The organism is Clostridium sp. CM037, assembly GCF_055081095.1.
Genome location: NZ_CM143650.1, coordinates 3923580 through 4154265 on the forward strand (window position 1 = coordinate 3923580; position 230686 = coordinate 4154265).

The 230686-nt window shown below is 31.6% G+C and carries 211 protein-coding genes, 7 tRNA genes, 3 pseudogenes and 3 riboswitches (2 of these 224 only partly in view); of the genes and pseudogenes, 60 read left to right on the forward strand and 161 right to left on the reverse strand.

What is annotated here, in order from left to right:
* Both ACWJKP_RS18800 and ACWJKP_RS18805 read left to right on the forward strand, forming a co-directional pair.
* Window positions 1-1089, forward strand: partial view of a TIGR00366 family protein gene (locus ACWJKP_RS18800; RefSeq protein ID WP_165412581.1) — the 3' portion only. It extends 261 nt beyond the left edge of the window; only the last 1089 of its 1350 coding nucleotides appear in the window; its start codon lies off the left edge, out of view; its stop codon occupies window positions 1087-1089.
* Between the two features lie 172 nt (window positions 1090-1261).
* Window positions 1262-2608 (forward strand): TIGR00366 family protein, encoded by a 1347-nt coding sequence (locus ACWJKP_RS18805; protein WP_165412582.1) that lies wholly within the window; start codon window positions 1262-1264, stop codon window positions 2606-2608.
* A gap of 93 nt (window positions 2609-2701) precedes the next feature.
* Here the strand turns inward: ACWJKP_RS18805 and kamE are convergent, their stop codons facing one another.
* From kamE to ACWJKP_RS18880, 15 genes are all read right to left on the reverse strand, one after another.
* Entirely contained in the window at window positions 2702-3490 is a 789-nt protein-coding gene (gene kamE, locus ACWJKP_RS18810) for a lysine 5,6-aminomutase subunit beta (protein WP_165412583.1), read from the reverse strand.
* A complete protein-coding gene (kamD, locus tag ACWJKP_RS18815) occupies window positions 3490-5046 on the reverse strand; it encodes a lysine 5,6-aminomutase subunit alpha (RefSeq protein WP_165412584.1) in 1557 nt (518 codons plus the stop codon). Before kamD ends, kamE begins: the two co-directional genes overlap by 1 nt.
* 1 nt (window position 5047) lies before the next feature.
* Window positions 5048-6517, reverse strand: coding sequence for a lysine 5,6-aminomutase reactivase ATPase KamC (kamC, locus tag ACWJKP_RS18820; RefSeq protein ID WP_165412585.1), 1470 nt, complete (start codon window positions 6515-6517; stop codon window positions 5048-5050).
* 1 nt (window position 6518) lies between these two features.
* Window positions 6519-7526, reverse strand: coding sequence for a lysine 5,6-aminomutase reactivase subunit KamB (kamB, locus tag ACWJKP_RS18825; RefSeq protein WP_165412586.1), 1008 nt, complete (start codon window positions 7524-7526; stop codon window positions 6519-6521).
* A gap of 37 nt (window positions 7527-7563) precedes the next feature.
* The gene (kamA, locus tag ACWJKP_RS18830; RefSeq protein WP_165412587.1) at window positions 7564-8817 is read right to left on the reverse strand and encodes a lysine 2,3-aminomutase; all 1254 of its coding nucleotides are present in this window, start codon (window positions 8815-8817) and stop codon (window positions 7564-7566) included.
* A gap of 207 nt (window positions 8818-9024) precedes the next feature.
* Window positions 9025-10062 (reverse strand): L-erythro-3,5-diaminohexanoate dehydrogenase, encoded by a 1038-nt coding sequence (kdd, locus tag ACWJKP_RS18835; protein WP_165412588.1) that lies wholly within the window; start codon window positions 10060-10062, stop codon window positions 9025-9027.
* A gap of 12 nt (window positions 10063-10074) precedes the next feature.
* Window positions 10075-10740 (reverse strand): 3-oxoacid CoA-transferase subunit B, encoded by a 666-nt coding sequence (locus ACWJKP_RS18840; RefSeq protein ID WP_165412589.1) that lies wholly within the window; start codon window positions 10738-10740, stop codon window positions 10075-10077.
* Between the two features lies 1 nt (window position 10741).
* Window positions 10742-11395 (reverse strand): acetate CoA-transferase subunit alpha, encoded by a 654-nt coding sequence (atoD, locus tag ACWJKP_RS18845; RefSeq protein WP_165412590.1) that lies wholly within the window; start codon window positions 11393-11395, stop codon window positions 10742-10744.
* Window positions 11396-11443: 48 nt separating this feature from the next.
* Window positions 11444-12268: a 3-keto-5-aminohexanoate cleavage enzyme gene (gene kce, locus ACWJKP_RS18850; RefSeq protein ID WP_165412591.1), complete on the reverse strand. Its 825-nt coding sequence runs from the start codon at window positions 12266-12268 to the stop codon at window positions 11444-11446.
* A gap of 158 nt (window positions 12269-12426) precedes the next feature.
* On the reverse strand, window positions 12427-12807 hold the full coding sequence (kal, locus tag ACWJKP_RS18855) for a 3-aminobutyryl-CoA ammonia lyase (RefSeq protein WP_165412592.1): 381 nt from the start codon (window positions 12805-12807) through the stop codon (window positions 12427-12429).
* 201 nt (window positions 12808-13008) lie between these two features.
* Window positions 13009-13189: riboswitch (Lysine riboswitch) on the reverse strand.
* A gap of 112 nt (window positions 13190-13301) precedes the next feature.
* Window positions 13302-13553, reverse strand: a complete 252-nt coding sequence (locus ACWJKP_RS18860; protein WP_165412593.1) for a cysteine-rich small domain-containing protein — start codon at window positions 13551-13553, stop codon at window positions 13302-13304.
* Between the two features lie 38 nt (window positions 13554-13591).
* Window positions 13592-14686 (reverse strand): hypothetical protein, encoded by a 1095-nt coding sequence (locus ACWJKP_RS18865; protein WP_165412594.1) that lies wholly within the window; start codon window positions 14684-14686, stop codon window positions 13592-13594.
* 351 nt (window positions 14687-15037) lie between these two features.
* Window positions 15038-17365: a hypothetical protein gene (locus ACWJKP_RS18870; RefSeq protein ID WP_165412595.1), complete on the reverse strand. Its 2328-nt coding sequence runs from the start codon at window positions 17363-17365 to the stop codon at window positions 15038-15040.
* Window positions 17366-17407: 42 nt separating this feature from the next.
* Window positions 17408-19519: an efflux RND transporter permease subunit gene (locus tag ACWJKP_RS18875; RefSeq protein WP_202881863.1), complete on the reverse strand. Its 2112-nt coding sequence runs from the start codon at window positions 19517-19519 to the stop codon at window positions 17408-17410.
* 24 nt (window positions 19520-19543) lie between these two features.
* Window positions 19544-20167, reverse strand: a complete 624-nt coding sequence (locus ACWJKP_RS18880; protein WP_165412596.1) for a TetR/AcrR family transcriptional regulator — start codon at window positions 20165-20167, stop codon at window positions 19544-19546.
* A gap of 316 nt (window positions 20168-20483) precedes the next feature.
* On the opposite strand from ACWJKP_RS18880, the gene ACWJKP_RS18885 reads away from it, so the two are divergent.
* Complete coding sequence (locus ACWJKP_RS18885) at window positions 20484-21590, forward strand: AI-2E family transporter (protein WP_165412597.1); 1107 nt, start codon at window positions 20484-20486, stop codon at window positions 21588-21590.
* A gap of 105 nt (window positions 21591-21695) precedes the next feature.
* On the opposite strand, the gene tsaD is transcribed toward ACWJKP_RS18885, so the two are convergent.
* Window positions 21696-22718 carry a tRNA (adenosine(37)-N6)-threonylcarbamoyltransferase complex transferase subunit TsaD gene (gene tsaD / locus ACWJKP_RS18890; protein WP_165412598.1) on the reverse strand — a complete coding sequence of 341 codons (1023 nt, stop codon included), beginning with the start codon at window positions 22716-22718 and terminating at the stop codon, window positions 21696-21698.
* 256 nt (window positions 22719-22974) lie between these two features.
* Between tsaD and ACWJKP_RS18895 the strand changes: the two genes are divergently transcribed.
* The 3 genes from ACWJKP_RS18895 to ACWJKP_RS18905 all read left to right on the forward strand — a co-directional run bounded on the left by ACWJKP_RS18895 (window position 22975) and on the right by ACWJKP_RS18905 (window position 25172).
* Complete coding sequence (locus ACWJKP_RS18895) at window positions 22975-23613, forward strand: RusA family crossover junction endodeoxyribonuclease (RefSeq protein ID WP_165412599.1); 639 nt, start codon at window positions 22975-22977, stop codon at window positions 23611-23613.
* Between the two features lie 127 nt (window positions 23614-23740).
* Window positions 23741-23884, forward strand: a complete 144-nt coding sequence (locus ACWJKP_RS18900; protein ID WP_165412600.1) for a hypothetical protein — start codon at window positions 23741-23743, stop codon at window positions 23882-23884.
* Window positions 23885-24143: 259 nt separating this feature from the next.
* Window positions 24144-25172, forward strand: coding sequence for a branched-chain amino acid aminotransferase (locus ACWJKP_RS18905; protein WP_165412601.1), 1029 nt, complete (start codon window positions 24144-24146; stop codon window positions 25170-25172).
* A 234-nt stretch (window positions 25173-25406) separates the two neighbouring features.
* On the opposite strand, the gene ACWJKP_RS18910 is transcribed toward ACWJKP_RS18905, so the two are convergent.
* The 5 genes from ACWJKP_RS18910 to ACWJKP_RS18930 all read right to left on the reverse strand — a co-directional run bounded on the left by ACWJKP_RS18910 (window position 25407) and on the right by ACWJKP_RS18930 (window position 31130).
* Entirely contained in the window at window positions 25407-26768 is a 1362-nt protein-coding gene (locus ACWJKP_RS18910) for an NAD(P)/FAD-dependent oxidoreductase (protein ID WP_165412602.1), read from the reverse strand.
* Window positions 26769-27772: 1004 nt separating this feature from the next.
* Window positions 27773-28333 carry a VanZ family protein gene (locus ACWJKP_RS18915; protein ID WP_165412603.1) on the reverse strand — a complete coding sequence of 187 codons (561 nt, stop codon included), beginning with the start codon at window positions 28331-28333 and terminating at the stop codon, window positions 27773-27775.
* Between the two features lie 217 nt (window positions 28334-28550).
* Window positions 28551-28706, reverse strand: a complete 156-nt coding sequence (locus ACWJKP_RS18920; RefSeq protein ID WP_165412604.1) for a recombinase family protein — start codon at window positions 28704-28706, stop codon at window positions 28551-28553.
* Between the two features lie 647 nt (window positions 28707-29353).
* Window positions 29354-30697, reverse strand: coding sequence for an ISL3 family transposase (locus ACWJKP_RS18925; protein WP_462961691.1), 1344 nt, complete (start codon window positions 30695-30697; stop codon window positions 29354-29356).
* On the reverse strand, window positions 30690-31130 hold the full coding sequence (locus ACWJKP_RS18930; protein ID WP_165415059.1) for a transposase family protein: 441 nt from the start codon (window positions 31128-31130) through the stop codon (window positions 30690-30692). Before ACWJKP_RS18930 ends, ACWJKP_RS18925 begins: the two co-directional genes overlap by 8 nt.
* A gap of 97 nt (window positions 31131-31227) precedes the next feature.
* Here ACWJKP_RS18930 and ACWJKP_RS18935 point away from each other — a divergent pair, with 97 nt between their 5' ends.
* Entirely contained in the window at window positions 31228-32601 is a 1374-nt protein-coding gene (locus tag ACWJKP_RS18935) for an IS1182 family transposase (protein WP_224579140.1), read from the forward strand.
* Window positions 32602-32767: 166 nt separating this feature from the next.
* Here the strand turns inward: ACWJKP_RS18935 and glgP are convergent, their stop codons facing one another.
* Window positions 32768-34387 carry an alpha-glucan family phosphorylase gene (gene glgP, locus ACWJKP_RS18940; RefSeq protein WP_165413645.1) on the reverse strand — a complete coding sequence of 540 codons (1620 nt, stop codon included), beginning with the start codon at window positions 34385-34387 and terminating at the stop codon, window positions 32768-32770.
* A gap of 410 nt (window positions 34388-34797) precedes the next feature.
* Here glgP and ACWJKP_RS18945 point away from each other — a divergent pair, with 410 nt between their 5' ends.
* Window positions 34798-35319, forward strand: coding sequence for a DUF4230 domain-containing protein (locus ACWJKP_RS18945; RefSeq protein ID WP_165413644.1), 522 nt, complete (start codon window positions 34798-34800; stop codon window positions 35317-35319).
* Between the two features lie 135 nt (window positions 35320-35454).
* On the opposite strand, the gene ACWJKP_RS18950 is transcribed toward ACWJKP_RS18945, so the two are convergent.
* Both ACWJKP_RS18950 and ACWJKP_RS18955 read right to left on the reverse strand, forming a co-directional pair.
* Window positions 35455-35763 (reverse strand): hypothetical protein, encoded by a 309-nt coding sequence (locus ACWJKP_RS18950; protein ID WP_165413643.1) that lies wholly within the window; start codon window positions 35761-35763, stop codon window positions 35455-35457.
* A 72-nt stretch (window positions 35764-35835) separates the two neighbouring features.
* Entirely contained in the window at window positions 35836-36408 is a 573-nt protein-coding gene (locus ACWJKP_RS18955) for a GNAT family N-acetyltransferase (protein ID WP_165413642.1), read from the reverse strand.
* A 397-nt stretch (window positions 36409-36805) separates the two neighbouring features.
* Here ACWJKP_RS18955 and ACWJKP_RS18960 point away from each other — a divergent pair, with 397 nt between their 5' ends.
* The 6 genes from ACWJKP_RS18960 to ACWJKP_RS18985 all read left to right on the forward strand — a co-directional run bounded on the left by ACWJKP_RS18960 (window position 36806) and on the right by ACWJKP_RS18985 (window position 46109).
* Entirely contained in the window at window positions 36806-37528 is a 723-nt protein-coding gene (locus tag ACWJKP_RS18960) for a MurR/RpiR family transcriptional regulator (RefSeq protein WP_165413641.1), read from the forward strand.
* Between the two features lie 156 nt (window positions 37529-37684).
* Window positions 37685-40249 (forward strand): glycoside hydrolase family 38 N-terminal domain-containing protein, encoded by a 2565-nt coding sequence (locus ACWJKP_RS18965; protein ID WP_165413640.1) that lies wholly within the window; start codon window positions 37685-37687, stop codon window positions 40247-40249.
* A gap of 68 nt (window positions 40250-40317) precedes the next feature.
* Window positions 40318-41940, forward strand: a complete 1623-nt coding sequence (locus ACWJKP_RS18970) for a PTS transporter subunit EIIC (protein ID WP_165413639.1) — start codon at window positions 40318-40320, stop codon at window positions 41938-41940.
* A gap of 20 nt (window positions 41941-41960) precedes the next feature.
* The gene (locus ACWJKP_RS18975; RefSeq protein WP_165413638.1) at window positions 41961-43283 is read left to right on the forward strand and encodes a 6-phospho-alpha-glucosidase; all 1323 of its coding nucleotides are present in this window, start codon (window positions 41961-41963) and stop codon (window positions 43281-43283) included.
* Window positions 43284-43326: 43 nt separating this feature from the next.
* Window positions 43327-44547, forward strand: coding sequence for a glycerate kinase (locus ACWJKP_RS18980; RefSeq protein WP_462961348.1), 1221 nt, complete (start codon window positions 43327-43329; stop codon window positions 44545-44547).
* A 647-nt stretch (window positions 44548-45194) separates the two neighbouring features.
* A complete protein-coding gene (locus ACWJKP_RS18985; RefSeq protein WP_165413636.1) occupies window positions 45195-46109 on the forward strand; it encodes a class I SAM-dependent methyltransferase in 915 nt (304 codons plus the stop codon).
* A 472-nt stretch (window positions 46110-46581) separates the two neighbouring features.
* Here ACWJKP_RS18985 and ACWJKP_RS18990 read toward each other — a convergent pair whose 3' ends face one another.
* The 5 genes from ACWJKP_RS18990 to ACWJKP_RS19010 form a co-directional block, all read right to left on the reverse strand.
* Window positions 46582-47007: a DUF1048 domain-containing protein gene (locus ACWJKP_RS18990; protein WP_224578717.1), complete on the reverse strand. Its 426-nt coding sequence runs from the start codon at window positions 47005-47007 to the stop codon at window positions 46582-46584.
* A complete protein-coding gene (locus ACWJKP_RS18995) occupies window positions 47000-47332 on the reverse strand; it encodes a PadR family transcriptional regulator (RefSeq protein WP_165413635.1) in 333 nt (110 codons plus the stop codon). Before ACWJKP_RS18995 ends, ACWJKP_RS18990 begins: the two co-directional genes overlap by 8 nt.
* Window positions 47333-47690: 358 nt before the next feature.
* The gene (locus ACWJKP_RS19000; protein ID WP_411955888.1) at window positions 47691-48521 is read right to left on the reverse strand and encodes a TPM domain-containing protein; all 831 of its coding nucleotides are present in this window, start codon (window positions 48519-48521) and stop codon (window positions 47691-47693) included.
* Between the two features lie 43 nt (window positions 48522-48564).
* Window positions 48565-49134 (reverse strand): LemA family protein, encoded by a 570-nt coding sequence (locus ACWJKP_RS19005; RefSeq protein WP_165413634.1) that lies wholly within the window; start codon window positions 49132-49134, stop codon window positions 48565-48567.
* A 327-nt stretch (window positions 49135-49461) separates the two neighbouring features.
* Window positions 49462-50478 carry a MarR family transcriptional regulator gene (locus tag ACWJKP_RS19010; RefSeq protein WP_462961349.1) on the reverse strand — a complete coding sequence of 339 codons (1017 nt, stop codon included), beginning with the start codon at window positions 50476-50478 and terminating at the stop codon, window positions 49462-49464.
* A gap of 558 nt (window positions 50479-51036) precedes the next feature.
* Between ACWJKP_RS19010 and ACWJKP_RS19015 the strand changes: the two genes are divergently transcribed.
* Entirely contained in the window at window positions 51037-52710 is a 1674-nt protein-coding gene (locus ACWJKP_RS19015; RefSeq protein WP_165413632.1) for a SulP family inorganic anion transporter, read from the forward strand.
* Between the two features lie 260 nt (window positions 52711-52970).
* Window positions 52971-54971 carry a fructose-1,6-bisphosphatase gene (locus ACWJKP_RS19020; protein WP_165413631.1) on the forward strand — a complete coding sequence of 667 codons (2001 nt, stop codon included), beginning with the start codon at window positions 52971-52973 and terminating at the stop codon, window positions 54969-54971.
* Between the two features lie 137 nt (window positions 54972-55108).
* On the opposite strand, the gene ACWJKP_RS19025 is transcribed toward ACWJKP_RS19020, so the two are convergent.
* The 4 genes from ACWJKP_RS19025 to ACWJKP_RS19040 all read right to left on the reverse strand — a co-directional run bounded on the left by ACWJKP_RS19025 (window position 55109) and on the right by ACWJKP_RS19040 (window position 59189).
* Window positions 55109-55300 carry a hypothetical protein gene (locus tag ACWJKP_RS19025; RefSeq protein ID WP_165413630.1) on the reverse strand — a complete coding sequence of 64 codons (192 nt, stop codon included), beginning with the start codon at window positions 55298-55300 and terminating at the stop codon, window positions 55109-55111.
* Between the two features lie 172 nt (window positions 55301-55472).
* On the reverse strand, window positions 55473-56759 hold the full coding sequence (locus tag ACWJKP_RS19030) for a S1C family serine protease (RefSeq protein ID WP_462961350.1): 1287 nt from the start codon (window positions 56757-56759) through the stop codon (window positions 55473-55475).
* A 434-nt stretch (window positions 56760-57193) separates the two neighbouring features.
* Complete coding sequence (gene pepT / locus ACWJKP_RS19035; protein ID WP_165413628.1) at window positions 57194-58420, reverse strand: peptidase T; 1227 nt, start codon at window positions 58418-58420, stop codon at window positions 57194-57196.
* A gap of 178 nt (window positions 58421-58598) precedes the next feature.
* Complete coding sequence (locus ACWJKP_RS19040; RefSeq protein WP_165413627.1) at window positions 58599-59189, reverse strand: DUF1836 domain-containing protein; 591 nt, start codon at window positions 59187-59189, stop codon at window positions 58599-58601.
* A 354-nt stretch (window positions 59190-59543) separates the two neighbouring features.
* Here ACWJKP_RS19040 and trhA point away from each other — a divergent pair, with 354 nt between their 5' ends.
* Window positions 59544-60197 (forward strand): PAQR family membrane homeostasis protein TrhA, encoded by a 654-nt coding sequence (gene trhA, locus ACWJKP_RS19045; RefSeq protein WP_165413626.1) that lies wholly within the window; start codon window positions 59544-59546, stop codon window positions 60195-60197.
* Window positions 60198-60323: 126 nt separating this feature from the next.
* On the opposite strand, the gene nth is transcribed toward trhA, so the two are convergent.
* The 7 genes from nth to cysK all read right to left on the reverse strand — a co-directional run bounded on the left by nth (window position 60324) and on the right by cysK (window position 67019).
* Window positions 60324-60959 (reverse strand): endonuclease III, encoded by a 636-nt coding sequence (nth, locus tag ACWJKP_RS19050; RefSeq protein ID WP_165413625.1) that lies wholly within the window; start codon window positions 60957-60959, stop codon window positions 60324-60326.
* A gap of 19 nt (window positions 60960-60978) precedes the next feature.
* On the reverse strand, window positions 60979-61938 hold the full coding sequence (locus ACWJKP_RS19055) for an L-threonine 3-dehydrogenase (protein ID WP_462961351.1): 960 nt from the start codon (window positions 61936-61938) through the stop codon (window positions 60979-60981).
* Window positions 61939-62060: 122 nt separating this feature from the next.
* Window positions 62061-63254 (reverse strand): glycine C-acetyltransferase, encoded by a 1194-nt coding sequence (locus tag ACWJKP_RS19060; protein ID WP_165413623.1) that lies wholly within the window; start codon window positions 63252-63254, stop codon window positions 62061-62063.
* Window positions 63255-63477: 223 nt separating this feature from the next.
* On the reverse strand, window positions 63478-64185 hold the full coding sequence (locus ACWJKP_RS19065) for a lysophospholipid acyltransferase family protein (RefSeq protein WP_165413622.1): 708 nt from the start codon (window positions 64183-64185) through the stop codon (window positions 63478-63480).
* A 38-nt stretch (window positions 64186-64223) separates the two neighbouring features.
* Complete coding sequence (gene queG, locus ACWJKP_RS19070; RefSeq protein ID WP_165413621.1) at window positions 64224-65216, reverse strand: tRNA epoxyqueuosine(34) reductase QueG; 993 nt, start codon at window positions 65214-65216, stop codon at window positions 64224-64226.
* 14 nt (window positions 65217-65230) lie between these two features.
* Window positions 65231-65824, reverse strand: a complete 594-nt coding sequence (epsC, locus tag ACWJKP_RS19075; protein WP_187351438.1) for a serine O-acetyltransferase EpsC — start codon at window positions 65822-65824, stop codon at window positions 65231-65233.
* Window positions 65825-66107: 283 nt separating this feature from the next.
* A complete protein-coding gene (cysK, locus tag ACWJKP_RS19080) occupies window positions 66108-67019 on the reverse strand; it encodes a cysteine synthase A (protein WP_165413620.1) in 912 nt (303 codons plus the stop codon).
* 625 nt (window positions 67020-67644) lie between these two features.
* On the opposite strand from cysK, the gene ACWJKP_RS19085 reads away from it, so the two are divergent.
* Together ACWJKP_RS19085 and ACWJKP_RS19090 are read left to right on the forward strand one after the other, a co-directional pair.
* Window positions 67645-69015, forward strand: coding sequence for an ISNCY family transposase (locus ACWJKP_RS19085; protein ID WP_462961669.1), 1371 nt, complete (start codon window positions 67645-67647; stop codon window positions 69013-69015).
* A 105-nt stretch (window positions 69016-69120) separates the two neighbouring features.
* Complete coding sequence (locus tag ACWJKP_RS19090) at window positions 69121-69282, forward strand: hypothetical protein (RefSeq protein WP_165415094.1); 162 nt, start codon at window positions 69121-69123, stop codon at window positions 69280-69282.
* A 295-nt stretch (window positions 69283-69577) separates the two neighbouring features.
* On the opposite strand, the gene ACWJKP_RS19095 is transcribed toward ACWJKP_RS19090, so the two are convergent.
* The 3 genes from ACWJKP_RS19095 to ACWJKP_RS19105 form a co-directional block, all read right to left on the reverse strand.
* The gene (locus ACWJKP_RS19095) at window positions 69578-70558 is read right to left on the reverse strand and encodes an NAD(P)/FAD-dependent oxidoreductase (RefSeq protein ID WP_165414857.1); all 981 of its coding nucleotides are present in this window, start codon (window positions 70556-70558) and stop codon (window positions 69578-69580) included.
* A gap of 114 nt (window positions 70559-70672) precedes the next feature.
* Window positions 70673-70748, reverse strand: a tRNA-Trp gene (locus ACWJKP_RS19100).
* Window positions 70749-70780: 32 nt separating this feature from the next.
* Window positions 70781-70856 (reverse strand) — tRNA-Trp (locus tag ACWJKP_RS19105).
* Window positions 70857-70986: 130 nt separating this feature from the next.
* Between ACWJKP_RS19105 and tsaE the strand changes: the two genes are divergently transcribed.
* From tsaE to ACWJKP_RS19125, 4 genes are all read left to right on the forward strand, one after another.
* Entirely contained in the window at window positions 70987-71445 is a 459-nt protein-coding gene (gene tsaE / locus ACWJKP_RS19110; protein WP_165414856.1) for a tRNA (adenosine(37)-N6)-threonylcarbamoyltransferase complex ATPase subunit type 1 TsaE, read from the forward strand.
* Window positions 71442-72155, forward strand: a complete 714-nt coding sequence (gene tsaB / locus ACWJKP_RS19115; RefSeq protein ID WP_165414855.1) for a tRNA (adenosine(37)-N6)-threonylcarbamoyltransferase complex dimerization subunit type 1 TsaB — start codon at window positions 71442-71444, stop codon at window positions 72153-72155. Before tsaE ends, tsaB begins: the two co-directional genes overlap by 4 nt.
* Complete coding sequence (rimI, locus tag ACWJKP_RS19120; RefSeq protein ID WP_165414854.1) at window positions 72148-72597, forward strand: ribosomal protein S18-alanine N-acetyltransferase; 450 nt, start codon at window positions 72148-72150, stop codon at window positions 72595-72597. The genes tsaB and rimI overlap by 8 nt, the downstream gene beginning before the upstream one ends.
* A 131-nt stretch (window positions 72598-72728) precedes the next feature.
* Window positions 72729-73646: a polysaccharide deacetylase family protein gene (locus ACWJKP_RS19125; protein WP_165414853.1), complete on the forward strand. Its 918-nt coding sequence runs from the start codon at window positions 72729-72731 to the stop codon at window positions 73644-73646.
* 111 nt (window positions 73647-73757) lie between these two features.
* Here the strand turns inward: ACWJKP_RS19125 and ACWJKP_RS19130 are convergent, their stop codons facing one another.
* Both ACWJKP_RS19130 and ACWJKP_RS19135 read right to left on the reverse strand, forming a co-directional pair.
* Entirely contained in the window at window positions 73758-74387 is a 630-nt protein-coding gene (locus ACWJKP_RS19130; protein WP_165414852.1) for an ECF transporter S component, read from the reverse strand.
* A gap of 89 nt (window positions 74388-74476) precedes the next feature.
* Window positions 74477-74655: riboswitch (FMN riboswitch) on the reverse strand.
* Between the two features lie 57 nt (window positions 74656-74712).
* Window positions 74713-76881: a Tex family protein gene (locus tag ACWJKP_RS19135; protein WP_165414851.1), complete on the reverse strand. Its 2169-nt coding sequence runs from the start codon at window positions 76879-76881 to the stop codon at window positions 74713-74715.
* Between the two features lie 394 nt (window positions 76882-77275).
* Between ACWJKP_RS19135 and ACWJKP_RS19140 the strand changes: the two genes are divergently transcribed.
* From ACWJKP_RS19140 to ACWJKP_RS19155, 4 genes are all read left to right on the forward strand, one after another.
* Entirely contained in the window at window positions 77276-78481 is a 1206-nt protein-coding gene (locus ACWJKP_RS19140) for an IS701 family transposase (protein WP_224578714.1), read from the forward strand.
* Between the two features lie 268 nt (window positions 78482-78749).
* On the forward strand, window positions 78750-80186 hold the full coding sequence (proS, locus tag ACWJKP_RS19145; RefSeq protein WP_462961352.1) for a proline--tRNA ligase: 1437 nt from the start codon (window positions 78750-78752) through the stop codon (window positions 80184-80186).
* A gap of 245 nt (window positions 80187-80431) precedes the next feature.
* Window positions 80432-81019 carry a Na+/H+ antiporter NhaC family protein gene (locus ACWJKP_RS19150; RefSeq protein ID WP_224578712.1) on the forward strand — a complete coding sequence of 196 codons (588 nt, stop codon included), beginning with the start codon at window positions 80432-80434 and terminating at the stop codon, window positions 81017-81019.
* A 228-nt stretch (window positions 81020-81247) separates the two neighbouring features.
* Window positions 81248-81586: a Na+/H+ antiporter NhaC family protein gene (locus tag ACWJKP_RS19155; protein ID WP_263492328.1), complete on the forward strand. Its 339-nt coding sequence runs from the start codon at window positions 81248-81250 to the stop codon at window positions 81584-81586.
* A 137-nt stretch (window positions 81587-81723) separates the two neighbouring features.
* On the opposite strand, the gene aroD is transcribed toward ACWJKP_RS19155, so the two are convergent.
* Window positions 81724-82488: a type I 3-dehydroquinate dehydratase gene (aroD, locus tag ACWJKP_RS19160; RefSeq protein WP_165414819.1), complete on the reverse strand. Its 765-nt coding sequence runs from the start codon at window positions 82486-82488 to the stop codon at window positions 81724-81726.
* 170 nt (window positions 82489-82658) lie between these two features.
* Window positions 82659-83975: a YjiH family protein gene (locus ACWJKP_RS19165; RefSeq protein WP_202881896.1), complete on the reverse strand. Its 1317-nt coding sequence runs from the start codon at window positions 83973-83975 to the stop codon at window positions 82659-82661.
* 805 nt (window positions 83976-84780) lie between these two features.
* Here ACWJKP_RS19165 and arcA point away from each other — a divergent pair.
* The 4 genes from arcA to arcC all read left to right on the forward strand — a co-directional run bounded on the left by arcA (window position 84781) and on the right by arcC (window position 89574).
* Entirely contained in the window at window positions 84781-86004 is a 1224-nt protein-coding gene (gene arcA / locus ACWJKP_RS19170) for an arginine deiminase (protein ID WP_165414817.1), read from the forward strand.
* A gap of 27 nt (window positions 86005-86031) precedes the next feature.
* Window positions 86032-87030, forward strand: a complete 999-nt coding sequence (gene argF / locus ACWJKP_RS19175) for an ornithine carbamoyltransferase (RefSeq protein ID WP_258280591.1) — start codon at window positions 86032-86034, stop codon at window positions 87028-87030.
* Window positions 87031-87125: 95 nt separating this feature from the next.
* Window positions 87126-88538, forward strand: a complete 1413-nt coding sequence (locus ACWJKP_RS19180; RefSeq protein WP_165413084.1) for a basic amino acid/polyamine antiporter — start codon at window positions 87126-87128, stop codon at window positions 88536-88538.
* Between the two features lie 85 nt (window positions 88539-88623).
* A complete protein-coding gene (arcC, locus tag ACWJKP_RS19185) occupies window positions 88624-89574 on the forward strand; it encodes a carbamate kinase (protein WP_165413083.1) in 951 nt (316 codons plus the stop codon).
* Window positions 89575-89745: 171 nt separating this feature from the next.
* Here arcC and prfB read toward each other — a convergent pair.
* From prfB to ACWJKP_RS19245, 12 genes are all read right to left on the reverse strand, one after another.
* A protein-coding gene (gene prfB / locus ACWJKP_RS19190) for a peptide chain release factor 2 (RefSeq protein ID WP_187351426.1) occupies window positions 89746-90853 on the reverse strand; the annotation gives its coding sequence in 2 pieces (ribosomal slippage) (window positions 89746-90774 and window positions 90776-90853; 1107 coding nt in all).
* 137 nt (window positions 90854-90990) lie between these two features.
* Window positions 90991-93492, reverse strand: coding sequence for a preprotein translocase subunit SecA (gene secA / locus ACWJKP_RS19195; RefSeq protein ID WP_165413082.1), 2502 nt, complete (start codon window positions 93490-93492; stop codon window positions 90991-90993).
* Window positions 93493-93690: 198 nt separating this feature from the next.
* Window positions 93691-94224 carry a ribosome hibernation-promoting factor, HPF/YfiA family gene (hpf, locus tag ACWJKP_RS19200; RefSeq protein WP_165413081.1) on the reverse strand — a complete coding sequence of 178 codons (534 nt, stop codon included), beginning with the start codon at window positions 94222-94224 and terminating at the stop codon, window positions 93691-93693.
* Window positions 94225-94646: 422 nt separating this feature from the next.
* On the reverse strand, window positions 94647-95186 hold the full coding sequence (locus tag ACWJKP_RS19205) for a ComF family protein (protein WP_224578709.1): 540 nt from the start codon (window positions 95184-95186) through the stop codon (window positions 94647-94649).
* Between the two features lie 113 nt (window positions 95187-95299).
* Entirely contained in the window at window positions 95300-96328 is a 1029-nt protein-coding gene (locus tag ACWJKP_RS19210; RefSeq protein WP_165413079.1) for a hypothetical protein, read from the reverse strand.
* 45 nt (window positions 96329-96373) lie between these two features.
* Entirely contained in the window at window positions 96374-98605 is a 2232-nt protein-coding gene (gene recD2 / locus ACWJKP_RS19215; protein WP_462961353.1) for an SF1B family DNA helicase RecD2, read from the reverse strand.
* Window positions 98606-98811: 206 nt separating this feature from the next.
* Window positions 98812-99987: a methionine adenosyltransferase gene (gene metK / locus ACWJKP_RS19220; protein ID WP_165413077.1), complete on the reverse strand. Its 1176-nt coding sequence runs from the start codon at window positions 99985-99987 to the stop codon at window positions 98812-98814.
* An 85-nt stretch (window positions 99988-100072) separates the two neighbouring features.
* Window positions 100073-100175: riboswitch (SAM riboswitch) on the reverse strand.
* Between the two features lie 102 nt (window positions 100176-100277).
* Window positions 100278-100362, reverse strand: a tRNA-Tyr gene (locus ACWJKP_RS19225).
* A gap of 5 nt (window positions 100363-100367) precedes the next feature.
* A tRNA-Thr gene (locus ACWJKP_RS19230) sits at window positions 100368-100442 on the reverse strand.
* A 32-nt stretch (window positions 100443-100474) separates the two neighbouring features.
* Window positions 100475-100550, reverse strand: a tRNA-Val gene (locus tag ACWJKP_RS19235).
* A gap of 41 nt (window positions 100551-100591) precedes the next feature.
* Window positions 100592-100676 (reverse strand) — tRNA-Tyr (locus tag ACWJKP_RS19240).
* Window positions 100677-100681: 5 nt separating this feature from the next.
* Window positions 100682-100756 (reverse strand) — tRNA-Thr (locus ACWJKP_RS19245).
* A 348-nt stretch (window positions 100757-101104) separates the two neighbouring features.
* Here ACWJKP_RS19245 and yyaC point away from each other — a divergent pair.
* On the forward strand, window positions 101105-101659 hold the full coding sequence (gene yyaC, locus ACWJKP_RS19250; RefSeq protein ID WP_165413076.1) for a spore protease YyaC: 555 nt from the start codon (window positions 101105-101107) through the stop codon (window positions 101657-101659).
* 125 nt (window positions 101660-101784) lie between these two features.
* Here the strand turns inward: yyaC and mreB are convergent, their stop codons facing one another.
* From mreB to ACWJKP_RS19345, 19 genes are all read right to left on the reverse strand, one after another.
* The gene (gene mreB, locus ACWJKP_RS19255; RefSeq protein ID WP_165413075.1) at window positions 101785-102819 is read right to left on the reverse strand and encodes a rod shape-determining protein; all 1035 of its coding nucleotides are present in this window, start codon (window positions 102817-102819) and stop codon (window positions 101785-101787) included.
* A gap of 126 nt (window positions 102820-102945) precedes the next feature.
* On the reverse strand, window positions 102946-103200 hold the full coding sequence (gene spoIIID / locus ACWJKP_RS19260) for a sporulation transcriptional regulator SpoIIID (protein WP_165413074.1): 255 nt from the start codon (window positions 103198-103200) through the stop codon (window positions 102946-102948).
* Between the two features lie 119 nt (window positions 103201-103319).
* Window positions 103320-104099, reverse strand: coding sequence for a M23 family metallopeptidase (locus ACWJKP_RS19265; RefSeq protein ID WP_165413073.1), 780 nt, complete (start codon window positions 104097-104099; stop codon window positions 103320-103322).
* 234 nt (window positions 104100-104333) lie between these two features.
* Window positions 104334-105377 (reverse strand): stage II sporulation protein D, encoded by a 1044-nt coding sequence (spoIID, locus tag ACWJKP_RS19270; protein WP_165413072.1) that lies wholly within the window; start codon window positions 105375-105377, stop codon window positions 104334-104336.
* A 325-nt stretch (window positions 105378-105702) separates the two neighbouring features.
* Window positions 105703-106968 (reverse strand): UDP-N-acetylglucosamine 1-carboxyvinyltransferase, encoded by a 1266-nt coding sequence (gene murA / locus ACWJKP_RS19275; RefSeq protein WP_165413071.1) that lies wholly within the window; start codon window positions 106966-106968, stop codon window positions 105703-105705.
* A gap of 26 nt (window positions 106969-106994) precedes the next feature.
* Window positions 106995-107714: a YwmB family TATA-box binding protein gene (locus ACWJKP_RS19280; RefSeq protein ID WP_165413070.1), complete on the reverse strand. Its 720-nt coding sequence runs from the start codon at window positions 107712-107714 to the stop codon at window positions 106995-106997.
* A gap of 293 nt (window positions 107715-108007) precedes the next feature.
* A complete protein-coding gene (locus ACWJKP_RS19285) occupies window positions 108008-108406 on the reverse strand; it encodes a F0F1 ATP synthase subunit epsilon (RefSeq protein ID WP_165413069.1) in 399 nt (132 codons plus the stop codon).
* Between the two features lie 45 nt (window positions 108407-108451).
* Window positions 108452-109846, reverse strand: a complete 1395-nt coding sequence (gene atpD / locus ACWJKP_RS19290) for a F0F1 ATP synthase subunit beta (protein ID WP_165413068.1) — start codon at window positions 109844-109846, stop codon at window positions 108452-108454.
* Window positions 109847-109861: 15 nt separating this feature from the next.
* Complete coding sequence (gene atpG, locus ACWJKP_RS19295; RefSeq protein ID WP_165413067.1) at window positions 109862-110716, reverse strand: ATP synthase F1 subunit gamma; 855 nt, start codon at window positions 110714-110716, stop codon at window positions 109862-109864.
* Between the two features lie 116 nt (window positions 110717-110832).
* The gene (atpA, locus tag ACWJKP_RS19300; protein ID WP_165413066.1) at window positions 110833-112350 is read right to left on the reverse strand and encodes a F0F1 ATP synthase subunit alpha; all 1518 of its coding nucleotides are present in this window, start codon (window positions 112348-112350) and stop codon (window positions 110833-110835) included.
* A gap of 16 nt (window positions 112351-112366) precedes the next feature.
* Window positions 112367-112900, reverse strand: coding sequence for a F0F1 ATP synthase subunit delta (locus tag ACWJKP_RS19305; protein WP_165413065.1), 534 nt, complete (start codon window positions 112898-112900; stop codon window positions 112367-112369).
* Between the two features lies 1 nt (window position 112901).
* The gene (locus ACWJKP_RS19310; RefSeq protein WP_187351425.1) at window positions 112902-113375 is read right to left on the reverse strand and encodes a F0F1 ATP synthase subunit B; all 474 of its coding nucleotides are present in this window, start codon (window positions 113373-113375) and stop codon (window positions 112902-112904) included.
* A 94-nt stretch (window positions 113376-113469) separates the two neighbouring features.
* Window positions 113470-113718, reverse strand: coding sequence for an ATP synthase F0 subunit C (gene atpE / locus ACWJKP_RS19315; RefSeq protein ID WP_165413064.1), 249 nt, complete (start codon window positions 113716-113718; stop codon window positions 113470-113472).
* Between the two features lie 27 nt (window positions 113719-113745).
* Window positions 113746-114426: a F0F1 ATP synthase subunit A gene (locus tag ACWJKP_RS19320; RefSeq protein ID WP_165413063.1), complete on the reverse strand. Its 681-nt coding sequence runs from the start codon at window positions 114424-114426 to the stop codon at window positions 113746-113748.
* Window positions 114427-114430: 4 nt separating this feature from the next.
* A complete protein-coding gene (locus ACWJKP_RS19325) occupies window positions 114431-114805 on the reverse strand; it encodes an ATP synthase subunit I (protein WP_165413062.1) in 375 nt (124 codons plus the stop codon).
* Between the two features lie 716 nt (window positions 114806-115521).
* Window positions 115522-116652: a non-hydrolyzing UDP-N-acetylglucosamine 2-epimerase gene (gene wecB, locus ACWJKP_RS19330; RefSeq protein ID WP_165413061.1), complete on the reverse strand. Its 1131-nt coding sequence runs from the start codon at window positions 116650-116652 to the stop codon at window positions 115522-115524.
* A gap of 43 nt (window positions 116653-116695) precedes the next feature.
* Window positions 116696-117724 carry a glycosyltransferase family 4 protein gene (locus ACWJKP_RS19335; RefSeq protein ID WP_165413060.1) on the reverse strand — a complete coding sequence of 343 codons (1029 nt, stop codon included), beginning with the start codon at window positions 117722-117724 and terminating at the stop codon, window positions 116696-116698.
* A gap of 85 nt (window positions 117725-117809) precedes the next feature.
* On the reverse strand, window positions 117810-118298 hold the full coding sequence (locus ACWJKP_RS19340) for a deoxycytidylate deaminase (protein WP_165413059.1): 489 nt from the start codon (window positions 118296-118298) through the stop codon (window positions 117810-117812).
* 233 nt (window positions 118299-118531) lie between these two features.
* Window positions 118532-118813, reverse strand: coding sequence for a hypothetical protein (locus ACWJKP_RS19345; protein WP_462961354.1), 282 nt, complete (start codon window positions 118811-118813; stop codon window positions 118532-118534).
* Window positions 118814-119176: 363 nt separating this feature from the next.
* On the opposite strand from ACWJKP_RS19345, the gene ACWJKP_RS19350 reads away from it, so the two are divergent.
* Window positions 119177-120472 (forward strand): IS110 family RNA-guided transposase, encoded by a 1296-nt coding sequence (locus tag ACWJKP_RS19350; protein WP_165415057.1) that lies wholly within the window; start codon window positions 119177-119179, stop codon window positions 120470-120472.
* Between the two features lie 116 nt (window positions 120473-120588).
* On the opposite strand, the pseudogene ACWJKP_RS19355 reads toward ACWJKP_RS19350, so the two are convergent.
* A pseudogene (locus ACWJKP_RS19355) lies at window positions 120589-121077 on the reverse strand (ATP-binding protein); the annotation flags it as partial.
* 190 nt (window positions 121078-121267) lie between these two features.
* Here ACWJKP_RS19355 and ACWJKP_RS19360 point away from each other — a divergent pair.
* Window positions 121268-121963, forward strand: a complete 696-nt coding sequence (locus tag ACWJKP_RS19360; protein ID WP_165413057.1) for a Crp/Fnr family transcriptional regulator — start codon at window positions 121268-121270, stop codon at window positions 121961-121963.
* Between the two features lie 202 nt (window positions 121964-122165).
* A complete protein-coding gene (locus ACWJKP_RS19365; RefSeq protein ID WP_165413056.1) occupies window positions 122166-122711 on the forward strand; it encodes an NADH peroxidase in 546 nt (181 codons plus the stop codon).
* A gap of 85 nt (window positions 122712-122796) precedes the next feature.
* Here ACWJKP_RS19365 and upp read toward each other — a convergent pair whose 3' ends face one another.
* The 10 genes from upp to ACWJKP_RS19415 all read right to left on the reverse strand — a co-directional run bounded on the left by upp (window position 122797) and on the right by ACWJKP_RS19415 (window position 130294).
* Window positions 122797-123426, reverse strand: a complete 630-nt coding sequence (gene upp, locus ACWJKP_RS19370) for a uracil phosphoribosyltransferase (protein ID WP_165413055.1) — start codon at window positions 123424-123426, stop codon at window positions 122797-122799.
* A 27-nt stretch (window positions 123427-123453) separates the two neighbouring features.
* Window positions 123454-123903, reverse strand: a complete 450-nt coding sequence (gene rpiB, locus ACWJKP_RS19375; protein ID WP_165413054.1) for a ribose 5-phosphate isomerase B — start codon at window positions 123901-123903, stop codon at window positions 123454-123456.
* Between the two features lie 79 nt (window positions 123904-123982).
* Window positions 123983-124180 (reverse strand): hypothetical protein, encoded by a 198-nt coding sequence (locus ACWJKP_RS19380; RefSeq protein ID WP_165413053.1) that lies wholly within the window; start codon window positions 124178-124180, stop codon window positions 123983-123985.
* Window positions 124181-124234: 54 nt separating this feature from the next.
* Window positions 124235-125281 carry an L-threonylcarbamoyladenylate synthase gene (locus ACWJKP_RS19385; protein ID WP_165413052.1) on the reverse strand — a complete coding sequence of 349 codons (1047 nt, stop codon included), beginning with the start codon at window positions 125279-125281 and terminating at the stop codon, window positions 124235-124237.
* A 127-nt stretch (window positions 125282-125408) separates the two neighbouring features.
* The gene (locus ACWJKP_RS19390; RefSeq protein WP_187351424.1) at window positions 125409-126137 is read right to left on the reverse strand and encodes a ZIP family metal transporter; all 729 of its coding nucleotides are present in this window, start codon (window positions 126135-126137) and stop codon (window positions 125409-125411) included.
* Between the two features lie 116 nt (window positions 126138-126253).
* On the reverse strand, window positions 126254-126448 hold the full coding sequence (locus ACWJKP_RS19395) for a hypothetical protein (RefSeq protein WP_224578707.1): 195 nt from the start codon (window positions 126446-126448) through the stop codon (window positions 126254-126256).
* Between the two features lie 237 nt (window positions 126449-126685).
* Window positions 126686-127762, reverse strand: a complete 1077-nt coding sequence (gene prfA / locus ACWJKP_RS19400) for a peptide chain release factor 1 (RefSeq protein WP_165413051.1) — start codon at window positions 127760-127762, stop codon at window positions 126686-126688.
* A 130-nt stretch (window positions 127763-127892) separates the two neighbouring features.
* Complete coding sequence (prmC, locus tag ACWJKP_RS19405; protein ID WP_165413050.1) at window positions 127893-128744, reverse strand: peptide chain release factor N(5)-glutamine methyltransferase; 852 nt, start codon at window positions 128742-128744, stop codon at window positions 127893-127895.
* 54 nt (window positions 128745-128798) lie between these two features.
* Window positions 128799-129707 (reverse strand): DUF1385 domain-containing protein, encoded by a 909-nt coding sequence (locus ACWJKP_RS19410; RefSeq protein ID WP_165413049.1) that lies wholly within the window; start codon window positions 129705-129707, stop codon window positions 128799-128801.
* 2 nt (window positions 129708-129709) lie between these two features.
* Window positions 129710-130294, reverse strand: coding sequence for a thymidine kinase (locus ACWJKP_RS19415; protein ID WP_165413048.1), 585 nt, complete (start codon window positions 130292-130294; stop codon window positions 129710-129712).
* Between the two features lie 194 nt (window positions 130295-130488).
* Here ACWJKP_RS19415 and rpmE point away from each other — a divergent pair, with 194 nt between their 5' ends.
* Window positions 130489-130707, forward strand: coding sequence for a 50S ribosomal protein L31 (gene rpmE, locus ACWJKP_RS19420; RefSeq protein WP_165413047.1), 219 nt, complete (start codon window positions 130489-130491; stop codon window positions 130705-130707).
* A 64-nt stretch (window positions 130708-130771) separates the two neighbouring features.
* On the opposite strand, the gene rho is transcribed toward rpmE, so the two are convergent.
* The 21 genes from rho to ACWJKP_RS19525 form a co-directional block, all read right to left on the reverse strand.
* Window positions 130772-132241 (reverse strand): transcription termination factor Rho, encoded by a 1470-nt coding sequence (rho, locus tag ACWJKP_RS19425; protein WP_165413046.1) that lies wholly within the window; start codon window positions 132239-132241, stop codon window positions 130772-130774.
* 207 nt (window positions 132242-132448) lie between these two features.
* Window positions 132449-132793: a hypothetical protein gene (locus ACWJKP_RS19430; RefSeq protein ID WP_165413045.1), complete on the reverse strand. Its 345-nt coding sequence runs from the start codon at window positions 132791-132793 to the stop codon at window positions 132449-132451.
* 415 nt (window positions 132794-133208) lie between these two features.
* A complete protein-coding gene (locus ACWJKP_RS19435) occupies window positions 133209-134807 on the reverse strand; it encodes a CTP synthase (RefSeq protein ID WP_462961355.1) in 1599 nt (532 codons plus the stop codon).
* A 235-nt stretch (window positions 134808-135042) separates the two neighbouring features.
* On the reverse strand, window positions 135043-135204 hold the full coding sequence (locus tag ACWJKP_RS19440; RefSeq protein ID WP_165415094.1) for a hypothetical protein: 162 nt from the start codon (window positions 135202-135204) through the stop codon (window positions 135043-135045).
* Between the two features lie 105 nt (window positions 135205-135309).
* Window positions 135310-136680: an ISNCY family transposase gene (locus ACWJKP_RS19445; protein ID WP_462961669.1), complete on the reverse strand. Its 1371-nt coding sequence runs from the start codon at window positions 136678-136680 to the stop codon at window positions 135310-135312.
* Between the two features lie 335 nt (window positions 136681-137015).
* A complete protein-coding gene (locus ACWJKP_RS19450) occupies window positions 137016-137309 on the reverse strand; it encodes a ribose-5-phosphate isomerase (protein WP_165413043.1) in 294 nt (97 codons plus the stop codon).
* A gap of 156 nt (window positions 137310-137465) precedes the next feature.
* The gene (locus ACWJKP_RS19455) at window positions 137466-137888 is read right to left on the reverse strand and encodes a YwiB family protein (protein WP_165413042.1); all 423 of its coding nucleotides are present in this window, start codon (window positions 137886-137888) and stop codon (window positions 137466-137468) included.
* Between the two features lie 14 nt (window positions 137889-137902).
* Window positions 137903-138886 (reverse strand): tRNA 4-thiouridine(8) synthase ThiI, encoded by a 984-nt coding sequence (locus ACWJKP_RS19460; protein WP_165413041.1) that lies wholly within the window; start codon window positions 138884-138886, stop codon window positions 137903-137905.
* A gap of 78 nt (window positions 138887-138964) precedes the next feature.
* On the reverse strand, window positions 138965-139996 hold the full coding sequence (locus ACWJKP_RS19465) for a D-alanine--D-alanine ligase family protein (protein ID WP_165413040.1): 1032 nt from the start codon (window positions 139994-139996) through the stop codon (window positions 138965-138967).
* Window positions 139997-140193: 197 nt separating this feature from the next.
* Window positions 140194-141255 carry an IS30 family transposase gene (locus ACWJKP_RS19470; RefSeq protein WP_224578705.1) on the reverse strand — a complete coding sequence of 354 codons (1062 nt, stop codon included), beginning with the start codon at window positions 141253-141255 and terminating at the stop codon, window positions 140194-140196.
* A 381-nt stretch (window positions 141256-141636) separates the two neighbouring features.
* Window positions 141637-143007 carry a germination protein YpeB gene (gene ypeB, locus ACWJKP_RS19475; RefSeq protein ID WP_165413244.1) on the reverse strand — a complete coding sequence of 457 codons (1371 nt, stop codon included), beginning with the start codon at window positions 143005-143007 and terminating at the stop codon, window positions 141637-141639.
* Between the two features lie 72 nt (window positions 143008-143079).
* Window positions 143080-143709, reverse strand: a complete 630-nt coding sequence (gene spoIIR, locus ACWJKP_RS19480) for a stage II sporulation protein R (protein ID WP_165413245.1) — start codon at window positions 143707-143709, stop codon at window positions 143080-143082.
* A 61-nt stretch (window positions 143710-143770) separates the two neighbouring features.
* Complete coding sequence (locus ACWJKP_RS19485; protein WP_165413246.1) at window positions 143771-144946, reverse strand: Ger(x)C family spore germination protein; 1176 nt, start codon at window positions 144944-144946, stop codon at window positions 143771-143773.
* Complete coding sequence (locus tag ACWJKP_RS19490) at window positions 144936-146057, reverse strand: GerAB/ArcD/ProY family transporter (RefSeq protein WP_165413247.1); 1122 nt, start codon at window positions 146055-146057, stop codon at window positions 144936-144938. The genes ACWJKP_RS19485 and ACWJKP_RS19490 overlap by 11 nt, the downstream gene beginning before the upstream one ends.
* A 36-nt stretch (window positions 146058-146093) precedes the next feature.
* Window positions 146094-147554 (reverse strand): spore germination protein, encoded by a 1461-nt coding sequence (locus ACWJKP_RS19495; RefSeq protein ID WP_165413248.1) that lies wholly within the window; start codon window positions 147552-147554, stop codon window positions 146094-146096.
* A 187-nt stretch (window positions 147555-147741) separates the two neighbouring features.
* Window positions 147742-147933 (reverse strand): CLC_0170 family protein, encoded by a 192-nt coding sequence (locus tag ACWJKP_RS19500; RefSeq protein ID WP_165413249.1) that lies wholly within the window; start codon window positions 147931-147933, stop codon window positions 147742-147744.
* A 187-nt stretch (window positions 147934-148120) separates the two neighbouring features.
* Window positions 148121-148963 (reverse strand): 4-(cytidine 5'-diphospho)-2-C-methyl-D-erythritol kinase, encoded by an 843-nt coding sequence (gene ispE / locus ACWJKP_RS19505; protein WP_165413250.1) that lies wholly within the window; start codon window positions 148961-148963, stop codon window positions 148121-148123.
* Between the two features lie 283 nt (window positions 148964-149246).
* On the reverse strand, window positions 149247-150809 hold the full coding sequence (locus tag ACWJKP_RS19510) for a DUF3794 and LysM peptidoglycan-binding domain-containing protein (RefSeq protein WP_165413251.1): 1563 nt from the start codon (window positions 150807-150809) through the stop codon (window positions 149247-149249).
* Window positions 150810-151276: 467 nt separating this feature from the next.
* Window positions 151277-151552: a Veg family protein gene (locus ACWJKP_RS19515; protein WP_369811873.1), complete on the reverse strand. Its 276-nt coding sequence runs from the start codon at window positions 151550-151552 to the stop codon at window positions 151277-151279.
* Between the two features lie 262 nt (window positions 151553-151814).
* The gene (gene yabG, locus ACWJKP_RS19520) at window positions 151815-152729 is read right to left on the reverse strand and encodes a sporulation peptidase YabG (protein WP_165413252.1); all 915 of its coding nucleotides are present in this window, start codon (window positions 152727-152729) and stop codon (window positions 151815-151817) included.
* Window positions 152730-152849: 120 nt separating this feature from the next.
* On the reverse strand, window positions 152850-153854 hold the full coding sequence (locus ACWJKP_RS19525; RefSeq protein WP_165413253.1) for a CotS family spore coat protein: 1005 nt from the start codon (window positions 153852-153854) through the stop codon (window positions 152850-152852).
* A 139-nt stretch (window positions 153855-153993) separates the two neighbouring features.
* Here ACWJKP_RS19525 and ACWJKP_RS19530 point away from each other — a divergent pair, with 139 nt between their 5' ends.
* Entirely contained in the window at window positions 153994-155124 is a 1131-nt protein-coding gene (locus ACWJKP_RS19530; RefSeq protein WP_165413254.1) for a glycosyltransferase family 4 protein, read from the forward strand.
* 71 nt (window positions 155125-155195) lie between these two features.
* Here the strand turns inward: ACWJKP_RS19530 and ACWJKP_RS19535 are convergent, their stop codons facing one another.
* The 4 genes from ACWJKP_RS19535 to ACWJKP_RS19550 are packed head-to-tail and all read right to left on the reverse strand — an operon-like array spanning window position 155196 to window position 158329.
* The gene (locus ACWJKP_RS19535; protein ID WP_165413255.1) at window positions 155196-156251 is read right to left on the reverse strand and encodes a CotS family spore coat protein; all 1056 of its coding nucleotides are present in this window, start codon (window positions 156249-156251) and stop codon (window positions 155196-155198) included.
* A 32-nt stretch (window positions 156252-156283) separates the two neighbouring features.
* Window positions 156284-157036, reverse strand: coding sequence for a protein kinase family protein (locus ACWJKP_RS19540; RefSeq protein WP_165413256.1), 753 nt, complete (start codon window positions 157034-157036; stop codon window positions 156284-156286).
* A 53-nt stretch (window positions 157037-157089) separates the two neighbouring features.
* A complete protein-coding gene (locus ACWJKP_RS19545; protein ID WP_165413242.1) occupies window positions 157090-157314 on the reverse strand; it encodes a hypothetical protein in 225 nt (74 codons plus the stop codon).
* Window positions 157315-157318: 4 nt separating this feature from the next.
* Window positions 157319-158329: a CotS family spore coat protein gene (locus ACWJKP_RS19550; RefSeq protein WP_165413257.1), complete on the reverse strand. Its 1011-nt coding sequence runs from the start codon at window positions 158327-158329 to the stop codon at window positions 157319-157321.
* Window positions 158330-158514: 185 nt separating this feature from the next.
* Here ACWJKP_RS19550 and ACWJKP_RS19555 point away from each other — a divergent pair, with 185 nt between their 5' ends.
* Window positions 158515-159648, forward strand: a complete 1134-nt coding sequence (locus ACWJKP_RS19555; RefSeq protein ID WP_165413258.1) for a glycosyltransferase family 4 protein — start codon at window positions 158515-158517, stop codon at window positions 159646-159648.
* A 108-nt stretch (window positions 159649-159756) separates the two neighbouring features.
* Here the strand turns inward: ACWJKP_RS19555 and larB are convergent, their stop codons facing one another.
* From larB to ACWJKP_RS19620, 13 genes are all read right to left on the reverse strand, one after another.
* A complete protein-coding gene (larB, locus tag ACWJKP_RS19560) occupies window positions 159757-160503 on the reverse strand; it encodes a nickel pincer cofactor biosynthesis protein LarB (RefSeq protein ID WP_165413259.1) in 747 nt (248 codons plus the stop codon).
* 57 nt (window positions 160504-160560) lie between these two features.
* A complete protein-coding gene (gene larC / locus ACWJKP_RS19565) occupies window positions 160561-161814 on the reverse strand; it encodes a nickel pincer cofactor biosynthesis protein LarC (protein WP_165413260.1) in 1254 nt (417 codons plus the stop codon).
* A gap of 203 nt (window positions 161815-162017) precedes the next feature.
* On the reverse strand, window positions 162018-163607 hold the full coding sequence (locus ACWJKP_RS19570; RefSeq protein WP_165413261.1) for an alpha-amylase family glycosyl hydrolase: 1590 nt from the start codon (window positions 163605-163607) through the stop codon (window positions 162018-162020).
* 47 nt (window positions 163608-163654) lie between these two features.
* Window positions 163655-164692 (reverse strand): LacI family DNA-binding transcriptional regulator, encoded by a 1038-nt coding sequence (locus ACWJKP_RS19575; protein ID WP_165413262.1) that lies wholly within the window; start codon window positions 164690-164692, stop codon window positions 163655-163657.
* Between the two features lie 91 nt (window positions 164693-164783).
* The gene (locus tag ACWJKP_RS19580) at window positions 164784-165863 is read right to left on the reverse strand and encodes a glycoside hydrolase family 130 protein (RefSeq protein ID WP_165413263.1); all 1080 of its coding nucleotides are present in this window, start codon (window positions 165861-165863) and stop codon (window positions 164784-164786) included.
* Window positions 165850-166323: a hypothetical protein gene (locus ACWJKP_RS19585; protein WP_165413264.1), complete on the reverse strand. Its 474-nt coding sequence runs from the start codon at window positions 166321-166323 to the stop codon at window positions 165850-165852. Before ACWJKP_RS19585 ends, ACWJKP_RS19580 begins: the two co-directional genes overlap by 14 nt.
* Before the next feature lie 41 nt (window positions 166324-166364).
* On the reverse strand, window positions 166365-168077 hold the full coding sequence (locus tag ACWJKP_RS19590) for a hypothetical protein (protein ID WP_165413265.1): 1713 nt from the start codon (window positions 168075-168077) through the stop codon (window positions 166365-166367).
* 58 nt (window positions 168078-168135) lie between these two features.
* The gene (locus ACWJKP_RS19595) at window positions 168136-169107 is read right to left on the reverse strand and encodes an ABC transporter ATP-binding protein (protein ID WP_165413266.1); all 972 of its coding nucleotides are present in this window, start codon (window positions 169105-169107) and stop codon (window positions 168136-168138) included.
* A 1-nt stretch (window position 169108) separates the two neighbouring features.
* The gene (locus ACWJKP_RS19600; RefSeq protein ID WP_165413267.1) at window positions 169109-170101 is read right to left on the reverse strand and encodes an ABC transporter ATP-binding protein; all 993 of its coding nucleotides are present in this window, start codon (window positions 170099-170101) and stop codon (window positions 169109-169111) included.
* Between the two features lie 10 nt (window positions 170102-170111).
* Window positions 170112-171023, reverse strand: coding sequence for an ABC transporter permease (locus tag ACWJKP_RS19605; RefSeq protein ID WP_165413268.1), 912 nt, complete (start codon window positions 171021-171023; stop codon window positions 170112-170114).
* A complete protein-coding gene (locus ACWJKP_RS19610) occupies window positions 171024-172010 on the reverse strand; it encodes an ABC transporter permease (protein WP_224578702.1) in 987 nt (328 codons plus the stop codon). It abuts the gene before it with no gap.
* A gap of 55 nt (window positions 172011-172065) precedes the next feature.
* A complete protein-coding gene (locus ACWJKP_RS19615; protein WP_165413269.1) occupies window positions 172066-173865 on the reverse strand; it encodes an ABC transporter substrate-binding protein in 1800 nt (599 codons plus the stop codon).
* Between the two features lie 196 nt (window positions 173866-174061).
* Window positions 174062-174979, reverse strand: a complete 918-nt coding sequence (locus tag ACWJKP_RS19620; RefSeq protein WP_165413270.1) for a DUF1861 family protein — start codon at window positions 174977-174979, stop codon at window positions 174062-174064.
* Between the two features lie 195 nt (window positions 174980-175174).
* Here ACWJKP_RS19620 and ACWJKP_RS19625 point away from each other — a divergent pair, with 195 nt between their 5' ends.
* Together ACWJKP_RS19625 and ACWJKP_RS19630 are read left to right on the forward strand one after the other, a co-directional pair.
* A complete protein-coding gene (locus ACWJKP_RS19625; RefSeq protein WP_462961358.1) occupies window positions 175175-175312 on the forward strand; it encodes an IS3 family transposase in 138 nt (45 codons plus the stop codon).
* A 109-nt stretch (window positions 175313-175421) separates the two neighbouring features.
* Entirely contained in the window at window positions 175422-176840 is a 1419-nt protein-coding gene (locus ACWJKP_RS19630) for an IS1182 family transposase (protein ID WP_224578821.1), read from the forward strand.
* Window positions 176841-176958: 118 nt separating this feature from the next.
* Here ACWJKP_RS19630 and ACWJKP_RS19635 read toward each other — a convergent pair whose 3' ends face one another.
* The 3 genes from ACWJKP_RS19635 to ACWJKP_RS19645 form a co-directional block, all read right to left on the reverse strand.
* Entirely contained in the window at window positions 176959-178143 is a 1185-nt protein-coding gene (locus tag ACWJKP_RS19635) for a glycosyltransferase family 4 protein (RefSeq protein ID WP_165413271.1), read from the reverse strand.
* A gap of 239 nt (window positions 178144-178382) precedes the next feature.
* Entirely contained in the window at window positions 178383-179372 is a 990-nt protein-coding gene (locus tag ACWJKP_RS19640) for a lysylphosphatidylglycerol synthase transmembrane domain-containing protein (RefSeq protein WP_165413272.1), read from the reverse strand.
* 4 nt (window positions 179373-179376) lie between these two features.
* Entirely contained in the window at window positions 179377-180408 is a 1032-nt protein-coding gene (locus ACWJKP_RS19645; RefSeq protein ID WP_165413273.1) for a glycosyltransferase family 4 protein, read from the reverse strand.
* Window positions 180409-180690: 282 nt separating this feature from the next.
* On the opposite strand from ACWJKP_RS19645, the gene ACWJKP_RS19650 reads away from it, so the two are divergent.
* On the forward strand, window positions 180691-180900 hold the full coding sequence (locus ACWJKP_RS19650) for a hypothetical protein (RefSeq protein WP_165413274.1): 210 nt from the start codon (window positions 180691-180693) through the stop codon (window positions 180898-180900).
* A gap of 22 nt (window positions 180901-180922) precedes the next feature.
* The gene (locus tag ACWJKP_RS19655) at window positions 180923-181195 is read left to right on the forward strand and encodes a spore coat protein (RefSeq protein WP_369811875.1); all 273 of its coding nucleotides are present in this window, start codon (window positions 180923-180925) and stop codon (window positions 181193-181195) included.
* 123 nt (window positions 181196-181318) lie between these two features.
* Here ACWJKP_RS19655 and ACWJKP_RS19660 read toward each other — a convergent pair whose 3' ends face one another.
* Window positions 181319-182161, reverse strand: a complete 843-nt coding sequence (locus tag ACWJKP_RS19660; RefSeq protein WP_165413275.1) for a CPBP family intramembrane glutamic endopeptidase — start codon at window positions 182159-182161, stop codon at window positions 181319-181321.
* 450 nt (window positions 182162-182611) lie between these two features.
* Window positions 182612-183238, reverse strand: coding sequence for a CAP domain-containing protein (locus ACWJKP_RS19665; RefSeq protein ID WP_165413276.1), 627 nt, complete (start codon window positions 183236-183238; stop codon window positions 182612-182614).
* 298 nt (window positions 183239-183536) lie between these two features.
* On the opposite strand from ACWJKP_RS19665, the gene ACWJKP_RS19670 reads away from it, so the two are divergent.
* From ACWJKP_RS19670 to ACWJKP_RS19680, 3 genes are read left to right on the forward strand one after another with little or no spacing between them, the layout of a single operon-like run.
* Window positions 183537-183782 carry a PadR family transcriptional regulator gene (locus ACWJKP_RS19670; protein WP_165413277.1) on the forward strand — a complete coding sequence of 82 codons (246 nt, stop codon included), beginning with the start codon at window positions 183537-183539 and terminating at the stop codon, window positions 183780-183782.
* Window positions 183775-184050, forward strand: coding sequence for a hypothetical protein (locus tag ACWJKP_RS19675; RefSeq protein WP_224578701.1), 276 nt, complete (start codon window positions 183775-183777; stop codon window positions 184048-184050). The genes ACWJKP_RS19670 and ACWJKP_RS19675 overlap by 8 nt, the downstream gene beginning before the upstream one ends.
* Before the next feature lie 42 nt (window positions 184051-184092).
* On the forward strand, window positions 184093-184452 hold the full coding sequence (locus ACWJKP_RS19680; protein ID WP_224578699.1) for a hypothetical protein: 360 nt from the start codon (window positions 184093-184095) through the stop codon (window positions 184450-184452).
* Between the two features lie 35 nt (window positions 184453-184487).
* On the opposite strand, the gene ACWJKP_RS19685 is transcribed toward ACWJKP_RS19680, so the two are convergent.
* Both ACWJKP_RS19685 and ACWJKP_RS19690 read right to left on the reverse strand, forming a co-directional pair.
* On the reverse strand, window positions 184488-184808 hold the full coding sequence (locus tag ACWJKP_RS19685) for a DUF6442 family protein (RefSeq protein ID WP_165413278.1): 321 nt from the start codon (window positions 184806-184808) through the stop codon (window positions 184488-184490).
* Window positions 184809-184841: 33 nt separating this feature from the next.
* Window positions 184842-185051 (reverse strand): helix-turn-helix transcriptional regulator, encoded by a 210-nt coding sequence (locus ACWJKP_RS19690; RefSeq protein ID WP_165413279.1) that lies wholly within the window; start codon window positions 185049-185051, stop codon window positions 184842-184844.
* 215 nt (window positions 185052-185266) lie between these two features.
* On the opposite strand from ACWJKP_RS19690, the gene ACWJKP_RS19695 reads away from it, so the two are divergent.
* Window positions 185267-186565 (forward strand): IS30 family transposase, encoded by a 1299-nt coding sequence (locus tag ACWJKP_RS19695; protein WP_224578696.1) that lies wholly within the window; start codon window positions 185267-185269, stop codon window positions 186563-186565.
* Window positions 186566-187190: 625 nt separating this feature from the next.
* Here ACWJKP_RS19695 and ACWJKP_RS19700 read toward each other — a convergent pair.
* On the reverse strand, window positions 187191-188093 hold the full coding sequence (locus ACWJKP_RS19700; RefSeq protein ID WP_165414962.1) for a CPBP family intramembrane glutamic endopeptidase: 903 nt from the start codon (window positions 188091-188093) through the stop codon (window positions 187191-187193).
* Window positions 188094-188201: 108 nt separating this feature from the next.
* Window positions 188202-189974, reverse strand: a complete 1773-nt coding sequence (locus tag ACWJKP_RS19705) for an ABC transporter ATP-binding protein (RefSeq protein ID WP_462961359.1) — start codon at window positions 189972-189974, stop codon at window positions 188202-188204.
* Window positions 189975-190223: 249 nt separating this feature from the next.
* Between ACWJKP_RS19705 and ACWJKP_RS19710 the strand changes: the two genes are divergently transcribed.
* The 4 genes from ACWJKP_RS19710 (at window position 190224) to ACWJKP_RS19725 (ending at window position 193195) form a co-directional block, all read left to right on the forward strand.
* The gene (locus tag ACWJKP_RS19710; RefSeq protein WP_165414960.1) at window positions 190224-190796 is read left to right on the forward strand and encodes a sigma-70 family RNA polymerase sigma factor; all 573 of its coding nucleotides are present in this window, start codon (window positions 190224-190226) and stop codon (window positions 190794-190796) included.
* A complete protein-coding gene (locus ACWJKP_RS19715) occupies window positions 190786-191091 on the forward strand; it encodes a hypothetical protein (RefSeq protein ID WP_165414959.1) in 306 nt (101 codons plus the stop codon). Before ACWJKP_RS19710 ends, ACWJKP_RS19715 begins: the two co-directional genes overlap by 11 nt.
* Window positions 191092-191104: 13 nt before the next feature.
* On the forward strand, window positions 191105-191581 hold the full coding sequence (locus tag ACWJKP_RS19720) for a zinc ribbon domain-containing protein (protein WP_165414958.1): 477 nt from the start codon (window positions 191105-191107) through the stop codon (window positions 191579-191581).
* 195 nt (window positions 191582-191776) lie between these two features.
* On the forward strand, window positions 191777-193195 hold the full coding sequence (locus ACWJKP_RS19725; protein ID WP_224578694.1) for an IS1182 family transposase: 1419 nt from the start codon (window positions 191777-191779) through the stop codon (window positions 193193-193195).
* 144 nt (window positions 193196-193339) lie between these two features.
* On the opposite strand, the gene ACWJKP_RS19730 is transcribed toward ACWJKP_RS19725, so the two are convergent.
* The 3 genes from ACWJKP_RS19730 to ACWJKP_RS19740 form a co-directional block, all read right to left on the reverse strand.
* Window positions 193340-194368, reverse strand: coding sequence for a DUF4179 domain-containing protein (locus ACWJKP_RS19730; RefSeq protein WP_165412940.1), 1029 nt, complete (start codon window positions 194366-194368; stop codon window positions 193340-193342).
* A complete protein-coding gene (locus tag ACWJKP_RS19735) occupies window positions 194358-194927 on the reverse strand; it encodes a sigma-70 family RNA polymerase sigma factor (RefSeq protein WP_165412939.1) in 570 nt (189 codons plus the stop codon). The genes ACWJKP_RS19730 and ACWJKP_RS19735 overlap by 11 nt, the downstream gene beginning before the upstream one ends.
* A 272-nt stretch (window positions 194928-195199) precedes the next feature.
* Window positions 195200-195421: a YdbC family protein gene (locus ACWJKP_RS19740; protein ID WP_165412938.1), complete on the reverse strand. Its 222-nt coding sequence runs from the start codon at window positions 195419-195421 to the stop codon at window positions 195200-195202.
* 363 nt (window positions 195422-195784) lie between these two features.
* Between ACWJKP_RS19740 and ACWJKP_RS19745 the strand changes: the two genes are divergently transcribed.
* The gene (locus ACWJKP_RS19745) at window positions 195785-197320 is read left to right on the forward strand and encodes a transposase (RefSeq protein WP_224578683.1); all 1536 of its coding nucleotides are present in this window, start codon (window positions 195785-195787) and stop codon (window positions 197318-197320) included.
* Window positions 197321-197490: 170 nt separating this feature from the next.
* Here the strand turns inward: ACWJKP_RS19745 and ACWJKP_RS19750 are convergent, their stop codons facing one another.
* From ACWJKP_RS19750 to ACWJKP_RS19770, 5 genes are all read right to left on the reverse strand, one after another.
* Window positions 197491-198804: a sensor histidine kinase gene (locus ACWJKP_RS19750; protein WP_462961360.1), complete on the reverse strand. Its 1314-nt coding sequence runs from the start codon at window positions 198802-198804 to the stop codon at window positions 197491-197493.
* A gap of 79 nt (window positions 198805-198883) precedes the next feature.
* On the reverse strand, window positions 198884-199570 hold the full coding sequence (locus tag ACWJKP_RS19755; protein WP_165412936.1) for a response regulator transcription factor: 687 nt from the start codon (window positions 199568-199570) through the stop codon (window positions 198884-198886).
* A 20-nt stretch (window positions 199571-199590) separates the two neighbouring features.
* Window positions 199591-200346: an ABC transporter ATP-binding protein gene (locus ACWJKP_RS19760; protein ID WP_165412935.1), complete on the reverse strand. Its 756-nt coding sequence runs from the start codon at window positions 200344-200346 to the stop codon at window positions 199591-199593.
* Between the two features lie 30 nt (window positions 200347-200376).
* A complete protein-coding gene (locus ACWJKP_RS19765; RefSeq protein WP_165412934.1) occupies window positions 200377-202686 on the reverse strand; it encodes an ABC transporter permease in 2310 nt (769 codons plus the stop codon).
* Window positions 202687-203111: 425 nt separating this feature from the next.
* A complete protein-coding gene (locus ACWJKP_RS19770) occupies window positions 203112-204095 on the reverse strand; it encodes an RpnC/YadD family protein (protein WP_224578691.1) in 984 nt (327 codons plus the stop codon).
* A 329-nt stretch (window positions 204096-204424) separates the two neighbouring features.
* On the opposite strand from ACWJKP_RS19770, the gene ACWJKP_RS19775 reads away from it, so the two are divergent.
* Entirely contained in the window at window positions 204425-205432 is a 1008-nt protein-coding gene (locus ACWJKP_RS19775; protein ID WP_165412933.1) for a DUF7309 domain-containing protein, read from the forward strand.
* A 5-nt stretch (window positions 205433-205437) separates the two neighbouring features.
* Window positions 205438-205668, forward strand: a complete 231-nt coding sequence (locus tag ACWJKP_RS19780) for a hypothetical protein (RefSeq protein ID WP_165412932.1) — start codon at window positions 205438-205440, stop codon at window positions 205666-205668.
* Window positions 205669-205823: 155 nt separating this feature from the next.
* On the opposite strand, the gene ACWJKP_RS19785 is transcribed toward ACWJKP_RS19780, so the two are convergent.
* The 5 genes and pseudogenes from ACWJKP_RS19785 to ACWJKP_RS19805 all read right to left on the reverse strand — a co-directional run bounded on the left by ACWJKP_RS19785 (window position 205824) and on the right by ACWJKP_RS19805 (window position 210010).
* The gene (locus ACWJKP_RS19785; protein ID WP_165412931.1) at window positions 205824-206177 is read right to left on the reverse strand and encodes a calcium-binding protein; all 354 of its coding nucleotides are present in this window, start codon (window positions 206175-206177) and stop codon (window positions 205824-205826) included.
* 16 nt (window positions 206178-206193) lie between these two features.
* Window positions 206194-206586 carry an SEC-C metal-binding domain-containing protein gene (locus ACWJKP_RS19790; protein WP_224578688.1) on the reverse strand — a complete coding sequence of 131 codons (393 nt, stop codon included), beginning with the start codon at window positions 206584-206586 and terminating at the stop codon, window positions 206194-206196.
* 302 nt (window positions 206587-206888) lie between these two features.
* Window positions 206889-207041: pseudogene (locus ACWJKP_RS19795) on the reverse strand (nucleotidyl transferase AbiEii/AbiGii toxin family protein); the annotation flags it as partial.
* Window positions 207038-207631 (reverse strand): type IV toxin-antitoxin system AbiEi family antitoxin domain-containing protein, encoded by a 594-nt coding sequence (locus ACWJKP_RS19800; RefSeq protein WP_165412930.1) that lies wholly within the window; start codon window positions 207629-207631, stop codon window positions 207038-207040. The gene ACWJKP_RS19800 and the pseudogene ACWJKP_RS19795, both read right to left, overlap by 4 nt.
* Window positions 207632-207847: 216 nt before the next feature.
* A complete protein-coding gene (locus tag ACWJKP_RS19805; protein WP_165412929.1) occupies window positions 207848-210010 on the reverse strand; it encodes a DNA topoisomerase III in 2163 nt (720 codons plus the stop codon).
* A gap of 371 nt (window positions 210011-210381) precedes the next feature.
* Here ACWJKP_RS19805 and ACWJKP_RS19810 point away from each other — a divergent pair, with 371 nt between their 5' ends.
* On the forward strand, window positions 210382-211158 hold the full coding sequence (locus ACWJKP_RS19810) for a 3'-5' exonuclease (RefSeq protein WP_462961361.1): 777 nt from the start codon (window positions 210382-210384) through the stop codon (window positions 211156-211158).
* A 68-nt stretch (window positions 211159-211226) separates the two neighbouring features.
* Here the strand turns inward: ACWJKP_RS19810 and ACWJKP_RS19815 are convergent, their stop codons facing one another.
* Window positions 211227-211901 (reverse strand): hypothetical protein, encoded by a 675-nt coding sequence (locus tag ACWJKP_RS19815; RefSeq protein WP_224578686.1) that lies wholly within the window; start codon window positions 211899-211901, stop codon window positions 211227-211229.
* 416 nt (window positions 211902-212317) lie between these two features.
* Complete coding sequence (locus ACWJKP_RS19820) at window positions 212318-213958, reverse strand: family 14 glycosylhydrolase (protein WP_165412927.1); 1641 nt, start codon at window positions 213956-213958, stop codon at window positions 212318-212320.
* A 625-nt stretch (window positions 213959-214583) separates the two neighbouring features.
* On the opposite strand from ACWJKP_RS19820, the gene ACWJKP_RS19825 reads away from it, so the two are divergent.
* Window positions 214584-214904 (forward strand): DUF1540 domain-containing protein, encoded by a 321-nt coding sequence (locus ACWJKP_RS19825; RefSeq protein ID WP_462961362.1) that lies wholly within the window; start codon window positions 214584-214586, stop codon window positions 214902-214904.
* A gap of 123 nt (window positions 214905-215027) precedes the next feature.
* Here ACWJKP_RS19825 and ACWJKP_RS19830 read toward each other — a convergent pair whose 3' ends face one another.
* From ACWJKP_RS19830 to ACWJKP_RS19840, 3 genes and pseudogenes are all read right to left on the reverse strand, one after another.
* Complete coding sequence (locus ACWJKP_RS19830; RefSeq protein WP_165412925.1) at window positions 215028-215708, reverse strand: pseudouridine synthase; 681 nt, start codon at window positions 215706-215708, stop codon at window positions 215028-215030.
* A 409-nt stretch (window positions 215709-216117) separates the two neighbouring features.
* Window positions 216118-216960: a CPBP family intramembrane glutamic endopeptidase gene (locus ACWJKP_RS19835; protein WP_165412924.1), complete on the reverse strand. Its 843-nt coding sequence runs from the start codon at window positions 216958-216960 to the stop codon at window positions 216118-216120.
* Window positions 216961-217739: 779 nt separating this feature from the next.
* Window positions 217740-217907 (reverse strand): annotated as a pseudogene (locus ACWJKP_RS19840) (IS1595 family transposase); the annotation flags it as partial.
* A gap of 234 nt (window positions 217908-218141) precedes the next feature.
* On the opposite strand from ACWJKP_RS19840, the gene ACWJKP_RS19845 reads away from it, so the two are divergent.
* Window positions 218142-218579: a 2-thiouracil desulfurase family protein gene (locus ACWJKP_RS19845; RefSeq protein ID WP_165412923.1), complete on the forward strand. Its 438-nt coding sequence runs from the start codon at window positions 218142-218144 to the stop codon at window positions 218577-218579.
* A gap of 202 nt (window positions 218580-218781) precedes the next feature.
* Here the strand turns inward: ACWJKP_RS19845 and ACWJKP_RS19850 are convergent, their stop codons facing one another.
* From ACWJKP_RS19850 to ACWJKP_RS19865, 4 genes are all read right to left on the reverse strand, one after another.
* Complete coding sequence (locus ACWJKP_RS19850) at window positions 218782-219702, reverse strand: sensor histidine kinase (protein WP_165412922.1); 921 nt, start codon at window positions 219700-219702, stop codon at window positions 218782-218784.
* Window positions 219703-219757: 55 nt separating this feature from the next.
* Window positions 219758-220513, reverse strand: coding sequence for an ABC transporter permease subunit (locus ACWJKP_RS19855; RefSeq protein ID WP_165412921.1), 756 nt, complete (start codon window positions 220511-220513; stop codon window positions 219758-219760).
* Entirely contained in the window at window positions 220506-221429 is a 924-nt protein-coding gene (locus ACWJKP_RS19860) for an ATP-binding cassette domain-containing protein (protein ID WP_165412920.1), read from the reverse strand. The genes ACWJKP_RS19855 and ACWJKP_RS19860 overlap by 8 nt, the downstream gene beginning before the upstream one ends.
* Before the next feature lie 95 nt (window positions 221430-221524).
* Entirely contained in the window at window positions 221525-222217 is a 693-nt protein-coding gene (locus ACWJKP_RS19865; protein WP_165412919.1) for a response regulator transcription factor, read from the reverse strand.
* Window positions 222218-222489: 272 nt separating this feature from the next.
* On the opposite strand from ACWJKP_RS19865, the gene ACWJKP_RS19870 reads away from it, so the two are divergent.
* The 4 genes from ACWJKP_RS19870 (at window position 222490) to ACWJKP_RS19885 (ending at window position 226984) form a co-directional block, all read left to right on the forward strand.
* Window positions 222490-223194 (forward strand): response regulator transcription factor, encoded by a 705-nt coding sequence (locus tag ACWJKP_RS19870; RefSeq protein WP_165412918.1) that lies wholly within the window; start codon window positions 222490-222492, stop codon window positions 223192-223194.
* Entirely contained in the window at window positions 223172-224629 is a 1458-nt protein-coding gene (locus ACWJKP_RS19875) for a sensor histidine kinase (protein WP_462961363.1), read from the forward strand. The genes ACWJKP_RS19870 and ACWJKP_RS19875 overlap by 23 nt, the downstream gene beginning before the upstream one ends.
* Before the next feature lie 111 nt (window positions 224630-224740).
* On the forward strand, window positions 224741-226270 hold the full coding sequence (locus tag ACWJKP_RS19880) for an ABC transporter permease (protein ID WP_165412916.1): 1530 nt from the start codon (window positions 224741-224743) through the stop codon (window positions 226268-226270).
* 12 nt (window positions 226271-226282) lie between these two features.
* Window positions 226283-226984, forward strand: a complete 702-nt coding sequence (locus ACWJKP_RS19885; protein ID WP_165412915.1) for an ABC transporter ATP-binding protein — start codon at window positions 226283-226285, stop codon at window positions 226982-226984.
* A gap of 95 nt (window positions 226985-227079) precedes the next feature.
* Here the strand turns inward: ACWJKP_RS19885 and ACWJKP_RS19890 are convergent, their stop codons facing one another.
* From ACWJKP_RS19890 to ACWJKP_RS19900, 3 genes are all read right to left on the reverse strand, one after another.
* Complete coding sequence (locus ACWJKP_RS19890; RefSeq protein ID WP_165412914.1) at window positions 227080-228147, reverse strand: mannose-1-phosphate guanylyltransferase; 1068 nt, start codon at window positions 228145-228147, stop codon at window positions 227080-227082.
* Between the two features lie 197 nt (window positions 228148-228344).
* A complete protein-coding gene (locus ACWJKP_RS19895; protein WP_462961364.1) occupies window positions 228345-228785 on the reverse strand; it encodes a HipA N-terminal domain-containing protein in 441 nt (146 codons plus the stop codon).
* A 91-nt stretch (window positions 228786-228876) separates the two neighbouring features.
* Window positions 228877-230686: the final stretch of an AAA domain-containing protein gene (locus ACWJKP_RS19900; protein ID WP_165412912.1), read on the reverse strand. Its footprint extends 2255 nt past the window's final position; only the last 1810 of its 4065 coding nucleotides appear in the window; its start codon lies off the right edge, out of view — the gene reads right to left on this strand; it ends in the stop codon at window positions 228877-228879.

The following is a 230686-nucleotide window of genomic DNA, read 5'->3' on the forward strand; positions in this document are numbered from 1 at the left end:
GCAAAAATCCCTAAATCACCAAGTCAAGCAATTATTCTTGTTACAATTATTTCTACTATAGCTTGCTGGATTAACTGGGGCTTTGGTCTAGTTATCGGAGCTATTTTTGCTAAGGAATTAGCTAAAGAAGTTAAAGGCGTAGATTATAGGCTTTTAATAGCTTCTGCTTATTCAGGCTTTTTAGTATGGCATGCCGGTCTTTCTGGTTCTATACCACTAGTAGTTGCTACAGGTGGTCCTGAGGTAGTAAAAGCTACTGCAGGTGTTGTTACTTCACCTATACCAACCAGCGCTACATTGTTTTCAGGTTATAATCTAATTATATTAGCTATACTTTTAGTAACCTTGCCTCTTATAAACAAAGCTATGCATCCTGACACTGAACATACTATTACTATAGATCCAAAGCTTTTGGTGGAGGAACCAATGATTATAATAGCTAAAGAAAAAATGACTCCCGCTGATAAACTTGAGAATAGCTCTATTATCTCAATGTTATTAGTAATTATGGGCTTTAGTTATATTATTTATTATTTTGTTAAAGGTGGTAGTCTTGATTTAAATATTGTTAATGCTATCTTCTTGTTCCTAGGAATTGCTCTTCATGGAACTCCTATAAGGTTTGTTAACGCAATTACATCCGCTGCTAAAGGAACTGCTGGAATTATACTTCAATTCCCATTCTACGCGGGTATTATGGGTATGATGATTGGTACAAGTGCTAGTGGAATTTCTCTCGCAGGAGTTATGTCTACTTCTTTTGTTAGTATATCTAATCAACATACCTTCCCTCTATTCACTTTCCTAAGCGCAGGACTTGTTAACTTCTTTGTACCATCTGGTGGTGGACAATGGGCTGTTCAAGCTCCCATTATGATGCCCGCTGGTGCAGCTTTAGGTGTGCCTGCTGCAAAAACTGCTATGGCTATTTCATGGGGAGATGCATGGACTAACATGATTCAACCTTTCTGGGCATTACCCGCTCTTGGAATTGCCGGTCTCGGTGCTAAGGACGTAATGGGCTTTTGTATAATCGACTTATTATACTCAGGTGTTATTATTGGACTAGGGCTAATGTTTATATCATAATAGCTAAGGGACTGTCTCAAACTGATTAAAAGTTATTTTAAGTTTATATCGATACCTGTAGATCGGACACTTTGATAAAAGCGTCTGATCTACAGGTACTTTTTTTGCATAATATAGAATATTATTATATAGGAGCACCTTAAATTTATATAGTTAATAAGGAGGAATCAAAATGTTCAAAAGATTTACAAATGGTTGTGTTAATCTTGTCCAAAAATATTTACCAGACCCATTCATATTTGCTGTACTTTTAACATTCTTTGTATTAATTTTAGGCATAGTTCTTACTGGACAAAGTCCTTTGGCTATGACTATTCACTGGAGCAAAGGTTTGTGGACATTACTTGCTTTTTCAATGCAAATGGCATTGGTATTAGTTACAGGCCATGCTCTCGCCAATGCACCATCTTTTAAAAAAGGTCTTAAGACCCTTGCAAAAATACCTAAATCACCGAGTCAAGCAATTATTTTGGTTACACTTATTTCTACTATAGCTTGTTGGATTAACTGGGGCTTTGGTTTAGTTATTGGGGCTATTTTCGCTAAGGAATTAGCTAAAGAAGTTAAAGGGGTAGATTATAGGCTTTTAATAGCTTCTGCTTATTCAGGCTTTTTAGTATGGCACGCTGGCCTTTCTGGTTCTATCCCACTAGTAGTTGCTTCGGGTGGTCCTGAAGTTGTAAAAGCTACTGCGGGCGTTATTACTTCCCCTATACCAACTAGTGCAACATTGTTTTCAGGTTACAATTTAATTATATTAGCTGTACTATTAATAACATTGCCTCTTATAAACAAAGCTATGCATCCTGACACGGATCATACTGTTACTATAGATACAAAACTTTTGGTTGAGGAACCAGTAGTTATAATAGCTAAAGAAGCAATGACTCCTGCTGATAAACTTGAAAACAGCACTCTTATCTCAATGTTATTAGCAATTATGGGCTTTAGTTATATTGTTTACTATTTTGTTAAAGGTGGTAGCCTCGATCTAAACATAGTTAATGCCATTTTCTTGTTCCTAGGAGTTGCTCTTCATGGAACTCCTAGAAGATTTGTTAATGCAATTACAGACGCCGCCAAAGGCGCTGCTGGAATTATACTTCAATTCCCATTCTATGCAGGTATTATGGGAATGATGGTAGGTACAAGTGCTGCTGGAATTTCTCTTGCAGGTGTTATGTCTACTTCTTTCGTTAGTATATCTAATCAACATACCTTTCCACTATTCACCTTTTTAAGTGCAGGACTTGTTAACTTCTTTATACCATCTGGCGGTGGTCAATGGGCTGTTCAAGCTCCTATTATGATGCCCGCTGGTGCAGCTTTAGGCGTACCTGCTGCGAAAACTGCTATGGCTATTGCTTGGGGAGATGCATGGACTAATATGATTCAACCTTTTTGGGCATTACCTGCTCTTGGAATTGCTGGACTTAACGCTAAGGACGTAATGGGTTTTTGTGTAATTGACTTATTATACTCAGGTATTATTATTGGGTTAGGATTATTCCTTTTCTAGGAAGTTTTTATTATAACAATTAAGGGGGTACAGCTTTAAATGATTTAATAAATCATTTAAAGCTGTACCCCCTATTTTTTCAATATAAATTTATTAAATTAAACCTCTCTCAACCATTTCCGTAACAGCAAAACTTGCTACGTCTCCAGCAAATTTTCCCGGTCCAAAACCTGCATCGTATCCAAGTTCTTTCGCAAGTTCGTGTGTTATTCTTGGGCCTCCACAAATTAATATAACTTTATCTCTAATTCCTTCTGCTTCTAATAATTCTACTAGATTTGTAAGGTTTCCGATGTGTACATCCTTTTGAGTTACTGTTTGAGAAACTAGAAGAACATCAGCCTTAAGTTCTATAGCTTTTTTGATAAATTCTTCATTTTCAACTTGGCTTCCTAAGTTTAAAGCTTCTATCATAGGGTATCTCTCAAGACCATAGTGTCCTGCAAAACCCTTCATGTTCATTACAGCATCTATACCAACTGTATGGGCATCTGTTCCTGTACTAGCTCCAATTATTACAACGTCACGTTTAATATTTTCTTTTATATATTCTCCAATTTCTTTCATATCCATTGTTTCTACTTCTACAGTTTGAACATGAATTTCTTCATAGTTTACAGTATGCGATAATGAACCATAAATAACATAAAAAGAAAATTCTTTATCTAAAGATGCATGATGAGCACAGTTTGGATTTTCAAGTCCCATAGATTTAGCAAGTTGAAGTGCTGCCTCTACTCCTCTTTCATTATCTTCTACTGGAAGTGTAAAGCTCACTTGAACCTTACCATCATTCATAGTATCTCCATAGGGTTTAATCTTTGTTAAATCCAAATTTTGATCATACTCTTTAACTTCTAATGAATATTGTCCTTCACTCATTATTTATTTCCCCCTAACATTAAATCTATAAATGGGTTAAAGTAAGCTTTTTCTTTTTCTACAACTCCTGCAAGTCCTTTTCCACCAGTATAAGGTCTCTTAATTCCTGCAAATTTTCCTTGCTGTATTGTACTGAATAAACCTTCTTTTTCAATTTCTCCAATTAAATCTGCTGCCTTATTTAATACTTCATCAACTCTTGTTTCCACCATGCCACCTTTTTTGAAGGTGATTTCTGATCCTAAATCCTTCATAGTTCTAAATATATATTGAGCATTGTCTATTGATAACGCTCTATCTGACATAAATGGAGTGTGTATTGCTTCTGTAAGCATTCCAAGAAGATGTAATTTTTGTCCTGTCATAATAGTAACCATGTTAAATAATGCATCTTGTACTTGTCCTTTAAATATATCCCCAGTCTTAAACTTAGTTGGAGGCATATATTTTAGTGGTGCTCTTGGGAAGATTTCTCTTGCCATTTGTGCTTGTGCTAATTCAAATACAAATCCATTTTCAACATCTGGACTTATTTCAAACGCATGGCCAAGTCCCATTTGTTCTTCTGGAATTCCAGCAACTAATGCAAATTGTTCATTTATAAATTGTGAAGCAAGCACAGTATGAGCTTCTTCTACTGCATCTGCAGTAGTTAAATAATTATCTTCTCCAGTGTTTATAATAACTCCAGCAAATCCGTTTATTACTCTTGAGAAATATTGGTCAACTATAGTTCTTTGCATGTTGATATCGCGGAAAAGTATTCCGTATAGAGCGTCATTGAGCATTACGTCTAATCTTTCTATCGCTCCCATAGCAGCTATTTCAGGCATACATAATCCAGAGCAGTAATTACAAAGTCTTATATATCTTCCCATCCCTTCTCCAACTTCATCAAGGGCTGCTCTCATAAGTCTGAAGTTTTCTTGTGTTGCAAGAGTTCCTCCAGTACCTTCTGTTGTAGCTCCGTATGGAACGAAGTCAAGTAAGCTTTGTCCTGTACTTCTTATTACGGCTATTACATCTGCACCTTGCTTTGCAGCTGCTTTTGCTTGGATTATATCTTCATAAATATTACCTGTAGCTACTATTACATAAAGGTATGGGCCACTCTTATCGCCAAATTTTTCAAGGTATGATTCTCTTTTACCTCTATTTTCTTTGATTTTAGCAACCATTTCTTTAGCTACTTTATCTACAGCCATTTTTATTTCGAATTCTTCGTGCATAGGAATTCTAGTTAAATCTATTTCACCTTTTGCTACTTTCTCAGCAACTTCTTGTGGTGAAAGACCAGTTTCAACCATAGCATTTCCTATAAACATCGAAGCACCAAGTGCTAATCCATTACCATTTTTAATATTGTCTACTACTACATTCGGAATTGGTACTCCAACTTCATCTACCCCATCAATACCTAAAAGTCTACACACAGTTCTTTCTACTGTTACTGTAGTATGTACGTCAATAAATTCTTGAGTATCTTTTGCTATATTTTTAGCTGATTGTCTAGCTTTTTCAACAACATCCCAATTCATATTTAATTTGCTTTCCATATTATTCCTCCTCATTATAAAACCCTTTTGCTATATCCACTATTTCCTTTTCAAGGCCTAGTAATATCGCTATATTAAGTGCATCTTTTGGTACTTCATTTTCTTTTGAAACCTTCTCTAGCTTATAATTCATATGTTGTTGTATTATTTCAACGGAATGAGTTTTATTTAAATCTATCTTATACTTTAACGCATCAAAGTCTACATTTTTAAGTCCCATTACTTGATAATGTTCCATATTATCCTCAACTACTCCGTCGTAATGAGTTGAAATTAAGCTTATTGATTGAAATTTAGTTAAGTATTTAGAAAGAGATTTCATAAGATAGTATCCTTCTTTTGGATTAGTACCTCTTGCAAACTCATCTAGAGCTATAAATCCATTTCCTATTTTTGCAGACTCTACCACTTCTTTTAACTTTATTATTTCTGCACCAAATGTACTTAAGCCTTTGGATATGGACTGCATATCATCTGAAACAAAATGAATAAAATTAAGAATTGGAAATTGTGCTTTTTTTGCAAATACAAAAAAACCCATTTGTCCAAGCAGTAAATTCAGAACAATAGTCTTAAGGGTAACACTTTTACCCCCCATATTAGCACCAGTTATAATAGTTGTACCACCAATTAGATCTATAGTAACTGGGGTAAATACCTTTTTACCTTTTTCTAATATTTCTTTGATTTCAGGATTAAAGCCTTCATCAAGATTAATCCTCATTTCTTCACAAATTTTTGGCCGAGAACCATTATAATCTATGGATAAATTCGCTTTGGCAATCAAAAAGTCTAATCTACCTATAGCTTTTATATTTTGGTTTATAATCTCAGTTCCTTTAGAAATCTGTAGTGTTAACTCTTTTCTAATCCTTAGTTCTTCCTCTTCCTCTTCTATAACTAAATCTAACCTTTGCTTCTTTAGTTCATTTACTTCTTCCTCGGTTTTTACAGTAAAAATTTCTTTTTCCTTTTGTTTTTTCTTTTCCCTTATATATTGCAAAGTTTTAGAATACTCATCATAAACATAAAAAGTAGACATTCCATTCTTCTGTGGGTCTAGGAGGGAGATAACCTCATCTAAAGAGTTTAGATGAACCTCTTCTATATCAAGCTGTAATTTATCCAAGATGTTTTTTAAATTTATTACTAATATTGAAAAATATTTTATTTCATATAATTCAATTTCATCTAATGTTTCTGATTCATTACATCTTTTAATAGAATTTCTAATATCTTTTAGTTTACAAAATATTCTTCCTATTCCATTATACTCTTGAGTATGAGTTCTCATTGATTTAATCATATTTTCTAGACTATTTAATTCATGGGTTAATTCATTTATTTGTGAATCTTTAAATGGTCTAATATTTTTTTTCTCCTCAAGCCCATAAGAAGTAGTTATCCCCAGTTTATCCATAACAAAAGAAAAACCAATTTGATCTCTCTGCTGCTTATCTAAAAATTTCATTTTACTCCCCTCCAATTACATCAAATACAGGTATATTTAATTTATCCCTAAGCCCATCTAAAAACTTATGCTTATCAAATTCATACCCATAAGGTGATTTTGGATTGGATGTAACACATACTATATTAATGGGATTTATTGTTTTTATAATTCCACCTTGCTTTTTAAATTTATAAAGGGTTTCCCTAGTTAAAAAGAGCTTTGTTCCATCTTCAACTAGGAAAATTACACCTTTATACTTATTTGTAGATGTCATAATATCTTCTAGTAGGTTATCTGAAACTACCCCTTTAATAACTACATAGGAGGCATTTTCATTTAAAAACTCAACAATTTCCTTAGAAGATCCCAATGCTGTAATTGCATCTAGCATTTTTATAGTATTATCTTTGCGAATAATACCTATCCTGCCAATGCGTAAAACTTCATTAGCGAGATTTAATACTTCATTATTCTTTTCATTTTCTAATGAAAGTAATTTAACAGTATGACTAGTTTCTTCTATAACCTTATCCATACTTTTTGACAGCGCCGCTCCAGTTGATAAAATTGTAGCATTTGTAATTGATGGAGAGGCGAAGGTTTTTCTATTAAGGGCACCATCCACAATTACAAGCTCACTTCCAAACCTTTTAAGATCATCACATATTAAAGTCATATAAGAATTTACGGATGGACCGCCTAAATCTACATATCCGTCACTTAATGCTCTGCATATAATTATTTCACCCATAGGAGTGTTAAAACCAGTAGTTTTTAAAATCTCCCTGGTAATATCACTATTTAATAAGCATTGTTTTGCAGTAGCAATTATAGTTCCTTCTTCAATGTAAATTTTAGGTTTTTCAGTAGCAGTTACTTGGTCCAACTCTTCTCCGTCTCTTCCTATAGAGGTAAGCCCAAGGGATATTTCCCCTCTGGCTTCTCTCAATATATGATTTAAGGTGGTTGTTTTTCCTACATTTTTATTCATTCCTATGATAGAAACACTGTCATATTTTTGAATCATATTGAAAATGCTTGGGTTGTTTATGCTGTCCTTAATTTTACTCGTGATGTCCTCTTAGATTTCTCTCAAGTCCAGCTGGTTCCATAGACATTTGCTGACCGTTTAATAGCCCTGCTACTCCTACTTTGTGAACCTTTTTCTTTCCTTCGCAAACTTCACAGTTGCAACCTGAAGTATAACTAGTTGGTTGTTCATAAGTAGTTATAACGCCTTCAAAGTTTCTAAGTACTACTTTTTCAGGACTTTGAGAAATAATATAAGTTGGCATTACTGGTATTTTACCACCGCCACCTGGAGCATCAACAACAAATGTTGGAACACAGAATCCTGAAGTATGGCCTCTTAAAGCTTCAATAATTTCTATTCCTTTAGATACTGGTGTTCTAAAGTGCTCGAGTCCCATTGAAAGATCACATTGATAGATGTAGTATGGTCTTACTCTAATTTTAACAAGCTCATGTACAAGGTCCATCATTATATGTGCACAGTCATTAACCCCTCTTAAAAGAACTGATTGATTTCCTAGAGGTACTCCTGCATTTGAAAGCCGCGCGCATGCAAGTTTTGCTTCTTCTGTAATTTCATTTGGATGATTAAAGTGAGTGTTTAGCCAAATCGGGTGATATTTCTTTAACATATCAACTAATTCTTTTGTAATTCTTTGTGGAAGAACCACTGGTACTCTCGAACCCATTCTTATTATTTCAACGTGTGGAATTGCTCTTAATTTTTTAATTATATATTCTAATTTATCATCTGAAACAAGTAGAGCATCTCCGCCTGATAATAATACATCTCTAATTTGTGGAGTATTTTTAATGTACTCGATTGCTTTATCTATTCTTTCCATTGGCATAGCACTATCGCTTTGACCTGCGAATCTTCTTCTTGTACAGTGTCTGCAGTACATTGAGCATTGATCAGTTATTAATAGTAATACTCTATCTGGGTATCTATGGGTTAACCCTGGTACTGGAGAATCTGAATCTTCATGTAATGGGTCCAATAAATCAGCATGTGCCTGATGTAATTCAAGCCCTGTTGGTATAGCTTGTTTTCTTATTGGATCGTTTGGATCATTAGGGTCTATTAATGCTAAGTAATAAGGAGTTATAGCCATTCTTAATGTTTGAACGCATTTCCTAGCTCCTTCTTCTTCCTCCTGCGTTAACGGTATATATTTTTTAAGTTGATCCACATTTTCAATTCTATTTTTAACCTGCCATTTCCAATCATTCCATTGCTCATCAGTTACATCTTTAAATAATTCAAATCTTCTATTAACTTTCATATTAGTACCTCCATCGTATAATAATTTTTAATTTAAAAATATGTAGTTGATATATCAATATGGTTTAGAGAGAATACAATATAGCTTTATATTGTATCCTCTAAATCACAATTAAATCATCTTCTTCGAAGCTGAAATATTAATGACTTCAGAAGGATATTTATGCTCCCACTTATAGAACTTCAATACTTTCCTTCTGAAATGTCATTAAACGTATAATTCTTCAAATACTTTTCTTAATGTTTCATTTTCTCTTAACTCTTCAAGAGTTATTTCAGCATGTCCTTTAGTGTATCCATTCCCTACGATCATAGTAACGTCTTTACCTACACCTTCAGCTCCAAGCGCCGCTTTTGTAAAGCTCGTAGCCATTGAGAAGAAGTACACTATTCCGTCATCTTTTACTGGTAAAATTGATGACATTTCAGTATTTGGAACATTAACCATGTTAATTGCTACATCTACTTCACATCCATTGTTGTGCTCTAGAGTAGTGTTCATTACATCAATAGCGTTTCTAGCATCTCCAATAACTATTTGCATTTTTAGACCTAATCTTTTTAATCTCGCTTTCTCTTCTTCATTTCTTACAATGCCTATAACGTTTCCTGTTGGTCCTACTCTTTTAACTGCTTCATAAGAGCAAATCATTCCTGATTTTCCTGCTGCGCCTAGTAAAAGAACTGATTGACCTGGTTTAACAAGTTTAGCAACTTGAGCTGGTGCTCCTGCAACGTCTAACGCTGCTAATGCTAGATTTTCATTCATGTCTTTTGGAAGTTTTGCATATAATCCACTTTCAAATAAAATAGCTTTCCCTTTTATTTCAACTCTATCGATATCTGGTTTTATATCAACAATTTTTTCTATTTTTAAAGGAGTTAACGATAGTGAAACTAATGTAGATATTTTGTCTCCAACCTTAAGATCTGTTGTTCCTTTTAAAGCTTCGCCTATTTTTTCAACTGTTCCAATAAGCATTCCACCTGAACCTGTTACAGGATTTTGCATCTTTCCTTTTTCAGCTACAATTTCCATAATTTTAGCTTTTATTTTTTCAATGTCATGTCCTGCTTCTTCCTCTATTTGAGTAAAGCTAGCTGAATCTATGTTTAAAGCCTGAACATCAATTAAAATTTCATTATCAAATATATTCATATCATTTGATATTTTAGTTGCTGGTTGTGGCAATGCACCTTTTGGTTCAAGTGACCTGTGAGTTCCGTATTTACATCCTTTGTTCATAATAAATTCCTCCTATACATCCATTATTTTTAGATTTTCTGATATTATTAATTCAGCTTCAGTAAGTGATTTAACTTCTTCAACTGTTGTATCTTTATGAATTTCAGTAAGTACAAGTCCCTTTTCAGTAAATTCCATTACTCCAAGTTCTGTAACTATAAGGTTAACTTGTGCCTTTGCTGTTAATGGTAGCGTACATTTTTTTAATATTTTAGGAGTCCCTTTAGCTGTATGTTGCATTGCAATAATAACCTTTTTGGCTCCTACTACTAAATCCATTGCTCCACCCATACCAGGAACCATTTTACCTGGCACAATCCAATTAGCTAAGTTTCCTTCCTGATCTACTTCCAATGCTCCAAGAACAGTCATATCAACGTGCCCTCCTCTTATTAAAGTGAAAGACATTGCGGTATCAAAGTATGCTCCGCCAGGAAGTATTGTAGTAAATTGACCACCTGCATTAGTTACATCCTTGTTTTCTTCTCCTTTTGCTGGAGAAGCTCCCATTCCAACCATTCCATTTTCTGATTGGAGAGTAACATGGACGCCTTCTGGAATATAATTCGTAACTAATGTTGGAAGCCCTATGCCCAAATTAACAAGTTGTCCATCTTTTAATTCTTTACCAATTCTTTTTGCAATAATTTGTTTTGCAATCTTGCTATCTGTAATCATATTAGTTAGCCTCCCCTATAATATAATCAACCAATACACATGGAGTCACAATATTATCTGGATCAAGTTCGCAGACTTTAACAATTTTTCCAGCTTCCATTATTACGATTTCTGCAGCAGTAGCTATAATTGGATTAAAGTTTTTTGTTGTTCCATAATAAACTGCATTTCCAATTTCATCTACGGCGCTTGCATAAACAAGTGCTAAATCAGCTTTAATTGGAAGTTCTAATAGATATTCTTTTCCTTCTATTGTAAGTTTTTGTTTTCCTTCTTCTATCATAGTACCAACTCCTGTAGGGGTAAGCACTCCACCAAGCCCAGCTCCCGCTGCTCTTATTCTTTCAATTAGTGTTCCTTGTGGCACAAGTTCTACTTCCATTTTCCCTTCTGTCATAAGTCTTCCCGTTTCAGCATTTGTTCCTATATGAGATGCCACAACTTTTTTAACTTGACCGTTTACTACAAGTCTTCCTATGCCTCTATCTACATAGCTTGTATCATTTGCTATTATAGTTAAGTTTTTTACATTTGTTTCTATTAATAGATCTATCATCTTTTCAGGTGTTCCACAGGCTAAAAATCCACCTATCATTATTGACATTCCATCTTTGAGTAATGGCCTAACTTGTTCTAAAGATACAACCTTATTCATTTATTTTACCTCCTCTTATTTATCTTGAAGATATAACAATTATCAGTTTTATATTTTCTTTAAACCCAATATCTCTCTTGCTTCTTGTGGAGTGGCAATTTCTCTGCTAAGTTCTTTCGCAAGTCTAACTACTTTTTCTACTAATTCTGCATTTGATTTAGCTGGTATACCTTTTTCAATATATACATTATCTTCAAATCCAACTCTTACATGACCACCCATTACAATAGTCACCGCTGCCATTTGAAATTCAAATCTACCAATACCTGATACAGTGTAAGTACTTCCCTCTGGCACGCTTCCTGCCATAAATACTAAATCTCTTGGCGAAGCAGTTATCCCACCATTTACACCCATAACAAAATTAAAATGCATTGGTGTTTTTATAAAACCTTTCTTTTGAAGTCTTATTGCCATATCTACCATGCCCTTATCAAAAACTTCAATTTCTGGTTTTACACCCATTTCAATCATCTTTTTACCAAATTCTTTAATAGTGTTTTCAGTATTTACGAATACATCATCGCCACCAAAATTACAAGTACCTGCATCTAAAGTTGCCATTTCTGGTCCTAAATCAACTGGTTGTAGTCTTTCTGCATTACTCATTCCAACAGCTCCGCCTGTTGATGGTTGAATAATTGCATCCGGGCATCTTTCTTTAATAGCTTCCATACAAGCTCTAAATCTTTCCCTGTCTTGAGTAGGTGTTCCATCATCTTTCCTTACGTGTAAATGAATGATGCTAGCTCCTGCTTTATAAGCTTTTTCCGCTTCTATTGCCACTTCCTCAACAGTATAGGGTACGTTTGGATTATGTTCTTTTGTAACTTCCGCTCCAGATATAGCTGCAGTAATTATTAATTTTTCCATGTGCTACCTCCTTATAGTGCTTCGTGGTACAAAAATAATTACTATCTACCATAATATTTATGATAAGTTATATATATTATGATAATTTTTCACAAACTTATTTAGCAACTAAAATATTAACCACTAGGTGAAAAAGTTTACATTAATTCTCTTGCATATTATTTTCTTTGGTTTTCTTTTAGAACTACGCAAGTTCCGCTTGCCTTACAAACTATTATTGGTTCCTCTAATACATCACAAGCTGAATCATTTATATCTGGTCTTGGTACTATAACTTTTCTTGCTTCGAAAATCATTTTTCTTGATGAATTCCCTATCTTCACTATTTCTCCAACAGCTTCTATATAGTCTCCTGCATAAACTGGTGCTAAAAATTCTACAGCATCGTATGCTTTGAATAATCCTTCATCACCATCGTTCATAATTAAAAGTTCTGTAGCTACATCCCCAAATAATTGAAGCATTCTTGCTCCATCTACTAAATTTCCACCGTAATGTGCATCATGTGCACTCATTCTTAACCTTATTAAAGACTTCATTTTATTTTCCTCCTCGTTTATTGTAGTTATTTACTTTGTAATTTTCAGGAATTTTGTAAAAAACAACAAATCTGTATTGTGTATCTTTTAGAAAATGCCTTATGTCAATTTATTTTGAAATAAAAAAAGGCACTGAATTTTCAGCGCCTTAATTAACCAAAGTACTAGGTCTATTAATGCAATGAAAAAATATCTTTTCATTACATAAATAGCTCTCCATAAGAATTCTTATGGCAGTGATAGAAATACTACTTTCTATCCCCAAGAATATATTGAAGAACCAAAATATTCTTTCGGCAAACAAATACTTCATTTTTGACATTGGATGTTCATATCCTTATCATTCAAAAATTACCTCTTTATCTGCACCTCTATTTATGTGAAACTATTAAATTTTATTTTTAACTCTTAATTAATTATAATACGTAAACGTTTCAAATGCAATATTTTTTTAAAAAAATACTTTTTTAGTAAAAAATATTTTTTCTTAGTTATTATTTTCTTTTTGCTTTATTTACTTCCACTATCTTGCTTACTATATAGTCATATCCATTTTCAGAATGCGGAATCATGCAAGTTGAGCAATCTTTAACACCATTTACGAATTTCCCATTACCACCACACTCCTCTAGAAAATATAGTGGACAATAGCAAAATAGACAATTAAATTTTTCATCATTTTTAACCTCATGGCATGGGAAATATTCGCAATCTTTATTTCTGAAAAATTTATAGTTATTATTCATTTTTACCCCTCCTTTAATTTTTAGATTAGTTTCGCAATCTAAAAAGTTACCACATTATATATATCTATATCTTCTAATACTGTTTGTTCTAAAATAGATTCTTCGGGGAATTGCTTATTCAAAATTTGTTTAAACTTTTTAAGTTGCTCCTCAGAAAGTTCTGCTTGCTTTGGCAAATTATTTTTTTCCTTAATAATATTGCCTGCTTCTAATTTATATATAAATTGGTCCCCTATAATATTTATATTATTTTTATCATCAAATTTTAAATCTCCAGTTATGTCACTATTTATGCTTGTCTTCTTTAAATCACTTATTGATTTTCCATCATTATTAATTTTAGCTACATTAATATAAGCATTTACTTCACCATTCGAATTCTTTGAACCTGAAAGCAAACTTCTAAAGGCAAGCATTTTACCATCTTTAGATATCACTCCATCATATATTTCTTCCTTATCATCTGTACTTTCAAAAATTTTATTACCATTAATATATAGATTGGCCCTAGGTTTTGGAAATATATGAGGTGTTACGCTATAAAGAATGCTTTTTTTATTTATAATAATATCTCTTATGGTGCCTTCGCATGATATTAACTCCAATTTGTTTTTTATGTTATATACCGCATAACCTGAAGCTGACGGATTAATATGACCCGTAATCAAAATATTTTCATTATCTATCCACTTGAGTTCAATAATTTGTTGAACATTTTTATTATTTATGTTAATCTCCGTTGATTTTTCAGTTTTAATATCATAAACAATTATATGCGGGGGATTTATTTCTTTTTCTTCATTAAAAGCTCTAAAAACTATTTTTGTTTTATCTGGAGAAAGCTTTAATAGATCTTTTGAATTTGAATTATCCCCTAAAGATTTAATCTGTTCATTTATTTCATCATAAAGATAAACATTATTATTCTTCTCGAATGCTATCTTTGTTAGCTTAGCATTTTGATCCTTACTTTTAATTTCGGTATCTTTACTAGATATAGCCTCTATATTTTTGCTCGGATTTTTATTAATTTTATTTAAATAAGCCATCAGTGTCCCTATGCTTAGAGATAAACACATCGCTATAATGAGTAACTTTAATTTTTTTTTCGTTATTTTTTTATGGCCCGTCATAATTTTGCTCCTCGTTTAAATTCATAACAATTAATATTTTAAATAATTGAAACATAGATTATTATACTCCACTTATATTAGTGTATCAACTGGAATTTTTTAATGTTTTACACTGTTATTTATATGTTTACAATTTAAAAATATACAATGTTTATTTTCTCTTTGAGTTATGATTTTTTTGTAAATATTAACAATGATTTATCCGTACAAAAGTAATAAAAGGCATTAGTTTAAATTTAAACTAATGCCTTTTATTACTTTTGAAATGATTTTCGCATTTGTTATAGATACTTCCCATAAATTCTACCTTCCGGTTTAAACAGGTATCTATCTTCATTTTTAAATTTATTATTATTTTTTTACTTGCTCATTGCTGCTAAACAAGTTCTTTGCCCATGTTAAAAAGCCCTTCTTTTCTTCTTTTATCTCTACAACTTTTTTATCTTCTTTAGTTGCCTCGATCTTTACTTTTATCCCATCAGTTTTCATAACGAATTTAACTTTACCATCCATCTTATCGCCTACACCTGAAAATGTACCATAATTATTAGATATTTTTACAAGTTCATCTTTCACATCAATAACATCTCGCACATCTCCCATTTTACTGTCAATTTCGCCACTTATCTTTTGAATACCCTCTTTATCGAATTTTTTCATATTTTCATCTAATTCTTTATTTCCATTTGCTAATTTATCGGCACCTTCTTTTAATTTTCCTGACCCTACAGAAAGCTCACCCACTGATGAATTTAATTTACTTGCTCCTTCTGTTAATGGTTTTATTCCCTCATTATTTAATTTCGTTAAACCATCTGCAACACTTTGAGATCCTACCACTAATTTATTAGTACTTTCTCCCATAACTTTTGTTCCTGCACTTAAATCTTCAGCTGCAGTACTTAACTTATTTGCTCCACCTGTGAGTCCCTGGCTACCCGTTTTAAGCCTTCCTGCTGCCGAGCCTAATTGTTCTGTGCCTTGCGCAATCCCTCCTGCTCCATTAGCTAATTCACCAGTTTTATCTGATATTTGTTTTGTGGCCTTAGCTAATTCTTTTGACCCTGACGCTGCATTCTTTTGACCTTCTTGAAGCTGACCCATACCTGTATCTACTTGCTGTGAACCGGTTTTAATTTTTTCTATGCCTTCCTCAAGTTCATTTAATCCTTGTAACAATTCATTGCCGCCATCCTTTAAAGCTACAAGACCACCTTTTTCATTTTCTAATCCACCATTTAAATTCCCCGCTATTTCACTTGTACCAGGAATTTCCCCAAGGATCCCAATAAGTCCCTGTAATTTTTCAATTCCTGATATTAAAGAATCAGTAGCTTTTATCTCTGACTCTTTACCTTTTTTTAGTTTATCTATACCTTTTAAGCTTTGATCTGCTCCATCTGTTACCTGCTTTTGGCCTTGCTGTAGCGATACTGTAGAATTCACCATTGTATCTAGTCCCTCACTTAGTGATTCCATTTTAGTCGACACTGTATTAGTCCCTTCAGCTAACTTATTAGCTCCATCTGAAAGCCCTTTAGAACCTGTAACTAATTTGTCTGTTCCATATGCTAGCTTACCTGCTCCATCTGCAAATGCTTTTGAATTTGCAGCAAATTCTACTGTGCCTGATCCAAACTGCTGTGCTCCACTACCGAGCTTTGTAGTTCCTGCCTCAAATGCTTTTAATCCACCTGCCACCTTCTGGGCGCCGCTTTGTGCTGCATTTGCACCGTCACCAATCTTTATCACACCGGTATTTAATCCTGAAGCTCCAACGCCTAGCTTAGTTACTCCACCATTAAATAATGTCATATTATCAGCTAAAGCCTTTTGACCAATGTCTAATTTGCCTGTTCCCTCAGCTAGCTTGGTACTAGCATCTTGTATATCATTAATGCCTTTAGTTAAATCTTCTAAAGATGAGGCACTTTTAAACTCTTCCATATCAGGAAGTTCTGGAGTCCCTGTTATCATTATAGGACCCATTTCAAAGTTTTCTACCTGTGCAGTAATTTCTAAATTCTCTTTTAAGTCTAAAGTAGTCTTTTCTAAATCCAAGCTTTCCTTCATACCTGGAAGAGAAATGAAAGTGACTATTTGATTATTCCCATCATTAATCATTTTCCCACCGCTAATTTTAACATTTCTAAAATTATCTATTGGCAAATCTAGTACAGTTACAGTGCTAAATGGAGTATATAATTTTCTGTTTTTCCCTTTAATATTAACCATATGGCTTTCATTATTCTTATAATCAATTTTTATTTTCACTTCTCCACTTTTGCCTGCCAAATCCTCTGGTTTAATTTCTTTTCCGTCAAGCAAGTATTTAACATTTACATCAATAGGAAGTTTTTTATCAGTAGTACCTTTATAATAAACATCATTACCACTTATTTTCCAATTTAAACTCTCACCAATACCATTTGGTTTTTCTTCACCCTTTACATTTTTTATATCCTTTAATATAGATTTATCATGAATTTCAATATTTTTTTCGTTAGAATGAAGCCAATCACTTACTATTTTTTCTTTAACCCCACCTTGCTGATTTAACGTAACATAAACAGTCTCATCCTTTTGAATTAATTCAGTAGCATAAGTCGTATTTGGAATAATTAATGCACCTGTTAACACGATACTTAATAATCTTTTTGACATACATTTATTTTTCACGTTAATACATCTCCCCTATAATTTAGCTTTCAAAAGTTCTTCTTAATTTTCTGATTGTGATTCTGCTTTTAGTTCGCTACTTGCTTGTGGTTTAGATTTAAAATTTCTACTCGTAATTATTATTAATTTTTCACTTACTAATAGTATAGATGGAAGAACAAAAAGGATAATTCCCATACTTATTACTGCTCCCCTTGCCATCATTGTGCATAGTGAACTTATCATTTCCATGTCAGAAATGATTGCTACCCCTGCAGTAGCTGCGAAAAAGGTTAATGCACTGGTTACAATAGATTTAGCAGAGCCCTTAACTGCGATTTCCATAGCCTTGTTTTTCTCGTATCCATTTCTCATTTCTTCTCTAAATCTTGTTGTCAGTAATATTGCATAGTCAACTGTAGCCCCTAACTGTATAGTTCCAATAACTATAGATGCCACAAAGGGAATCACATTTCCCATATAACATGAAATTGCCATATTTATGAATATTGCTAATTGTATAGCTAAGACCAGAATTACTGGCAAAGATACAGATGCAAATACCAGAAGTATTATAGCGAATATCGCACCAATAGATGCTATGCTAACATGTTTAAAGTCAACATCTGCTATTTCAGTTAAGTCCTTAGTAAGAGGTCCTTCTCCTGAAACCATTGATTTCGGGTCATATTGTTTTGTAATTTTAATTACTTCATCTATCTGATCATTTTCTTCTTTTGTAGCTGCTTTATATTTAGAATTTGCCATTATTAGTTTATAACCACCCTTTTGAACAATGGCTTTAATATCTTCTGGGATAAAGCTTTCTGGAATAAGTGGTCCTAAGTACTTATCTGAAGCAAGTACCTTGTCAATTCCATCTACCTTTTCTATTTTCTTTACCATTTCCTTAACTTTATCAGTTTCAAGCTTATCATTTATGACAATAAAGTGTGTTGAAGTCATATTGTAATCTTTCTTTAGTTTATTTGTTGCCACAATAGAATCCAAATTCTTTGGTAGCGATTCATCTAAGTTGTAATAAACCTTAGTGTGGTTATTTCCATAAATAGCTGGTATAAATGCAAGTAAAAATACTATAGTTATTACTTTATAGTGTTTGGTAGCCAGTTTTGATGTTTTATCAAATTCAGGTAATATGGTTTTGTGACTAAATCTATGAATAGGTTTATCAAATACTAAAATTAATGCAGGCAATACTGTTACCGTAGTTATAACCCCAAGCAAAACGCCCTTTGCCATTACTAGCCCAATATCCTTCCCTAATGCAAGCTGCATGGTACATAATGCTAAGAAACCTGCTATAGTTGTTAGTGAACTTCCTGATATAGCAACCATGGTATTTGCTATAGCATCTCCCATTGCCCCTATATGATCATTTGGCATAAGTTCTCTTTCCTCATCATATCTATGAAGTAAAAATATTGAATAATCCATAGTTACACCAAGTTGAAGTACTGCTGCTAATGCTTTTGTTACATAAGAAATTTGCCCTAAGAATATATTTGTCCCCATATTATATAATATGGCATACCCTATCCCTAACAAGAAAATAAATGGAATTATAACCGATTGCATTGTTAAAGATAAAACTACGACTGATAGTATTACTGCAATCATTACATAAAATGGTGTTTCTTTATCCGATAAATCTTTAGTATCCTTTACAATTGCCGATATACCACTTAAATAACATTGTTTATTTGTTACCTTCCTTATATTGGTTATACCATTTTGTGTGGCTTCTGAAGATGCTGATTCTTTAAATTTAATTATTAACATAGTAGAATTGCCACTATAAAAAGAACTTTTAATTTCATCTGGCAAAATCTCCTTAGGTATAGTAGTATCCAAAATATCATCTACCCAAATAATTTTTTCTACACCTTTAACCTTTGAAACCTTTTCTTTTATTTTTAAAACATCCTTGCCTTCCATATTATCAACAATAAGCATTGAAGTGGCTGCGTTTGAGAATGTTTTATCTAAAATATTTTGTCCCTTCATGGAATCAAGTTCTTGTGGTAGATAGGTAAGAAGATCATAATTTATTTTTGTATTTACCATTCCAATTACGGATGGAACCAGTAGCAATGTAGAAATAATTAAAATTATTATCCTGTTTTTAGCTATAAAATGTCCGAACTTTTTCAATTAGGTCATCCCTCTCTTAGAAAATTAATTTTGTAATATTTTCTTAATAGTTTTAAATAATACAGGTTTCATATTATCTATAGTATCCGGTTCCTCTAAAATAATTGAGCTATAGCAAACCGAACCTGTTAGTTCAATAATCATAAATAATATTTTTTCAGCTTCTGCTATACACATCGTTTCGCTCACTATATTATCCATAAATACTTTTGCGATTTCCTTCATTTCGTTGTACTCCAAAGGTTCTGCTATCACCTTTCTATAAATACCCCAAGAAAGATTTTTATATATAAGCCTTAAAAGCTTTTTATCTTCCCTTAGATATTCAATTATATAATCTACAAAGAAGATTACTTTATCATTAAATTCTTCAAACTCCTTATTCATAGATACCTCAATAGCCTCTTTTAAAACTTTTGAACTCTTTCTTAAGACTATCAAGTCAATAATGTGATATTTGTCTTTAAAATAAAGGTAAAAAGTTCCTTTAGCAACTCCTGCTCCTTTTACAATATCGTTTATAGCAGTGTCATTAATCCCTTTAGTTGTAAAAAGTTCATAAGCTGAGTCGTATAAGCTCTTTTTCTTCTTTAATTTGTTCATTTCCGATTTACTTTGTTTTTCTTTAATAATTTCAATTTTTTTCATAGTGCATTTACCACCTAGTTTTTAATTCTAATTTATGACCATCGGTCATTTGTTCACCACACTTACTTATTATATACTTTTATTACCATTAGTCAATAATAACATTGTAAATATATTGTAAATATCCATAATATCGTTATTTGTTAATTGCTAACTTTAATACTTATTAACCATCCCGCAAAAACCAAAAATATTCACTATAAACCTCATAGTGACCTGAAATATGTTATAATTATTCTTTAATATTTATATTTATGATATAATTACATCATCGTATTATTTTAAAATAATTATTAATTAAGGAAGTGAATTGAGCTTGTTCAAAGATAAAAAAATCCCTTATTTAAATTTAATCCCTATAATCTTATTATCGCTTATTTTATTTCGAATAGTATACCACATAGAATTAGTTACCAATGCCCTTAGTATTTTTATATCATATATAAGTTCATTTATATGGGCATTCGGTATAGCCTACTTATTAAACCCCGTAATGGTCAATATTGAAAAAAAGTTTCATACAAAGCGTAATCTAACTCTACTTATTATTTACATATGTGTTTTAGGCATAATAGTTTTTAGTATCACTATACTAACGCCTAGTATAGGTGAAAGTATTCGCGAACTAACAGTTTCAACTCCCGAATATATATCTAAAACCCGAATTTGGTTTTATGAAAATATGGATAAGGTTCAATTGCTTGATAAATATGGTATAACTAAATATTTAGACGAAACTACCTTAACACTTATGTCTAACTTAAGTAAATATCTAAATACCGGTATCAGCGTTGCCTTGCTAACAGCCGTAGGTTTTACATCTTCTTTTATGAAATTTTTGCTTGGGTTTGTTGTATCTTTGTATCTTTTAAAGGATAAAGAATCCTTAATATTAAATATAAAGAGACTAATTTATGCTATCTTAAAAAAAGAAAATGCAGATGGTTTTATAAAATTTAGCAAAGAAGCCAATTATATCTTTTCAGGTTTTGTTATCGGAAAATTTATTGACTCTGTTATTATTGGTATTATATGCTTTGTAGGACTTAGTATTCTTAGAATTCCTAATGCTATGCTTATAAGCTTAATAGTTGGAATTACAAATATGATTCCTTATTTCGGACCATTAATTGGAATGGTTCCTGCTTTTTTTATTACTCTATTCTTTAGCCCTATAAAAGCTTTTTGGGTGCTTTTATTCATTATTATTCTTCAGCAATTTGATGGATTATATTTAGGGCCAAAGATCCTTGGGAAATCTGTTGGTTTAAGCCCTTTACTTATTATCCTTGCAATACTCATAGGTGGCGGAACCTTTGGGGTTCTTGGAATGTTCCTTGCAGTACCCACAATGGCGATTATTTTACTGATAGTTGAAAGATTCATTAACAGGAAGCTTGCGGAAAAGGATATTGAATTATAAGGATATTTTCAAAAAGGAATGCAGATATATTGTAATATATCCGCATTCCTTTTTTATATAAAATTCACTATGTTTGTTCTTTAGTAACTCTATATTTATATTATCCTATCTTTCTCCAAGTTTTAAGTTCGGTATCGCATTTAGCGTTAGCGGTGAAATTCTTCCTTTAATTAATTCAAAGTAAGCTGAACTTCCAATCATAGCTGCGTTATCAGTGCAAAGTATCATCTTCGGAAACAAAACTTTTATGTTCTTCTTTTGCCCTTCTTTTATCATTGTCTCTCTAAGGCAAGAATTTGATGCCACACCACCCGCTATTGTTATTTTATCTACGCCTTTAATTTCACATGCCTCTAGAGCATTATGAACCAAAACATCAACCACTGCCTTTTGAAAAGATGCGGCCACATCAGGTACATTAATAGTTTCACTTTTCATGTTCATTTTATTCAGATAATTTAGCACCGAAGATTTAACTCCACTAAAAGAAAAGTCTAAAGTAGCTTCATGAAATTTAGCTTTTGGAAATTTTATAGCATCTGCATTGCCTTCTTTTGCTATTTTATCTATTTTAGGACCACCAGGGTATCCTAGCCCAATTGCCCGAGCCACCTTATCAAAGGCTTCTCCTGCTGCATCATCTCTAGTTTGAGCCATAACCTCAAATTCACCGTGGTCCTTCATATATACAATAAATGTATGTCCACCCGAAACTACCAAACACATAAATGGTGGTTCAAGTTCTTTATATTGAATAAAATTGGCACTTATATGACCTTCTATATGATTAACTCCAATTAAGGGTTTATTCGTTGCATATGCGAGCCCCTTAGCATATTGAACTCCTACCAGTAGTGCTCCTACTAGCCCTGGGCCATAAGTTACTCCTATTGCATCTATATCATCTAATGTAACTTTAGCTTCGTCCAATGCCTCTTGAACTACAGCACTTATTGCTTCTATATGCTTTCTAGATGCCACCTCAGGAACAACACCTCCAAACTTTTCATGTATATCAATTTGTGATGCAATTATATTTGATAGAATCTCACGGCCATTCACGACTACTGCCGCCGCTGTCTCATCACAACTCGATTCAATTGCAAGTATTTTAATATCCTTTTCCATTGCTTTTACCACCTTTAATATAGTTTATATAATTTTTTCTCTATATTCATAAAAACATTCTAAGAACTTTATGTTCACTGAACCTTGTGTTCAATGAATGTTTACATCTGTTAACAACATAAATTAATTATACTTTATTAACTTTAGCACATCAAGTGCGCATAAATACATTTAAGCTTAGTATCTCTCTTTCTATGATATAATTGTATGTGATTATATTATAGAAAGTTTAATTAATAGATCCTAGGAGGAACATATGAGTAACACCTACGCAAAGGTCATAATAAAAGGCTCACCTATTTCAAAATCTAATTTTAAACTTTTCAACATGAATGGCAGAGCTATTTTACCTTATAATTCCGGGAAGTACCATGATAGATACGCTCTGTATGAGGAAGAGATTGCTTATCAATGCAGAATCCAAAACTGTAATATTTTTTTAACAGAATCCCTTATTGCTGTTCTAAAAGTATATTATAAAAGTATAAAAAGGCATCCTGATACAAACAACATAACTAAAAGCATTTTCGATGGTATAGAGAAAAGTGGTCTTATAGTAAATGATGCCCAAGTTACAAGACTTATTATTGAGGAGTTTTATGATAAAGAAAATCCTAGATTTGAATTGGAACTTTTTGGTGAAAGTACATATGCTATGAATTACGCAATAGTTGAAAAAAAAGAAAAACAGCAGTCCATAAATTACGATCCACCCTCAAATAAAAAAAACACCATAGGCGCTAACGTAAATAAGCCAAAATCTGTGGCTCTTAACAGTTCTACCTCAAAACTAATATGTGAAATATGTAGAAAGCCGGTGTCAAAGGATGAATGCATTTCGGCCAATAAGGGTAAAACTACTATATGCAAAAACTGCTTCAAAAAATTATTTTAGTAATAGTTCAAAACATTTTGCAAGTTAAAATGGTTTGAACTTTTTCTATTTATATAATACATATTACAAAAAAATCTGGCTATGCTATTAATATACCCACTGCAAAATATGAAGGGAGATATAACTCATGAACAGAAATAAAAAGACTAAAAGCAAAAAGGTTAATGACGCAATAGCTAATATGGAAAACAGCACAGGTTTTCAACCTATAAATGATATTAATAGCAATAAGTGTAAAGATAAAAATAATATTCCCGAAGGTTCAAATTAATAACTTACTCATCTCAAAATAACATATAAATAATCAATAAAAAGTTGCATTAATGCAACTTTTTATTCATTTTATAAATATTTTGAATTTAGTTTATTAAAATACTGAAAATGCTATTGCCGTGCATATTTTATGTTACAATAATACTCATATTCTATCTTATACGAGTTTTTACAACATTTAGAATTTATTATTATCTTTCTACTGTTGTATAAAAAATCTTTTAAATAAAAAGCAATTACAAAATAGGGGGATTAATATGACCGCAAATGTTAACATCGATTGGAATAAATTAGGTTTTACTTATAGCAAGACAGACTTACGTTATATTTCGATATGGAATAATGGCAAATGGGATGACGGAAAACTAGTTGAAGATAACAAACTTTGTATAAGTGAAGCTTCAACCGCTCTTCATTATGGCCAACAATGTTTTGAAGGATTAAAAGCTTATCGTACAAAAAAAGGCAATATCCAATTGTTTAGACCTTACGAAAACGCTAAGCGTTTGATGAACAGTTGTTCACGCGTTCTCATGCCTGAGATCCCCGTTGAAAAATTTGTTAATGCATGTATCCAAGTTGTTAAAGCAAACGAAAAATTTGTTCCACCATATGGAACCGGAGCAACACTTTATCTTAGACCTTATATGATAGGTATTGGGGATAACCTTGGCGTAAGTACAGCTCCTGAATTTTTATTTGGAATATTCTGTTGCCCTGTAGGCGCTTACTTCAAAGGAGGACTAGCCCCAGTAAACTTTATGACATCTGATGACTATGATAGAGCCGCCCCTTATGGAACAGGCAATGTAAAAGTTGGAGGAAACTATGCTGCAAGCCTTCTTGCCTATGAAAAAGCTAAAGAAAAAGGATTTGCTGACTGTGTCTACCTTGATCCAGCAACTCATACCACCATCGAAGAAGTTGGTTCTGCAAACTTCTTTGGAATTACAAATGATAATATATTTGTAACCCCAAAATCACCATCAATACTTCCTAGCATAACTAAGCGCTCATTACTTTATCTTGCAAAAGAATATTTAAAAATGGAAGTACAAGAAAGAGATGTCCCAATAAGTACTCTTAGTGAATTTAAAGAAGCAGGTGCTTGTGGAACTGCTGCTGTAATAACGCCTATTGGTGGTATAGAATATAACGGTAAACTTCATGTTTTTCACAGCGAGACAGAAGTGGGCCCAGTTACTACAAAGCTTTATGATACTCTTCACGGAATCCAATTTGGAGAAATAAAATCTCCTGAAGGCTGGATTGTGGAAGTAGAATAATCATTTCATAACAAAAAACAACTTCAAAAGGGCCTGTAAGTAATTTTGTGTAAACAGAATAAAAAGTACTCTTTCTTGCCAATAATTGAGATAAGCTAATTATCAAAAATTGCAAGGAGGAGTATTTTTTGTCAAATATTTCAAAGGATATTTTAAAGAGGACATATTTATTCATAATCCTATAGATACGTTTTAAACTATATACAATGTTATTACAAACCCTTTTGTATCTCATTATTTATTATTATTGTTTAACAAATACCTACCGAGATATACTGCGCTTGCAGCCGCCTGTGATAAAGAATAGGTTGTTCCTGAACAATCTCCTAAAACATAAAGTCCCTCTTGTTTGGTCTCAAAATATTCATTAGTACTAATTTCAGGTTCATAAAATTTTGCATCAATTCCATATAATAAAGTGTCTTCAGAAATCTCTTTTCCTATTATATCTTCTATTGATTTAATAATTTTTAATAGTGCATCTATATAAATCTTCGGAATTTCATTATATAGATTTCCACCCTCACCTTCAATCGACGGCTGAATACTATTTTTAGTAAGTTGTTCTTTTGTAGTTGCCCTATTATTTATTAAATCCTCAAATCTTTGAAGTACTATTCTTTCTCTATCTTTATTTATAGATTTTATTATACTTGTGGCATATTCGTTCGCCTCAATAAAACAAGAAAAATATTTTGGTACAAGAATAGAAAAATTTAAGTTACAACTCGGACTGTCTGTTTCAAGATAATTTTGACCATCAGCCATTACGATGCCTTTTTGAAACTTTTTGATTACTTTTCCTTTAGGATTCATACAATAAGTTGTAGCTTCAAATCCATCACCTTTGTAATTAATCTTAATTTCAAAAGAATCTTTAAGAATAGAGTCTAACTGATCACCCTTCATTTCAACCCTTACCCCTAAATCCAGCCTTTTTCTATAGGGCTCAATATTAAAAGCTTGACAATATTTCAGAAATTCCTCTCCTCCACTTATACCTGTAGCTAATATAACTATCTTAGACTGGAAAACATTTTCTTTACTATTCAAGTTAAATACATTATTCATTTTATCTATAGAAGTTATATCTAACTCAAACTTAATATCTACCTTATCCTTAAGATGTGAATACATTTTATTTAAAATTCCATAAGACAATGCTGTTCCTAAATGTCTTACTTTTGTAGTTAGTATATTATAATTTTTCTCTTTTACTCTTCTACTAAGTTCTTCATTCTCTGTACTATATAATTTAACTGTATCTGCACCAAATAAACATAAGATATTATCAATACATTCCATTAATTCTAGTGCAGTTCTGTTTCCTATTTTTTCACCTAAATAACCACCAAAATCATTAGTGTAATTAAATTTTCCCTCAGACCTACCCATACCACCAAAACCTTGAAATTTATTACATGGTTTACAATGGATACATCTTTTGCTTAATCCGTTTTCCATTGGACATACCCTGTCTATAAATTTTCTCCCCTTTTCTATCATCAGTATTTTTAATTCTGATTTTGTCTGTACCAGAGTATATGCGAGGAACATCCCACTAACTCCTGACCCTACTATAGTAATATCATACATATATTTATTCCTTTCATATCTCTTAAAAATATTTTAATATTAGGGGGTTATACCCGATATTGTCAATTAGGCACCAATTATACAGTTAAATTTTGGTTTCACGGCATCTAACTTTTCTTTGTTTTTTAGATATATAAGTGTAAACTAAGTAGACTGAGACTATACATATATAGTATGTATCGTTTCATAGAGGCCCCCCAATGCAAATTAAAAATCATGTTAATTTATAAATCCCTTATTTATATTAACATGATTTGATTTATAAAGTAATATTTTCAAAGGATTATAGAAATTAAGTGTGTATTGATATCCTGAAAGTAACACAATACCAATTGAGTTACATTCACATTGGGTCTATAGCCTATTCTTTAAAGAAATAACTATACTGGGTGTTTTTGCCCATCCCGCCGAAAAGGTGGAATAGACAAATTACTAATTCGATATTCTCTGAAATATAGCCATTATAAAACTAATTACCTATATTTATATTTCTGACATATGTACTAACAATTTGACATATGTCAGAAATAAATAAGATGTTAGGATTTGTGTGTATTTAGGTCTAAATATCATATGAAATATTCCGTGAATTAGAAAATGAAGCTGATGCAAAGAACTGTTTTACCGAAGGAGATGCTAGTTGTAATGAATATGGGCTAATATGGTAATTATATTGCCGTTTTGGTTCCATTGCTACACATACCCCTTATAACAGGAGAATCCATAGATGTTTTTCTTTTTGATATATGAAAATTTATGGAATCGTTTTCGCTCATTTATAGTAATATAAATAAAGTTAAAATTAAAATAAATTTATTTATATAGAATTTGGAAAAGTTTAAAAAATAAAGTTTCATGGAAAACGAGAAAACAAAAAAAGAGTGTACCTCATGAAAGTAATTAATTTCACTGGATACACTCTTTTTCGTTTTAACTATTCCTTAAATCGTAAAATAAGAGGGGTTTCAGTACATATACTAATATTTTTTACATTACTAATGAACTTACAGTCTTAGTTTCTTAGTATAATATTGTTTAACTCTATGAGCTAAATAATAGAACGCAAATCCGATACCACATCCAACTGTATTTAAAATAAGATCATCAATATCAGATACCCTACTAATAAATGGAAGTTGCATTATTTCAATGATTAAGGAAGTAATAAAGCCTATTGTAATCACTTTTGAAAAACTGTCTAATTTTGAAAATGTAAGAGGTATTATGATACCGATAGGGATAAACATAGCAGTATTTCCAATTACATTAATCAATGTATCTCGGATAGGGCCTTCATAATCAAAAAGATTAACTAATGGAATAAAATTTATTCTGAATGGATAAATTTTATTCATTTCCAAAGTAAGTGGCTGTATATGACCATTGACTAAATCAAAAGGAAAGAAAGTAAATCTTAGTATTACAGCTACACAAAAGAATATAAACGCTATTTTAAGTTCATATTTCCAATTAATTTGCTTATTTTTAGAATTAATTATAATACTACTTATTATCCAGGTTGCTATAATAATCATAACAATCGTATAGTAATATATTTCTATCATAGTTACTCCTATCTATTATCTAAACAATTCTTGTTATATTTATATATCCTTAAATTAGGAATAACAAAAATTTTATTTATTATTTAAACGCTATTATTTTTCTGATAGTGTATATATTACAACAGAGAAATGCATTTTGCAATAGTTGAAGAATATATTACGGTAGTAATGATTTTTATATACTATAAAAAATCATTAAAAATGGATTAAAATAGAATTATATAGTAATATTCTTAAGTTTCTCTCTATCCAAAGTTGCTCCAGATATTTTTTCTTGATAAATAATATCTACTCCAATTTCATTTAATTGTTTAATTTGCATTTCTTCATTTTGGTCCTGTGAGCTTACACGAACATATCCTATTTTTCTCAAATGTCCGCCTCCATTCTGATACAAGTCTTATGGGACAGTTGAAATACTTATTTTCCCATTACTAATCAATTATACCAATAGGCCGTACCTAATGACACTATTAAAATATGTTTCACTGGGGTTATAAAAAGGATATATGAAATGTTTCAAATAGAAATAGGCTTGTTGCAACACTTATAAAACAATATATAGCCACATGTTGGATATTACTTCCATCATGTGGCCTATTTTTACCCGTATGTTGGCTGTACCCGCCCCCCCCCCGAAAAGGTATATTAGCCTGTTAATATGAGGCAGTACGGCATCCCTGTGTACTTAAAAGTAATATATTACATAATAATATCAAATATTAGTATTAAGTAACATTCAAACTGAAAGTAACACAATACTAATTGTGTTACTTTCACAGACCGTTGACAAACATAAAATGTAAAACACTCTAATTTAAAATTGGAGTGTTTTTTTCATATTCAAAAAGGATTTTAGGACATCAATGTCGAATATATATAGTATACAAACTTTATAATTCGGAGGGCATTATTATGATTAATGAAAAAAACTTCACACAACAAAAACTAGAAATGGTGTATTTAGAAGATTTAGTTCCTAAAGTGTATATGTTAATCTAAAACTGGTTCTTTCCAATGTTAGTTGATTTTACGTCTTTTTTCAAGCCATAATATTTTTTTATACAACATTCCAAAGCTATTACGACCATACATAATTCTTTTTATAACTTTTAATTTATTCACACTGCCTTCTGCTAACCCATTATTATAATCATATATAATCGCATTTTTAACTGCTGAAATGTCTCTGGTTATTCCATTTATAAATGAATTAATATATTTATTGTTTAAAGAAGATGCTTGTTCCATCCACTTACTAATTTTACTTATTTCTTTGTTCTTTAGAATTTTTCTAAATTCACCTACTAAATCGATTATCTCTTTATATAATGGATATTTTTCATTTACTTTATTTACATAGTCAATAGACAATCGTTTTACTTTAATTAGTGGTTTATACAATAATTTTAGTAATTGACCTCGGTCAACCAAATCTGTTGTAGCAGGCGAAGTTTTACTATTTTTATAAGTTTCATGAATTGATTTTTTTAAGCGAGATCTATAATTACGAATAGTACTGTCAGAGCCATTATAACCTTTTTGACGAATTACATTTTCTATGTCAGATGAAGTATGTCCTTTATCTATTAATTTATTAATCTCTTCTAAAAAAGGATCTAAAATACTTTTTCTTTTAACATTATAATTCCCATTTATAGCAGACACATTATCATCTAAGTATTTAGTAATTGTCTTTCGTGACATTCCAAGTTCTATAGCAATTGATCTTACTGAATGATTATTGTTGTGCATATCTCTTGCAATATTTATTATTTCATTTTTTTTTGCAACTTTACCTTCATGTGATATTTGTAATGGACTTTTTAAATAGAATGAACGCTCATTATCATTCATAGACAATAATTTATCAAATACTCTGATGTCCATATTTAATTGCTTGCAAATTTGGCTTTTGCCAATACCATCATGCAATAATTGAATCGCTTTCATTATTTTTTCTTCTAGTGTTACTTTTTTATTTTGAATGGGTGATTTCGTAGTCACATTGCTTGATTCCATTTTGACTACATCAATTATTACTTTTGGTTTTAAATATTTCATCAGATAATCTTTGCAATAGGATGTTAGATTTTTTAAAATATGAAACCTATCGCTTACTTGAATCGCTTCGGGGTGTGCTAAAGTAATAGCCTTTTTATATGTAATAGAACCATCTCTAGAAACAACTTGAAGATTAGGATATGATTTTAACCACTTTACTACTTCTTCACAATCACGTGAAGGAATTAAATCTATAACTCGATGCGTTTCAATATCTATCATGATGGTCCCATATGATTCTCTTTTTTTAATAGCAAAATCATCGATACATATTTTTGTAAATTTCCACTTATCAATAATCGGGGTATCTTTTTTTTAAAAGATTGCAAATCGTACTTTTACCTACGTCAGCAACACTATTTCTTAAAAGATCTGTAGCTGTAAGTGAACTAACGTTCATTGATATATTTATAATTTTACTCTCTAATCTTTTTGTTTTTTTTGATTTAAATTCAAGGAAATCAAAGCTTTCCGCAAAAGTAGTATGGTTACAATCGGGGTTGTTACAAAACATTTTTCTATTGCTTAAAATGACCCTAACCTTTTTTTCTTGTATAGGTAAGTCTTGAAAACTTTTTTTATAATGAGAATGTGTTTTTGAAGAAGGTTTTCCACAATGAGGACATGTAACTTCTTTGCGATTAGATACTACATTTATGAAAATCGTATCATCTATAATTTTATGACTTATGTAATCTAAATTTTCATCTAATAATTTTATAATTTCATCCATAAAATAGCCTCATTTCTAGTATTCTGATCATACTATTATATTACATTTTACGAGGCATTTCAACTAACTTTGGAAAGAACCAGTTTTCACTTGACAAATACATAAAGACCATATTTTGAGAAATATAGATAAATACATGGATTTCTCTTTTATAAGAGAACTGACTAAAAAATATTACTGCTTAGATAATGGAAGACCTGGCGTAGATCCCATTCTACTTTTTAAAATGCTGTTTATTGGGTACTTATTTGGAATAAAATCTGAACGACAACTTGTAAAGGAAATTGAAGTAAATGTGGCTTATAGATGGTTCCTAGGGCTAAGTCTTACTGATACTATTCCAGATCATTCAACAATTAGCCAAAATAGACGTAGACGATTTAAAGGAACAGATGTGTTTCAAAAAATATTTGACGAAGTAGTATTTAAGGCTATAAATCTTAAGATGGTAACCGGTAAAATACTTTACACAGATTCTACACACCTAAAAGCAAATGCTAATAAGCGAAAGCTTGTGAAAATTGAAGTTGAAAAAACGCCGAAAGAATATGTAGCTGAACTTAATAAAGCAGTGGAAGAAGATAGAATAAACCATGGTAAAAAACCTTTAAAAGAAAAAGAACCTGTTACCAAAATAAAAGAAACTAAAGTTAGCACAACCGACCCCGACAGTGGATATATGATGAGAGATGGCAAGCCGGAAGGCTTCTCATATTTAGATCACAGAACTGTCGATAGCAGACATAATATAATTACTGATGTGTATGTTACTGATGTGTATGTTACTCCTGGAAACATAAATGATGTTGATCCTTATATCGATAGATTAGATGTGCAAATAAAAAAGTTTAATTTTAATACAAAATATGTTGGTGCAGATGCTGGTTATGCTACAAATCTTATATGTAAAAAACTATATGAGAGGGAATTAAAATCTGTAATGGGATACCGTAGGTCTCCACATACAAAAGGAATGTACACAAAAAATAAATTCCAATATGTTAAAGAGCAGGACATTTACGTATGCCCTGACTTAAGGGCTTTACATTATAAAACAACAACAAGAGAAGGATATAAAGAATATGTTGGTAATGCAAAATATTGCGACATATGTCCAAACAGAGCTCAATGCTTTTCTGCAAAAAGCAAGTTTAAAACTATTAGAAGACATGTTTGGGAAACGTATAAAGAAGATGTTGTAAAGTTCACCAGAACAGATAAAGGCAGAAATATATATAGAAGAAGAAAAGAAACTATAGAGCGAAGCTTCGCAGATTCAAAACAACTGCATGGGCTTCGCTATTGCCATATGCGTGGATTAGAAAATGTGCAAGAGCAGTGTCTGCTTACAGCAGCAGTGCAGAATATGAAAAAGATAGCTAGCCTGCTATCTTTAAGGTTTTTTGATTTTCTAACTAAGAACATAGTTGTTATTTTAAATTTATCCATAACTCAAAATGCTATCGCATAATTGCATGTAAAAAGCCCAGTATAATAAAAAAATTATACTGGGTTTGTAAACAACCTGTGAAAGTAACACAATACTAATTGTGTTACTTTCACATTGAGTCTATTTCCCATTCCTTAAAAATTTCATTTTGAAGAGACGTAAATAGTTTTAAAGTTGTTTTTATATTTTATTTTATATACATCTTGTTATAGTATTCGTCTAACATTCTCTCTACTGAAAATTCATAGCTTGTAGTTTTAATACTTTCTTTCATCATCTCTATCCACTTTTCTCTATTTTCATAATAGGTAGTCATAACCCTATTTATTAAAGTATCATAAAGAGCTTCTGTATCATGTTTATCTAATTCTACTTCTGATAAATCATCAAGACCCACTGCATCTCCAAACTGCCATCCATTTACACCGTCCTTGCAAGCTTCCGGCCACCACCCATCTAGAATAGAGCAGTTAAGTACACCATTCATCGCAGCTTTCATTCCCGAAGTTCCGCTAGCTTCTAAAGGTCTCCTTGGATTATTCAACCAAACATCCGAGCCTCTAGTTAGCATCCTTCCTATATTCATGTCATAATTTTCTAAAAACACTACGCTATTTGGATACTTCTTCATCATCCTTACAAGCTTTGCTACTATTTCTTTTCCAGTATCATCAAGTGGATGAGCTTTTCCTGAGAATACGATTTGAACTTTTCCACTTTGGAGTAATGGAGAAATAATTTCTTCATCAGTAAATATCAAATCGCTTCTCTTATACGGTGCAGCTCTTCTTGCAAATCCGATAAGTAACTTATCCGACTCAAGCGTTATGGCCGTTCTTTCTTTAATAAACGCTATTAATTCCTTTTTAACAGTTATATGGGTACCCCATAGGTCTCCATTATTTTCATATGCCTTAGTGATTCGATCATCTACCCAAGTAGGTTTATGAATTCCATTAGTTATCCCAATAATAGATGGCCTTCCAGCAACTGTTTTCCACATTTTATTTGCAGTTTCCATGTGGAGTTGAGCTACGGCATTAGCCTTTCTTGAAAGCCTAAGTCCTGCTATTGTCATATTAAATGGTTCTCCACCAACTCTAATCATTTGCTGCCTAGTTAATCCATTAAATGCCCCCATGTACTCTAATTTGGAAACATCATGAGATTCATTGCCTTCAACTATTGGAGTGTGGGTTGTAAATACTACTTCCTCACGTGTTTTACTCCAAGCCTCCTCAAAACTATATCCTGATTGCATTTTTTCTTTAATAAGCTCTGTAGCCGCGAGTGCCGCATGCCCTTCATTGAAATGGTATACATTTATAGGAATTTCCAATGCCCTTAAAGCTTTTACTCCACCAATACCCAACACCATTTCTTGAGCAATTCTTTCTTCTCCAAACCATCCATACAACTGTCCAGTTATCCAATTGTCACCATTTTCCGGTATATCAGTGTCTAAAAGATATATTGGGTTATTCCCAAATTCCTCTAATTTCCAAACCTTACACACTACATCCAAATTTCTGATTTTAACAGTTACTTTTACCCCTGTATCCTTTAAAAAATCATAATTATAATTATGATATGTATCGTATACTTTTCCATTTTCATCTACAAGTTGCTCAGTATATCCTTGTTTCCACTTGAGACCTATTCCCACTAGTGGTAGATTTAAATCTTTAGCTCCTTTTAAATGGTCACCTGCAAGTATTCCTAGTCCACCTGCATAAGTTTTAAAGTCTGATTGTAGTCCATACTCCATACAAAAATAAGCAACTCTTGGAAGATTGTTAATATCCATTAATTTTCCCTCCTATACTTTTTTAGCACTAACCAATTAAAAATTAAATTTATTTTCTAATTGGTTGTTTTCTTTTGTATTTGTTGTAATTGTATCTTTTATAATCATTATACATAATTTTTCAGTTTAATGCACGCGTTTGCATAAAACATATTTTCCTAAAAACACTTTGTTAAGGTTCCTCATTTATTTAAAAATTATCGTTTTTTTGAATTTCTAGTTTTAAAACTATGCTTTAGTACCATATAATACAATAACTGTACTTATTATTTATTTAATTGTAAAATCATCTTTAATCGTTATCACCGCATATTATAAGGAGTTGTATTAGTATGAATTTAAAATCCGCCTTTAACCCCCTAAATCGTAAAAATAAATTTATTTTTTTAATTTTAATAATCGGGGTAATAATGATTAATTCGATTATAATCAAATTTAATAATGATAAATCTATAACTTCTACCCTTATTTCGGAAAGATTGTCCAAAATTTCAGAACTTTCTACATTAAGGTATAATTATTCAAACATAATATCTCTAAGAGATAATAAAAAATTAAAAGATTACTCTATTCCATTTACTGAGAAATCATTTTTAATAAAATACAATGGCTATATTAAAGCTGGAGTAGATTTAAAAGATTTAGCTGTTCTTGTCACTAATGATAGTGTTACTATAACTTTAAAAAAATCTAAAATCTTAGATCATGTAATAAATAGTAAAGACTTATTCATTTATGATGAAAAATCCTCAATGTTTAACAAGCTTAGTATGCAAGATATGATAAACGAAATCAGTAATGAAAAAGTAAAGGTTGAAGCTGATTTAATAAAGACAGGATTTTTAGATAGTGCTAATGCTAATACTAAATTACTTTTACAAGGCATTCTATCAAATATGGGTTTTAAAAATGTAACAATAATTTTCAAATGAAAAATAAAAAGGATACATCCACATGAAGCGCATATGAGACTCCTAAAATTTAATAGTAATTATTTCTAAATATAAAAAAGCAGAAAACACATTGTTTTTCTGCTTTTTAATGTTTAATTTTACAAAATCATTATATTACCATCCTCCAGAAGATCCTCCCCCACTAGATGAACCGCCTCCGAAGCCATCACCGCTTCCTATATTACGAACAAATTGAAAAAGGCATAATACAAAAAATCCTATTACCAGGCTTTTCTTACCCCTTTCAACAAGATCTGAGCTTTCAAAGACATTTGAGTCTCCAACATATTGTGGAACATTAACGTCCTTATCTAGTTTTACATTGTATTCTTTAGCTATATTATCTGCTAGAGCTGAATATGCTGCACGAAGACCTTCTCCATATTGATTTTCCTTGAATTTTGGAACTGCAAAATCATTCATAACACTTGAGGAATATATATCCGTAGTAAAATTAGAAAGATACGAAACAACTTCTTAGTTTGTAATTTCTATTTATAAGGTTTGAACTTGTGTTAGATTAATCCAATATTCTCTTAAAATTGCATAATGAACAACGTCATAAAAAGTACCTTTAACCTTTACTTCCTGTAGAGCTGTTCCTTCATATTTCATTCCACATTTCTGCATAACACGACCCGAACCTTCATTTCCTACATAATGTGTAGCTTCAATGCGATTCAATCCCAATTTTGAAAATGAAAGGTCTAATATTAAACTTAACACCTCTGACATGTAATTATTGTTCCAATATTTCCTATTCAATACATACCCAAAACTTGCTTTATTATGTTCAATACATAGTCTTAAATCAATACATCCAATACATTTATGCTCTGATTTTAATTCAATTGCAAAAACTCCAATTTTACCTATATAAATTTTTTTTACTACGTCCTCAGTTTGTGATATATCCTTATACGACGGCCATGTTAAATATTTTGTTACAATATCATCACTGGTATATAAGAATACATCATCTACATCCTCTATAGAAAATGGTCTTAAAATTAATCTGTTTGATTCTAAGATAGAGTTCTCTTTTATAATTTCACTATAATCAATCATGTTCTGCACCTCCTTATATATAATTTGTGTTTTTCTACCATTATTTAATACCATAATACCAATCCGACATAGCTTTCAAGAATATTATACCATTATATACTATTTTTACAAACCTATAAACGTCACAAAAGTAGACCTTTTGCGTTGGCATTATTTGGTGTCACAAAACTATAGATTTTATATTTTGTGATAGTATTTAAAGATAATTATCAAATTTTTACATGTGCGATGTTTGAGTATAGTATGATATACTTTTATTGGGGTTCCTTTTGGTATAACATGTGAGCAGGCTTTTGAAAATGGGTTAGTTGAAAATAATGAAATAAGTGATGAGGAGCTTCCATTTTAATAAGAAAGAACATGAACCAGGTGGGTGTAAGATTAGAGGAGGAGAGCTTTGCAGTATAAAGTGATTCATAAATTGAAAGAGCGTAGGTTTATTAATAAAATTTCTAAAAGTGAAGAGGCCGTATTTGACTATTTAGAAAAGCATTTTAATTCTATCCCTCGGTTGTCAGTTATAGAACTAAGTGAGAAAAGTTTTACATCGCAAGCGACCATTAATCGTGCATGCAAAACTTTAGGGTTTAATGGTTATAGTGAACTGAAGTATGCAATTAAAGAAGATCTATCATTTATCGAAACTCACAGTCAAGAGCGTATTAATAAAACAGAATTTTTTCTAGAAAAAATAAATTTCGAAAGTGCAAAAGATATTATTAAATATTTCAAAGGAAGTTATGTGAAATTATTGATTTATGGTCTTGGAGGATCAGAAATTTCAGCTAAATATTTTCAAAGACAGCTATTATACCTCGGAATTCCTACAGTATTTGTTAGCGAAATAAAAATGCTTGATCAATTTAAGGATTATGTAATTGTTATTTTTTCAAGCTCTGGGGAAACTCTTAGGATAAATCAAATAGCAAGGAAAGCTAAGAGTTACAATATGCAGCTGGTATCAATTACTAAAAAAGATAGTAGCCTTGCTCAAATTAGTGATGGTGTTTTTTACCATGAAGTAAATATGGATAAACTAGATGGTATTTCTAGGGAACAACAAATTCATATGATTATTATGGTAAATGAGCTTATTGATCAAATAGCCAAGGTATTATAAAAAAATGAATTGTAGTCTTTTCACATAGTAGAACCACTACTATGTTTTTTTTTGCACAATTTTATGTATAATTATCCGTAAACTTGGAGATAACAAGGTAATAAAACGTCGTATAATGAAAATGTAAAGAATTACATCGCAGTAGGGAGGGTCACAATGAAAAGAGATATAAAGATACTTATGCATACGCATTGGGATCGTGAATGGTATTTTACAAAAGATGAAACACAGGTGCTACTCAGAAACCATTTCCAGGAAGTAATTCAGTTTTTAGAGGAACATGAAGATATTATATATATATTAGACGGTCAAAGTGTCATGATAGATGATTTTTTGGAGGTGGCACCTGAATGGGAAGATCGGTTAAGGGCGGTAGTACAGTCAAATCAGCTTCGCACTGGACCATGGTACACCCAAACAGACTTACTTATTGTCCATGGAGAATCAATAATTCGTAATTTATATTATGGGATTAAAACCGCACTTAAATATGGAGACGTGATGAAAGTTGGGTATGCGCCAGACACTTTTGGGCATTCCAGTCAGATGCCACAAATTTACAAACAGTTTGGTATTGAAAGTACAGTCTTTTGGCGAGGGTTCAGTGAATTAATGGCCCCAAAATCAGACTTTATTTGGGAAGGAATTGATGGAAGTAGAATTTATGGAATTAATCTTGCCACTGGTTATCAAGGAGCCAAATATTTAGAGTCTGATTATGATGCTTTGAAGCAGCGTACGGGGAAAATTCTAGAGGTACTAGATAACTACAGTGCAGGTAATGCCAGGCTTGTTATGAACGGTCACGATCAGATGCCTATCCAAAAAGATATACATCTTATTATAAAACACTTAAAAAAAATATATCCCGACGATAATATAAGCGTTAGTGATTTTGAGAGTTACGTAGATTCTTTAAGGGATTGTAATCTTGAAGTTGTAGAAGGAGAGCTTATCCACAGCAAGCATGCACGAATTCATCGAACCATCAATTCTACAAGAATGGATATTAAGCTACTTAATACTGAAATTGAATATAAAATGTACAATATTTTAGAACCTTTAGCAGTTTTAGCATCGCATTTAAAATTAGACTACCCTCATGCACTATTCGCTAAATGTTATAAACAGATGTTTGGGGCTCATGCTCATGATAGTATAGGCGGTTGTAATTCAGATTATGTAAATCAAGATATTAAGAAAAGATTACTAAATGTGAAAGAGGCTGTGGATACACAAACTGAGTTGTATATGAGGTTAATCTCTTTAGGAAATAAGAATCAAGATGAAAAAACCATTACAATTTACAACTTTTTACCGCATTTAAGAAAAGATCAATTTGTAGAAATTGAATTGATTACGCGTTCAAGTAATTTCGAGATCCTAGATGAAGAAAGTAATCATATTGAATATGTGTTATTAGAACAAGAATTGGTTGATGCGGGACTTATTGATCGTCAAGTGGCTGCTCGCTTATTGGATATAAAAGTCTATAAAAGTAAAGTAAAAGCAAAAATAAATGAAATAGATGGGCTTAGTATTCGCTATTTAAGTTATAAAGACCTTGAGGGGAATAAGCAGGTAAATATAAACAATGATGAATCCATTGAAAATGAATTTTATGAACTGCTAGTTCAGGAAAATACAATATCATTGAAAAATAAATCTACCGGTCAAGTTGTACAAAATGTAATTTCCATTGAGAATAGTGGTGATGCTGGTGATAGTTATGATTATTCACCGCCACACAAAGATATACTTATAAATCATCAAAACGTTAACATTACAAATATTACCACCATTAAAGGTAGTAATTTAGAAGTACTAAACTGTATTCTTAATTATATTGTACCAAATGACCTTAAGGAAAGAGCAGAAGGCAAGCTTAGCACAGAGGTATGTTTTGAAGTTAACTTAACCTTATATAAGGGTGATGCAAAAGGTTATGTGCAAATAAGGCATACCAATATGGCCATGGATACCAGATATCGATTGGTATTTAATACAGAGATTGTTTCCGATACAGTCCAGGTAGATTCTCATTTATCTGTTGTTAAAAAGCCTGTGTATAACCATAAAGAACTTTCAGTTTGGAAAGAAGAAAAATGGGTGGAAAAACCTGTCTCTATTGAAACTTTTCAATCCTATATTTCTTTAGAAAATGAAGATAAGCAAGGAACTATTTTTGCTTATGGATTAAAAGAATATGAGGTTTACGATAAAAATATTTATATTACACTCTTTAGATGCTTTTCCCACCTTGGAAAACGTGAACTTATAAATCGGCCAGGAAGACCTTCAGGCATTGAAATTGAAACACCTGATAATCAACTTCAAAATCAAAAATTTACATTTAATTTAGCATTTACTTTCCATAAGCCAAAGGTTAATAAAGCTTTTGAAGGAAAAGAATTTTTAACTCCTATTATGGGGTATCAATTAAAGGAATTTAATCGTTTTAATGTTAATGTACCTAGGTTTACAACCAATATTAATACAAGTTTAAATTTGGAATTAAATGGATGTATTGTATCTGCATTAAAACTTACAGAACAAACAAATGATCTTTTTATACGGATGTTTAACCCTAAGGATGAGAATGTTTCACTTGTTTTCACAGAAGAAACTTACTTAGCAACTCCAACAGAAAACAAATTAGAGAAAATAACCGCCTACACTATTAAACCACAAGAAATTTTAAACATTATAATTAAAAAATAGAATTCTTTTAGTTATAACTAATTAATAACATAATTTTAAAATTAACCTAAATATTAGGGGGCTATCAAATGTCAAATTTTAAGAAGAATTTTCAAAGCTTTGGGAAGTCATTATTATTCCCAATTTCTTTATTGTCCTTTATGGCAATATTTTTGGGGCTGGCTGCAGCGCTTCAGAATCCAAACATTATTAAAGCGATACCTTTTTTAGGAAATGAGCCATTACAAATCTTTTTAGGACTTATCCGTAAAGTATCCGGACTGCCATTTGCACAACTTCCTTTATTATTTGCTATGGCAATCCCACTTGGAATGGTAAAACGTGATAAAGAAGTTGCAGTGTTTTCTGCAGCTGTTGGCTATATTGCAATGCTTGTTGGTATAAGTTATATTTTAAGCGTGCAAGGACTTACACCATTAACAACAACTGTTGAATATTTAACGGCAAATAAATCAATGAGTCAAGTGGATGCAATCTTGAAGAATTCATTATTTACAAATATGCTTGGAATATTTGTCTATAACATGAATGTGATTGGCGGTATTATAGCAGGTCTTATGGGAGTGCTAATCCATAATAAATTCAGAAAAACGGAATTACATCCAGCCTTATCATTTTATAGTGGTAAGCGATTTGTTCCAATTATCTCTGCACTTATCATGGTAATTGTGGGTATGATACTAGCATTTGTTTGGCCAGCGATTAATGCAGCAATTATTTCCACAGGAAAGCTTATCAGTGAAGCAGGATTATTTGGAGTTTTTCTTTATGGGTTTACAGAAAAAGTCATCAATCCTACAGGATTACATCATATTTTAAACCAAACATTCCGTTTTACGGCATTAGGTGGGATAGAAACTATCGATGGGAATAATTTAGTTGGTGCAATGCAGATTTATCTTTATCAACTAGATAACAATTTACAGTTTTCAACAAATGCAACACAGTATTTAGCACAAGGTAAAATCTTACACATGGCATTTGGAATGCCAGCTGTAGTATATGCTATTTACCGTAAAGCTCTTCCAGAGAAACGAGACAAAGTGATTAAATTCTTTTTAGCTGGTTTAACTGCGGCTATTCTAACAGGAATTACAGAACCGATTGAATTTACATTCATATTTATTTCTCCTATCTTATGGATTGTGAATTCTGTTTTTGCAGGTCTTTCATTTTTAGTACCTGCTATGTTTCATGCTGCTATTGGAAATATTCAAGGTGGAATTATTGACTGGTTTGTTTTCGGAGTATTACAAGGTGCACAAACGAAATGGGTTATTTACTTGTTTTTAGGCCCGATTTTCTTTGCAATGTATTATTTCTCATTTAGCTTTATTATTTCTAAATTCAACGTAATGACAATTGGAAGAAGTAAATCTGACTTTGAAGATTCTGAAGAAGAAACGGGAACTGGAGAAGCGTTAACTGGTGATGATAAAATTTCAGCACGTAATATCGTTGAAGGCCTAGGCGGTCTTGACAATATTGTGGATGTAGATAACTGCATTTCACGTTTGCGTGTTGAGTTAAAAGTTGGTTCAAAAATAAATAAGGATTTAATAAAAAAGACAAAACCAAATGGTATAATTATTCCTGATCCAAATACAATTCATATTGTTTATGGGGGAAGAGTTACAAAAATACGAAACATGGTAGATGATTATATTTACAATTTAAAATCAGTAAAATAATATAAATAGGAGTGATTCAATTGAAAAAGTTTAACGTAACGCTAGTTGGGGGAGGAAGTACATGGACTCCAGGACTATTACAAAGCCTATGTAAAATGAAAGAAACATTCCCAATGAATAGGTTAGTCCTGTTTGACATTGATGAGCAAAGACAATCAATTATTGGTGAATTTGCAAAGGTGTTATTTTCAGAAAACTATCCAGAATTAGAATTTTATTATACAACAGATGTAGAAGAGGCTTATAAAGACGTGGATTTTGTGTTTATGCAGATGAGAACTGGCGGATTTAAAATGCGTGAAAAAGATGAAAAAATACCATTAAGTATGGGGCTTGTAGGACAAGAAACTTGTGGTGCAGGTGGATTCGCTTATGGATTACGTTCTATAGGTGATATGATAAAAACTATTAATGATATCCGTAAATACTCAAAAGATGCATGGATTTTAAACTATACAAATCCAGCAGCTATAGTGGCAGAGGCAGTTAGAAGAGTATTTCCGGATGATAAAAAAATATTGAACATGTGTGATCAACCTGTAAATTTATTAAGATCTTACGGTAAAATTTTAGGAATGGATTCTAGTGAGTTTGAACCAGTTTACTTTGGATTAAATCATTTTGGTTGGTTTACACATTTATTTGATAAAGATGGAACAGACTTATCTCCAAAGTTAAGAGAATTAATATGTGAAAATGGGTTTAAGCCTGTTGATGCAGAGCAACGCGACAAATCTTGGCTTGCAACTTATGAGAATGTTTCAAAGATGCTTAAAGACTTCCCAGAGTATCTTCCAAATACCTACTTACAATATTATTTATATCCAAGCGAAAAAGTAGCACACTCAGATCCAAATTATACTCGTGCTAATGAAGTAATGGATGGTAGAGAAAGAAAAGTGTTTGAAGAATGCATACGAGTTACACAAGTGGGTACTTCAAGAGGTTCGGTACTTGTACACAATGATGCACATAGTGAATTCATGATAGAAGTTGCTCAGTCTATTGCTTATAATAAACAACGTATATATATAGTAATAACTGAAAATAATGGTGTGATTTCAAATATTCAAGATGATGCAATGGTAGAAGTAGCAGCTGTAATGACATCTAATGGACCAAGACCCCTCGCTGTAGGAAATATATCTACTTTCTATAAAGGATTAATGGAGGGTCAATTAGCTTATGAAAAGCTAACTGTCGATGCATATATGGAAGGTTCATACCAAAAAGCTTTGCAAGCTCTAACTTTAAATAGAACAGTAGTATCTGCTGAAAAAGCACGTAAAGTACTTGATGCGTTAATTTTAGCAAATAAAGGATATTGGCCAGAACTTAAATAAACTTTGCAATTGATTTATAAGCGATTTATAAAGAGGGGATATAATGGAAAAACTTAAATTTGTGATTGCACCTGATTCTTTTAAGGAAAGTGTAAGTGGATTTGAAGCATCCCATGCTATGAAAAGTGGCATAAAGAGTATCTTTAAAGATGCAGAATTTGATATTATTCCTATGGCAGATGGTGGAGAAGGGACCTCTGAGGTTATAGTAAATGCTCAAAAGGGAGAATTTAGAAACGTAATAGTTACAGGTCCTTTAGGTGAAAAGACAGAGGCTAGATATGGATGGTTAGTAGAAGAAAAAAAGGCAGTAATTGAAGTGGCAGAAGCTTGTGGGCTGTATTTAGTGGAACACTCTAAACGAAATCCAATGTTTACAACAACTTTTGGAGTTGGAGAAATGATTCTTGATGCTTTGAATAAAGGAGCAGATCACTTAATAATTGGACTTGGAGGATCTTCTACAAACGATGGAGGTCTAGGGATGTTACAAGCATTAGGAGTGATAGCTCTAGATACGGAGGGTAATGAATTAGGACTTGGTGGAAAAGAGTTAATTAAAATTCATAAATTAGATATTTCTAAGATGGATACTAGACTAAAAAAAATAAGTATAGAAGTAGCCTGTGATGTCCAAAATCCTTTTGTTGGGGAAAATGGGGCAACTAAAATTTTTGGACCTCAAAAGGGTGCCAAAGGCGAAATTGCAGATGAGCTCGAACTTGGAATGATTAATTTTGCCAAGGCATTAGTAGAAACCTTTGACTTTGATATTTCTAATATACCAAAGACCGGTGCTGCAGGCGGATTAGGTGGGGCTTTCCTTTTATTAAATGGTAGTTTATTAAGAGGTGTAGATTTAGTTATAAAGCACACTAAATTTGAGGAGAGAATTAAAGATGCAGATTTTATTATAACTGGTGAAGGAAGTATAGATGGCCAAACAAAGTATGGTAAAACCATAGCTGGAGTTGCACACATTGCTAAAAAGTATAATATACCAACCATTGTGCTCGCTGGCAAAGTTGGCGATGATATAGAAGAATTATACTCAATGGGAGTAACTTCAGTTTTTGGTATAGTAGATAAGCCTAAAAACTTAGAGGAAGCGCTGAAAGATGGATATAATAGCATTAAAAAAGCATCTGAAAATATTGCTAGATTGATAAAAGTATTGTATTTTAACGAAGAAAGAGTAAATTATAGCAGAACCAACAGTTGTTGTGGGGGAAAATTCGAGTGGAATAGAATGGGGAAGTCTTAATGAAGAAATAATTGAACCGGTAATTTGATGGAAATCTTTTACATTAAATTACCGGTTTTACGCGTATCTCGGTTGCCCTTATTAATATTTGCATATTTTTACTATCAATATCTTCAATTTTCAAATTACAAACTTCGCTGGCCTTTAATCCTGCGGAGTAAACCGTCGTGAGAATTGCTTAATACTTAACATTTTCGGTTGCATATCCATTTTCAATCTTCTCTTAATTCTGACATAAATAATAATACTCCCTTATTTCTTATTTCGACAATAAAAGTATGTAGGAAGTGCACCTTCTAATAAAGAATTATCTTAGTTACTTAAGATAATTCTTTATATTCTATTTAAGTAAAAATTAAATTAACGTATTAGCACTCGTCTGCCACCGCTGTTAGCGGTTTAATTCAATTTTTATTTCACGCCATTTGTCTCTTTTCATGGTTATTTATTAATTTTGTTTTTTATATACTCTTTCATAGATGCGATGGCTTTTGTTATTCTACTGAATTCTAAAAGCCATCGTTATAAATGTGACTATTTTGTAAACTTTTATATTTTTATCCTATATCGTACCACAAAATAAGGAAAATTTCAAGTCTTGTACTGTTGATAATGAAATGGTATTAATTATTAGAGGTGATAATTTTATGGATCAAAAAAGCATGACCGCATTGATAAGCGCATTTTCAAGGGCATATCATTCAGTACAAAATACAGAAAAAGTATTTGATGATTACTTGGCAAAAGACATTTTAACTGAGAATGAATACGAACAAATTTCAAGTAACATGTCAAAAGGAATCAATTTTTTCAATCCATTATTTGACGGTACACAGAAAGAAGCATTACATTGGATTGTAGATAATCAGTTATCTCCAACTCCACTTGGTAGATCAGCATTTGCGGAGAAAGCACTTGAAAATGCTGTGAGAGTTGGCGCAAAACAATATGTAATTTTCGCTGCCGGCTATGATACATTTGCATATCGTCAGCCTGATTGGGCATCAAACATTCAAATCTTTGAACTTGACCATCCGGCCACTGGTTCTGACAAACAAAATCGTATTCAATCAGTATTATCAGAAAAACCTACCAATCTGCACTACGTATCAATTGATTTTACAGAAAACAACTGGGAAAGCAATTTAATTGACTGCTTTGAATTTGATCAAAGTACAATCAGTTTTTGCAGTTTGCTTGGGATAAGCTACTATTTGTCTAAGCGGACTTTTGCTGAAACACTCTACACTATTTCATGTATTGTACCAAAAGGCAGTGTTATTATTTTTGATTATCCAGATGAGGATTCATATACCCCAAAAGCAGGAGAACGAACAAAAAAACAAGTAGCACTGGCTGGTGGGGCTAATGAGAAAATGCTTGCAAGCTATTCCTATTCAGAGCTTAAAAATTTATTAGCTGATAGTAATTTCTTGATTTATGAGCATTTGACACCAAATGAAATAACAGAGCAGTATTTCAAAAAATATAATAAATTAAATCCAGAGCATCCTATAACAGCCTTTGATAATGTAAATTATTGCTTGGCAGTGAAAAACTAAAATGAGAATAACCTAATAATAGGTTGAACTTATGTACAACAAATATCGTCTCAAGTAATCCCACATCTAACGATGTGGGATTTAATGTATTTAGATTATATTAATATTTTGAATGTAACACAATACCAATTGAGTTACATTCACATTGAGGCTATTACTGATTTTTTAAAAATTGTAAATATACTTTGTTTTTTTTACTTTCTTTTAAATTTTGAAGTTCTTATTTTTGTGATAAATAATGACCTATAAAATATAAAGCAATCCAAATAATAAGAACTATAATTATATTTACTCTAAATACTAATATTTTTCCTAAAAACATGACACAAGCAATCATTATACAAATCCATAGACAGCTTAATATCCAGAGTTTAAAAAACTCTTTTTTTGTACTACCTTTTACAGTTTCCATAAAACAGTTTTTTTTGATGTAAGCCATAATAGCAATAATACCAATCCCTATAATCAAAAATTAAGATATTATTCCTAAATTAAGATTTAGATAGAAAGTGAGATTATTAACACCATATTTTGAAATTATAGTTACACTTTGTGTAATATAATTAAATATTGATAATATTGTTATGATCATACCTGTGTACATAACATATTCGCTACATAGTGATGAGTAATGATAGTTTGATTTATAGGTATTTACTATTTCTTCACAGTAATGCTTAATATCCGTTGTTCCTAGTACATTTTCAATGCTTACACCTTGCTGCTCTGCATTTAAAAAGCTGTCTAGTATCTGTTGTAGAAATTCTTCAGCGTCCCTTGTTTTTATATTGGATGTTCTTACATAGACTACAATGTCATCAAATACATCTTTGCTTTCTAAAGATAATTTTTCAGATGCTTTATTTAATTGCATTATTAATGACTTTGTTTTAATCATTTAGGTCGTCCCCCAATATCTTATTAACTGATTTTGAAATTTTACCCCAGGAGCTACAAAAGTCTACAAATTCCTGTTCCCCTAATTTAGTAAGAGAATAGTATTTTCGTTTTGGTCCCAGCGGTGAGTCCCTGCTTACCGAGGACAATAACCCATTTTTTTCCAACCTGATTAGCAAAGGATATAAAGTTCCTTCAGATAAGTCATCAAAACCACTAATTTTTAATGAACTATATAATTCATATCCATAGGTTTCTTTTTTTAAAATTATTTTTAATATACAACCTTCTAAAATTCCTTTTAATAATTGAGAATAATTTGCCATTTTATATCACCTACCATGTAATGTAACAACCTAGTCACTATGTTGCTATGGCAAGTACATGAATACTTGATACACCTTTAGTAAGTACAGGAGATAACAAACTGGACTACACTATAAATAATATGCTCATTAACTTCTAATCTTATATAGCAGATAAGGTAAAATTAAAGCATAGGAATTCGTTTGCTTATTCTCCTTTATGGATGCAGAGGTTGCGAATAGCACTTGTGAACCTGATAATTATCCCTTCGATACCAATAGCACTCATAAGCTTTCATAGTGATTATTTGTAAATATTAAAAAGCAGAAAACACATTGTTTTCTGCTTTTTAATATTTAATTCCACCAAATTATTTTATTACCAACCTCCAGAAGATCCTCCTCCACTTGATGAACCGCCTCCAAAGCCTCCAGAACCACCTCCGGAACCTCCGAAGCCACCACCATTTCTGCCACCACGTCTACCGATTGAACTCCAAAATAGCAATGTAATAATAAATCTGGTTATTCTTCCTCTATTAAGAACAAAGTCAAGAAAAACTAATACAATAAATCCTATTGCTAGAATTCCACTTCCCTTTTTAGAGACGTTTGAACTTTCAACATATTGTGGAACATTAACGTTCTTATCTAGTTTTACATTATATTCTTTAGCTATATTATCTGCTAAAGCTGAATATGCTGCCCTAAGACCCTCTCCATATTGATTTTGCTTAAATCTTGGCACTGCAAAATCATTCATAACCCTTGAGGAGTATATATCCGTAACAGCCCCTTCTAGACCTGTACCTACCTCAACTCTCCACTTTTTTTCTTTCATTGATAATAAAATTAATAGCCCATTATTTTTACCCTTTTGTCCAATACCAAAACTTCTAAAAATCCCAGTAGTATACGATTCTATAGGCTCTCCTTGCAGCGAATCTATAACCACAACAGTAGCCTGTGCACCTGTTTTAGCTTCTAATTCCTTACCTACTGACAAAATATATTCTGTAGATTTACTATCTATCACTCCAGCGTAATCATTAACATATTTTAATTCTGTAGCTTTAGGATATTTGGTCTCTGCATTCACTATATTTATAACTGTTACTTGACTCAGTAAAAATACGCTTATCATAACTGCAAAAATAACTTTTGTGCTGATTTTTGCTTTCGTAATCATGCTTGCTGAAAAATTATGAATGTTCCTAATTAATTTCATTAAATAAGTCTTCATATTCTATCTCCTACTTAGTAAAGTCAACTTTTGGTACTACTTTAGCTGATTCACTAGCCTTATAATATGCCTTTTCATCAAATCTAAAAATCCCTGCAATAATGTTCGTCGGGAATTTTTTAATTGTGCTGTTGTAACTTGAAACATTTGTGTTATAATCCTGCCTCGCTGTTCCTATTCTATTTTCCGTACCTTCTAGAGCTACCGTTAAATCACTAAAATTCTGACTAGATTTTAAATCCGGATAATTCTCTACAACCACTAAAAGCCTTGAAACCGCACTTCCAAGTTCGCTATCCGCTTGCGCTTTTTCTGGCACCGTTTTTGCTCCTGCAAGTTTAGCCCTGGCATCTGCTATTTTTATAAATATATCTTTTTCCTGAGATGCATAGCCTTTCACCGTTTCTACCAAATTAGGAATTAAATCAGACCTTCTTTGCAATTGTGTATCTATGTTTCCTTCTGTAACTTTTACCATTTGTTCTAAACTTACAATCTTATTGTGACCTCCAATAATAGGCATTGTTATTACTAGAAATATTGCTGCAACAATTGCAATCGTTCTTAATGTTTTATTCATTTCTATACCACCTTTTTGTTTTATAGAATATATAATAGTTATTAACTATTTCATGTATCTAATTATAATAGATATAATTATTAAAGCAAATTAATCCTTATATAATAATTTATGAATTTATTAAGCGTACTATACTAATTTGCTATTTATTCTTTAAAATTATGTATTATTTCAAAAATATATTATTTAAATTTACCCTTTGGTTAACAACCTTTTATTTAATTTTAAATAATTGTAAAATCTGATTGGAATATAAAATAAAGGAACCCATTATGGCCTCCTTTATTTTACTAATTTATCTAGCATTCTTAAACAGACTCTAAATTTTCACTCTCCCAATGCACTACTTTCAATAAACGCAAAGGTCTTCTTTATGTATTCTTCTGTTTTGTAATTTCCTAATCTAACATTCATTCTCACTAAAAGAGAATTTAACTTTAAAATATCCTGCGAACTAATCTCTTTCAATTCTTCAAAGATTAATAAAGTTTTTTGATTCTTGTTATAATCTTCTATTATTAACATTTCACCTTGCTGAGATATATCTAAGTAATAGGCATTTTTTATTAGAGCTTTTTCTTTATGAATAAAATGCTTACTATTTAAATTCTTTACTATTACATGAACTGTAGAAGGTGACCAAAAGCTAATTTCACTTAGTTCACTTGATGTAATACCTGGGAATGCAGCAATTATCCACAAGGCTCTAAGCTGAGCATAAGTTACATTAAATTCCTTAAGTGGTTCGCTATGATTGCTTTTAATAGTTAATATGAATGTTCTTAAAAGATTATATACACTAATGGTCTTTTTTATAATACTAACTTCATTTGTATCAAAATCTGTTAAATCAATCTTTAAATTCATTTCATTAAGCTTCTCAATATAATCAAAAATAAACTCTTTGTTTTCTTTTATTATAATTCCAGTAAAAATTTCTATAATAAAATCTAATTCCTTATGTGAAAATAATCCTATTAAGTCAAAAAGATAGATCTTTGTTTTCTTATCCTGTTTATTTATATAAATAAACCAATTACCCGTTTCTGTTAATTGAAATTTATATGCCTTTTTATTATTAGCTTCTTCTTTAAATATCAAATTTTTGCTTATCAAAATTTTAATCATATTACTAACAGTAGGCGAAGTCCAGCATCCAATCCTTGCGACGCTACTAAGTGAAATTCCTGGAAACACTTTGATAATCCAAAGAATTCTAAGTTGTGGCAAAGTTATACCTGAAGTCTCTACCATCCTTGCGTAATTAGATTCAATTTTTAAAAAAGCATATCTCGCTAGATTATATAACGAATGTATATTAAACAAATACTCATTTTGTTCCATAATATGTCCCCTTATATGTTAGTTTAGCATTAATAGGATTTATTATTTCACACGCCTATCTAACATTCAATATTGTATCAAAAATGTTATACCAAATCAATAAAAGGATTTTCTCTTATAACAAAATATATATTTTTTGTGTAAAATATGATATAATAAATACGTTATATAGTATTTATTATCACGTATACTTAAATACAGTTTTGTTGTTTATAAAATTTTAATATCAAAAACTAATATATTTGGAGTAAAGTAATATTCAAGTATAATAATATTAAAAATAATTATATTTGGAGTAAAGTAGTACTCATATGTATCTATTTTTAATATTCGAATGCTAATTAAAATAATACTCTTTTATAGTTATTTTTAATATTCGAATGCTAATTAAATTATCTCCTGCGGAGCTGCAACATCTTCGTAGAAGATGTATTAACGACTTCAAAAGGAGATTTATACTCCCACTGAAGTTTTTTATTTGTTAGGGTATGTAACTCCCACTTATAGAAGTGGGAGACTTCCCTTCTGAAATGTCGTTAAAATAGAGGAGTGAAAATTATGTTCGTCCCAAAACTATTTACCTGTTTAAAAAATTATTCTAAAGAGCAGTTTATCAAAGATTTTGTTGCTGGAATTATTGTTGCTATTATTGCTCTCCCCTTGGCTATCGCTCTTGCCATAGCTTCTGGTGTCTCTCCCGAAAAAGGGATTTACACAGCAATCGTTGGTGGATTTGTAATCTCTTTGCTTGGAGGAAGCAGGGTTCAAATTGGTGGTCCTACTGGTGCTTTTGTAGTTATTGTATTTGGTATTGTTGAAAAATATGGCATCGATGGCCTAATTGTATCGACAATACTCGCAGGCGTCTTTCTTATAATAATGGGACTTCTTAAATTTGGTGGTATGTTAAAATTTATTCCCTACCCTATTACCACCGGATTTACAAGCGGTATCGCCATTATTATTTTCTCCACTCAGATTAAAGACTTCTTTGGGCTAACCATGCAAACCGTGCCTGCAGACTTTGTTCCTAAATGGATTGCTTACTTTAATAATTTAAACACTTTAAACATGCAAAGTATGATTATTGGCATTCTTTCACTTTTAATAATTATATTTTGGCCTAAAGTAAATAAAAAAATTCCAGGGACGCTTGTCTCGATAGTGATAGCCACTATATTAACCCTTGTATTTAATTTGAATATAGAAACTATTGGAAGCCGTTTTGGTGAAATTTCAAGTTCATTGCCTAGTATTTCTCTTCCTCATACTTCTTTTAGTATGATAAAACAACTCATGCTTCCAGCTCTAACAATTGCAATTTTAGGTGGAATAGAGTCCTTACTATCTGCAGTAGTCGCTGATGGTATGATTGGTGGTTCACACCGATCTAATATGGAACTTGTAGCTCAAGGGTTTGCTAATATTTGTTCTGGTCTTGTGGGAGGCATTCCTGTAACTGGTGCAATAGCACGAACTGCCGCTAATGTAAAAAATGGTGGTAGGACTCCTGTTGCGGGTATTGTTCATGCTTTAGCATTACTCGTAATACTTTTATTATTTATGCCATATGTAAAACTTGTACCTATGTCGTCTTTGGCCGCAATATTAATTATAGTGTCATACAATATGGGAGAATGGGAATCTTTTAAGCAAATATTCAAAGCTCCTAAAAGTGATTCTTTAGTTCTCTTAGTTACCTTTTTTTTGACACTCTTCTTCGATCTAGTAATCGCTATAGGAGTAGGCTTACTTCTTGCATCATTGCTATTTATGAGAAGAATGGCAGATGTTACAGATGTACGATTTATTCTTGATGAACATAAAGACGAAGACCAAGTAGAGCTTATAGATAGCATAAAGACTCCAGAAAATGTATCTCTATATGAAATTAATGGACCTTTCTTTTTCGGTGCAGCAGATAAATTTGTACATGCTATTAGAGAAATAGGTATTCCTACTAAAATTTTAATTGTAAAAATGTCCAATGTACCTGCTATAGATGCTACGGGATACCACGCTTTAAAAATGCTTTACTCCCTTTGCACAAAACATCACACTCAGTTAATAATATTAAATCTTCAAGAACAGCCTACTAATGTTCTTGAAAAATATGGATTTATAGATATTCTAGGAAAAGAAAATTTCTGCAGTAATGTTGAAGAAGCTATTGATAGGGCTAATTTACTACTGATAACTCCTAAAGTCGCATTAAAAAATCAAATTTTATAAAATAGTAAGAGATATCTTACCTATACTAAAAAGTACATTGGCATAAGTCAGTGTACTTTTTATTGTTTAAACCCTACCTGTTTCAAATACAAGCACCCTCCAAAAGCATATTTTTGTAAATTAATCTATATTTAAAATAAAAAAATATTTTGCTTTAATATTACAATAATCTATATAAATGTATTATACTATTAACTGTAGCCTTTATATTAAATGGGCTACCCCAATAGAATTATTTCCATTATAAAGGAGAGTCAAAAATGATATTTTCTAGTGAGACACCAATTGATACTATAGAGGAAGATTTGAGATATGTTAAGTTGTTGGCTAGCAAGTATCCCACAATTCCAGATGCTTGTACCGAAATAATAAATCTACAAGCTATCTTAAACCTACCTAAAGGAACTGAGCATTTTCTTACAGATATTCATGGCGAATATGAATCCTTCAACCATGTTCTTAGGAATGCCTCTGGCGTAATCAAAAGAAAGATTAATGATATTTTTGGTAATTCACTGAGAGATAGTGAAAAAAAAGAACTAGCAACCCTTATATATTACCCTGAACAAAAGTTAGACCTAGCGCTTAAAGAAGAGGATGATATAGACGATTGGTACAAAATCACTCTTCATAAACTTATTAAAATTTGTAGAACCATCTCCTCAAAATATACTAGATCTAAAGTCAGGAAAGCACTGCCTGTAGATTTTTCGTACATTATTGAAGAATTACTTCACGAACAACAAAGCACTTTTAATAAACAGGAGTATTACAATGGAATTATTCAAACCATAATTAAAATTGGGAGAGCTAAAGAATTTATAATTGCTATTTCAAACCTAATTCAAAGGCTTACTGTAGATAGGCTACATATTTTAGGTGATATTTATGATAGAGGACCTGGAGCTCATATAATCTTAGATACCCTTATGCGTTACCACTCTATTGATATACAATGGGGTAACCACGATATACTTTGGATGGGAGCAGCCTCCGGATCTGAAAGTTGTATTGCTACTGTTCTTCGTATTTCAACGAGGTATGCAAATTTAGATACTATCGAAGAAGGTTATGGTATTAACTTATTGCCCCTGGCAACCTTCGCTCTACATTTTTATAAGGATGACCCATGTAAATCCTTTAAGCCTAAAGTTCTTTCTGAAGATAATTATGGAGAAAAAGATCTTAACCTAATGTCTCAAATGCATAAAGCCATTTCTATAATTCAATTTAAGCTTGAAGGTGCGATAATAAAAAGGCGTCCTAATTATGAAATGCAGGACAGGCTACTTCTTGATGAGATAGACTATGAAAAGGGTATCATTAAAATTGAGGGAAAAGAATATACGCTAAACGATACTAATTTCCCAACTATAGATCCAAGTAACCCTTATAAATTATCTGAAGAGGAAAGGGAACTTATTGACAAACTTAAATCCTCTTTCTCAAATAGTGAAAAGCTCCAAAAGCATATACGTTTCTTATACTCTAAAGGTAGTATGTACTTAAGATATAACTCCAATTTGCTTTATCACGGATGCGTTGCACTGACTGATGATGGTAGTTTTAAGAAAATGAAAATAGATAACATCACTTATAGTGGAAAATCCTATATAGATAGAACTGAACGTGTCGCAAGAGAAGCCTATTTTGGGAAAGCAAATTCAGAATCTAAGCTTTATGCTTTGGACACCATATGGTATTTGTGGTGTGGTTGTAATTCGCCTTTATTTGGAAAGGATAGAATGACTACCTTTGAGCGATATTTTATAAATGACAAAAGCGCTCATACAGAAGTTAAAAATCCATACTATAAATATAGGGATGATGAAGCAATATGCAATAATATATTGGCTGAATTTGAGTTAAACCCCCATGATTCACATATTATAAATGGTCATGTTCCTGTAAGAACTATACAAGGAGAGAGTCCTATAAAAGCTAATGGTAAACTTTTAGTTATTGATGGTGGTTTTTCTAAGGCTTACCAACCAGAAACAGGCATCGCAGGCTATACACTTATTTATAATTCCTATGGATTGCTTTTAGCATCCCATGCACCTTTTGAATCCACGCAAAAGGCTATCGATGAAGGTAAGGATATTCTTTCTTCTACTATAGTTCTAGAAAAATCTACGTATCGTATACGTGTAATAGATACGGATGTAGGTCTCGACATTCAGGAGCAAATTAAAGATTTAGAGTCGCTTCTTACAGCATACAGAAAAGGACTTATTAAAGAACAACGAGTAAACTTATAAAAAGAGTTTTATAAAACTTAGAATTTAAAGCCACCTGATGCTCAATGAGCCAAGTGGCTTTACCCTTGTTAATTATCACTTTTAGGGCTGCAATATAATATGAGTTATAAGTAACTTAATTTAAAGAGCTAATATTTCTACTTTCCGTCATGCACATTTAATAATTCTTGCAATTTTTGAGCTTGCATTGCAGATTGTTCTGCAAATTCCCTAAATGTATTACTTACTGTTTCTTCCGATACTTCTCTTGCAAATGATTGATAATCTCTAGTGTTTTCTTGTGCATCTAATAACTTTTTCATAATAGTGTCTCTGGTGTTCATTTCCATCTTCATCACTCCTTCACTGCTATTTTCCCACAAAAAATATTTTTTATGTGTTTTAAATTTAAAAATTTGTTAATAAATAAAAGAAGCAGAGAATCGTATGATTCCCTGTTTCTTTTATTTATCCTATACATTAAATCATCTCCTGTGGAGCCGCGAATTTCTGTCGTTAAATTTACTCAGAAAGTGTTAAATTTACTTTTATCGTCGTTCCTTCTCTAACCAATTCTATTTTAATTACGTCACCTGCTTTATGTGTACCTTTAATCTTATTTATTTCTTCCACAGTTTTAATCTTTTTACCATCAAATTTAATAATTGTGTCCTCTACTCGCATTCCAGATTTTTCTGCGGCACTAAACTCTTTAATTTGTGCAATGTATACTCCCACTGGAATATTGTATTCCTTTGAAATATCTTCAGTGATGTCTCTGCAAGAAATTCCTATGTTAAGAACTGGTTTAAGCAAACTCTCAATTTTAGGGTTTATTGTATTAATCGGTATTGAAAAACCCAATCCTTCTACTCCTTCTTGACCTATTTTAGCAGTATTTATCCCTATAACTTGTCCCTTAGAATTCACAAGCGGGCCACCACTATTACCTGGATTAATTGCTGCATCCGTTTGAATAAACTTTAAATCTTTATTTTCAATACTTATTTGCCTATCAACTGCACTAACAACTCCTTTAGTAACAGACCCCAGTAATTCTTTCCCTAAAGGATTACCTATTGCTACCACAGGTTCCCCTACCTGAAGCGTATCTGAATCTCCAAATTCAGCCACACCTGGAACATTAGTATTATCAGCTAATTTAATTACAGCTACATCAGCTGTAGCATCATAGTTGATTATTTTTGCAGAAACTTCCTTTCCATCACTAAGCATAACTTTAATATTCTGAGCCCCGCTTACGACATGATAGTTAGTTAAAATATATCCGTCTTTACTAAATATTATTCCAGTTCCAACACCTTCTTGCTGTTGATCTTGCCTCCTAACATCCTTACTTACACTAGATGTATTTGTAGAAATTGCAACTACAGCGGGACCTACCTTTTTTACAATTTCAGGTGTAGTTAACTCCTCTGTACTATTAGCAGTAGTAAGCTTTACATTTGAATTACTAGACGCTGGTGTATTAGTTGCAGGTGTACCAGTCGTTCTTGTGTCCTTCATCATATTCATTGTTACAACAGCAGAACCTACACCTCCAAGTGTAGAACATATTATACCTACTATTATGTAAGATAATATTCTCTTACCCATCCCACATTTATTTTTTTTCACCTTTTTATTGTTTACTTCCGTATAATTAATATTTTCTAGCTTAAGATTAGTGTTTTCACTTTCTTTTTCGTTATACCCATCATTATCTGCATTTACCGTAAGTTTTTCGTTAACCCCTTCACTATGGATTATGTTTTCGTTCGTTTCATTGTTATTTGTATCGTCGCTCATATTATTTTCCTCCTCATTTACCCCGGTGTATAGATATTAGTCATTAACTATTATTCCCTCAAACATTATAATAAAACTTGATTTATATATACTTTTTTTTATTTTATCTTTAATTACATTCTAAGACCTTTATGTTACAATTTGGTGACAAATTTGTTAACAAATTTTTAATTAATATTATTTGTTTAACGACATTTCGGAATGGAAGTCTCGCACTTCTATACGCGGGAGTATAAATCTCCTTCTGAAGTCGCCACTGCATCTTCTTCGAAGATGTTCATCTCCCGCAGGAGATGATTTAATAATAAAGAAACCATTATATTTTTATATAATGGTTTCTTTATTATAAATTTTGCAGCTCCGAAGGAGATAATTTAACTTTAAGGCTTCTTTAATTTGTTATTTATTTTCATTATTTCAGATGATTCACAGTGTTATTTACCAGCATATAACTCAACTATTTTAAGTATCACTTCAACAGCTTTTTCCATAGCAAATGTTGGAATGAATTCATATTTACCATGGAAATTATGGCCACCTGCGAATATATTGGGCGTTGGAAGTCCCATAAAGGAAAGCCTTGCACCATCCGTGCCGCCTCTAATAGGTTGCGTTATAGGATTTATTCCTACTTCTTTCATAGCCAAGAATGCTGTATCTACAATATGTTTAACTGGCTCTATTTTTTCTTTCATATTGAAATATTGGTCCTTAACATCTATTTCAACTGTTCCATCACCATATTTTTTATTTAGTTTATATGCTACATCCTTGATAAATACCTTCCTATTTTCAAATCTTTCACTATTAAAATCCCTTATAATATATTGAAGTTTTGATTCCTCAACTTCACCATTAAGACTAATCAAATGATAGAATCCTTCATAACCTTCTGTATTTGAGGGTGTCTCATTTCGTGGCATTGAATTTACAAATTCGTTTGCTATAAGTGTAGAGTGAATCATCTTTCCTTTCGCCGAACCCGGGTGAACATTTCTTCCATGAATACAAATTTTTGCTCCTGCGGCGTTGAAATTTTCATATTCTAGTTCTCCGATAGTTCCTCCATCCATAGTGTATGCAAAATCTGCATCAAATTTTTTCACGTCAAAAATATCTGCACCACGGCCTATTTCTTCGTCTGGTGTAAATCCAATACGAATAGTACCATGTGGGATATGGGGGTTTTCTATTAAGTATTCTACGGCAGACATTATTTCTGAAATTCCTGCTTTATCATCAGCCCCCAGTAACGTAGTTCCATCGGTGGTTATAAGGGTTTTCCCTACGTAATTCTTTAGTTCCGGAAAATCTTTTGGAGACAGTACTATATTATTTTCTTTATTTAATATTATGTCTTCGCCATCATAGTTGTACACAAATTTAGGGTTAACATTTTTTCCTGATATATCTGGAGCGGTATCCATATGTGCTATAAATCCTATAGTTGGTATGTTTTTTTGTACATTTGCGGGGACAGTCGCCATTATATATCCATTATCATCTACACTTGCCTGTTTTAGCCCCATTGCCTTTAATTCCTTAACTAATTCTGTCGCAAGTCTCATTTGGCCAGTTGTGCTTGGAACCGTAGTTGATTCCTCATCAGATTTAGTATCGTAACTAACATACTTTAAAAATTTTTCTACAACTTTTGACATATGCTCATCTCCTTATCATTCATAAACTAATTCACTAGATATATACCATTATATTACAATTAGCTCGAATTTTAAACACTTTTTATAAGCATATTTAAATAAAATAACTGTTAATAGTTTATTTTTCATTACTAAGTTTTATATCAGAACTCCATAAATGAAATATGTACAAAATTTATTATTTTTTTTTCAAAAAGTTATCAATTAATTTTTCCGCCATTCTCTTTTGCATATTAGCTTTATTAATAAGTAGTAATATCATTAATATTAATTCTATTAACTCCCCATCTTTTTTTCCCATTTCTTTAATTCTCTCTTTTATAAATTCGGTATCTTTATCTATATCTTCTGCAAACTCTTGATTTTGAACTTCTTTAATTGCTAAAAAATTATTATATAAATCTTTTAATGGAATACTCATACTTTGAGGAGCTTTTATATCAATAATAGGATCAAATATTGTATTAATATCATTAATTGATATAGTCTGCTTCAAATTATAGATAAGTGTCAGCAGAATCATATGTTCATTAGTATATTTTTTATTTTTTGCTGGCATCAAAACCTTACCTTTAGTATAATTATTAATCATAGTTTTTGTAAGAATTTTATCTTCTTCATTTCTTCTAAGACTTCCAAGCTTTTCATTAAAAAAAGTTGTAACCTGATCCATATATAAATCTACGCATGGTATTTCCATTAAATTGATATCTTTTGTTCCTATAATCTCTTCAACTAATTCATTTAGACTTTCCTTGTTATAATCCATTTATTCCACCTCGCCTTCATTATATAGCATAGATTACTCATAATCCACAATTATGAATAATCTACAATTATAAGCACTCTATACTTATGACTTTTGTTTGATGGTGTTTGTAATAATTAAATCATCATCTTAGATGTTACAATATTAACTATAAATTTAATATTATTACTATTGATTTTTATCACTTTATAATGTAGTATTAATACATAGCTAATCTAGTTTTAAAAACTAGATATAGACTTACTATAACTGAATAACCTATATTTAACTAGTAAATGTTACAAAAAGTTTATCCTTATTTTTTAAAATCATTAGATTTAAATAATAAATTTTAATTTTAAAGGAGTGAGTGATTTGTTTTCAAAATTTAGAGAACCTGTAAGCAGCCTTACACACTTAGCTGGCGCTTTTTTATCCCTAATAGGTTTAATTCTTCTAATTAAATATTCCTTAATCATTTCAAATATGTATAACACTATTATACTTGCAGTATTTGGGGTAAGTTCAATCCTCCTTTATTGTGCGAGTTCAACATATCACCAGTCCTTATCTTCACAAAAGGTTATAAAAATACTTAGAAGAGTAGATCATTCTATGATATATGTTCTAATAGCAGGAACATATACTCCTATATGCTTAATCGCTTTAAAAGGCACCATTGGAACCCTCCTTTTTTTTGGTATTTGGATTTTAGCTCTTATAGGAATTGTTTTGAAGATAGTTTGGTTTGATGCCCCTAGATCGCTATACACTGGATTCTATATTTTAATGGGTTGGATTTCTGTCATTGCTATTGTCCCTATTATAAAGGCTATATCCTTAGGTGGATTTATCTGGCTACTAGCCGGTGGGCTCTTTTATACTGTAGGAGCTGTTATATACGCTACTAAACGTCCCAAAATAAACCTAAAGCTTTTTGGATTTCACGAGATATTTCATATTTTTATTATGCTTGGAAGCCTTTGTCATTTTATACTTATGTTTAAGTACATAATGTACATTAACTAAATTTAATATAGTAAGAATTTTAAAAATATAATTCCATAAGTATATTCAAAAAATAAAAGCTCTTTAATATTTTCAAAATATAAAGGGCTTTTATTTTTCGATTTTCAGCTAGCTAAAGTTTGCTACCTATTTTCCTTTTCCATTTAGAAATTCACAATAAGGAGCTATTGGACACACCTCGCAATTAGGTTTCCTAGCTTTACATATTTTTCTGCCATGCCATATAATGTAATGATGAGCATCGCTCCACATTTTTTTAGGAATATTTTTCATAAGCTTCTGCTCTACCTCGTAAACGTTCTTTCCTGGGGCAAGCCCTATTCTGTTTGATACTCTAAAAACGTGAGTATCTACAGCAATTGCCGGAATACCAAATGCATTAGATAAAACCACATTAGCAGTTTTTCTCCCGACTCCTGGTAGATCCATTAATTCTTCCATCGTGCTTGGCACTTCTCCATTATATTTTTCTAATATTAATTTTGTAGCTCCCAAAATATTTTTACTCTTATTATTATAAAATCCACAGCTTTTAATTTTTTCACCTAGTTCTAAGTCTGATAAAGCGATCATGGATTCTGGTGTATTATATTTCTTATACAACTTCTTTGTAACAATATTTACTCGATCATCTGTGCACTGTGCTGATAGTATGGTTGATACTAAAAGTTCATAATGCGTTGTAAAATCCAAGCCACACTTTGTCCCCGCATACGTTTCGTTAAGAATTTCAAGCACTGCTTTTATTGTTTTTTTATTCATATAAGTCACCTACTTTTCATTACTCAGCGCCAATTCCTTTAGCTCTTAATTTTTCGAGCATATCAATAGTCATTTTAGGCAAATTATATTCAGCAGTAAATCCCCATTCATTTTTAGCGCAGGTTGAATCCATTGAATTTGGCCATGAATTAGCTATTCCTTGTCTTACTGGATCTACATTATAATCCATTTTAAATCCTGGAATATGTTTTTTAATTTCATTAGCTATTTCTTCTGGTTCAAAACTCATAGCCGCAATATTAAATGCATTTCTGTGTATTAATTTTGATGCATCAGCTTCCATTAACTTAATTATTGCATTTATTGCATCTGGCATATACATCATGTCCATTTTTGTCCCGCTGCCAATGAATGAAGTGTATTTACCTGACCTTAATGCTTCATAATATATATCAACAGCATAATCTGTTGTCCCTCCACCTGGAAGAACTTCATAAGAAATTAAACCTGGGAAGCGTACTCCTCTTGTATCAACCCCAAATTTCTTATAGTAATAATCACATAATAATTCTCCTGAAACTTTATTTACACCATACATAGTTGTTGGTCTTTGGATTGTATCCTGAGGAGTATTATCTTTAGGTGTAGATGGTCCAAACGCCCCTATAGAGCTAGGTGTAAAGAACTTGCATTTAAGTTCTCTAGCAACCTCTAAAGCATTTACAAGTCCACCCATATTTATATTCCAAGCGAGTAGTTGTTTTGCTTCAGCTGTTGCTGATAATAAGGCTGCTAAATGAATTAATGAATCTATTTCATATTTTTTGCAAAGCTCAAGCATAGCTTTATGGTCAGTTACATCCAGTATTTCAAAAGGTCCTGAAGTAACTACTTGACTATCCTCAGATTTCCTTAAATCTGTAGCTATTACATTATTACTGCCATAAATTTCTCTCATTTTCATTACGAGTTCAGAACCTATTTGTCCTAATGCCCCTGTTACTAATATTTTTTTCATTTTACACCCTTCCTCTCTACATTAAATAAATATTCCTAATATTTAATATTAATTTAGGTATAACACCTAGTAATTATGTGTTATACCTAAATTAAATCAGCTCCTGCGGAGCTGCATATTCCTTATTTTATTATGTTCATTTCTCTGCCAACTTTCGCATAAGTAGCTAAAGCTTCATCTAACATTTCTTTTGTATGAGCTGCCGTGGGCATATTTCTTACTCTCCCAGTTCCCTTTCTAACAGTTGGAAATACTATCGATTTTGCGTAAACGCCTTCGGAAAATAGTTTCTTACTAAATTCTTGAGTTTTAACTTCGTCTCCTATTATACATGGAGTAATAGGAGTTTCACTATTTCCAATATTAAAGCCAAGTTCTTTTAAACCATTCTTTAAATAATTTGCATTTTCCCAAAGCCTATCATGTAACTCAGTGCTTTCTGTAAGAATATTAATAGCTTCAATAGCCGCACCTGCAGCTCCTGGAGTTAGTGATGTTGAGAATAGGAATGGTCTAGCACGAACCATGAGCCAATCAATTAGATTCTGCGATCCAGCTACATATCCACCTACAACTCCAATAGCCTTTGATAAAGTCCCAATTTGGAAATCTATTTTATCTGACAATCCAAAGTGATGTACAGTGCCTGTCCCTTTTCCAAGGACTCCTGAACCGTGAGCATCATCAACATATGTTATTAAGTCAAACTCTTCTGCTATCTTGACAATTTCCGGAAGTTTCGCAATGTCCCCATCCATAGAGAATACGCCATCGGTAATAACCATTATTTTTTCATATAAACCCGATTCTACTGCCTCTTTTGCCTTATTTCTTAAATCTACCATATCAGAGTGTTCTACTCTTATGATTTTCGCACCAGATAATCTACATCCATCTATTATTGATGCATGATTCAATGAATCTGAAAGAATTGCATCTTTTTTATTCATTACTGCTGAAATTGCGCCCATATTACAATTAAACCCTGACTGAAAAGCAATAGCTGCTTCTGTATGTTTAAATTTAGCAAGTTTTTGCTCTAATTCGATATGAATTTCTAAAGTACCATTTATTGTTCTAACAGCACCTGCTCCTGCACCATATTTTTTAGTTGCTTCAATAGTAGCCTCAATCATTCTAGGATTAGTAGCGAGACCTAAATAATTATTTGAAGATAAGTTAATTAATTTTTTATCTCCAATTGTAATAACAGGCCCATTTGAACTCTTTAGGGTATTTATCACATTATATAAACCTTTACTTTTCAAATCTTCTAAATTTTCTTTTAAAAATTTCCCAAGTACTTTACTTCCCATGTAACATACCTCCAACTTTTTATTTTTGAAATTCTCATTATAATCCATGAGAATTTCATATTTAATCATAACTCTATTATATATCATTTAATAGTAAAATGCCTTTAATTTATAAAATTTATTCCAATTTAATGTAAAAATTGTTTTTTATATACTTTTCGATCAAATAAAATCCATCATAAAGTTTTTTTCTTCATTTTTTTATACTAATGAAACTTTTCTTTCATTTACAATCGGAATATACTCCCCTATACTGCTCTGGTAGCATCACAGCTATACTTGACATTATTTCATGCATAACCCTATCATAATACTCGTTTTTATCCTCATCTTGGTTTTTACTTGGGAGTAAAACAGGCCCACCAATATTAATGTTTACATCTGCATAATTAAATCTTTCTGACGCCATGTCATTGTCATTAATTGATAGTAACTTTTCCGTTCCCCAAATACCTATTGGAACAATTGTTGCCTTTGATAATTTAGCCATTAATATAAGACCCTTCTTACCCTCTATCATTTTTCCATTTCTACTTCTAGTACCCTCTGGAAAAATCATAATGTTATTGCCTTGTTTTAGCGTACTAACAATTTTAGATATAGCTTCCTTATCTGCTGAATTAGGTTTTAACTTTATTGTCTTAGCAACGTGAAACCCTAATTTTGTAAGCTTATTATCTGTTAGCTTTACGCCGGCAACAAAAGTTACATTGTGGTCCTTTAATAACTTATTCATAACTATACCATCTGCATTGCTTAAATGATTGCATATGAAAATTATAGGAGATTTTATATCATTGATTTTCTCTATTCCGTGAGTTTTAATGTTTGCGTATTTATTAATATATGAATCAATTAGTTTATTTGCTATAAAGGATACAACTTTATCTGGCAAAATGTCTATTATTCTTAACACCGCTTTAGAAACCATCACAATTCCACCTTTCATAATAAATAATTATAACATTATTATAATTTTAAAAGCTTTAAAAGTCTATAATAATAATCTCTTATATAAGGCGATGTATCCTTCTCTATAGTTATAATTTTACATTTTTCTGTAATAACCTCATTAATCATTGCATTCCTCTTAAGTATATTTTTACCTCTCCATCCACAAGAAGTTATCTTGTACTTATCTTTAAATAACCGATTATCAATATTCATTAATGCTTGCACGTCGATTCTCTCCATATGTTCATAAGGTTTAAATTCTTCAATAGAGCTAAATTCAATTTCTTTATTAAAGTGACATACTCTCTGACAGGTATCACAGCCAAATAGTCTGCCATTTAATTTTTCGAACCAAAAATCCTCTATATCTTTTTTCTGTGTTATGTAGGATAGACATATATTTGAATCATTATTTATTCCTACTCTCCCTTTGACTATAGAATTTGTAGGGCATGCTGCTAAACACATCTCACAATCACCACATTTTTGCTTAAGTGGCTCGTCTGGCTCTATTACTAGATCTGTTATTATTTCTCCTAAAAAAACATATGAGCCGTACTTTTCAGTTATCAAAGTATTGTTTTTTCCTATGAATCCCACTCCACTACTGCACGCAATGTATCTTTCCGGAAGCGCATTGCTATCCACAAAGCACATAGCTTTTGCACCCATGCCTTCAATGAATTCGCAAATTTTTTCCATATACTCAATTGTAACAACATGATAATCTCTACCCATGGTATATTTTGAAAAATGCGTTCTCTGATTAAAATCTAAATCATATAGATATGGAAACGCAATAGAAATTATAGTTTTCCCACTGGGCATATATATAAATGGATTTATTCTATTATCTACAATTTGCTCCTCAAACTCATTTTCTAGCCCTAGTTCTTTTCTTTTCTCAAAATAAGGACTTAGCTCATAGAAAATTCTACATTTGCTAAATCCTATTACATCTAAGCCATTTTTTTTACAAAACTTTATTATTTCTTCTTTAATATCCATATTGTCTTTCCCTTTTATATTACCATATCGTTGTACATTCTTTTAGTTTCACCTGCATAATCCTTAATTTCTATTATAGTTGAATTCTTTACAAAAATTATTCTAGCAGGAATACCTACAGCAGTGGCCTTAGCTAATACATCTTTTAAAACTACAGCATTGGCACCAATCTTACTACCAGTTCCTATTTTAATTGGTCCCAAAATCTTTGCACCAGCACCCACCACCACATCACTGCCTAAAGTAGGATGCCTTTTTCCTGTATCCTTACCTGTTCCACCTAGTGTAACTCCTTGATACAAGGTCACATTGTCCCCAATTTCTGTAGTTTCTCCAATTACTACTCCCGTCCCATGATCTATAAATAATCCTTTTCCTATTTTAGCCCCTGGATGAATTTCTATTCCAGTAAAAAACCTAGCTAATTGAGATATAGATCTAGATATAAAATAGATTTTATGATTATATAATAAATGAGCTATTCTATATATTATTATAGCATGGATAGACGGATATAATAATATTACTTCTACCCAATTCTTAGCTGCTGGATCCTTTTCTAATACATTATTAATTTCGTATCCTAGCAATTTAAACATTTTAAACATATGATAATTCCCTCCTATAGAATTACATTTTGTGAATATCGAAATTCATATTCTTAGATATAAATTTCCATATATGTTAACCCACAGACTACTTATCTATAGAGTAGAAATAAATATTTTCACCTTGTTAAATCATCTCCTGCGGAGCTGCACCATCTTAGTAGACGATAAATTAACGACTTCAAAAGGAGAATTATACCCCCACTGAAGTTTTCTACTTGTTAGGGTAGTAACTCCCACTTATAGAAGTGGGAGACTTTCCTTCTGAAATGTCGTTAAAAATTTAATCATAGATTCCCATTGAAATATATTTTTCTCCTCCGTCAGGTGCAACAGTTACAATCTTTCTACCCTTGCCTACTTTACTCGCAATTTTCATAGCTGCTGCGATATTAGCCCCTGCTGAAATCCCTACTAATATGCCTTCTTCTTTAGCTATTCTTTTTGATATTTCGAAGGCCTCTTCATCAGAAATTTTTATTATTTCATCAACTACACTACTATCATAGATATCTGGCACAAAACCTGCTCCTATTCCTTGTATTTTATGAGGTCCAGGTTCCCCTCCTGATAATACGGGTGAGTTTTCTGGTTCAACCGCAACTACTTTAATTCCAAGTTTAACTTCTTTTAATCTTCTTCCTATCCCAGCAATTGTTCCTCCAGTTCCTACTCCAGCTACAAAAATATCTACGTCCTCTACATCTCTAATAATTTCTTCTGCAGTAGTATCATAATGTTTTTCTGGATTTGCTAAATTAATAAATTGTTGTGGCATAAAAAAGCTAGAATTCCCCTCCGCTATTTCTTTTGCCTTATTTATAGCACCCTTCATCCCTTTTATCCCCTCTGTAAGTACAAGTTGTGCTCCATATGACTTAATCAAATTGCGTCTTTCAACACTCATGCTATCTGGCATAACAATAATTACTTCATACCCTTTAATTCTTCCAATCATAGCCAAAGCTATTCCCATATTTCCACTGGTTGGTTCAACTATAGTAAATCCTTCTTTTAATATTCCTAGTTTTTCAGCTTTCTCTATCATTCCAAGGGCAGCTCTATCTTTTATACTTCCAGCTGGATTGTATTTTTCTAATTTCACAAAAATATCAGCCATATCACCCTTGACTAATTTATTTAATTTTAGAACCGGTGTTGCTCCTATCATATCTAAAACATTGTTATACATCATAATAATATCCCTCCAATTTTAAAATAAGTAATCCACCTTCAAAAGCTATCTATATTCCTGCATTCTTAGTATTTTAAATAAAAATCATCACGTATATAATTATACTTTTAATATTCCAAAAGTTTTTTGGGTACAAAAAAAACTCCCTCTAATTTAGAGACGAAGTTTTACTTCGTGGTCCACTCTAAGTTATAATCACTAAATTGATTATAAAGCCACTTTTTCAAGCACAGCGCTATGCTCTATCACTATAACGGGCGAATCCCGATGCAGCCTACCAAAGACACATTCATGTGACTTTTTCGGTGCATAACTCCAAAGGGCACTTCATATAAGTCGACCATAAGAATCCTCTCAGCTTTAGACTCTCTCTCTGTAAATTCTTCTTATATTACTTTCCTTCTTCTACGTATTTCCTAGTATTTCAGTATGAATTACTTTTCTTTATTATATTCTTAACATTAAAATATGTCAATACTATTTTTTTATTTATGTCATCATTATGATTGATTTATGATAATGTCTTACTATACCACATTTGATTATGTCCCAAATATGAAAACATTGTATAATAAACCTCATGACTAGAAATGAGGTGCCGATAATGAGAAAGGTGAATTTAACTATGGAAGAAATAGATAAGTACTCTACTATAAAAAAATTAGTAGAAACAGATGGAAATAAAAAGCGAGCAGCTATAGCTCTCAATTGTTCAGTTAGGCATATTAACAGAATGGTTAAGGGATATAAAGAAAGTGGAAAGGAATTCTTTATTCATGGTAATCGAGGGCGGAAGCCCTCACATGCCCTCACTGTTAATACAAAGCAGTTAATCCTGGATTTATACCGTACCAAATACTCTGAAGCCAATTTTACTCACTTTTCTGAATTACTAAAAAAACATCACAATATAACGGTTTCTACTAGCACTATTCACTCTATCCTTATACAGGATTTCATCCTGTCCCCTAAGGCGAAGCGTGCTACAAGAAAAAGGATCAAGGCAGAATTAAAAGAACTACAAAAAACAACTAATTCTATTAAAGAAATTGCTGAAATTCAAAGTTCCATAATTGCTGCCGAGGATGCACATCCTAGACGTCCAAGATGTGCTTATACAGGTGAAATGCTTCAAATGGATGCTTCGGTACATCTTTGGTTCGGTAATGAAAAAAGTCAGTTGCATATCGCTGTAGATGATGCCACTGGCGCTATTATGGGGGCTTATTTCGATCCACAGGAAACTTTAAACGGATACTATCATGTACTACACCAAGTGCTTACTGACTATGGTATTCCCTACATGTTATTCACTGATAGACGTACTGTATTTGAATATAAACAAAAAAAATCCCCTTCAGTTGAAGAGGACACATTTACACAGTTTAGCTATGCGTGTAAACAATTGGGTATAGAAATTAGAACCAGTAGTGTTGCACAAGCCAAGGGACGCGTAGAAAGAATGTTTCAGACGTTACAATCACGCCTCCCCTTGGAAATGCGACTAGCTGGTATAAACACAATTGAGCAAGCAAACGAATTCTTAAACTCCTACATAAAAGAATTCAATGCTCAGTTTGCATTACCTGTTGATGATATCAAATCTGTCTTTGAAATGCAACCAGATAATGAAAAAATCAACTTAACTCTTGCCGTATTGACTAGTAGGAAGGTAGATAACGGAAGCTGTATCAAATTTAAAAAGAATTACTATTTACCTATAGATTCCAATGGTCATCCTGTACATTATCGCAAAGGAACATCTGGAATGGTAATTCAGGCATTTAGTGACGAGATTTTCTTGTGTGTAGATGAAAAGGTTTATGCGCTAGATTTATTACCAGGGCATAAACTTTCCTCTAAGAACTTTGATTTAGTTGTTCCAAATGACCAACCTAGAAAACGCTACATACCACCAATGAGTCATCCTTGGAAACAAGATTCTTTTGAGCGGTATCTAAATAAACAGGCTCACCGCAGCGATAATGTAGCATAGGAACACTAAAAATCTGTTCATTTTAGATCTTTGAAAAAGACAATCTTCTAAGGTTTATTAAGTGAACCCAAAACATATCTCAATAATAGATTAAGAAACTGGCCAATGGAAGCAAAAGCTAATAAAATCAAATTGACAAAAATAACTGGATTCCCATTCACTAGCTACGCTAATATAAATGGAAGGATTCTTGCATACCCTCAAAAACAATTTTTCAGTTTTAATGACATTTCAGAAGGAGATGCTTTAATGCATCAAAAATTATAAGCCTACGGCTAAAAGATATTTAGGAAAGATTTTAGGAGAAATTTCAAAGTAACTAAATAATCTTATATCCAGTTTGCACAACATGCATTAGGTAATCAAAATCAATGTAAAAGCACCAGAAAAACTGGTGCTAATGTTTTAAATATTTTGGGACATTTTCAAAAATGCTTGACATACTATTTTTTTATTTATGTCATCATTTTTCACGTTTACATTTACGCAAATAAAAAAACCCATTAAAATAGGCTAACAGTTTTAATTTCACTTATATTGGTAAACCATAAAAGCTTACGTACTAAATGTTAGAATTCTTTATGTATTGCGAAGTGCTAACACCTATGTTATAACTTTGCTTTACCACATTTTCAGAAGAATCATAACCAATAGCTACGCTTCCGCAGGCAAAGACGCCAGCTATATTAGTTTGTGAACTTTCATTTAATTCAATTTTTCCTGTTGATTCATTAATTAGTATTTCTACTTGTTTTGCTAATTCATTGTCTGGATATAAGTTTACAGATAAAAGTAACGCATCACAAGAAATATATTCCTCACTATCTTTAATAACTTCATTATTTTTATTAATCTTTACTAAAGTTATCCCCTCAAGCCTTGTTTTGCCTTTGATATCCGCCACCTTCTGTTTTGTTCTTAAAGGTATATTAAAATCATTCAGCGAATCAATGAGCTCTTTGTCAGTTGCCTCAATAAAATCTTTACTTTCAACTACAGCTTTAACATTAGCTCCTTCAATTGCTAGCCTACTTGCTACTGTTAATGCAATATCTCCTGTACCCAATATAACTATTTCTTTTCCTGGCATATACCCTTCTATATTTATAAATTTCTGTGCACACCCCACCGTGTATATACCTGCACATCTACTACCTGGCAGATTTAAAAATCCTCTTGGCCTTTCTCTACATCCGGTCGCAATTATTATAGCTTTCGCTCCAATTTTAAAAATCCCATCACACGCATTCACTGCATTAATTTCTTTAGTATTACTTAAATCTAAAACAGTAGTATTTAATTTATATGAAATACCCAATTTATTAACTTTATCTATAAATTTCTGCACAAACTCCGGTCCTGTCAATTCTTCACTAAAAATATTCTTGCCAAATCCATTATGAATACACTGATTTATTGTTCCGCCTAATTGATTTTCTCTTTCTAAAATCAAAATTCTACATTTATAGTGCTCTTTAGCTGAAATAGCTGCTGCAAGGCCTGCTGTACCTCCCCCAATTACTACTATGTCATATAGTTGCATTACATACCCTCCAGTTTTTTTCAGATGCCTAACATTAAAATTTAATGATTCATTATAATGCATATTTAAATAAGTAACGTAAAAACCCGTGAAAATAATTTCACAGGTTTTATTTGGCAGGGGTAGTAGGACTCGAACCTACAACCAATGGTTTTGGAGACCACTACTCTACCAATTGAGCCATACCCCTTTATTAACTTTTAAAATGCAAAAATGTAAAAATGGCAGGGGTAGTAGGACTCGAACCTACAACCAATGGTTTTGGAGACCACTACTCTACCAATTGAGCCATACCCCTAAAATACATCTGAATTATATCACGTGTTATAAATAAAAGCAAGATTTTTTTATATTTTAATCTCTTAGGAAACACTGAGGCCTTTTCTTTTTCTATGTTTTAGGATAAAATATTTAGTGAGGTGAAACTTATGGAATACATAGTAACTACAGTAGACGAAACTTATAAAATAGGCGAACTAATAGGTTCACGTGTAAATTCAGGGGACATAGTTTGCTTAATTGGTGACTTAGGCACTGGCAAAACTCATTTAACAAAAGGAATTGCAAAAGGCTTAGATATAAAAGATCATATCACAAGCCCTACATTTACAATTGTAAATGAATATACAGGTCGCTTGAAATTATATCATTTTGATGTCTACAGGGTAAATGACCCTGACGAAATAGCAGCTATAGGCTTTGATGAATATATATTTAGTGATGGCGTTAGCATTATTGAATGGGCTAATTATATTGAAGAACTGATTCCACCCAATAATTTATCCATTACCATAGAAAAGCTTCCTAGATTGGGAGATGATTTCAGAAAGATTAACATCCGATATTCTGATAAAAGATATGATTATATAAAGGAGATAAAACTATGAAGATTTTAAGTCTGGATTCTGCTACACAATCAGCAACTTGTGCTATCCTTGACGATAACAAAGTTCTTGGTGAAATAACTTTTAATTATAAAAAACAACATTCTCAAATACTTATGCCTATAATTGACGAATTATTAAAAAATACAGGAATAAACATAAGTGATATTGATGCCTTTGTAGCATCAAAGGGGCCCGGTTCCTTTACAGGCCTTAGAATAGGGATGGCTACCATTAAGGGATTAAGCCAAGGCTCGAAAAAGCCTTTTGTAACTGTATCTACCTTAGATTCTTTAGCATATAACTTAGCATATACAGATGGACTTATTTGTCCTTTGCTAGATGCTTTAAGAGATAATGTTTATACTGCCTTATATACTTTTAATAATTACGAGCTCACCCGCATCAGTGACTATATTAATATTTCCTTAGATGAGTTAATAAATATGCTTAAAGAGAAAAATTGCAATATTTCCTTTGTAGGAGATGGAACCTTCAAATTCAAAGAAAAACTTATAGCAAATTTACCTAAAGCCAATTTTGCTCCAGCGCATTTAAACTTAGCTAAGGCTTCATCCCTAGGAGAATTAGGGCTCAACCTTTTATCTAATGGAACATTCGATGATATATACTCGTCAGTGCCTATTTACCTTAGGCAGCCGCAAGCTGAGAGGGAGTACCAAGAAAAGATGAGACAAATAAAAAATGAATAGCGATTTTAAAATTTTCCCAATGGACGCATCATCTATTAAATCCATACTCAATATTAGCGAGTTAAGCTTTCCTATTTCATGGAGCTACGAATCACTCCAAAGTGAACTAGATAATAAATTTGCTAAATATGTTGTATTAAAAAAGGGCAATTCTATAGTAGGCTACGGAGGAATGTGGCTAATTATAGATGAAGCCCATGTTACTAATGTTGCAGTTCACCCTGATGCCCGTGGTCATGGCGGCGGCGACCTCATAGTGGAAGCCTTATTTAAAATTTGCAGGAAACTAAAAGTTACAGCAATAACATTAGAGGTTAGAAGTTCAAATTTTGCTGCTATAAACTTATATCAAAAGTATGGCTTTGAAAATGAAGGCATTAGACGTCATTATTATGAAGATAACGGCGAAGATGCAGTAATTATGTGGAATCGACACCTATAGCAGATAGCGTAAAAAGACTAGCTCTTGCCAGTCTTTTTTTTATTCTCTACTAAAAATTTAGCAAGCACGAGAATAAAATGGTATAATGTGGGTGAACTGTTTAAAATATATTAGAGTAAGGGGTAATATTTATGACCAAAAAAATTATATTAGCACTATTTTTTGCATTACTATTGGTTGGATGCAATTCCTTAGCTAGTCCAACTTCCAGTAAAAGCACAATAGTTTCAGATGATTCTCAGAGTAAATCACCAAAACCAGTAGATAATTCGTCTAACATCCCACGCTTATCAACAACGCTTAAAGATCCGATTGTTAGAACATTTGATCAAACTGAAGGTGTGTCAAAAAAAATACCAATATTGATGTATCATCATCTACTAAAGAAAAAAGAAAACACATTTACAAATAATGGTGTAGTATTAAATCTTGAAAATTTTCAGCAACAAATGGACTACTTATACACTAATAAATACACTACAATAAATCTAACTGAATTAGAACAGTGGCTCTTAGGGAATATGGAACTACCTAAAAAATCAGTATGTATAACATTTGATGATGGATATTTAAGTAGCTACATTTATGCCTATCCTATTTTGAAGAAATATAATTTTAAAGCTGCACAATTTTTAATTACATCTTATGTTAAGGATAATAGTGTTGAATTTAACCCTAAAACACAACAATTCCTAAGTTGGAAAAATATTTCTGAAACTACTGATGTATTTGAATATTCAAACCATACCCATAATTTACATAAAACAGAGAATAACAAGGGTTATTTAATTACAAAACCTTTAGATTATGTAAAAAAAGATTTAATAAAAAATACGGAACTAACCGGCAGCCATTATCTTTCTTATCCTTATGGGCACCATAACGATGATGTATTAAACCTTCTGCCTAAAATAGGAATACGAATGGCTGTTACTGTTAATAATGGAAGCGTAAAGAGAGGAGATTCTTTACTAGAGCTAAATAGATATGGAATATATCCTAAAACATCCATATCTACATTTAAAAGCATGGTTAATTGTGAATGGTGAACAATTAAACTAAAGGATGGCTTCTGCATTGTGCAGAAGTCATCCTTTAGTTTGTTAATACCCTTTTTTTAAAATCTTTGAAATAAGTCCATATTTATATACCAGTGTTTTTTATATTTTTTGTTCTCTACTTTTGTATTCTCTCTCCATATTCTCTTTATGAAGTATAGGCGAAACACTCTTATATAAAGCTAAAGTCATTGCTGATAATACCATTCCTTTAAGTAAATTAAAAGGAATAATTGACCAAATAATGAAAGAATTTAAATCGACAATGTTATGATTTATTTTTGATCCCATTTCTATAACGGTAGCTACTGGGAATCCTAATACTTTTTCATATAAAGGTAAAACAACAAAATAGTTTAATATCCCTGCAAAAATCGACATACAAATTACTCCTATTAATAATCCAGCAATAGCTCCACCTTTACTTTTGCGGGTCTTGTAAATATATCCGGATACTAATACTAAACATGAACCCACTAGAAAATTTGCTACTTCTCCAACGAAGGCTGTTTTAGTAGCTAGCATTCCATGTAATATATTTTTAAAGAGTTCAATAACTACTCCAGCTATTGGTCCTAATGCAAAGGCCCCTAAAAGTGCTGGCAGGTCGCTGATGTCAATTTTTAAGAAATCAGGGAAAATCGGTATTGGTAACTCAATGTACATCAAAAGAAAAGCCATAACAGATAAAAGTGAAATTTTGATTAGTTTAACAAGTTTTTCGTCTCTCATTTTTAGTGCCCCCTAATTAACTATATCTCCTAGGGATGGATATAATACAAGCCCTGACATAGTACTATGCCAGGGCAAATTTATATATATCACATCTTCTTTTATCCAGACTATACTGTCGGCTTCGGAATCAAATCATCACCCAAGGGTGCTGTCTTAACGACTTCGGAAGGAAAACTGTCTTCCAAAATGTCGTTAAACCGAATCAGCCTTACGGCTCGCGGGCTTTACCGCCGGTGGGGAAATTAGCCCCGCCCTGAAGATTATTAAATTTTATTTTATAATTTAATTATATATAAGTACAGTAAAATAAGCAACATATTAATTAATTATTTTTCATTGATAATGATATTCTTTTTCTTTTCTCATCAACTTCTATCACACTAACCTCTACTATATCGCCAACCTTAACCACATCCAATGGATGCTTTACAAATTTATCTGATAACTGGCTTATATGCACTAACCCATCCTGATGAACTCCAATATCAACAAAAGCTCCAAAGTCAGACACATTTCTAACAGTACCCATAAGTTTCATTCCCGGTTTAAGATGGGACATTTGAACTACACCCGTTTTTAATATCGGCTTCGGTAGTTCTTCTCTTGGATCTCTACCAGGCTTTTTAATTTCTTTAATAATGTCTCTAAGAGTTGGAACACCTATCTCCAATATTTGTGCAAGCTCATCCATATTAATATTAATATCTTTTAGTCTATCATCCAAATCTTTAAAGTTTAAAGATTTAAGATCTTCTTTTGTGTACCTTAAAAAATCCAATAATTTTTTAGTAGCATTATACGTTTCTGGATGAATTGAGGTGTTATCTAAAAATTCATTACTCTCCATAACCCTTAAAAATCCTGCACATTGCTCATATGCTTTTGCTCCTAATCTTTTCACTTTTAATAATTCTTTTCTAGTTTTGAACTTACCATTTTCTTCTCTATACACTACAATATTTTGAGCTATAGCAGCATTTATCCCTGATATATAAGCTAATAAAGAGGGTGTTGCAATGTTAAGATCTACGCCAACAGCATTAACACAATCTTCAACTACTCCTTTTAAGGATTCATCGAGTTTTTTAGCTGCTACATCATGTTGGTATTGTCCAACTCCAATAGCTTTCGGGTCAATTTTCACAAGCTCCACTAATGGATCTTGAAGTCTTCGCCCTATAGAAATAGCTCCTCTAATAGATACATCTATATCTGGATATTCTTTAGATGCAAGCTCTGACGCTGAATATACTGAGGCTCCCGCTTCCGAGACTATAACATAGTACAAATCTTTTGAGCATTCATCCTTAAGTTCTTTAATTATCTGCTCTAAAATTTCTTCAGATTCACGACTAGCAGTCCCATTACCGAGTGACACTACTTCTACATTATGCTTAATTACCAATTTTTTAATAATATCTATAGATTTTTGAATACCGTCCTTACTGCCCGCAGTAGCGTATACTGTAGCTATATCTAAAAGCTTACCAGTATCATCAAGCACCGCTATTTTGCACCCTGTTCTAAACCCAGGATCAAATCCAAGCACTACCTTTCCTTTTATAGGTGACTGCATTAAGAGTGCCTTTAAATTAGCTTTAAATATTTCAATAGCGCTAGTTTCACCCTTTTCTGTGAGTCCGGACCTTATTTCTCTCTCAATTGATGGGAATATAAGTCTTTTTACGGAATCACCTATACTTAACTCTATATACTTATCAGTTTCATTATTCCCTTTTAAACATTTAGCTCTTAAGTACTGGGTAATCTTATCATTATCGGCTTTGATTTTCACAGAAAGTATCTTACTATTTTCTCCTCTATTTATAGCAAGAATTCTATGCGGTGGAATAGATTTAACCCCTTCTTTATACTCATAATACATTTCAAATGGAGTAGTATCATCAGAACCGCCTTTAGTTTCAACGTTTCCTTGATTATGCACTAATGCTCTAATCCACTTTCTGTAATCAGCTTCATCTGAAATCATTTCACTAATAATATCCCCAGCACCTTGAAGTGCGTCCGAAGTACTATTTACTGCCTTTTCTTCACTTAAGAATTTCTCTGCATACTCATTTATATCACCCTTAAACTCGCCGCATACAATAATTTCAGCTAAAGGTTTAAGCCCTTTTTCTATCGCAATGATAGCTCTAGTTCTTTTCTTAGGCTTAAAAGGTCTATATATATCCTCTATTTCTGTCAATGTCTCGCTTTTTCTTATTGACTCCTCAATTTCCGCTGTTAATTTTTCTTGTTCACCGATAAGACGTACTACATCTGTTTTTCGTTCTTCTAAGTTCCTAAGATATATAAGCCTCTCTGTAAAGTTTCTAAGGATTATATCATCAAGTCCCCCAGTTCTCTCTTTTCTATATCTAGCTATAAAAGGAACTGTATTCCCTTCATCTAATAATTCAATTACACTTTCCGCCTGTTCTTTAGTTATTGAAAATTCTTTAATTAATCTGTTATTTACATTTCCCATGTTTTTTAGCTATTTTTGTAAGTCACATTCAAATAAATAACAAGTCACTATGATACTTTATTTTCATGTACCTAAATAGCTATTCCTCCTCACATAATTTATATTTTAAATTTAATGGACTAAAATCAACATATTTAATCATACCACGAATTCTATCCTCATATCTATACACTATATAGAAATTTTTAGGAGAAATATTTGAAAGGTTAATATGGTCTTGTCTTTTAACCCTTTGTCTTATATTGTTTTTTTATAGTTAACACATATATTATACCCCTATAAATGAGCGAAAATGATTCCACCAATTTCCATATATCAAAAAAAGAAAAACATTTATACATTCTCCTGTTATAATTAAGTCACTACACAAAATACAACTAAGGAGAAAACATAAATGTTTAATAACTCAATTGTAACAAAATCATCGACAATATACAAATTTTTAATTGAATTAAAGATAACTCTTTATCTCACAACTCCTCAAATTCATCATCTAATATTATTTATAAATTCTATGGTGACAAAAGGCTACTGTGGAAAAGTAACCGACGTTTCAGATTTTATGCCGGTTAGGCATAGGACTAATATTGGAAAGTTTCTATCGGAGAGTCCATGGGACGAAAACTTTGTTGAAAAAGCCCTAAAAAAACGTGTAATTATGAGAATATGGGAGACGTCTAAAACAACTGGTAAACCTATTTATGTTGTAATAGATGACACTATTTCGGAGAAGACTGTGCCCTCGTCAAAGGCTAAGAAACCTACTGAAAAATGTGGATTCCACCATTCTCATTTAAAAGGTAAAACAGTTTATGGTCATCAATTAGTTACCGTTATGTTACTGTGCGATACACTTGTGATGCCATATACTATGGCGATATACGACAAAGAAAATATGAGTAAAATCCAAATGGCAATTGAGTTTATAAAATCATTACCCAAACCAGTAAATGAAGGTTATGTTTTATGTGATAGTTGGTATAGTAATAAAAAATTGTTCGCAGTTTCTAAAGGATCAGGCTACGCCTATATTGGTGGTCTAAGAACAAATAGAGTGATATATCCAAAAGGTCGTGAAAAACTTGGAATTAAGCTTAATCATATGTGCGAGATATTAACTAAGGATGATGTCGACCTAGTCAAAGTTGGCAACAATGAATATTTTGTCTACACATATAGAGGCAAGCTTAATGATGCAAATGATTCTTTGATAGCTCTTTGTTGGCCTAAAGAGGCTCTATTTAAACCTGGTTGCTTAAGAGCATTCATAAGTCTAGATACTACTATTACTACTGAAGAACTCCTAAATCACTATAAATTTAGATGGCCAATTGAAACCTTTTTTAGAGAAACTAAAAAACATCTTGGTTTAAATCATTACCAAGTAAGAAGTAACCGAAGTATAAACAGATACTTCTTGCTGCTAATGATTACCTACGTATATTGCGAATTGGAAGTAAGCAATGGCACGTTAAATTTTAACGTTGGTATTAAGAATGCAAGAAACCAATCTAAAAAAGAAAGGGTATCTTGGATCTTTAATCAAGCTGACCTAGGAAATTCTCTTGAAGCTATTTTTAAAACACTAAAAATAGCTTAGGACAATTGACATTAATTTATAATGGAATAATTTGTTATAAAATTCGCTCGTTTATAGATACCCTATATAGATTCAAAAAAATGGTTTGGTAACAAAGAGCTAGCTTTCGATTATCTCTTTGTTAACCTCACAAGCGGTATTAATAATCCTTACGAATTGTTTTCTTGACATATTATTATTTTTATTCTATGATTGATTTTATAGTGCCCTTTTACGGGTTTTTTTGTATTTATTTTATAATATTTTATTGAATCGGAGGAAAATAATTATGGCAAAAGGAAAAAAATTTGTAGAATCTATTACCTCTATGGAAGAAGATTTTGCAAAATGGTATACCGATATTGTAAAAAAAGCGGAACTTGCTGATTATGCGAGCGTTAGAGGTTGCATGGTAATAAGACCTTATGGCTATGCAATTTGGGAAAATATTCAAAAAACTTTAGATCAAATGTTTAAAGATACAGGTCATGAAAATGTATATATGCCAATGTTCATTCCTGAGAGCTTACTTCAAAAGGAAGCAGATCATGTTAAAGGCTTTGCACCAGAGGTTGCTTGGGTAACACACGGAGGCAACGAGCTACTAGCAGAGAGACTTTGCGTTAGGCCAACTTCTGAAACATTATTTTGTGATCACTATTCAAAAATAATTCAATCTTACAATGATCTTCCTAAATTATATAATCAATGGTGTTCCGTTGTGCGTTGCGAAAAAACCACAAGACCTTTTCTTAGAAGTTCAGAGTTTTTATGGCAAGAAGGCCATACCGCTCATGCAACGGCGAAAGAAGCAAAAGAGGAAACTCTTAGAATGCTTAATATATATTCAACCTTTTGTGAAGAAACCCTTGCTATTCCAGTTATAAAAGGTAAGAAAACAGAAAAAGAAAAGTTTGCAGGAGCAAATGAAACTTATACAATTGAAAGTTTAATGCATGATGGAAAAGCACTTCAATGTGGTACTTCTCATAATTTTGGAGATGGTTTTGCAAGAGCATTTAACATACAGTATTCAGATAAAACTGGTAAACTTGCTTATGTTCACCAAACTTCTTGGGGAATGTCTACAAGACTTATCGGGGCTTTAATTATGGTTCACGGTGATGATAATGGTCTAATACTGCCACCAGCAGTAGCTCCAATTCAACTTATCATAGTTCCAATTGCACCTCATAAAGAAGGCGTAATTGAAAAAGCTACAGAACTTAAAAATATATTATCAAAGCTTTCACGTGTAAAAATGGATATTAGCGATAAAATGGCTGGATGGAAATTTAGCGAATACGAAATGAAAGGTGTTCCGCTACGTTTAGAAGTTGGTCCAAAAGATATAGAAAATAATCAAGTAGTACTTGTGAGACGTGATAGTCGCGAAAAAATAATTGTTCCAATGTCAGAACTCGAAACAAAAGTACCTGAGATTTTAAAAGATATTCAAAAATCTTTATTTGAAAAAGCTAAAAATGCACAAGATACCCGAACCTTTAACGCAAGCACCGTAGAAGAATTAAAAGAACTTCTTGATGAAACTTTAGGATTTGTTAGCGCTCCATGGTGTGGAGAGCTCGCTTGTGAAGAAAAAGTAAAAGAAGTAGCCGGTGCGTCTTCTAGATGCATGCCATTTAATATGCCAGAAGAAAAAGGCGTTTGCTTATGTTGTGGAAAACCATCTAAAGCTACAGTTATTTGGGGAAGAGCTTATTAAATTTAAATATAAAAGCGATTGGTTTATGCCAATCGCTTTTAATTTTTTAAATTTATACCTTAATAAATCGCGATATACTTCTATCCCCTCTTGGTAAATTGATTAAATCGTTACCTGTAGCAATGCAATATTAGCAACTTATGGTTATACTTTTTATTGAATACCTGTATTATTTTGTTATACTAATAACAATAGATGAAATGCTTATAGGCTTAATTTAAATTTTTTTAAAGTAGGTGATGACAATGGATTTAATTATAGCTTTTATTGTTACATTTGCACTTTTAGTTTTGAGTGTTTTAAAAGGCATATTTCTTGCATATCCATTAATATCCGGGCTAATCCTCTTTATTTTAGTGGAGTTTAAAAGAGGAATTCCCCTAAAACGCTTGTCAAATATGTCTTTTAATGGGGGCAAAAAATCTCTCATAATTATAAAGATTTTTATTCTTATTGGGGCTATTACATCTATATGGATTGTCTCTGGCACTGTACCTGCAATAGTTTATTATTGTATAACCCTAATAAGGCCCAATATGTTTATTTTATCTGCATTCTTAACCAGTTGTTTCGTATCTTTTTTAATAGGTACATCTCTCGGAACGTCCGGCACAATAGGTGTGGCCCTTATGGTTGTTGCAAGAAGCGGTGGTGTAAACCTTGCTTCAACAGCTGGCTCAATTATTGCTGGAGCATACTTTGGTGATAGGTGTTCTCCTATGTCTTCTAGTGCAAGCCTTATTGCATATCTTACAGAAACAGATATATATAAAAATATAAAAAACATGTTTAAAACCTGCATAGTTCCCTTTGGTATTTCAATTATTTTCTAAACTATAGTGTCAAGTATATTTCCCTTGCATAGTTCTGCAAACGGAATAAATAATGAAATAATTAATGCCTTCTCTATAAATATAATTGTTTTGCTTCCTGCTTTGGTTATACTTGTTTTTTCAGCATTTAAGATAATGTTAAAACATCTATGATTGTAAGCATAATAACGGCTTTTTTATTGAGCATCTTTATACAACACGATACTTAAAGGCGGAGGAATCATTTCTATGCTAAAATCATCCCTCGTGATATATATAGGCTCTGCATTTGCAGGTTTAATAGAGGGAAGTAAAATGTTAGACAGTGTTGAAGCTATAACTTTGAAGGCAAATTCTAGGTATGGGGTCTTTCAAAATATAGTCATTTCAAGCATATTCACCGCTACTGTAGGCTGCAGCCAATCCGTTGCTGTTATGTTAACTCATATGTTAAATAAAAAGGCTTATGAGAAAAATGAACTAGATAACTCATTCTTAGCCATTGATTTAGAATACATCAATAATGATTTCCGCTTTGATTCCTTGGAACATTGCTTTACTTGCTCCACTTACGATTTTAGGTGCTAATGTTTCCTGCATGCCATACCTCTTATATATATATATGGTACCTATAACAAATTTGATCTTAATCCGATTTAAATCAAATACTAGCAATATAGAAATAAATATCAGTCGTTAAATCATCCTATTGCAGTCTAATTTTTTTACGTATTACTATGAAGTAATTGAATAGTTCTACGTAATTCTACTACAGCAATTTGACCTGGTGCAGAAGCCTTCTTGACTGCGCCAAATGTTAATGCGGAGCCAAATAATTCACCTGATAGTCTACTGATAATCCCTTTTTCCGCCATAGAAATTGTAATAATAGGACCATCCGCATATCTTTCATTCATAATACGCGTTGCATCTAACAGTATAATCACATCCTCTGCACAAGTAGGCATTACTGCGATTTTAGGAATATCTGCGCCTAATCCTTGAGCCTTACGTAATCGAGATATAATTTCTTCTTTCTCTGGTGTATTATGAAAATCATGATTAGATATAATAACCGCTACGCCATTTTCATGTGCTACTTCAACTAATTCTTTTACATCTTTTTCATTGTTAAATAATTCAATATCTATAACTTCAACAAGCTTTGTTTCAGAAATCAATCTATTTAATTCAAAATAAAATGCAGTACTAATCTCCTTTTGTCCACCCTCTTTAGCACTACGGAATGTAAAGATAATAGGCTTATCAACTAGCACTTTCCTAATTGCTTGTAATGCTTTCTTAACTCTATCTATATTGGTAGCGTCCTCGAAGAAATCTACACGCCATTCTACAACATCTAAATCAATCTTTTTTAAAATTTCAGCTTCTTCTATAAGCTGTGGAATAGTTTTTCCAACCATTGGAACACAAATTTTAGGTAGTCCTTCACCAATAGTAACAGTTTTAATAGTAACTACTTTTTTCATTAACACCCATCCCTTCATAATAAATTGCGGCACTAATTCTTTTCTAGATATAATACCAATCATTACTAATATAGTAAAGGTTTCTTATTTTTTCTTCCAAGTATAAACTATGAATAAATCACTCAAAAATCAAAGGGCGGTAAATCCCCCGCCCCCTTAAATAAGCTTATTTATAATATTAGATACGCAATAGGTATAGTTATTATTAATGTAAATACTGTCCTTTCAAACCATATGATAAGTATTTCACGTATACTTATTGGTATATCCGTTGACAATATGCATGGTATTGATGCAGAGAAAAATAATATGGATGAAATTGATACCACGGCAACTACAAATTTTGTTACAAGAGGAGCCCCAACAACTAACAATGCAGGCAAAAACATTTCAGCTATCCCCACTGCACATGCCTTTGATGCAAGTAATGCTTCAGGTAGTTTAAATAGTGAAACTATTGGGTAAAAAACATACCCTATTATATTGAACACAGGTGTATATTTCGCAAGAATTAATCCTATTAATCCTACAGACATTATTGATGGTAATATTCCCATAGCCATAATAAATCCATCTTTTAAATTTTCAACAATGTTTCTTCCTATTGGTACTGAATTTTGGGCAGCTTTAAGACCTGCTTCCCATGCGTTTTTAAATATATTCCCCTCTTTAGATATTTCCGGATAACCATTCTGATTATTATAGTATTCATCAGATTTCTTACTTAAAGGTCTTATTCTTGCAGTTATGGCTGTAACGATAAATGTAACTACTAATGTTACCCAAAAATATTCAGACCATAAATTCATTATTCCTAATGTTTTGGCAACTATAATCATAAAAGTAGCAGATACGGTGGAAAATCCTGTAGCAATTATTGCGGCTTCTTTTGTTGTATATTTCCCCTCTTTATAAACCCTATTCGTAATTAACAATGCAATAGAATAACTTCCCACAAAAGAAGCAACTGCATCAACAGCAGAACGTCCTGGTGTTTTCCATATAGGTCTCATAACTGGTTTCATTAAAACGCCTATAAATTCCATAAGTCCATAACCAACTAAAAATGCTAAAAATACCGAACCTACAGGAACAATTATCCCTACTGAAATAACTAATGAATCAAATAAAAATGGAATCATATCTTCTTCGAATAGCCAACTTGGTCCAATCTTAAAAAATGCCATAAATCCTATTATGATACCTAATAATTTAAGTAAAGAAAATACTGTTTTAACCTTATCTTTATTCCATGTTTTTTTATAAAAAGGATATACCCCCCCTAAAACAATAACTACTAATCCATAAATTCCAGCACCTTTCGTGGATAACCCTTTTAGTCCTGTAACTATGTGGTCTATGGGGATAGTTGTTTTCCCGTTTATAGTTAGTGTTATAAAAAACATGAATATCCCAATTATACTATAACCTAAAAATTTAAATACATTGGCCGTATTGTTTACTTTTATCTTTTCTGAATTATTCATCATTTACCTCCCATGTTTTTTTAATTTTTTAGCATTTTCAAGTAGAAAATGCATTTATAATTATTGATAATTCTTATGTAAGGAAGTAAAAAAGAAGGATGGAAAGTTGCATCTTTTTCAAAGTTCTTTCATGAATAATGTATGTATAAACTCAATAACTAATGCTAACTTACTAAATTTACGAAACCAATTCATTATATGCGAATAAATAATTCACAATAAATAAGGAAATTCACGCTACACTCCCGCCGCTCCGATTTAATTAATTGTTATTTAATACAATAATCCCCTTATAGATGCCTTCTTGGGATTTAATTATTTTTTCTGTCTCACATCATCACCTTTTATATATCGATATTATGAACATTTTGTAAATAAATAATATTGTTAACGATTTCAGTGCGATATTATGATGAAAAATAAGTTTATATGCATAATTATTAACGAAATAATTAATAATATATAGGCTATGTAACCTTTATCTAGATATTACTATACATTTATAGGTATAAATAACCAAAAAAAAGTTTTATGAATGTTTATACCTTATTTCTAGCATTATGCATAATAAACTAAGACATTGTGAATATATATTCACATAATCTAATATTCTAAATTTTCAAGCGTAAACATCCACAGTATTACTGAGTAAAATAAAGCTTAGCATAAATAAGCAGTGTTAAATCAATAACAAAGCTTACATGTACGATATATATGGGATTACAGTAGAATCCTGGGTTTTCCTTATATAATTGTACACTTTATAATAATGGCATAAACAAAAACGAATAGGGGGCTAAATTAAATGAAGTCATTTATAAATGTAACTTCTGAAATAGGAAAACTTAATAAAGTAATGCTACATAGACCCGGTAGAGAAATAGAAAATTTAGTACCAAATCTTCTTGAAAGATTACTTTTCGATGATATTCCTTATTTAGAAGTAGCGCGAAAAGAACATGATATATTTGCAAAAATATTAAAAGAAAATGATGTGGAAGTTCTTTATTTAGAAGAACTTGTTACAGAGGCTTTAATTGAGGATCAAACCAAAAAAATATTTTTACAACAGTTTTTACTTGAAAGTCACATTAATAATAAAGAAATATATAAATCTCTTTATGATTATTTAATGTCAAAGCCTACAAGAGAAATGATTGATATACTTATGGCCGGAGTTAGAAAAAACGAAATAGCTGTTAAGGAGATTCATTCCTTAAGAGGACTAATAGGAACTCAGTATCCATTTTACTTAGATCCTATGCCTAATCTTTATTTTACTCGCGATCCAGGCGCTTCAATTGGAAATGGTATTACTATAAATACTATGCAAACTGAAGCTAGAAGACGTGAGACTTTGTTCCTAGAATTTATTCATGAATATCATAGTTCCTTCAAACAAAATGAAGTGCCACTTTGGTATGATAGAAGCCTTCCAAGTAATATCGAAGGTGGAGACGAACTTATATTATCTGCCACAACCCTTGCAATAGGATGTAGTCAAAGAACTTCACCTGAAGCTATAGAAGTTGTAGCAAGAAATTTGTTTGAAAAACATACTACTTTTGAAAAAGTATTAGTATTAGAAATTCCATCTAGTAGAGCATTTATGCATCTTGATACTGTATTTACTATGGTTGATTATGATAAATTTACAATACACCCAGAGATAGAAGGACCACTTAATGTTTTCGAAATTACAAAAGGTGTCAATGGACAATTGAATATTAAGCAAGAAAAAGATATATTACAAAATGTATTAAAATCTGCATTAAAAGTGTCTTCAGTTGATTTAATAAGATGCGGCGGTGGTGACGCTATTGTAGCGGCAAGAGAACAATGGAACGACGGATCAAACACTCTAGCTATTGCACCAGGAAAAGTTATAACTTATGAACGAAATTATGTTACTAATGAAATTTTATCAAAACATGGTGTAACAGTACTCACAATGCCAAGTGCCGAACTTTCAAGAGGAAGAGGCGGCCCAAGATGTATGAGTATGCCACTAAATAGAGATAACTTATAAAAACAACAATATTAGGAGGAATTTATTATGTTTAACTTAAGAAACAGAAACTTTTTAACTTTGATGGACTTTACTCCAAATGAAATAAACTACTTTTTAGATTTAGCTAGAGATTTAAAAAGAGCTAAGTATGCAGGTACAGAACAACAGAAATTAAAAGGTAAAAATATTGCGCTAATATTTGAAAAGAGTTCTACAAGAACAAGATGTGCTTTTGAAGTAGGAGCACTAGACCAAGGGGCTCATGTAACTTACCTTGGACCTACAGGAACTCAAATTGGCAAAAAAGAATCTGTAGCAGATACAGCTAGAGTTCTTGGAAGAATGTATGATGGAATAGAATATAGAGGATATGGCCAAGAAATAGTTGAAGAACTAGCAAAATATGCAGGAGTTCCAGTATGGAACGGATTAACAACTGAAGACCACCCAACACAAATTCTTGCAGATTTTTTAACTATAAAAGAACACTTTGACAAGCCATTAAGCGACATTGTGTTTGTATATGCTGGAGATGGAAGAAACAACATGGCAAATGCATTGATGATTGGTGCTGCTAAAATGGGTATGGACTTTAGAATAGTATCACCAAAGAGCTTATTCCCAGAAACAGCATTAGTTTCAAAATGCAATGAAATTGCTAAAGAAACAGGAGCAAAAATTACTATTACAGATAGCGTGGATGCAGGAGTTAAAAATGCAGATGTAATCTACACAGACGTATGGGTTTCTATGGGCGAAGCAGACGAAGTATGGGCATCAAGAATAGAATTATTAAGGCCATACCAAGTTAATATGGAAATGCTTAATAAGACAGGTAACAAAAACGTTAAATTCATGCACTGCCTACCAGCTTTTCATGATTTAAAGACACTTGTAGGTAAAGATATATTTGAAAAATATGGTCTTGAAGGTTTAGAAGTTACAGATGAAGTATTTGAAAGTACACATTCTATAGTATTTGATGAAGCAGAAAACAGAATGCATACAATCAAAGCAATTATGGTTGCTACACTTGGAAACTAGCCTAAAATAATTATAAAATTAATTGGTGAGGGCAATATTATTGCTCTCACCAATTTAAAATATGGCTAATACATTAATCAAAAGGAGATTACAAAATGGAAAAGGATAAAGATAAGAAGCTAGGCTTGTCTCTATTAATTGCTCTTGGAGTTGGTTCCATGATTGGTGGTGGCATCTTTAATAGCCCAACTGATCTTATCGGTAAAGCAAACCCTCAAGCAGTAATTATTGCATGGGTAATTGGTGGACTTGGCGTGGCATTTTTAGCACTAGTATTTCAATTACTTGCAAACAAAAGACCAGCGCTTACAGGGGGCATATTCACTTATGCAAAAGAAGGCTTTGGAGAATTTGTTGGATTCAATTCAGCCTGGGGATATTGGTTAAGCGCTTGGCTTGGAAACGTTGCATTTTTTATTCTTATATTTAAAACTTTTAATAGTTTAGTAGGTGACGTAAAACCTATAGTAACATTTTTATTAGCATCTGCACTATTATGGATAATTCATTATATACAAATGCGTGGAGTTAAGAGCGCCGGAATAATAAATGCCGTTGCCACAGTTGCAAAAATCATACCCTTATTAATGGTAATTGTATTTGGTCTTGCAATATTTAAAACTAGAACTTTTAATGTTGATAATTGGAAAACAATATTAGCTTCTACGGGGGGTTCTACCACCGTGTTCTTGCAAATTAAAGGAGCAATGGGTACAATTTTGTGGTGCTTTATTGGTATCGAAGCTGCAACAGTGCTTTCTGAGAGAGCGAAATCTCAAAAGACTGTCGGAACGGCTACAATAATAAGTTTAATTATAACTTTAGTGCTTTATATACTGGTTTCAACAACCGCTATGGGAGTAATTTCAGCTAATACTCTTGCTAGTTCACAAACCCCTCTAGCAGATATGTTATCAATTACTGTACTTGGCAGTATTGGAGCTGTAATCGTTAAAGTTGGTTTAATTATTTCACTTATAGGCTGCCTAATTAGTTGGGTTATGCTTGCAGCAGAAATTCCTTATGTTGCGGCAAAGGGTGGCACAATGCCAAAATGGTTTATTAAACAAAATGACAATGGTGCTGCAGTAAATTCATTATTACTAACTGATGGATTAACTCAAATATTTTTACTTTCGCTACTTTTACCAGCACTTCAGTCTGCATATGGTAGTGTGTTTTTAATTTCAACAACATGTATTTTAATTCCATATTTGCTTTCATCACTATATGCAGTTAAAGTTGCATTTACAGATGTCCTAGGAGCTAAAGATAAGATAGTTTCTATATTAGCCTGTACCTATTCACTATATGTAATTTACGCAGTAGGAATAAATTATCTAGGAGCAGCAGTAATACTATATGCAGTGGGTATATTTGTATATCTAAAGGCTAGGAAAGAAAAGAATGAACCTATTAAAATAAACGAGAAAATAGGAATGGTAGCCATTATGGTAGTTGCAATCTTAATGATTATACTGCTTTCAATTGGCAAAATTCAACTTTAAACATCATTTCAATGAAATTTTATAAAATATTTTTAAGTTATTAAATAAATTATATTTTATATATAATATAAAAGGAGAAATATATATGTCAAGAATAGTAATAGCACTTGGTGGAAATGCCCTTCAAGCAAATCCAAAGGATACTACATCAGAAGCACAGTTAGTAACAGCAAGACAGACGTCAGAAGCCATTGTAGATTTAATTGAAGAGGGTCACGAGGTTATTGTTGCTCATGGTAATGGACCTCAAGTAGGTCAACTTGTAGCTACTTATGAAGCAGCCGCTTCTATAAATGAAAATAGCCCAATAATGCCTTTTCCTGAATGTGGTGCTATGAGCCAAGGTTATATAGGCTATCATCTGCAACAAAGCATTAGATCAGAGATGAGAAAACGAGGAATAAATAAGGACGTTGCAACAGTAGTTACTCAGGTAATTGTTGATCAGAATGATCCAGGATTTAAGGATCCAACTAAGCCAGTAGGTTCTTTCTTTACGGAGGAACAGGCTAAGAAATTAATGATTGAAAAAGGATATATAATGAAAGAGGATTCAAATAGAGGATGGAGACGCGTAGTGGCTTCACCACTTCCAATGGCTATAGTTGAAGAACCTATTATCAAAACATTAGTTGAAGCTGGACATATTGTTATAACTGTTGGCGGTGGCGGTATACCTGTAATTGATAATGGAAATGGAAACCTTGAGGGCGTTCCAGCAGTAATAGATAAAGATTTTGCTTCTTCTAAAATAGCTGAATTACTAAATGCTGATGCATTAGTTGTACTTACAGCCGTTGAACAGGTTGCTATTAACTTTGGTACTCCAAATCAAAAGAATCTTTCAATAATAACTGTTGAAGAAGCTAAAACTTATATTAAAGAAGGACATTTTGCTCCTGGTTCTATGCTTCCAAAAATAAAAGCGGCTCTTGCTTTCGTTGAGGCACAAGAAGGCAGAAAAGCAATTATAACATCACTCGAAAAAGCTAGAGAAGCTATAAGCGGAACAGCAGGAACAGTGATAACAAAATAATAAACTTTACATGTAAGTCATAAGATGAAAATGCTTATGACCTATACATAACAAAAATAAAATATCCAGCAGGATATACAATATATTCTGCTGGATATTTTAGGTTCAAATAGAAATGTGTCTACATTTCTATAATGGTACCGACCTTCTTTATTGTAGATATACCTGAAGTTATTTATTGTTCTGCCTTAAGTACGCCTCAATGAAAATATCAATATCCCCATCCATAACTGCATCTACATTGCCCATTTCTGTATTAGTCCTATGATCCTTGACCAAATTATATGGATGAAATACATAAGATCTAATTTGACTTCCCCAACCATTTTCTTTCAAATCCCCGGTTAAGTCTTCTATCCTATCTTTTTTAGCTCTTTCCTTTAAATCCAATAATTTTGCCATAAGCATCTTCATCGCAGTTTGTTTATTACTATGCTGACTTCTTTCATTTTGACACTGTACTACTATACCCGTAGGTATATGGGTAATCCTTATGGCTGAGTCAGTTTTATTTACATGTTGACCTCCTGCCCCTCCAGATCTATAAGTATCTATTCTGAGGTCATCAGGCTTTATTTCAACATCTTGATTATCGGTAAGCTCTGGAAGTACTTCACAAGATGCAAACGAGGTTTGCCTCTTACCATTTGCATTAAAAGGTGAAATTCTTACTAACCTATGCACTCCCTTTTCGGCCATTAAATATCCATAGGCATATTCGCCAGTTATTTTTAATGTCACTGCTTTAATACCCGCTTCATCAGATGGCTGATAATCTAAAACTTCGATCTTATATCCCTTCTTTTCACACCACCTTGAGTACATTCTATAAAGCATTTCTGTCCAATCTTGAGCATCACTTCCACCTGCACCGGTATGAAGCGTTAAAATCGCATTATTTATATCATATTTCCCAGATAATAAAATTTCTATCCTGAACCTATCTGTATCCAGCGTTAAGTCTTTTAATTCACTTTTCATTTCTGCTATAGAGGAATCATCTTCTTCCTCCTCACTTAGTTCAATTAGCACTTCCAAACCTTCTATCTTACTAATTATTAAATTAAATCTATCAATTCTATCTTTAATACCCTTAGCTTTTTGAGTAACTTGTTGTGCCGTTTTTATATCCTGCCAAAAGCTCGTCTCCTGCATTGTGAACTCAAGTTCTCTTAATTGTTTTTCCATAGATGCTACGTCAAAGAGACACCCTGATCTCTTCTACATTACTTTTTAATACGTTTAATTCACTTATTACTTCTTCGATTAGTATTATCAATTATAGCACCTCTTTCATTATATTTGAAAAGGGATAAGCAGAATCAATTGCTCATCCCTTCCCAGTTGAAAATTGACAGTTATGTATTTCCAACTATTATTATCCATTGCGCGGTCGTCTGAAGTTATTAATAGATATTAACCTCTGCCACAGCAATTTTTGTATTTTTTCCCTGAACCACAAGAACATTCATCATTTCTTCCTTGTTTAGTTACTTTTTTAATTGGCTCATTTTTAATGGAATTATCATGATTTGTTGATGTAATCTTAGAAACCATTTCTCTCTCAGGTGCTTTTTCTATTTGCACGTGAAATAAGTATTTAACAGTTTCCGTCTTTATAATTTCAATCATTTCAGCAAACATATCGCTACCTTCCATTTGGTAGGCTTGTGATGGATCCTGTTGCTTATAAGCTCTAAGTCCAATGCCCTGCTTTAAATGTTCCATCTCATCGATATGATCCATCCATTTACTATCCACTACCCTTAGAAGAATAACCCTTTCGACTTCTCTTATTTGTTCGTCACCAAAATTTTCTTCTTTTTGATCATAGATTTTTTTAGCTATTTCTAAAAGAGTATTTTTAATTTCCTCATTAGATGTTTTAGAAAGTTCTTCTATTGAAACCATACCCTTTGGAAGATATATTTCTTCAAGATAGTTAATAAGTTTTACTAATTCCTCATCAAAACTTTCCTCAATTCCACTAATATGTGAATCAACTGCAGTGAAAACAACATCTTGTATCATTTCTTCAATTTGATCTTTTATGTTTTCACCTTGAAGAACCTCTGTTCTTTGTCTATAAATTATTTCTCTCTGTTGGTTCATTACATCATCATATTGAACAACATTTTTTCTTATATCAAAGTTATTTCCTTCAACTTTCTTTTGAGCACTTTCTATAGCACCACTTACCATCTTGCTTTCAATAGCGTCCTCATCAGTTAATCCTAATTTTCCTACAACCCCTTGAAGTCTTTCAGACCCAAATATTCTCATTAAATCATCTTCGAGTGATATGTAAAATCTTGAGCTTCCAGTATCTCCCTGACGACCAGCACGGCCCCTAAGCTGATTATCAATACGCCTAGATTCATGTCTTTCAGTTCCAATTATCTTGAGTCCACCAACTTCAACAACGCCTTCTTCAAGCTTAATATCTGTACCACGACCCGCCATATTAGTTGCTATGGTAACCATGCCACGTGCTCCTGCATGAGAGACTATATCCGCTTCTCTTTCATGATATTTAGCATTAAGTACTTGATGAGGAATTCCTCTTTTTTTAAGCATATCAGATAATAATTCTGATTTTTCTATACTAACAGTTCCTACGAGAACGGGCTGCTTGTTCTTATAAGTTTCAACTATTTCATCTACTATAGCTTTATATTTCCCATTTACAGTTTTAAACACTAAATCTGCGTTATCAATTCTTGTTAATGGCATATTCGTAGGTATTACTATTACATCCAATCCGTATATTTCTCTAAATTCATTTTCTTCTGTAAGCGCAGTTCCAGTCATACCCGATAACTTATTATACATTCTAAAATAGTTCTGGAAGGTAATGGTTGCAAGAGTTTTTGACTCTTTTTCAATTTTGACGCTCTCTTTCGCTTCAATAGCTTGGTGAAGCCCATCGCTATATCTTCTGCCTTCCATGAGTCTTCCAGTAAACTCATCCACTATGATAACTTGACCATCCTTTGCCATATAATCTTTATCTTTTCTCATGATGAAGTTTGCTTTTAAAGCTTGAACTGTATGGTGCTGTATACCCATATTTTCTGCATCAGCATAATTCTCTAAATGAAAATATTTTTCCGCTTTATCTATACCAGCATCAGATAATATGACAGCACTAGCTTTTTCATCTATAGTATAATCTTCTTCCTTCACTAGACCCTTAACAAAATAATCTGCTACTTTGTAGAAATCCGTAGATTTTTCTCCTTCTCCAGATATTATAAGCGGTGTTCTAGCTTCATCTATTAATATAGAATCAACCTCATCCACGATTACAAAGTTTAATTTTCTTTGAACTCTTTCTTCTTTATAAACAACCATATTATCTCTTAAATAGTCAAACCCAAATTCGTTATTTGTCCCATATGTTATATCTGAATTATAGGCCGCTTGCCTTTGTGTTTGATCTAAATCATGAATAATTACGCCTACAGAAATACCTAAGAATTCGTGTATTCGTCCCATGTCATCGCTATCTCTTTTGGCAAGGTAGTCATTAACTGTAATTATGTGAACACCATTTCCTGTTAACGCATTCAAATATGAAGGAAGTGTAGCCACTAAGGTCTTTCCTTCACCAGTTTTCATTTCTGTTATTCTTCCTTGGTGCAGTACTATTCCACCAATTAGTTGTACTCTAAAATGCTTCATGTTAAGAACTCTCCATGAAGCTTCTCTAACCACCGCAAAGGCTTCAGGTAATATATCCTCTAAAGTCTCTCCTTTATTTAATCTAGTTTTAAATTCTTGTGTTTTTAATTTAAGTTCTTCATCGCTTAAACTAGTCATCAACGGATCTAATTCTTCTATTTTATCTACTGTTGAAATTATTCTTTTTATTTCTCTATCACTATAACTACCAAATAACTTTTCAAAAAATTTCATACTTTTCATCCTCACTATTCATTTTAATAGTCCCTAAATATATACTTAAAATTATACCACTTAATTTGTTACTGTTCAACTTATACGAATTTATAAATTTTGTAAATTATCATTAATAATTTTTCACTATACTTTTTTTAAAGTTAAAAAAAGATTAAAGTAAGTAAATTTACTTTAATCCTTTAAATTCAATATATTTTAAAATTCTGGTTCTATCAAACCATAATTTCCATCTTTTCTTTTATATACTACATTTACCTCTGAACTACCATCACTCATATATACGAAGAAACTATGACCAACGAGTTCCATTTGAAGTACTGCTTCCTCTGCTGACATAGGTTTAAATGCAAATTTTTTCATCTTTACTATCTTAGGATCTATACCATCATCTTCGTTCTTATCATATTTTGGTATGCCTTGAAATTTAAGAGACGTTCCCCTATTCCTTTTTTCTAATTTTGTTTTATTTTTTCTAATTTGTCTTTCTAATTTATCAACAACAATATCTAATGAGGTATACATATCTTCATTTTGCTCTTCTGATCTTAAAATAACTCCATTAAAAGGGATTGTAACTTCTATTGTATGTCTATTCTTACAAACGCCTAATGTTGTCTGTGCTTCCACATCTGGACTAAAATACTTATCCAATCTTGCTATTTTCTTGTCTATAATATTTTTCAAGGCTTCTGTTATCTCTATATTTCTTCCTATTACTTTGACTTTCATACTTCCAGCCCCTCTCTAATATCTACATACTGCTTAATTACTAAGCATGATATATGTTTTATATTTCAATTCTATTACTTTAAATGCTAAATAGCAACCATTAAAATCAGAATTCACACAATATTAATACAATTTAAATTATATTCGATATTTTTAGGTACCAATAAAATAAAAACTCCTAATATAATATTAGGAGTTTTTATATATTAAGTTAGTTGACCTGGTCTTTGACCCCACACTCGCCTGCTGGAGCTTTTGCTACCCAGAATTACCCTCTCACTACTAACACTCTCGTCTACTAAACGGCAGGACTAACCTCTAAGCCGCACCATGCTCACTAAACTTTGTTTAACTTACGTGGATCGTTTCGCCTGCGACTGGCATCGACTTTCAACCACAAACCTAACTTACTACAATAAGTATTATACATTACTTTTGGCTATTGTCAATATATAAATATTCTTTATTCCACTTTCTTTCAGTTTGTGAGCACAATGAAACGCTGTAGCCCCAGTAGTTATAACATCATCAATGAGCAAAACATTTTTATTTTTTATAATTTCACTTTTTTGGATGTCAAAACATTTATCCATATTGTTCCATCGTTCTTCGCCATTGAGACCTATTTGATCTTTAGTATCCTCAGTTTTAATCAAGTTGCAACTTACTGGAATATTTAAAAATCGCGATAAATAGCTTGCCAAAAACTCGCTTTGGTTATACCCCCTATTTTTTAAAGCTTTTTTAGTCATAGGTACATAAGATATTAAGTCAAATTGTAATTCATTGCTTTTTACAAGTTGTAACATGTATTCAGCTAAGATCTCACCGCATATAAAATCGCTTTTATATTTAAGCCTAATAATTAATTCTTTTACTATATTAGAATAATAAAACACTGACCAAACAAGATATTTTTCTTCATTGCGACCTATATAAAAGCTTTGTGCACAGCGCTTCAATTTTTCTCTGCATTTAGTACACAAAGCTTCACTTTCCTCACTATATCCACTACAGATTACGCACTGTTCATCGCCTGAATATATGAGCTGAACTAAACAATAAAGTATTTTTCTTATATATTTAATAATCCTCGCTCCCACGCTTTCTCATTAAATTTTCTAGCTATATTTTTAGCTTTATCCATTTGCACAGTTTCAACATTAGCTAAAAATATAGCCTCTCCCCTTTGTATACTTTCATATCTCCCAACCTTACTTGATAAATATAATAGTTGCTTATGATTATATTTATCATTATCAGCAAAATAAACTATAACATCAATTGAATGAAATTCTAAATAACTTTCTTCAAAGTCATTAGTGACTATTATCCCCTCATCTTCATTCATGAACTTTACCTTAATATTAGCATCGCTTTTTTTACTAATAAACAAAAATATATTTTCACTTAACTTTTCTTTGAAATTACTTAGATACTCAAAGACCGCTATAGTTTTTTCCTCATCTGGTGTAAATATTATTACCTTTCTATTAGATATAATTGACCAATTCAAATATTGATAAACAACCAAAGGTATATCCATACTAAGATTTATTCTTGTAGTTATGATTCTAGGCTCTATAATCGGAATATTATTGTTTTTTAACGGAAACATTATTGGTGTGCCCTCGCTTAAAACATTCTCTACAGAATAGGCTATAGCTACACTATTTGCTCTACACATTCTTAATAATACTTTTTTTATTTGTTGCTTAGTGTATTTAGGAAAACTTCTAATATCATTATAAATAATCAAATCAAATTTTTCTTGGAGTTTTAACGCATTTTCATGATTGCATATATGTAAATACTCATTCACACTGCCATAATTCGTTTCAGGTGAATATACATATTGACCTAAATTGCTAAATTTATTTATGAAGTAAATAATATCAATACTCCTCTGGTTTTCATTAGTTATATACAATATATTTTTCTTTTCATTAACATATGCAATTATAGTTTCTAACAATATATCAGAGGAATTGTAAAACATAGATACAACATCAATTCTTTTTTTGCTGTTTAAAGAACATTTTAAAATTTCTTTGCTAATTTCATCTTTTTCTTTACTAAGGTTTAATTTTGCGTAGAAAAGCATGTAAAATCTCCTTTGCAATTTAATATTTGTTCTAAACAAATCAATCTAATTTTCATCATGGCTCACATTTGTATCTACTATTTGTCTTATTCTCCAGCCCAAAGCGGAGTACCGCTCGAAACTTCTGTTGTTATCTTTCATGAAATTAACAGCTTTTATTGCTCCCACTAAAACAACCATATTCTTTGCTCTAGTTATCCCTGTATAAAGTAAATTTCTGTTCATTAAAAGTGGGGGACCCATAAACATAGGCATAATTACAACTTCAAACTCACTGCCTTGACTTTTATGTATTGTAATAGCATACGCTAAAGCTAGTTCATCTAAATATACACCTTCATATTCTACCCGTTTGTCATCATCAAAAATCACAATAACATTTTCATTATCTTCATCAATATCTTCAACATACCCTACATCACCATTAAAAATGCCCACTCCATCTTCAGCTTTTGCATTAATTTTTTTCCATTTTATAGAGTAATTATTTTTAATTTGCATAACCTTGTCGCCTACCCTAAATATAGTATTCCTATATTCCTTTTCCTTTTTATACTTAGATTTAGGGTTCAATATTTGCTGAAGCTTTCCATTTAGATTTTCTATACCCAATATCCCTTTTCTCATAGGAGAGAGTATTTGAATATTCTTCATCTTATCCCATTTTTTGTTAAATTTTGGCAATCTGGTATTAATTAAAGCAATTATACTGTCCAAGATTTTCTCTGGCTCATTATTTTCAATAAAATAAAAATCTTTATCCTTTTTATTTAAAATAGGCATCTCGCCATTGTTAATTTTATGAGCATTCACAATAATCATACTTTCTTGTGCTTGCCTAAAAATCTCCTTAAGCTTAACTACTTTAACACATTTACTGTCAATAATATCTCTTAGTACATTACCCGGTCCGACAGATGGCAATTGGTCAACATCACCAACAATTATAAGTCTAGTTCCTACGCTGATAGCTTTTAATAAACTATTCATAAGCATTATGTCTATCATAGATGCTTCATCAATAATTAGCACATCACAATCTAAAGGCGATTCCTCACTTCTAGAGAACTGCGACCCATCATCTCTGCCTACTCCAAGTTCTAATAACCTATGTATGGTTTTGGCTTCGCGACCAGTAGCCTCTGTCATTCTTTTGGCAGCCCTTCCGGTGGGCGCAGCCATATAAACTTTCATTCCTGCTTCTTCAAATACCTCTATAATGCAATTAATTATAGTAGTTTTGCCAGTACCTGGACCTCCAGTTATAATTTCAATACTATTTTCTGCAGCACCACAAATAGCAGTCTTTTGAGACGTTGCAAATTTTATGTTTTTTTCTTCTTCGAAGTCATTAATCTTTTCTTGTATGTCTATTTCTAATTCATCATACTTTTCTATAGATAAGGTTATAATTTTTTTAGTAATAGCTAATTCACAATAATAGAACGGCATAGTGAAAACACAGTCTTCTTCATCAATATTTTCGACTTTCAATTTTCCCTGCAATACATTATCATAAACATTTTTTTCAATTTCTTCAGCCGTAACCCCAAGAATATTTTTAGATTCTTTGTATAATTTGTTTAAGGGCATATAAGTATTTCCCATAGCGCAAAATTCATTTACCACATAATTAATTCCACTTTGTATTCTAAAAGGCGACTCTTTGTCAATGCCTAAACTTTGTGCTATCTTATCTGCAATTTTAAATCCTACTCCAGAAATGGTTTCAGTTAACACATAAGGATTATCCTGCACTACCTTTATAGAGTCTCCTCCATATTTTTTATAAATTTTCACACATTGGTTAGGTGTTACTCCATATGTTTGAAGAAATATCATTATATTTTTAACTTCTCGTTGCTTAGAATATGATTCAAAAATTAATTGAATCTTTTTTTGTCCTACACCATCAATCTCTTTTAATCTTTCAATTTCATTATCTAATATATTCATGGTGCTTTCACCAAAGTGCTGTACAATTTTTTTAGCAGTTATTGGTCCAATTCCTTGAATAACTCCTGAAGCTAAATATTTTTCTATACCTTCAAGTGAACTCGGTATTATTTCCTCACATTGTATTATTCTAAATTGCTTGCCAAATTGAGGATGAGTAACCCACTCCCCCGTTAATTTCAGGTTCTGCCCTTCACTTATATATGGCACAATGCCTACCACAGTTATCTGCTTTTTATTATCATTCAAATGAGCAATTATATATCCATTTTCTTCATTATGAAATACTACATCTTCGATTATCCCTTGTATTTCCGGCATAAAATCTCTCCTATTTATAAATTCATATAATAACATTAATAATAATATTATTAGCAATAATATTATTATTAATGTTATTATATCATATGTATTTTACATCTCTTATGTTCAGTATACCCCTATCTTAGGTTTTATCAAAATGCTACTTAATAATCACATGCACTAAAAAGAGATAACAATTAATAATTGTTATCCCTTTTTTTATATTATACGTATTTTTTTATTTCATCAACCTTGTTTAGTTTTTCCCATGAAAGATCTAAATCAATTCTTCCAAAATGTCCATAGGCAGCTACTTGTTTATAAACAGGTCTTCTTAGTTCTAATTCTCTTATAATTACAGCTGGCCTTAAATCAAATACTTTTTCAACTATTTGAACTATTTTATCATCGTCAATTTTTCCTGTTCCGAAAGTTTCAACCTCTATAGATACTGGTTTAGCTACACCTATAGCATAAGCTAACTGAATTTCCAATTTATCTGAAACTCCTGCAGCAACTAAATTTTTAGCAACCCATCTTGCAGCATATGCAGCGGATCTATCAACTTTTGTTGCATCCTTTCCTGAGAATGCTCCACCGCCATGTCTTCCATATCCACCATAAGTATCTACTATTATTTTTCTTCCTGTTAAACCAGAGTCTCCTTGCGGTCCTCCAATTACAAATCTGCCTGTAGGATTTATATAATATTTAGTACTTTCATCTAATAATCCACTTGGAACTACAGGTTTTATTACATGCTCTTTTAAATCATTTTCAATTTGATCATGAGTCGCTTCTTCTGCATGTTGAGTTGAAATAACAATAGTATCTATTCTTACTGGCTTATTATCTTCATACTCTACAGTAACTTGAGTCTTTCCGTCCGGTCTTAAGTAATCTAATGTGCCATTTTTTCTTACTTCGCTTAACTTTCTTGCTAATCTGTGAGCCATAGCAATTGGTAGTGGCATGTACTCTGGCGTCTCATTAGTTGCAAATCCAAACATCATGCCTTGATCACCAGCACCTATTGCGTCAACCTTATCAATCTCGCCTGCTTTAGATTCTAATGCCTCATCTACTCCCATAGCTATATCTGTTGATTGTTCATTAATAGACGTAAGTACAGCACATGTGCTAGCATCAAACCCGTATTTTGCTCTAGTATATCCTATGCCTTCAATGGTATTCCTGACAACCTTAGGAACATCTACATAACAACTAGTTGTTATCTCTCCCATTACTAAAACCATTCCTGTAGTAACCGCTGTTTCACAAGCAACTCTAGCATAAGGATCTTGTTCTAAAATAGCATCAAGTACGGCATCTGAAATTTGGTCACAAACTTTGTCTGGATGTCCTTCTGTAACAGATTCTGATGTAAATAATCTTTTCATTATAATTCTCCCTTCTACTCTCTAAAATTTCCTTATAAAAAAATAAAACCTCTTCCAAATATAAGAAGAGGTGATTTAATCATCTCCCTTATCTTGCAGATTATAACTGCAGGAATTGGCACCATGGTGCATTGCACCGGTTGCCGGGTTTCATAGGGCCTTTTTCCCTCCACCTCTCTTGATAAGAGTTATCAATTATTAACTTTTAATTATAATACCATATGCATTCTATAGTGTCAACAGAATCTAAACTCTGTAAAAAATAAAAAAAGACATCTATAGATGTCTTTTGGTGGAGGAGGACGGATTCGAACCATCGAAACATTACGTAACAGATTTACAGTCTGCCCCCTTTGGCCACTCGGGAACTCCTCCATATGTGGAGCTGGCAATAGGAATTGAACCTACAACCTGCTGATTACAAGTCAGCTGCTCTACCGTTGAGCCATGCCAGCATGCATTTTATTCTATTTTAAAAAGAGTATTATGGTGGGAACAACAGGGTTCGAACCTGTGACCCTCTGCTTGTAAGGCAGATGCTCTCCCAGCTGAGCTATGCTCCCATAATTTATTTAAACCATAATTTATTGTAAACCATTATAAATGGTGGAGGAGGACGGATTCGAACCATCGAAACATTACGTAACAGATTTACAGTCTGCCCCCTTTGGCCACTCGGGAACTCCTCCACTTATGGAGCTGGCAATAGGAATTGAACCTACAACCTGCTGATTACAAGTCAGCTGCTCTACCGTTGAGCCATGCCAGCATATTATGTTTTATTATTTTGCCGTTTTACCGTGTCGACAAGAATTATTATACAACTTTAATTAATTAATTTCAAGTCTATTATCCTTTAATAAACGACTTCTTCTCTCCATAACTATACTATTCGCATATTTGCTTAATATTAAGCATTGATACAACTTACTATTTTCCAAATAATTCATTATATTTTTTATTTGGTTTTCCTTCATATAGTTAATATACTTATATATCATTTTTTAATAAATCATTTTTTTATTCTTTATTATAATAATACACGGGATTTATTCATATAAATTATTCATAGGAAACTAATAATTTTTCCCCAGCGCAATACAAGGAGGTATATTTCTTGAGTAAAGCTAAAACCCATTATAAAGATCCTTTAGCATACTATACACTTTCTAATTTTCTAAAAGACTATATTGACAAAAATACTTTAGTTGTTTGCATAGGTACCGATAGATGTATAGGCGATTGTCTAGGTCCTTTAGTTGGTACACTTTTAAAAAATAGTTCCTTTCCATTACCTGTATATGGCACTATAGATAATCCAATTCATGCCTTAAACATAGATAGTAAATTATCTAAAATAAATGCTTTGCACCCAAATTGTACTATAATAGGTGTAGATGCTTGTTTAGGAGACATTTCAAATATTGGAGAACTCCAAGCTAGAAATTATCCAATTCATCCTGGCAAAGGTGTAGGGAAAACCCTTCCTAAGGTAGGCACTCTTTCATTAATAGGTATAGTAGATTCAAGTGATGATAGTGAATTATTTACAAATAGAAACATAAGATTGAGCTTGGTAATGGATATTGCTAATGTTTTAAGCAGGGCCCTCTTGCATTCATATTATTTGCACTCCCTTACCAATGAAGAAAATAATTTAAGCCCTGTTTAACACGATTTAATTAGTTTTAAATAATTATCCGCAATTTAAATTTACAAATCTTATATAATATAAAAATAAGCAATACAATTAAACTAATAATTGTATTGCTTATTTTTATAGCTTGCTTACACTTTTTATTCTGTTAAGCATAATTCCCTTCCATTGAATGAATTATCTAACTTATCCATATAATCCAATACTTTACCTGTTCCGAGTGCTACGCATGAAATCGGATCCTCTGCTAGGTATACCGGAACTTTAGTAACCTCTTGTATGAGCTTACCTAAGCCTTTTAACAATGCACCTCCACCAGTCATAACTATACCTTTATCAGCTATATCTGCTGAAAGCTCAGGTGGTGTTTTTTCTAATACTGAATGTGCACATCCTGCTATTAAATATACCGCCTCTTTTAAAGCTTCTCTCATTTCTTCTGATGATACTTCTAAATTCTTAGGAAGACCTGTAATTAAATCTCTCCCTCTTATCTCCATGCTTGTCTTTTCTTCTTGTTTATAAGCACAACCTATGTTGATTTTTAAATCCTCTGCAGTCCTCTCACCAATCATTAATTTATGTTTTTTTCTGATAAATTTTATAATCTCTTCATCAAACTTATCACCAGCTACTTTAACTGATTCACGTACAACCATGCCTCCTAAAGAAATAACTGCAATATCAGTCGTCCCTCCACCAATATCAATAACCATATTACCACTTGCTCTAGTAATATCGAGTCCCGCTCCGATTGCCGCTGCTAGTGGTTCTTCTATAAGTTGAACTTTCTTAGCTCCGGCATTTCTACCTGCATCTTCCACCGCTCTTCTTTCTACTTCCGTTGCTTCGCAAGGTACACATATTACAACTTTTGGAGAAGACAGCCTTCTTTTCCCACAAGCCTTCTTTATAAAATGATTTAACATTTTTTCAGTTATGTCATAATCCGAAATAACACCGTCCCTCATAGGGCGTATTGCCACAATATTGCCTGGTGTCCTTCCTATCATTTGCCTAGCTTCTTCTCCTACTGCCAATACCTTATTATTATTTCTATCTATGGCAACAACAGAAGGTTCTTTTAATATAACACCTTTTCCTTTAATATATACAAGCACTGTAGATGTACCCAAATCTATTCCCATATCTGTACCCATTCTAAAAAAAAACATTTCAAAACCACTCCTGCTCTTTAGTATATTCAATATTTAAATTACACTAAACTCTATTCTATAAAGCTATAAGAAAACCCTCTTTTAATTTTAAAATTTTTTTATAGTTTTTAGCTTCGAATGTTTTTATCCTTGTGCTTCTTTATATTTCAATTTAGTTGCTCTTCCGCCTCTTATATGTCGCTCAGCTTTATTTATATCCAAAATTGTTTTTGCATCGCTGGCAATTTGAGGATTTATTGTGGGTAATCTTTCCGTCATATCCTTGTGTATAGTACTCTTGCTAACGCCAAACACTTTGGCAGTTCTTCTTATTGTAGATTTTGACTCGATAATGTACTTAGCAACTTCTAGTACTCGATCTTCAATATAGTCTTTCAAGTGTTGCCTCCTTAACCCTTATATATTTATAAATATGCATTATCTTGCTTTTAAATTCCATTCCAATTAGTCATCTTCCAATATATTTTTAAAAAATGGCTAATTGAGATGGTTATTGGTTATTTTTTAGTTTCTTCAGGTTGATATTTCTCATACTTTACATATTTAGCAGGATCAACATTCTTATTACTCTGCAAAACTTCAAAGTGTAAGTGAGATCCATATTCTTCCTTAAATGAATTTAAACTAGTGTTTCCCACTGTACCAATTTGCTGTTTTTTAGTTACTTTATCACCTTTTTTTACTAATATTTTTTCATCTAGATTAGTACTGTTAGTAACAAATCCATTTTGATGATCTATCTGAACCATCTTACCTTTTTGGCCATTAACGTCAGTACCAACTTCTTTAACTATTCCATCCATAACTGCTACAACTGGCTCCCCTATTTTTGCTTGAATGTCAACGCCTAAATTTGTTCTATAGCTTCCATCAGTCTTCCACACTACTGAATCAATATCTTTTGAATATGCCCTTGCGAGTAATCCATTCGCTACGGGATTTTCAAATTTAGCATTAACTGATTTGGAAACTGCTGATGCTGCTTTTCCTGTTGTAACTTTTTTGATGTCTGGTACCGCTTTAATCGCTTCAGCCTTAGCTTTCTTTTCTTCTTTTACTTGAAGAGCACCCTCATATTCTTTTTGTTGCGCTTTTATAACATCTCCTGCATTTGCTTGTTGTTTTTGTAATGCTTCTTGCTTGCTTGAAAGCTTCTTATTATTATTTGCTGTTATAGACGCCACTGAAGCTACTATACATAAACAAACAAATAAAATTACATAGAATCCTTCCTTCTTAAAAAAATTTAATGTCTTATTGTTTTCGTTCTTATTCATACAAACACCTCCATTTGTATTTTTGTCCATATTTTATTAAAACATACATATTTCCTAAAATTTATTTAACTTAATCTGCATTTTAATAATATTTATATCTTATAGTTTAAAACATATTTTAAATTTTAAATTACTCACCCTTAGTTTTGCTTAAATCATATTCAAGTTTATTTTTATAAAAAGCAAAGCTGATTATCCATTTTTTTATAGGATAACCAGCTTAGGTGTATTTTTTCATTTGGATATAACAGTCCCTTGATAATAATGAGTTAATATTTCAATATAGGTTTTCCCATCTTTCGCCATCGCATCCGCACCCCATTGACTCATCCCTACACCATGACCATATCCGCTGCAATCTATTTCTATGTTGCTTAAATTAAACTTCATTTCAAAATTCGATGATTTTAAACCAAGCATTGTTCTAAACTTACCGCCTGTCATGGTTATATCCCCTACCTTAATACTCTTAACACTTCCTGCCTCAGTCCTATCAATTACTGTTATTTGTTTCTTAACATTAGTTGAGGTTACCTTAGCATTATTATAGTTTTTATTTATAATTCGACTTAGATCTTTATACTTTAAAATTTTACTACTCTTAAAGCTTCCTGCTCTTTCTTCGCCTGGACTTTCTACACTCCTTAAATAAGGTATGCTATCGCTAAATACCTCTTCGGAATTTTCCGTTTTTCCACTGCTAGTTGCAAAATAATAAGGCTCCATTACTAAGTTGTTGTTATATGTTAAAACTTGTCCTAACGTCCCTTTAACCGCCATTTTAATCTTATTCCAATTTTTTTGACCAGAAGTTCCCCATTCTTTTATACGTTCTTCTTTAGTCCTATAAACTTGACAGTGGACTGTATCGCATAAATCAGCTCCATTACCATTTTTACATGGGGTTCCTCCCATTTCTGTGACATGAGCTAAAGCATAAGTCCTAGCCGCCACTGCTTGAGATTTTAAAGCTTCTATTCCAAAAGTAGCTGGCATTTCTGCTGCAACAACTCCCGTAACATATTCTTCTAAATTAAGTTCTTTTATAGTATTCCCTTTTGACATAAAAACTTTAACTTTAGTGATTTTGGCTAGTGAACCATATTTTATAATATTTTCATTGTCTTCTACCTTAATTGCAGAGTTTTTACCCTTATTTATACTTTTATTATTTCCTACCCCCACTATTAAAACAGATGTAATAACTATAAATGCAATAAATGCAGTTATTAATAGAAGGATATTTTTTAAATGTACTGTAATAAAAACTCTTCTCATTTTTTTCTCCTCTCGTTATAAAACAACCTTTACATTATACATATTAAATAACTATAAAAAATATTACTTTTTTCCATTGACTAAATCCCTGTAAAATAATAGTGCATACTATTATGTATTTATTAATAGAGCTAGCGGATAAAAAGATTTAGACCAGTTGTAACCAAAAGGCACCCAAAAATAATATACTAGTCATTGTGCTAGTTTATTATTTTTAGGTGCTTATTATAAAATAATTGGAATATAACACTTATATATTCCAACTATCCAAGTTTAAATTATAAATGAACCGCCATATATTTTTATCGATTATTGAATTTCCCTGTTATTTATGAGAACTCACTCTTTCTATGTCTGCTCCTAGTCCCTTTAATTTCTCCTCAATAGAAACATAGCCTCTATCAATATGATATATATCATTTATTGTAGTTGTGCCCTCTGCTGTAAGTCCTGCAAGTATTAATGCCGCTCCCGCTCTCAAATCTGTAGCTGTAACTTCTGAACCTGTAAACCTATCTATACCTTCTATTACGGCACTTCTACCATCTATTTTTATATTTGCTCCCATTCTCTTTAATTCTGTGGCATGCATAAATCTATTCTCAAAAATAGTTTCTGTAATTATACTCGTTCCTTTTACTGTACACAGTAAACTCATCATCTGAGCTTGCATATCTGTAGGGAACCCAGGGTATGGCATAGTTTTTATATCTATTGGGCTTAACTTTTTCCTACCATCAACTACTATGCTATTTTTATTAATTTCTATTCCTACTCCCATCTCTGTAAGTTTTGCTATTATTGGTTTTGAATGAATTTCATCAATGCCATTAATTTTAAACAAGCTTTTCGTTATTGCAGCAGTTATCATAAATGTACCCGCCTCTATCCTGTCATATATCGGCTTATAAACAACTTCTTTAAAATCTTTAACGCCTAAAATTCTTATAGTGTCTGTTCCTTCTCCATATATTTTTGCTCCCATGGCCCTTAAGAACTTTGCTAGGTCTACAATTTCTGGTTCTTCTGCTGCATTTCCTATTATTGTTTCTCCCTCAGCTAGCGTTGCTGCCATCATTATATTTTCCGTAGCCCCAACTGACGGATAATCTAAATATATATTGCTGCCTATTAATTTTTTTGCTTTCGCTTCCACATACCCGTGACCTACTGATACTTCTGCACCTAAAGCTGCTAATCCTTTTAAATGAAGATCGATAGGCCTAGTTCCAATATTGCATCCACCCGGCAGAGAAATCTTGAAGTTTCCAAATCTTCCAAGCATAGGACCCATTATTAAAAAAGATGCTCTCATTTTTCTAACTAATTCATCATTAGCCCCATTATTAAATAAATTAGTAGTATTAATTTTCACCATTTTAGTAATTTTATCTATATTAATATCTGCTTTAAGAGATTTTAATACATCGCAAATTACAAATACATCTTCAAGCATAGGAGCATTTTCAATGGTACAACTATTACCGTTTAATATTGTTGCTGCAAGTATAGGAAGAACCGAATTTTTAGATGCACTTATATCCACTTCACCCTCTAATTTTTTCCCACCTTTTATAACTAATTTATTCATTTACTTCCTCCATTATATTGTTATTTTTAATAAGTTGTAATTATTTCAGGTGTACCAATGATAATGTATCTTCCAGATGAATAATTACATACAGCATAATTAAAATCGATTAACTTTTTATTGATTACCAGCTCATCGTATTTTTTAGTATATGCTATAGTACTTAGTCCATTGTTTATACTCACAGTCTCAATATTGTAAGTCCCATGGGATTTCAAAACTTTTATTATCCTATTATTAACACCATAAATGTCTTCATTTTTAACACTTGAACTACTCTCTACCATTTTCGCCTTTAGGTATTGAAAATATTTGATGTTTTTACCTCTATAGCCAATACTAGTGCTAACTTTATTTTTAAGAGATACTAGTCCATTTTCGTTACCTATCTTACTTATGTTTATAGTTATATCATTCTCACTTTTGTATTTTAAGGCTTCTATATATCCTTCAACATTTTCATCAGAAAACTCTATACAATAAGAATTCTCACTTTCGGAAATGTTTAATTTTGTTTTTTTGTTATTAAGTTCTAAAGACCTAATTAAATAGTCACAAAATTGTTTTGGTTCTTCTCCAGTTTTAAAGCATGTTTTCAATCCATACTCCACAGTTTTGCTTTTAGTTTGGAGTAATATTTCATCGAATAAATTAACTACCTCCTGTGCATTTGAGATTTTAACATTAATTTGTAAAATAATTAGACTTAATACTATACACAAAAGTGCGATACTTTTTCTTTTCATTTTAATCCCCCTACCCTTCAATTAAATTCTTGACCATAATTTATTTTTTTATTCTATAAATAATGGTTTTTTAATATTCATGTTATTAATAAATTCATCCCCCAGCACAAGTGTGAAGAGGGCTATTTGATTCATTATATAGGCAGGGTTATTGTAAAAATTGATATTTAGTATATATATCCATTCTTTATATTATTAATATATAAAATTTTAGTGGAAATGTGCTAAAAAAAATCAAATGCATTTTTAAGCAAAAAAAATGAAGATATATTAATATCCTCATTTTATAATCTCTATCCTTTTGTCTTGATTCTTTCAAGCGCTCTTAAAATAGCATTCTCTGTTCTCATAAAACCAATTCCATGCTTATGTCTCAATCTTTCTTCTGCTCTTTCTTTAGCCTGCCTTGCTCTTTCAACATCTATATTCTCTGGCCATTCACAGGCACTACATAACATTTCTACCTCACCTTGAATCACTCTTAAAACTCCCGTTGATGTAAAAGCTTTTAACTTTTCACCACTTATATCTGTAAATGTTGTCACCGTAGGTTTTAATGGAGATATCATAGGAACATGATTGGCAAAAATACCAAATCTGCCATCATCACTCTCCGTGTTCAAACTCAGTATTTCACCACTATAAAACTCCTTTTCCGGAGTAAGTATAGTAAGCTTTATATGATTTTCCATATAAATACACTTCCATTTCTATGCACATATTCTTAAAATACTTTATTAACCAGCCATAGTTTTCGCTTTTTCTACTGCCTCTTCTATAGATCCAACAAACATAAATGCCGCTTCAGGTAAGTCATCATGCTTTCCTTCAATGATTTCTTTAAATCCTCTTACCGTTTCTTTTACTGGTACAAATTTACCTTTCATTCCTGTAAATTGCTCCGCTACAGTAAATGGTTGAGATAAAAACCTTTGAACCTTTCGCGCTCTTAATACTACCATCTTATCCTCTTCAGATAATTCATCTATCCCTAATATTGCAATAATATCTTGAAGTTCTTTATATCTTTCAAGGATACGTCTAACTTTTATTGTAACATCATAGTGTTCCCTACCAACTATTCTAGGATCAAGCATTGTTGAAGTAGATTCTAGTGGGTCTACCGCTGGATAAATGCCCAATTCAACTATCCCTCTAGAAAGCACTGTAGTAGCATCAAGATGACTGAATGTAGTAGCTGGTGCAGGATCAGTTAAATCGTCTGCCGGTACATATACAGCCTGAACAGATGTAATAGATCCTTGTTTTGTAGATGTAATTCTCTCTTGTAATTGTCCCATTTCCGTAGCAAGTGTTGGTTGGTACCCGACCGCACTTGGTATTCTGCCAAGTAGCGCAGACACCTCTGAACCTGCTTGTGTAAATCTAAATATATTATCTATGAATAAAAGTACATCTTGACCATGATCTCTAAAATATTCTGACATGGTAAGCCCTGTTAACGCAACTCTCATTCTAGCTCCAGGTGGTTCATTCATCTGTCCAAAAACTAAAGCCGTTTTAGATATAACTCCTGACTCTTTCATTTCATTATAAAGATCATTACCTTCCCTAGTCCTCTCACCAACTCCGGTAAATACTGAAAGTCCATTATGTTCTTTTGCAATATTATTCATAAGTTCTTGAATAAGAACCGTTTTACCAACTCCTGCCCCACCAAAAAGACCAATTTTACCACCTTTTTGATATGGCGCTATTAAGTCTATTACCTTAATACCTGTTTCAAACATTTCTGGCTCAACAGACTGTTCTGCAAATGTTGGGGCTAACCTGTGAATAGGCATATATTTATCTACTTTAACTTCTCCCATTTCATCCATAGGCTTTCCAAGAACATTAAACAGCCTTCCTAGTACTACATTCCCAACTGGAACTGATATTGGACTACCTGTATCAAATGCCTCAAGACCACGGCTTAATCCCTCTGTGCCTTCCATAGCTATTGCTCTTATAATATCATCACCGATATGCTGTTCAACCTCAGCTACAACCACTCTATCATTCATCTGAATTTCAATACTGTTGTAAATATTGGGAAGACTATCTGAGTCAAACTTTATATCTATAACAGGCCCTATTATTTGAACTACTTTTCCTATATGTCCTGGCATTGTTTTCACTCCCTTTTACCTTTGAGCTTCCGCTCCTCCAACTATTTCTGAAATCTCTTGTGTAATTGCACTTTGTCTAATCCTATTATAACTTAAATTAAGTTTATCAAGTATATCATTGGCGTTGTTAGTAGCCGATCCCATAGACTCCATTCTAGCTCTGTGCTCACTTGCTTTTGAATGCAGCATAGAATTCAGCATTTTACCACTTAAAAATAATGAGGTAATCTCATATATTGCGTTTTCATCTATTGCCTCAATATCTACATACTCTTTACTACCATTCTCTTCATCATCAGAACTTAGAGGAAGTAACTTTTCAATTATAACTTCATTTTTCAATGCCGAAATTAGCTTTTTATAAACAATGTAAACTTCACCAACATCTCCGCTACTATACATACCAAGTGCACGATTACTAATAGTAGAAGCTTCCTTTTGAGTAGGCACATCTAAAATTTCAACGTATTCAGCCACAGTTTCAATATTAATTTTTTTAAGTAAAGCTCTACCTTTTTGACCTACAATTATTACATTGTAATCTTCTTTATTGCTTTTTATGCTATTAGTTAGTCCATTAACTACTGACCAATTAAATCCACCACAAAGACCTGTATCTGATGTCAATACAACATACAATTTTTTGCTGTTATTATTTCCTCGTGTATAGATACTATCATCTTCATAATTATCTTTAACCTGTTTAACAATTTCCTCAAGCCTATATAGATAATTATTGTTAACATCCACCTTATTTCTTATTTTTTTATATTTAGATGTGGCAACTAATCCCATGGCTCTGGTAATTTTTGTAGTATTTGTTATGGATTTTATTCTTCGCTTAATTGCAATAAGCCCCATACCTGCCATGTTTCACCTCTCTTTAGTCTTGATAATATATTATCAAGACAAATTAATTATCACCTAAAGGCGCTATTAATCATCACCTTTAGGTGCTACACTAACGACTCGCTTCTAAAATGTCGTTAATATTTTTCAACTAAGAACATTTTTTTAAATTCATCTATAGCTTCAATAAGTTGTTGTTTTATTTTATCATCTAGTACCTTATTATCCATTATTGCTTTACCTACTTCTCTATGATGTGTGTCCATATACTCCAAAAACTCACTCTCGAATCTCGTTACTTGATGTACCGGAATATCCATAAGATGGTTATTTGTCCCAGCAAAGAAGATCATAACTTGTTTCTCTACTGACACTGGCATATATTGATCTTGCTTTAATATTTCAATTAATCTTTTCCCTTTTTCTAGTCTCATTTTTGCATCCTTATCAAGATCCGTACCAAATTGAGCAAAAGCTGCAAGCTCCCTATACTGAGCAAGTTCTAACCTTAAAGTTCCAGTAACTTGCTTCATGGCTTTTATTTGAGCATTTCCACCAACTCTTGATACAGATATTCCAGCATTAACTGCCGGTCTTTGCCCTGAATGAAACAATTCAGCTTCAAGAAATATTTGCCCATCCGTTATGGAAATAACGTTAGTTGGTATATATGACGTAACATCGCCTGCAAGAGTCTCTATTATAGGAAGGGCAGTTAATGAACCCCCACCTAATTTTTCTGAAAGCTTTGCTGCTCTTTCGAGTAGTCTTGAATGAATATAAAATATATCTCCTGGATAAGCTTCCCTACCTGGCGGTCTACGAAGTAATAGAGACATAGCTCTATATGCCACCGCATGTTTAGATAAATCATCATATACTATTAACACATTCTTACCATTATGCATAAAGTATTCTCCCATACTACATCCAGCATAGGGTGCCAAATACTGCAATGGTGCCGAATGAGAAGCTGTAGCCGCTACAACTATTGTATAATCTAGTGCTCCCATTTCAGATAGGGTATTAACAATATGTGCAACAGTAGATTGCTTTTGACCAATAGCTACATATATACATATAACATCTTTGCCCTTTTGATTTAAAATAGTATCTATAGTTAAAGCTGTTTTACCTGTTTGCCTATCTCCAATTATAAGTTCTCTTTGACCTCTTCCAATTGGCACCATAGAGTCTATTGCTTTTATTCCAGTTTGAAGTGGTTCTTTAACTGATTGTCTTTCAATAACTTCAGGCGCTTCGACTTCTACTGCTCTTGTCTCCGTAGTCTTAACTGGGCCTTTACCGTCTATTGGTACACCTAGAGCATCTACAACTCTTCCTATTAAAGCCTCACCTACAGGAACTTCTACTACTCTACCAGTTCTTTTTACTATGTCCCCTTCTTTGATGCCCTCTTCTGGTCCTAAAAGTACACATCCTACATTATCCTGTTCTAAATTTAGTGCCATACCAAATATTCCATTAGGAAACTCTAAAAGTTCATTTTCCATGCATTCATCTAACCCATATACTCTGGCAATTCCATCACCTATTTGAATTATTGTTCCTGAGTCAACAGTGTCAATCGTCTTTTCATATCTTTCAATTTCTTTCTTTATTATGGATGTTATTTCTTCTGGTTTTATATTCATAAACTCACCTCCATTCCTATTTAAACATTAATTTTTTCATTTCCTCTAATTTACTTTTTATCGTGCCATCAATAACGTCATCGCCAACCCTTATATACACTCCGCCTATAACGCTTTTATCTAATCTTTCATCAAATATGATTTTTTTATCATACATTTTGTATAATTTCATGCGCAAGTTTTCTCTTTCGGTTTCCTTGAGAGGTATTACTGTTTTAACCACCACCATTAAAGTGTTATTACGCTCTAAGTGGATTTTTTCCATCTGCTTAAGTTTTTCTGCTGTAAACAATATTCTGTCTTTTTCTATAAGAATAAGTAAAAAAGATAAAAGATCTTCATCAATTTTGCCCTTAAAAACCCTAATAAACATCTTCTTTTTTGCAGAAGTACTTATTTGTGGGTATTTAATAACTTTTAGGAACTCAGAGTCATTCTTCATAAGTGAAACTATTTCTCGCAAGTCATTTAAATATTCTTCAACTTTCCCTTTTTCCTCGGCAACTGTATATAGTGCAAGTGCATATCTTTTATCTAAGTATTCATACATTTTAGCTACCTACCTTAAAAATAAAATCCTCAATCAGTCTTCTGTGTTCTTCTTCACCTATATGCTGTCCAAGAGCTTTTTCAGATAATACTAAAGATAAATCTATGACTTGCTTTTTAATTTCACTTTGCGCCTTTTCTCGCTCTCTATCTATTTCGACTCTTGATCTTTCAATAATAAGCAAAGCTTCTTTTTTTGCATCTTTAATTAATTCTCCAGATATCTTTTCTGCTTTTTGTTTGTATTTTTCAACTATTTCCTTACCCTCTTTTTTTGCTAAGTTTAATTTTTCACCATTTTCTATTTTCAATCTCTTAGCTTCTTCTTTATCATTCCTCGCTTGTTCAAAAGAAGAGTTTAATTCTTGTTTTCTTGTGTCTAAAATCCTATTTACTGGTGTAAATAAATAACGTTTAGCAATAAAAAGTAGTATAAGGAAATTTATCATTGCAGCTATAATATTACCTAAGTCCATCCCTATCTCCATATATATAAAATCTCGGTTTATAAATTTCTTTTACCATTATGAAACCGAAACTTTCACCTACCTTCCCTTTACCTATTTCTTTTTAACCTTTTACACCGAATAAAATTAATAATAACGCTATTAGGAAACCATAGATAGCTGTTGCCTCCGATAGTGCACCACCTATAACTAACACTCTTGTTATTTTATCACTAGCTTCTGGTTGTTTTGCAATACCCTCCACAGCCTTCGCTGTAGCATTTCCTGTTCCTATACCACCACCTATAACCCCAAGTGCTGCTATTCCTGCTCCTATTGCTGACATTCCTGCGACAAATCCTGTTGAAACCATAAAATATTCCTCCTATTCATTTTTATTTTACTCTTCTGAAGTTATTACAATATTAATCATTGTTAACATTACAAAAATAATCATTTGGATAGTACCATCAAATAAATCAAAATACATGTGTAACGGTATCGGTATTCCGAGTTGCGCCACCCAAGTAACGCTATTCAATGCACTATAAACTAATTCCATAATTATAGTTGCCGCAAACATATTTCCAAATAATCTTAGACTTAAAGATACCGGCAACATAATTCTCTCCATTATATTTACTGGAAGTAATAAAGGTAATGGTTTTGCATAGCCAGTAAAATACTGTATAACACCGGATTTCTTAATTGTATAACCCTGTATCACTATAAATGTAATTAAACTCATTCCCAAAGTTACACTATAGTCTGTAGTAGGTGGTTTTATTCCAAGTATACCTACTAAATTCATTGATAAAAGATAAATTCCTAATGTACCAATAAATGGAACAAAAGCCTTAAAATTTTTACCCATGGTCTCTTCTATTGTTTTTTGAACAAATTCTACAAAAATTTCAACTACACTCTGTTTTTTGTCTGGTATTTTTTTTAGATTTCTATTAATAAATGCTATTAGTAATATCAATACCAAAACTATTACCCACTGTGTTATTAAACTAGCTGTAATTTGAAAATTATATCCAAACAAATTCACACTAGGTAGTTGTGCGATCGTTGCCACTTACTCACTTCCCTTCACACTCTTTAATATTAATTCCGTAAAGTACTAGAGAAATCAATTGTGAACTATACCCCAATATAAACGCAATTATAGCAAAATTAGAATAATTAAAAACCATCAAGCCTGTTACGCATACTATAATCACCCTAAATACAAAGCCAAATAAAGTAACAACTCCACATTTGTTTTTTACTTTGCAAAATATAAAATTAACAGATATTAAATTAAATAACAAATTAATACTTGCCAATATTAAACCTAATAAAAAAAATACTGCGTATTCCTTATTAATAAAATAAATTACTACAGTCCCAATAAGTGCTATAAAAAAGTTAAAAAAATTAATTTTTTTATACATCTGTGCTGATTTAACATTCACTTTTTTCTTCCTCTCATCATTCGCTAATATTTTTATATTATAGTCTACTAATTTTCATAAACAAAGCCTAGTATTTCTTAATTTTCAAAGCTATATAGCTCTATAAGTCGATTTTATATTAATAATCTTATGTTTCTTCTGTATATCTCTGTTTTAAGATATTTTAAGGCTTAAAGAATAATGCATACTTATTTTATTCAATTAATCTATTTCTTTCAATGTGCTCAATGTACTAAATGTTCGTAATATTCTCACTGTTCTTCTCAATATTAGTGGCTTTATTAACTTTTAAGAACTTTAAAATATAAATTCTGTTCAGTTAAACATTTACAAAAAATCTATTAATAGATATATCTTCTATTATTTTTTTTCAATTCTTAAAACAATTGCAATATATATATTCTTTTAATTCAAAAATTTTATGCTATTTTACGTATTTCACCTTATAATTATCATCTAACGGTAAAAATATACATTGTATTTAGATATTTTAGTAGTTATAAGCTTTTAAATACCGTATATTATAATAAACGATATATTTAAGTCTACTTCGTTGTTATACATGCATTTGATTTTTTTCACTTCGTAAACTGTTATTTTAAACTTATTCACTTGTAAAAACCGCAAAAAAATAAATCTAAGAATTTAATTTCTGCCTCCTTAGACTTAGTTTAAAAATTATTTATTAGTACCTTAATTGCATTTCCCATATACCTTTATGTTTTATCTTTATCAAAGTAATTCACTAGTTCATCTACTATTTTAGCAGAAGCATTTCCATCTCCATAAGGATTAATTGAATTACTCATGTGATTATACTCATCTGCATTTCTAAGAAGATTATTAGCATGCAATACAATTTTATCTATATCTGTCCCAACTAGCCTTACAGTGCCAGCATGCTGCGCTTCTACTCTCTCCGTAACTTGCCTAAGAACTAAAACTGGTTTACCTAAATGAGGAGCTTCTTCCTGAATTCCTCCTGAATCGGTCATTACTAGATAACATTTTTTTATTAAATTATGAATTTCTTTTGTATCTATAGGCTGGAGTAAATGTATCCTACTTACGTCTTCTAAAATGCTGTAAACCGTATCTTTCACTACTGGATTAGGATGAACTAGATATAATACTTCGACATTTTGATTTTCTTCAACAATAATCCTCAAAGCATTACATATATTTTCAATTCCAATTCCCCAATTTTCTCTTCTGTGAGCCGTAACCATTATGACTTTTTTGTTTTCATAATCAATTTCATTTAGCTCACAATTTTCAAAAATATACTTCTCTTTAATTGTAAACTTCATAGCATCAATAACTGTATTTCCCGTAACAAAAATAGTACTTCCCTCTATTCCCTCTCTTAATAGGTTTTCTTTAGAGGTCGTTGTAGGTGCAAAATGCAAATCTGCTAAAGCGCCAGTTAACTTCCTATTAATTTCTTCTGGGTAAGGAAAAAATTTATTATGACTTCTTAGACCTGCTTCTACATGACCAACAGGTATTTTTCTATAAAAAGCTGCCAGAGATGCTGCAAATGTTGTTGTTGTATCTCCATGTACAAGTACTATATCCGGTTGTTCTTTTTCAAAAATCTCCTCTAAACCTTGAAGAACAGAACATGTTATCCCTGTTAAGCTTTGTTTCGCTTTCATTATGTTTAAATCATACTGAGGTACAATATCAAAAATTTCCAAGACTTGATCTAATATTTCTCTGTGCTGCGCTGTGACACATACCGTGCATTGTATTTGAGAATTTTTTTCTAATTCTTTAATAAGAGGTGCCATTTTTATAGCCTCAGGTCTTGTACCAAATATTACTATAACCTTAATATTTTCCACCAGATACCTCCTAATTTTAATTTATAACCACATGTTAACTAAATTACTCTTTTTGCTGAAAAATCCCATATTTCCAAGCCACTAAAACTATTATAACCATTACTGATGCTAACAAAAAATATGCCCTTTGATTACTGATTTGCATAGCTATAATGGCAATCCCGCCTAAAACAGCGCTTATAAAATACATGATAATAACTGCTTGTTTTTGGCTGAGTCCCATATCCAAAAGCCTATGGTGCAAATGGCCTTTATCTGCTTGCATCATAGATTTCCCATTAACTTTCCTTCTAATCATAGCGAAAAGAGTATCATAAATAGGTAATCCAAAAGCTAAAATTGGTACTGCAATAACAAAAGATGTTGCAGATTTAATAGCCCCTTCAATTGAAATAGCTGCCAGAAGAAACCCTAGTAATTGAGATCCCGTATCCCCCATAAATATAGAAGCTGGATTGAAATTGTATGGTATAAATCCTAAAACAGCACCACTTAAGACAGCAGTCAAAAATGCTGCTTCGAGTCTTCCATTAAGCAAAGAAACTATCATTAAGGTAACAGAAGATATAAATGCTATACCTGCTGCTAAACCGTCTAATCCATCTATTAGATTAAAAGCATTAGTCACACCTACAATCCATATTATTGTTACCGGGATGTAAACCCATCCTATACTTAGATAAGGGTAAAATTCTCTAAAAGGGTTAGTTACAGTTGATATCCTTATACCTGATACTAAAAGGCATATGGCCGCTATAACCTGTATTAAAACCTTATATTTAGGACTTAAATCTTTAATATCATCTATAATGCCCCCAATAACAATAATAGTTGCTCCAATAATTATACCTATTTGGGAAGTTGTTAGGATGCCGTTATATAAAATTGTTCCTATAACAAAGGCTATGTATATAGCGAGCCCTCCCATAACTGGAATAGGCTTATTATGAACTCGCCTTTCATCTTTAGGAATATCTATGGCATTCACCTTTATTGCTAATTTCTTAACTAAAGGGGTAATTATAAAAGAAATTAAAGCTGTAATTATTGCTAAAATATACCTATTACTCATAAAAAACCTTTCTTTCACAAAAATATTGTTTCTATTTGATAAATATAGATTAAACTTTATGAAACTAATTTACTGAATTTCAAAATTAATATCCCCCATCACCTTGAATTGAGTCATCATTTTCTATCCATTCCTCTACATATACAATTTTATATTGCGTTTTGTTATCTCTAATTATTACCTTCTCTATACCCGAATTAATTATAAACCTCTTGCACAAAGAACATGGAGATGCATTTATAACTAATTCACCGCTATTAACCTCTTTCCCAACTAAATACAAAGTCGACCCTAACATATCATTCCTTCGGGCTGATATAATTGCATTTTGCTCAGCATGTACTGATCTACAAAGTTCATACCTTGTCCCTCTTGGTACTTTTAATTTTTCTCTTCTACAGACCCCTAAATCACAACAATTCGCTCTTCCTCTAGGTGCTCCTGAATATCCAGTAGACATAATTTCATCATTTTTCACTATTATAGCTGCAAAATTTCTACGTAAACAAGTACCTCGTTCAGATATTGTTTCGCATATATCCAAATAATAATTATGCTTATCAATTCTTTCCATAATTATACCTCATATAAACATATTTTAATTATATAGATTAAAAATTAAAAACTAAATTTATAATCTAATAATCAATCACTGTTATTTTACACTAAAACAACGATGATTTAAAGTGTTTAATGAACTATATATGTTAATTTACTATAAAACACGTCAAGAAAAGCATATATTATATGCCTTCCTGACGTGTTCAAGTATAGAAAAAGCGTGGTTTGCAGCCCCCTATAGCAACACTAAATTATTACTCCGTTTATGCCAATAGTTACCTCTTTGTATGGAACCATTATTCCAGCTTGAAGCATACCTTCCTTTACAGAATTAACAATACCCGCGCAACAAGGTACCTCCATTCTAACTACCGTAATACTCTTAATATTATTATTTTCTAATATCTCTGAAATTTTTTGTCTGTAATAATCATTGTCATCGAGCTTTGGGCATCCTATTAATGTTACTCTTCCTTTAATAAACTCCTCGTATAATGTAGTTGTAAGCATTGATAATAAATCAGTCATAATAACTACGAATGTTATCACTAATCTCTTATCTAATATTCGCAACTCATAATTTTACTTTGTTTAATCTTGTCTCAATTCTGATTACTGATTACTGTCAATTACCAATATTGGATACTAGGAACCAGTTAGTCCACAATGATATAATATCTCCTGAATAGAGAAGATAGATGTTTCACTCCTGAGCGGTAAGTAATTACCAATACTCGTAAAAAAGCGTATCATTCCATCAGTGAGTTTTCTGTGTTTTAGCTGGTTGGGTTTCCAATTTTGGAACTACCCGTGTCACAAACGAGGTTACAGCCTCATTGATAGAAGTGGAATCTTTATTCTATCTCACTTTTACAAAAGGAGATGTTATATATGTCAAAATACTTAAATAGTCTTGTAGTAGGCATTGATGTTGCTTCTGAATTCTCTTTTGCAGCATTCCTTGCGCCTGACGGCAGTAAATATCGGAAGCCTTTTAAAATCTTCCATACTGCTGAGGGTTTTAAATACTTTATTGAGCAAATAAAAAAAGCAGAAGAAGAGTTTTCCACAAAGCCTGTGTTCTTTATGGAGTCCACAGGCGTGTATCATCTAACTCTTTTCCACTTTCTAAAGGATAACAATTTCGAAACCTTTGTTATCAATCCTCTTGTTACTAATTGTAACAAAAATAAAGACATTAGGAAAGTGAAAAATGATAGAAATGATGCATTATCTATCGCAAGTTTAGGAAAATTTGAAGATATCAAGGTATCATCCGACTCTGACATCAACATTCTCACTTTAAAGCTATTAGTACGCGATTACTATAAGCTTATTGATACTAGGTCAGTATTTAAAAAGAAACTTAGTAGTTCTTTGTGCATAACTTTTAATGGATATCAAAATGTATTTTCTAATACCTGTGGATTAGTTTCAATTAACATATTGAAAAAGTATCCTAATCCACAGGCAGTTATTTCAGCTCCAAAGCAAGATATTATAGATATTTTGATTAATTCCAGAAAGGGTATTAAGTGGGCTGAAAAAAAATACACTAAGCTCATAGAATCGGCTGAGAATGCTCAATTTGTTAGTTTAACATCACCATGGTTATCAGTTTCTATTACCACTTCTATATCTATCTACGAGGCCATTGATGGTGAAATAGCTACGCTTTTAGCAAAGATTGAAGGGTTCATAAACAGTGATCAAATGTCTCCTGCTTTTCGTAAAAATATATTATTACTAATGTCGATACCAGGTATTGGATATAATACAGCAATAACAATATTAGCCGAAATTGGTGCCATTGATAGATTTATCACGCCTAAGCAGCTTGTTGCTTTCTTCGGAGTTGATCCTGCTGTTAATGAATCAGGTAAGTTTAAGGGCGATAGAGTTAAAATATCCAAACGTGGTACAAGGTTTGGTAGACGAGCTCTATATGCTGTTGCCTTAGCTTCTATTAGGATGAAGCGTAATGGAGAAGCTACTAATCATATTTTACTTAAATATTACAAAGAAAACTTAAAGGGCAAGAAGGCAAAAGTAGCTTTAGTAGCAGTTATGCACAAGCTTATCAAATATCTATTTGCGGTTTTAAGAAATCAACAAGAGTACCAAATTAGAGACCCTAAATTACACCAAAAGATGTTTTTAGAAAATAAAACTGTTCTAGCTGCCTAATTAACTATACCACCTCCCTTTTTTTACCATCATTCGTGTTTCGAAATGGTCTTTTTGTTGAGCCTAAAATTAAACTAAATAAATTTCAAATTAATAGTTGACTTTAACTAGCTGGTCTTATGAAAATCCCCATAAGCATACGCTGTGCAATCTGCAGCAATTAATATATCTGCACCTTTTAAAAATCCTGCCTTTGAATTAACTAGCTTTAACTGTACTGGCCATTGATTTAATTCTGAATCTAGCGATGAATCATCGTAACTGCTTATTTTAGTTGCCGCTAGTTTAACATTCAAATTCGCATTTCTTTTTATTGATTTTTCCATTGTACCAGGGCATCCACAAGGCGAATTAGGTTTAGCATCATTTTGTTTCTTTTTTATTTCAACGGCCTGCACGTCATACTCTACAGCATCTCTTTGGCTTATTTTAATAGCATCTGTTGGGCACTCTGGCAAACAATCTCCCAGCCCATCACAATATTCATCGCTTATTAATTTAGCCTTGCCGCTCACGAGCTCTATGGCTCCTTCATGACAAGCATTTATACATAATCCGCAACCATTACATTTATTTTCATATATACTGATAATATTCCTTTTCATATTTTAACTCCTCCATTTTTTTATATATTCACATTGATGCCCGTTCAAATAAATAACAATTCGTATACCATTTTATTTATCTTCATGTATCTAATTAATTTTTTAATTGACTGTATACGTTAATTATATTAAAATTACTTATACTAATATGTAACTTACGTTACCAAAATATAAATTCGAGGGTGATTTGATGGATAAACTGGTAAATCATTTAAAACATTGTATTTTATTTAAAGGTTTAACTTGTGAAGAATTGCAAAATTTAATTAAAAGTATAAACTATTCGATTTCCGATAACTGCAAAAAATGCACCGAATGCCAAACCTGCATTGTTGCTCTTGAGGGTGAAGTCTGCGACTCTTTAGGCATTGTAATTGAAGGTATACTAGAAGTACAAAAACATTATGCTAGTGGAAAAGTTGTTACCCTTGCAAAATTAGATAAAGGAAAAATTTTTGGAGAAGCAATTGCTTTTTCAGAGACAAATATATACCCAGCTACTATAGTATCTTATAGAGGTTCAATTATACTTTATATTTCAAAAAAAGATATTATAGCTATGTGTAGCTCCTACCCTAAAGTACTTAACAACTTCATGCAATTATTATCAAGTAAAATTCTTTTATTAAATAGAAAGATTAAAGAACTCTCTTTTGAAACCCTAAGGCAAAAAATATCTAATTACTTACTTTCGCAATATGAAATTCAAAAAAACTTAGCACTCACACTTCCTATGTCTAGAAAAAGCCTCGCTGATCATCTAGGTGTACAGAGACCATCTCTTTCAAGAGAGCTCGTGAATATGAAGGCTGATGGCTTAATAGATTTCAACAAGAATTTAATTCAAATAAAAGATTTAGATGGCATTGAAACTATATTAAATTAACCACTTGTCGAATATACTCGAACTTTTTCTGATAAGAGATATTAAATTTTACTTGATAATTGTTATCCGTTAGTGTATAGTAGTAATTGTAGCAAAGGTAAACACATATTTTTATTTATTTAGTAAATTATATAACTAATATACGAGGGGATACAATTTATAATTGTTATCTTACTCAAAAGAATACGAGGGGGAAATTAATATGAAGAAATTTGTTTGTACAGTATGTGGATATATTCACGAGGGAGACTCCGCACCTAGCGTTTGTCCAGTTTGTGGTGCAAAAAGTGATAAATTTATAGAGAAGACTGAAAATGATATGTCATGGGCAGATGAACATGTAATTGGAGTTGCTAAAGGCGTGGATGCAGAAATTATAGAAGGATTAAGAGCTAACTTTGTTGGAGAATGTACTGAAGTTGGTATGTATTTAGCAATGAGCCGTCAAGCTGATAGAGAAGGCCTCCCAGAAGTTGCAGAAGCTTATAAGAGAATAGCTTTTGAAGAAGCTGAGCATGCTTCAAAATTCGCTGAAATGCTTGGAGAAGTAGTAACCGCAGACACTAAGAAAAACCTTGAAATGAGAGTTGATGCTGAACACGGAGCTTGTCAAGGTAAAAAAGATTTAGCTACTTTAGCTAAAAAACTTAACTATGATGCTATTCATGATACAGTACATGAAATGTGCAAAGATGAAGCACGTCACGGCTGCGCATTTAAGGGATTACTTAATAGATATTTTCAATAAAATTTAATTAAGTAAAAAAAGCAACTTACAGATAATTTTCTGTAAGTTGCTTTTTAAGTTTTCATATATAAATTGTAATAATTAACTATTTAGTTCCGAATAATCTATCACCAGCATCACCAAGACCCGGTACAATATATCCTTTTTCATTTAATTTTTCATCAATTGAGGCTACATATATATCTACATCTGGGTGCGCCTCCGTAATAGCCTTAATTCCCTCAGGTGAAGCTATAAGACACATAATTCTTATATTTTTTGCTCCTCTTTTCTTAAGAGCTGAAATTGCATCTATTGCAGAACCTCCTGTAGCAATCATAGGGTCCGTAACAATTACATCTCTTTCACTAATGTCCTGAGGCAATTTACAGAAGTACTCAACTGGTTGCAACGTTTCCTCATTCCTATACATTCCTATATGTCCAACCTTAGCTGCCGGTATAAGATTTAGCATACCATCAACCATTCCTAAACCCGCTCTTAATATAGGTACTATAGCCATTTTCTTTCCAGCCAAAACTTTGCATTTAGTAATACAAATAGGAGTTTCAATTTCTACTTCTTCTAATTGTATATCACGGGTAACTTCATAAGCCATAAGCATTGCGACCTCTGAAACTAACTCTCTAAAATACTTTGAACCTGTGTTTTTGTCTCTTATGTATGCCAATTTGTGTTGTATAAGTGGATGTGTGATTTGCGTTACTTTACTCATATGTAATTCCTCCTATTTTTTTAATGTTTATTTAGAATATTTTTTCTCAATTTCACTTATTTTATCAATTCTTTTTTGATGTCTGTCCCCTTGAAATTTTGCATTGATAAAAGCATCTACGATATCTAGCGCTAACCCAGTGCCAATAACTCGCTCGCCAAGCGCTAGTATGTTAGCATTATTATGCTCGCGCGTTGCATGAGCGCTAAAAGTATCGCTGCATAGTGCAGCTCTTATCCCAGGTACTTTATTGGCAGCAATACTTATTCCAATCCCTGTACCGCATATTAGTATACCAAGTTCAAAATTTTTAACTGCTATTTCCTGTGCAACTTTTAGTGCATAATCTGGATAATCACAAGACTCCTCAGTATAAGTACCAAAGTCCGCTATCTGGATGTTTTTACTCTCCAGATGTTTAATAATCTCTTTTTTCAAACTTAAACCACCATGGTCACTACCTAATGCTATTTTCATTATGAAACACCTCCAAGGAATATTTTATTATTTAAAGATATTATGTTACAAAAAAAGAAGATATCGGTATTTAAACAAACTATTTAAATACTATTATCTTCTTTATCTTATCCAATAAAAAGAATACATTATTCTTTAATCCACTAAATTTTTTCGAATATACTAAGGAATCTTTAACATATGGGTCTATAATATTTATAGTATATATTCTACTATAAATAGCTTCTAGCATATAGCTTTTTCGCATTTTTTCATTACAAACATACGATATACCCATAGTTATCCTCCTCATATTCATCTGGAATAGATATCAACTATAAATTGTTACCTACTATACTTCAATCATATCAAAGCCTGCAGATTTCTTAAGCCTATTCATTATAGCAACACCTATACCCTTTTCTTCAAACGCTTCTGATAATATTAAATCTACATCAGTATCATCAAAACTTCTTAAAACTTCAAAAAGGTTTTTGCCCACACTATCTAAGTGCTTTCTGCTTCCTAAGGAAATAACCGTGCCGTAACGATATTTAGCTTTAGTTTCATCTGTCGCTATAATTCCTATTTTTTTATTGCCCATATTAGTCTGCACTATTTCATTGATTTTTGCAACAGTTTTTTCTAAATCTCCGCATATTATTTTAACTGGAGATTTTGGTGCATAATGCCTATACTTCATACCAGGTGCTTTAGGTTTAAAATCGTTCTTTGGTTTAGACATTATATTTTTATCAATATATATTTTCTCATCTATCTCTCTTAACATCTCAATGGTTATAGCCCCCGGCCTTAGTATACATATAGGGGTACAAGTACAATCAACTATTGTTGACTCAAGGCCTACTTTACTTTTATCTCCCCCTAGAATATACTCTATCTTTCCATTTAAATCTTCAATACAACTTTCTACATCAGTTGGACTGGGTCTACCAGATATATTAGCTGATGGGGCTGCAATAGGTGTTCCAGCTGCCTCAATAAGTTTTCTTGCAATGAGGTTCGCTGGCATACGTATACCTACAGTATTGAGTCCCGCACTTGTAGTTATAGGGATCAAATCAGACTTATTAAAAATAAGTGTTATTGGCCCAGGCCAGTATCTATTCATAATTTCTTTGGCTATATATGGTATTTCTTTAACTAAATAATCTATATTAAAATCTGCCACATGCACAATAAGGGGGTTATCCTGTGGTCTTCCCTTTGCCTTAAAAATTTTTTCTACAGCAATCTTATCTAAGGCATTCGCACCAAGACCATAAACTGTTTCCGTAGGAAAAACAACTAATCCGCCTTCAGCTATAACGAGCCCAGCCTCATTAATTATATTTTGTTCAATATTATTTTCATCTATTATTGTTATCTTCGTTTTCATCCTTACACCTCTTAATTAAATCATCACCTGCGGTGCTGCACATCTTCAAAGAAGATGCATTGACGACTTGAGAAGGAGATTTATACTCCCACTTATAGAAGTGGCAGACTTTCCTTCTGAAATGTCGTTAAAGCACATTAGTCACTATTAATCCAACTATTATCCCCAAAAGTATTCCCAATGTGTTTGTGATTCCTGACCAAAGCTTTTTAGACTGTGGGATCATCTCTCCGTAAATCACATATAACATAACACCTGACGCAAATGCTAGAGCACCACCTAATATATTTACAGATATGCTGCCAATATAAATTCCTATCCAAGCGCCGATCGCAGTAGGCAATGCTGTTAAAAATGCATAAAATAATATTTTTCTGCTTTTCGTACCTGAAAGCATTAGAGGTGCTGCCACAGCCAACCCTTCCGGCACATCATGTATTGCAATTATAATGCTCATTTTAAGTCCTAAGTTTTCTCCGTTAACAAATCCAAATCCCATTATTAGACCTTCTGGAAAATTATGAATCATTATCCCAATGGCAACCATAAAAGCCACCTTTGTATATTGAGAATTTGCATTGCCACTTAAATTGCTGATTTTATCTATTGTTACAACAATAATAATTCCTAGGATTAAAAATAATAAGGTTCCTAGCAATCCTGTTTTTTCTGTAGCTTCTGGAATAAGTTCAAAAACTACAATAGAAAGCATAAGTCCTGATGAAAATCCTATAATATTTCCTAAGAATTTTTGTGAAGGTTTGTTCATAATAACGCCTAAAAACGCCCCTGTCATAGTACCAATCAAAGCTATTACTCCTGAAAATATGATTATCAAAACAATACTACTATTCAAATTTATACCCCCACTTTTATAGAATTATAATCATATATGCTACAATTCCATATGAGAATAAAGTATAGAAGCGTTTAGCTTTATGCTTATTTCCCTATACACTAATTTTATTTGTGTCAGTGGGGGTTTATGCCGCAATCTTTAATTTTTTCTATATCATCATCAGAAAAGACTGCTTGAACACAATGTCTATATAAGTCATCTAGTAAAATATATTTCTTAAATCCACCTTGATTAATTATAAAATAGAAATAAGCTTCCTCTAAATTTTGAATTTGAATTTTGTTATGAATTACTACAAACGCAATCATCAGCTCGATGCAAACTAAATATATTATAAAAAATATATTTATAATCTTTGATTTATTAATATATTTAGCAATAAAACAAAAATAAAGCACATTGATAGCATAAACATTTGTAAGTCTTCTTTTGCTTTCTAATGGCTTTATTTATATTCATAATTTCACCTTTCACTTATAATAATAAGAGTCCTTATAAAACACAAATCAATATGCTAGTCTATTTTCATGTGCCTACACTAAATTCTAATCATTATTACCCATGGATTTCATCTTTTCTGCTTGATCAGCAGTTATCAAGGTATTTAGCATTTCATCTATATCTCCATCAAGAAAAGATTCTAATCTATACAATGTTAACCCTATTCTATGATCTGTTACCCTTCCTTGAGGATAGTTGTAAGTTCTTATTCTCTCACTTCTATCTCCCGTACCTACTTGACTCCTTCTATCTTCAGCTATTCCTGCCGATCTTTCAGCCTCAGCTTTATCAAACAATCTAGATTTTAATATTTTTAGTGCTTTTTCTTTATTCTTTAACTGAGACTTCTCATCCTGACAAGAAACTACAAGTCCTGTAGGGATATGTGTCATTCTTACTGCTGAATCTGTTGTATTAACACACTGTCCGCCATTACCAGATGCTCTAAACACATCTATCCTTAAATCGTTAGCACTAACTTCAATGTCTACATCTTCAACCTCTGGCAACACTGCTACAGTAGCCGTAGACGTATGAATTCTTCCACTCGACTCTGTATCTGGAACTCTTTGAACCCTGTGTACTCCACTTTCGTATTTAAATTTACTATATGTAGATTCACCTTTTATCATAAATACCACTTCTTTGAATCCGCCAATATCAGTTTCATTAGCACTCATTACTTCAACTTTCCATCTATTACGCTCTGCATATCTTGTATACATTCTGAATAGATTTGCTGCAAACAATGCTGCTTCATCTCCACCTGCTCCTGCCCTAATTTCAACAAATACATTTTTATCATCATTTGGATCCTTTGGCAAAAGTAAAATTCTTAATTCTTCCTGCATAGTTTCTTTAGTTTGAGTTAAGTCCTTCATCTCTTCTTGAATCATATCTTTCATTTCTTTATCTGATTCTTCTCTAAGCATTTCTTTGTTTGATTCTAAATCCTGCTTAGCTTTTTTATATATTCTATATTTTGTAACGAGTATTTCCAATTCTGCATGTTCTTTGCATAACTTTTGCCATTCCTTTTGATTAGCTATAACCAACGGGTCGCAAATTTTAATTGAAATCTCATCGTATTTATTTTCTGTAAAATCAAGCCTATCCAACATATTTATCACTCCGTATATATATTTTCACATCATACTATTTTATCACAATTAGATTCAAAATACAAATTGCATCTAGCTAATACACCTTCGTCGAAGCTGTGTATCTCCGCAGGAGATGATTTAACATTTATTACACTAAAATGGCTTTAATAACCCTGTCATTCCCAGCCAAATCTTTAATACATTCTATCTTCTTAAATCCTGATTTTAAAAGAATATCGCTAACTTCTTCTCTTTGGTCATATCCTATTTCAAAAGCTAAGAGCCCTCCCTTTTTCAAAACCTGTAAACTCTCTTCTGTAATCCTCCTGTAAAAATCTAACCCATCTCTTCCACCACTAAGGGCTATATACGGTTCATATTCCTTTACATCATCCATTAAAGTTGGTATAATATCTTCTCTTATATAAGGTGGATTGGAAACTACCACTTCAAATTTCTTGTTTTGTTCAATAGGAGCTTTCAATAAGTCACTATTCTCCACGTTAACTCTAATAGCCAAGTCAAATCTTTCTATATTCAATTTTGCCACAGTTAAAGCGTCATCAGCTATATCATACAGCGTTACCTTCGTACTTTTAATGAATTCAGCTATGGCTATGCCAATAGCTCCACTTCCACTGCACACATCACATACTTCAGTATAAGCTTTTTCATTTATATGCCTAATTACTTCTTCAACTAAAATTTCAGTATCAGGCCTTGGTATCAAAACTCCTGGCCTTACTATAAAATCCATTCCCATAAATTCGCATTCACCAAGAATGTATTTTATAGGCATTTTACTTTTTCTAATCTGAATTAACCGTGAAAATTCCTTTTCCTGCTTTTGATTAAGATTAAAATCTCTATTAATCATTATGAACAATTTATCCTTATTTAAAACCTTAGCAAGCAAGAGTTGTGAATCTAATAAATAACTTTCAATCTGAACTTTTTTTAAAATTTCATACGATTCTAGAAGTACTTCTCCTATATTCATTTCCTACCACCTTCATTTATAATTACCACAGGATGAATATATTTGTTTTTTATATTAGACACATTCAATACCCTCAGCTACTTTAAGCGCCTTTATTGCCACCTCTATCTGAGATAAATCCGGTTCCCTCGTAGTTAGGTTCTGCAATTTTAGTCCTGGATAAGAAAGGATTTTAGCTAGGGTACCTGTGCTTCTTCCCATCCATTTAATAATTTCATAGCTTCCACCCGAAATCAAAGGAAGAAGTACTATTCTATACATTATTCTTTCCCAGATTGAATTCCAACCAGTTAAAGAAAACATTATTATACTAACTATCATAACTAAAAACAAAAAATTCGTACCACATCTTGGATGCAGTCTTCCAAACTTAGCTGCATTCTCTGGAGTTAATTCAACATTGTTTTCATAACAAAATATAGTTTTATGTTCTGCGCCATGGTATTGATATACCCTCTTGACATCTTCCATTTTTCCTATTAAATATACGTATATTAAAAATATTAAAATTCTAATAATTCCTTCTACAATATTCATACCCATTGTGCTTGCGCCAACTTTACTAAAAAGACTAGCTACAATAGTTGGTAAAATAAAAAATAAACCTATAGATATAATCAATGAAATGACAAGAGATATCCCCATAATTACATCACTGCTTTTTTCCTTGAATACTTTTTTTATCCATTTATCTATTTTCGAAGGTTCTTCCTCTTCTTCAAAAAAAGAAGCTGAATAATTTAAAGTTTTTACACCTATAACTAAAGACTCAATTAAAGAAACAAACCCTCTTATTATTGGAAGCCCTAAAATTTTATTTTTTTTAGTGTAAGCTGTGTATCCTTTTTTCTCCACTACAATTTCCCCTTGCTCAGTTCTCACCGCGGTGGCAATTCCCGCGCTTCCTCTCATCATAACCCCTTCAATTACTGCCTGACCTCCGACATTTATGTTTTTAGCCATAGTTATACCCCTTCTTTTGGAACAATGTGACACTTTCTACATCGCGCTTCATAGGATTCCGTAGCTCCAATTAAGACAATGGGATCTTCATATTTAGCCGGTTTCCCATTAATTAAACGTTGAGTTCTAGTAGCCGGATTGCCACACACTACACAAATCGCCTGAATTTTGTCAACAAATTCCGCCACAGCCAGAAGTGTAGGTATCGGTCCGAAAGGTATCCCTCTAAAATCCATATCTAAACCCGCGCATATAACCCTTTTATTGCTATCAGCTAAGGTAGTGATTACATCAATTATACCTTTATCAAAAAACTGTACCTCATCTATAGCAATAACTTGTGTATCCGCATCTAAGAGCTGCAACATCTGCGCGCTATCCTTAACCGGAACTGCATCTACCTTAGTTCCGGAGTGAGACACCACGTCTCCCCTGCTGTATCTATTGTCAATTTCAGGTTTAAAAACCTGCACTTTCTGTCTTGCAATTTTAATTCTTCTTATCCTACGTATAAGTTCCTCAGACTTCCCACTGTACATAGGCCCTATAATAACTTCCACCCAGCCATGATTTTTTGGTCCGTACATATTTTTCCCTCCAATTTGTTAATCCATGTTTTAAAAGCACAGCTTTAAGTATGCCTTATAATTCTATGGCAAATCTTACACATGTTTTTTACTTTAATATATTTTTATTCTTATTGACTTAATTATTAATTATATGATAAAATTAAAGAGTTGACAATACGGGTATATATTTTTTTTTGAAAGAGGTGAAAAATATGCAAGAAGCAATACATCCAGAATACCATCACGACACAGTTGTTAAATGCGCATGTGGAAACACTTTTACTACAGGATCTACTAAACAAGAACTTAAAGTAGACGTATGTTCTAATTGCCATCCATTCTACACTGGTAAGCAAAAGAATATTGATGCCGGTGGAAGAGTTGATAGATTCATGAAGAAATTTAACATAAAAAACGAAGATGCAGAATAATATATTAATGGAAAAGATTTAATTATCTTTTCCATTTTTTTAATTATACTATTTAAAAATTATGTTATCTAGCTAATAATTCAAAATTCTTATTTATCATCTCAAAAAATTCATTATTACTCTTTGTTGTAGCTAATAAATTTAGGAGTTTTTCTGTTACACCTAATGCATTGCCTTCTCTATACATTATCTTCCTTAAATTATATATAGTCTCCATTTCAATCTTAGTAAGCAATAAATCTTCTCTTCTTGTCCCTGATTTATAAATATCTATCGCTGGGAATATTCTTCTTTCTTGAAGTTTTCTATCTAAGTGAACTTCCATATTTCCTGTACCCTTAAATTCCTCAAAAATCATATCATCCATTCTACTTCCTGTTTCTACCAAAGCAGTAGCAAGAATTGTCAAACTTCCACCCTCTTCTATATTTCTAGCCGCTCCAAAAAATTTCTTTGGCATCAAAAGTGCACTAGGATCGAGTCCTCCGGATAGAGTTCTTCCTGAAGGGGTCACAGTTAAATTGTAAGCTCTAGAAAGCCTAGTTAAACTATCTAATAGAATAACTACATCTTGGCCTTGTTCTACCATTCTTTTAGCTCTCTCAAGAACCATAGAAGCTACTTTTGTATGATGATCTGGTTCTTCATCAAAAGTTGAATAAATAACTTCACCATTAATAGATCTCTGCATATCAGTAACTTCCTCAGGCCTTTCATCTATTAAAACAACAATTAGTTTTACTTCTGGGTGATTTATAGAGATACTGTTAGCGATTTTTTTAAGAAGTGTTGTTTTTCCCGCCTTTGGCTGTGCTACAATTATGCCTCTCTGCCCTTTTCCTATAGGAGAAATAATATCCATCATTCTCGAAGACAAATCAGTTGCACATGTTTCTAGTGTCAATCTTTGAGTTGGATAAATCGGGGTTAACTTTTCAAAAGGTCTTCTACCTACAGCTCTGTCAGGATTTTCTCCATTTACTTGTTGTACATACAACAGAGCTTTAAATTTTTCACCCTCTTTAGGCGTTCTAACCTTACCTTCTACTTCATCACCTGTTTTTAAGTTAAATCTTCTAATTTGAGATGGCGAAACATATATATCGTCAGGGCCTGATAAGTAATTATTCCCTCTTAGAAACCCATAACTATTGTTTTCAATTATTTCCAGAACTCCTCTTGCCGATCCCGATTCATTTATCATTTCTTGTAATTTTTCTTTTTTATTTTCATTTTGATTTTTAAAACCTGTATCATGTTCTGAATTATTGGTAGTTTGAGTAGTTTGAATTGGGTTAATTTTGATTTGCTTCTCTGAATTTCCTATAATATTATCTCCAGCTGTAGAAGTGTTTTTGGGACTTATTTTTTCTCTTAAAATAACTCCATCCTTTTGCATAGAAACTGGCGTTATCTTCTTTATTTCCTCAATTAATTCACTTTTTTTAAGTTTAGAAATATTTTTAATGCCGAGTTCTTTGCAATGTTCCCGCAGCTCGACTACTGTCCTATTATCAAAATCTTTATTTATCAAAAATCTGCACCTCCGAAGGGTATTTCATATATAATATCTATTTAATAAATATCATGGGAATTTTAAAACGAGTCTACTATCCAATGAATTTTCTTGAAATGATATATTCTTTAAATTATATCCTATTTCACAATTTTAATCCACTATATTTAAATTCCCCAGCAACCTATATAGTTCCATGTCCCGCCTAATTACTTGCTTTTTCTTTTATATCATAGCGTAAATTTTCTCTATAGTCTGTCTATATTCATTTACTTTTTCAATAACTTTTTTATTCTTGCCAATTAAAAATATAGGTAAGGCTAATTGTTCACATCCTCCTATAACCATATTTATTTTAAAAAACTCCTTAATATTATAATGATAAAAATGAAATTCCTCACATAGCGAACACTTAACCTTAATTAATATTTCAGTACCTTTATGTAATTCAACGTTTAAAGAGGGAAATACAGTTTTCATGTTCTCTATTTCAAATATTGTCAGTTCGCAAATTTTATACTCACCATTAGGATTTTTCAAAGCCATAGCAATATTAGTATCAAATACCAATTACTTCACCTCCATATTTTATACTTCTTATGTGAATTTTTTTTACATAAGGATTAATAATCATCATATGCAGTGCTGAAATGTCGTTAAATCATCTCCTGCGGAGCTGAAATATTAACGACTTCAGAAGTAGATTTTATACCCCCACTGAAGTTTTCTCTTTGTTATAGTATGGAACTCCCACTTATAGAAGTTGGAGACTTCCCTTCTGAAATGTCGTTAAAACAAATCCATTTTTCTTGCCTATAGTGTTTAATACTAAATTCTATAAATTTAACTAAATTCCTGCTAAATTTAAATTGAAACTATTAGTAAGTTTTATATAAAAATTATTATAATTTAAAATTGTTTAATAATTTGTTATGGAGTAAAAAAATAAAGGGCTGCTTGTGTTACTCACAACCCTTTAACTATATCATTTATTAAGCGAGGCCTTAATAAATGCACTAAATAATACATGTGGTTTATTAGGTCTAGATTTAAGTTCTGGATGAAACTGAACCCCAACAAACCAAGGATGATCTTTAACTTCAACTATTTCTACTAATTTTTCATCGGGACTTGTTCCTGTAAGCAAAAGTCCTGCATCAATCATTTCTTTTCTATACTCATTATTAAATTCATATCTATGCCTATGTCTTTCATATATTACTTCATCTTTGTACGCTTCGTAAGCATTAGAATCTTTTGCTAATTTACATGCATATAGCCCTAGTCTCATTGTACCTCCTTTTTCATCTAAATCTTTTTGGTCTGGCATTAAATCTATTACTGGATACTTCGTCTGCGCATCGATTTCTGAACTATTAGCGGTTTTGAGTCCCGACGCATTTCTTGCATATTCTATAACAGCGCATTGCATACCAAGGCATATCCCAAAGAACGGCACTTTATTCTCTCTAGCATATCGAGTTGCCTGTATTTTGCCTTCAATTCCTCTATCACCAAATCCGCCAGGCACCAATATTCCGTCAACATCTTCCAATATTTCACTTGCATTCTCTGAAGTTACATCGCAGGCATTTACCCATTTAATTTCTACATTGCAATCATTAAAAAGACCTCCATGACTCAATGCCTCAACAACAGAAATATATGCATCATGAAGTTCTACATATTTTCCTACTAAAGCTATTTTTACATTTCCAGATAAACCCTTTAATTTATCTACCATATTAATCCACGCACTATTATCTATTTCATGACAAGTAAGTTTTAATTTTTTACACACTAGGGTATCTAATCCTTCTTTGTGAAGCATAAGTGGCACTTCATATAAATTCTCAGCATCCAAGTTTTGAATTACGCAGTTCGCCTCCAAATTACAGAACAGACCTATTTTAGACTTCAAATCATCAGATATCTCCTTCTCAGAACGACATACTATGATGTCTGGCTGAATGCCTATACTTCTCAATTCTTTTACAGAATGTTGGGTTGGCTTGGTTTTAAGTTCTCCGGCCTTTCTTAAATATGGCACTAATGTAACATGGATAAAGCAAACATTCTCTATTCCTACCTCATATTTCACCTGCCTTATAGCCTCTAAAAAAGGTAAAGACTCAATATCTCCAACAGTTCCACCGATTTCAGTTATAACAACATCTACGTCTTTTTCTTTAGCTACTCGATAGACCCTTTCTTTTATCTCATTAGTTATATGTGGGATTACTTGCACTGTACCACCTAAATAGTCCCCTCGCCTCTCTTTTGATATGACTGACCAATATACTTTCCCTGTGGTTACATTACTACTCTTGCTTAAGTTCTCATCAATAAATCTCTCATAATGCCCTAAATCTAAATCTGTTTCCGCACCATCATCCGTAACAAAAACTTCACCATGCTGATATGGACTCATGGTGCCCGGGTCCATATTTAAATATGGGTCAAATTTTTGAATAGAAACCTTTAACCCTCTATTTTTTAAAAGCCTTCCTAACGAAGCTGCTGTTATTCCTTTCCCTAAAGATGACACTACTCCCCCTGTAACAAATATGTACTTAGCACTCATAATTACTCCCCCTATGTTTTATTGCTCATTATAAGTTATTTAACTATTATAAAAAAATAACTGTCAAGCATTTTTGAAAATGTCCCAAAATATTTAAAACATTAGCACCAGTTTTTCTGGTGCTTTTACATTGATTTTGATTACCTAATGCATGTTGTGCAAACTGGATATAAGATTATTTAGTTACTTTGAAATTTCTCCTAAAATCTTTCCTAAATATCTTTTAGCCGTAGGCTTATAATTTTTGATGCATTAAAGCATCTCCTTCTGAAATGTCATTAAAACTGAAAAATTGTTTTTGAGGGTATGCAAGAATCCTTCCATTTATATTAGCGTAGCTAGTGAATGGGAATCCAGTTATTTTTGTCAATTTGATTTTATTAGCTTTTGCTTCCATTGGCCAGTTTCTTAATCTATTATTGAGATATGTTTTGGGTTCACTTAATAAACCTTAGAAGATTGTCTTTTTCAAAGATCTAAAATGAACAGATTTTTAGTGTTCCTATGCTACATTATCGCTGCGGTGAGCCTGTTTATTTAGATACCGCTCAAAAGAATCTTGTTTCCAAGGATGACTCATTGGTGGTATGTAGCGTTTTCTAGGTTGGTCATTTGGAACAACTAAATCAAAGTTCTTAGAGGAAAGTTTATGCCCTGGTAATAAATCTAGCGCATAAACCTTTTCATCTACACACAAGAAAATCTCGTCACTAAATGCCTGAATTACCATTCCAGATGTTCCTTTGCGATAATGTACAGGATGACCATTGGAATCTATAGGTAAATAGTAATTCTTTTTAAATTTGATACAGCTTCCGTTATCTACCTTCCTACTAGTCAATACGGCAAGAGTTAAGTTGATTTTTTCATTATCTGGTTGCATTTCAAAGACAGATTTGATATCATCAACAGGTAATGCAAACTGAGCATTGAATTCTTTTATGTAGGAGTTTAAGAATTCGTTTGCTTGCTCAATTGTGTTTATACCAGCTAGTCGCATTTCCAAGGGGAGGCGTGATTGTAACGTCTGAAACATTCTTTCTACGCGTCCCTTGGCTTGTGCAACACTACTGGTTCTAATTTCTATACCCAATTGTTTACACGCATAGCTAAACTGTGTAAATGTGTCCTCTTCAACTGAAGGGGATTTTTTTTGTTTATATTCAAATACAGTACGTCTATCAGTGAATAACATGTAGGGAATACCATAGTCAGTAAGCACTTGGTGTAGTACATGATAGTATCCGTTTAAAGTTTCCTGTGGATCGAAATAAGCCCCCATAATAGCGCCAGTGGCATCATCTACAGCGATATGCAACTGACTTTTTTCATTACCGAACCAAAGATGTACCGAAGCATCCATTTGAAGCATTTCACCTGTATAAGCACATCTTGGACGTCTAGGATGTGCATCCTCGGCAGCAATTATGGAACTTTGAATTTCAGCAATTTCTTTAATAGAATTAGTTGTTTTTTGTAGTTCTTTTAATTCTGCCTTGATCCTTTTTCTTGTAGCACGCTTCGCCTTAGGGGACAGGATGAAATCCTGTATAAGGATAGAGTGAATAGTGCTAGTAGAAACCGTTATATTGTGATGTTTTTTTAGTAATTCAGAAAAGTGAGTAAAATTGGCTTCAGAGTATTTGGTACGGTATAAATCCAGGATTAACTGCTTTGTATTAACAGTGAGGGCATGTGAGGGCTTCCGCCCTCGATTACCATGAATAAAGAATTCCTTTCCACTTTCTTTATATCCCTTAACCATTCTGTTAATATGCCTAACTGAACAATTGAGAGCTATAGCTGCTCGCTTTTTATTTCCATCTGTTTCTACTAATTTTTTTATAGTAGAGTACTTATCTATTTCTTCCATAGTTAAATTCACCTTTCTCATTATCGGCACCTCATTTCTAGTCATGAGGTTTATTATACAATGTTTTCATATTTGGGACATAATCAAATGTGGTATAGTAAGACATTATCATAAATCAATCATAGTTATTTAACTATTATAAAAAAATAACTTGACAAATGTTCTTTATAATTCTATAATAGGAATTACCCTATAAATTGAATAGTATGGTATAATGGCGTATTTATTATTAAAATAATAATAATATTTTAGCATATTTTTTTGTCATTCACCAGTGTTTTTTTGTTTTTTTTTTTTTGGAGTTTTGTTATGTAAAATCTCAAATATTTATATTTCTAGTTTTCTCCATCTAATATGTTTTCTATTTCGAAATACCTCTCTCTAAATTCTTTATTAATGAAAAATCGTTCCTCTGCTTTTTTTAACCCATAATTAGCAGCTCTTTTGTTTGAAATCAGAAAATTCTTATAAGCGCTTTCTTCATCTCCACATTTATACTTTTTTAATAATAAGAATAAAATATACTTACACTCTCTGTCTTTTAATATTTTTAATGATTCATGACTTTTTATGCCTTTAACGTAACAAATAGCTTCTATTATCTTCTCATAATTAATATTTTTTAACATTAAATCACTCCTAGATTTTCTATATATTATGTTGTCACTTAAATTATTGACACTTATACACAAAAACTATACACATAACTTTAACTTGTTTTAAAAAAAAAAAGTGTATCATGTTAATAAAGGCTATGTTCTAAAATTAGAACATATCCTTTATTTTTATTGTGCTTTAATGTTAATTTGCAAAGTCGTACTTAAAACTTGTTGATTCCCTATTATCATATCATAATCTATAAATACATCTCCGCCGTTATCGTCCACATTCATCTTTAACTCCTTAGTATCCACAGTAAGATCTAATGCTCCATGGGGCGTATTGTATAAAGTTAAGTCCCTTACATACTTTTTAAATTTCATTTCAGTATTAGTAGTTCCTGTTCTTATAAGTGTAAACTTTTCTTCATCAATTTTTAAAGTAGTAGTAGTTCCCTTCATTCCTGAAATCTCGGTCTCTTCATATACTGCATAATAGCAATCATCTTCTTTATAAAATTTACCCGGTGTCACCACCTCAATTGCTTCACCATCATCTTCATTGTCAGCTTGTTTGCTAACAACTGAAATTATTGCGTTTTTCTTCATAACCTTACCCCTCGCTATTTTAAAATGTAGTTGTTTATTTCTTCATCAGTTGCAGGTGTTATATCTATAAATTTATTTAAAGGCTGATCATAACTGCCATAACTAATAGATATATTTTTTTCATCCTTACCCTTACAATATCTCCCCGCAATTTTAGCTGCAAATTCAATATCTTCATTTGTCTCTTTTCCAATTATAGCAACAGTAGACCCATTATAATCCGCAGATAAGAATACTAAATCTTCCTGCGTTAAAAGTTGTTTTAATAATTCCCCCTCTTCCTGGGTTCTTGTAGATATAATCCTAGCTTCCTTAGATACCTTAAAATGTCTTCCTATTTTTAATAATTCTAGATCTTTTTTTGATATATCTTCTTTGTACTCGAAGAGGTCCTTAAGTCTTATAGAATAGTTAGGCTCCGTAAGTTTACATCCACCAGCAGGTGATGGATACTCTAGAATACCCCACATTTGTGCTAGTTCCATTTGAGTCTTTCTGCTTCTCCCTTTTATATCCAAAAGAGCATTTCTATCTATCAACCCTTCAATCTCCATTTGAGTTGGATTAAGATTCTTAGCGCATAATGGCCTTAAGATTTTATCTCCTATGCCCGATTCATTTTTCACTATATCTAAAGCTGATCTATTTTGCGACATAGGTCTTTGATTTAACACTTCTCCTGTTATAATAAAATCCGCATGAAATTTCTCTAATAGCTCTCCACTATATCTCATCATCATAGCATGGCAATCGATACAAGGATTCACATTCTTCCCATATCCATGTTTTGGATTTCTTACCATTTCAAAATGTTCATTTGAAAAGTCTATAACTTCTAATGGTATATCTATTTGTTTAACGATTTTCAATGCATTTTCCTCATTGAAAAAGTGTGATTTAAAGCATATCCCAATGACTTCTATTCCCTGATCTTTTACAAGTTTTGCTGCTAATATACTATCAAGGCCTCCAGAAATCATAGCCAAAGCTGTTGTCATAAGCAATACCTCTCTTTACTGTATTTTAATAATTCCTATTATACCATCTCCTGCGGAGCTGAAATGTCGTTAAAACTACTATTTATTGTTCCTATTGATAGCCAATTCAATAAGTTCATCAATAAGCTTCACATAAGTTTTCCCTGTAGCTTGCCACATTTTAGGGTACATACTTATTTGAGTAAAACCCGGTATAGTATTAACTTCATTTAAATAAACATCTTCTGTTTCTTTATCCACTAGGAAATCCACTCTTGCCATTCCAGCACAATCTAGTATTTTATAAATTTTTATAGCTTCATCTTTAATGGTCTGTAGCTTAGCTTCACAGAGCGCTGCAGGTATTAAAAGTTTAGATTCCTCGTTTTTATATTTAGCTTCATAATCATAAAATTCTTTTGCGGGGATTACTTCTCCCGGAATAGCCGCCTCAGGATAATCATTCCCTATTACAGCAACCTCAATTTCCCTTGCATTAATGGCCTGTTCAACTAAAATTTTTCTATCATATTTTAGAGCTTCTTCTACTCCAAGCATTAATTCATATTTGTTGTGTGCTTTTGTTATACCTACAGAGGACCCTCCATTAGACGGTTTAATAAATACTGGATAGCCCAATTTTTTTTCTATCTTTTCTATTAATATTTCTTTGTCTTTTGCATGTTCGCTCGAATTTATTACCACATAATCAGCTTGCTTTACATTGAATTTTTCTAATAAGTATTTTGTATATACTTTATCCATGCAAATAGCAGAGGACATTACTCCGGGACCCACGCAAGGAATATTGGATAATTTGCACATACCTTGAATAGTTCCATCTTCTCCAAACGAACCATGCAATACTGGGAATACTACATCCACCTCTTTATTAAATATAATTTTTTGTCCCTCTGGCCTCTTATAATATTCGTCCTTTTCCCATTCACCATTCTCTATGTTATCTAATTCACCAGTATATTCAAACCATAGCCCATCCTTAGTTATTCCTATAGGGTATATATCATATTTTGTTTGATCAATATTTTTCAATACTGATGTTGCTGACATTCTCGAAACCTCATGTTCTGTGGACTGACCACCAAATAACACTGCTATCTTCTTTTTCATTAACGCTCACTCCTTATAACCATAGTAACCATTTTCCAAATAAATTTAGTATTAAAAACTAGTTTTTTAGTATGTAATACTAAATTTTTTTAGTATTATATCATATTATATCATTTTTATCTATTCCTTTGTATTTTAATTTTCAAAACTGTAGATTGCAATATAAAATGTCCGAAATTTTCAAGAAAAATATAATGTTAAGTTGTAATGGTTTTCCGTTCCATCATATTAGCAGATAGACCGTTAAAAATCCTTCTTGGATAATTGTTGATCCAGTGCTGTATTTGCATAATTTGTTTTTTAGAGAATGCTGAAATATCCACACCTTTTGGGATAAATCGTCGTATCATTTTATTGATATTCTCGTTTGTGCCTCGTTCCCATGAACTATATGGATGGGCATAATATACTTTAGTTCTCTTTTGTTTATTCCTTACTGAGGTCTCAATACCCTCGAAATCAAGGTTCTCACAGCCGTTATCACAGGTGATTGTTTTAAATGTTTTTGAGAATGCCATTCCCATTTTACGCTCCAATTTGTCCAATTCCTTCACAACAGCGACCTGTGATTTAGAAGGTATTTTAAAGATTAACTCCTTGCGAGTTACTCTTTCGCTTAACACCATTAATACAGTCTTTGTACCCTGCTTTCCTACTACGGTGTCCATTTCCCAGTGCCCTATCTCATCACGTGCAGCTACCGCTGTAGGTCTTTCTGATATGCTTGTCCCTTTGGTATTGTTATACGCCGGCCTTATTTTTTTATAGTTTCTCTTTTTGGCATTCTTTTTAACAGGCAGATCTTTGTTACTTATGTTTAAGAATAAATTATTATCCAAATAGTTATACACAGTTTTGAAGCAAATAGTTGTTTCGAATTGTAGATCTTTATTTGTTATATTTTGAATAGCTGCATACGGAGATTCGCCATATTTACCAATGGCTTTTTCTAAGTACTTCACCAATTTGTGATCTTTCCCTATTTTCAATGCAGGCCCTTTTGCTGTGCCTTGTCTGTCATGTTCTGACTGCCCAATTTCTGCGCTATATTCCATTCGAGTGGTTAAATCACTATTCAATAATTCTACTATTCCTTTAGCAATTTCACGCCTTATTGTACGCTCTGAACGTCCACCTATTTGCTCCGCAATACAGCTTGAATTTAGCCCCATTTTGTATAATGTCTCTATCTTTATACGATCCTCATATGTTAGGTGTTTACCTTTTTTGTTCTCTGTGATAAAATTTGATTGACTCATTTGAAATCCTCCTGTACTTGTGTTGGTTTAGTCACTTAACATTGTACAAGATTTTTTCTCTTGAGTCTTTATTTTTTGTTCTATGGTCATTTCATTTTACAACTTACCTTTAATTTTCAAAACTCACTTTCTCTAATAACGCCACTTGAAATTATAATGGCAAATTAAATCATCTCCTGGGTCGCTGCATAGCTTCGAAGAAGATGAATTGACGACTTCAGAAGGAGATTTATACTCCACTTATAGAAGTGGGATACTTCCCGTCTGAAACGTCGTTGAAACAACTTAATTAAAGAGAGGATATACGTGCATAAATCGCACATATATCCTCTCTTTAATTGACTACATGTAATATTTTCGTCCTCTTAACCTTTTATTATACTAAATAGTTAACTTGCCATTAGGCGTGTCTATTATTTCCATTATTCTTTCTTCATAACCAGTATCAGCATTAATGTACACTATAAAATTTTTCTCCTTATATAACCCTAAAAACTCATAGCACAATACTTCTTTATTAGTCTCCGTTGGTATGACAGCCAAACTACTTTTATTTATTTTCAGCCTTTTACCAACCTTTTCTTGCGCTTTTGCTGCTGTTACTTTTGGTTTAACGTTCTTCCTTTTTTCAACATGAGAAATTAGAAATTTTTCAGATTCAATTCCTATAATACTACCATCGTCTAGCGCAATCTTAAGCTTTACTTGATCTGGGTAAATCGCCACTTCTCCTTGTTTATACACATAACTTACCACTACTGTATTATCATAATTCAGCACGTATGTAGACTCCATATTTTTATATCCTATTTTACTAATAAACTTACTTCCACTTTGTATTGCCTTATCAGCATTCAACGTTGGTTTTCCTATAGCCCTATTATCTAATAAATATACTATTCTACCTCCATTTTTACTTACTTCTATTACTGCTTTACCATCACCTTTATCTCTACCTTTAAATGCTACATGAAAGTTGTAAGCAGGTATTTTAGTCTTCCCTTCTTGTGGGTTACTTTCAATGCTTTCAATTTTGTCTTCTCCAAATATATTTTTTATTATCTTGATTGCTTCTTTTTCGCTTACTTCCTTTTGGGACATTATTTTAGGCTTTATTTCTAATACATTATCTGAGAAAGGCCCATCATAAATTAATGCTGGATACTGAACTATTTGTTTTTGTATACCCGTGAATTTTTCAGTCACAAGGCTCTTACCCTCTTTTGCAAATACTCCACTACTTTTTTTCCTAATCTCTCCCCATTTGACTTTACCTTCATTTATTTCAGAAAGCACTCCATTTAATTGTTCCTGGAGCGTATACGATTGTATCTCTAATTTGTCAATTAATTCATATTCCTTATCATTAAGTTCCTTTCCTTCTGATGATGCTTTGCCTAAAGTGTAGCAGAAATCTCCTACTTGAGTTAAAAATTCACTAGTATCCGAAATAACTGATTGTTCGAGTGGCAACGAATGTAATTTATCATTTGCGGTGGCTGAATGTCTAAATATTTCTTCAAAGACTACTATGCTCTGTTCCCTAGACCCCACAATAGCAGATTTACCTAGGTTTACCCTTATATTTTGTACAGAACTAACAAGTTCATACATATTTTTACTATATTGACCTTGAAGATAATTTCTATAATCTAATCTTTCCAAAAACATTAGTATAGCAAAAGTAGTTGAAAATACAACAATTATAGTTACAACACTTGTATACAAAATTCTTTTCTTTAGCATTTTCATATGTTTCCCTCCCGGTATTCTTCATAAGGGGATAATAATTATTATCCTCCTAGTAGTCTTCTAGATATTTTTTCAACTAAATAATTTGTTAAAAATCTCGCCAATTTTAAATTTAACAACTATTTTTTTATTATTTACAGTATTATCTACCAAATTATACTCATCATCCGACAATACTGTTTTCATTTCTTTTTCCGTTTTTTCATATGATACATTTCCTTTAGTAATATCTACAAAACATAATGGCGGAAACATAACACACCACCAGTTTTGGCCTGTGCCAGTTCCAATAATAATTCTGTAAGCCTCATATTTACCTTGAGGCAAAGTTATATTTCCGTAGGTTTTAACTGGAAAGTTTTCCTCTGAAAGTGTCGACGCTACGGAATATTTAAACCCATTTTTCTTTATAACCGTTTCCGCAATTTTTTTAATGTTTTTATTTTCATTCTTTATAATCTTTCTTGATTCTTCTATGCTCTTGCAATCCTTAAGTTTTGGTGATATATATTTTAAAACAGAATCTCTTACTTTTAATTTTAACTTTTGATCTGTTTTGTCATCACTATTAGCTATTACATGAAACCTTATAAGTTTACCAGCAACATCACTTTGGTTTACTTTTCCACTCATATTATTTGTATTTAAAGCTATGGAAATTAAAATAATTATGGTAATGCTTGTTAATATAAATTTTTTCATGTTTATCCCCCCCGGATATAATGATTCACATTAAAAGTATTAACATATTATGCAATTTTATTCATTGAACTGCTCCGATTCTTCGAATTTTAGTATTAACAGTCACATTTACTGTTGCATTTTTATATTTCCCATCCCAATCCTTTTCTATTTTGTTCCATAACGAAGGGTTAAATTTTTCAATATTTTCACGGGTTCCAAATGGATCTATCTCAAATTTTTTTATAGCAATTCCCATGTTTTTTTCACATTCTTCACTAATTGACTTATTAAAAGTATTTTGCAGTCTTTGCAACTCACCTTTTTCAAGTATTTTTTTACCTACATAATAGCCACCCAGCTGACCCTCAAGGCTTATATCTATATCAATAGCTAACTTACCTCCTTCCTGCGTAACTTTCATTTTCCTTTCATATCCGTCTATTATATAATCAACAGGGTGTCCTTCCATGTATATAACTTTTTTACCAGCTTTAAACTTCCCACTTAACAATTGGATATCCATCAGCTCAATTGGCGTAAAATATCCTTTTAATTCATAATCTTTAATTATAGCAGCGCCAGTTAAAATCAATTCTTTTTTTCCCTTATCTAAAGTAATTCTAGGTAGTAACGCACTTCCATTTTCGCTTAAAAGAATAAGAAATTCATTTAAATTTATGCTCATAATTCTAGAATTTCTCTTACTGTTATCCATAAGTCCAGAAATATAATATTGGGTGCTATTTTCTGTCATAGGTTTAAATTTTATATAGTCTTCAGCTATGCCTTCCGAAACAACTACCTGAAGCATTCTATTTATGCTAGGATTTCGTTGCATATAATCCACAATTTCTTTGACAGTATCTTTATATTTTAATACATCATCGCTTAATATAAGTAACTTAGCATGCCCCATATATATCTCTCTACTACTTTTAGCTATGGCTTCTGACGCAGCATCCTCCATAGAGGATGCCTGAGTATTAATGTATTTTTCCTGTGGACTCCCACCTTTATCCCCCCCTATCACACTCATGTCTGGAAATCCATAAGTTACATCAATTTTTTTAATCTTCGCCTCAGCAAATGGTTCTTCCGGATTAATACTTTTTAATTCCTTTTCTTTATCAATATCTTCCCCTGCGTCAACAGCTATAGTAGATATGAAATTAAGCCTATCTATTTCTACTTTATCCCAGCATCCGCTAAGCAACATACAGCTTAAGATAACCGGTAAAACCTTCTTAAATTTCATCCGCACTTTTCCGCCCCCCTTTACCCTTACTTTTACATTTACCTACCAATAAGATGAGTATCGGCAAGAGTAGAAAAAGAAATATCGCCGTTAATATAACTGGTGTCGTTTTAAATTGCAAAGCATAAAGTTCTGCTATATTTTGTGGATATAGTGCTACGACATAAATAATAGGCATAATTAAAAGTGAAGATAGTTTAATATCTTTCAATTTAAATACATTTTTTACAATCTCCCCTGAAAAGAAATAAGCATTAACAAAGGTGGCGAAATAAAAAAATATCCAGAACGCCATTACTATTCCTTCCCACCGTTCTATAAATGAACCTGGTATATATAATGATCTTATCATGGAAATAGTTGGCCATAATAAAATTCTACTCTGCGATTTAGAGAAAACCGCTAAAACAAGTATCATTACAATTAGATAAAAGATTGTTACAAACATAATACTCTTTTTTAACACACGGGGTAAATTGCTCTTATTCTTAACATAAGGGAGGATAAGGTAGGCTATTTCAATCCCACCAAAACAGAATAAAATATACCTAGAAGCCCTAAAGTAATCGGACGGTCTATTATTAAGTACTGGTAATAAATTTGTAAAATCTGCATTTATTGCGATAAGTATGAAAACTGTAAAAGCGGGAATAAACATAATCCAAAATACAATTTCATTAAACTTAACTAAATCACATATTTCACCTCTAACTAAGTAAGTTCCTGTTAAAATAGTAATCATCAAAATAAATTCTGTAGGAGTTCGCCTTAATAAATGTAATTTAATTACTTCAGCAAACTCCCTCATTCCAAGAGAAGCAATAAATATACTATAAATTGCAAATGTAATCCCAAATATGCCTCCAAGAAGCTTTCCAAAATTATTCTGCAATATATTTGTAAGTTCTTCAAAATCGTTTTTATCCATAACCATGTACATAAGATACAGTAATAAAAAAACAACTATTCCGCCGGCTAAAGTAACTATCCACGCGTCACTACCTACTTTATCTATGACTTCTCTTGGGCTGGAAAATATCCCTACGCCTACTATAGCTACCACTACAGTAGTAAACAACCCAAAGTCTCCAATTATCTTTTTATCTCTCATAATATCCCTTTAGCCTCCACATAAAAGATGTACAAATTATTTTTGTCTTATCTTATCTCCCGTTTTCATATATTTAGGCCTCTCTTTTAGAGAAGATATTGGCGCTCTAATATACATGTCTTTTAAATCCTTAATGTTAATATCCACCGCTGGCGCTAAATAAGGTATTCCAAAACTTTTCATCCTAACTAGGTGAATTAGAAGTATAATGAGCCCAATCATTATTCCATAAAATCCTACAATTGCCGCCGCAATAATAAGCAGAAACCTGACAAGTCTAAAAGCTGTAGTAACTTCATAATTAGGAGTTACAAATGTAGTAATAGCTGTAATTGCCACAATAATTGTCATAATTGGACTAACTATTCCCGCACTCACTGCAGATTGCCCTATAACAAGTCCTCCTACTATTCCAATAGTAGCTCCAATGGGCCTCGGTAATCTAACCACAGCTTCCATAAGAAGCGCTAAAAATAATTCCATAATTATAGCCTCTACAAATGCAGGAAATGGCACTCCTTCCCTAGAAGCTGCTATAGCATAAGCTAATTTAGTAGGTATTATAGCTGTATGAAAAGAGGTAATTGCTACATAAAGTGCTGGTGCAGTAAGAGAAATAAATATAGAAAGCATTCTAATAACTCTAACCATAGAACTATGCATCCACCTTTGATAATAATCATCTGGGGATTGAAATAAATTAGGTAATGTAGCTGGAACAACAATTGCAAAAGGAGAATTATCTACAACCAATGCTACTCTACCTTCATATAAAGCTGCTGCTACTACGTCTGGTCTCTCTGTACTTTGTATTTGAGGAAATGGAGAATATTTATTATCCTCTATTAGCTGCTCGATGTAAGCACTATCAAAAACTGCATCGATGTTTATTCTTTCTATTCTATCCTCAAGTTCTTGAAGTACTTCTTTATTTACTATATCGTCAATATACATAATAGCCACATCGGTTTTCGATCTAGTTCCTATAGCTTTAGGTTTAATTCTTAGCTTTGTATCTCTAATTCGCCTTCTAATTAATGCCGTATTGAATCTTATAGTTTCTGTAAATCCTTCTCTCGCTCCTCTAATTACCGTTTCACCAGATGGATCACCTACCCCTCTAGCAGGCCAATCTCGGGTAGCAATAACATATGCGCAATTTAGTTCATCTATAAACATTAATGTGTCCCCAGAAAGGGCAGCATTAACTCCTTCACTTAATTTTTTCACTTCCCGCATATCAGTCACTGCAAGTACAGTGTCTTTTATTTCCTCTACATTCTCTATCCCCTTTGACCATAACATTAATGGCTCTAATACATAATGATTGAGTAGCTGGTTATTTGCCATTCCATCAATGTAAACTAATGCGGCTTTCCACTCTCCCACATTAAAAATTCTAAAAATAACATCCGAATTATCTTGTAAAAGTTCTTTTAAGTACTCTATATTTTTTCCTGCATCAAGTTCAATTTTATCATTAATGCTCTCTTTCATATCCTTCACTTCCTTATATGTATTGATCGACTATAGCCTTAACTCATCTCCTGGGTCGCTGCAACATATTCGTAGAAAATGCATTAACGACTTCAGCAGGAGATTTATACCTCTACTGAAGTTTTCTATTTACTAGGACATATAACTCCCATTTATAGAAGCGGGAAACTTTCCTTCTGAAATGTCGTTAAAATATCCACCTCAGTGTAAATAGAACGATAGCTGTAATAATTGCAAGCCATCCTAAGACACGCGCTTTTTTACTAATAATTCCCATTCCAGATTTCTTAAAGTTTCTCACATCCACAGCAAGTACAACGGCGCCTTGAACTACCATCATTATAAGAAAATAGATATCAAACAACTCTAAAACTCTCATACTTCTACTCCCTATTTTAGTATAATTATCAAAACAATATAAACTTTATGATTAAGCAACTTGACTCTACTTTGTTTTAACTAGCTTTTACGACACTGGTAGAAAATATTCACTTATATAAATATAAAAACGCGCAAAAACCACAAAGGGTTTTTACACGTTCTTATATTTCACTATAAAATTATATTTATATCGTTCTTGTTATATATACTTCTTTATATTGAATTTTAAATTTATCATAGCATCTCTGAGCTTTTAACATGTCATCAAAAAAAGCAAATATCGTCGGTCCGCTTCCGCTCATCATTGAACCCATTGCACCCATTTTAACCATATCTTCTTTTATTCTTTTGAGAACTGGATATTTTCTTAGTGTAACATTTTCAAGTAAATTTTTCATACTACTGCATACATCTGCTAATTTTTCTTGTTCCATAGCTTTTATTAATGCATTTGTATCTGGATGCTTAAAAATTTTACTAATATCTAAGTTTTTAAAAACCTCCCTAGTAGATACTCCAAAATTTGGCTTAACCAATACTAAAATATAATTTTTAAAAGGCGCGAGCGGGGTAATAATTTCTCCTATGCCTTCACACAAGGCAGTCCCCCCTGTTATACAATAAGGGACATCTGCACCTATTTGGACACCTAACTTCATAAGTTCATTGTCATCTACATCTATTTTGAATACTTGATTCAATGTTTTAAAAACAGCTGCTGCATCCGCACTCCCACCTGCCATACCTGCTGCTACAGGAATATTTTTCTTAAGATATATATTTATACCTTCGCTAATATCATAAGTGTCCATAAAAAGTTTTGCAGCCTTATATACTAAATTCTTATCATCTGTAGGTATGTACGGCTTATTGCAGCTTATATTAATACCCTTGTTACATTTTTGAAAGGACATAGAATCATATAGATCTACATTTTGCATAACCATTTTCAGTAAATGATATCCATCTTCTCTTTTACCTACTATATCTAAAGATATGTTTATTTTTCCATAAGCTTTTACTAACATGATTTTCCTCCAACTCTTTATTGATAATTCACAAAAGCAATTCAATTAATAATTGTTCAGCCCCCCCTTAAGGGATTCCAAGGTTTATATAAGATGAATCATTTCTTGTGAAACATTGTTAATAAAATCAGTATATTACAACAAATTTAATATTGCTACCTATAATTTAAAAAATGCTATGCCAAACACAATAAAACCCCTATGTGTTATTTATACCACATAGGGGTTAGGGCTACTTGAAAACTAATTTATAAAATCAATTTTCAGTCAGCCATATTATTTTTTATATGATTATTCTACCTGGTATTATAAGTTTTTGTGAAACTTTTATAATATTAGGGTCTTCTATTTGATTCACTCTTGCAATTTCTTGCATTGTTGTATTATATTTTTTAGCTATTTTCCACAAGGTGTCTGACGATTGAACTACATAAATAGTAACACTAGCTTTTTTCTTAGGCGCCTCCCCTTCTATTGGATAAACATCAACTAAAAATTTTTTCTGTACCATATAATTTACTCTTACATATACTTTCACCACAGCCCTAACAGCCATATTCGCTGCCTCAATATCTACATTTATATTTTCGAGTGAAACTTTACACATGCTGCTCATATTTATCTTAGCACCTAATATATCCGCACCACAGCTGAAAGGGATCTCATCAGTCACAGCGGAAAGATATTTTTCTTCATCATCACTTCTATATAATATAGTTACATTCATTATGCCATCAATTATAACCTTATCCTCAATCACCTTTTTATCTGTTACACAAACGGTGGCATTACACATAATGACCTTGCTAGGCTTACCCTTGCTGCTATCTAGTTCTATATCTCCTTTAACTAATGTCTCCGTTAATAATTGTCCTTGCATTACATTAAGTCCATAATCCTTTTTATCCATCTCAAGCTTTGTAGTCGGTGAATATACATCTTCAATCATATCCACTTCCTCTTTGTGCATGCCTCTCGTATTAGTTTTTATCAAAAACTCTACATCAATAATTCTTTTTTCTCCCAAATCATCTTCCTTAATATCATATTCCATAGCATCTACCTTAAAGTCTGTATACTGATCCATGTAAGGATTCACATCTTGAAAATCTAACTCTTTATTTAGCATAACCTCATGCCCAATATAAATTAATTCCCTGCTATCTTTGCCCTTATATATCATATTAATAACTGCATAAGCATTTATTTGAATTTTTCCTTCGTACAATTTCACTTCTTTCTTATGAATATTAACATCACATTTTATAACTTTAGCAATTTCTGGGTTCTCCATTGGAACTTTTATATTAGCCTTTCCAATAAGCTCACCATTAAAATTCCTTATGACTTTATCTATACTCGTAGGATTTTTTAAATATTGAATATCCTTAACTGCTTCAATATCCTTAACTATTTGGAAATTGAAATTTTTATATACCTCAGATTTTGATTTTAAAATACCCTCTAGACATATTTTCCTCTCATTAACTATTCTACACTCCATATGTTCTACAAAACATTCAGCATCACAAAGCATTTCAGGCATCGCGCCCATTATATCTATTGTATTTGAGAACTTTGAACTATATACAACGTTCTCCACATCAGTACGTTCTTGACCTTTTGTAATATAAAGTACATTATATTGAATTTCGCCTTCTAAATATACCTTATCTTGAATTATTTCTTTAGAATTTATTAAGGCTTTAACATCTAACATAAGAATTTCCTTAACATCAGGATGAGTATCCGGTATTACATATTCTTCTTTCACTACTGTATCAACAGAATTTTCTCCTAACAATTGTTCATACTCTATGTTTTCTCTTTTCAAATTTATTTCCACATTATGCCTCCTCGTATTTCTATTGGGGTACCACTTATAGGTTGTTACCCTCCTAAAATACCTACTATTAATATATATAGAAATAGTCACTTAAATATGATATTTAATACTTTTATTCGTATTGCAAAATTCAACATAATTCTCTAATAAAAAAGAAAAAAGTATATATTACTATTTTTTGCGCAAAATCGGTAATACATTTTAAACATAATAAAAAACCATATATTAAAGGGAATACATAGTTATTAATAACCCAATGCATTCCCTTTAATATATGCTCTGTTAATCTTATATCAGTCACATGAAAATAACTCCCAAGCTAGTATTTGTTATTTGTTATTTGTTATTTGTTATTTGTTATTTGTTATTTGTTATTTGTTATTTGTTATTTGTTATTTGTTATTTGTTTTCATATGCCTATTCTCTATTTATAAATATAAAAAACGATACTATGATACAGTATCGTTTTATCCTGCAAAAACTATTTGAACTGTTTTTGTCAAAACATCTGAATAACTATACGTCACTGTCCTGTGGGTGTCTTTTTCTAATCTAATAACAAAAATATTTGGATAAGTCTTTTCAATAACTCCATTATCCACAAGAATCTTTCTTCTTCCACCATTAGCTTTTAATGTTACTCTTTCGCCAACATGACTTTCAATTTCATCTTTTATTGAAGTCAGTACATTTATTTTTTCCAAAGCAAACACCCTCTTTCCACACTTTACATTATATATCATATATTCCTCTTTGTCAAGTAAGCTTTATATTTTATCACTACTATAACAATTTTGTCAATGTTGATTTTATGTTAACAAAATTCATTTTCATCGATTATTCGTCGCATAATTAATTATTATCTATTTTATGAGCATTTACCTTATAAATCACTAATGTATTATACTTACCTACCATTTTTAATACAATCTATGATAGTTTGTTTAAGTACTTAAAATAAAATAACTAGCATTCTAGTAAAATTTTTGAAGATAACCTACGCACCTATATATACTTAGACTTAGGAAACCCCTCTCTATACTTTCCTCTAGTTTGTAATCCACCTATCCCATCTAATCCTGTTATAGTGTTCTGTATAACATCTTCTATAGCTACAACATTTTCTATATTTGTATAGGCAATCTTCTCAGAAACTAAAACGGGGTCTAAACAATGGATTAAGACGCGATTTGGAGAACTAGCAAAATTAGCACCAGCATCTAAAATTGCCTCATAACAGGATTGACATGCCCCTGCAAATATTACTAAATCATCATAATTGCTATTATAAGATCTAAGAGCCATAACCGCCTCTACAAAGTACTTTGAATTTCTGTAGTTATTTAAATTCATATAATCATTTATTCCTTTTACCATACCATCATGTCCTGTTATTACTACTATATCCGGCTTAACTTCTTTTACTAAATTCACTATTTCATTTGGTTGATTTTTTTCTGATATTATCATCCCTACAGCATTTAATGATAACTGCTTATAAGTTTTTAAGCACACTTCTAAATATTCTGCATCACCATCAACATGTAGTATTTTTCCGGGTCTCCCAAAAACCATATCTTTATTTTTGTACTCTTTGTATTTTTCTTGTTTTAACTGCAAGTCTTTAATTTTCCCTTTAAAATCTATAGCCGCTCCTCCGTCTCCCCTGCTCCCTTTAATTCTATTCATTAATACTCTTTTAATAGATGCATTTACCTTTTTATTAAAAACCTTATCAATTTCATAAATGGCATCTTCTTCTACTAATTCTAAATCCTCACTTAAAGAGTCAGCTTCTATTCTTAAATTTATTCCCTTAAGTAAATACACATCATCATTATCTCCTGGCACAATATCTATTATTTTAAATGTAATGTCTCCGCCATAAGATTTTCTTACTACGATGTCGCCTATTTTCACAATACCACCTCCATATTTAAACCCATAATATATATTATGAAAATATAGTGAATAGGTGAAATCAAAAAAAGTTATGTAAACATTATATCTACATAACTTTAATAAATACTATGGTTTATTCTACCTCTGATTGAAGACTTTTTTATATTCTTCAATAAATGCCATATACTTTTCTTTTTCAGAAATTAACTCCTCCATCTTCTTGTTAAAAGTATTTTGAATCCAGGTAACTTCATTATAATAGTATCTATTACAAAGCCTCCAATATCGTTGTGGAAATACTAAAAATGCATATATGAGTCTGTACTCTTCTTCTAACAGAGGATTTACACTGCTATACGCCTCTAATACTATTTCAGCATATTTTATGTCCCAATCCTGCTTTTTAAGCATCTTGATCAAAAAATTAGATAAATCGTATGCTTTTACTTCTCTTTTGCAGTAATCAAAATCAATTATATTAACATCATTATTTTTATCTATAATAATATTATGATAAGTATAATCATGGTGGCAAAATCCTTTTTCTTCTTCTGTTTGCCTACATATGTCAAAGTACCTAGAGTCATCGAGTATTGCCATAGCTCTTTTGGCTAATTCTTTTTGATCATCAACACTCCTGATATAATTCATATCAAAATCTGTTTTAAAATTCTTCTTTTTTCTAATCATACCTTGCATTTTATCAAAGGACTTTATTCGTTTTTCCATCAGATGTGGCCATCTTCCAAGATCTGTTTTTAACTTACTATTTTCTGGTGGATCATATCCTTTGGATGCAATATGCATATAAGCTAATTCTTTTGCGGCCTCAACTAAATCCTCCTCATTGTGAAAATCACATTCGCGACCATCTATCCAGGTTGATAGTGTATAAATATCTTCATTAACTAGTGCATAAGGATTTCCTTCAGTATTTAAAAAATATCTATCAACCTTGTCAAATCCATTTTTTGCAAGATGCTCTTTGGCTCCATATACAAACAAAAGTTTTTGTGTCCCGTAACTGATTTTCTTTAGACACTTAGCTCCGTCATCCGTCTTCAAAAAATACACTCCCTTATTGGGACGTATACTTTCTATCTTAATACCATATTGTCTTTCAATTTCAAATTCCCTCATCATGTTACTCACCCCCCCTATAATTTATATTACTAATATTTCATTTTAGAATAAATTCTTGTATGTTTTAACAACATTTATGCTTTCGCTTAATATAATAAAATATATCCATCTATTAAATCAGTATTTAAGGAGTCTTAAAATGAAAATTGGAATTGATGCTAGAGCTGCAAAATGGTATAGAGGAACTGGTATAGGAACTTATTCTTACCAGCTAATTAATTCTTTAAATAAAATAGACAATTTTAATGATTATTCGCTTTTTGTGCCTGACGACTGTAAGCTTGCCATACCCTTCAAAGAAAATTTTCATATAGAAAGCATTAAGCAAGATAGTCAAAATAACTTTTGGAATGAGGTGAATATTCCTAACAAATTAACAGATAAATCTTTGGACATATATCACGTTCCCCAAAACGGCATTGGGCTGCCGTCAAAGAAAACCTGTCCCTTCGTTATTACGCTACATGATGTTATTCCGTATAAAATGCCAGATACGGTTGGTGAGCAATATTTAAAAATTTTCAATGAAAAATTGCCCAATATCATTCCCTTATGTGATGGCATAATTACCGTGTCTGAATATTCAAAGGAAGATATTATTAAAGCTTTTAACTACCCAAGAGAAAAGATATATGTCACTTATTTAGCTAGTGAAGATATTTATAAACCTTATGACAAAGCTCTTAGTAAATCTATAATCGAAAAAAATTACTCTATTACAGGAGACTATATTCTTTATATTGGAGGATTTAGTCCCAGAAAAAACATTCTCGGATTACTAAATTCCTTTAGTCTGCTTTTACCAAAATTAAAAAAAGATATTAAATTAGTCATTGCAGGTAGCAAAGGTAAATCATATGATATATATAAAAAAAGAGCACAAGATTTACACATTGATGATAAAGTAATTTTCCCAGGTTTTATATCTATGACCTATATTCCCTTCATGTATAACGCTTGTGAGCTGTTTGTATACCCTTCATTTTATGAAGGTTTTGGATTACCTCCAATTGAAGCAATGGCTTGTGGCGTTCCTGTAATCGCCTCTAACGCCACCTCTATCCCTGAAATAGTTAAGGACTCAACTTTACTTGTAAACCCATATGATATTAATTCCTTAAGTGAAAAAATGTATAATGTGCTCCTTGATAATGACCTAAGACAATCCCTAATAACTAGAGGATTAAAAAGAGCCTCTACCCTAACTTGGGAACATACAGCTGCAACTACTCTAAGTGCTTATCAAAATATATTAGGGACACTTAAATAAATGTCTTTATTATCAAATTATCAAAACAAAAGCCCCACATAGTGTATTTACAACTATGCAGGGCTTTTAAACTAACAATTATAATGATTCTTAAAGGCCTCTAAAAACCCTTCTCTGTCTTCTCTGCCTTCCACCTTCTTCTTTAATCTGCTTAAAAACACCTCTTCACTCCACTGTTTTTTCCTTGTATAATAATCTCTAGCTATACTGTAAAAGTCCTCTGGAAAGCTAAGCATGCCATACAATACCTTTAATTCCCGATTATCTAATGGTAATACTTTGATATATTCATTTAAAATGCCATTGGCCTTTTCTATATCATAAGCAGAATTTTTGATGGCTTTATTTGTAAAGTTACAAATATCATGCACCTTTAAGTCTATAACTGCATAATCAAAGTCTAAGAAATATACATCTTCCCTATTAATCAATATATTATGGTGAGCTAAATCATGATGGCAAAATACAATTTTTTCTTTTTCCTTGCATAAATTGTAATAATCTGATTCGCTTAGAATATCTATACTTTGCATTATATTTTTCTCATAATATTCTTCATATTCTAGAAATATATAATCAAATTCATTTTTATTTTCATTTCTCGTTGCTATGCTTTTAAAGAACATAAGATCATTTAATTTTTTTTTAAAATTTTGTATTATTCTACCACATAAGTACCGTTGCTCATTTTTTGCGAGTAAACTTTCAAATGGACCTTCATATACAAGCCCTTCCGATGCCTTATGAAGCTCAGCTATTGCTCTAGACGCGAGCATTACATCCACTGGGTTACTATACTCGCACTCTCTCCCTTCTACTAAATTCATAATACAATATATATCATTTTTCCAAGGGACATATATGAGTTTGGATTTTGTCTTTTCGAATTCAATAATCCTATTAAAATTATTATTTCTAATATACTCAATCCCATAATTAATAAATTCAAGTTGGGAAATGCTATAGTTTACTTTTTTTAAAACCTTATCACCTTTATCAGTATTAAGTATGAATACTTTTCTTACTGGAATAACATCATCAACCACTAGATCGAATTCGCTAAATAAATCTACATCTAAATCATATTTACTTAAATAAGCCTTATCTTTAAATCTAACGTCTAACATGTTCTCACCTCTTTTATCATTGCATTAATACCTTAAATTAATGAATCCCCATCTTGAATTAAAGCTTTTATAAGTTTCTCAGAAAACCTTTCTTCATTCCACTTCTTTTTGCCTGCTCTATGCTTATTACAACATCTCATGAATTCATGAGGGTAAGAAATTAAAGCTATTAAAAATTTTGAACTACTTGTGTCTAGCCCTTCAATGTAGCAGAACTCTTGAGCAAGATTATGAAAATCAAGTTTCACTCCTTTTCTTTTTAATTTACTAAGCAAAAGGAAACAATCCATTTCCACCATATTGTAATTACAGTCTTTAAAACTAACCACTTCAATAAAATTATTTTTTCTAATATTTTTAAAATCTGTATTTCCTAAGCATATTTCGCCTCTTCTCATGCTTCTTGTTATAATCCCTAAATAATCGGCTTGGTATACTTCTCTTATACACTGTTCCCCTCTATCTATAACTTCCTTCCCATATTTAACAATTAATTGTTCAAATGAATTTTTCGGTTCATATCTTATAATATTATTTATATCTCCGGCCAACTTTTTAATAGAAATTTTATAATCCTCTATGATTTTCCCTGTATTGTTATTTAACTTATTCCTTAGGTACCCATTAAATCCAAGAGATTTTTCATGTAAAGCATAAATAGCACGAAATTGTTCTATTATTACTTCTTCAGTTACGTCTATGTTCTTAGATTCAATTTCACCTACATTTTTAACACCTTTAAACATCATATAATCTGAAAATTCATTATAGATGCTTATCGCCACTCGCACCACCTCAATTTAAATCTATTAGTCAATTGTTATATAATAACCAAGTGCTATCTGACCTTTTTATAATTTTTGTCCATTTTCTTTAATATCTCTCTTTGCTGCAATTCAAGCTCACTAATTTTCTTTTTCCTTTTTCTTATTTTTTTCAGTTTTTTAACTTCCTCTTCCATGTTCTCGAGCCTTATATCATATTCCTCTACAGTGGATTCCTGCGGATCAATTACGTCAATTTCAAGCTCATCAATGCACCCATCCTTTTTGTTTTTCCCCACAATACTACCTCCCATATTTTATTTTTATGAATTTCTCAATAAAAATTTGCTTATCCACTCTATCCTCACGCATTTTTTCGAGTTTCCTTAAGAAAAACTCTTCTCCCCAATCCTTTTTTTCCCAATAATATTGAATTCCTATTTGCCAATATTCCTGAGGAAATTCCATAAATGCTGCCATTACTTCTATATCACTTTTATATATTGGAAATGCATCATCATACGCTTCCATTATAAAAAGCGCATTTTCAGGACTCCATTTGCCATTTTTCATTCTCCGTATTAGAAGGCTACTTAAATCATGTAAATGAGTGTCTAGAATGCAATAATCAAAATCAATAATATTCATGCCCCCACTTTTATCTAATAATACATTATGATGAGCATAGTCATGATGGCAGAATCCCTTATGTTTAATTTCTTCTTTCATCTTACTTATATATTCACTTTTACATAAATTTTCTATGGACCTATTGCTCCGTGCAAGCTCTTCCTCCATTATTCTTAAATAATCGCTGTCGAATTCCGTAATGCATTTTTTTTTACTTATTCTTCTTTTAAAATCTAATATTTCTCTTTCTCTAGTTTTAAAAGTTTCTATCCATTTAAGCCATCCTATTCTGGGCGACATGTCCGGTGTAACTTTAAAATTCAAACTTTTTTTATGGAGCTCTGCCAGCTTTGAGGTACATAATTTTATTTCCACTGGATTATCATAATTGCATTCTCTTGCTTTTAGCCAAGGTGTTAAATAAGCGTATTTATCCTCAATGGCTATATACTCCTTGTTATCGATAGTCTCAATAATTTCCGGTATATTTTCAAAACCATTGCCCTGCAAATGTTTTATTGCACCAACAATAAATAAAAAATGCTTAAAGTCATAATTAATGCTTTTCAAGCAATACATATCATTTTCAGTTTCTATTCTGTAAACATTTTTTATTTTCACTATATCATTAATACAAAGAGAATAATTATCTTGAACCGTCTCCTTTACTTCCTGGATTTCCAAATGCATGCCTCCGCAATATTGTTCTATTGCAGTATATGAACTTTCTCAATAATTTGTGCTTAATTATATTTTTATAATTAGCACACTTTTTAAGTAAAAACAATATATTAATATATATTGCCTTTCAAATGAAATTTATAATTATAAATATAGGGTTTTTATAATAATTTTAAGGAGTGAAACCTATGAAGATTGCAATTGATGCTAGAGGCATCAATTTCTATAGTGGAACAGGTATAGGAACTTATACGGAAAATGTGTTTAAAAATTTAATTAACATAGATAATGTGAATAACTACCACGTTTTTTGGTCAGGCAACAATTATGAAATTATAAAAAAAGAAAACTGCAAAATAGTAATGACCTCTAAAAAGCATCAAAGATTTTTTGAAGATTACTATTTTCCAGAAAACATTTCAAAAGAAAACATAGACATATATCATATGCCCCAAAATGGTATAGGTTTTTCTCAGGAAATAACTTGCAAGAAAGTAGTCACGATACATGATTTAATTCCATATGTTATGCCCGAGACAGTAGGACGAGGATATTTGCTGAAATTTTTAAAAGAGATGCCAATGATTATAGGAGGCTCTGATGGGATAATAACTGTATCCGAATTCTCTAAACGCGATATTTTAAAATTTTTCCCAGTAGACGAAAGTAAGATTTTTGTAACTCCTTTAGCTGCAGATAAAAAATATGTTCCTTTAGATAAGGTCCACTGTAGGAATTTCCTAAAAGCTGTATATAATTTAACAGATCCCTTTATACTCTACCTAGGAGGATTTAGTGAAAGAAAAAATGTGGCTTCTGTCATAATTGCTTTTTCTAAAATATATAAAGATTTAAATAAAAAGTATAATTTAGTTATTGTAGGTGGCTATAAAGATTCCGGTCAAAAACTCATAAAACTTGCGAATGAATTGAAAATAGGCTCGCATGTTATTTTTATCGGTTTTGTACCTGAAGATCATTTACCACTTTTCTATAATTGCTGTGATACTTTCATCTATCCATCTTTTTATGAGGGCTTTGGACTCCCCCCTTTAGAGGCAATGAATTGCGGCACTCCTGTAATAGCTTCTAACCTTACTTCTATTCCCGAGGTAGTTGGTGACGGTGGGATTTTAATAAATCCATATGATATCTCAGAGATGTCTTTCGCCATAGGTAACTTATTAAGTAATGAAGCTCTAAGATCAGAATTAAGTTCTAAAGCATTAATAAGAGCCAAAAAATTTTCATGGCATAACACTGCACAATGCACTCTCAAAGTCTATGCAGATATATACAATCGCGAATCCCCTGCTCAATAAGAGAAGTATATATTACTGCAACTATATTTTACGTAATATACACTTTTCAAACACACCATAATTAAGGCTTGCATAATGAATATGCAAGCCCCCTTTTTAAAAATTAATTTATAATTTATTGATAATACTTGCTAAATATCCTGCGCCAAAGCCATTGTCAATATTAACAACACTAACTCCACTAGAACAGCTATTTAACATTGATAGCAATGCCGAAAGTCCTTTAAAATTAGCTCCGTATCCTATACTAGTTGGAACAGCTATAACTGGTTTATCCACCAAGCCTCCAACTACACTAGTTAAAGCGCCTTCCATTCCCGCCACAGTAATAACTACCTTCGCGCGCCTTATAACATCTAGATTTTCAAACAACCTATGAATACCCGCTACTCCTACATCATAAATTCTTTCAACTTTATTCCCAAAGATTTCTGCTGTAATAGCTGCCTCTTCCGCTACTGATATATCAGAAGTTCCTCCTGTCACTAATGCAATATATGTACTTGGAGTCTCTACGTCCTTTTTTTTAATTACAATTGTTCTTGCGAGTTCATTGTACTCAGCATCATCACATACCTCTTTTACCCCTTCATACATGATCCTAGAGGCCCTTGTACCAAGAATATTTACATCCTTAGTAATCATTAAACTAACTATACCCTTTATTTGATCCACAGTTTTCCCTTCACAATATATAACCTCCGGGTACCCAACCCTAAGTTCTCTATGATTATCGATTTTTGCAAATCCTAAATCTGAATAAGACAAATCTTTTAACTTATCTACACCATCATCAATGGATATGTTACCATTTTTAACGGACTTAAGGAATTTCTTCATTTCTTCTGTATTCATATATTCTCCACCTTTTTTAATTTAAGCTTACAGTTTTATGTTTTTATATCTATAATGCTATATTTCATTCCTTAATCTCTCATATACTTCGCTTATAGGGAGTCCCACACTTCGGGCTATTTTCTTACACTCCTCATATTCTAACTTATTCTTTATTCTTTCACCTTTGTAATAAGCTTCTTTCACAGTAACTTCACCATAGCTAGTGTTCATTTTAGTAAATTCTCTTTGGAGCATTGTTTTATGTACTTTAAAACTTCTTACTCCAAATGTAGTAGTTTCTCTAAATAATACTTCTTTCATCTTTTCAATTTTATCTTCTTTACATAAAACACTTATTTTTACGCCGGGCCTGCCTTTTTTCATTATAATTGGAGTTAAATATGCATCCAAAGCACCCTCAGTAAAAAGCTTATCAAGAATATACTCATATATCTCTGGATTCATATCATCTATATTACATTCCACAATTTCTTGAAATACTTCCCCTTCATTTTCTGTCTTTTCTGTATCAGACAAATTATTTACCTCTTCTACTAACATGACCCTCAGTACATTAGGAATTTCAGTATCTCTGCTACCTACGCCATAGCCGATCTTCTTTATAATAAAATCGTTATCATCTTTGAATTCAGAGACGTTAGCTGCAAGAATTGCAGCACCTGTAGGTGTTGTAGTTTCAAAAGGTACAGCCCCCATTTTTACCGGTATCCCCTTCAAAATTTCCACAGTAGCAGGTGCTGGTACTGGTATAAGTCCATGAGCACACTTAACAAACCCACCACCAAGTTCTATAGATGAGCTCATTATTTTATCAACATTTAAATGACTTATGCAAATAGCAGCTCCTACTATATCCACAATAGAATCTATTGCACCTACCTCATGGAAGTGAACTTCATACAATGTTTTTCCATGAACCTTTGCCTCAGCTCTCGCAAGCCTCATAAACATTTTTTTGCTTAATTCTTTCACTTTAGAACTTAACTCACTACAATCTATAATTTTCTCAATATCTTTAAGGTTTCTATGTTCCTCATGGCTATGATTATTGCTCACATGCCCATGAGAGTGTTCTCCTTCACTTCCATCCTGAGTATGTTCATGATGATGCTCCTCTAAATCTACATCCACCTTAGTGCCCTCTATACCTTTTCTACTATCTCTCGATACTTTTATTTCATACCCATTTATATTTAGCTTTTTTAATTCCTCGATTAAATATTTCTCGTCTATACCTAAGTCTAGCAACGCTCCTAAATTCATATCACCACTAATACCTGAAAAACAATCATAATAAAGTATTTTCATTCTCATCCACTCCATTTCTTTTGTATTTATCTCATTGTACCAAATAAATAAATATTATAGGTTATATATATATAAATTATAAAAAAATATGCACTTATTATTATTATGCGATTTATTTATTACTATGTCTGATTTTTTTATTTAAATTCTAAAACAAAAGCCTTAATAATTGAAAAGAAATAGGTATATCTGCTTTGATATACCTATTTCTTTTCAATTATTATAAAATCAAACTGATTCAATTTCAGCCCATTTTCTATACTATTGCTACAATATAAAACTTGCCCAATGCTATTTTCTATATATACCTTAATACCAAAGTTAATTACAATTCTAATTACTTCATTATGAAGTTCTCTTTCTAAAATAAGTATATCTTTCTTAAAGAAAATAGTTTTATATGTTCCATATAATAAACATGGATTATTATACCTTATTTTAATAAGGTCTTTATACAAGTATAATAAACTTTTTTTATTTTTTTTACAAATTTCTACTGATATGTCATCTACCTTATCTTCTATGTTTATCCAAGATTTACTCTTGCTAAATCCATAAAACTCCGAATTTTCCCATTGCATTGGACTTCTTGACTTATCTCTAGAACTCTTATTTGCACTAGCTAATGCTTCTTCTCTACTTTTCCCTTTTGAAATTTCTATATTATATTTCATAATCCCTTGAACATCATTCATTTTGTTTATATCGAGGCAAACCAAATCCTTAATCCCAATTTCCTCTCCAAAATACATAAATGGAACACCATAAGTTGTTAATAATAAAGCTGCCATCGCTCTTTCAATTCCATTTTTCTCTCCATTTTGATTAAATCTTGAAACACTTCTTCCCATATCATGACTATTAAAAAATATTGTTGGTATTTGCTCTGAATTGTATTCCTCATTCATAGCTTTAATTTCTTTATATATTTTCTCCGCTGAAAATTCCTTCATACTACCTAAGTTGAAATTGAATACTACGTCTAATAAATTCTTACCCGAGTAATTTTTCAGTTCAATTAACTCATCTGATCCAATTTCTCCTACGAGGAAAATATCTTCTTTTATTTCTCTTATATCTTTTACTAAAGTTTTTATAACGTCTATAATTCCATCTTGATCTTTATCATTTCTATGTATTTGTTCACCTTTTTCATCATATGGATTATCTTTATTAAAGTCATTTTTTATTGTTAAAAAGTTAATTACATCAAATCTAAATCCATCTACTTCTAGGTCAATCCAATATTTAAGTACATCTTTCATTGCCTTATAAACCTTAGGTTCTGCCCAATTCAAATCTACTTGCTCTTTTGCAAATGCATGATAGTAATATTCCTTTGTTTTCTTATCAAATTCCCAAGCATCTCCACCAAAAAATGACTCCCAGTTGTTAGGTTTGTCTTTTTTCCATATATAAAAATCTCTTTTTTCATTATCTTTAGAGCTTCTTGATTCTTTAAACCATGAATGTTCACTTGATGTATGATTTAAAACTATATCAACTATTACTTTTATTCCTAAATCATGTGCCTTATTTATGAATCCTTTAAATTCTTCTAAAGTACCATAACATTTATCAATATTATAATAATCTGATATATCATAACCATTATCAACTTTAGGAGATGGATAAAATGGTGTAAGCCAAATCCCCTTAATACCTAATTCACTTAAATAATCTAATTTAGATGTTATTCCTTTAAAATCCCCAATTCCATCGTTATTTCCATCCATAAAACTTGACATATATATTTCGTAGAACACACATTCTTTCCACCACTTTTTATCCATGCTTTTTACTTCTCCCTATTTGAACAGATTATCAATTAATCTATACTTTACTCTTTTACACCTACTGAATCTCTTTCAATTACACTTACACTCATAATTATATTTTCATTTAGTTCGTTTTTATGATCTAACCTCCATAATAATTTATTTAAAGCTTTACGTCCCATTAATTCCTTTTCTACTCTCACTGTTGTAATATTAGGCACAACAATTGAGCTTAACACTATATCATCAAAGCCTACAACTGCTATATCTTGTGGAATTGAATATCCCATTTCCTTAAGTGATGAAATTAGAATAATAGCAGCATTATCATTTGAGCATACAAATGCTTCTGGCATATCCTTTAAGCACTTTATTTTTTCTTTTACCCATTCTAAATCTTGTCTTATTACATACCCCTCTAAATTATCTAAAACTGAATATCTATTTATAAAATCAATCATTTTATTTTCTTCCTTGAAATTTATAAATTTCTTCATAGCTTCTTGATATCCAAAAAATCTTTCCTTTACACTTAGAGAATATTCTAACTCTCCAAAAAAACCTATTTTTTTATATCCACGATCTAAAAGTAATTTCGTAATCTTAAAGCTTCCGAGCTTGTTATCTGTCAAAATACTATCTGTACTTTCTAATAACGATGTATGATCTACTAAAACTACTGGCGCCTTATAACCTTTTAGCTTTATCAAATAATCATCATCTATTGCACCTATTATAACTACTCCACATACCTTCTTATGTTCAATGCAACTTGGAATATTTTCCTCATTTTCATCAATCATACACGTAATTATGTCGTATCCATTTTTTCTCGCTTCCTCAACTATCCCCATCATTATCTTAGAATAAAAATAATTATCTTCAAAATATAATTTTCTTATTAAAACACATATATTTTTACTTGCATAAGACAGAATGAATTTAGTTGATTTTTCCAAATAACCAATCTGCTCTGCCACATCAAGAACTGTCTTTCTTGTTTCTTCACTAACTCCTGCCTTTCTATTTAATGCTAATGATACTGCATTAATAGATATATTTAATTTATCTGCTATATCTTTCATTATTACTTTTCTCATCTAATATCTCCTACCATAAATATACTATAACTCTATCAGTTAATTTTATCAAATTATCTCCTGCGGAGCTACAATATTAACGATTTATGTGTTATTTATCCATTAAAGTGAATATATCCTCTATTTTTATATCTGCTCTACAAACTTTATCATCTGCTGCGCCATAATATATTTTAACAATACCATCTTCAAATAAACATCCACATGTAAATACCACATTACCAAAAAAACCTTCTTTTTCATAAGTAGCTTTTGGTTCTAATATAGCTCTACTTGTTTTGGCTAATATTTTGCTAGGATCATTTTTATCAAGTAAGAATGCTCCTAAGCAATATCTATCATTTCTATCTGCTGCATGATAAATTTTTATCCAACCTTTTTCTGTTAAGAATGGTACTGCACCTCCTCCAACCCTTCCATTTTCCCATGCTCCTTCATTTGAACCACCATAAAAATGTTTTTGTTTTCCCCAATGTACTAAATCAGGTGATTCTGCTATCCACATATCTGCTCCGCCGATTGCACATGGAACGGGTCTATTAAATGTTATATATTTCCCGTTTATTTTTTCTGGGAATATAGTTACATCTTTATTTTCTGGGGCAAATATAATTCCATGTCTTTCATAAGTTTTAAAATCCTTTGTAGAAACTAACGAAGTGGCTGCACCATTTCTAGTCACAGATGTATAATTCACATAATATATATCCTCTATTTTAGTTATTCTTGGGTCCTCCATTCCCCATTCTTCTTCTGAAGCTGTAAGTTTAATAAAAGCTTCATCTTCTATGATGAAATTTTCTCCATCCTTTGATCTTGCTATCCTTATATGTGATAATGAAGTTAAACAAGCAATTTTTCTTACTCCTCCAATATGCGTAATCCATAAAGAACGTGCATCTGAATAATCATATTGCGTATCTATTTCTTTATTAAATGAAACTATGTCTATTACATCTTTTCCATCTATGTTTACTACTACAGGTATCTTTACTTCATCTTCCTTATCAACTTTAACAGATTCTGCAACTCTACATAATAATAGATATTCATCATCATATTTACAAACACCACAGTTAAATACGCCATCAACTTTAAAATCTTCTCTACTTGGTTTCACGTCACTTGGTTTTATTAGCGGATTCATATCACTTCTTTTAGCAAAACTCATTATTACCACGCCCTTTTGTTTTTCTTATTCCTGCTACCTCTAATGCTGTTATTGCAAATACATTCCAAGAAAAAACCCTTATAGATTTCCATAAACACCCTTCCTTAGATAAATCCGTTGGTAAAAATTCATGACTTACCGGATCATCTTTAATTAGGTTTATCTCTCTATCCATTCTATTTAAAATCCTGTTCTTATAGTCATCTAATCCATATCTCACTCCAACTGCATATGCCATTATCTCTTCTCTAAGCCAGCTACCACCATTATAATATACTCCATCACTCCAGCTAAACTTTTCATCAAAAGGACTATCAGCCCCACTAAAATACTTGTTATTAACATGTCCTATAAAAGTTGCGCAATCATTAATAACCGGTATTTTTTCAAGTGTATTTTTTACAATTTCCTCATTAAGTAACCCTTCATTAAAGAACCATAATGAAACAAATTCAGGCATCAAATCGCCTACTGATATAGCATCTTTATAGTCTAAAGTATTTAATAAGTATCCTTTTTCATTGCTATAAAAGCTTTTATACCCAATAAGGCCTTAGCAACTTTTAATGTCACTGCAAATACACCCTGATTAACTGATACACTTGATGTTTTTCCACCTTCAAAATATGTTTGAACATCATTTTGACCTAATACAAAATGTGATTTTGATATACCATCACCATCTTCATCAAACTCATTAATACAATAGTTATAAGCTTTTTTAACTTTGCTCATATTAGGTTCTATTCCATACTTGATTTTATTTATATATGCCCACCATATCCATTCACAAGTAGCTTCGTTACCTTTTACTTCTAAGCTTCCCATGTATGGGGTTATTATGGTTCCTATTGTTCCATTTTTATTTTGAGTTGAACCCCATTTTTCCCAAAGTTTTTTGCTCAATTCCTTATCATTTACCCCCGCTACACTCCAAAAAGAATCTCTATTATACATATCTGGGGCATAATTTAAGCTAGGTACATTTAATGGCAAAAAGTCATATGCACTAGTTATCCATGTTAACATCTGCATATCTGCAAAAAGAATTTTTTCAACATCACTTCCATTAAACCCTAACCCATCTGCTAATAACACTTGGCTGTAGTAACGTATATCTCTAAGCCCATCCATTTGCTTAATAAGTATGAATAACTTCTTCTCACAACTTTTACCTTGTTCCAACCTATGAAATGGTTTTTCTATACCATTTACCTTAGTTACCTTTAAGTTTTTTATATCAATAGATTCATTATCATTACTCTTTATCACTAAGAGGCTCTTTTTATTTTCCGTATTTGATAGTATTAATCCATCTTGGAAGCTAGTCCATGTTTCCTTATAAGATGGTATATTATTCTGATAATCAAAACCATGTACTTCGTAATTATCTTTTGTTAATTCTTTCAAAACAACTACACTTAATTTTCCATTTATCCTATGATCAAAACTTATATCATAATACCCATCTTCAAGATCTAGTGTTATGATTAAACTTCCTTCATTATCTTTATTTATAAAATCATTATCTACTTCAACAACTTCTTTTTTCCCGTTATTAAAATCTATTAATTCTCCTAAAGTTATCTTTACATAATGATCACCTTTTTCTCTATCAGATAAAGTTGAAACTCTATAAAGATTAATATCACAAGCCTCTTTTATTGCTGTAAATCCTAGTTTGTTATAATGTGGCCTTCTTCTAATATTTCTTGTCCAATAATTTCTGTGTCCAGCATCTGTCAGCAAGCCAACATATGCTTTTCCCACTACATATCCCGCTGCTGGAAATACTTCTCTCACCACACCACCATTGTTATTATCATTATCAAAACTCCAATAACATTTTGGCTCCTCACTTGGAATTATAGAGTTCTCTATACTATAAAACAGCATAGGTATATTTGTTTGCTCCAATATTATTCTTTTCTCCACTAAGGCCTCATTAACTACTTTATAAACAACTTGAATATCTATATACGTTTCTAGCATCTTGCAGTAATATCTACAATTACAGATAATTTCATTTTCATAATAACCAACAGTATCAATATCTATATTACTTATAACCTCTCTATATGATCTATCTTCATTTTCTATAGTAATCTTTATATTTTTAATATCATCCTTTGCTACAACTTTGTTACTATTCAACAAACTTACTGTGTATTTCTTGTTTTCATCTTTACTAATGTCTATAGAAATTCGCTCCACCGTAATAACACACTCCTATTTGCTATATTAAATCATCCCCTGATGAGCTGAACTGTCGTTAAATAGTTTCTGCATGGTGACATGCAACAAATCCATCCCCAAGTTTTCTTAGTTTTGGTTCTTCTTTTTCACATAATTCATTTGAATAAATACATCTTGGATTGAACTTGCATCCACTTGGTAAATCTTTAAGACTTGGAATATCCATTGTCTTTAACGGTAAGTTTGAAATCATATTTTTATTTCTTGGATTTGCAACTGGAACCGCTTTTAATAAAGCCTTAAAATATGGATGTTTAGGATTTGTTATTGCATCATTTATATTATTTAATTCCACAATTGATCCTAAATACATAACCAGAACTCTCCCCTCATTAGCTATATATCTTGCTGTAGCTAAATCGTGTGTTATGTAAACAAAAGAAATTCCATGTTTTTTGTTCATCCTTGCCATTAAATCTAATAACGAAATTCTTAATGATACATCTACCATCGATACTGGTTCATCTGCTACTATAAGCTTAGGTTTCACTAATAAAGCTCTTGCTAATAATATTCTTTGTCTTTGTCCTCCACTTAATTGATGCGGATATTTATGTAAAAACTGATCAACTGGAGTTAATTCTACTTCTTCTAGATATTCTGTACATAGATCTAAAGCTTCTCCATTTGTTTTAACAATTTTATGTTTTAGTATAGGGGCGCTTAATGATTGGAAGATAGTTTTATTTGGATTTAATGCTGCAAATGAATCCTGATGCACCATTTGCACCCCCATTCTAAAGTCCTTATAATCCCCCCTTTTTAAAACATTTATATCTGTTCCTTTATAAAGTATTTTCCCCTCTGTCGGTTTATGAACATCTGCGATAATCTTTCCTAAAGTAGTTTTACCACAACCACTTTCCCCTACTACAGCTAATATTTCACCGTCTCCAATTTCTAGATTAATATCCTTTAATACTCTAACCTGTTCCTTTCCTTCTCCAAAACTTTTACTTACACCCTCTATTTTTATTAAATTACTCACTTTAAATTCCCTCCCAGTACTTACATCTACTATAATGATTATCCTTTACCTTGATAAGCTCTTTACTATTTTCATCCGACCCATCACAGCCAACCTTTCCCTTATAAATACACCTATTTTTAAATCTACATTCACCTTTTAAATCTAACATATTAATAGGTGCCCCTTTTATAGATCTTCTTGTAGTTACATCATCATATAATGAAGGTATTGCAGCTAATAATGCTTTTGAATATGGATGCTTCGGCGTTTCGTATACATCTAAAACATCACCAATTTCTACTAATTCTCCTGCGTACATTACAGCTATTCTATCAACCATAGAGCCTATTATTGATATATCATGAGTTAAAAACACTATAGAAACTCCATTTTCTTTATTTATTTTTCTTAATATTTCTAATATATACCACTGCGTTATTACATCTAAAGCAGTAGTAGGTTCATCCAATATTATTAACTTTGGTTCAAGTAATAAACTTAATGCTATTAATACACGTTGCTTCATTCCACCACTTAGCTCAAATGGATAAGAATCTAGAACTTTTTCATCTAACCTAACGAAGTTCAATAACTCTTTTATACGGTTCATCATTACTTCATTAGATACTTTATCTAAATGTGCAGTATAAGTTTCAACAAAATGATCTTTTATCGTTGCTATTGGATTAAGTGAATTTTGTGCAGCTTGAAATACTGTTGATATATCTTTCCATCTATATTTGTTATATTCCTTTTCCGAAACGGCTAATAAATTTACACCATTAAAATAAACAACTTCTCCGCTTGATATTCTACCTGGCTCTCTTACTAAATTTAACATGGCAGAAGCTAAAGTTGATTTACCGCTTCCACTTTCTCCTATTATCCCTAACATTTCACCTTTATAAATATCTAAAGTAATATTATCTGCTGCCTTTAAAACTTTATCTTCATTAAAATATTTAACGTCAAATTCTACAGTTATATTTTTACATTCTAATAATTTTTCCATACTCTCACCCCTAAACTCCCATTACTTTTGTTTTTCTTTTTATAGCTATAGTAGTTTTTATTCTTGGGTTAAATGCATCCTCTAACCCTTTACTAAACATGAAGCATCCTAATTGGAATAAAACAATCCCCACAATTGGTGTTAATAGATATATTATCGCTTTTGAACCAAATAATGCTCCTGTTTTGTTCAATGCCATATCTAGCATTATTCCCCAGTGATCTCCTTTAAACGGAGCTAATCCTAATACCATTAATCCAACACTTGCTAGTATTGATGATTTCATTATCATAATAAAGTTAACTGCTATGTATGATATAATATTTGGTAAAATATCATTTATAATAATATAAATCTTACTCATACCTAAAATTCTACTTGCCTCAATAAAATCTCTATTTTTCAAAGATAATGTTTGTGACCTTACTGCCCTTGCAAGTCCCGCCCACGACCATATACTTAATATAAGCCCAAACTTTAATGAACTATCAATATTTACTATTAATGACATAACCATTAATACAGGAAAATTAGGTATTGTCTGAACTACATTAGTTATCATCATTAAAATATCATCAACTATTCCACCAAGTAATCCTGATGTAATTCCTACTGTAACCCCAATACTCAATGTGAAAACACCTGCATAAAGAGCTATTGTTAAAACCTCTCTTGAACCTAATATGAATTGTTTCAATGTATCTTTTCCTGCAAAATCGGTACCTAATAAATGTTGAAATGATGCTCCTTGTAATCTATTTACATAGTTAGCCTTATCAGGAGTTAACATAATTGGTCCTAATATTGCCATCAATGTAAATATGATTAATATAAAAGCTCCAAAAGTTGCTTGTTTATTTGTAACTATTACTCTCGAGAAATTAACTATCCCTTCCCATAATGAACTTAGCTTGTTTTTCATTTATGCTCTCCCCTTCCTTCTTAAACGAGGGTCTACAAACCCATATAATAATTCTACTAAGAAGTTACATAAAATAACTGTTATTATTATTACAAAGAACATCCCTTGCATTAAAGTAACATCTCTATTTGCTGTTGCATTATTTAAATAATAACCAACCCCTGGATATGAAAATAAATTTTCTATAAGTGGTGAACCGCCTACTAATAATCCAAAAGTAGTTGCTAATGATGTAACCATTGGCAACATTGCATTTCTACCTACATATTTAAAAATTATCTTTTTGTTAGTTATTCCTCTTGCCCTTGCATATTGAATATAATCTTCACTTAATATTCCAACTGCTATTGATCTCATATTTACTATCCAGTTAACTACGTTAACAATGAAGAATGCCAGTATTGGTAAAATAGCATGTTTTGCAACATCTGCTATAAAAGCCATGTTAAATCCGACATCAACCATTGTTGAATAGGCACCTTTAGATGGTAGCATCCTTAAATTCACTGCAAATATTAATATTAAGAAAAACCCTATAATATACTCTGGTATAGCTCCTAAAACCGATGCCGAGGTATCTAATAAAAGATTTAGCTTTTTACTTCTTTTCCACGCAGCAACCATCCCAATGCTTATACCTACTGTAAATGCTAGTATTGTTGAAACACCGGTTATAAGCAATGTCCATGGTAATGCTGACATTACTATATCTTTAACATCTGTTTTAAACTTTAATGACTGTCCTAAATCTCCATTTAATATTCCTTCACCAAAATCTAAAACCCTTTCAGCCAGTGGAACATTTGGATCATAATTCAACTGCATAACAGCTCTTTTATATGCTTCCTCGTAAGGCACTCCTTGTGTACTAACCATTTCCCTAGCTAATACATCTACAGGATCTCCGGGCATAAGTTCTATTATTAAAAATGTTACTATAACTGCAAATATAACAGTTAAACATAACATTAAAATTTTCTTCATCATAATGATCCTCCCTTGAAAAAAGGTGTCCTATAATATGTATAAGACACCTTTAATATTATTTTCCCAAAATTATAGTCTTTTCTTTTATTAAAGTTGCAAGTAGATTTTCTCCTACACCAGAGTATCTAACATCTTTTATTGTTTCATCATTTCCAAACCCTAAAGTAACATTATCTTTTAGAGTTCTTATCGGGAATCCTTTTTCTAAATAAGGAATAAAATATGCTTGCTCATTAGTTATTTTCATTAATTTCTTAGTTATTTCTTGTACTTCATCACCTTTGGCTGTAAATAGTTTCTTAACTAAATCAGTTACATTTACTTCTTCACCTTCTGACTCAATAATTATATTTCCTTCTTCGTTTGTCTCTAATCCCATTAAGAATGGTCTCGATCTATAAATTGCTTCGTAACTTCCATATGGATGTGCATATAGTACATTTCCAGTTGGGGCAAATTCAATAATTACAGTGTGCTCTTTCTTAGTAAAGTAATCATTAAACGCTGAACCTTCCATTGGCCTAAATTGAACATCTAATCCAAACTCTTTAAGTTTTGTTGCAATTGCTTCACCTGGCAACATAGCTGAACCCCACCCATTGTTACAAGCTAATTCAAATGTTACAACTTCGCCTTTTTCATTTCTCCAAGTACCAGCAGCATTTCTATTCCAACCAATCGATGTTAGTAATTTTTCTGCCTTTTCAGGGTCAAATGAATAATCTGTTAATTCATTTTTCGCAAAATCTTTTACTCCCCAGCTTTCTTGTAATGTAGCTGGAAGACCTGTTAATGTAGTCTCACTTTTTAAACTACCTGGTTCTGTTAATGGCATTATTTCTTCTCTATTAATTAAATAAGCCATAGCTTGTCTAAATTCTTTTTTATTTGCAGGATATTTTTGTGTGTTAAATACAACTGACATTTGACTAAATTCTGAAACATACTGCGCTTTATATGTGTCTAAACCCTTTTTAATTTGTTCTTCTACATCTCTAACAATACCACCACTGTGCATATCTAGCGTTCCATCCACCATAGCTGTTGCCGCTGTTTCCGGTGTAACTACTCTCATAACTCTTAATTGTTTAATATCTAATTCTTCACGGTAATTTTGATTTTGAACTAATAACGCTCCTGAAGTTGTAATATTTTTTGCAGTAAATGGGCCTGATCCAATAGTTCCCTCTACTTTTGGCTTAAATCCTTCTAATTCAATATTTAAGTCTTGTAACTTCTTATTAGACTCTTCTAAATACCAGAAAGTTAGTGTTTCTGGATGATACTTTCTTCCTGTCATTGCTATTTCTTTATATTTTTCTGCCCACTTACCATATACTGATGTAGGTGCATTAATTTTAATATCAAAGGCCATATTTATTATTAATGGACTTTCTGTTTTAAAGTTAAACTTCATAGTTGTATCATCTACAATTTGTATATTTTCTAAAAATTCCCAAACCTGTCTTCTTCCAATATTCATATAGAAAGTAGTCTCAACATCTCTAGTAGTTAATGGTGACCCATCACTCCACTTTAGTCCATCTTTTAATTTAACTGTTAAAACTTTATTTTCAAATGTATAACTTTCCCCTAAATGAGATTTAAATTTTGCTGACGGAAATGGTGCATATACAAATAGATTATCTTGCATATACGGTTCGATACCGTTTACAAATCCCCCTATAAATGGATTGCCATGTGCAGCTGGAGGCACTATGTAATCACCATTAATAACTAGTGTTCCATCCGGATTATTACTTGAGTTCGCTTTATTGCTTCCACCACACCCTACTAATAATGACGTTCCTAATAAACAACTCATTAAAACTGCAACTACTTTATTTTTTCTCATTTTAAATTTCTCCCTTACTATTTTCTCATTAAATCATCTCCTGGGTAGCTGCAATCGCTTCGCAGAAGATGCATTGACTACTTCAGAATGAGACTTATACCCCCACTGAAGTTTTCTATTTGTTAGGACAAGTATCTCCTACTTATAGTAGGTACTCCCACTTATAGAAGTGGGAGACTTGCCTTCTGAAATGCAGTTAAAATTTAAAAGGATCTCTAATTAATATTTTGTGAGCTTCTGCATCACTTACTCCACAGTAAAGTTCCGCTTGTCCGTTTTCTTTTCTTATTAATCCGCCACTAAATATTACATCTATTAAATCAGGTCTCTTTGCTGCCCCTTCTTCAAAATTATCTCTTATTGCAATTAACTTCATTTTGCTATATTCTGAAGTTTCATGATTAAATGTAAATACTGATGAATAGTAATGTCTATTTCCCTCATTATCAAACTTAGCTATATGAGATAAAACTCCTATAGTACCATCTTCAAGTAAATGAAGCTCATTTGCTCCACCCCATTCTTCTTCATAAAACATATTATCTAAAAGTTTCGCACTTTCTATGTTTTCTATAGTAAGCTCTTCTAAACTCCTCATAATAAAGTAACCTATAGTACCTCTATTCCCAATTTCACCTTGTGGTCTTGTAAATACTAATATTTTATTATTTGATAACTCGAGTAGTCTTATATCCTTCATTCTGTCTGGTCCAACAGCAAATCTTTCTAATTTTTTTAATGAATTTCCTTTTAAAAATACAGTTCTATAGCATATAGGCATGTCTTCATTTCCTGTTTCGTAAATCTCTACTCCGCCTAAAACTAATTCTCCATTTATTTTAGTTACAAATGGATCTTGCAAATCAAAAATCGGGGTTCCCTCAATTACTCTCCACTCATTTTCAATCTCTTTAAAGAACATTATTTTCGAATGTTCGGAATCCCTTGATTCAACTCTTCCTGCTATAACTACTTCATTATCAATTTCAAATGGTGCTGTTATGTTATATATATCTTTATTGTCATTTAAAACAAATTTTAATTTATTAGCTTTAAATTCAACTTTTTGAAGTTTGAATTCATTTAATAATTCATCACATTTTTTTCTTTTCATATTAGTCTCCCTCCTTTTGTAAACCTTTCAATTGTTATTTTATCAACATTTTACTTTAATTTCAATATACTTTTACTTTAATTTCGGTTTTTTTCAATTTATTCTTACAATTATAATTACTTGAAATAAATTAGAATGCAGGTAGTTTATACCAAATGATGTAAAGCGCTACTACCCAAATACTTAGACCTTAACATGTGTGACAGCATTTTATTATGGGTAAGAAGATATATTCATTGGTATAACTACGAAAATTTTCAGCTGACATTAAAAAGCCACATTCCTATAGAATATAGGAATGTGGCTCAGACCGTTGACAAACATAAAATGTAAAACACTCTAATTTAAAATTGGAGTGTTTTTTTCATATTCAAAAAGGATTTTAGGACATCAATGTCGAATATATATAGTATACAAACTTTATAATTCGGAGGGCATTATTATGATTAATGAAAAGAACTTCACACAACAAAAACTAGAAATGGTGTATTTAGAAGATTTAGTTCCTAAAGACCATATTCTGAGAAATATAGATAAATACATGGATTTCTCTTTTATAAGAGAACTGACTAAAAAATATTACTGCTTAGATAATGGAAGACCTGGCGTAGATCCTATTATACTTTTTAAAATGCTGTTTATTGGGTACTTATTTGGAATAAAATCTGAACGACAACTTGTAAAGGACATTGAAGTAAATGTGGCTTATAGATGGTTTCTAGGACTAAGTCTTACTGATCCTATTCCAGATCATTCAACAATTAGCCAAAATAGACGTAGACGGTTTAAAGGTACAGATGTGTTTCAAAAAATATTTGACAAAGTAGTATTTAAGGCTATAAATCTTAAGATGGTAACCGGTAAAATACTTTACACAGATTCTACACACCTAAAAGCAAATGCTAATAAGCGAAAGCTTGTGAAAATTGAAGTTGAAAAAACGCCGAAAGAATATATAGCTGAACTTAATAAAGCAGTAGAAGAAGATAGAATAAACCATGGTAAAAAACCTTTAAAAGAAAAAGAACCTGTTACCAAAATAAAAGAAACTAAAGTTAGCACAACCGACCCTGACAGTGGATATATGATGAGAGATGGCAAGCCGGAAGGCTTCTCATATTTAGATCACAGAACTGTCGATAGCAGACATAATATAATTACTGATGTGTATGTTACTCCTGGAAACATAAATGATGTTGATCCTTATATCGATAGATTAGATGTGCAAATAAAAAAGTTTAATTTTAATACAAAATATGTTGGTGCAGATGCTGGTTATGCTACAAATCTTATATGTAAAAAACTATATGAGAGGGAATTAAAATCTGTAATGGGATACCGTAGGTCTCCACATACAAAAGGAATGTACACAAAAAATAAATTCCAATATGTTAAAGAGCAGGACATTTACGTATGCCCTGACTTAAGGGCTTTACATTATAAAACAACAACAAGAGAAGGATATAAAGAATATGTTGGTAATGCAAAATATTGCGACATATGTCCAAACAGAGCTCAATGCTTTTCTGCAAAAAGCAAGTTTAAAACTATTAGAAGACATGTTTGGGAAACGTATAAAGAAGATGTTGTAAAGTTCACCAGAACAGATAAAGGCAGAAATATATATAGAAGAAGAAAAGAAACTATAGAGCGAAGCTTCGCAGATTCAAAACAACTGCATGGGCTTCGCTATTGCCATATGCGTGGATTAGAAAATGTGCAAGAGCAGTGTCTGCTTACAGCAGCAGTGCAGAATATGAAAAAGATAGCTAGCCTGCTATCTTTACTGTTTTTTGATTTTCTAACTAAGAAGATAGTTGTTATTTTAAATTTATCCATAACTCAAAATGCTATCGCATAATTGCATGTAAAAAGCCCAGTATAATAAAAAAATTATACTGGGTTTGTAAACAACCTGAGCCACATTCCTATAGAATATAGGAATGTGGCTTAGAATTAATTCTCTTTTGTTAAATTCATTATGTTACTTTTTGATTTTGTAGCATACAATTTTGTTTTTCAACTTCCATATAAACTTTCTCAACATTTTCTCCAAAGCACTTAGACGATAATGGTTCCATTCTATCATAAGCATTTTTCACCATTAATGCAGATTCCTCTTTGTCCATTAATATTTCGAATAATATTTCAGCTAAATTTTCGTCTTTATAAAAAAATCTTCCATTAATTTTATCGCGAATTATACCATCTAAATTTTTATCGTATTTAGCTACCACAGGAATTTGTGCCGCCATAGCTTCCTCAAATGTTAAGCCTTGCGTTTCAGTTAGTGAAGCACCTACAAACACATCTCCCATCTGATAATACCTGCCAATTTCTTCCCAAGGTTTTTCTCCCGCGAATACTACAGATTTTTCAATGCCCAATGCCTTAGCTAAATTTTCTAGATTTTCACGTTCTGGTCCATCACCTACAATGAGCAATTTACAATTCGGTATTCTCTTAGTTAGTTCTTTCATACTATTTATAATTATATCTATACTTTTTTCTTTTGCTATTCTCCCAATAAATAGTACAACTGGTTGGGTTTCATTTATTCCAAAAGATATCTTTTCATCTTTGATAGTCTCTTTATTGTAATTACTTCTTTTGAATGGTTCAATGTTAACTCCAGTTGGTATTACATCTATATGCCTTGTTAATCCATAATTTTCCAATGCATCCTTCACCTTTATTGTAGGAACTATTATAGCACTACAATCTCTACAATATAGCTCACTTACCTTCTTAGCTAATTGTGAAGCAGGCTTAAGCATTATGCCATGAGATATATAATGGATATAATCCTCATACATAGTATGATAGGTGTGAACTACAGGAATATCTAATCTTTTAGCAACTATTCTTCCAAATATTCCTATGCTAAATTCAGTTTGTGTATGTATTATATCTAGGTCTATTTTTTTTATCTTATTCATAATTTTACGTGAATATATCATCCCAACTCTTTGTGAAGGCAAAAGAAAAAATGGTATGCTAGGCAATCTAATGATACCCTCCTGCTCCTCTACATCTGGGTGTGCAACAGTAATAATGGTTACATTATGTCCAAGTCTAATTAATTCATTTTTCAATATAATAGTAGAAGTAACTACCCCACTTACTTGTGGATAATAAGCATCAGTAAAAATTCCAATATTCATAATCAATCCCCTTTAAACACTATAATTTCCTTATAAAATTTTCTTGCTTAATATGCATTAAATCATCTCCTGCGGAGCTGCAACAGCTTCACAGAAGCTGCATTATCGACTTCAGAAGGATATTTATACTCCCAATGAAGTTTTCTATTTGTTTGGGCAAGTAATTCCTACTTATAGTAGGTACTCCCACTTGTAGAAGTGGGATACTTTCCTTCTGAAATATCGTTAAAGACCACTTTCTAATTTTTTACAGTAGCATAAAACCCAAAAATTATACAGGAATAAAATGTAATTATCCTCCATAATAATATAGCAGCCATTATATTATTAGATACGAAAAACAAACTAAAAAACATATAGAAAGCACCCTCTGCTCCACCAATAGCTCCAGGCAATGGTATAAACGCTGTGAGCATAATTACAAACGCGGTTGCAGCTATCATACTGCCTATGCTAGCACCCTTCATTCCAAAACTAAGATAAATAAAATAAGGGATGCTAAAATATATTGTCAGTTGAAATACTGTATAAACAACAGCTTTAAGCATCAATCCCTTGCTATGCTTTACTATCTCCATATTATCATGAAATTGATCTAAATTCTCATTAATACGTATTTCTAGCTTTGATATATTCTTTACCACTCTAAATTTTCCTAATACTTTAGAAAAAGCTATTATTAATTTTCGTGTTAATTTCCGATACTTAGAAAATATAATTAAGCATATAATCACGCTGGCATTAACTGTAAATCCAAACCCTATTAAATAAAATAAATTGCTCATTTTACTTTTGAAAAAAGCTGCTTTCCAAAATATAAGAATTAAAGAATATATAGTCAATATCGTCTGATAGATAATAAATTTAATCATCAGCGCTGAACCAGATTTGCCAGCTCCCAATTTTTGTTTTGTAAGTGAATATAGTTGCATTGGCTGACCCCCAGATGCAAATGGAGTAATTGAATTAAAATATTGCCCTACCATAGTAACTTTAAATGCTTGTTTGAATTTATAGTCTTTTTTCATTAAAAGTATAATACTTTGCAAAGTTTTAGCTTCAAAAATCCAATATAGCATCATGGAAATAACTGCTACGAATATCCATTGAATTTGCAAATTTTTCATTTGATGAATTAAATCCATCCAACCGTTTGTGAAAATGATCAACAAAACAAATATAACCCCAGAAGCTATCCCCAAAATAATATTAAATTTATATTTTTTCATTAGATTACCTACCCTTTATTCTATATACCTTTTCGTAAAATTTTTTCCACATAGCAAGTACATTCTCTCTAGAATAAAAACTGTGCCCTCTTATAGCTTTTTCTTTAGCCTGCTTATAATAAGTTGCATCATTTTTTAATTTTTCTATAGCCTTAATGAACCCTTCATTATCATGTTCTTTTAAGTAATAATCAAATAATATGTCCTCATATAGTTCCAAGTCTCTTAGCAGTACTGGAGTGTGAGTATTCATTGCCTCAAGTATTGACATAGGAAAAAGCTCGTTATAAGATGGCATAAAAAGAACATCTGATACATTATATATATCATTCATCAAATCTCTTTCAACTATCCCTGTAAATAAGATATTTTCAGGTGCATTTTCTATTTCATTTTTTAGTTCTTTATATCCGTCCGTAATATTTCCAAAAGAAAACCCACCAGCCCAAATAAATTGTACTTCTGGAAGTTTTTTTGCGATATCAATAAAATCAATAACACCTTTCCTTGTTTGTATTTGTCCTACTCCAAGCACAACAAAGGCATCCTTTGCAATTTTCATTTTTTCCTTTGCTATGTATTTATCCTCAATTGAAAGATTATAAAATTTTTCAGTAGAAACAAAATTAGGAATGTAAGTAATTTTCTTTCTATCAATATTATAGGATTCAAGTTTAGTTATAAAATTAGGATTTACTGTAACTAAATAGTCCATACTATTATAAAAACTTATTATATACTTATAAAAAATCTTTTCAACTAACTTGGGTAATTTAATACTTCCTTCAATAGTCTCAGGCAAAAAATGCACATAGCCCACTGTTACCCCTTTTCTTTTAGCAAGAGGTATACTCAAATAATGCTTAAAATCAATACTATGATAATGCATTATTTCGGTTCTTGCTATTTTATTTATTACAACTTTATATTCTTTATCTAATCCGTTTTGGACTAAATTTACTTGCTCTAAATAAGCTGAGCCTACTCCTTGACCTTTGACTTTATCAGCTGTTGACAGCATATTTATAGTAGGCATAATAGTCACTCCCGTCTAATCTAACTTTCTTATTATATATATATTGTACTCCATTTTTATTAAATATTGATTAATGTTACCTTAAAATTTTCTTAATTTTTATTAATTTTCAATAAAAATCTATTTATAATAAATTTTTCTTTAAACACTTTTGTTATAAATTACCTTTATTCGATAAGTTAATTCTACATTATTATTACATTAATTTACCAGTTATATTTTAATACAAAAAGCAGATAATACTCTTGTTCCGATTTAAATAAAAGACTGGAGGTAATAAATATGATGAATGCTGAAAATAAACAAATTGAAAGCAACAACCTAAAAGTTATTAAAGACCAATTAGGATATGAATCATTACTTAATAAAAAATTTAATGAATATGGTTCACAATGTACAGATCAAAATTTAAAAAATCTTTGCACTGAAGCTAGCCAAACACATAAACAAAACTTTAATACATTAAAAACTTACCTTGATTCTCATCAATAATATATAAATGGAGGGATATTATATGAATACAAGTATGTGCGAAAAAGATTTGATGCATGATTTACTTGCTACAGAAAAACAGGTTATTTCTGCTTATAGTACAGGAATAACTGAATCTTCTTGTACAAATTTGAGGAGTACCCTAATTGACAATTTTAAAAACGATCAAAACATTCAATATATGATATTTGACGCTATGAAACAAAAAGGATGGTATCCTACAAAAGATGCTGCAGATAATGAAGTTCAACAATTAAAAGATGAAGCTAACCAAATGATGAATGAATTAAAATAATTAATTATAATATAATAATTTTTCATTAACTATAAGAAGCCTCTAACAGATTAAGTTGTTAGAGGCTTCTTTATGTATATATTTTCATTTCACCTATTTTTCTTTTTAACAAAATAACAATATCTATATTTCTATAACTTGCTTATATATGCCTGGTTTGTTTTTAATTTTATTATGATTATGTCCACTACAAGCTATAACTAAAAGTATGACCCCTACAGTCAAAAACATCCCATGAATTTCCACAGCATATTTCCCTCCTATTAATGAAAATAGCGGAGAAACCAAAATAGCCAGAATATTATTTACGAAATGTGCAAATATGCTTAAATAAATTGAGCCCGTTCTTAAATATATAACTCCAACAACTAATCCTAGTAAAAATGCATTTATGCCTTTAGGAATGTTCATATGAACTAGAGCAAACAATAATGCAGATGCTACAAGAGCTATAGTTGGATTTATTTTTTTAGTCATTCCTTTCAATAATATTCCTCTAAAAACAATTTCCTCATATATAGGTGCTACGACAATATCACTAAATATTGATATAATTGGCGAACTAGGTAGTTCTTCGAATGATTGTTTTATAAAATTTGGCATCGATATCTTGCTAACCCACAAAGTTACACTGTTATCAAATAGCAGACGGAAGGCTATAATCATGAGGGCTGCATAAATAAAATCCATCCAATCTAATTGTTGTTTAGGTTTTTGATCATTTGCTTTATTACTAAGCCACTTGAATAAAATGATAATAACATACAATTTAACCAATACCCCAAAAATAAAAATTATATAAGGCACTACTTTTTCAAATCTCCCAGAGAATAAATTTAAAACTTCTACAGGTAATTGCCCTAATCCCTCCAACAAAATTGATAGAAACATGACAAGAAGAGCTTTAATGATTCCCATTTTTTTAATATTTATAGCTCCATTTTCTATGTTTCTTAAAAAATTCATTCGATCACTCTCTCTATTTTAATTAATGTAGTTTTTTTCCTTTGTTCTATTTATATATAATCGTCCCTCTTCGGGCTATATTCCCTTATAAACTCCATTAGATGCTCATTGTTTTCATCATATATTCACTATCCTTTCTCATATTATATTTTTAAGTGTAACATAATTTTATAAGATGATATATGAACATAATGGCAACTTTGGTTATGTATAATCAATATTATTATCTAGCTAGAATATTTCATTTAACAAAAAAAATCTGAGTTTCTAAATATTGTTAAAACTCAACATTTAAAAACACAGACCATATTAAATCATCTCCTGCGGAGCTGTAATATTAATGACTTCAGAAGGAGATTTATACTTCTACTGAAGTTTTATTTTTGCTAGGGTAGTTAACCCCCGATTATAGAAGTGGGGGGTTTTCCTTCTAAAATGTCATTAAATTATTTATTTTCCTATAAACTGTTGAGTCCAATAAATCGTTCCACTTTTATCTTTTGCTACTCCAACTCCTATTTCAGTAAAATTCTTACTTAAAATATTAGCTTTGTGTCCTGGAGAATTCATCCAAGACTTCATTACTGAAGCCGCCGTTTGCTGACCCATTGCAATGTTTTCACCAGCAGACGTATACTTTATGCCGAAGTTTTTCATCATATCAAAAGGCGACCCATAAGTTGGTGATGTATGAGAAAAATAGTTTTTATCTCCCATATCTCCTGACTTATATCTAGCTACCCTCGATAGTTCCCAATTATCCTTTAAGGGAGCTAGTCCTTGTTTTGCTCTTTCCTGATTAACCAATGTTACTACTTCTTTTTCTAATTTTTTATCCTCAGCTAAGTTTGGTACTTTTATGATTTGGCTAGGGATTATTTGACTAGGATTTGTTATCTGAGGGTTAATAGCTAAAACCTCTGAAACTCCAACCTCATATTTAACACAAATATTCCACAAACTATCTCCTGACTTAACTGTGTAATTAAATGTATCTTGGGCGTACACGACTGAACCTATTCCTGTTGTTACTAAAATACCTAAAGTTAATACTAATGCTCTTACCGTTTTTTTCATCTTTTGTACCTCACCTTCCGAATTTTAATATGTACATCAAGTTTTTTATTTGCATGTCCATTCTATCATCTAAATGAGGTTTTTACTTTTTTTATTAGTGGAATTTATGTCGTAATATGTCATAATATCATGTAATTACACTTATTGTGTTAGTTTAACTATCTTGAATTAACACAATAAGTGTAACTCCTTAGGTGCTTAGCAAGGAATTTGAGCACAATTTTTATGTAGTTGACATAGCAACATACTTGCCATACATTATAGTTACTAGGTTACATTACACGGTAGGTGATATGGATTGTATAATTCACTAAAAACCACTGGCTTTGATGATTTATCTGAAGGGACCCTCTATCCCTTGCTAATTAGACTAGAAAAAAACGGTTTGTTATCATCAATTAGCCGAGACTCACCTCTTGGACCAAAACGAAAGTACTATTCTCTTACTAAATTAGGAGAAGGAGAATTAATAATCTTTTGCATGTCATGGGATAAAATTTCTAAATCAGTTAATAAGATATTGGGGGATGATCTAAATGATTAAAACAAAATCATTAATAAAACAATTAAATAAAGCAGCTGAAAACTTATCTCCAGAAAATGAAAGCATATTTCTTGACATTGTTGTCTATATAAGAACATCAAATATAAGGACAAGAGATGCAGAAGAATTCCTTCAACAGATATTGGACAGCTTTTTAAATGCAGAGCAGCAAGGTGTAGGTATTGAAACTATGCTAGGAACATCTGATATTAAACAATATTGCGAAGAAATAGTAAGCACTTATAAATCAAGCTATGATTTCTTGTAACTTTGTAGCGAATACATTATGTATACAGGAATGTTCATAATTATGTTGTCAATTATTAATTATATTACACAATGTTTAACTATAATTAATAAATATGGGGTCAATGATTTAACATTTTATATAAACTTTAATTTAGGAATTATTTCTCAATTTTTGCTTATAGTTCTTATTATCATTGCCGTTATGGCCTATACCAAAAAAAGTTGTTTTGAGGGGAATGTTAAACGTGGTAAAGTAAAAGAGTTTTTTATACTTTGGATATTAGATATATTATGGATTTGTATAATGCTAGCTTGTGTCACGTTTTTAGATAAATTTTTAGTCTTTAAATTAAATATAATTATAGTTTTAATTGTTGGGATTGTTTTATATTTTGCAGGTAATTATTTCTCTGAAAAATAGAAAACGCTAGATTTTAATGTAACACAATTATATACTTACCCTACTCCATTAATAAAGAAATCTAATAAAAATACACTAGAGGCAAACAACATCATAATCCCTCCAACTAAATACAGTTTATTTTCTGTTTTGTTTTTATATTTATAAAGAGAAGCAATTGCAATTTGAATCCAAAGAATCGCCATCAAGTCGTTATAGGGCATTTTGTGAAAAATCTTCCATAATGTAACTAATACTAATATAAGATTTCCTATTGAGGCTGCATAGTTTTCTGATTTAATTTTAACTTGCTTGACCCTCTCATCTTCCCATAAATTTTCACGTTTGCTTTTTCCTAAAATCTCTTCTTTTTTCATGATTAACAAACTCCTTTACTATCGCTCATTACCCTACTCAAAGTAAAATAAATCTTCAAATTTTTTATCTAATGCAATGCAAAATATCAATGCTAACTTTGCAGTTGGATTAAATTGACCTGTTTCTATTGAGCTAATTGTTTGTCTAGAAACGCCGACCATTTCCGCTAAATCTCCTTGAGACAGATTGCTTTCTGCTCTAGCTACTTTAAGTTTGTTTTTTAATATTAATTCGTCTTTCATGAAGTCACACGTCCTTAAATTATTATCAAAATATACTCAATTGTAAATCTAAAAGCAACCTGTTCTATTTACAATTGAGGTATAATTCTTAAATCAAAATATATGCCAAGAGGTTGCATCTCGGTATACAAAAATATTGGCATGTGTCAGTCTTTTGTTTTACTAACATTCAAAATTACATATTCTATAAGAGTTGGCGGCAGAATGGAGGATATATGTCAACGTTTTTCACCTATGAAGAAAGGCTTGAGATACAAAAATTCTTAAAAGAAAGTCTTTCCTTTAAAGAAATCAGCCGAAGATTGGAAAAAAATCCAACCACCATCTCCAGAGAAATACGTAAGCACAGTTCAGAGGTTGCAACAGGTTATCCGGGATATCCGTACAATGCCTGTAAAAATCGTTTTAACTGCAGGTATAAGGATGTATGCGGTAAAAATTGCACAAGAAAAACAACCATCTACTGTAAGCTTTGTCAATCCTGTAATGATAACTGTCCTGATTTCATTTTGGAAATCTGTACTGCCCGCTTTAGGGTTCCCTATGTCTGTAATGGTTGTGAAACGCTTGGGAAATGCTCTTTATTAAAAAATATATACAATGCGGAGCATGCCCATATGAAAGCTCACGAAGCCATTTCACAGTCCAGAAGTGGATTGTGTGTATCGGAAGATGAAGTAGCCAGACTCAATAAAATAATTTCTCCACTAGTTCAAAACGGTCAATCTGTTCATCAGATATATGTTACGCATGAAGATGAAATTATGTGTAGTGAAAAGAATATTTACAACTACATAGATGCCTGTCTTTTCGATGTGCGAAATATTGATCTTCCGAGAAAAGTCAAGTTTCGCGAAAGGTATAAAAAACCGGAATTCAAGGTAGATAAAGGCTGCCGCATTGGGCGCAACTATAATGACTTTCAGGCATTCCTTGCTAAAAATCAGGATACCACTGTTGTACAGATGGATTCTGTGATTGGAAGTAAAGGTGGCAAATGCCTTTTAACGATTCACTTTGTAGATACCAGCTTGATGTTAGCATTTCTTAGAGATGCAAATACTTCAAAATCAGTAACGGATATTTATGAAACACTTTATGAAACCCTTGGGAAGGAGGTTTTTACAGCCCTTTTCCCTGTAATTCTTACAGACAACGGGAGCGAATTTTCGAATCCAAAGGCAATTGAATATGGTACTGAAAAATTCTCAGGACATCGTACCAATGTATTTTATTGTGATGCTGGAAGTCCCTATCAAAAGGGAGCCATTGAGGTTAACCATGAGATGATTAGGCGCATTCTTCCGAAGGGAAACAGCTTCGATCATCTGACACAGGAAAATATCAGCCTAATGATGAATCACATTAATTCCTATAAAAGAAAAAAACTGAACAACCGTAGCCCATACGAAACGTTCAGCTTTTACCATGGAGAAGAGATTTTACAAAACCTAGGGTGTACACCGGTAGCAGCCAGCGACATCATGTTAAAACCAATTCTTCTCAAAAAATAAAAATATAAAACAGTGCCGCCAGATATCCATACAATCCTAAAATAGGGGTGGATTCTCCGATTACAAAAAAATCGAGAGTGAGTTGACCTCTATTTGGCATGCATATTTTCTATTATCATACATCAAAAAACCGAAAAATCAAACTGCATTTGGATTACAAATGTGGCTTTTGGGTTTCAAAACTGGCTTTTCAGATACAAAGGTTGCATTTCATTTACAAATATTCAATTGTCAATTACAAACGTTGCATTTCAATTTACAAAGTGGCATATCGCTTTACAATTGAGTATTATCAAAATATAGTATACTACCATTTAGTTTTTATGACAAGTTATATTGTCATTTATATAATATAACTTGTCACTAATATATCAATACTTGTCCTATTAACTATGTTTATTAACAGAAAAAGATAAAAAAGAAATTACTGAGGTACCCTCCATAGTTTTTGGGAGGGTATTTTATATACTTTATCCCATAAAAAAACAACAGCATTTATAAAAAATGCTGTCATCTTATCTCATCAAGAAAATATAACTGTTCAATTTTGCACGCCTAATAAAGAGAAAATAGTTATTGTATTGTGTTAATTATAAACATAAATTATTTTGTTGTTATTATTTCTCTAAACTTCTCGCAGAGCCCATTTTTTATGCAATGGAATAAAATACACAATTACAATTCCTATACAAAGAACTATGGTTGCTGCCATACCGGCTTCAGGACCAAATGATCCACCAGTGAACCATTCTGCGCCAGTTAACTTTAAATTCATCAAACTACCTGTTGGTACTTTTAGTCCACTTACCTCAAAACCAAAAACATTTCCTTGAGTCCAGTTCCATGCAGCATGAAGTCCACACGCCCCCCATAGATCCTTAGTTTTTATAACATATAGGCCAAAAAAAAAGCCTACTAAAACAATATTTATTATAGCTAAAATACTTACATTTGGATTTCCGAGGTGCATAAATCCGAAAAATGTAGAGGAAACAACCAAACCTACAGCTACATTATATCTTGCACCTAAAACATTCATAAACCATCCTCTTGAAAGAATTTCCTCTGTACCACTTTGTATCATCCAACCTGGTATAACAATTAGCACACCACTTAAAGCTGCTATACCTGAAAGACCTACTGGATTACTATTTACTACAGTATGCCCACTAACACTAAGCAATAAAACCACTATTGAAAACATTAAAATCCCTATGCCAAAACCTATTAAATACCTTTTTATAAACCCTTCTTTTTTTAAGCCCATACTTGAAATACTTCTTTTTTCTCTAAACTTTACTCTAGCAAATACTAATAATGTTATAAATATAAAACCACAAATAAGTTGATTTAGTAATAAAACGTAAGGATTATCGCCAATAATTTTCTTTGTAAAATGAGCCAATATTTCGCCTATTCCTTGCCCTCCAATTAGAAAAAGCAATACCCAAAATAAACATAAAATAATATTAGGAAGTACCTTCGCTTGTTTTGCTTCTCTAAATAAACCAGTTTTATTCGAAAACATATTATCACTCCTACTCTATTTGATTAAATCATCTCCTGCGGAGCTACAAATTAACGACTTCAGAAGGATATTTATTCTCCCACTGAAGTTTTATTTTTGCTAGGGTAGTTACCCCTCACTTATAGAAGTGGGAGACTTGCCTTCTGAAATGTCGTTAAACTGCATATTGTAAAGGTAAGAATATAATCCTTCTTGACTTATAAGCTCGTCATGTGTTCCTCTTTGGTTTACTCCTTCATCAGTAAGTACAATTATTTCATCCGCATTTTTTATTGTACTTAATCTATGCGCAATAACAAACGTCGTCCTGTTTTTTGTAAGGTCTTCTAATGATTTTTGAATATATTGTTCATTTTCATTATCAAGAGCTGATGTAGCTTCATCAAGTATTAAAATTGCTGGATTCTTTAAAAATACTCTTGCTATAGACATCCTTTGCTTTTGTCCACCAGAAAGTTTTACTCCTCTTTCACCAGTATAAGTATCATACCCATGTTCAAGGCTCATAATGAACTCATGAATATTTGCCTTTTGTGCTGCTTCTATTATTTCATTTTCTGATGCTCCCGGTCTACCATATGATATATTTTCTTTAATGCTTCCAGAGAACAAATAAACATCCTGCTGAACTATCCCAATAGATTTTCTAAGTGATTTAATTTTTATGTCTCTTATATCCATGCCATCTATTGTTATTGAACCATGGTTTACCTCATAAAATCTTGGTATAAGACTGCAAAAGGTTGTTTTACCACCACCTGATGGACCAACAAGTGCAATATTCTTACCTGATTGTATTTTTATATTTATATTACTTAATACATTATGCCTATTATTATAACTAAATGACACATTGTTAAAGGATATCTCTCCCTTTGGATTAACTAATTCAACTGCATCTTCTTTATCGATTATATCGGGCTTTGTATTTATGACTTCAACAAATCTTTCAAATCCTGAAAGCCCTCTTTGAAACTGCTCCGTAAAATTTACAAGCTTATCAATAGGATTTAGAAATGTATTTATATAAAGTATGTAAATTACAAGGTCAGATACTTTTAATGAACCGTCACTTATAAATATGCCTCCTACAAGTATAGCGCTAAGATAAAGTAATCCTTGAAAAAAGCTGTTACCACTATGGAATCTGCCCATTATAAAATAACTTTCCTCTTTTGTCTTTAAAAATTCGTTATTACCTTTAGCAAATTTAGTATTCTCTATATTCTCATTAGCAAATGATTTCACCACGCGAATACCTGCTAAACTGTCTTGAATTTGGGCATTTACACTTGCTATCTTTTCCCTATTTTCCGAAAAAACATTTCGCATTTTCCGATTATAGAAATATGAAAAATATAACATTACTAGTGTAAATAAAAGAAGTATAAGTGTTATTCTTGAATTTATACTTGCGAGTATAACAAAAGACCCAACTATTTTTAGCATGGATATGAATACATCCTCAGGCCCATGATGTGCAAGTTCTGATATATCAAAAAGGTCTGTAACTATTCTCGACATGAGCTTTCCGGTATTCGCTTCATCGTAATAAGAAAAAGATTGTTTTTGAAGATTGTTAAAAATGTCTTTTCTCATATCCGCTTCCATTTTTGCTCCCATTATATGTCCCCAAGATGTTATGAAATACTGACAAAAATACCTTACAATATACATAAGTAATAGTGCTATCCCAACATATAAAACATATTTAAATATCTTATTTCCATCATTTAATACATAAACATCATTTAGCAAATATCTAACTATTAAAGGAAACACCAAATCAATTACAGATAAAATTAATGCACAAAACATATCTGCAAAGAACAGCCCCTTGTATGGTCTATAGTAACTTTTAAATTTTTTAAAAATATTCATTTTTCTTGTAACTCCTTTTCATTAAAGTTTGTTTATTATTATATCACTAAACTCATTGAGAATGATTATTTATTTCATTCTCAATGGCCCTTCTTAAAATCATTCTTTATATTACTATATTATTTAGTGTAAAATATATTTTATAATATTATTTCCTGCGCTAACAAAGGTTGATTCTAAATTATTTGTATATATTTAATGAACCTTTTATATTTTGACGCGTAGTAAATAGTGAAGGGGGGCAAGGTTTTGGATGATAAGTTTATTTGGATAACTTTTGATACTGATAAAAATCAAGGACTTGAACTATTTATAGAAAAATATAAAACTCCTCTTTATAAGCTTTGTATACATTTGCATAAAAATAGTACTAGTGCTGAAGATCTATTTCAAGATACTTGGATAAAAGCTTTTAAATATATGGACGACTTTAACAGAATTAAGAATTTTAAGCCTTGGCTCTTTACAATTGCTATTAATCTATATAAAGATAATTATAGAAAAGTAAAACGGTGGTTTTCAAAGTCTATAGATTTTTTTGATATTAATGAAAAAAACATCGTAATGGAAAATATAAAGTCAACTACCTTTCTTCCTGAGGAGTCTTATGATAATAACCAAAATAAGCAACAGTTACGAAATAGTGTGAATAATTTAAAAGATGAATTTAGAATGGTAATAATACTATTTTACTACAACGGATTAAAGCAAAAAGAAATTTCAGAAATTCTTAAGATTCCTGAAGGAACTGTAAAATCCAGATTAAATAAAGCTAAAAAGTTATTAAAAGAATATATGGAGGATAATAACTATGGAAGATAAACATTTAGAAGAGCTTCTCTTTGAACTAGGTAATGAAGATATTAATCTTCCTAACAATTTAGTTCAAAATACTAAAGAAAAAATAAGTAACATACACTTTTTGCCCATTATTTGTATGTCAGTTTTTTTAAATATTATTTTGCTTATAAGTTTAATTATTATTATGTATTTCAAATTTAATTTTAAAGGAATTATAGGTCTATATATTTTGTACAGTTTTATTTCAAGCTTATCAATATTACCTCTAATATTTTTTAAAGAAGAATTTAAACTAAAATTTTCAACTACTATTTAAAGGAGAGATTAAAATGAAAAATTCAAAAAAAATATTTTTTACTCTTATAACAATACTCTCGTTACTATTTTTATCTTTTATTATTTTCATATCCTTCGCTATAGCCTCAGACTATAGACATGGGAACACAAATATCTCTGCAATAGTTCCACCTCTCATAATACTCCCTTTAATACTTTTATTAATCTTTGGAGTAATTTATTTAATTGGTCATTTTGTATTTATGGATTCAAAGAAAAGGGGTATGGACCCTTGGCTTTGGACAATGGTGGCACTATTTGTTCCAAACCTTATAGGTTTAATAATCTACCTAGTTGTAAGGAATTCCTACACTAAAAAAATCTGCAAAAGCTGTGGGAATCCTGTAGATGATCACTTTATGAATTGCCCCCTCTGTGGATTTAAGCTTAAAGATAATTGTAGCTCTTGTGGATTCCCAGTAGAACCTGAGTGGAATATTTGTCCCAAGTGTGCCTCTAAATTAAAGTAGGGTAAAATCGCCTTATTAATTAAATATAAGAAAAAAAGATAATACAGTGTGTATTATCTCAGACCGTTGACAAACATAAAATGTAAAACACTCTAATTTAAAATTGGAGTGTTTTTTTCATATTCAAAAAGGATTTTAGGACATCAATGTCGAATATATATAGTATACAAACTTTATAATTCGGAGGGCATTATTATGATTAATGAAAAAAACTTCACACAACAAAAACTAGAAATGGTGTATTTAGAAGATTTAGTTCCTAAAGACCATATTTTGAGAAATATAGATAAATACATGGATTTCTCTTTTATAAGAGAACTGACTAAAAAATATTACTGCTTAGATAATGGAAGACCTGGCGTAGATCCCATTCTACTTTTTAAAATGCTGTTTATTGGGTACTTATTTGGAATAAAATCTGAACGACAACTTGTAAAGGAAATTGAAGTAAATGTGGCTTATAGATGGTTCCTAGGGCTAAGTCTTACTGATACTATTCCAGATCATTCAACAATTAGCCAAAATAGACGTAGACGATTTAAAGGAACAGATGTGTTTCAAAAAATATTTGACGAAGTAGTATTTAAGGCTATAAATCTTAAGATGGTAACCGGTAAAATACTTTACACAGATTCTACACACCTAAAAGCAAATGCTAATAAGCGAAAGCTTGTGAAAATTGAAGTTGAAAAAACGCCGAAAGAATATGTAGCTGAACTTAATAAAGCAGTGGAAGAAGATAGAATAAACCATGGTAAAAAACCTTTAAAAGAAAAAGAACCTGTTACCAAAATAAAAGAAACTAAAGTTAGCACAACCGACCCCGACAGTGGATATATGATGAGAGATGGCAAGCCGGAAGGCTTCTCATATTTAGATCACAGAACTGTCGATAGCAGACATAATATAATTACTGATGTGTATGTTACTCCTGGAAACATAAATGATGTTGATCCTTATATCGATAGATTAGATGTGCAAATAAAAAAGTTTAATTTTAATACAAAATATGTTGGTGCAGATGCTGGTTATGCTACAAATCTTATATGTAAAAAACTATATGAGAGGGAATTAAAATCTGTAATGGGATACCGTAGGTCTCCACATACAAAAGGAATGTACACAAAAAATAAATTCCAATATGTTAAAGAGCAGGACATTTACGTATGCCCTGACTTAAGGGCTTTACATTATAAAACAACAACAAGAGAAGGATATAAAGAATATGTTGGTAATGCAAAATATTGCGACATATGTCCAAACAGAGCTCAATGCTTTTCTGCAAAAAGCAAGTTTAAAACTATTAGAAGACATGTTTGGGAAACGTATAAAGAAGATGTTGTAAAGTTCACCAGAACAGATAAAGGCAGAAATATATATAGAAGAAGAAAAGAAACTATAGAGCGAAGCTTCGCAGATTCAAAACAACTGCATGGGCTTCGCTATTGCCATATGCGTGGATTAGAAAATGTGCAAGAGCAGTGTCTGCTTACAGCAGCAGTGCAGAATATGAAAAAGATAGCTAGCCTGCTATCTTTAAGGTTTTTTGATTTTCTAACTAAGAACATAGTTGTTATTTTAAATTTATCCATAACTCAAAATGCTATCGCATAATTGCATGTAAAAAGCCCAGTATAATAAAAAAATTATACTGGGTTTGTAAACAACCTGAGATAATACAGTGTGTATTATCTTTTTTCATTATATTTAATGTTTCCGCCATGGGCTTCTACAATATACTTGCATATATATTCATCATTATTTTAATTGTGATAAATCTATTGTAAATTTATCTCCTACTTGTTTAGATTCACCATCCATTCTACCGCTTTTATCTGGATATTTAGCAGCGTAGGGAGTAAGGGTTAATGTTTTTGCATTCTTATTAAGATTTCCATCTATATTTTCTATTTTAAATAATGCTCCCTCTTTATCTGAGTGAGATGCGTAAAATGTAACTTTATTACCTAAATCATCAATTCCTTTTAAATCCACTGCATATGTTGATTTTGCTGTAAAATTGGATATTGAAGCATAAATTTTTTGACCTACGGCATTACTTGTATATTTTTTTAGAGTGTATTCTTCACCGTTTGGAAGTGAAAACTTCTTATTAAGTAATATTTCTTTAGTATTTATTTTTAATTGATCACCATTGGTCTTAAAATTAAAATCCCAAGAACCCTTGGTTTCCTTATCATTCAAATTCATAGTATGAGATGAGATTTTTATATTTAAATCTCCACTTACATCTACTTTACCTAAATCATAAGCCATAACTGTTTGTGTAGTATAGTCGTCAACATTAAAAGCTCCTCCTCCGGCTCCTCCATTTACACTTTTCCCGTTTACATAAATATCGTTTAAACAAAACCAGGATTGATTTTTTTCTAACTTTTTATTAGAACTTATATTATAAGAAACATTCAATTCATCGCCATCCAATATCACTTCATTTAATTTAACTGTTACTCCATTATCAGTTATAGTTTTATTTACAACGGTATTATATTCATCCAAATTCTCTTGTATTCCTAAAAAAGCACCTATATTACTGCTAAACGTTGATAGTCCCGCTACTGGTACATTACTTCCAAGTATTCCAACAGTTAATGCTACAACTGCCACCGCTGCCACTATTTTTCTATTATAGAATTTCTTTTTATTAATTGATTTTCTAAAATTATCCTTTATGTTTTTCTTTTCTATATCATTAAAATTTTCTTTCTTATAATCATCTAAATTTATATCTGCTTCATTTAATACAGCGTATATATCATTTTTCATATTTAACACCCCCACTTTCACTAATCTTAAGCATACTTTTTATCTTTTTCTTCCCTCTAGATAGTCTATTGTAAATAACTTCTCTCTTAATACCTGTTTCTTTACTTATATCATCCATTTGTTTTTCCTCAACATATAACTTATAAAACAAGTTCTTATCCTTCTCTTTTAAACAATTTAACATATCATTAATATCATCCTCTAATTCATTTTTAATAATCTCTTCATGAGTAGTATCTGGAATTCCTAGTTCTAAATCATCTATATTTTCATGTCCTATTGTTTTTAGATACTTTCTCTTATAGTCGATGCATTTAAATCTAGCTATTCCAGCTACCCAATTTTTAAATTCATTTTTACTTTTATCAAAACTACCACTGTTATTCCAAATTCCGAGAAGTATATCATTAATACATTCACCTTGAACACTCTGCAAATTGTAAAGTTGTTTTTTTACAATGCATTTAATAATCCATCCATAATTGTCTACAACATAGTCGAGGGCCCTTTCATTCTTATTTATTAACTGAATAACAAAATTTTCTTCTTTGATTTTCATTTTAAACCTTCTTTCTAAAGCAAGCTTGCATAGAGTATATCCCTCTACACTTAATACTTCGCTTGTTAACTTAGGATATCTATCAATAATTTAAATAAGTTATATTTTTTATAGAATTAATATTGTATTAGAAAGGGAGAAGTAGCTTTCTATAGCAACTTCTCCTTTTCTTCTTTCACTAAAAAAAATGGATAAAGGAATGTTAAATTTAATTAACGCATTCTTTTATCCATTTTTATTTTAGGAGGTCAATCCATCCCATAGTAATATTCTTATATTTCCATACTATTCAAAATATCTTTAAGTTTCTTTAAATCTTCTACAGATAAAGTAATCCCTTTACCCATCTTCTTATGCTCGCAGTCCCAGTCTCTAATATCATATTTAGGGTCTTTATCATTCCAAGAGACAAGATTTAGTTCCTTTGTCCAACCCTTTGCCGACTCGGAAATCACCCCTGATTTTTCTTTTATTTCAAATTTAATATCTGCCATTTAAAATCCCTCCAATAATAATTTTTCTATTTATTTGGAAATCTATTCCCCAGAATTGTTACAAAGCTTATTTACTATTTTTACATAAATGTAAAAATAAACACCCCAGGTATGTTTATATAGTACTCTCGGAAACTCTCAAGCCATTGCTAATTCTAGGTTCATTTTTATTCATATATCAACTTCACCCCAGAATTTCTTCGAGTTTTATATCTTTCGGGTAGCATAGATAGTCTAAGCTATCCCTAGTATTATCGATTTTTTTTAATTAAATAGTTTTAAATAAGACTTGACAGCAGTAAAAATTTCGCAAAATGAATTTTGTATATTATTACCATTTTTCATTTATAAGGAGTGATTTTTATGTTAACTGTTAAGGCCTCACATACTCAATATCAAAATTTTGTTGAAACATTTCTAGAAAAATTCTTTATTCAAAATAATCAAGAAATTACTTTGTTTGAGCGTAGTTCAATAATAACAAAAATCTGGTCTGCCGACCTAACCGGAATTGTCCCTCTAATACAAAGTGCTTATTCTAAATCCAATCAAGGGGCTCCGCCCAAAGATGCGGTAGCTTTACTCAGATCACTTATTATTATGGCTTATTGTAAAGAAACCAGCATATCATCTTGGATAAAGACATTACGTTCAGAACCGTTTTATGCAATTCTGTCAGGCTTTATCCCTGCTTGCTACTCGCCTTTTAAAGCCGAAGGCATAGTTGCTGATCAAATACCTGGCATAGGTACTTTTTATGATTTTATGGATAGGCTGATTCATAAGGATAAAATCCTATATAAATCCAAACTGCGTAAATTGAAACGTAAACCAAGTAAAAAACAAAAGAAAAACCAAAAGATGAATAACTCCAAATCTGGTGTAGTCGAACGTTTAGTTAAAAGAATCTTAAAATATGATAATTCTAAGCTTTCTGACAGAATAGAATCCAAAATGAACAACATACTTAAGGAATTATTTGTTATTCCTTCCTTATCAATGGGCATTTTGGGTGACCCTTCTAAACTAAATATTGCTGGTGATGGAACTTGTATGCCTACACAGGCTTCGCCTTATGGTAAAAAAGTTTGTGATTGCAAACTTAAACCAGGAGAGCATTGTGCTTGTTATCGAAAGTTTACCGATCCCAGTGCTAGCTGGGGTTGGGATAGCTTTAATGAACACTATTACTATGGTCAAACTTATCACGGGTTCACTGCCTGTGATAGTTTTTACAGCCTACCTATCCATATTAAATTTGTTAGTGCAGCACGGCATGATTCTGTTACCGGTGTTTATGCACTTAAAGAGATTGTAGATTTATACCCTGAAATTAAATTCTATTCCGTAGCCTTAGATTCTGCCTATGATGCTAATGCATTTTATCTTTTATGCATGCATTATGGAATAAATCCTATTATTGATTTAAATTCACGTTCTTTAAAACCTTCATCAGGCAGTGATTTTGTTGAACTTGACGATAAGGGCATTCCTCATGGGAAAATTTGTGGACATCAGCTTCGTAATTGGGGAATCGTCCGTAAGGAATTTAGGCATAAATGGTTATTCCCAGTTCAATGTGACCACTGTGAAAAATGTCCTATTAAAAGCAAGAAAATTTATTACACTAAAACATTAGATAATCCAAGATATTTTACTCCTATACTAAGAGGTTCAAAGCAATGGAAATCTCTTTATAAACGACGTTCAACTACTGAAAGGTGTTGGGATAGAATAAACAACGACTTCCATGCTGAAAAAGCGATTATCTATTCCGTTGGTCGCAGAATAACAAGAGTATTTCTTGGTGCATTTTGCTGTTTTATAGATGCTTGGGCTAATGAAAAAGAGGTAACAATTGCTGATATCTTCCCGGTTTTCAAGAAAATAGCTGCCTAATTTATAATCAGTTTTAACTCAATAACCAGCCTACGGCTTTTTTAAAATAGTGTATAAAAAAGCCTTTTTATCATGCCTACTATTAATTCAAGTATAGCATTTCATCCAAATAAATACTTTTATTCCTCAAATATGGGAATTGTTAATTATTGTTTTTCGAGTACACTCGTTTATATATCAATGGTAAATATAAATTCGGCCCCAGCTACTGGGTTGCTCTTACATTTAATGTCTCCGCCATGGGCTTCTACAATATATTTGCATATGGATAATCCGAGTCCAGAACCTGGAATGCTCATACTTCTAGATTTTTCTGCTCTATAGAATTTGTTAAAAACATATGGAATATCTTCTAAACTGATGCCACTTCCATTATCCATTACAGAAAAAGCTATCTTATTTTCAGTTTCAAGATAAAAAACTGTAATTTTTATCTTCCCATTTTCATAATTAGTATATTTTATACTATTCTCTATAAGGTTGTAAATCACTTGTGATATACGACTCCTATCCATAGAAACCATTATATTTGCAGCATTGCACTGATATTCAAATATAATTCCATGATGTTCCACTAAAAGCTTTAACTCTAACATTATCTTTTTTAAATATGCATCCAAATAACACTCACTTTTCACAATTTTCAGTTCATTCAATTCTGCATTAGAATGCTCTGACAAATCGTTAATCATTTTAGTAATTACATGGGTTTTTCTAATAATAACTTCCACATATTTTTTACGTTTTTCCTCAGTGTTTGAAACACCATCCCGCAACCCTTCACTGTAGGCTTTAATTGTTGATATAGGTGTTTTTAAATCATGAGAAATGCACGAAATAAGTTCCTTTTGGGACCTTTTTAATTGCTTTTCTTTTTCTCTCTTTTCCTTTAATTGCTCTCGCATTAATTCGAAACCATAGCTTAATTCAGCTACTTCATTATGCAACAATCTATTTCCTCTTGCGCGTGCTACCGGAATGTCATAATCACCTTCAATTATAGCTTTTGAGGACTGGTTTATTTCAAGCATAGGATCTAAAACATGGTGTTTCATATAAATACTTACGGCAATTAATATAAGTATCACAAAGATAATTCCACAAATAATTGGTGCAAATAAATAAAACAAATTTTCTATTTCTGTACGTTTTAATATCTTCTCTCTTGGTATGATAAACACAGCAAATTTGTCGACCTTTCCCTCACTTAACAAAACAAAAGAAACTTTAATTTGTTTGTTATTCTTTTCATAAAAACTTTTATCAGATTGGAGAATCTCTTTAATATTTATAAATTCCCCTTTTTTATAATCATTTTTGTCACTGGTATAAACAACCATTCCAGCTAAATCAAACACCGTATAAGAAAATTCATCTTGTTTATATTGTTTTGATTCTATTTCATGCACCTGACTTGCTACTAGCATCCTGGCCTTATTATAAAGAAATTTCTCTTTATTATTTGAATATCTTATCATAGACATTAGTGTGGATATCACCAAAATGAGCACTATAAAAAAATGCAACTCTATTTGTTGTTTAAAAATTCTATTTTTCATAATTTTATACGGATAGCTTGTACCCTACTCCCCATACTGTCTTAATATAACCAAGTCCAAAATTATTCAACTTTTCTCGAATTCTTTTTATATAAACTGCCACACTACTAATATCACCAAATTCATTCATACCCCAAACCTCTTGGTATATTTGCTCCTTTGAAAACACTTGATTTACATTCCTTGCAAAAAAATATAAGACTTCAAATTCTTTTGTGGTAAAATCTATAATTTTTCCATCTATACTTGCCTCATAGCTTTCCTTTCTAATTTTAATCTTACCAATAGTAATAATCACAGAAGGAGCTTTCGATTGTTCGAGCTCTTTATACCTTCTTAAATGAGCTTTTACTCTTGCCACAAGTTCCAAAGGACTAAAGGGCTTTGTAACATAATCATCTGCTCCAATTCCAAGAGAAATCACTTTATCCATCTCTCCACTTTTGGCGGATACCATTATTATAGGTATATTAGAATTATTTCGAATTTGCTTACAAACTTCCATACCATTTATCTTAGGGAGCATAATATCAAGAAGTACAAGTTCTGGTTTCTTGGATTTAAAAAGCTTTAATCCTTCTTCACCATCAAAAGAAATGAATACTTTGAAACCTTCTATTTCTAGATAATCACGTAATATTTCAGCGAGTTCTCGCTCATCTTCAATAATTAAAATTGTTTTTTGCTCCATAATATCTCCTGTTTTTCTTATCATCCTCGTTTTTTTAAAAATTCATAAACTATTTTTTCTCTTTCATCAGCTGTTTCTTTTTTATATTCATCTAATCTTAAATCTCCATCAAAATAGCCATCTTTTAAAAAGATAATTCGATTGCCTCTAAGTGCAGCTTTTAAGTCGTGGGTTACCATAACAACTGCTTGACCGCCCTTATGAATATCAGAAAAAACATCTAGCACATTTTCTCCTTGAGCTGAGTTAAGTGCACCTGTGGGTTCATCAGCAAATAATAATTCAGGCTCATTTATAAGTGCTCTGCAAATCGCTACCCTCTGACTTTGACCACCAGATAATTGACTGGGGAATTTCTTTCTGTGATCTGTTAGCTCCATTTTATCTAATAACTCATCAATTTTTTTATCAATGTCAAATTTCTTTTTATTAGTTTTGTAGGTTGGACTTACAATATTCTCATAAATGGTTAAATCAGGTATTAAGTTAATGCCTTGAAATACAAATCCAATTTTATTTCTTCGTAAATCAGCCATTTCACTTTCCTTATAATTTGTAATATTTTCATCACCTAGAAATACCTCTCCACTAGTTGCTCCATCCATGCCGCTTAAAAGGTACAGCAAAGTGGATTTACCAGAGCCGGAGCTTCCCATAACTACTGTAAAGTCTTCTTTATTTATCTCAAGGTTTAAGTTTTTAATTACATTATTTACTTCACCATCGCTTAAAAAACTTTTACATAATAAGTTTGTTTTAATTATAACATTATTCATAAAATTCTACCTCACTATCCTTTTATTTTTTTATTCTTGTCCGAGCTCTCTTATATGATTACTAAATAATCCAATTGACGATAATACAGTACTTAGTAAAAGCACAAGCAGTACACTAACATTTCCCACAATCAAAGTTTTAATATTATAGGTCACCAGATATTGTGCAAATCCAAACATAGATAAGGACATAACCATAGTTTTAGGAAATGTTACAATAAAGATTGGCACAGTTACTAAAATTGATAATAATGCAATAATCCCAATGTAGCATAAATTCGTTAGTAGTAAATGCTTTCCGCAGTAGCCAATGGATTTGAAAATATTATGCTTCTTTCGCTCTTTTATATTTTTTAAATATACTATGCAAAAAAGATTCATTGCACCACTAATCATAACCAATACCATAAAGGGGACAATTGCCTGTTTTTGAGGTCCACATATCATATCCATAATATTACTGTATTTATTTGATCGATCTATTATTTTCAAATCATTTTTCATTTTATTATTATATTTCACAATAAACTGATTTTTATCTACATTCTTATTTAGATAAATGGATGCTTCATCGAAAGAAAACTTTACTCCATTTTTTTCCAAGGTAGAACTTAGAAGTCTGCAGGTTCTCCCAAGCTCATAGTACCCTTGGCTAGTTCCTACAATAAGAAGGCTTACTTTTTTATCTGGGGTTAAATAGATATCCACATAATCGCCTACATCCTTTTTCATTTCTTTCGCGATTAAATTTCCTAGCACAATTTCATCACTGTGTATTGGATTGCGTCCTTTCACTACCGGCATATCAATGTTTTCATAAGTCTCATACACCATCCTTGCAATATTGGGGTCTCCCATCCCTTTGGTCCATTTCATCATAACATTTGAATTCTTAGTTGTTTTAATAACACGCTTAACATCTGAATCTGTTAATAAAACACGGCAATTTCCGTCAAATTTCACCTGATTTTCAGAAACGGCTGCAACATCAAATTTATCAAAACCTATCCAATAGTAATTGTTATCCTTCATGGTATCTAATACGGAAATGGATGATAACGCAAAATTTACACAATAAATAGAAATCACACAAGTGAGAATAATATAACAGGTGTTTTTTTTATCTCTTTGCATATTTCTAACTGCTATTCCTAGTGGAGAAAAACTTAATTTTTCTGTAAATGGATGATTTTTTGTTTTCCCAGCACCAAGCTTACTTTCTCTTCCATTTAACACAATAACCGGTTTTATATCTTTTAATTTATTTATTACTAAATAAATTTGAAGTAATACAAATCCATTGATTAATAAAAAACATAGTAATGCAGGAATTAATATGCTAGTGTGATTAACTTCACTAATATTTTCAAACATTTTCTTAGTAAATTTACTTGAAATAAATGAAGAACAAATAATTCCTAGGACACTTCCACTGGCTACAATAAATAAATACAATTCCATATAAATTCTCATAATAGATTTTGGTGAATAACCAATTGTTTTATAAATAGATATGGTTTTACTATCTTGAATTAGAGCATTTTTAATCATATAACGAATCATCATGCTACTTACTAAAAGTACAAGAATGCTTGCTACAAAGAGTATACCTCTTAAAATCTTCTCTGATATAGCACTGTTACTCATACTATCTTCTATGGTCATGGCTCTTCCTTCTAATACGCCATGATTTTTCACGCGGTATTCGCTAACAATATCATTTCCAGTAATATTCTTATCGCTAAACACTGCTATAACCTTTGATGTTTCTAACTCTTCTGGAATTTCACTCACAAGAAATTCACAATTAAATGCTAAAGATATAGAGTATGGATCTGCATAAATGGCTGCTACTTTGTAAGTATAATTTCTACTGCCACTCCATAAAAAAATTTTTTCACCAACTTTTATATTATATTCATTTGAGAGTGCAGCTGGAATAAAGCACTCTCCATCCTTAGGCACATCAACTTTATTGCTAATAGATCTTATCTTCCCATATACATTTTCCTCATATTTAGTTAAGCTTGCAAATGTTTCTACATTTTTACCTTTATAAGATATTTTTTCTGTTATCCAATGTCTGTTAATTAGTACTGTTTTTGATACAGAATCTAATCCTTCAATTCCATGAGATAACTCACCGATTTCTTTTTCTCCTTTTTCAATAGGCAATACTTTTACTTTCGGAGATTGGCACTCTTTTTGGAGATCTTCAAAGGGTTTTTGTAATGATGATATCATCATTATAGAACTTGACATTAGCATGGTACAAATTAATATGATAAAAAAAATCATAATGCTCTGCATTTTTCGTTGTCTTAATTTTTTAACCCACATAACTTACAATCGTCCTTTCTTTTATTATTAATGAATAACTTATTTTTCATCATAAGATTATCATACAATTCAATTGTTAAATAAAAATAGGATAATTATGAATAATTATGAATAGAATTAAGACTCCCTAGTAATTCTGTAGATTTAGTTTTACTCTTACCATTTATACCTGTGAAACGTTCATCAAAATTGCTGAAGAACTATTTTTAAATTCTAACTTGCTATAATGGATATTCTATAAATGTTGTAAATTCCCCACTTTACAATGAGAAAACCACTGAAATATTTATAAATATTTCAGTGGTTTTCTCATCCCATAAATGCCGCCTATCTTTCATGTATTCTTATATTCTATTTTATCTCATAGAACTTATTCCTTACAGCATTGGGACACTAAACGGACAAACTCTATAAGAGCCAAATTGCTATTGAATACTATTTTTCACTACATCCTTCACATATTCAACATCAAGATCATTTATCTCTGCAATATATTCTATAGACAGTCCCTTACTATATTGCTTAAGTACTAATTGTTTTCTTTCTTCTTCAATCCCTTTCTCTATTCCTTTTTCCATGCCTCTTTGTTCTACAGCCGGATCATATAAAGTCTTAGTCATACTGCGCACCTCCTCATTTAATTTTTCATCCTCACCATATTTTGTATTGAGATATTCAAATAAATTTGCTACTGCTAGTAATATTCTGTGTAAATCATCCCCGTCTATTTCTCCACTATTAAATAATTGACTTCCTTCCTTAGATATTATTTCTGATATCTTTTTTGCTTCCATTATAGTTTCTCTAAGTTCATAACTTTCTTCGCCATGTTTCTTTTTTATTTGTTCCATTTTGTACCTAAGTTTGAATACTTGCAATGGGAGCAGTGGATACATCTTATCTTGCATAATATCTCTGTCATTATATTCCCAATATTTCATTGTTGGTACAGTATATTTTATTTCTTGCCCATTTGGAAAAATTAATTTCATTTTTAATTCATCTTTGATATTTTTATTTTGCTCTACAAATATCACCAATTGCTTTGGAATAAAAATAACTGTTTCTTCGTCATCAGTTCCATGACATTTTGCTAATTCCTTCGCTTTTTTAAATCCATATTCAAACATTCTTATGACCATACCTAAATCATTTTTAGTTTGCAGTTCTATATGATAATGGTATGGTTTATTTCCCTTAGAAATTCTTAAAAATAAATCTCCACGTATAATATCGTAATCATCTGAAACAAATTCATTATTCTCAAATGATATTTCTGTCATTTTCACATCAAAATTTTCTTTAAATAAGCTATTCATCATTGTAATTAGTACTTTCTTTGATACCGAAAACAGTGATTTTAGTATCTCATCTAATTTTACTCGTTGTTCCTTCTCAGTGTTTATCAAAAGACTCACCTACTTTCTATCTTACTTTCATTTTATCATTTTTATATGCGCTTTACAATTCCATTATATAACATTTATATGAACACTATAATAGTTATTTATAGCTATTGAATACATTATTGACGAATTTGAAATTAAATCATGTCCTTCGGAGCTATACTATATTCATTTTGTTAAAAAAATTTCTATTAATTCCTTTGCTAAAATGATAAACTGAATATGTTATATCAGAAAATAAGCAACAAAAATATGCAGTGATTATTATATCTTTTTCTACTGTACTTGCTGTATTAACCATACATTTCAATGATAGGGAGGATTGGTCAATTATGAGAAAAGAAGCAAGTTTAGATCAATGGAGATTGCTCTATGAAGTAGCAATTAAATTTAAAAAGTTAAAACCGTGGGATCATATATGGGATGTAGATTTGACTAAAATATTACTGCCGGAATACGAGGAACCTTTTTTCTGTAGTGTTATGGGTAAGTCAGAGGAGTGTATCGCTATTGGCATTTATGCAGGGTTTGATGCCATAAATGGTTTTTACTATATTATCGATAACCAACAAATTTCTCCAACACAAATTATTCGATATCAAAATAATTTAATGTGCTATTTTGGAAGTCGTAATGAATTGACAAGCAAAGAGCTAAAGGTCATTAAGGATTTGGGCTTAAAATTCAGAGGTAAAGATGAATGGATTTATTTTAGATCCTTTGAAACTGGATATGCCCCCTATATTTCAGATGCACTCCAGGTGGTTCAGCTTACAGCTGTACTTCAGCAGCTTTATATGGCCTTAACCCATCTTGTTGAAAATAAAACAAAAGTGAACTTTGAGAGTGGAAATATTCTTTGTAGAAAATATGATACTGAATCAAAGTTATGGTTAACTTATGAAGCTCCAAACATTATCCAACCAAGAATTCGTATGACTACTGTTATAAACGACGAATTATTACTGGTAAAATTAAATAAGCTAAAGGCCACCAGAAATGAAATTGAATTAGATACTTTATATTTAAATATTGTCGTTAATGATAAAGAATTTGAAAAACCTTTCTTAGGTAATCTGCTAATTATTGCAGATCGTAAGAGTGGCATGCTCATTGATCAGAACATGCTATCGCCTAAAGATAAAGTTGCTCAGAATATTCTTGAAATTTTTATTAATTATTTGATGCAAATTGGTAAACCGAAAACAGTTTATATCAGAGATGAATATATTCAAGATTACTTGAAGGATTTGTGTGATAAAATTGGAGTTTTACTGAAAATAAAAGGAAAGTTAAAAGCAATTGATGCGTTTGAAAAATCATATTTGAGGAGACCTTAAAAATTATGTCCAAAAAGAAGAAATCTAAAAAAAGTAGTAACAGTAATGTAGAAGTATGGACAGATGAACAATATCAGGAATATATGAAGGACCTATATGATATGGAATTTATAGCTGGATTCACTGAAAATGGTGTACCTTACGGTATATTTAACAATGAAGATAAAGAGAATGAAAAAATAGACATTACCGATATTTATTCGAATATTCCAGATAATGATGATTTACCATTTTAAAATTGTAGGTAAGAATTCAAGAAAATTCGCTATGCTCATGACCTTTTAAGGCTCCCCATAGGGAGTTTTTTTATTTAGATTTGTTGTAAAATTACACTATTTTTTTATATAATAAAAATCAACGGTTACTGTTTCTAATTTACCATACCTAACCTTTATCTATTACAGAACCATACACTATAATCATCTACTAATTCTTTTACTTTTTTATCTTCACCTAAAGCTTCAAGTAAACATAATTCAAACGCATATTTCCTTCTTCCTTTTCTTACATCAACAATTATTCCATGCAAATCCTCTATCATACTAATAGCACTAACTTTTAACTTATCGCCTTCTACAATAGGCGAACCATAATCACTATCCATTACTTCTGCTTCAAATGGAAATTTAAGTTCCTGATTTAAATAATCTTCCCATGCTTCTAATGCTTTTATATCATCTTTTGGAATGTCTTTTATTATATTAAAAATCCTTTTGTCTTGTTCAGAATGAATTTCCCATTGCAAAAATATCACGCTCCTACTATATATTTTTTCCACAGCACCTTTTATATTTCTTTCCACTGCCACAAGGACACACAGAATTCCTACCTATCTTGTTCTCATTCCTTATAGTAGTTTGAAGGATTTCATCCTCATAATTTTCTTCTAATCCCTCTTCCCTTTCTTCATCCTCATACTCTAGTAACTTATATAATTTATTACTATACCGTTCTTCATTAAATGGCTGTTGATTTTTCATAATATCATACATTTCTTCTATTAAAACTGCTGCGATAATTTCCTTTGCCTTATTTTCTGTATAGCCAACACTTATTAATTTTTCAAAAACTTCATTTGTACATTTAGGATCGTTGTCCCTCATTTGATTATCAATAGTTTCTAAAATACATCCTTTTAATTTATAATTTACCAATGTTTCACTTCCCCTTTACGTTTTTTTAAACTAGATAATTGTATTATTTATCCTTAAAGAACTATTTTCTTGGCGCAATCCAAATTAGCCTTACTCTTTTAGTAAAACCTACTTTAATTTTTATTTTTCATAATAATTTGAGTATATACCAATTCGCATATTTTTATATTCTAAATGAATTCACTATATATAAACAAAAGTCTTATTGTCTCCATCTTCTTGTGGAACTACCCCTATTAGCTGTATTCCTTTTGAGGTTGAGAATATATCTTTACCTCTTCTCTCCATATAAAAGATGTTATACCTTTTAGTATAAATTTTTCTTTAAATTCAGATAGAGATATTCTCTCAAGAAGTCTTTCCAACATATAGTTTCTCAAAAGAATTTGTGCATTGATATTCTTGTCTCTACTCATATTATTTATTAAGTCTTTTATTTGTCTTAAATTTTTCATAGTAAAATCTCCATATAATTTCTTATAATATTTTGAATATCTAATGCTTTAGCATATCTTAATAACAATGGAATATTCTTATCTTTACTGTCTAGGTATCTCTTAATTCCTTCATTCAAAATTGCAACATCCATATTATTACGGTTACGAACAATATCACAAATAGTCCTTTCCTTGTCATATACTTTAATAGGCCTTCCATATAAGGTTTTTAACTCGGTAACACCCATTAAATGAAGTTCCTTTTTAACGGTATAGACTTTAATTCCCGATTTTCTTAAATTTGACCCATTATATCCGTATGGAATGGTAACCGACCATTCAAGTGGATCTCTATCTGTCAATTCGTGTAAATATAGCGCGGTCTCATGTGAGAAAATAACCCTTTTACTTTTAGCTTGAAGTGTATACATATCATCCTCAAATGCCTCACGTGTCAGGTATACACCATATGTGGCTCTTTCAAGCTTATTTTCTCTAGTAAAGCTCGTTAGATAATAACGTGGAATACCTGCCTCTTCAACCTCTTTAGTAATAATCAGACCTTTTTTTTCAATTATTAATTTTTCCAATTGTTCTCGATAACTCATACTATCAACCTCTTTTGCATTTATGCTCTAATTATACACCATCAGAGCATAAGTGCAAATGTTTTTTATCATCTAGTGACCTCCTATCTTCACCACGCACTCAACGTCCCTTGTCACACTAACCCTAACTGGTTGTCTAAAAGTGCACTACCACTGATATACATTTAGGAAAAAGAACACAACGTATAAAATTCTTATACATTGTGTTCTTCTTTATTATTTTAAATTAAACTTAGCAAAAGCCTCAGCCATAGCTGAATTACCAGTGCCTTCATCTTCCTTATTCTGCTGATTCAAAAATCTACTAACATCTTTTTTATTTAAAGCACTTTTTTCTGAGTCTCGACGTTTGTTAAAGGCTGAAAGTTTTTCTCTGTATCCACAACCACAAACAAATATCTTATTGTCTCCATCTCCTCTAATCTCCATTTTCTTATGACAAGTTGGGCAACGTGCATTAGAAACCTGTGATACACCCTTACGATATCCACATTCCCTATCTGGGCATACGAGCATCTTTCCCCTTTTGCCGTTAACTTCAAGAAGATATTTACTACACTCAGGACATTTAACTCTTGTAACGTTGTCATGCTTATATATTTCGCTTGAAGCTACAACGTTCTTCACAAGCTTCACTGCATACTCCCTCATATCTATTACGAAATTCATGGAATTAGCTTTTCCTTTGCTTATAAGTTGAAGCTGTTTTTCCCATTTAGCGGTAAGTTCAGGCGATTTTAATTCTTCAGGAACTAAACCTATTAGCTGTATTCCTTTTGATGTTGGAAAAATTTCTTTACCCCTTCTCTCCATATAAAAGATGTTGAATAATTTTTCAATAACATCTGCCCTTGTAGCGGGAGTTCCAAGTCCTGAGGTGTTATCCAAGGCTTCTCTTAAACTCTTGTCATCTATATTTTTCCCTGGATGCTCCATAGCTGTAAGTAATGTTGCTTCATTAAATCTAGCTGGTGGCTTTGTTTTTTCATTCTCGAATTTAACTAAAGTAAGTTTAACTTCTTCACCTTTATTTATCGGTGGTAGAGATTGATCTTTGTCTTCATTTTCACTAGAACTGCTTATTTCTTTCCAGCCTTTCGACTTAACTATTTTTCCTTTTGCAGAAAATGTCTCACCCTTAACATTTATTTTCACAGTAGTTTGCTCATACTCAAAAGCTGGACTTAGAACTTCTAAGAATCTTTTTACAACTAGGTCATAAATGCTTTTTTCTTCTTTGTTAAGGATTGATAAATTTACATGCTGCTCTGTTGGAATTATAGCATGATGATCCGATACCTTGCTATTATCCACAAGTCTACTTGTAGTATGTATTCTACCTTTTATTATGCTTCTAGCAGCTTTCTCATATGGTCCTATCGCTATACTCTTTAATCTATCCATAAGCGTAGCCACTATATCTGTAGTAATGTACCTAGAGTCTGTTCTTGGATAAGATAATATCTTATGATTTTCATATAGTTTCTGCATTATATTAAGAGTTTGCTTTGCAGAATATCCGAATTTTCTATTAGCATCCCTTTGAAGCTCTGTTAAATCATATGCAAGTGGAGGCAATTCTTTTTTAGATGCTTTATTTAGCTCTACTACGATTCCCATTTGATTATTTACCTTAGTAGCTATATCTTCTGCCTTTTGCTTATCAAATGTACGAGCTTCTCCATTTCTACTTGACCAATTAACTGTAAAATTATTCACTTTACCATTTACTGTCCAGTAATCCTTTGGGATGAATTTTTTAATTTCGTTTTCTCTTTCAACAATAAGTGCCAAAGTTGGTGTTTGAACTCTTCCTGCTGATAATTGAGCGTTGTATTTACAAGTTAAGGCCCTAGTGACGTTGAGGCCTATTAGCCAATCCGCCTCTGCTCTTGATTGCGCTGCCCAAAATAGGTTTTCATAATCTTTTCCAGGTTTAAGATTAGCAAATCCATCCTTTATCGCTTTTTCAGTTTGGGAGGAGATCCATAACCTCTTTATCGGTTTTCTAAATCCTGCTTTTTGAATGATCCAACGCGCCACTAATTCTCCTTCACGCCCTGAATCTGTCGCAATAATGAGTTCATCTACATCAGCTCTCTTAAGAAGTTCATGTACAATCTTATATTGCTTTGATGTTTCTTTAATAACTACCAATTTTAGATCCTTTGGCAGCATAGGAAGATCTTCCATTTTCCAACTCTTGTATTTTTGATCATAATCCTCAGGACCCGCAAGTGTTACTAGATGTCCTAGTGCCCAAGTTACAATATACTTTGATCCCATTAAATACCCATTTCCACCTTGAGTGCAATTTAAAACTTTCGCTAGTTCACGGCCTACAGAGGGTTTCTCTGCAAGCACCAATATTTTTCCCATATATAAAACTCCTTCTCTTATATATCACGTGTAACATAAACTACACGGATTGATTTCACTTATTTTATTGATAATTATTCTTTTATAGATATCTTTTCTACTAATAATTATACTCTTAGTTGCCATATGTCCAATTTTTACTAAAAAATGATATCGCCACTATACTCATTATAAACTACTTTATATACAATTTCAAAGAAGATGAATTAACTACTTCAGAAGGAGATTTATACTACCACTTATAGAAGTGAGAGACTTTCCTTCTGAAATGTCGTTTAAAACGTAACAGTGGAGGTGTTTTTTACTATTATAAATGATATAATAATATATCGTTATGTACTATAATATTAAATAAGTTTAGAGGTAATTAAATGAATTATATAATATTTGACTTAGAATTTAATCAAGGCTACAATTACACAAAAGATACTAAAAACATAACAAATCCTAAATGTCCTTTTGAAATAATTCAGATTGGCGCCGTAAAGCTTAATGACAATTTTGAGACTATTGGAGCTCTAGATGTATTAGTAAAACCGGAAATATATACTATAATCAATCCCTTTGTAAAAGAACTTACTGGAATAACAATGGATGAATTAGATAGAGGCAAACCTTTTAAAGAAATGTACAAAGAGTTTTTAGAATTTATAAATGCTGACTCAAGCATATTGTGTGTATGGGGAGTAGCAGATATAAAAGAATTATTTCGAAATATAAAATACCATGAATTAGATACTTTGATTGTACCCACAGAATACATCGACATTCAATCCTACGCTTCTAAAGAGCTTAATTGCCAAAAAGGAATTAATATTGGGCTAGGTAACGCAGCGAAACTTCTTGACGTGCCTATTGAAAGTACGTTCCATAATGCTTTTAATGATGCTTACTACACCGCAGAAGTTTTCAAAAAAATTTATAACAAAGGAATTAAAGCTAAGGTATATGATCCACATAAACATACAAAGTTAACCAGACCTAGCACTGAAAATTACAAACTTGATTATAATAATTTAATAAAGCAATTCGAAAAAATGTTTAAGAGAGAAATGACAGGTGACGAAAAATCTATAATAAACCTAGCTTATATTATGGGAAAAACAAATCAATTTCAAGTTGTTTCTAACCCAATAGCAAAAAAATAAAAGCGGTATAGAATTATCTTCTATACTGCTTTTACAATGCTTATTAAATCATCTCCTGCGGAGCTGGATTAAACTTCTGTTTCTTCAGTTGGTTTAGCAAATTCTAAATCAACTTTTTTATTTTCTAAATTAGCTTTTCTATTATCTAATGTATTAAGATTTATAGGATGAGTAACCATATCTTCAGTTGTAGCCATTATAAATCTATTTAGATAAATTTTTCCTTCAGGAATGTTTGCTACAGCATAAGGTTCTGTATCTTTCTTAAAGAGAACCCATGTATAACTATTATTAACCACTCTGCTTAAATCCTCTTTATCGATTATAGTCCTAGATTTTTCTTTACCGTATCTATCTCTTAATATTATAGCAACAGTTTCTTCATCTAATTCTTCATAATCATTAATTGAATTTTGATTATATACTTCTAAGTTGCATTTTCTATTATCTAGAGTATCTCCATTGATATGTCTTACAGGTGCTTTTGGATGAACATCTAATATGAATGACTGCAAACTCTGTTTTCTTCTATATTTCTTTTCTTCGATATAATAACTACCTAGGTTTTGTGCTAAGAAATTATTAAAATCTTTATTCCATTCTGCAAACCAACGACCTTTTTCTAATACCCTTTGTAAATCTTCAGTATCTATTTTACAATCAACGGTTGTTTTATCTTTTTTAACTATTTTTAAAAATGTAATTTCTTCTAGCGTCTGGTATTTGTTTGATTTAATTTCCACTTTAGTAGTTTCTTTTTTATTTTCATTTTCGTTTTTTATGATAGGACACCTCTTTCTTCTATTTAGGCATCTTCAAAAAAATAACCAGTCAGCACGCTAGTCTATTTTTTTCATATGCCTTGTAAGGGATTTAAAATTATATATAACTTTAATATTTCCCTAATTTTCTAATAACAACTCAATTTTCTCTAAAACACACACTTTTATTTTACTGCATTATTCTAATTATATCATATTTATTAGAGTAGTGGCTCTTAATTTTACGATAAACTTAAAATTTATTTTTAAAAAAACCATGTATGTCGACTGTATCCTAAAAGGGCTCTGAAATCCCAGAGCCCTTTTAGGATTTTAATAAACTTTTAAATTCATTACTTTCAAAACTATATATAACCTATAATGGTAATCTTTTGTATCTACCAGTTCCAGGTATAGGAACCTCCCCTTGTAGGAACAGTATAAGATTGACTGTTGCCGCTTTCCCATGTTACATTTTTGCTACCATCTTTCATAATTGCTTTAAATTGGTAGGTACGACCTTCACCAAGATATGTAGTTCCTGTGTACCTTCCATTACTATTAGTAAGTGGTAAAGGATATACTCCTGTAGTCCAATTAGATAGTTCCCATTCACTTCCACATAAGTATACATTTTGACCACTGCCTGGATTAACGTTATTCACTGTAAAGGTTACAGGAACTGGCTTCATAACTAAAGCATCTGCAAAAGGGGCCATTTCAGAAGTAGCTGTTCCATCGGTGTTAACAACATTTGCAAATCTCAAAAGTGTAAAGCCAGAGAAATTATAATTAAATAACATTTCAGCAGCATTTTGATACGCTTGATTATTATTAGAAATAGCTAGTGCATTCTCTCCAAAGTGTCTTATACCTTTTGATGTAGCCAAATTGGCAATATTTATAACGAGACTTTTAGGAGCTGAATAGAATGGACTAGTATATGCGTTTGAATCATCCATCTCAAGACATGTAAATGTTAAATCTACATTTGATGTCTTAAACTGGTCAAGTAAAGTACTGTAATTATAATAACCTGCACCGTACTCTGCAGCATGTGGCATAGTAGGACTATTCATTAACCAGTGTATACCTGCTATTTTCGCTCCTATTCTAACACCCAAAACTGAATCAAAATCGTTATGTGCTATATCCGTTATATTCGACAAGTGTTTTGCAAGTACACTTTGATACCAAGTTAAAAAATCTTTACCATAAGTTGACTTATAACCCTCTATAAAGAAATTATCACCATCTGTTGGAGGCATAATTTGTGTAAAGCTTGTTAGGCTTGCATTCCATGCACTATTAACTGCAGAAATAGTGCCGTATTTAGTTTTCATCGTATTTTGAAAATCTGTTTTAGCTGTTGTACTGTAGCATTGTAGAGATCCACGACCTGGATATGACCAACCTAATGATGGATTGTAAGAAGGAAATCTTAATTCACCTGATGGACCACCGGAAAGGTAAACTTTAGCTATAATATCTTTATAACTGCTAAAGTTTTCAGCAAAAGACGCATAAAGTTCATTATACTGTTTATCTGTACCAGACCACCATGGACTAAGAGATTCCTTATCATAATTTCCTTTTTCATCCTTAAACTGCATATTATCAGCAGTATCTTTATTCCATAACCATGAAGGTAATGGTATATTTACTGTGTTCCCTACAGAACCACCGCATTGGTGAGTGGACATAATAGGCACCCACTTTAATCCTGCAGCACGAACAGTATCTGCATAAGTCTTATAGTAACTCCAGTCAAACTGGTTGTCACCCGCACTTTCAACATCTCCCCACCACACATCTGTGGTAAGGGCATAGACTCCGTTGTTCTTAATGGTTATTAATTGATTTTTGAATGCATTCCAATCTGTTATTTTTTCCAATGGAGCCATTACAAAGGACTTGTAGTCAGACTGTATAGTTGATGCAGACGTTTTAAATGAAAAAGATAGCATTAAATTAAGAGCTAGTACTAAAGATAAAGCAAAGCTGCCATATCTTTTTAATGATTTATTAACATAACTCATAAATTTTCCCCCTTCAATTTTTTGATAGTGTTAACACTATTTTTGTCTTATTTATTTAAATCCTTGCAATAGCAAGGGTTCAAGCTACTTTATTAGATTAGAAAATGCCATGTTAAAACTTTATTAATCTAGCTATCAAATATTTAAAAGCACCTTTTGCACTCGTTTTCATGATAAAAAAACAAGCGACAATAGATATATATTCCCTATAATCGAATAATTTTGCATATCTCATAATATGTATATTGTTACATTTTTTAACTTAAATCTGATTATATATGAAAATACAACAATCTTCAAGATGTAATCGAAAATATATTTTCTACAAACTGTAACTTTTAGGTTATGCTCTAATACGAAAGTTTGGCTTAAATAAAAGCTTAATTATACGACAAGGAATATTAGGATAATAATTATTATATAGTAAATGGCATCACTTATTTGGATGGTAATTTTGGTATGGATTATTTCATATATAAACTATTATGATACTAGGAAAGTGAACTCTGGAACATACTGTTTTAAAAAATCTATCAAATAGAAATTTTAAACAAAACTCCTATTATAAATATTTTCTCTTCCTTTTGGTTAAACTTCTTAGTAGATACACTAAGGAGGAGATATAATGCCAAAAATCAACTGTAGCGTTTCAAATTGTTCCCATAATGATAAGAACACATGTTATGCTAATATAATAAATGTTGGTGGAAAAAGTGCTAAAAAAGATTCTGATACTTGTTGTGCTTCTTTTTTAGATAGTATTGCCTATAGTTCTCTTACAAATATCATTAATTCCAATAGTAATGGATGCGACGTAATTGCTTGTAATGTATGTACTTGCACCTATAACTCTAATCAGCTCTGTAATGCTAAATCTATAGACGTTAGTGGCGAAAATGTTAATCTCTATTCAGAAACCGATTGTTTGACTTTTAAAACCACATAATTGAGTAGTTTTCATAAAAAACAAAGGGTACCTTAACATTTCTACTAAGGTACCCTTTTAACGACTTCAGAAGGAGTATAAATCTCCTTCTGAAGTCGTTAATACAGCATCTAAGGTGATGATTTAACTATTCCTTAATTCTATTACCTCTTTATCTGTGAGGTGACGCCACATGCCAATATCTGTCTCATCAATTTTTATATTAATAATTCGAATTCGTTCTAATCTTACAACTGTATATCCAAAAGTTTTGCTCATTCTACGAATTTGTTTATTTAGTCCTTGTGTTAAAATAATACGAAAAGTATCATCGCTAACTTCGATAACTTTGCAAGGTCTTGTTTTAACCCCACAAATTTGAACACCCTCAGACATTGCTTTGAGAAAAGATTCATCAAAATGCTTATTCACAGTTACTATATATTCTTTCTCATGTTCATTTTCAGATTCTAAAATATTATTTGCCAAATCGCCATCATTAGTCATAAGTATTAATCCTTGAGATGCCTTATCTAATCTACCAACTGGAAATATGTATTCTGGGTAGTTCATGAAATTAATTATATTGCTTTCTACTGTTTTTTCTGCAGTACATGTAATTCCCACGGGTTTATTTAGCGCAATATAAATCTTCTCTCTCATCGAAATATTCTCATTATCAAGAAGAATATTATCCTCTTTTTCTACCCACTGCCCGGTGGTGCAAAGCTTCCCATTTACCATTATCCTTTTTTCATCTATAAGTCTATTAACATCAGTTCTTGAGCAAATACCATAATTGCTAAGAAGTTTATTTATTCTCATAATAAATCTTTATCCTTTCACTAGTCATCTAAAATGATTTAATCTCTTTGTATCATTATACCAAATATAACTCATGAGCAAATTGCTCATGAGTTATTTATCGTTAATTATTTTGTTTTCCCATTTTTACAATTTGTTATCTGCATCTCTTTCATTTATTATCCTCCTTGTTGTATACCCTATCTCCATTAATTCTGAGATCTTTGAATTTTATATGCATTAAACTTTCAATTTATTCATTATTATATAGTTTTGTTTAATTAATCCGTCATTTTTTTTGTTCATATCAATATTCCCCTATACCCTTAAGTAATAATTGTATCTTTCTTTAAAGTAATAAAATGCACAAAATCCTCCATTATAAAGATAATTATCTTTATAATGGAGGATTTTATTTTGTGGCCCAATATTATATTTCTATAGATTCTTTGTATATATCTAGCTTATTTCCTGGTTTATTTTGATTAAGCCATCTGTAGGCAACAATTAAAATTATGCTTCCTACAATAAAAGCTGTACCATGAATTAATGTAGCATACTTTCCGCTTATTAATTGGAAGGCTCCTGAAATTGAGATCGCCGTAGAATTATTTATAAAGTGTGCAAATATACTTAAATAAATTGAACCTGTATTCAAATATATAGATCCAATAATTAATCCTAGCAAAAATGCATTTATGCCCTGAGGAATATTCATATGCATCAACGCAAAAAATAAGGCTGATACTATAAGTGCCAATGTTGGATTTATTTTGTTAGCCATACCCCTTAGCAATATCCCTCTAAAAACAATTTCTTCATATATAGGTGCTATAACAACAGCACTAAGTATCATTATAATAGGTGACATCGCCAGCTCCTCAAATGCTTGATTTATAAAATCAGGCATAGGTATCTTATTAACCCAGTAAATTAAACTATTATCATATACTATACGAAAGCCTATAATTATTAAAGCAACATAAATAAAATTCTTTCTATTAAAACTTTTTTTATGAATTTTTTCACAGGAATCTTTACTATGCCACTTTAATAAAAGAGTAATAATAAAATATTTAACTAACACTCCTGTAACAAATTTCAAATAGGGGGCTACTTTTGTAAAACGTTTAAAAAATAAATTTAAAATTTCTATGGGTATTTGACCTAATATCTCCAATAAAATTGCTGTAAGCATTACAAGAAAAGCTTTAATTATAGTCATTTGTTTAACAGTTATCGCTTGATTTTCTATATTTTTTAAAAATTTCATACATCACACTCTCTAACTTATTATATTTTTAACATATTTTCAGTTTATACCATTCTAAGTATACTATATATACTGTCGTTAAATTACACATATTATAATCTTTCCCTAATTTGTTCATACTTTGAGTCACTGTCTATTATAGGAACCGCTATCCACAGAGGGGTTATTACCAATATCTTCTGACAAAAATTTGTTATATTAATAAGGAGTTCATTATTTACTCCGAGTACTATAAACACGCTCCCTAAAAACAAAACTAATATAATAAATTCTGCTATAAATGCAAGAATAACTGTAGCTACAATCTTTGATAAAATTATTTTACTTCTTGGAACTCCAAAAACACAACATTTCTAAGCGTTTCATTTTTGTTTTCATCCGCTGTAATAATATCTATAAATCCCACTAATATCAATACAATACGTGGAGCTCCAACATTTTCTGGGTATGCAACGATTCATACAAAAAAACATAGTCTGAGTAAAATAATATTTATTTTTACAATTTTTAACACAAATCGTTTCCATACCCATGTAACATAGATTCTTGAGTAGTCCATTTACAGCTCATAGTTAATCATCATCACTTATTTTACTTTTTTATAAATATCTTTTAAAATGTCCTTTGAGATTCCAGTATCTGAAAGTGCATCAGCTAAATTTTCAAATTTTTTTTGATTAATTTCTTTTTCATTTGGCTATGTTTAATAATATTGTTGAAAAACATGACAATTTTTAAGGAAAGCCGTTTGGTTTCCCTTAATTAATATTTTATAAATAATTTTTGGCGAACTTAATGTAACTCTTGTGTGAGTCAGTACAAAGGGTTGAATTATCTTCAATCCTGCCTGTAAAAAGTCTTTCTAAATCTGTATGCTTCATTCTACCTTTACAGATTAGTTCAGTTACAATGTTTCCTACCCTATCAATTGCACAAGCTATGGCTATTTATATTTGAAACATTTCATATATTCTTTTTATAACCCCAGTGAAACATATTCTGATAGTATCATTAGGATATACCTCATTATGACAGTCTTTATGTTAAAGTTTTGTATATTATTAAACTATATAGGTTGTATCTAATGGTATAATATAGGTAAATAATTAGATTATAATAGTAGGATATTATGTAATTAAAAATTCTGATAAAACAAAACTTACAAAAGGAGATGGTGCTATATGTATTTAGTAAGTTCATGTTTAGCAGGGGTTAATTGTAGATATAATGGAACCAATATAGAGAATAAAGTTATAGCTGATTTAGTGAAGAAAGGAAATGCTATTGCTGTATGTCCAGAACTCTTAGCTGGACTACATACTCCAAGACCAAGTTGTGAAATTATCATAGATGAAATGGGTAATAAAAAAGTAATTAGTAAGGATAAACAAGATTTTACTAAAGAATTTGTTGAAGGATCAGAAAAGACTTTGAGAATTGCGAAAGTCATAGGTATAAAAAAAGCAATACTACTCTCTAAAAGCCCTTCATGCGGTTGTGGATTTATATACAATGGGGCATTTTCAGGTGGACTAATAAAAGGATATGGTTTCACTGCAGAACTATTACTTAAAAATGGTATTGAGGTATATACAGAAAATGATTTAGATAAATTATAATAGTCATTTTATTCATATGGCTGTTCCCCAACTACTGATGCCCGTACTATTAGAAAATTGTTAAATATGAGTTTTAAAATGGTAACAATAATATCCTTAACTGTTTTAAAAATGAACCCTCTTAGGGATTTCAAATAAAATAACAAGTCAAAGTTTCTGAGGCTATTTTGTATAAATTATTATATCCCCTACTCCCCCATATCTATTTTTCATTAACATACTTTAAATCTTTCCACCTTATTATTATGCTAAGCTTTCCTTCCACTAGTTCCACTGAAATTTCATGCCCCATTTGTTCAACTAATTGTTTTGTTATAGCAAGTCCAATCCCTGTACTTTTCGCCGTTCTTGCTCTATCTGCTGTAAAAAAGCGCTCAAATAAATGTTTCGCATCTTCATCATTTAAATTTGGTGCGGCATTTTGAAATATTGTAACAATGCAATCATTACTGCGTTTTAAAGAAATAGCTACATATCCTTTACCATATTTAATGATGTTTTGTATTAAATTTGAAAACACTCTCTTTACTGCAACTTCATCTCCTATAATAAAATAAGGTTTTTCTTCTATATCAATTTTAGGTTCCACTTCGCAATTTAAGAAATCATTATAAGATGAAGCCACGCATTCACACACTATATTGTTTAAGTTTAAGGATTTCATATCAAATTTATATTCATTACCTTCTAGTCTTGATAAATCATAAAAACTAGTTATTAAGGTTTCTAATGATTTTGTTCTGTTTTTTACTATATCTATATATTTCTTATTTTCATCTTCAGATAAACTATTATTATCAATTAATTGCATATACCCCCTTATTGAAGTTAATGGAGTCCTTAAATCATGAGATATATTTGCAATGGCTTTTCTAAGCTCTAAATCCATCTTTTTATATTTAGCTTCTGACTTTTGTTTTTCTTCTAGATTTTTGTTTATTCCCAAAGCTAACCCACATAATTGCTTATTAGAACAAGATAATAGTATTTTCGAATTAGTCTTAGTTTTATTAATTTTGTTTAATTGATTATTTATACTTTTAATTTCACTATACAATAAAACATATAGGGTAACAGATATGACTACCACAGCCAGTAATAAAATTATTATTAATCTTTGCATAAACATTACCCCTGCCTTTAATATCTAGCATAGCTTATGCTTATGCTAAACCAATTTATTTAACTTCCTTTTTCTCAAAATACACTATGGTTATAACTGTAAATACTACTGTATAAATAACTCCCATTAAAACTGAAGATATTATAATTTCACTTGTTAATGATCCCGTTGAAATTTCATTTATTTTTTTTGTTATAAGAATATTTCCCACGTATTTAAAATTTTTAGAAACAAAGAATGAAAGTAATTTAATAATCTTGTCTGTAAATATAAATATTCCAGAATAGACAAATGCAAAAATAGTATTATTTTTAATAATAACAGCTAAGAAAGTACATATTGCTATAGCTGCTATCCATAGAGGCGTGGCTACTAATGTTTTTTGACAAAACCTTATTATAGTAGCAATTAGTTCATTATTTACTCCAAATACTACAAATGCGCTCCCAAAATACAAAACTAATATAATAATTTCTGCTATAAATGCAAGGATAACTGTAGTTATAAGCTTTGATAAAATTATTTTACTTCTTGTAACTCCAAAAACCACAACATTTCTAAGCGTTTCATTTTTGTTTTCCTCCGATGTAATCATATCTACAAGTCCAACTACTAGAAATATTGGAATAATAAGGGTTGACATAATGAACTTATCAAACATACTATTAATACTATCAGTGGGAATATGACAATGTACATTTAAAATCATAACATTAGCCAATATAGCTAAAATACCTATAGAAGCTGTATAAGCCCAAAAATATACTCTATTAAAACTTCTATAAAGTTCAGCTTTTATATAATTAATCATGCTTATTACCCCCAATTAAATTTACAAAATACTCTTCTAAATTCACACCACTGTTATTAATTGAAAATAGCTTAATTCCATTATTAATAAGCGCCTCTGACACTCTCTCTGGAGTATCTATATGATGATATAATCTAATTTCATTTCTATTTAACACTTCATATTCCATAGCTCCTAGCTTATTTTCTATTATAACGGTGGCTTTTGAGGTATCATCTACTTTAATTAATAGGTACCGTCTACATTTTTCTTCTAGATTCTTTGCAGCTATTTGCTCTACAAACTCGCCCTTATTAATAAATCCATAGGTATTTGCAAGTTGAGATAGCTCACTTAATATATGGCTAGATATAATTATTGTCGTATTTCTTTCTCTATTAAATCTTAATAAGAGTTCTCTTAATTCTATTATTCCAGTAGGGTCAAGACCGTTGGTAGGCTCATCTAAGATTAGTAAGTCAGGACTTGTCATTATAGCTAGTGCGAGTCCTAATCGTTGTTTCATGCCAAGTGAAAAATTTTTGAATTTTTTCTTGCCCACATCCTCAAGCCCTACCATTTTAATTGCCTCATCCACGCATTCTTTTTCTACAACGCCCCTTTGCAATCTATAGTATTCCAAATTTTTCTTTGCTGATAAATACTTGAAAAAACTTGGTGTTTCAACCATGCATCCAAGCTTTGCCCTTGAATTATTTAAACCAGCTTTTGATATTTCATTAAAAAGCTCTATCTCTCCGCTTGTTGGTATAGATAATCCAGATATCATCCTAAGTATTGTTGTTTTTCCTGCACCGTTCTTGCCTACGAGTCCGTAAATATCCCCTTGTTTTAATTCTAAATCAACATTATTTACGGCAAAGTCCTTACCATACTTTTTAGTTAATTTTTTTGTTTTTAAAATTATATCCCCCATTAAATTCCCTCCCCTTATGCCTTATCTTATATATTTATAATAGTACTTAAAGTATAAGATACCTTAAGGAAATCCTTAAGAAAGTATTAAGATTTCTAACTCATCTTATAACCAATTCCCCATACTGTATGAATATACTCACTATCTGGATCAATCTTTGCTATTTTTGAGCGAAGATTACTTACATGAACATTTACAGTGTTATCATCACCCAAAAACTCATCATTCCATACAGTCTCAAATATATTTGCTTTAGTAAACACCTTGTTTGGGTAAGACATTAACATCTCTAAGATATGAAACTCTCTTGGTGTAATGTTAATATTTTCTCCTTTAACTAGTGCCTCTACTGCTTCACTATTTAAAATTAAATCTCTATACTTTAAAATATCTTCACTTTTACTTTTATTAGAAAATATCATATATCTTCTCAATTGTGCCCCAACCCTTGCTAGAATTTCATTTACATCAAAAGGCTTGGACACAAAATCATCTGCACCTAGTCTTAGTACCTCTATTTTTGTATCCTGTGCTGTCTTTGCAGATAACACTATTATTGGCATAGTTTTAATTTTTCTTATGATTGATATAAGCTCCTCTCCGGATATGCCCGGTATCATTAAATCTAATAAAATAATGTGAAAATCATACTGATTTATACACATTTTTGCTTCTGATCCTGAATATGCAGTTTTTACATGATATCCATGCCTTCTCAATATTTCACATAACAAATTATTTATATCTATATCATCTTCCACCACTAATACACTTATATTATCATTCATCGAACTCACCCTTTATAAATTAATTTCATACGTTTTCTTATATATGGAATTTTGTACAAATTTATATATTTTAAATTTATACAATTATAGTATACTTTTATTTGATTAATTTGTAAAATTATTAAAGTGTTTCCTTTATTATATCTATTATAGGAATCGTAATCTTGATAATTAGCAAAAATAGATTGTTCGCTACGTTATCAATTTTAGTAATGGCTTCTCATATTTTCATCATGGTTATGGTATACTATCGTTTTAAGGTGGTGATAATAATGGACATAATAAAGGGTCTGATTCTTATTGTTGATGATGAAAGTAGAATTAGACGAATGCTTAAGGACTTTCTCGTTAGTCATAAATATGAGATACTTGAAGCAAGCAATGGAAAAGAAGCGATGGAAATGTTTTATTCTAATAACAGTAAGATAGATTTAATTTTATTAGACGTAATGATGCCAATGAAAAATGGATTTGATGTACTTTCTGAAATTCGTGAAGACTCGATTACTCCAATTATTATGCTTACTGCTAAGGGGGAGGAATATGATCAATTGGCTGGATTTAAATTTGGTGCAGATGATTATATATCTAAACCTTTTTCGCCATCATTACTTCTTGCACGACTTGAATCTGTATTAAAAAGAACTGGTAAGAGAAAGTCCGAAAATGTTGTTATAGGCAATATATCAGTTGATAAGTTAAAAAAAGAAGTAGTTTGTGCCAATGAAAAATTAGACCTTACACCCAAAGAATACGATTTACTTTTATACTTTATTGAAAATAATGAACTAGTGTTAGCCAGAGAACAAATTTTAGATGCTGTTTGGAATTATGATTATGTAGGCGATGCAAGAACAGTTGATACACACATAAAGCAATTAAGAGCAAAACTTGTATTCAATTGTCAATATATCAAAACCGTCCATGGCGTTGGTTATCGCTTTGAGGTGAAAAATGAACAAAACAATAAAAACTAAAGTTACTATATTTGTTGGGCTAATTATTTTTTCAATTGTAATATTACAAGTAATATTCAACATATTTTTAGCAAATCCATATTTCAAGGCACAAAAAAGCAATGTAATTGAACAACTATTTAGTCAAATCAAGCAAAATTACAGTGATGATGAGCCAAAGTTATATAAAATTATTAACCACCGCGAAGAAACTGACAATTTACAAATTACTATTTTAGATGAATTAACTAATGTTATTTATAGTAGTTATGGAAAAAATAATCCATTTCCAGCAAATGCACCTTTTCGCTTTAAAAATGAAAAAGGTAGAGTAATATTTTCTGAAAATCCAAGTGCTATGTTGCAGGTGAACTATAGAACAAATGAAAAAAGCTTAATGCTTCACGGAATAATAAATTCGGAAAATGGAAAACGATTCATTGTAATTGAAACACCCATTTCTGGAGTTGAACAGAGCGCAAAAATTCTAGCTAAATTTAGTGTGTTTATTTCTATTTTCGCATTATTATTTGGTGGATTTGCAGCATATATATTTGCTTCAAAATTCAGTAAACCTATTAAACAAATTGATGAAGTGGCACGAAATGTTGCTGTTTTGAATTTTACGAAAAAAGCAGATGAAAATTTGCCTGATGATGAAATAGGACGGTTAGCTAAAAACATTAATATCATGTCGGATACACTTTCACAAATGATTTCAAAGCTTACAAGTGCAAATCAAGTCCTGCAAAAGGGTATTGATTATCAAAAACAAATAGAAAAAATGAGAAGAGAATTTATTGCCAATGTATCCCATGAATTAAAAACTCCACTTTCATTATTGTTGGGATATTCCGAAATGTTAAAAAATGATGTAGAGGGTATCGATAAAAGCTTTTATTATGATGTAATTATTGATGAAAGCCAAAAAATGGATCAGCTTGTTAGGAGCTTGCTTGATATTTCAAGTATTGAAAATAATTTGGTTAAACTAAAAAAAGAAAATATTAAATTGGGAGAAGTTGCCTCACTGCTTACTGCAAAAAACTATGTATTGTTTGCAAAAAAGGGTATTATCTATAATACGCATTTTGAAAATGATTGTTGCGTTAGTGGTGATAAAATACACTTAGAGCAAGTGATGAAAAATTATATGATAAATGCAATTTCACACACAAAACCAAATAATATGGTTAAGATATCTGTTAAGAAACAACAAGAAAATGTGGTGTTTTCAATATATAACGAGGGCGAAAATATTCCTATGGAGAATATCGACAAGATATGGGACAGCTTTTATAGGACAGATCAAGCACGAACAAGAAATGACGAAAACAATGTTGGACTAGGGCTTTACATTGTTAAAACAATTATTAACGCTCACGAAGGCAATTATGGTGTGATAAATCATGACGGTGGCGTTGAATTTTGGTTTTCTTTGAAAATCACAAATTAGTAATTTAATCTGCTTAACGCTAAGGCGTTACGCAGATTATTTTTTTAAGCTCACAAAAACATCACAACTGTTAAATATAATTAGAATTAAAGAAGGAGATGATTAATCACTATGTATATTTTCAAAAATGCACTTAAAAATATTTCGAGAAATCTAGCGAGAAATATATTAATAGGAATTATTGCGCTTGTAATCGCAGTTTCTAGCTGTGTTGCTTTATCTATTAAACAAGCAGCAAAAACTGCCCAGAATGAGGGACTAAAAGACTTATCAATTACAGCTACAATTGGAGTGGATATGACAAAACTCCAAGAACAAGCTAAGGATGACAGACAGACATTACGTCAGCTTATGCAAGATCATCCGGCAATTACCTTAGCTGAAATGCAAAAATACTCAAATTCAAGCTATGTTAAAGATTTTAATTACTCATTAGAAAGTTCTATTTCAAAAAGTGATGGCATAGAGCCATATACTGAAACCGAAACCACGACAACCGGAGATACAAATGAATTTAAAGTTGTCACTGGTGACAAAAAAGACTTTGGAGGTATGGGGCAACAGGGTGATTTCACAATTATGGGGTATAACACAGAAAATGCAATGACATCATTTGTAGATGGTACAAATAAAATTGCATCCGGTGAGATTTTTTCATTTGATAAAGCAGATAACTCCTGCCTAATAAGTGATACACTTTCAACTTTTAACAAGTTAAAGGTTGGTGATAAAATAAAGTTATCAAACCCTAATTTAAGTACGGAAACATATGAACTCACCATAAAGGGCATTTATAGCACAACCGCTACAAGTGATAATAAAATGATGAGATTTTCCGCATCGCAGGATCCCGCAAATTATATTTATACAAACTACAACACACTAAAAGCAATTACTAATAACTCAGAAAGCAAGGCACAAAAGGCTACTGCCCAAAATGAAAATGAAACCACAACAGCTTTAAGAAGCCAAACTAGTGGTATATATTCTTTTTCAAATGTAGAACAATTCAATAACTTTAAAACTGATGTGGTATCACGCGGACTGTCAAAAGACTATACTGTTACCTCAAAAGATGTAACCAATTACGAACAAAGCTTAGTTCCACTTAAGAATTTAAACAAATTTGCGGACATATTTCTTTTACTTGTTTTTATAATTGGTGGAACAATTTTAGTTGTACTTAACATTTTTAATATTCGTGAACGTAAATATGAGGTAGGCGTATTGACAGCTATTGGAATGAAGAAAATAAAAGTTGCATTTCAGTTTGTTATAGAGCTGTTTTTAGTTACTTTTATTGCAATAATTATTGGGACATCAATTGGAGCAATAGCTTCTGTACCAATTGCAAACACATTACTTGAAAGCCAAGTGACATCAGCTCAAACACAGAAAGCCACCCAAAACGAAAATTTTGGAAGACCAGTAATGGTTCAAGGTGGAGGGAGTTCCCAAATTGGAAATTCTAAACAGAATAATGATGTCAGCTATATTAAAAATATAACAGCAGCAACTGATATTAATGTAATATTGCAGTTAATTGGTATTGGTATACTACTTACAATAATTAGTAGCTGCGGAGCGATAATTTTCATCTTACGCTATGAACCGCTTAAGATATTATCAAATAGGAATTAGGGGGAGAGGTATATGAGTATATTAAAACTTGAAAGTTTGTCTTATTCTTATGATGGTAATAATCAAAAGATTTTAAATGATATCAATTTCGAATTTGAAAAGGGCAAAATCTATTCAATTGTAGGCAAATCAGGTGCAGGCAAAAGTACACTTTTATCTGTACTATCGGGGTTAACTACTCCAACTGAAGGGAAGATTTTATATGATGGCAAAGATATAAAAACAATAGATAAATACCAATATAGGAGCAGAATGGTGGGAGTTATATTTCAAGGATACAATTTGTTGCCTCAACTGACAGCACAGGAAAATGTGGTATTATCACTTGATGTATCTGGAAAAAAACTAGAAAATAAAAACGAAATTGCTCTAAATATGTTATCAAATTTAGAACTTGATGAAACAAAATCAAAGCGTAGAGTCCTAAAGCTTTCTGGTGGTGAACAGCAAAGGGTTGCAATAGCAAGGGCATTATCATATAATCCGGATATAATTTTAGCTGACGAGCCAACAGGTAACCTCGATAAAGACACAGAAGAAGGCATAATGAAGATTTTTTTAGAACTAGCAAGGCAGCAAGACAAATGTGTAATTATCGTTACTCATTCATCAAAAGTAGCTTCATTCGCTGATAAAAAAATAATGATTGCTAACGGAAAATTTGATAAAAACGAAGATAGCGAGCTATCTTCGCTGGAAAACCACCGCCAATGATTCCGTGAATGACTTCCATTTAAAATGAAATTAAACCCTCCTATTTGATTAGGAGGGTTTAATTTCGTATCCACCTATAGGTGGCGCTTATTAAATCATATATACTTTTCTGTTTCTTCATACTCTTTAAGTTCATTAACCAAATGCTTAATCTCCTGATCCTTATTCTTGTCCATTACGAGTATTACATCTCCTGCATCGACAATTATAAGATCCTTTACACCAAACCCAATTATAAGTCTGTCCTTACCAAATACTGAACAATTTTCACTCTCTTCCATAAACGTGTTACCCAAAACATTATTACCGCGTAAATTACTTAGAAACCTTGAAAGTGCTGCAAAAGTTCCTATGTCATCCCATACAAAGTCACATTTTATAACAAATGCCTTTCTAGTTTTCTGCATTATGCCAAAATCCACTGATATTCCATCTATTTCGTTGTACTGTTCTTTTATTACTTCAGTTTCTTCATCGGTCTCTAAAGCTTGATATATAGTCATTAATCTTTTATACATCTTTGGTAAATACTTCTCCATCTCTCGTAAGTACACATCTGCTCTCCATACAAACATACCACTATTCCAAAGGAAGTTTCCTTTTAAGAGCAAATCCTTGGCTACTTCGGTATTCGGTTTTTCTAAAAATCGTTCTACTTTGAACGTAGGCATATCAGCGTTTACCCTATCTCCCATTTCTATATAACCATACCCAGTTTCTGGTCTTGTGGGCTGTACACCTATGGTGACTAGTCCTCTTTTTTTATTTGCAATTTCAACTCCTTGTAAAACAGTTTCTTTAAACTCCTTTTCATTTTCTATATAATGATCAGAAGGTAAAACTATCATGGTTGCTTCCTTGTCCTGTTTCACTAGCTTGGCAGCGGATAGACCTATACAAGTAGCAGTTTCTTTATTACTAGGTTCCACAAATATATTTTTTTTATTAATTTCTGGAAGTTCTTTACAGATCTTTTCAAAATAATCTTCATTAGTAACTACATAAATATTTTCATTGCTAACTAAACATTTTATTCTATCCACAGTGCTTCTTAAAAAGCTCTTATTATTGATAATATTTAAAAACTGCTTTGGGTTTTGTGCACGAGATAGAGGGTAAAGTCTTGTTCCCTTTCCACCTGCTAAGATTAGTACGTATAGCAAAATACCACCCCAAATTATTACTCATTTCATTTTATGATTTATAAGTCTATGTTGTGAGAACAATTTATAATATTGTTTAAGTATTTAGTTTTATATATTTGAAAATTGCTTATACTTCTTATCATATTTAAAAAAACAAAAAATGTGCAGGATTGAAAACATATTTTTCATCCTACACACTTTTTGTCTAAATATTTTTATTTCTCATCCGAGATAATACCTTCTTTATCTAAAACAATACTCTCTTCATCCAAAGGCGAAACAAATTCGAATCTGTCTGTTGACATTTTGCCTCCGCTTTTTTCAAGTAATTCTAAATCATCGTATTCGTCAATATTATATTCCTTTAAAACAGAGGTCATATCCTTTTCTCCCTGGCATGGTAGTCGCTTCACAAATGAACGAAATAATTCTTCGCTGAAATACTTTGAATTTACTATAGGAAAACACGGCAATGGAGAGAATCCATATGCTTCAGCCTTTTTAACACCCTCAATATCATATTTGAAATAATATTTTTCCGTTCCTTTACTTAACTCTCCTACTTTAAATGTTTCTTCTTGTTCATTTTTCCATATCATCCATATTACGTTCTTCACTTTGCTAGTCATTCCTCTCACCCTCTTATTAAAAATCATACTATTATCATACTCCGTCATTATACTTATTATAACTTAACTGGAATAATATGCAAACAAAAATTTAACTAAGTAAGGTTTTATGTTTTTTCTAATTATTTAATTTTTGTGATAATCTATCCATAACTACACTAGGATTTCTATAAAATTCACTGGCACGTATTTTATAAAACTCCCATCCAACCCTTTCAAGACACATTTGCATTTCATACTGATTTTTCCAATTATAATTTTCATCTTGTGGCATTCCAATGCATTTAACTGCTATTTTTTTACAATGACCTCCAGTAATATCCAAAGATAAATCAGTTTCTACAACAAAGTCTATAGTATATTTTCCTACTTTAACCTTTGGTGTAATCTTATATCCATTTTCTTTTATGCATCTTTCTATATGTTCCTCAAAATCATTTAATAATAAATATTGTTGTGATTTAATTTCTTCCTTAGATTCATTCTCCTCAAGGCAATATTTTAATAGTGAGTATCTAACACATTTATTATTGAGGTTATCTAAATCGACTGAGTGAAATAGCCACATTTGATTCCTTGCACGGCTTGCCGCTACGTTAAATCTTCTTATATCTGATCCCTTAGTTAAAGCTGTAAATTTAGCATTATTTGCAATAACCATCGATAGGAACATTACATCTCTCTCATCCCCTTGGAAGGAATAAGCATCTCCACATATAAGTCTTCTTTGCAGTATTTCCTCCATGCCAAGTGTCTCTACCAACATGCCCAGTATTAATTCAGCTTGAGCGTCCCCTAGTAACGATACAACTCCCATTGTCATGCCATTATACCTCTCATCACTACAACACTCTATTATCTTATCTACAATGCTTTTTGCTTCGTTTGCGTTTATAGCCTTAGTTTCATCCCTACACCCCTGAGTAACTTTAGAGGTTACTATAAATGGGCCAACTATCTCTTTAGCGTCTATTCTTCTTAAAGGTATTATTTCGCCCGAATAGCACAATTCATTACTAAATCCTATTATCTCTGGAACACACCTAAAGTGTTCCTTTAATAATAATCTATTTGGGAATACCCTTAGGGCTGTATTGTACAAGCTAGTTTTTAGATCAAACCATTCTGCATGTGGAATGTCTTCTAAATATGTGTTTATTAAAGTTTCTACAGCAACATGGTCCTTTCCAATGGCTTCTGGGCTTATTTGCTTTTCATCTCCTACAATAATTGCCTTCTTAGCCCTCATTAAAACTGTTATAGCTGATATATCGCTTTGACTGCTCTCGTCCACAATTACCACATCGAATAAATTATCCGTAAGCTTTAAATTCTCCATGACTCTATTTATTGGCATAATCCATACAGGAATTACATCCTTACAATTTTCCATTTCCTTTTGTGCAATTTTCCTATACTTCACTGCCTGAGTTCCTGTGCCCTTTCCTATTCTTTTTATAGCTTCCATCCAGGTAAATAAGCTTCTTTTTTGAGCCTCAGTAGTACGCTCTATTTGATTAAACCAACTTTTTTTAGAAACAAGTTCTCTTATAATATATTTTTCTTTAATTTTTTCCTGGGCTATATTTTTCTCTAAAGCCTCTACATCAATCTCCTCTAATTTGCATAAAAAATCATTCCATTTTTTCCACTTCCATGCCTTTTCCCAATTTAAATTTTCTAAACTCTTCATGGCCTTTTTATTATCATTTGTGATATTTTCAAGTAATATCGGACAGCATTTTTCTATCTTTTTGCTTAATTGTGTTAATTCTAACACACTACTCGCCACTTGCATTAGACTATCAATCTCCATATAAACAGAATGCAAACTATCAACGTCTCTTGTTTTTATAGCATTGTGTAATTTTTGCATGCACCCTACATTATTAAATTTTTTCTCTATTTCTTCCATTTCTAGTTTTAAT

Coding starts and splice junctions, on each gene's coding strand:
- ACWJKP_RS18805 (WP_165412582.1), top strand. CDS start 1,262: ATGTTCAAAAGATTTACAAATGGTTGTGTTAATCTTGTCCAAAAATAT.
- kamE (WP_165412583.1), bottom strand. CDS start 3,490: ATGAGTGAAGGACAATATTCATTAGAAGTTAAAGAGTATGATCAAAAT.
- kamD (WP_165412584.1), bottom strand. CDS start 5,046: ATGGAAAGCAAATTAAATATGAATTGGGATGTTGTTGAAAAAGCTAGA.
- kamC (WP_165412585.1), bottom strand. CDS start 6,517: ATGAAATTTTTAGATAAGCAGCAGAGAGATCAAATTGGTTTTTCTTTT.
- kamB (WP_165412586.1), bottom strand. CDS start 7,526: ATGATTCAAAAATATGACAGTGTTTCTATCATAGGAATGAATAAAAAT.
- kamA (WP_165412587.1), bottom strand. CDS start 8,817: ATGAAAGTTAATAGAAGATTTGAATTATTTAAAGATGTAACTGATGAG.
- kdd (WP_165412588.1), bottom strand. CDS start 10,062: ATGAACAAAGGATGTAAATACGGAACTCACAGGTCACTTGAACCAAAA.
- ACWJKP_RS18840 (WP_165412589.1), bottom strand. CDS start 10,740: ATGATTACAGATAGCAAGATTGCAAAACAAATTATTGCAAAAAGAATT.
- atoD (WP_165412590.1), bottom strand. CDS start 11,395: ATGAATAAGGTTGTATCTTTAGAACAAGTTAGGCCATTACTCAAAGAT.
- kce (WP_165412591.1), bottom strand. CDS start 12,268: ATGGAAAAATTAATAATTACTGCAGCTATATCTGGAGCGGAAGTTACA.
- kal (WP_165412592.1), bottom strand. CDS start 12,807: ATGAAGTCTTTAATAAGGTTAAGAATGAGTGCACATGATGCACATTAC.
- ACWJKP_RS18860 (WP_165412593.1), bottom strand. CDS start 13,553: ATGAATAATAACTATAAATTTTTCAGAAATAAAGATTGCGAATATTTC.
- ACWJKP_RS18865 (WP_165412594.1), bottom strand. CDS start 14,686: ATGACGGGCCATAAAAAAATAACGAAAAAAAAATTAAAGTTACTCATT.
- ACWJKP_RS18880 (WP_165412596.1), bottom strand. CDS start 20,167: ATGAAAAAAATTGAAATTATTAAAGAAAAACAAAGTAAATCGGAAATG.
- tsaD (WP_165412598.1), bottom strand. CDS start 22,718: ATGGAAAAGGATATTAAAATACTTGCAATTGAATCGAGTTGTGATGAG.
- ACWJKP_RS18895 (WP_165412599.1), top strand. CDS start 22,975: ATGAGTAACACCTACGCAAAGGTCATAATAAAAGGCTCACCTATTTCA.
- ACWJKP_RS18900 (WP_165412600.1), top strand. CDS start 23,741: ATGAACAGAAATAAAAAGACTAAAAGCAAAAAGGTTAATGACGCAATA.
- ACWJKP_RS18905 (WP_165412601.1), top strand. CDS start 24,144: ATGACCGCAAATGTTAACATCGATTGGAATAAATTAGGTTTTACTTAT.
- ACWJKP_RS18910 (WP_165412602.1), bottom strand. CDS start 26,768: ATGTATGATATTACTATAGTAGGGTCAGGAGTTAGTGGGATGTTCCTC.
- ACWJKP_RS18915 (WP_165412603.1), bottom strand. CDS start 28,333: ATGATAGAAATATATTACTATACGATTGTTATGATTATTATAGCAACC.
- ACWJKP_RS18930 (WP_165415059.1), bottom strand. CDS start 31,130: ATGGATGAAATTATAAAATTATTAGATGAAAATTTAGATTACATAAGT.
- glgP (WP_165413645.1), bottom strand. CDS start 34,387: ATGGATATTAACAATCTTCCAAGAGTTGCTTATTTTTGTATGGAGTAT.
- ACWJKP_RS18945 (WP_165413644.1), top strand. CDS start 34,798: ATGATTAATTCGATTATAATCAAATTTAATAATGATAAATCTATAACT.
- ACWJKP_RS18950 (WP_165413643.1), bottom strand. CDS start 35,763: ATGAATGATTTTGCAGTTCCAAAATTCAAGGAAAATCAATATGGAGAA.
- ACWJKP_RS18955 (WP_165413642.1), bottom strand. CDS start 36,408: ATGATTGATTATAGTGAAATTATAAAAGAGAACTCTATCTTAGAATCA.
- ACWJKP_RS18965 (WP_165413640.1), top strand. CDS start 37,685: ATGAAAAGAGATATAAAGATACTTATGCATACGCATTGGGATCGTGAA.
- ACWJKP_RS18970 (WP_165413639.1), top strand. CDS start 40,318: ATGTCAAATTTTAAGAAGAATTTTCAAAGCTTTGGGAAGTCATTATTA.
- ACWJKP_RS18980 (WP_462961348.1), top strand. CDS start 43,327: ATGGAAAAACTTAAATTTGTGATTGCACCTGATTCTTTTAAGGAAAGT.
- ACWJKP_RS18985 (WP_165413636.1), top strand. CDS start 45,195: ATGGATCAAAAAAGCATGACCGCATTGATAAGCGCATTTTCAAGGGCA.
- ACWJKP_RS18990 (WP_224578717.1), bottom strand. CDS start 47,007: ATGATTAAAACAAAGTCATTAATAATGCAATTAAATAAAGCATCTGAA.
- ACWJKP_RS18995 (WP_165413635.1), bottom strand. CDS start 47,332: ATGGCAAATTATTCTCAATTATTAAAAGGAATTTTAGAAGGTTGTATA.
- ACWJKP_RS19005 (WP_165413634.1), bottom strand. CDS start 49,134: ATGAATAAAACATTAAGAACGATTGCAATTGTTGCAGCAATATTTCTA.
- ACWJKP_RS19010 (WP_462961349.1), bottom strand. CDS start 50,478: ATGGAACAAAATGAGTATTTGTTTAATATACATTCGTTATATAATCTA.
- ACWJKP_RS19015 (WP_165413632.1), top strand. CDS start 51,037: ATGTTCGTCCCAAAACTATTTACCTGTTTAAAAAATTATTCTAAAGAG.
- ACWJKP_RS19020 (WP_165413631.1), top strand. CDS start 52,971: ATGATATTTTCTAGTGAGACACCAATTGATACTATAGAGGAAGATTTG.
- ACWJKP_RS19025 (WP_165413630.1), bottom strand. CDS start 55,300: ATGGAAATGAACACCAGAGACACTATTATGAAAAAGTTATTAGATGCA.
- ACWJKP_RS19030 (WP_462961350.1), bottom strand. CDS start 56,759: ATGAGCGACGATACAAATAACAATGAAACGAACGAAAACATAATCCAT.
- pepT (WP_165413628.1), bottom strand. CDS start 58,420: ATGTCAAAAGTTGTAGAAAAATTTTTAAAGTATGTTAGTTACGATACT.
- ACWJKP_RS19040 (WP_165413627.1), bottom strand. CDS start 59,189: ATGGATTATAACAAGGAAAGTCTAAATGAATTAGTTGAAGAGATTATA.
- nth (WP_165413625.1), bottom strand. CDS start 60,959: ATGAATAAAAAAACAATAAAAGCAGTGCTTGAAATTCTTAACGAAACG.
- ACWJKP_RS19055 (WP_462961351.1), bottom strand. CDS start 61,938: ATGAAAAAAATATTAGTAACAGGGGCATTAGGACAAATAGGTTCTGAA.
- ACWJKP_RS19060 (WP_165413623.1), bottom strand. CDS start 63,254: ATGGGAAGTAAAGTACTTGGGAAATTTTTAAAAGAAAATTTAGAAGAT.
- ACWJKP_RS19065 (WP_165413622.1), bottom strand. CDS start 64,185: ATGGTTTCTAAAGCGGTGTTAAGAATAATAGACATTTTGCCAGATAAA.
- queG (WP_165413621.1), bottom strand. CDS start 65,216: ATGGATATTAAAGAAGAAATAATAAAGTTTTGTAAAAAAAATGGCTTA.
- epsC (WP_187351438.1), bottom strand. CDS start 65,824: ATGTTTAAAATGTTTAAATTGCTAGGATACGAAATTAATAATGTATTA.
- cysK (WP_165413620.1), bottom strand. CDS start 67,019: ATGATGTATAACAATGTTTTAGATATGATAGGAGCAACACCGGTTCTA.
- ACWJKP_RS19085 (WP_462961669.1), top strand. CDS start 67,645: ATGGAAGAAATAGATAAGTACTCTACTATAAAAAAATTAGTAGAAACA.
- ACWJKP_RS19090 (WP_165415094.1), top strand. CDS start 69,121: ATGGAAGCAAAAGCTAATAAAATCAAATTGACAAAAATAACTGGATTC.
- ACWJKP_RS19095 (WP_165414857.1), bottom strand. CDS start 70,558: ATGCAACTATATGACATAGTAGTAATTGGGGGAGGTACAGCAGGCCTT.
- tsaE (WP_165414856.1), top strand. CDS start 70,987: ATGGAATACATAGTAACTACAGTAGACGAAACTTATAAAATAGGCGAA.
- tsaB (WP_165414855.1), top strand. CDS start 71,442: ATGAAGATTTTAAGTCTGGATTCTGCTACACAATCAGCAACTTGTGCT.
- rimI (WP_165414854.1), top strand. CDS start 72,148: ATGAATAGCGATTTTAAAATTTTCCCAATGGACGCATCATCTATTAAA.
- ACWJKP_RS19125 (WP_165414853.1), top strand. CDS start 72,729: ATGACCAAAAAAATTATATTAGCACTATTTTTTGCATTACTATTGGTT.
- ACWJKP_RS19130 (WP_165414852.1), bottom strand. CDS start 74,387: ATGAGAGACGAAAAACTTGTTAAACTAATCAAAATTTCACTTTTATCT.
- ACWJKP_RS19135 (WP_165414851.1), bottom strand. CDS start 76,881: ATGGGAAATGTAAATAACAGATTAATTAAAGAATTTTCAATAACTAAA.
- ACWJKP_RS19140 (WP_224578714.1), top strand. CDS start 77,276: ATGTTTAATAACTCAATTGTAACAAAATCATCGACAATATACAAATTT.
- proS (WP_462961352.1), top strand. CDS start 78,750: ATGGCAAAAGGAAAAAAATTTGTAGAATCTATTACCTCTATGGAAGAA.
- ACWJKP_RS19150 (WP_224578712.1), top strand. CDS start 80,432: ATGGATTTAATTATAGCTTTTATTGTTACATTTGCACTTTTAGTTTTG.
- ACWJKP_RS19155 (WP_263492328.1), top strand. CDS start 81,248: ATGCTAAAATCATCCCTCGTGATATATATAGGCTCTGCATTTGCAGGT.
- aroD (WP_165414819.1), bottom strand. CDS start 82,488: ATGAAAAAAGTAGTTACTATTAAAACTGTTACTATTGGTGAAGGACTA.
- ACWJKP_RS19165 (WP_202881896.1), bottom strand. CDS start 83,975: ATGAATAATTCAGAAAAGATAAAAGTAAACAATACGGCCAATGTATTT.
- arcA (WP_165414817.1), top strand. CDS start 84,781: ATGAAGTCATTTATAAATGTAACTTCTGAAATAGGAAAACTTAATAAA.
- argF (WP_258280591.1), top strand. CDS start 86,032: ATGTTTAACTTAAGAAACAGAAACTTTTTAACTTTGATGGACTTTACT.
- ACWJKP_RS19180 (WP_165413084.1), top strand. CDS start 87,126: ATGGAAAAGGATAAAGATAAGAAGCTAGGCTTGTCTCTATTAATTGCT.
- arcC (WP_165413083.1), top strand. CDS start 88,624: ATGTCAAGAATAGTAATAGCACTTGGTGGAAATGCCCTTCAAGCAAAT.
- secA (WP_165413082.1), bottom strand. CDS start 93,492: ATGAAATTTTTTGAAAAGTTATTTGGTAGTTATAGTGATAGAGAAATA.
- hpf (WP_165413081.1), bottom strand. CDS start 94,224: ATGAAAGTCAAAGTAATAGGAAGAAATATAGAGATAACAGAAGCCTTG.
- ACWJKP_RS19210 (WP_165413079.1), bottom strand. CDS start 96,328: ATGCTTTTCTACGCAAAATTAAACCTTAGTAAAGAAAAAGATGAAATT.
- recD2 (WP_462961353.1), bottom strand. CDS start 98,605: ATGCCGGAAATACAAGGGATAATCGAAGATGTAGTATTTCATAATGAA.
- metK (WP_165413077.1), bottom strand. CDS start 99,987: ATGAAAAGATTATTTACATCAGAATCTGTTACAGAAGGACATCCAGAC.
- mreB (WP_165413075.1), bottom strand. CDS start 102,819: ATGTTTTTTTTTAGAATGGGTACAGATATGGGAATAGATTTGGGTACA.
- ACWJKP_RS19265 (WP_165413073.1), bottom strand. CDS start 104,099: ATGAATAAGAACGAAAACAATAAGACATTAAATTTTTTTAAGAAGGAA.
- spoIID (WP_165413072.1), bottom strand. CDS start 105,377: ATGAGAAGAGTTTTTATTACAGTACATTTAAAAAATATCCTTCTATTA.
- murA (WP_165413071.1), bottom strand. CDS start 106,968: ATGAATAAATTAGTTATAAAAGGTGGGAAAAAATTAGAGGGTGAAGTG.
- ACWJKP_RS19280 (WP_165413070.1), bottom strand. CDS start 107,714: ATGAAAAGAAAAAGTATCGCACTTTTGTGTATAGTATTAAGTCTAATT.
- ACWJKP_RS19285 (WP_165413069.1), bottom strand. CDS start 108,406: ATGGAAAATCATATAAAGCTTACTATACTTACTCCGGAAAAGGAGTTT.
- atpD (WP_165413068.1), bottom strand. CDS start 109,846: ATGCCAGGACATATAGGAAAAGTAGTTCAAATAATAGGGCCTGTTATA.
- atpG (WP_165413067.1), bottom strand. CDS start 110,716: ATGGCAGGTATGGGGCTTATTGCAATTAAGCGAAGAATAAAATCCATA.
- atpA (WP_165413066.1), bottom strand. CDS start 112,350: ATGAATATAAAACCAGAAGAAATAACATCCATAATAAAGAAAGAAATT.
- ACWJKP_RS19305 (WP_165413065.1), bottom strand. CDS start 112,900: ATGTATGAATACTTAGATAAAAGATATGCACTTGCACTATATACAGTT.
- ACWJKP_RS19310 (WP_187351425.1), bottom strand. CDS start 113,375: ATGGACTTAGGTAATATTATAGCTGCAATGATAAATTTCCTTATACTA.
- atpE (WP_165413064.1), bottom strand. CDS start 113,718: ATGGTTTCAACAGGATTTGTCGCAGGAATGTCAGCAATAGGAGCAGGA.
- ACWJKP_RS19335 (WP_165413060.1), bottom strand. CDS start 117,724: ATGAGTAATAGGTATATTTTAGCAATAATTACAGCTTTAATTTCTTTT.
- ACWJKP_RS19340 (WP_165413059.1), bottom strand. CDS start 118,298: ATGGAAAGAATTGATAAGCATAATTATTATTTGGATATATGCGAAACA.
- ACWJKP_RS19345 (WP_462961354.1), bottom strand. CDS start 118,813: ATGACTGATTTATTATCAATGCTTACAACTACATTATACGAGGAGTTT.
- ACWJKP_RS19350 (WP_165415057.1), top strand. CDS start 119,177: ATGTCAAAATACTTAAATAGTCTTGTAGTAGGCATTGATGTTGCTTCT.
- ACWJKP_RS19360 (WP_165413057.1), top strand. CDS start 121,268: ATGGATAAACTGGTAAATCATTTAAAACATTGTATTTTATTTAAAGGT.
- ACWJKP_RS19365 (WP_165413056.1), top strand. CDS start 122,166: ATGAAGAAATTTGTTTGTACAGTATGTGGATATATTCACGAGGGAGAC.
- upp (WP_165413055.1), bottom strand. CDS start 123,426: ATGAGTAAAGTAACGCAAATCACACATCCACTTATACAACACAAATTG.
- rpiB (WP_165413054.1), bottom strand. CDS start 123,903: ATGAAAATAGCATTAGGTAGTGACCATGGTGGTTTAAGTTTGAAAAAA.
- ACWJKP_RS19380 (WP_165413053.1), bottom strand. CDS start 124,180: ATGGGTATATCGTATGTTTGTAATGAAAAAATGCGAAAAAGCTATATG.
- ACWJKP_RS19385 (WP_165413052.1), bottom strand. CDS start 125,281: ATGAAAACGAAGATAACAATAATAGATGAAAATAATATTGAACAAAAT.
- ACWJKP_RS19395 (WP_224578707.1), bottom strand. CDS start 126,448: ATGATTGCGTTTGTAGTAATTCATAACAAAATTCAAATTCAAAATTTA.
- prfA (WP_165413051.1), bottom strand. CDS start 127,762: ATGTTGGATAGGCTTGATTTTACAGAAAATAAATACGATGAGATTTCA.
- prmC (WP_165413050.1), bottom strand. CDS start 128,744: ATGAATATAGGAGAAGTACTTCTAGAATCGTATGAAATTTTAAAAAAA.
- ACWJKP_RS19410 (WP_165413049.1), bottom strand. CDS start 129,707: ATGGCTAAAAACATAAATGTCGGAGGTCAGGCAGTAATTGAAGGGGTT.
- ACWJKP_RS19415 (WP_165413048.1), bottom strand. CDS start 130,294: ATGTACGGACCAAAAAATCATGGCTGGGTGGAAGTTATTATAGGGCCT.
- rpmE (WP_165413047.1), top strand. CDS start 130,489: ATGCAAGAAGCAATACATCCAGAATACCATCACGACACAGTTGTTAAA.
- ACWJKP_RS19435 (WP_462961355.1), bottom strand. CDS start 134,807: ATGAGTGCTAAGTACATATTTGTTACAGGGGGAGTAGTGTCATCTTTA.
- ACWJKP_RS19440 (WP_165415094.1), bottom strand. CDS start 135,204: ATGGAAGCAAAAGCTAATAAAATCAAATTGACAAAAATAACTGGATTC.
- ACWJKP_RS19445 (WP_462961669.1), bottom strand. CDS start 136,680: ATGGAAGAAATAGATAAGTACTCTACTATAAAAAAATTAGTAGAAACA.
- ACWJKP_RS19450 (WP_165413043.1), bottom strand. CDS start 137,309: ATGTTAAAAAATATTAATTATGAGAAGATAATAGAAGCTATTTGTTAC.
- ACWJKP_RS19455 (WP_165413042.1), bottom strand. CDS start 137,888: ATGAAGAAAAACGCAATAATTTCAGTTGTTAGCAAACAAGCTGACAAT.
- ACWJKP_RS19460 (WP_165413041.1), bottom strand. CDS start 138,886: ATGACAACAGCTTTGGCTATGATTTCTGGAGGCCTTGATAGTATATTA.
- ACWJKP_RS19465 (WP_165413040.1), bottom strand. CDS start 139,996: ATGAAAAAGAAGATAGCAGTGTTATTTGGTGGTCAGTCCACAGAACAT.
- ACWJKP_RS19470 (WP_224578705.1), bottom strand. CDS start 141,255: ATGAGTCAATCAAATTTTATCACAGAGAACAAAAAAGGTAAACACCTA.
- ypeB (WP_165413244.1), bottom strand. CDS start 143,007: ATGAAAATGCTAAAGAAAAGAATTTTGTATACAAGTGTTGTAACTATA.
- spoIIR (WP_165413245.1), bottom strand. CDS start 143,709: ATGAAAAAATTTATATTAACAAGCATTACCATAATTATTTTAATTTCC.
- ACWJKP_RS19485 (WP_165413246.1), bottom strand. CDS start 144,946: ATGAAATTTAAGAAGGTTTTACCGGTTATCTTAAGCTGTATGTTGCTT.
- ACWJKP_RS19490 (WP_165413247.1), bottom strand. CDS start 146,057: ATGAGAGATAAAAAGATAATTGGAGACTTTGGGTTGTTTACTACTGTA.
- ACWJKP_RS19495 (WP_165413248.1), bottom strand. CDS start 147,554: ATGAAAGAGAGCATTAATGATAAAATTGAACTTGATGCAGGAAAAAAT.
- ACWJKP_RS19500 (WP_165413249.1), bottom strand. CDS start 147,933: ATGAGAGTTTTAGAGTTGTTTGATATCTATTTTCTTATAATGATGGTA.
- ispE (WP_165413250.1), bottom strand. CDS start 148,963: ATGTTAGTAAAAGCTTATGGAAAAATAAACATATCTTTAGATATAGTA.
- ACWJKP_RS19515 (WP_369811873.1), bottom strand. CDS start 151,552: ATGATATATAATGTAAAGTGTGGAAAGAGGGTGTTTGCTTTGGAAAAA.
- ACWJKP_RS19525 (WP_165413253.1), bottom strand. CDS start 153,854: ATGATGAGGGAATTTGAAATTGAAAGACAATATGGTATTAAGATAGAA.
- ACWJKP_RS19530 (WP_165413254.1), top strand. CDS start 153,994: ATGAAAATTGGAATTGATGCTAGAGCTGCAAAATGGTATAGAGGAACT.
- ACWJKP_RS19535 (WP_165413255.1), bottom strand. CDS start 156,251: ATGTTAGACGTTAGATTTAAAGATAAGGCTTATTTAAGTAAATATGAT.
- ACWJKP_RS19555 (WP_165413258.1), top strand. CDS start 158,515: ATGAAGATTGCAATTGATGCTAGAGGCATCAATTTCTATAGTGGAACA.
- larB (WP_165413259.1), bottom strand. CDS start 160,503: ATGAATACAGAAGAAATGAAGAAATTCCTTAAGTCCGTTAAAAATGGT.
- larC (WP_165413260.1), bottom strand. CDS start 161,814: ATGAAAATACTTTATTATGATTGTTTTTCAGGTATTAGTGGTGATATG.
- ACWJKP_RS19570 (WP_165413261.1), bottom strand. CDS start 163,607: ATGGATAAAAAGTGGTGGAAAGAATGTGTGTTCTACGAAATATATATG.
- ACWJKP_RS19575 (WP_165413262.1), bottom strand. CDS start 164,692: ATGAGAAAAGTAATAATGAAAGATATAGCAGATAAATTAAATATATCT.
- ACWJKP_RS19580 (WP_165413263.1), bottom strand. CDS start 165,863: ATGAGTTTTGCTAAAAGAAGTGATATGAATCCGCTAATAAAACCAAGT.
- ACWJKP_RS19585 (WP_165413264.1), bottom strand. CDS start 166,323: ATGCCTGAATTTGTTTCATTATGGTTCTTTAATGAAGGGTTACTTAAT.
- ACWJKP_RS19600 (WP_165413267.1), bottom strand. CDS start 170,101: ATGGAAAAATTATTAGAATGTAAAAATATAACTGTAGAATTTGACGTT.
- ACWJKP_RS19605 (WP_165413268.1), bottom strand. CDS start 171,023: ATGAAAAACAAGCTAAGTTCATTATGGGAAGGGATAGTTAATTTCTCG.
- ACWJKP_RS19610 (WP_224578702.1), bottom strand. CDS start 172,010: ATGATGAAGAAAATTTTAATGTTATGTTTAACTGTTATATTTGCAGTT.
- ACWJKP_RS19615 (WP_165413269.1), bottom strand. CDS start 173,865: ATGAGAAAAAATAAAGTAGTTGCAGTTTTAATGAGTTGTTTATTAGGA.
- ACWJKP_RS19620 (WP_165413270.1), bottom strand. CDS start 174,979: ATGAAAAGAAAAAAATGTGATGAATTATTAAATGAATTCAAACTTCAA.
- ACWJKP_RS19625 (WP_462961358.1), top strand. CDS start 175,175: ATGTGTGACAGCATTTTATTATGGGTAAGAAGATATATTCATTGGTAT.
- ACWJKP_RS19630 (WP_224578821.1), top strand. CDS start 175,422: ATGATTAATGAAAAGAACTTCACACAACAAAAACTAGAAATGGTGTAT.
- ACWJKP_RS19635 (WP_165413271.1), bottom strand. CDS start 178,143: ATGAATATTGGAATTTTTACTGATGCTTATTATCCACAAGTAAGTGGG.
- ACWJKP_RS19640 (WP_165413272.1), bottom strand. CDS start 179,372: ATGAAAAAATATAAATTTAATATTATTTTGGGGATAGCTTCTGGGGTT.
- ACWJKP_RS19645 (WP_165413273.1), bottom strand. CDS start 180,408: ATGCCTACTATAAATATGCTGTCAACAGCTGATAAAGTCAAAGGTCAA.
- ACWJKP_RS19650 (WP_165413274.1), top strand. CDS start 180,691: ATGATGAATGCTGAAAATAAACAAATTGAAAGCAACAACCTAAAAGTT.
- ACWJKP_RS19655 (WP_369811875.1), top strand. CDS start 180,923: ATGAATACAAGTATGTGCGAAAAAGATTTGATGCATGATTTACTTGCT.
- ACWJKP_RS19660 (WP_165413275.1), bottom strand. CDS start 182,161: ATGAATTTTTTAAGAAACATAGAAAATGGAGCTATAAATATTAAAAAA.
- ACWJKP_RS19665 (WP_165413276.1), bottom strand. CDS start 183,238: ATGAAAAAAACGGTAAGAGCATTAGTATTAACTTTAGGTATTTTAGTA.
- ACWJKP_RS19675 (WP_224578701.1), top strand. CDS start 183,775: ATGATTAAAACAAAATCATTAATAAAACAATTAAATAAAGCAGCTGAA.
- ACWJKP_RS19680 (WP_224578699.1), top strand. CDS start 184,093: ATGTTGTCAATTATTAATTATATTACACAATGTTTAACTATAATTAAT.
- ACWJKP_RS19685 (WP_165413278.1), bottom strand. CDS start 184,808: ATGAAAAAAGAAGAGATTTTAGGAAAAAGCAAACGTGAAAATTTATGG.
- ACWJKP_RS19690 (WP_165413279.1), bottom strand. CDS start 185,051: ATGAAAGACGAATTAATATTAAAAAACAAACTTAAAGTAGCTAGAGCA.
- ACWJKP_RS19695 (WP_224578696.1), top strand. CDS start 185,267: ATGTCAACGTTTTTCACCTATGAAGAAAGGCTTGAGATACAAAAATTC.
- ACWJKP_RS19700 (WP_165414962.1), bottom strand. CDS start 188,093: ATGTTTTCGAATAAAACTGGTTTATTTAGAGAAGCAAAACAAGCGAAG.
- ACWJKP_RS19705 (WP_462961359.1), bottom strand. CDS start 189,974: ATGAATATTTTTAAAAAATTTAAAAGTTACTATAGACCATACAAGGGG.
- ACWJKP_RS19715 (WP_165414959.1), top strand. CDS start 190,786: ATGGAAGATAAACATTTAGAAGAGCTTCTCTTTGAACTAGGTAATGAA.
- ACWJKP_RS19720 (WP_165414958.1), top strand. CDS start 191,105: ATGAAAAATTCAAAAAAAATATTTTTTACTCTTATAACAATACTCTCG.
- ACWJKP_RS19725 (WP_224578694.1), top strand. CDS start 191,777: ATGATTAATGAAAAAAACTTCACACAACAAAAACTAGAAATGGTGTAT.
- ACWJKP_RS19730 (WP_165412940.1), bottom strand. CDS start 194,368: ATGAAAAATGATATATACGCTGTATTAAATGAAGCAGATATAAATTTA.
- ACWJKP_RS19735 (WP_165412939.1), bottom strand. CDS start 194,927: ATGAAAATCAAAGAAGAAAATTTTGTTATTCAGTTAATAAATAAGAAT.
- ACWJKP_RS19740 (WP_165412938.1), bottom strand. CDS start 195,421: ATGGCAGATATTAAATTTGAAATAAAAGAAAAATCAGGGGTGATTTCC.
- ACWJKP_RS19745 (WP_224578683.1), top strand. CDS start 195,785: ATGTTAACTGTTAAGGCCTCACATACTCAATATCAAAATTTTGTTGAA.
- ACWJKP_RS19750 (WP_462961360.1), bottom strand. CDS start 198,804: ATGTCTATGATAAGATATTCAAATAATAAAGAGAAATTTCTTTATAAT.
- ACWJKP_RS19755 (WP_165412936.1), bottom strand. CDS start 199,570: ATGGAGCAAAAAACAATTTTAATTATTGAAGATGAGCGAGAACTCGCT.
- ACWJKP_RS19760 (WP_165412935.1), bottom strand. CDS start 200,346: ATGAATAATGTTATAATTAAAACAAACTTATTATGTAAAAGTTTTTTA.
- ACWJKP_RS19765 (WP_165412934.1), bottom strand. CDS start 202,686: ATGTGGGTTAAAAAATTAAGACAACGAAAAATGCAGAGCATTATGATT.
- ACWJKP_RS19775 (WP_165412933.1), top strand. CDS start 204,425: ATGAGAAAAGAAGCAAGTTTAGATCAATGGAGATTGCTCTATGAAGTA.
- ACWJKP_RS19780 (WP_165412932.1), top strand. CDS start 205,438: ATGTCCAAAAAGAAGAAATCTAAAAAAAGTAGTAACAGTAATGTAGAA.
- ACWJKP_RS19800 (WP_165412930.1), bottom strand. CDS start 207,631: ATGAGTTATCGAGAACAATTGGAAAAATTAATAATTGAAAAAAAAGGT.
- ACWJKP_RS19805 (WP_165412929.1), bottom strand. CDS start 210,010: ATGGGAAAAATATTGGTGCTTGCAGAGAAACCCTCTGTAGGCCGTGAA.
- ACWJKP_RS19810 (WP_462961361.1), top strand. CDS start 210,382: ATGAATTATATAATATTTGACTTAGAATTTAATCAAGGCTACAATTAC.
- ACWJKP_RS19820 (WP_165412927.1), bottom strand. CDS start 213,958: ATGAGTTATGTTAATAAATCATTAAAAAGATATGGCAGCTTTGCTTTA.
- ACWJKP_RS19825 (WP_462961362.1), top strand. CDS start 214,584: ATGCCAAAAATCAACTGTAGCGTTTCAAATTGTTCCCATAATGATAAG.
- ACWJKP_RS19830 (WP_165412925.1), bottom strand. CDS start 215,708: ATGAGAATAAATAAACTTCTTAGCAATTATGGTATTTGCTCAAGAACT.
- ACWJKP_RS19835 (WP_165412924.1), bottom strand. CDS start 216,960: ATGAAATTTTTAAAAAATATAGAAAATCAAGCGATAACTGTTAAACAA.
- ACWJKP_RS19845 (WP_165412923.1), top strand. CDS start 218,142: ATGTATTTAGTAAGTTCATGTTTAGCAGGGGTTAATTGTAGATATAAT.
- ACWJKP_RS19850 (WP_165412922.1), bottom strand. CDS start 219,702: ATGCAAAGATTAATAATAATTTTATTACTGGCTGTGGTAGTCATATCT.
- ACWJKP_RS19855 (WP_165412921.1), bottom strand. CDS start 220,513: ATGATTAATTATATAAAAGCTGAACTTTATAGAAGTTTTAATAGAGTA.
- ACWJKP_RS19860 (WP_165412920.1), bottom strand. CDS start 221,429: ATGGGGGATATAATTTTAAAAACAAAAAAATTAACTAAAAAGTATGGT.
- ACWJKP_RS19865 (WP_165412919.1), bottom strand. CDS start 222,217: ATGAATGATAATATAAGTGTATTAGTGGTGGAAGATGATATAGATATA.
- ACWJKP_RS19870 (WP_165412918.1), top strand. CDS start 222,490: ATGGACATAATAAAGGGTCTGATTCTTATTGTTGATGATGAAAGTAGA.
- ACWJKP_RS19875 (WP_462961363.1), top strand. CDS start 223,172: ATGAACAAAACAATAAAAACTAAAGTTACTATATTTGTTGGGCTAATT.
- ACWJKP_RS19880 (WP_165412916.1), top strand. CDS start 224,741: ATGTATATTTTCAAAAATGCACTTAAAAATATTTCGAGAAATCTAGCG.
- ACWJKP_RS19885 (WP_165412915.1), top strand. CDS start 226,283: ATGAGTATATTAAAACTTGAAAGTTTGTCTTATTCTTATGATGGTAAT.
- ACWJKP_RS19895 (WP_462961364.1), bottom strand. CDS start 228,785: ATGATTTTTAATAAGAGGGTGAGAGGAATGACTAGCAAAGTGAAGAAC.